Origin of the sequence: Streptomyces sp. GMY02 (assembly GCF_019056675.1) — a bacterium.
Lineage (GTDB): Bacteria > Actinomycetota > Actinomycetes > Streptomycetales > Streptomycetaceae > Streptomyces > Streptomyces odonnellii.
Map to the genome: position 1 here is coordinate 115,344 of NZ_CP077658.1, position 229,469 is coordinate 344,812.

At 70.9% G+C, this 229,469-nt stretch carries 197 protein-coding genes and 9 pseudogenes (2 of these 206 cut by a window edge); 89 read left to right on the forward strand and 117 right to left on the reverse strand.

The features are described 5' to 3' along the window. Positions 1-81, reverse strand: the beginning of a protein-coding gene (locus tag KQY30_RS00445; protein ID WP_217305021.1) for a hypothetical protein. The gene continues 192 nt to the left of window position 1, outside the view; 81 of the gene's 273 nt are visible here — the first part of the coding sequence; its start codon is at positions 79-81; its stop codon lies off the left edge, out of view. A gap of 71 nt (positions 82-152) precedes the next feature. On the opposite strand from KQY30_RS00445, the gene KQY30_RS00450 reads away from it, so the two are divergent. Both KQY30_RS00450 and KQY30_RS00455 read left to right on the forward strand, forming a co-directional pair. Further along, positions 153-707, forward strand: coding sequence for a hypothetical protein (locus KQY30_RS00450; protein ID WP_217305022.1), 555 nt, complete (start codon positions 153-155; stop codon positions 705-707). A 144-nt stretch (positions 708-851) separates the two neighbouring features. Further along, positions 852-2,492, forward strand: a complete 1,641-nt coding sequence (locus KQY30_RS00455; RefSeq protein ID WP_217305023.1) for a PstS family phosphate ABC transporter substrate-binding protein — start codon at positions 852-854, stop codon at positions 2,490-2,492. A gap of 20 nt (positions 2,493-2,512) precedes the next feature. On the opposite strand, the gene KQY30_RS00460 is transcribed toward KQY30_RS00455, so the two are convergent. The 7 genes from KQY30_RS00460 to KQY30_RS00490 all read right to left on the reverse strand — a co-directional run bounded on the left by KQY30_RS00460 (position 2,513) and on the right by KQY30_RS00490 (position 10,110). Next, positions 2,513-3,250, reverse strand: a complete 738-nt coding sequence (locus KQY30_RS00460; RefSeq protein ID WP_217305024.1) for a class I SAM-dependent methyltransferase — start codon at positions 3,248-3,250, stop codon at positions 2,513-2,515. A 150-nt stretch (positions 3,251-3,400) separates the two neighbouring features. Next, on the reverse strand, positions 3,401-4,189 hold the full coding sequence (locus KQY30_RS00465; RefSeq protein ID WP_217305025.1) for an ABC transporter permease: 789 nt from the start codon (positions 4,187-4,189) through the stop codon (positions 3,401-3,403). Further along, the gene (locus KQY30_RS00470) at positions 4,186-5,199 is read right to left on the reverse strand and encodes an ATP-binding cassette domain-containing protein (RefSeq protein WP_217305026.1); all 1,014 of its coding nucleotides are present in this window, start codon (positions 5,197-5,199) and stop codon (positions 4,186-4,188) included. The genes KQY30_RS00465 and KQY30_RS00470 overlap by 4 nt, the downstream gene beginning before the upstream one ends. Positions 5,200-5,347: 148 nt before the next feature. Continuing rightward, complete coding sequence (locus tag KQY30_RS00475; protein WP_217305027.1) at positions 5,348-6,184, reverse strand: DUF4097 family beta strand repeat-containing protein; 837 nt, start codon at positions 6,182-6,184, stop codon at positions 5,348-5,350. 121 nt (positions 6,185-6,305) lie between these two features. Beyond that, positions 6,306-6,857: a hypothetical protein gene (locus KQY30_RS00480; RefSeq protein ID WP_217305028.1), complete on the reverse strand. Its 552-nt coding sequence runs from the start codon at positions 6,855-6,857 to the stop codon at positions 6,306-6,308. 108 nt (positions 6,858-6,965) lie between these two features. Then, the gene (locus KQY30_RS00485; RefSeq protein WP_217305029.1) at positions 6,966-8,420 is read right to left on the reverse strand and encodes an ATP-binding protein; all 1,455 of its coding nucleotides are present in this window, start codon (positions 8,418-8,420) and stop codon (positions 6,966-6,968) included. 31 nt (positions 8,421-8,451) lie between these two features. Next, entirely contained in the window at positions 8,452-10,110 is a 1,659-nt protein-coding gene (locus KQY30_RS00490) for an FAD-dependent oxidoreductase (RefSeq protein WP_217305030.1), read from the reverse strand. 272 nt (positions 10,111-10,382) lie between these two features. Between KQY30_RS00490 and KQY30_RS00495 the strand changes: the two genes are divergently transcribed. Continuing rightward, a complete protein-coding gene (locus KQY30_RS00495) occupies positions 10,383-11,669 on the forward strand; it encodes an NAD(P)/FAD-dependent oxidoreductase (RefSeq protein WP_254406847.1) in 1,287 nt (428 codons plus the stop codon). A 93-nt stretch (positions 11,670-11,762) separates the two neighbouring features. Here KQY30_RS00495 and KQY30_RS00500 read toward each other — a convergent pair whose 3' ends face one another. The 4 genes from KQY30_RS00500 to KQY30_RS00515 all read right to left on the reverse strand — a co-directional run bounded on the left by KQY30_RS00500 (position 11,763) and on the right by KQY30_RS00515 (position 15,686). Beyond that, a complete protein-coding gene (locus KQY30_RS00500; protein ID WP_217305032.1) occupies positions 11,763-12,755 on the reverse strand; it encodes an ABC transporter substrate-binding protein in 993 nt (330 codons plus the stop codon). Positions 12,756-12,762: 7 nt separating this feature from the next. Next, positions 12,763-13,785, reverse strand: coding sequence for an amidohydrolase family protein (locus KQY30_RS00505; protein WP_217305033.1), 1,023 nt, complete (start codon positions 13,783-13,785; stop codon positions 12,763-12,765). An 81-nt stretch (positions 13,786-13,866) separates the two neighbouring features. Next, positions 13,867-14,568, reverse strand: coding sequence for a 4-carboxy-4-hydroxy-2-oxoadipate aldolase/oxaloacetate decarboxylase (locus KQY30_RS00510; RefSeq protein WP_217305034.1), 702 nt, complete (start codon positions 14,566-14,568; stop codon positions 13,867-13,869). After that, the gene (locus tag KQY30_RS00515; protein WP_217305035.1) at positions 14,565-15,686 is read right to left on the reverse strand and encodes a zinc-binding dehydrogenase; all 1,122 of its coding nucleotides are present in this window, start codon (positions 15,684-15,686) and stop codon (positions 14,565-14,567) included. Before KQY30_RS00515 ends, KQY30_RS00510 begins: the two co-directional genes overlap by 4 nt. A gap of 123 nt (positions 15,687-15,809) precedes the next feature. Here KQY30_RS00515 and KQY30_RS00520 point away from each other — a divergent pair, with 123 nt between their 5' ends. Beyond that, the gene (locus KQY30_RS00520) at positions 15,810-16,766 is read left to right on the forward strand and encodes an ABC transporter substrate-binding protein (RefSeq protein ID WP_217305036.1); all 957 of its coding nucleotides are present in this window, start codon (positions 15,810-15,812) and stop codon (positions 16,764-16,766) included. A 75-nt stretch (positions 16,767-16,841) separates the two neighbouring features. Then, the gene (locus tag KQY30_RS00525; RefSeq protein WP_217305037.1) at positions 16,842-17,324 is read left to right on the forward strand and encodes an RpiB/LacA/LacB family sugar-phosphate isomerase; all 483 of its coding nucleotides are present in this window, start codon (positions 16,842-16,844) and stop codon (positions 17,322-17,324) included. Between the two features lie 108 nt (positions 17,325-17,432). Here the strand turns inward: KQY30_RS00525 and KQY30_RS00530 are convergent, their stop codons facing one another. The 5 genes from KQY30_RS00530 to KQY30_RS00550 form a co-directional block, all read right to left on the reverse strand. Next, complete coding sequence (locus tag KQY30_RS00530) at positions 17,433-18,287, reverse strand: alpha/beta fold hydrolase (RefSeq protein WP_217305038.1); 855 nt, start codon at positions 18,285-18,287, stop codon at positions 17,433-17,435. A gap of 91 nt (positions 18,288-18,378) precedes the next feature. Further along, entirely contained in the window at positions 18,379-19,230 is an 852-nt protein-coding gene (locus KQY30_RS00535; RefSeq protein ID WP_217305039.1) for a 3-methyl-2-oxobutanoate hydroxymethyltransferase, read from the reverse strand. 45 nt (positions 19,231-19,275) lie between these two features. After that, positions 19,276-19,782, reverse strand: a complete 507-nt coding sequence (locus KQY30_RS00540) for a 3-methyl-2-oxobutanoate hydroxymethyltransferase (RefSeq protein ID WP_217305040.1) — start codon at positions 19,780-19,782, stop codon at positions 19,276-19,278. A 1-nt stretch (position 19,783) separates the two neighbouring features. Next, on the reverse strand, positions 19,784-21,070 hold the full coding sequence (locus KQY30_RS00545; protein ID WP_217305041.1) for an aromatic ring-hydroxylating dioxygenase subunit alpha: 1,287 nt from the start codon (positions 21,068-21,070) through the stop codon (positions 19,784-19,786). A gap of 28 nt (positions 21,071-21,098) precedes the next feature. Beyond that, positions 21,099-21,413: a 2Fe-2S iron-sulfur cluster-binding protein gene (locus KQY30_RS00550; protein ID WP_254407504.1), complete on the reverse strand. Its 315-nt coding sequence runs from the start codon at positions 21,411-21,413 to the stop codon at positions 21,099-21,101. 175 nt (positions 21,414-21,588) lie between these two features. Here KQY30_RS00550 and KQY30_RS00555 point away from each other — a divergent pair, with 175 nt between their 5' ends. From KQY30_RS00555 to KQY30_RS00600, 10 genes are all read left to right on the forward strand, one after another. Then, positions 21,589-22,380, forward strand: a complete 792-nt coding sequence (locus tag KQY30_RS00555) for a 2,3-diphosphoglycerate-dependent phosphoglycerate mutase (RefSeq protein WP_217305043.1) — start codon at positions 21,589-21,591, stop codon at positions 22,378-22,380. A 110-nt stretch (positions 22,381-22,490) separates the two neighbouring features. Then, the gene (locus tag KQY30_RS00560) at positions 22,491-23,627 is read left to right on the forward strand and encodes an ethanolamine ammonia lyase-activating protein (protein ID WP_217305044.1); all 1,137 of its coding nucleotides are present in this window, start codon (positions 22,491-22,493) and stop codon (positions 23,625-23,627) included. Positions 23,628-23,738: 111 nt separating this feature from the next. Then, a complete protein-coding gene (locus KQY30_RS00565; protein ID WP_254406848.1) occupies positions 23,739-25,337 on the forward strand; it encodes an ethanolamine ammonia-lyase reactivating factor EutA in 1,599 nt (532 codons plus the stop codon). 297 nt (positions 25,338-25,634) lie between these two features. Beyond that, positions 25,635-26,741 carry an ABC transporter substrate-binding protein gene (locus KQY30_RS00570; protein WP_217305045.1) on the forward strand — a complete coding sequence of 369 codons (1,107 nt, stop codon included), beginning with the start codon at positions 25,635-25,637 and terminating at the stop codon, positions 26,739-26,741. A 55-nt stretch (positions 26,742-26,796) separates the two neighbouring features. Beyond that, positions 26,797-27,888, forward strand: coding sequence for an ABC transporter substrate-binding protein (locus KQY30_RS00575; protein WP_254406849.1), 1,092 nt, complete (start codon positions 26,797-26,799; stop codon positions 27,886-27,888). 6 nt (positions 27,889-27,894) lie between these two features. After that, entirely contained in the window at positions 27,895-29,691 is a 1,797-nt protein-coding gene (locus tag KQY30_RS00580) for an iron ABC transporter permease (RefSeq protein WP_217305047.1), read from the forward strand. A 24-nt stretch (positions 29,692-29,715) separates the two neighbouring features. Further along, positions 29,716-30,852, forward strand: a complete 1,137-nt coding sequence (locus KQY30_RS00585; protein ID WP_217305048.1) for an ABC transporter ATP-binding protein — start codon at positions 29,716-29,718, stop codon at positions 30,850-30,852. Between the two features lie 201 nt (positions 30,853-31,053). Next, a complete protein-coding gene (locus KQY30_RS00590) occupies positions 31,054-32,283 on the forward strand; it encodes an MFS transporter (protein WP_217305049.1) in 1,230 nt (409 codons plus the stop codon). A 100-nt stretch (positions 32,284-32,383) separates the two neighbouring features. Then, positions 32,384-33,460, forward strand: a complete 1,077-nt coding sequence (locus tag KQY30_RS00595; protein WP_217305050.1) for a cupin domain-containing protein — start codon at positions 32,384-32,386, stop codon at positions 33,458-33,460. Positions 33,461-33,572: 112 nt separating this feature from the next. Beyond that, positions 33,573-34,472: an AAA family ATPase gene (locus tag KQY30_RS00600; protein WP_217305051.1), complete on the forward strand. Its 900-nt coding sequence runs from the start codon at positions 33,573-33,575 to the stop codon at positions 34,470-34,472. A gap of 117 nt (positions 34,473-34,589) precedes the next feature. Here KQY30_RS00600 and KQY30_RS00605 read toward each other — a convergent pair whose 3' ends face one another. Both KQY30_RS00605 and KQY30_RS00610 read right to left on the reverse strand, forming a co-directional pair. Continuing rightward, positions 34,590-35,591, reverse strand: coding sequence for a cupin domain-containing protein (locus KQY30_RS00605; protein WP_046494917.1), 1,002 nt, complete (start codon positions 35,589-35,591; stop codon positions 34,590-34,592). A 254-nt stretch (positions 35,592-35,845) separates the two neighbouring features. Further along, a complete protein-coding gene (locus tag KQY30_RS00610; RefSeq protein WP_217305052.1) occupies positions 35,846-36,652 on the reverse strand; it encodes a FadR/GntR family transcriptional regulator in 807 nt (268 codons plus the stop codon). 99 nt (positions 36,653-36,751) lie between these two features. On the opposite strand from KQY30_RS00610, the gene KQY30_RS00615 reads away from it, so the two are divergent. Next, positions 36,752-37,549, forward strand: coding sequence for a class II aldolase/adducin family protein (locus KQY30_RS00615; protein ID WP_217305053.1), 798 nt, complete (start codon positions 36,752-36,754; stop codon positions 37,547-37,549). Positions 37,550-37,625: 76 nt separating this feature from the next. Here KQY30_RS00615 and KQY30_RS00620 read toward each other — a convergent pair whose 3' ends face one another. Then, positions 37,626-39,239, reverse strand: coding sequence for a hypothetical protein (locus KQY30_RS00620; protein ID WP_217305054.1), 1,614 nt, complete (start codon positions 39,237-39,239; stop codon positions 37,626-37,628). Positions 39,240-39,869: 630 nt separating this feature from the next. Between KQY30_RS00620 and KQY30_RS00625 the strand changes: the two genes are divergently transcribed. The 4 genes from KQY30_RS00625 (at position 39,870) to KQY30_RS00640 (ending at position 46,829) form a co-directional block, all read left to right on the forward strand. Next, positions 39,870-40,829: a hypothetical protein gene (locus KQY30_RS00625; RefSeq protein ID WP_217305055.1), complete on the forward strand. Its 960-nt coding sequence runs from the start codon at positions 39,870-39,872 to the stop codon at positions 40,827-40,829. Between the two features lie 249 nt (positions 40,830-41,078). Then, positions 41,079-42,047 carry a sugar phosphate isomerase/epimerase gene (locus KQY30_RS00630; protein WP_217305056.1) on the forward strand — a complete coding sequence of 323 codons (969 nt, stop codon included), beginning with the start codon at positions 41,079-41,081 and terminating at the stop codon, positions 42,045-42,047. Positions 42,048-42,170: 123 nt separating this feature from the next. Continuing rightward, positions 42,171-45,470, forward strand: a complete 3,300-nt coding sequence (locus KQY30_RS00635; protein ID WP_254406850.1) for a PQQ-dependent sugar dehydrogenase — start codon at positions 42,171-42,173, stop codon at positions 45,468-45,470. A gap of 219 nt (positions 45,471-45,689) precedes the next feature. Continuing rightward, positions 45,690-46,829, forward strand: a complete 1,140-nt coding sequence (locus KQY30_RS00640; protein WP_217305057.1) for an ROK family protein — start codon at positions 45,690-45,692, stop codon at positions 46,827-46,829. Positions 46,830-46,961: 132 nt separating this feature from the next. Here the strand turns inward: KQY30_RS00640 and KQY30_RS00645 are convergent, their stop codons facing one another. Beyond that, positions 46,962-48,965 (reverse strand): glycosyl hydrolase family 28-related protein, encoded by a 2,004-nt coding sequence (locus KQY30_RS00645; protein WP_254406851.1) that lies wholly within the window; start codon positions 48,963-48,965, stop codon positions 46,962-46,964. Between the two features lie 498 nt (positions 48,966-49,463). Between KQY30_RS00645 and KQY30_RS00650 the strand changes: the two genes are divergently transcribed. Further along, entirely contained in the window at positions 49,464-50,225 is a 762-nt protein-coding gene (locus KQY30_RS00650; RefSeq protein WP_217305059.1) for an SDR family oxidoreductase, read from the forward strand. A gap of 138 nt (positions 50,226-50,363) precedes the next feature. On the opposite strand, the gene KQY30_RS00655 is transcribed toward KQY30_RS00650, so the two are convergent. From KQY30_RS00655 to KQY30_RS00665, 3 genes and pseudogenes are all read right to left on the reverse strand, one after another. Next, the gene (locus KQY30_RS00655; RefSeq protein ID WP_217311529.1) at positions 50,364-50,585 is read right to left on the reverse strand and encodes a hypothetical protein; all 222 of its coding nucleotides are present in this window, start codon (positions 50,583-50,585) and stop codon (positions 50,364-50,366) included. Between the two features lie 194 nt (positions 50,586-50,779). Next, positions 50,780-51,238, reverse strand: coding sequence for a VOC family protein (locus KQY30_RS00660; RefSeq protein ID WP_217305060.1), 459 nt, complete (start codon positions 51,236-51,238; stop codon positions 50,780-50,782). Positions 51,239-51,381: 143 nt separating this feature from the next. Continuing rightward, positions 51,382-51,657: pseudogene (locus KQY30_RS00665) on the reverse strand (XRE family transcriptional regulator); the annotation flags it as partial. Between the two features lie 69 nt (positions 51,658-51,726). Here KQY30_RS00665 and KQY30_RS36010 point away from each other — a divergent pair. Beyond that, entirely contained in the window at positions 51,727-52,059 is a 333-nt protein-coding gene (locus KQY30_RS36010; RefSeq protein WP_254406852.1) for a hypothetical protein, read from the forward strand. Continuing rightward, positions 51,984-52,571, forward strand: a complete 588-nt coding sequence (locus KQY30_RS00675) for an Imm21 family immunity protein (protein ID WP_254406853.1) — start codon at positions 51,984-51,986, stop codon at positions 52,569-52,571. The genes KQY30_RS36010 and KQY30_RS00675 overlap by 76 nt, the downstream gene beginning before the upstream one ends. Before the next feature lie 82 nt (positions 52,572-52,653). On the opposite strand, the gene KQY30_RS00680 is transcribed toward KQY30_RS00675, so the two are convergent. The 3 genes from KQY30_RS00680 to KQY30_RS00690 all read right to left on the reverse strand — a co-directional run bounded on the left by KQY30_RS00680 (position 52,654) and on the right by KQY30_RS00690 (position 55,278). Further along, positions 52,654-52,923: a hypothetical protein gene (locus tag KQY30_RS00680; RefSeq protein WP_217305061.1), complete on the reverse strand. Its 270-nt coding sequence runs from the start codon at positions 52,921-52,923 to the stop codon at positions 52,654-52,656. 48 nt (positions 52,924-52,971) lie between these two features. Then, complete coding sequence (locus KQY30_RS00685) at positions 52,972-54,177, reverse strand: cysteine desulfurase-like protein (protein WP_217305062.1); 1,206 nt, start codon at positions 54,175-54,177, stop codon at positions 52,972-52,974. 318 nt (positions 54,178-54,495) lie between these two features. Beyond that, the gene (locus KQY30_RS00690) at positions 54,496-55,278 is read right to left on the reverse strand and encodes an MBL fold metallo-hydrolase (RefSeq protein ID WP_217305063.1); all 783 of its coding nucleotides are present in this window, start codon (positions 55,276-55,278) and stop codon (positions 54,496-54,498) included. Between the two features lie 100 nt (positions 55,279-55,378). Here KQY30_RS00690 and KQY30_RS00695 point away from each other — a divergent pair, with 100 nt between their 5' ends. Continuing rightward, entirely contained in the window at positions 55,379-56,017 is a 639-nt protein-coding gene (locus KQY30_RS00695; RefSeq protein WP_217305064.1) for a TetR/AcrR family transcriptional regulator, read from the forward strand. A 61-nt stretch (positions 56,018-56,078) separates the two neighbouring features. On the opposite strand, the gene paaK is transcribed toward KQY30_RS00695, so the two are convergent. Further along, positions 56,079-57,422, reverse strand: a complete 1,344-nt coding sequence (gene paaK / locus KQY30_RS00700; protein WP_217305065.1) for a phenylacetate--CoA ligase PaaK — start codon at positions 57,420-57,422, stop codon at positions 56,079-56,081. A 205-nt stretch (positions 57,423-57,627) separates the two neighbouring features. On the opposite strand from paaK, the gene KQY30_RS00705 reads away from it, so the two are divergent. From KQY30_RS00705 to paaE, 6 genes are all read left to right on the forward strand, one after another. Further along, positions 57,628-58,839: a thiolase family protein gene (locus tag KQY30_RS00705; protein WP_217305066.1), complete on the forward strand. Its 1,212-nt coding sequence runs from the start codon at positions 57,628-57,630 to the stop codon at positions 58,837-58,839. Between the two features lie 116 nt (positions 58,840-58,955). Further along, a complete protein-coding gene (paaA, locus tag KQY30_RS00710; RefSeq protein WP_217305067.1) occupies positions 58,956-60,011 on the forward strand; it encodes a 1,2-phenylacetyl-CoA epoxidase subunit PaaA in 1,056 nt (351 codons plus the stop codon). Next, a complete protein-coding gene (gene paaB, locus KQY30_RS00715; protein ID WP_217305068.1) occupies positions 60,008-60,325 on the forward strand; it encodes a 1,2-phenylacetyl-CoA epoxidase subunit PaaB in 318 nt (105 codons plus the stop codon). Before paaA ends, paaB begins: the two co-directional genes overlap by 4 nt. A gap of 9 nt (positions 60,326-60,334) precedes the next feature. Continuing rightward, positions 60,335-61,198, forward strand: coding sequence for a 1,2-phenylacetyl-CoA epoxidase subunit PaaC (gene paaC, locus KQY30_RS00720; protein WP_217305069.1), 864 nt, complete (start codon positions 60,335-60,337; stop codon positions 61,196-61,198). Next, complete coding sequence (gene paaD / locus KQY30_RS00725; RefSeq protein ID WP_217305070.1) at positions 61,192-61,716, forward strand: 1,2-phenylacetyl-CoA epoxidase subunit PaaD; 525 nt, start codon at positions 61,192-61,194, stop codon at positions 61,714-61,716. Before paaC ends, paaD begins: the two co-directional genes overlap by 7 nt. Continuing rightward, positions 61,716-62,870, forward strand: a complete 1,155-nt coding sequence (gene paaE / locus KQY30_RS00730; RefSeq protein WP_217305071.1) for a 1,2-phenylacetyl-CoA epoxidase subunit PaaE — start codon at positions 61,716-61,718, stop codon at positions 62,868-62,870. The genes paaD and paaE overlap by 1 nt, the downstream gene beginning before the upstream one ends. A 91-nt stretch (positions 62,871-62,961) precedes the next feature. Here paaE and KQY30_RS00735 read toward each other — a convergent pair whose 3' ends face one another. From KQY30_RS00735 to KQY30_RS00750, 4 genes are all read right to left on the reverse strand, one after another. Continuing rightward, a complete protein-coding gene (locus KQY30_RS00735) occupies positions 62,962-64,236 on the reverse strand; it encodes an SUKH-4 family immunity protein (RefSeq protein ID WP_217305072.1) in 1,275 nt (424 codons plus the stop codon). Between the two features lie 291 nt (positions 64,237-64,527). Further along, a complete protein-coding gene (locus tag KQY30_RS00740) occupies positions 64,528-64,911 on the reverse strand; it encodes an MmcQ/YjbR family DNA-binding protein (protein ID WP_254406854.1) in 384 nt (127 codons plus the stop codon). Positions 64,912-64,957: 46 nt separating this feature from the next. Then, the gene (locus KQY30_RS00745; RefSeq protein ID WP_217305074.1) at positions 64,958-65,467 is read right to left on the reverse strand and encodes a hypothetical protein; all 510 of its coding nucleotides are present in this window, start codon (positions 65,465-65,467) and stop codon (positions 64,958-64,960) included. A 133-nt stretch (positions 65,468-65,600) separates the two neighbouring features. Then, on the reverse strand, positions 65,601-66,869 hold the full coding sequence (locus KQY30_RS00750) for an ATP-binding protein (RefSeq protein WP_217305075.1): 1,269 nt from the start codon (positions 66,867-66,869) through the stop codon (positions 65,601-65,603). A 262-nt stretch (positions 66,870-67,131) separates the two neighbouring features. On the opposite strand from KQY30_RS00750, the gene KQY30_RS00755 reads away from it, so the two are divergent. Next, positions 67,132-68,439: a nucleotidyl transferase AbiEii/AbiGii toxin family protein gene (locus KQY30_RS00755; RefSeq protein ID WP_217305076.1), complete on the forward strand. Its 1,308-nt coding sequence runs from the start codon at positions 67,132-67,134 to the stop codon at positions 68,437-68,439. A gap of 57 nt (positions 68,440-68,496) precedes the next feature. On the opposite strand, the pseudogene KQY30_RS00760 reads toward KQY30_RS00755, so the two are convergent. From KQY30_RS00760 to KQY30_RS00800, 9 genes and pseudogenes are all read right to left on the reverse strand, one after another. Continuing rightward, positions 68,497-68,784, reverse strand: a pseudogene (locus KQY30_RS00760) (alpha-L-rhamnosidase C-terminal domain-containing protein); the annotation flags it as partial. 250 nt (positions 68,785-69,034) lie between these two features. Continuing rightward, positions 69,035-71,221 (reverse strand): beta-glucosidase BglX, encoded by a 2,187-nt coding sequence (bglX, locus tag KQY30_RS00765; protein WP_217305077.1) that lies wholly within the window; start codon positions 71,219-71,221, stop codon positions 69,035-69,037. A gap of 185 nt (positions 71,222-71,406) precedes the next feature. After that, positions 71,407-72,591, reverse strand: a complete 1,185-nt coding sequence (locus KQY30_RS00770; RefSeq protein WP_254407505.1) for an SGNH/GDSL hydrolase family protein — start codon at positions 72,589-72,591, stop codon at positions 71,407-71,409. A gap of 47 nt (positions 72,592-72,638) precedes the next feature. Further along, complete coding sequence (locus KQY30_RS00775; RefSeq protein ID WP_254406856.1) at positions 72,639-75,080, reverse strand: glycoside hydrolase N-terminal domain-containing protein; 2,442 nt, start codon at positions 75,078-75,080, stop codon at positions 72,639-72,641. A 268-nt stretch (positions 75,081-75,348) separates the two neighbouring features. Then, entirely contained in the window at positions 75,349-77,163 is a 1,815-nt protein-coding gene (locus KQY30_RS00780; RefSeq protein WP_217305078.1) for a CBM35 domain-containing protein, read from the reverse strand. Positions 77,164-77,275: 112 nt separating this feature from the next. Then, on the reverse strand, positions 77,276-78,202 hold the full coding sequence (locus KQY30_RS00785; protein ID WP_254406857.1) for a carbohydrate ABC transporter permease: 927 nt from the start codon (positions 78,200-78,202) through the stop codon (positions 77,276-77,278). After that, positions 78,199-79,158, reverse strand: coding sequence for a carbohydrate ABC transporter permease (locus KQY30_RS00790; RefSeq protein WP_046505562.1), 960 nt, complete (start codon positions 79,156-79,158; stop codon positions 78,199-78,201). The genes KQY30_RS00785 and KQY30_RS00790 overlap by 4 nt, the downstream gene beginning before the upstream one ends. Before the next feature lie 21 nt (positions 79,159-79,179). After that, positions 79,180-80,490: an ABC transporter substrate-binding protein gene (locus tag KQY30_RS00795; RefSeq protein WP_217305079.1), complete on the reverse strand. Its 1,311-nt coding sequence runs from the start codon at positions 80,488-80,490 to the stop codon at positions 79,180-79,182. Positions 80,491-80,498: 8 nt separating this feature from the next. Beyond that, a complete protein-coding gene (locus KQY30_RS00800) occupies positions 80,499-81,674 on the reverse strand; it encodes an ROK family transcriptional regulator (RefSeq protein ID WP_217305080.1) in 1,176 nt (391 codons plus the stop codon). A 178-nt stretch (positions 81,675-81,852) separates the two neighbouring features. Between KQY30_RS00800 and KQY30_RS00805 the strand changes: the two genes are divergently transcribed. Next, a complete protein-coding gene (locus KQY30_RS00805) occupies positions 81,853-83,976 on the forward strand; it encodes an alpha-galactosidase (protein WP_217305081.1) in 2,124 nt (707 codons plus the stop codon). 259 nt (positions 83,977-84,235) lie between these two features. On the opposite strand, the gene KQY30_RS00810 is transcribed toward KQY30_RS00805, so the two are convergent. After that, on the reverse strand, positions 84,236-84,451 hold the full coding sequence (locus KQY30_RS00810) for a ferredoxin (protein ID WP_217305082.1): 216 nt from the start codon (positions 84,449-84,451) through the stop codon (positions 84,236-84,238). Between the two features lie 3 nt (positions 84,452-84,454). Beyond that, positions 84,455-85,654, reverse strand: a complete 1,200-nt coding sequence (locus tag KQY30_RS00815; RefSeq protein WP_217305083.1) for a cytochrome P450 — start codon at positions 85,652-85,654, stop codon at positions 84,455-84,457. Positions 85,655-85,847: 193 nt separating this feature from the next. Between KQY30_RS00815 and KQY30_RS00820 the strand changes: the two genes are divergently transcribed. Beyond that, a complete protein-coding gene (locus KQY30_RS00820; protein WP_217305084.1) occupies positions 85,848-86,582 on the forward strand; it encodes a helix-turn-helix domain-containing protein in 735 nt (244 codons plus the stop codon). Between the two features lie 30 nt (positions 86,583-86,612). Here KQY30_RS00820 and KQY30_RS00825 read toward each other — a convergent pair whose 3' ends face one another. From KQY30_RS00825 to KQY30_RS00835, 3 genes are read right to left on the reverse strand one after another with little or no spacing between them, the layout of a single operon-like run. Next, the gene (locus tag KQY30_RS00825) at positions 86,613-86,990 is read right to left on the reverse strand and encodes a hypothetical protein (RefSeq protein WP_046505547.1); all 378 of its coding nucleotides are present in this window, start codon (positions 86,988-86,990) and stop codon (positions 86,613-86,615) included. Continuing rightward, positions 86,990-87,232 carry a hypothetical protein gene (locus KQY30_RS00830; RefSeq protein ID WP_217305085.1) on the reverse strand — a complete coding sequence of 81 codons (243 nt, stop codon included), beginning with the start codon at positions 87,230-87,232 and terminating at the stop codon, positions 86,990-86,992. The genes KQY30_RS00825 and KQY30_RS00830 overlap by 1 nt, the downstream gene beginning before the upstream one ends. 44 nt (positions 87,233-87,276) lie before the next feature. Next, positions 87,277-89,004, reverse strand: a complete 1,728-nt coding sequence (locus KQY30_RS00835; protein WP_217305086.1) for a DUF885 domain-containing protein — start codon at positions 89,002-89,004, stop codon at positions 87,277-87,279. Positions 89,005-89,205: 201 nt separating this feature from the next. Between KQY30_RS00835 and KQY30_RS00840 the strand changes: the two genes are divergently transcribed. After that, the gene (locus KQY30_RS00840) at positions 89,206-90,684 is read left to right on the forward strand and encodes a M20/M25/M40 family metallo-hydrolase (RefSeq protein WP_217305087.1); all 1,479 of its coding nucleotides are present in this window, start codon (positions 89,206-89,208) and stop codon (positions 90,682-90,684) included. On the opposite strand, the gene KQY30_RS00845 is transcribed toward KQY30_RS00840, so the two are convergent. Next, positions 90,587-91,909 carry an amidohydrolase gene (locus KQY30_RS00845; RefSeq protein WP_217305088.1) on the reverse strand — a complete coding sequence of 441 codons (1,323 nt, stop codon included), beginning with the start codon at positions 91,907-91,909 and terminating at the stop codon, positions 90,587-90,589. The two genes, KQY30_RS00840 and KQY30_RS00845, sit on opposite strands and share 98 nt — an antisense overlap. A gap of 166 nt (positions 91,910-92,075) precedes the next feature. On the opposite strand from KQY30_RS00845, the gene KQY30_RS00850 reads away from it, so the two are divergent. Continuing rightward, positions 92,076-92,252 carry a thiazolylpeptide-type bacteriocin gene (locus tag KQY30_RS00850; protein ID WP_046505532.1) on the forward strand — a complete coding sequence of 59 codons (177 nt, stop codon included), beginning with the start codon at positions 92,076-92,078 and terminating at the stop codon, positions 92,250-92,252. Between the two features lie 181 nt (positions 92,253-92,433). On the opposite strand, the gene KQY30_RS00855 is transcribed toward KQY30_RS00850, so the two are convergent. The 8 genes and pseudogenes from KQY30_RS00855 to KQY30_RS00890 form a co-directional block, all read right to left on the reverse strand. Next, positions 92,434-94,413: a TOMM precursor leader peptide-binding protein gene (locus tag KQY30_RS00855; RefSeq protein ID WP_217305089.1), complete on the reverse strand. Its 1,980-nt coding sequence runs from the start codon at positions 94,411-94,413 to the stop codon at positions 92,434-92,436. After that, a complete protein-coding gene (locus tag KQY30_RS00860) occupies positions 94,410-95,165 on the reverse strand; it encodes an ABC transporter permease (protein WP_217305090.1) in 756 nt (251 codons plus the stop codon). The genes KQY30_RS00855 and KQY30_RS00860 overlap by 4 nt, the downstream gene beginning before the upstream one ends. Next, on the reverse strand, positions 95,162-96,199 hold the full coding sequence (locus tag KQY30_RS00865; protein ID WP_217305091.1) for an ABC transporter ATP-binding protein: 1,038 nt from the start codon (positions 96,197-96,199) through the stop codon (positions 95,162-95,164). The genes KQY30_RS00860 and KQY30_RS00865 overlap by 4 nt, the downstream gene beginning before the upstream one ends. 29 nt (positions 96,200-96,228) lie before the next feature. Then, positions 96,229-97,359 carry a peptidase M50 gene (locus KQY30_RS00870; protein WP_217305092.1) on the reverse strand — a complete coding sequence of 377 codons (1,131 nt, stop codon included), beginning with the start codon at positions 97,357-97,359 and terminating at the stop codon, positions 96,229-96,231. Next, on the reverse strand, positions 97,356-98,417 hold the full coding sequence (locus tag KQY30_RS00875; protein WP_217305093.1) for a lantibiotic dehydratase C-terminal domain-containing protein: 1,062 nt from the start codon (positions 98,415-98,417) through the stop codon (positions 97,356-97,358). The genes KQY30_RS00870 and KQY30_RS00875 overlap by 4 nt, the downstream gene beginning before the upstream one ends. After that, positions 98,405-101,192, reverse strand: a pseudogene (locus tag KQY30_RS00880) (lantibiotic dehydratase). The gene KQY30_RS00875 and the pseudogene KQY30_RS00880 overlap by 13 nt, the downstream one beginning before the upstream one ends. Positions 101,193-101,214: 22 nt before the next feature. Further along, positions 101,215-102,885, reverse strand: a complete 1,671-nt coding sequence (locus KQY30_RS00885) for a SagB family peptide dehydrogenase (protein WP_217305094.1) — start codon at positions 102,883-102,885, stop codon at positions 101,215-101,217. A 44-nt stretch (positions 102,886-102,929) separates the two neighbouring features. Further along, positions 102,930-104,785 (reverse strand): annotated as a pseudogene (locus KQY30_RS00890) (TOMM precursor leader peptide-binding protein). Between KQY30_RS00890 and KQY30_RS36015 the strand changes: the two are divergent. Beyond that, positions 104,681-104,926, forward strand: a complete 246-nt coding sequence (locus KQY30_RS36015) for a hypothetical protein (protein ID WP_254407749.1) — start codon at positions 104,681-104,683, stop codon at positions 104,924-104,926. The pseudogene KQY30_RS00890 and the gene KQY30_RS36015 sit on opposite strands and share 105 nt — an antisense overlap. Here KQY30_RS36015 and KQY30_RS00895 read toward each other — a convergent pair. The 5 genes and pseudogenes from KQY30_RS00895 to KQY30_RS00915 form a co-directional block, all read right to left on the reverse strand. Beyond that, positions 104,898-107,144 carry a TOMM precursor leader peptide-binding protein gene (locus KQY30_RS00895; protein ID WP_217305095.1) on the reverse strand — a complete coding sequence of 749 codons (2,247 nt, stop codon included), beginning with the start codon at positions 107,142-107,144 and terminating at the stop codon, positions 104,898-104,900. The two genes, KQY30_RS36015 and KQY30_RS00895, sit on opposite strands and share 29 nt — an antisense overlap. 63 nt (positions 107,145-107,207) lie before the next feature. Next, positions 107,208-109,080 (reverse strand): annotated as a pseudogene (locus tag KQY30_RS00900) (BTAD domain-containing putative transcriptional regulator). A 537-nt stretch (positions 109,081-109,617) separates the two neighbouring features. Next, complete coding sequence (locus tag KQY30_RS00905; protein ID WP_217305096.1) at positions 109,618-110,397, reverse strand: DeoR/GlpR family DNA-binding transcription regulator; 780 nt, start codon at positions 110,395-110,397, stop codon at positions 109,618-109,620. A gap of 85 nt (positions 110,398-110,482) precedes the next feature. Further along, the gene (pdxA, locus tag KQY30_RS00910; protein ID WP_254406858.1) at positions 110,483-111,532 is read right to left on the reverse strand and encodes a 4-hydroxythreonine-4-phosphate dehydrogenase PdxA; all 1,050 of its coding nucleotides are present in this window, start codon (positions 111,530-111,532) and stop codon (positions 110,483-110,485) included. Continuing rightward, a complete protein-coding gene (locus tag KQY30_RS00915) occupies positions 111,529-112,848 on the reverse strand; it encodes a four-carbon acid sugar kinase family protein (protein ID WP_254406859.1) in 1,320 nt (439 codons plus the stop codon). The genes pdxA and KQY30_RS00915 overlap by 4 nt, the downstream gene beginning before the upstream one ends. Before the next feature lie 213 nt (positions 112,849-113,061). Between KQY30_RS00915 and KQY30_RS00920 the strand changes: the two genes are divergently transcribed. The 14 genes from KQY30_RS00920 (at position 113,062) to KQY30_RS00985 (ending at position 127,678) form a co-directional block, all read left to right on the forward strand. After that, positions 113,062-114,684: an ABC transporter substrate-binding protein gene (locus KQY30_RS00920; protein ID WP_217305098.1), complete on the forward strand. Its 1,623-nt coding sequence runs from the start codon at positions 113,062-113,064 to the stop codon at positions 114,682-114,684. A gap of 3 nt (positions 114,685-114,687) precedes the next feature. Then, positions 114,688-115,617: an ABC transporter permease gene (locus tag KQY30_RS00925; RefSeq protein ID WP_046505504.1), complete on the forward strand. Its 930-nt coding sequence runs from the start codon at positions 114,688-114,690 to the stop codon at positions 115,615-115,617. Positions 115,618-115,619: 2 nt separating this feature from the next. Further along, positions 115,620-116,603, forward strand: a complete 984-nt coding sequence (locus KQY30_RS00930; RefSeq protein WP_217305099.1) for an ABC transporter permease — start codon at positions 115,620-115,622, stop codon at positions 116,601-116,603. 3 nt (positions 116,604-116,606) lie between these two features. After that, positions 116,607-117,461, forward strand: a complete 855-nt coding sequence (locus KQY30_RS00935; protein WP_217305100.1) for an ABC transporter ATP-binding protein — start codon at positions 116,607-116,609, stop codon at positions 117,459-117,461. 68 nt (positions 117,462-117,529) lie between these two features. Continuing rightward, entirely contained in the window at positions 117,530-118,366 is an 837-nt protein-coding gene (locus KQY30_RS00940; RefSeq protein ID WP_217305101.1) for an ABC transporter ATP-binding protein, read from the forward strand. Further along, the gene (locus KQY30_RS00945) at positions 118,363-119,343 is read left to right on the forward strand and encodes an aldo/keto reductase (RefSeq protein WP_217305102.1); all 981 of its coding nucleotides are present in this window, start codon (positions 118,363-118,365) and stop codon (positions 119,341-119,343) included. The genes KQY30_RS00940 and KQY30_RS00945 overlap by 4 nt, the downstream gene beginning before the upstream one ends. Before the next feature lie 231 nt (positions 119,344-119,574). Then, entirely contained in the window at positions 119,575-120,372 is a 798-nt protein-coding gene (locus KQY30_RS00950) for an HpcH/HpaI aldolase/citrate lyase family protein (RefSeq protein WP_217305103.1), read from the forward strand. After that, positions 120,369-121,628, forward strand: coding sequence for an exo-alpha-sialidase (locus KQY30_RS00955; RefSeq protein ID WP_217305104.1), 1,260 nt, complete (start codon positions 120,369-120,371; stop codon positions 121,626-121,628). The genes KQY30_RS00950 and KQY30_RS00955 overlap by 4 nt, the downstream gene beginning before the upstream one ends. A gap of 201 nt (positions 121,629-121,829) precedes the next feature. Continuing rightward, positions 121,830-122,282 carry a lamin tail domain-containing protein gene (locus KQY30_RS00960; RefSeq protein ID WP_254406860.1) on the forward strand — a complete coding sequence of 151 codons (453 nt, stop codon included), beginning with the start codon at positions 121,830-121,832 and terminating at the stop codon, positions 122,280-122,282. Positions 122,283-122,369: 87 nt separating this feature from the next. Continuing rightward, positions 122,370-123,059: an NADPH-dependent F420 reductase gene (locus tag KQY30_RS00965; protein WP_217305105.1), complete on the forward strand. Its 690-nt coding sequence runs from the start codon at positions 122,370-122,372 to the stop codon at positions 123,057-123,059. Positions 123,060-123,266: 207 nt separating this feature from the next. Further along, a complete protein-coding gene (locus tag KQY30_RS00970; protein WP_217305106.1) occupies positions 123,267-124,007 on the forward strand; it encodes a class I SAM-dependent methyltransferase in 741 nt (246 codons plus the stop codon). Beyond that, positions 124,004-125,164: a pyridoxal-phosphate dependent enzyme gene (locus tag KQY30_RS00975; RefSeq protein ID WP_217305107.1), complete on the forward strand. Its 1,161-nt coding sequence runs from the start codon at positions 124,004-124,006 to the stop codon at positions 125,162-125,164. The genes KQY30_RS00970 and KQY30_RS00975 overlap by 4 nt, the downstream gene beginning before the upstream one ends. Next, positions 125,161-126,411: an ATP-grasp domain-containing protein gene (locus tag KQY30_RS00980; protein WP_217305108.1), complete on the forward strand. Its 1,251-nt coding sequence runs from the start codon at positions 125,161-125,163 to the stop codon at positions 126,409-126,411. Before KQY30_RS00975 ends, KQY30_RS00980 begins: the two co-directional genes overlap by 4 nt. A 97-nt stretch (positions 126,412-126,508) precedes the next feature. Next, positions 126,509-127,678 (forward strand): MFS transporter, encoded by a 1,170-nt coding sequence (locus KQY30_RS00985; RefSeq protein ID WP_254407506.1) that lies wholly within the window; start codon positions 126,509-126,511, stop codon positions 127,676-127,678. Positions 127,679-127,686: 8 nt separating this feature from the next. Here the strand turns inward: KQY30_RS00985 and KQY30_RS00990 are convergent, their stop codons facing one another. Further along, positions 127,687-128,322: a sigma-70 family RNA polymerase sigma factor gene (locus KQY30_RS00990; RefSeq protein ID WP_217305110.1), complete on the reverse strand. Its 636-nt coding sequence runs from the start codon at positions 128,320-128,322 to the stop codon at positions 127,687-127,689. 235 nt (positions 128,323-128,557) lie between these two features. Next, positions 128,558-129,229 (reverse strand): hypothetical protein, encoded by a 672-nt coding sequence (locus KQY30_RS00995; RefSeq protein WP_217305111.1) that lies wholly within the window; start codon positions 129,227-129,229, stop codon positions 128,558-128,560. Positions 129,230-129,381: 152 nt separating this feature from the next. Between KQY30_RS00995 and KQY30_RS01000 the strand changes: the two genes are divergently transcribed. Together KQY30_RS01000 and KQY30_RS36020 are read left to right on the forward strand one after the other, a co-directional pair. Then, positions 129,382-130,419, forward strand: a complete 1,038-nt coding sequence (locus tag KQY30_RS01000; protein ID WP_217305112.1) for a ferric reductase-like transmembrane domain-containing protein — start codon at positions 129,382-129,384, stop codon at positions 130,417-130,419. 136 nt (positions 130,420-130,555) lie between these two features. Next, positions 130,556-132,111 (forward strand): annotated as a pseudogene (locus tag KQY30_RS36020) (CAP domain-containing protein). A 57-nt stretch (positions 132,112-132,168) separates the two neighbouring features. Here KQY30_RS36020 and KQY30_RS01015 read toward each other — a convergent pair. From KQY30_RS01015 to KQY30_RS01035, 5 genes are all read right to left on the reverse strand, one after another. Then, positions 132,169-132,930, reverse strand: a complete 762-nt coding sequence (locus KQY30_RS01015; protein ID WP_217305114.1) for a DUF4232 domain-containing protein — start codon at positions 132,928-132,930, stop codon at positions 132,169-132,171. Between the two features lie 84 nt (positions 132,931-133,014). Beyond that, positions 133,015-134,229 carry a glycosyltransferase 87 family protein gene (locus KQY30_RS01020; protein WP_254407507.1) on the reverse strand — a complete coding sequence of 405 codons (1,215 nt, stop codon included), beginning with the start codon at positions 134,227-134,229 and terminating at the stop codon, positions 133,015-133,017. 44 nt (positions 134,230-134,273) lie between these two features. Continuing rightward, positions 134,274-135,701 carry a polyprenol phosphomannose-dependent alpha 1,6 mannosyltransferase MptB gene (gene mptB / locus KQY30_RS01025; protein WP_217305116.1) on the reverse strand — a complete coding sequence of 476 codons (1,428 nt, stop codon included), beginning with the start codon at positions 135,699-135,701 and terminating at the stop codon, positions 134,274-134,276. A 224-nt stretch (positions 135,702-135,925) separates the two neighbouring features. Next, positions 135,926-138,658 carry a ThuA domain-containing protein gene (locus tag KQY30_RS01030; protein WP_217310654.1) on the reverse strand — a complete coding sequence of 911 codons (2,733 nt, stop codon included), beginning with the start codon at positions 138,656-138,658 and terminating at the stop codon, positions 135,926-135,928. Between the two features lie 20 nt (positions 138,659-138,678). Continuing rightward, positions 138,679-141,570, reverse strand: coding sequence for a carbohydrate-binding protein (locus KQY30_RS01035; protein WP_217305117.1), 2,892 nt, complete (start codon positions 141,568-141,570; stop codon positions 138,679-138,681). Between the two features lie 388 nt (positions 141,571-141,958). Between KQY30_RS01035 and KQY30_RS01040 the strand changes: the two genes are divergently transcribed. Both KQY30_RS01040 and KQY30_RS01045 read left to right on the forward strand, forming a co-directional pair. Continuing rightward, on the forward strand, positions 141,959-143,104 hold the full coding sequence (locus KQY30_RS01040) for an inorganic phosphate transporter (RefSeq protein WP_217305118.1): 1,146 nt from the start codon (positions 141,959-141,961) through the stop codon (positions 143,102-143,104). Positions 143,105-143,118: 14 nt separating this feature from the next. Next, a complete protein-coding gene (locus KQY30_RS01045) occupies positions 143,119-143,379 on the forward strand; it encodes a hypothetical protein (protein ID WP_217305119.1) in 261 nt (86 codons plus the stop codon). A 19-nt stretch (positions 143,380-143,398) separates the two neighbouring features. On the opposite strand, the gene KQY30_RS01050 is transcribed toward KQY30_RS01045, so the two are convergent. After that, complete coding sequence (locus KQY30_RS01050; protein WP_217305120.1) at positions 143,399-144,976, reverse strand: PstS family phosphate ABC transporter substrate-binding protein; 1,578 nt, start codon at positions 144,974-144,976, stop codon at positions 143,399-143,401. A gap of 251 nt (positions 144,977-145,227) precedes the next feature. On the opposite strand from KQY30_RS01050, the pseudogene KQY30_RS01055 reads away from it, so the two are divergent. From KQY30_RS01055 to KQY30_RS37280, 7 genes and pseudogenes are all read left to right on the forward strand, one after another. Further along, positions 145,228-146,274: pseudogene (locus tag KQY30_RS01055) on the forward strand (hydrogenase expression protein HypE); the annotation flags it as partial. A 72-nt stretch (positions 146,275-146,346) separates the two neighbouring features. Continuing rightward, positions 146,347-148,131, forward strand: coding sequence for a nickel-dependent hydrogenase large subunit (locus tag KQY30_RS01060; RefSeq protein ID WP_217310655.1), 1,785 nt, complete (start codon positions 146,347-146,349; stop codon positions 148,129-148,131). 79 nt (positions 148,132-148,210) lie between these two features. Then, a complete protein-coding gene (locus KQY30_RS01065; RefSeq protein ID WP_217305121.1) occupies positions 148,211-148,804 on the forward strand; it encodes a NifU family protein in 594 nt (197 codons plus the stop codon). Beyond that, on the forward strand, positions 148,801-149,472 hold the full coding sequence (locus KQY30_RS01070) for a DUF5947 family protein (RefSeq protein ID WP_217305122.1): 672 nt from the start codon (positions 148,801-148,803) through the stop codon (positions 149,470-149,472). Before KQY30_RS01065 ends, KQY30_RS01070 begins: the two co-directional genes overlap by 4 nt. Then, a complete protein-coding gene (locus KQY30_RS01075) occupies positions 149,469-150,182 on the forward strand; it encodes a DUF6084 family protein (protein ID WP_254406861.1) in 714 nt (237 codons plus the stop codon). The genes KQY30_RS01070 and KQY30_RS01075 overlap by 4 nt, the downstream gene beginning before the upstream one ends. Further along, positions 150,179-151,627 carry a hypothetical protein gene (locus KQY30_RS01080; RefSeq protein WP_217305123.1) on the forward strand — a complete coding sequence of 483 codons (1,449 nt, stop codon included), beginning with the start codon at positions 150,179-150,181 and terminating at the stop codon, positions 151,625-151,627. The genes KQY30_RS01075 and KQY30_RS01080 overlap by 4 nt, the downstream gene beginning before the upstream one ends. Position 151,628: 1 nt before the next feature. Further along, a complete protein-coding gene (locus tag KQY30_RS37280) occupies positions 151,629-152,462 on the forward strand; it encodes a hydrogenase maturation protease (protein WP_217305124.1) in 834 nt (277 codons plus the stop codon). Positions 152,463-152,510: 48 nt separating this feature from the next. Here KQY30_RS37280 and KQY30_RS01090 read toward each other — a convergent pair whose 3' ends face one another. After that, positions 152,511-152,912, reverse strand: coding sequence for a helix-turn-helix transcriptional regulator (locus KQY30_RS01090; RefSeq protein WP_217305125.1), 402 nt, complete (start codon positions 152,910-152,912; stop codon positions 152,511-152,513). Between the two features lie 113 nt (positions 152,913-153,025). On the opposite strand from KQY30_RS01090, the gene KQY30_RS01095 reads away from it, so the two are divergent. From KQY30_RS01095 to KQY30_RS01125, 7 genes and pseudogenes are all read left to right on the forward strand, one after another. Beyond that, positions 153,026-153,460 (forward strand): hydrogenase maturation nickel metallochaperone HypA, encoded by a 435-nt coding sequence (locus KQY30_RS01095; protein WP_217305126.1) that lies wholly within the window; start codon positions 153,026-153,028, stop codon positions 153,458-153,460. An 87-nt stretch (positions 153,461-153,547) separates the two neighbouring features. Further along, a complete protein-coding gene (hypB, locus tag KQY30_RS01100) occupies positions 153,548-154,267 on the forward strand; it encodes a hydrogenase nickel incorporation protein HypB (protein ID WP_217305127.1) in 720 nt (239 codons plus the stop codon). Next, the gene (gene hypF, locus KQY30_RS01105) at positions 154,264-156,684 is read left to right on the forward strand and encodes a carbamoyltransferase HypF (RefSeq protein ID WP_217305128.1); all 2,421 of its coding nucleotides are present in this window, start codon (positions 154,264-154,266) and stop codon (positions 156,682-156,684) included. The genes hypB and hypF overlap by 4 nt, the downstream gene beginning before the upstream one ends. Positions 156,685-156,838: 154 nt before the next feature. Beyond that, positions 156,839-157,081: pseudogene (locus KQY30_RS36030) on the forward strand (HypC/HybG/HupF family hydrogenase formation chaperone); the annotation flags it as partial. Between the two features lie 194 nt (positions 157,082-157,275). Continuing rightward, positions 157,276-158,424: a hydrogenase formation protein HypD gene (hypD, locus tag KQY30_RS01115; RefSeq protein ID WP_217305130.1), complete on the forward strand. Its 1,149-nt coding sequence runs from the start codon at positions 157,276-157,278 to the stop codon at positions 158,422-158,424. A 130-nt stretch (positions 158,425-158,554) separates the two neighbouring features. After that, positions 158,555-159,544 (forward strand): hydrogenase expression/formation protein HypE, encoded by a 990-nt coding sequence (gene hypE, locus KQY30_RS01120; protein WP_254407508.1) that lies wholly within the window; start codon positions 158,555-158,557, stop codon positions 159,542-159,544. Between the two features lie 29 nt (positions 159,545-159,573). Next, the gene (locus KQY30_RS01125; protein WP_217305131.1) at positions 159,574-160,776 is read left to right on the forward strand and encodes a serine hydrolase; all 1,203 of its coding nucleotides are present in this window, start codon (positions 159,574-159,576) and stop codon (positions 160,774-160,776) included. A gap of 59 nt (positions 160,777-160,835) precedes the next feature. Here KQY30_RS01125 and KQY30_RS01130 read toward each other — a convergent pair whose 3' ends face one another. Then, positions 160,836-161,666, reverse strand: a complete 831-nt coding sequence (locus KQY30_RS01130) for an aldo/keto reductase (RefSeq protein WP_217305132.1) — start codon at positions 161,664-161,666, stop codon at positions 160,836-160,838. A gap of 242 nt (positions 161,667-161,908) precedes the next feature. Beyond that, positions 161,909-163,366: a GH1 family beta-glucosidase gene (locus KQY30_RS01135; protein ID WP_217305133.1), complete on the reverse strand. Its 1,458-nt coding sequence runs from the start codon at positions 163,364-163,366 to the stop codon at positions 161,909-161,911. A 338-nt stretch (positions 163,367-163,704) separates the two neighbouring features. Between KQY30_RS01135 and KQY30_RS01140 the strand changes: the two are divergent. Then, positions 163,705-164,732, forward strand: a pseudogene (locus KQY30_RS01140) (LacI family DNA-binding transcriptional regulator). A 39-nt stretch (positions 164,733-164,771) separates the two neighbouring features. Here the strand turns inward: KQY30_RS01140 and KQY30_RS01145 are convergent. Continuing rightward, complete coding sequence (locus KQY30_RS01145) at positions 164,772-165,152, reverse strand: VOC family protein (protein WP_217305134.1); 381 nt, start codon at positions 165,150-165,152, stop codon at positions 164,772-164,774. Between the two features lie 109 nt (positions 165,153-165,261). Continuing rightward, positions 165,262-166,230: an SDR family NAD(P)-dependent oxidoreductase gene (locus KQY30_RS01150; protein WP_217305135.1), complete on the reverse strand. Its 969-nt coding sequence runs from the start codon at positions 166,228-166,230 to the stop codon at positions 165,262-165,264. Positions 166,231-166,498: 268 nt separating this feature from the next. On the opposite strand from KQY30_RS01150, the gene KQY30_RS01155 reads away from it, so the two are divergent. Continuing rightward, positions 166,499-167,533, forward strand: a complete 1,035-nt coding sequence (locus tag KQY30_RS01155; protein ID WP_217305136.1) for an alpha/beta fold hydrolase — start codon at positions 166,499-166,501, stop codon at positions 167,531-167,533. A gap of 102 nt (positions 167,534-167,635) precedes the next feature. Here KQY30_RS01155 and KQY30_RS01160 read toward each other — a convergent pair whose 3' ends face one another. The 3 genes from KQY30_RS01160 to KQY30_RS01170 all read right to left on the reverse strand — a co-directional run bounded on the left by KQY30_RS01160 (position 167,636) and on the right by KQY30_RS01170 (position 170,346). Next, complete coding sequence (locus tag KQY30_RS01160) at positions 167,636-168,340, reverse strand: DUF305 domain-containing protein (protein ID WP_217305137.1); 705 nt, start codon at positions 168,338-168,340, stop codon at positions 167,636-167,638. Next, positions 168,316-169,266: a DUF1996 domain-containing protein gene (locus KQY30_RS01165; protein WP_217305138.1), complete on the reverse strand. Its 951-nt coding sequence runs from the start codon at positions 169,264-169,266 to the stop codon at positions 168,316-168,318. Before KQY30_RS01165 ends, KQY30_RS01160 begins: the two co-directional genes overlap by 25 nt. A gap of 615 nt (positions 169,267-169,881) precedes the next feature. Continuing rightward, the gene (locus KQY30_RS01170) at positions 169,882-170,346 is read right to left on the reverse strand and encodes an Rrf2 family transcriptional regulator (RefSeq protein ID WP_217305139.1); all 465 of its coding nucleotides are present in this window, start codon (positions 170,344-170,346) and stop codon (positions 169,882-169,884) included. A 384-nt stretch (positions 170,347-170,730) separates the two neighbouring features. Here KQY30_RS01170 and KQY30_RS01175 point away from each other — a divergent pair, with 384 nt between their 5' ends. From KQY30_RS01175 to KQY30_RS01185, 3 genes are read left to right on the forward strand one after another with little or no spacing between them, the layout of a single operon-like run. Beyond that, positions 170,731-171,252 carry a hypothetical protein gene (locus KQY30_RS01175; RefSeq protein ID WP_217305140.1) on the forward strand — a complete coding sequence of 174 codons (522 nt, stop codon included), beginning with the start codon at positions 170,731-170,733 and terminating at the stop codon, positions 171,250-171,252. Continuing rightward, the gene (locus tag KQY30_RS01180) at positions 171,252-173,528 is read left to right on the forward strand and encodes a hypothetical protein (protein ID WP_217305141.1); all 2,277 of its coding nucleotides are present in this window, start codon (positions 171,252-171,254) and stop codon (positions 173,526-173,528) included. The genes KQY30_RS01175 and KQY30_RS01180 overlap by 1 nt, the downstream gene beginning before the upstream one ends. Then, positions 173,525-174,163, forward strand: a complete 639-nt coding sequence (locus KQY30_RS01185) for a hypothetical protein (protein WP_217305142.1) — start codon at positions 173,525-173,527, stop codon at positions 174,161-174,163. The genes KQY30_RS01180 and KQY30_RS01185 overlap by 4 nt, the downstream gene beginning before the upstream one ends. An 86-nt stretch (positions 174,164-174,249) precedes the next feature. Here KQY30_RS01185 and KQY30_RS01190 read toward each other — a convergent pair whose 3' ends face one another. The 4 genes from KQY30_RS01190 to KQY30_RS01205 form a co-directional block, all read right to left on the reverse strand. Beyond that, positions 174,250-175,215 (reverse strand): DUF2510 domain-containing protein, encoded by a 966-nt coding sequence (locus KQY30_RS01190; protein ID WP_254406862.1) that lies wholly within the window; start codon positions 175,213-175,215, stop codon positions 174,250-174,252. A 136-nt stretch (positions 175,216-175,351) separates the two neighbouring features. Beyond that, complete coding sequence (locus tag KQY30_RS01195) at positions 175,352-176,638, reverse strand: carboxyl transferase domain-containing protein (protein WP_254407509.1); 1,287 nt, start codon at positions 176,636-176,638, stop codon at positions 175,352-175,354. Between the two features lie 157 nt (positions 176,639-176,795). After that, entirely contained in the window at positions 176,796-178,238 is a 1,443-nt protein-coding gene (locus tag KQY30_RS01200) for an acyl-CoA synthetase (RefSeq protein ID WP_217305144.1), read from the reverse strand. A gap of 45 nt (positions 178,239-178,283) precedes the next feature. Then, positions 178,284-179,609, reverse strand: coding sequence for an SLC13 family permease (locus tag KQY30_RS01205; RefSeq protein WP_217305145.1), 1,326 nt, complete (start codon positions 179,607-179,609; stop codon positions 178,284-178,286). A gap of 328 nt (positions 179,610-179,937) precedes the next feature. On the opposite strand from KQY30_RS01205, the gene KQY30_RS01210 reads away from it, so the two are divergent. Then, positions 179,938-180,684 carry a FadR/GntR family transcriptional regulator gene (locus tag KQY30_RS01210; protein ID WP_217305146.1) on the forward strand — a complete coding sequence of 249 codons (747 nt, stop codon included), beginning with the start codon at positions 179,938-179,940 and terminating at the stop codon, positions 180,682-180,684. Between the two features lie 171 nt (positions 180,685-180,855). Here KQY30_RS01210 and KQY30_RS01215 read toward each other — a convergent pair whose 3' ends face one another. Together KQY30_RS01215 and KQY30_RS01220 are read right to left on the reverse strand one after the other, a co-directional pair. Beyond that, complete coding sequence (locus KQY30_RS01215) at positions 180,856-181,680, reverse strand: aldo/keto reductase (RefSeq protein ID WP_217305147.1); 825 nt, start codon at positions 181,678-181,680, stop codon at positions 180,856-180,858. 67 nt (positions 181,681-181,747) lie between these two features. Then, the gene (locus tag KQY30_RS01220; protein ID WP_217305148.1) at positions 181,748-182,944 is read right to left on the reverse strand and encodes an MFS transporter; all 1,197 of its coding nucleotides are present in this window, start codon (positions 182,942-182,944) and stop codon (positions 181,748-181,750) included. 159 nt (positions 182,945-183,103) lie between these two features. On the opposite strand from KQY30_RS01220, the gene KQY30_RS01225 reads away from it, so the two are divergent. After that, complete coding sequence (locus tag KQY30_RS01225) at positions 183,104-183,562, forward strand: MarR family winged helix-turn-helix transcriptional regulator (protein ID WP_217305149.1); 459 nt, start codon at positions 183,104-183,106, stop codon at positions 183,560-183,562. Between the two features lie 165 nt (positions 183,563-183,727). On the opposite strand, the gene KQY30_RS01230 is transcribed toward KQY30_RS01225, so the two are convergent. Further along, positions 183,728-183,982, reverse strand: coding sequence for a type B 50S ribosomal protein L31 (locus tag KQY30_RS01230; protein WP_046508179.1), 255 nt, complete (start codon positions 183,980-183,982; stop codon positions 183,728-183,730). 180 nt (positions 183,983-184,162) lie between these two features. Between KQY30_RS01230 and KQY30_RS01235 the strand changes: the two genes are divergently transcribed. Continuing rightward, complete coding sequence (locus tag KQY30_RS01235; protein WP_217305150.1) at positions 184,163-184,828, forward strand: histidine phosphatase family protein; 666 nt, start codon at positions 184,163-184,165, stop codon at positions 184,826-184,828. 67 nt (positions 184,829-184,895) lie between these two features. Here the strand turns inward: KQY30_RS01235 and KQY30_RS01240 are convergent, their stop codons facing one another. Together KQY30_RS01240 and KQY30_RS01245 are read right to left on the reverse strand one after the other, a co-directional pair. Continuing rightward, positions 184,896-185,321 carry a pyridoxamine 5'-phosphate oxidase family protein gene (locus KQY30_RS01240; RefSeq protein ID WP_217305151.1) on the reverse strand — a complete coding sequence of 142 codons (426 nt, stop codon included), beginning with the start codon at positions 185,319-185,321 and terminating at the stop codon, positions 184,896-184,898. Positions 185,322-185,544: 223 nt separating this feature from the next. Beyond that, a complete protein-coding gene (locus tag KQY30_RS01245) occupies positions 185,545-185,748 on the reverse strand; it encodes a cold-shock protein (protein WP_041994569.1) in 204 nt (67 codons plus the stop codon). 323 nt (positions 185,749-186,071) lie between these two features. Between KQY30_RS01245 and KQY30_RS01250 the strand changes: the two genes are divergently transcribed. Together KQY30_RS01250 and KQY30_RS01255 are read left to right on the forward strand one after the other, a co-directional pair. Then, entirely contained in the window at positions 186,072-186,782 is a 711-nt protein-coding gene (locus tag KQY30_RS01250) for a TetR family transcriptional regulator (RefSeq protein ID WP_217310658.1), read from the forward strand. A gap of 96 nt (positions 186,783-186,878) precedes the next feature. Then, complete coding sequence (locus KQY30_RS01255) at positions 186,879-188,468, forward strand: MDR family MFS transporter (RefSeq protein ID WP_217310659.1); 1,590 nt, start codon at positions 186,879-186,881, stop codon at positions 188,466-188,468. A 140-nt stretch (positions 188,469-188,608) separates the two neighbouring features. Here KQY30_RS01255 and KQY30_RS01260 read toward each other — a convergent pair whose 3' ends face one another. The 14 genes from KQY30_RS01260 to KQY30_RS01330 form a co-directional block, all read right to left on the reverse strand. After that, positions 188,609-188,905 (reverse strand): hypothetical protein, encoded by a 297-nt coding sequence (locus KQY30_RS01260; protein ID WP_217305152.1) that lies wholly within the window; start codon positions 188,903-188,905, stop codon positions 188,609-188,611. A 233-nt stretch (positions 188,906-189,138) separates the two neighbouring features. Next, a complete protein-coding gene (locus KQY30_RS01265) occupies positions 189,139-189,645 on the reverse strand; it encodes a DUF1772 domain-containing protein (RefSeq protein ID WP_217305153.1) in 507 nt (168 codons plus the stop codon). 465 nt (positions 189,646-190,110) lie between these two features. Beyond that, positions 190,111-191,082 carry a methylenetetrahydrofolate reductase [NAD(P)H] gene (gene metF / locus KQY30_RS01270; RefSeq protein WP_217305154.1) on the reverse strand — a complete coding sequence of 324 codons (972 nt, stop codon included), beginning with the start codon at positions 191,080-191,082 and terminating at the stop codon, positions 190,111-190,113. 221 nt (positions 191,083-191,303) lie between these two features. Further along, positions 191,304-192,236 carry an alpha/beta hydrolase gene (locus tag KQY30_RS01275; RefSeq protein ID WP_254406863.1) on the reverse strand — a complete coding sequence of 311 codons (933 nt, stop codon included), beginning with the start codon at positions 192,234-192,236 and terminating at the stop codon, positions 191,304-191,306. A gap of 104 nt (positions 192,237-192,340) precedes the next feature. Beyond that, the gene (locus KQY30_RS01280) at positions 192,341-193,054 is read right to left on the reverse strand and encodes an indole-3-glycerol-phosphate synthase (RefSeq protein WP_217305155.1); all 714 of its coding nucleotides are present in this window, start codon (positions 193,052-193,054) and stop codon (positions 192,341-192,343) included. After that, the gene (locus KQY30_RS01285; protein ID WP_217305156.1) at positions 193,051-193,797 is read right to left on the reverse strand and encodes an N-(5'-phosphoribosyl)anthranilate isomerase; all 747 of its coding nucleotides are present in this window, start codon (positions 193,795-193,797) and stop codon (positions 193,051-193,053) included. The genes KQY30_RS01280 and KQY30_RS01285 overlap by 4 nt, the downstream gene beginning before the upstream one ends. Next, a complete protein-coding gene (locus KQY30_RS01290; RefSeq protein WP_217305157.1) occupies positions 193,794-194,939 on the reverse strand; it encodes an acyl-CoA dehydrogenase family protein in 1,146 nt (381 codons plus the stop codon). Before KQY30_RS01290 ends, KQY30_RS01285 begins: the two co-directional genes overlap by 4 nt. Positions 194,940-195,007: 68 nt before the next feature. After that, a complete protein-coding gene (locus tag KQY30_RS01295) occupies positions 195,008-195,382 on the reverse strand; it encodes an ectoine synthase (RefSeq protein WP_046502405.1) in 375 nt (124 codons plus the stop codon). A 2-nt stretch (positions 195,383-195,384) separates the two neighbouring features. Continuing rightward, positions 195,385-196,209: a tryptophan synthase subunit alpha gene (gene trpA, locus KQY30_RS01300; RefSeq protein ID WP_217305158.1), complete on the reverse strand. Its 825-nt coding sequence runs from the start codon at positions 196,207-196,209 to the stop codon at positions 195,385-195,387. Further along, positions 196,202-197,254 carry a hypothetical protein gene (locus KQY30_RS01305; protein WP_217305159.1) on the reverse strand — a complete coding sequence of 351 codons (1,053 nt, stop codon included), beginning with the start codon at positions 197,252-197,254 and terminating at the stop codon, positions 196,202-196,204. Before KQY30_RS01305 ends, trpA begins: the two co-directional genes overlap by 8 nt. 2 nt (positions 197,255-197,256) lie before the next feature. Continuing rightward, entirely contained in the window at positions 197,257-199,023 is a 1,767-nt protein-coding gene (locus KQY30_RS01315) for an AMP-binding protein (RefSeq protein WP_367997375.1), read from the reverse strand. Beyond that, the gene (locus KQY30_RS01320) at positions 199,013-199,984 is read right to left on the reverse strand and encodes a MaoC/PaaZ C-terminal domain-containing protein (protein WP_217305160.1); all 972 of its coding nucleotides are present in this window, start codon (positions 199,982-199,984) and stop codon (positions 199,013-199,015) included. The genes KQY30_RS01315 and KQY30_RS01320 overlap by 11 nt, the downstream gene beginning before the upstream one ends. Then, on the reverse strand, positions 199,981-201,231 hold the full coding sequence (locus KQY30_RS01325) for a beta-ketoacyl synthase (RefSeq protein WP_217305161.1): 1,251 nt from the start codon (positions 201,229-201,231) through the stop codon (positions 199,981-199,983). The genes KQY30_RS01320 and KQY30_RS01325 overlap by 4 nt, the downstream gene beginning before the upstream one ends. 150 nt (positions 201,232-201,381) lie before the next feature. Next, the gene (locus tag KQY30_RS01330) at positions 201,382-202,599 is read right to left on the reverse strand and encodes an aminotransferase class I/II-fold pyridoxal phosphate-dependent enzyme (protein ID WP_217305162.1); all 1,218 of its coding nucleotides are present in this window, start codon (positions 202,597-202,599) and stop codon (positions 201,382-201,384) included. Between the two features lie 387 nt (positions 202,600-202,986). Here KQY30_RS01330 and KQY30_RS01335 point away from each other — a divergent pair, with 387 nt between their 5' ends. Continuing rightward, positions 202,987-203,916, forward strand: a complete 930-nt coding sequence (locus tag KQY30_RS01335) for a bacterial transcriptional activator domain-containing protein (protein ID WP_217305163.1) — start codon at positions 202,987-202,989, stop codon at positions 203,914-203,916. 179 nt (positions 203,917-204,095) lie between these two features. Here the strand turns inward: KQY30_RS01335 and KQY30_RS01340 are convergent, their stop codons facing one another. The 3 genes from KQY30_RS01340 to KQY30_RS01350 are packed head-to-tail and all read right to left on the reverse strand — an operon-like array spanning position 204,096 to position 206,106. Further along, positions 204,096-204,851: an SDR family NAD(P)-dependent oxidoreductase gene (locus KQY30_RS01340; protein WP_217305164.1), complete on the reverse strand. Its 756-nt coding sequence runs from the start codon at positions 204,849-204,851 to the stop codon at positions 204,096-204,098. Then, the gene (locus tag KQY30_RS01345; RefSeq protein WP_052744505.1) at positions 204,848-205,834 is read right to left on the reverse strand and encodes a 3-oxoacyl-ACP synthase III family protein; all 987 of its coding nucleotides are present in this window, start codon (positions 205,832-205,834) and stop codon (positions 204,848-204,850) included. The genes KQY30_RS01340 and KQY30_RS01345 overlap by 4 nt, the downstream gene beginning before the upstream one ends. A gap of 11 nt (positions 205,835-205,845) precedes the next feature. Beyond that, positions 205,846-206,106 carry a hypothetical protein gene (locus KQY30_RS01350; RefSeq protein ID WP_046502425.1) on the reverse strand — a complete coding sequence of 87 codons (261 nt, stop codon included), beginning with the start codon at positions 206,104-206,106 and terminating at the stop codon, positions 205,846-205,848. Between the two features lie 191 nt (positions 206,107-206,297). Here KQY30_RS01350 and KQY30_RS01355 point away from each other — a divergent pair, with 191 nt between their 5' ends. From KQY30_RS01355 to KQY30_RS01380, 6 genes are all read left to right on the forward strand, one after another. Next, positions 206,298-207,182: a class I SAM-dependent methyltransferase gene (locus KQY30_RS01355; RefSeq protein WP_217305165.1), complete on the forward strand. Its 885-nt coding sequence runs from the start codon at positions 206,298-206,300 to the stop codon at positions 207,180-207,182. 10 nt (positions 207,183-207,192) lie between these two features. Then, positions 207,193-208,758, forward strand: coding sequence for an NAD(P)/FAD-dependent oxidoreductase (locus KQY30_RS01360; protein WP_217305166.1), 1,566 nt, complete (start codon positions 207,193-207,195; stop codon positions 208,756-208,758). A 20-nt stretch (positions 208,759-208,778) separates the two neighbouring features. Then, positions 208,779-210,293, forward strand: a complete 1,515-nt coding sequence (locus KQY30_RS01365) for an FAD-binding protein (RefSeq protein WP_217305167.1) — start codon at positions 208,779-208,781, stop codon at positions 210,291-210,293. A gap of 143 nt (positions 210,294-210,436) precedes the next feature. After that, entirely contained in the window at positions 210,437-210,925 is a 489-nt protein-coding gene (locus KQY30_RS01370; protein ID WP_254406864.1) for an SRPBCC family protein, read from the forward strand. Next, positions 210,922-211,791, forward strand: a complete 870-nt coding sequence (locus tag KQY30_RS01375) for an alpha/beta fold hydrolase (protein WP_217305168.1) — start codon at positions 210,922-210,924, stop codon at positions 211,789-211,791. Before KQY30_RS01370 ends, KQY30_RS01375 begins: the two co-directional genes overlap by 4 nt. Before the next feature lie 18 nt (positions 211,792-211,809). Continuing rightward, positions 211,810-212,466 carry a 4'-phosphopantetheinyl transferase gene (locus tag KQY30_RS01380; protein WP_217305169.1) on the forward strand — a complete coding sequence of 219 codons (657 nt, stop codon included), beginning with the start codon at positions 211,810-211,812 and terminating at the stop codon, positions 212,464-212,466. Between the two features lie 271 nt (positions 212,467-212,737). Here KQY30_RS01380 and KQY30_RS01385 read toward each other — a convergent pair whose 3' ends face one another. The 8 genes from KQY30_RS01385 to KQY30_RS01420 form a co-directional block, all read right to left on the reverse strand. Then, positions 212,738-213,742, reverse strand: a complete 1,005-nt coding sequence (locus KQY30_RS01385; protein WP_217305170.1) for an AraC family transcriptional regulator — start codon at positions 213,740-213,742, stop codon at positions 212,738-212,740. A 179-nt stretch (positions 213,743-213,921) separates the two neighbouring features. Then, positions 213,922-214,443 (reverse strand): DUF1772 domain-containing protein, encoded by a 522-nt coding sequence (locus tag KQY30_RS01390; protein ID WP_217305171.1) that lies wholly within the window; start codon positions 214,441-214,443, stop codon positions 213,922-213,924. 123 nt (positions 214,444-214,566) lie between these two features. Next, positions 214,567-215,220, reverse strand: coding sequence for a hemerythrin domain-containing protein (locus tag KQY30_RS01395; RefSeq protein ID WP_217305172.1), 654 nt, complete (start codon positions 215,218-215,220; stop codon positions 214,567-214,569). A 97-nt stretch (positions 215,221-215,317) separates the two neighbouring features. Beyond that, complete coding sequence (locus KQY30_RS01400; protein WP_217305173.1) at positions 215,318-216,157, reverse strand: NAD(P)H-binding protein; 840 nt, start codon at positions 216,155-216,157, stop codon at positions 215,318-215,320. 99 nt (positions 216,158-216,256) lie between these two features. Beyond that, positions 216,257-217,042 carry an SDR family NAD(P)-dependent oxidoreductase gene (locus tag KQY30_RS01405; RefSeq protein WP_217305174.1) on the reverse strand — a complete coding sequence of 262 codons (786 nt, stop codon included), beginning with the start codon at positions 217,040-217,042 and terminating at the stop codon, positions 216,257-216,259. A gap of 337 nt (positions 217,043-217,379) precedes the next feature. Beyond that, complete coding sequence (locus tag KQY30_RS01410; RefSeq protein ID WP_217305175.1) at positions 217,380-218,207, reverse strand: AfsR/SARP family transcriptional regulator; 828 nt, start codon at positions 218,205-218,207, stop codon at positions 217,380-217,382. 207 nt (positions 218,208-218,414) lie between these two features. Continuing rightward, on the reverse strand, positions 218,415-219,131 hold the full coding sequence (locus KQY30_RS01415) for a ScbR family autoregulator-binding transcription factor (protein ID WP_254406865.1): 717 nt from the start codon (positions 219,129-219,131) through the stop codon (positions 218,415-218,417). Positions 219,132-219,362: 231 nt separating this feature from the next. After that, the gene (locus tag KQY30_RS01420) at positions 219,363-220,028 is read right to left on the reverse strand and encodes a ScbR family autoregulator-binding transcription factor (RefSeq protein ID WP_217305176.1); all 666 of its coding nucleotides are present in this window, start codon (positions 220,026-220,028) and stop codon (positions 219,363-219,365) included. Between the two features lie 168 nt (positions 220,029-220,196). On the opposite strand from KQY30_RS01420, the gene KQY30_RS01425 reads away from it, so the two are divergent. Beyond that, positions 220,197-221,219, forward strand: a complete 1,023-nt coding sequence (locus KQY30_RS01425; RefSeq protein WP_254406866.1) for a ScbA/BarX family gamma-butyrolactone biosynthesis protein — start codon at positions 220,197-220,199, stop codon at positions 221,217-221,219. Between the two features lie 130 nt (positions 221,220-221,349). On the opposite strand, the gene KQY30_RS01430 is transcribed toward KQY30_RS01425, so the two are convergent. The 5 genes from KQY30_RS01430 to KQY30_RS01450 form a co-directional block, all read right to left on the reverse strand. Beyond that, positions 221,350-222,123 carry an SDR family NAD(P)-dependent oxidoreductase gene (locus KQY30_RS01430; RefSeq protein WP_217305177.1) on the reverse strand — a complete coding sequence of 258 codons (774 nt, stop codon included), beginning with the start codon at positions 222,121-222,123 and terminating at the stop codon, positions 221,350-221,352. Between the two features lie 69 nt (positions 222,124-222,192). Continuing rightward, a complete protein-coding gene (locus KQY30_RS01435) occupies positions 222,193-223,269 on the reverse strand; it encodes a PrsW family intramembrane metalloprotease (protein WP_217305178.1) in 1,077 nt (358 codons plus the stop codon). Further along, on the reverse strand, positions 223,266-223,868 hold the full coding sequence (locus KQY30_RS01440; RefSeq protein ID WP_217305179.1) for a hypothetical protein: 603 nt from the start codon (positions 223,866-223,868) through the stop codon (positions 223,266-223,268). The genes KQY30_RS01435 and KQY30_RS01440 overlap by 4 nt, the downstream gene beginning before the upstream one ends. Positions 223,869-223,880: 12 nt before the next feature. Next, the gene (locus tag KQY30_RS01445; RefSeq protein ID WP_217305180.1) at positions 223,881-224,411 is read right to left on the reverse strand and encodes a cupin domain-containing protein; all 531 of its coding nucleotides are present in this window, start codon (positions 224,409-224,411) and stop codon (positions 223,881-223,883) included. A 148-nt stretch (positions 224,412-224,559) separates the two neighbouring features. Continuing rightward, positions 224,560-225,696 carry a type III polyketide synthase gene (locus tag KQY30_RS01450; protein WP_217305181.1) on the reverse strand — a complete coding sequence of 379 codons (1,137 nt, stop codon included), beginning with the start codon at positions 225,694-225,696 and terminating at the stop codon, positions 224,560-224,562. A gap of 508 nt (positions 225,697-226,204) precedes the next feature. Between KQY30_RS01450 and KQY30_RS01455 the strand changes: the two genes are divergently transcribed. After that, positions 226,205-226,846, forward strand: a complete 642-nt coding sequence (locus KQY30_RS01455) for a ScbR family autoregulator-binding transcription factor (RefSeq protein WP_046504204.1) — start codon at positions 226,205-226,207, stop codon at positions 226,844-226,846. A gap of 13 nt (positions 226,847-226,859) precedes the next feature. After that, positions 226,860-227,759 carry an NAD(P)H-binding protein gene (locus KQY30_RS01460; protein WP_217305182.1) on the forward strand — a complete coding sequence of 300 codons (900 nt, stop codon included), beginning with the start codon at positions 226,860-226,862 and terminating at the stop codon, positions 227,757-227,759. An 84-nt stretch (positions 227,760-227,843) separates the two neighbouring features. Here KQY30_RS01460 and KQY30_RS01465 read toward each other — a convergent pair whose 3' ends face one another. Continuing rightward, a complete protein-coding gene (locus KQY30_RS01465) occupies positions 227,844-228,311 on the reverse strand; it encodes a PaaI family thioesterase (RefSeq protein WP_217305183.1) in 468 nt (155 codons plus the stop codon). 94 nt (positions 228,312-228,405) lie between these two features. Next, on the reverse strand, positions 228,406-228,861 hold the full coding sequence (locus KQY30_RS01470) for a MerR family transcriptional regulator (RefSeq protein WP_254406867.1): 456 nt from the start codon (positions 228,859-228,861) through the stop codon (positions 228,406-228,408). Positions 228,862-229,051: 190 nt separating this feature from the next. Between KQY30_RS01470 and KQY30_RS01475 the strand changes: the two genes are divergently transcribed. Continuing rightward, positions 229,052-229,469, forward strand: partial view of a DUF1349 domain-containing protein gene (locus tag KQY30_RS01475; RefSeq protein WP_217305184.1) — the 5' portion only. Its footprint extends 179 nt past the window's final position; the window shows 418 of its 597 coding nt (coding positions 1-418); its start codon is at positions 229,052-229,054; its stop codon lies beyond the right edge, outside the window.

The following is a 229,469-nucleotide window of genomic DNA, read 5'->3' on the forward strand; positions in this document are numbered from 1 at the left end:
CCGCACGGCCGCGAAGAACTCCCCGCCCACCTGATCTCCCAATCCCGTACGCCGCGTACAGAGGGCACGTACCGAGTTCATGATGTAGCCAATTGCAGAACTTTGCAATTTACGTTGACCAGGGCCATCGCAAGCCGTCACACTCGGTAGCTATGGATGCGGGCTTAGCCGCTGTGTGCGGGGCGTTGGCCGGGGCGTTGGCCACCATCGGGGCGGCGCTCACCGCCGGGAGGGCGCAGCGGGAGGCGGCCCGGATCGCCGCGCGGGCGGAGCATCAGCGGCAGCGGCGTCAGCCGCGGGAGGGCGCGTACCGGGAATTCATCGCCGCCACGGAAGCGCTGCGCAAGGCGATCGGACAGAGGGATCTGGGCCCCTACAAGGTCACCACCTTCACCAGCGCCTATGTGTACGAGTGCCGGACGCACGCCGCGAGCGTCGCGTCGCTCTGGCTCGATATCGCGCTGGCCGGCCCCAAGGACGCCTCCGCGGCGGCGGCCGATGTCGCCCGTACGGCCAATGTGATCTCCAGCCTCTGCGCCGAACTTGAGGCCATAAGAGAAGACCACGAAGCGAATCCGTCCCGGAAACTGCCACCGGAGGTGGACGCCCTGCTCGCCGGATTCGAGCTGACGGTTCAGCCCATGGAACAGAGCCTCTCGAAGTTCATCGGCACGGCGCGGGACGCCCTGGACGACAACGGGTCTTGACCCCCCGGCACACAGACGTAAAGCGAACGGCAGGCAAACGACTTTCGAAGGAACACGGAAAGGTGTTCCAATGCGCTCCCCGGCTCCTTATCGTGACGCGCCATCACGTATACAAACGCGCGTGCGCGTACGGGGGACAAACATATGGATGAGTGGCTGACTGCCGACAACATATTGGCCACGATCTTCGCGATCTTCAGTCTGGCCGCGTCGGCCGTTACGATCTGGTACCGGCCACGGGCCCAGCACCGTAAACGGATCGGGTACCGCGTCCAGATGGACACGCCTTTCGGCAAGAGCAACGACGACGGTGACGAAGCGGCGTTGACCACTGTCCGCATCGGCGCCTTCGGCAACTTCCTTGAGGGCATGGACGATGCCACCGTCGTTCTGATCCGTATCGAGAACGACGGCGCGGAGACCATCGCCGAGTCCGACTACACCAGCCGGGACGCGCTGCACGGCCTCACCGTCGTCTTCCACGGCCGCACCGTGCGCGGTGTCGCCGTCACCCAGCCCGACGTCAACGACGAATATCTGCTGGAGCATTTCGTACCCGCAGGACCGGCGGGTCTCCACTCGTCGGGCAGGAAGATCTTTCTTCCCCCGGTCCCGCTCAACCGGAACCAGCACTTCAAGCTTCTGGTGCTGCTCACCGGCGGTCCCGTCAACTCCGATGTACGGATCACGGGCGGCCTTCAGGGCGGTGACGTCGTACGGAACAAGGGCGTGTCCATCGACGAGGAACTGCCCCTCTTCAGCCGGCAGGCCAAATGGATCACCGCCGCCCTCTCGCTCTCGGTGTCGGTGCTGGCGGCGACCATCGCATGGCCCCAGGCCATCGTCCCGCCGCGCGGCTGTGAGACGGGCAGGCTCACCGTGGTCGGCTCCACGGCCTTCCAGCAGGCGGCGAAGGCCCTGAAGGCGGCCTACGAGAAGGACTGCCCCGGCTCGGAGATCAACCTCGCCATGACGGGTACCGCGGACGGGCTCGAAGCCCTGACCAGGGCGGGCGAGAAGACGAAGGGCAGGTCCCCTGCCGTGATCGCCTTCTCCGACGGGCTCAAGACCGAATCTTCTCGATACGTCGAGCTGGAGGGGAATTTCGTGGCGATCTCCACCTTCGCGCTCGTGGCGAATTCCTCCGTCGGACTTCCGGAGAAGGGGCTGAAAAGCGAGCAGGTACGGCAGATCTTCACCGGCGAACTCACCGACTGGTCACAGGTCGGCGGCAGCCCCGGGCCGATAAAGCTGGTCACCAGGGAGGGTGACTCCGGCACCCAGGAGATCTTCGAACGGAAGATCCTCATGGGTGCGAAGACGGTCGCCGACAACTCGGTGGACTGCGAGACGCTCAAAGCGGCGGACAAGAACGACCCGATCGTCCATTGCCAGCAGGACACCACGAACGAGGTACTGCGCGCCGTGTCGGAGACCAGGGGCGCGCTCGGCTACAGCGAACTGAACTCCTTCGAGAAGTTCCCGGAAAAGAACGCCATGGGCGTGCTGTCCCTGGACGAGCAGAAACCGCCCTCCACCGACGACATCCCCACCAGCACATACATATTCACCGAGGTCGAATACGCCTACACATACCGGGACCCGTCGGTTGGATCACTGACCCAGAGTTTTCTGGACTTCGTGACCCTGGAAAGCGGGCAGTCCATCGTCGAGCACGCGGGGCACGCCCCGTGCGAGCGCGCCGAGATGCGGATCGAGATACGGGACGAGATGCAGGAAAGGTGCCAGCAGGAGAAGAACGAGCAACTGGAGGCACGTGGCTAGGGCGTGGGGCCGGTCCCCGGTCAGGCGGTTTTCTCCCAGACCGATACGTGCTGGCGGCTCTCGCCCGTGAACGGCTCGCGCGTCCAGCCGTCCCAGCGTTCCCGCAACCGCAGTCCGGCGAGCTGAGCCATCAGGTCCAGCTCCGCCGGCCACACATACCGGAAGGGGATCGACCTGTACTCGCCACGGCCGTCCATGACGTCGACATAGTTGGAGCTCATCTCCTGGGTGGCGACGTCGTAGATGTCGTACGCCCATCCCGTCGGGCCCGTGTGGAACGGTACGACGTTCTGTCCGGGCGGAAGCTTTCGCAGTTCCGGGACCATGACCTCGACGACGAAGCAGCCTCCCGGCCGGAGGTGAGCGGCGGCGTTGCGGAAGCAGTCCACCTGCGCGGACTGGGTGGTCAGATTCATGATGGTGTTGAAGACGAGGTAGGCGACGGAGAAGGTCCCGTCCACTCTCGTCGTCGCGAAGTCCCCGATCGTCACACCGATCGCGTCGCCGCCCGGCTTGCCGCGGAGCCGGGCGACCATTGCCCGCGACATGTCGATGCCATGGACCGGGACGCCCCGGTGTGACAGCGGCAGTGCGATACGTCCCGTACCGACGGCCAGCTCAAGCGCCCGGCCGTCCCCGGCGAGGCCGGCCAGGAAGTCGGCTGTGGTCTCGATGACACCGGGGTCGAACTCGCCGCCCGACGAGTCGTCGTACGTCGCCGCGACCCGCTCTCCGAAGTAACCGTCCTGATCGTCCATGGCCGGGACCGTACTGCAAACAGAGCCCGCGACACCCGTGATTTTCTTGGGGGCGACGGCCGCGACGCTCTCGGATCCCCGACGGCCTCGGGCCCCGGAGCGAGCGGTACGACCGCCGCCCCGGGGCAGCCTCGCCGGGAGGGAGAGGCACTAGCTGACGGCGCCGCGCCGGAAGACCGCTCGCGCCCACAGGTAGCCGACCAGGGTGAGGCCGGCACACCAGGCGAGGGCGGCGGGCGCGCTGCCGCCGATCCCGGTGCCCATCAGCAGGCCCCGCAGGGTCTCGATGATCGGAGTGAAGGGCTGGTACTCCGCGAACCAGCGCACACCGGTCGGCATCGACTCCGTCGGGACGATGGCGCTGCCGACGAAGGGCAGGAACTGCAGCGGCAGAGGCATGTTGCTGGCGGTCTCGGGGGTCTTGGCGACAAGGCCGATCGCCGCCGACAGCCAGGTGAGCGCCAGGATCAGCAGGACGAGAAGGCCGACGGCCGCGATCCACTCGACGGGGGTGGCGCTGGGCCTGAAGCCCATGAGCAGCGCGACACCGATGACAAGGGCGACGCTCACCAGGGTCTGTATCACCCCGCCGACGACATGCCCGGTCAGAAAGGACGCCCGGGAGATCGGCATCGTTCGGAAACGGTTGACGATGCCTTCGGTCTTGTCGACGCACACTCCGACCGCGGTGACCAGGGCGCCGGATGTCGCGGCCATCAGGATGATGCCGGGGGCGACATAGTCGATGTAGTCGGTGGTACCCGCGGCGCCGCCGATGCCGCTGCCCAGGGCGCCGCCGAAGACATAGGTGAAGACCAGGAGCATCATCACGGGCAGCGCGACGACCGAGACCGTCATGGAGGGGTAGCGCTGTGCGTGCTTCAGATTGCGCCGCAGCATCGTCAGCGAGTCGGTGACGGCATAGGACGGGGTGCTCATCGGGCGTGCTCCTTCCGGGAGTTGGCCTCGTCGCCGGGCCGGGGGCTGCCGGTGAGGGTGAGAAAGACGTCGTCGAGATCGGGAGTGTGCACCGTGAGCGCCTCGGCCTGCACCAACGCGTGGTCCAGTACGTCGAGGACGGCGCGCAGGGTGGGAATGCTTCCGTCGCTCGGGATGTGCAGGGTGAGCGCCTCGCTGTCGCGCTTCACGGCGGGGAAGAGGGCGGCGGCCGAGTCGAGTCGAGTCTCGTCGGCGAACCGGAGGCGGATATGGCCGCCGGGGATACGGCGCTTCAGCTCTTCCGCGGTGCCTTCCGCGACCAGCTTCCCATGGTCCAGGACGGCGATACGGTCGGCGAGCTGATCGGCCTCCTCCAGATACTGCGTGGTCAGGAAGATCGTGACGCCTTCGTCGGCGACCAGCGCACGGATGATCTCCCACATGGTGCGGCGGCTGCGCGGATCGAGTCCGGTCGTCGGCTCGTCGAGGAAGATGATGCGCGGATCACCGACCAGGGTCATCGCGAGATCGAGCTTGCGCCGCATACCGCCCGAGAAGGTGACGACGGACGTGGTGGCCGCCTCGGTCAGATCGAACCGGCGCAGCAGCTCGGCGGTGCGGCGGCGGCCTTCGCGGCGGTCGAGATGGAACAGGTCCGCCATGAGGAGCAGGTTCTCCTCGGCTGTGAGCAGGTTGTCCACCGCCGAGAACTGGCCGGTGACACCGATCAGGGCGCGTACGGCGTCGGCGTCGCGGGCCACATCGTGCCCCGCGACCCGGGCCGTTCCGGCGTTCGCGGGGATGAGGGTGGAGAGGATCTGCACGGTGGTGGTCTTGCCCGCCCCGTTGGGTCCGAGCAGCGCGAAGACGGAGCCCTCGGGGATGCTCAGGTCGATGCTGTCGAGGACCACCTTGTCGCCGTAGGACTTGGACAGGCCGGTGGCGGTGATCGCCGGGGCGAGGGCGGTGGACGAGCGGGCGGATGCGGAGGACGCGGGAGGCGCGGTCATGGCGTTCATGTCCTTGTCTGCGGTACGGAGTTCCGGGCGGTACGGAGTTCCGCGGCAACGGCCGGCTCCGGTACGGGTGGCCCGGTCCTGGTCCGCGGTGCGGGCGGTCGAATACGCGGCGCGGCACGGTACGGCTGATACGGATTGATCAGGGGCGGCGGATCACGATGTCGCCGAGCCCGGTGCGGGCGCGCACCTCGACGGTCTCGTCGGAGGCGCCGGGGCCCTCGGACGGGCTGAGGGAGTTGCGTACCCGCCCGAGGCGGGTGTTCACGTCGAGCCAGGCGGCGGTGGACTCGGGGATCCCGACCTCCAAGTCGCCGGAGGCGGTCTGGAGCACGATCTGGCCGCGCGCCACCTCACCGATCCGGATGCCGCCGTTGGCGGACTTGGCCTCGACTCCGGCGTGCGCGACGCCCACGGAGATACGGCCGTTGGACGAGGACGCGCGGAGGTCGCCGGTGACCTCGCCGATCGTGGTCTCGCCGTTGAGGTTCTTGACCGTGGCGGTGCCGGTGACCGTACCGATGTCGACCCGGCCGGCCCCGGTGACCTCGGCGTCCCCGGCGGCGTGCGCCAGGTGGATGTCGCCGTGGCTGGTCTTCAGGGTCGCGGCCCCCGCCTCGTCGACCCGGATGTCGCCGGCCGAGGTCTTGAGCCCGCACGCCCCGAGCGGCCCCTCACAGATGAAGTTCCCCAGGGGCGAGGTGCCACGGATGTCCGAGCCGGCCGGCAGCTCGATGGTCACGTCGATCGCACCGCTCCGGCCGAACAGGGAGCGGTTCTTGGGTCCCTTGACCCGCAACGTACCGCCGGAACAGACCACTTCGACCTGGCGCGCGGCCCGTACGTCGGCGTCGTCGGCGCCGTCGCCGGGCAGGACCTCGACGACCGTGTCGGTGCGCTTGCTCGCGGTGATCCGGACGGACCCGATGTCGAATTCGAGAGTGACCGAGATCGGCTCGGGGGTGTCGAAAATAGGCATGGCAGTACCGTCCTCATGGCTGTGGTGTGTTTTTCCCGCCACCTGAGGCGGGTGAGAATGCGTACGAAGTCGTTGTGGGTGGGCAGGCGCGGTGCGGCCGAACAGGCGCGGTGCGGGGGTGCTAGCGCACCCAGCCCTTGTAGCCCTTCTGACCCCGGGGGCGGCTGCGGCCCGGGGTGCTGCCGGGCTCGGCGGACTGACCGGGCTCCAGGGCCGTGGCCACCGCCCGTACCAGCCAGGCGTTGACGGACAGGCCCTCGTGTCCCGCGGCGTCCTCGACCCGGGCCTTGAGATGGGCGGGCAGACGGAAGTTGATCCGGGCCATACCGCCCTCGTCGCCGTCCGGGGCGGCGGGAACGGGTACCGGAGCCGGTGCCGATGCTGGTGCCACCGTGGCACCATGTGGCACCTCATCGTATGGTTCCGGCACCGGCGGTGGCGTCACCACGAACTCGGGATCGAGCCCGCGCAGCCGTACGTCGACCGATCCCGGCGCCAGCTCGCGGGTCACCTCCTCCATGGCGGCGGACAGCGCGTTGAGCAGGGTGAGCCGGGCGGCCGACTCCAGAGGCGCGGTGAGCCGCTCCGCCAGGGCGCGGGCTTCGTCTCCGCCCGCGTCCGCTGCGACGGCGAGCTCGTGCCGGAGGTTGCCGACATACGGCGTGAGGTCCATAACGCCATCATGGCACACCCATAGCACCATGTCGAGCCATCATGGCGCCATCACGTGCCACACGGTGGCGCCACCGGCCGTCAGACCTGATCCGTCAGAGGTGTGCGCTCACGCTTCGGAGGCCTCGGAGGACTCCGTGGGAGATTCCTGAGTGATCGGCAGGAGGACCTGGAAGCGGGTGTTCCCCGGCTGGGACTGCACGCGGATGTCGCCCCGGTGCTTGTTGACGACGATGCGGTACGAGATGTCGAGGCCGAGGCCGGTCCCGTCGCCCACGGACTTGGTCGTGAAGAAGGGTTCGAAAATCCGGGGCCTGATCTCCGCAGGGATGCCGGGTCCGGTGTCGGCGACCTCCACCAGGAACTGCTCGCCGTCCCTGCGGGTGGCCAGGGTGAGGGTGCCCTCGTCGCCCATGGCGTCGACCGCGTTGTCGATCAGATTGGTCCACACCTGGTTGAGTTCCGCGCCGTACGCCGGAATCTCCGGGAGGTCCCGGTCGTACTGCTTGACCACCCGGATCCCGGCCGGGATCTTGCCCTTCAGCATGGTCAGGGTGGCGTCGAGCAGGGTGTGCACATCAACGGTCCGGTGCGGTGCCCGGTCGAGCTGGGAATACTGCTTCGCCGCTCCGACCAGGTCCGAGACCCGCGTCACGGCGTCGTCGATCTCGCCCATCAGGAGTTCGGTGTCGATGGCGTACGCGAGCCAGCGCACCGCCGAGTCCAGATGGTCCTCGCCCACCGTCTCGGCGACCGTGGACAGCCAGGGCACGCCCACCCCGCCCGACACCAGGACCGGTGCGAGGTCCCAGGGGTTCGCGACCTCGTGCTCCTCCAGCCAGTCGCCGATCTCGTCCTCGGCGTCGGCGGCGGCCAGCGCCGACAGCGGGGAGGCAGCGGCTGCCTGCTTGACCGCCGCGTCCTGGAGCTCCACCAGACCCCGCAGCCGGGTGCCGTCGAGTCGGCCGTCCGCGATCAGGGCGAGCTTGTGGCGCATCCCGCTCACCCGCTCGCGCAGCGCCTCGGTGGCCCGCACCGCCGCCGCGGCCGGGTTGTTGAGTTCATGGGTGAGGCCGGCGGACAGGGCGCCGAGCGCGACCAGCCGTTCGCGTTCGCCCATGACCGTGTCCGCGGCGCGGGTGCCGAAGAACAGGCCTTCCAGCAGGTGGAGCGCCATCGGGAACCAGTCCCGCATCGCGTCCGCGAACTCCTCGGCCGGCAGCACGAAGAACTCGGCGTCGCTGACGGCCCGCATGGTGTTCGGATACGCCTGGTCCACCCGGTCGCCCAGATACGCCTGGGTGGCCCCGCCGTACACACCGCGCTTGTCGGTCCTGGTGACCTCGATGTCGTCCCCGTGCAGCCGCCTGCTGAGCGTCACCGCGCCGCTGAGCAGGACGAAGAAGCAGGTGGCCGGCTCGCCCTCCTGGTAGACGGCCGTGCCGCCCCGGCGTACTTCCACCCTGCCCCGCTCGGCCAGCCACCCGAGCTGGCCGTCGTCGAGCGACTCGAACAGGAACAGGGTGCGCACCTGGTCCGGTGTCAACCGGTCAGAAGCAGTCATGGCGCCTCCACAACGACGGGCGCCTGAGCGTTCATTGCGCCTCCAGATAACGATGGACCAGCGAGATGGCCATCGCGCCGTCACCGACGGCCGAGGCGACCCGCTTCAGGGACGCGGCGCGGACGTCTCCGGCCGCGAACACGCCCGGGACGCTGGACTCCAGGTGGTACGGGTCCCGGGGCAGCGTCCAGCCGGGCGGGCGCTGTCCGTCGGCGAGCAGGTCGGGGCCGGTGAGCACGAAGCCCAGCGCGTCGCGCGCGACCACGCCGTCCAGCCACTCCGTACGCGGCTCGGCGCCGATGAAGACGAACAGCCAGGAGGTGTCGACGGTCTCCTCGGCGCCCGACCGGGCGTCCCGCAGTGTCAGCCGCTGGAGGTGCCCGTCCCCCTCCCCGGCGATCACCTCGGTCCAGGGGTGGACGACGATATTGCCGATGTCGCGGATCTGCTCGATCAGATAGCTGGACATCGACCGGGAAAGATCGGCGCCTCTGATCAGCATGTGCACACGCTTGGCGTAGCGGGAGAAGTGCACGGCCGCCTGGCCGGCCGAGTTGGCGCCGCCGACCATGTACACCTCCTCGCCCGAGCAGGTGGGCGCCTCGGTGACGGCCGATCCGTAGAAGACCCCGGCGCCCGTGAACTCCTCCAGGCTGGGCGCGGCCAGTCTGCGGTACGAGACGCCGGTGGCCAGCACGACCGTGTGCGCGGTGATCGAGGAGCCCTCGCCGAACCGCAGGACCCGCCCCGCACCGGCCGGTTCCAGGGCGACGACCTCGCGGGTGCTGAGGATCTCGGCGCCGAACTTCAGCGCCTGGCGGCGGGCCCGGTTGGTGAGCTGTGAGCCGGAGACACCGTCGGGGAAACCGAGATAGTTCTCGATCCTGCTGCTCTGGCCCGCCTGCCCGCCGGTGGCCTCGCGCTCCACCAGGACCGTACGCAGCCCCTCGGAGGCTCCGTACACCGCGGCGCCGAGCCCGGCGGGTCCGCCGCCGACCACCACGAGATCGTAGAAGTCCGAGGTGGGGGTGGTGCTCAGCCCGACATGCGCGGCGAGTTCGCCCTCGGCGGGCGCCACCATGGTCGTACCGTCGGGTGTGACCACCAGCGGTACGTCGGTTGCGGTGACTCCGGCGGCGGCGAGCAGCCGGGTGCCCTCGGGCTCGTCGGCCGGGAGCCAGCGGTACGGGACCAGATTGCGGGCGAGGAAGTCCCGTACGGCGAAGGACGGGGCGGACCAGCGGTGCCCCACCACCCGGGTCTCGGTGCAGCCCGGGTCGGGCGTGGCCAGCCAGGCCTCCAGAAGCGAGTCGATCACCGGGTAGAGGTGCTCCTCCGGCGGGTTCCACGGCTTGAGGAGATAGTGGTCGAGATCGACGACATTGATCGCGTCGATGGCGGCGCCGGTGTCCGCGTACGCCGTCAGCAGCACCCGCCGGGCCAGCGGGAAGAGGTCCATCGCCGCTTCGAGGAACTCGATGCCGTTCATCTTCGGCATCCGGTAGTCGGCGAGCATCACCGCGAGCCGTTCGCCGCGCAGCTTGATCTCCTGGAGCGCTTCCAGTGCCTCAGCGCCGGAGACGGCGCGGACGACCCGGTACCGGTCGCCGTACCGGCGCCGGATGTCGCGGGCTACGGCCCGGGAGACCGCCGGATCGTCGTCGACCGTCAGGATCGTCGGATTCGCCATGCCCTCACCATCGTCTGCGGACGAAACGGCCTGAACACCGGCCTGAACACCAGTGTACGAGCGGACGGGCGCCGGGTTCCGGCGCGGTCCGGCGCTACGTGATGCTGCTCCGTCGCCGTCGGGGACCACATGGAATCGCGATGGTAGAATGGTATGACAGTTTGGCCTCAGTTGGAGATCTTCGACCGGAGAGGACACCCGATGCCGCCCGAAGACCAGCGACGCAGCCCCCGGCGGGACATGGGACATGGCATACCGGAAGCGGGGTACCGGTGAGCGACACGGCCGCGGGCGGCGGCACGCTGATCGTCGGCGCGAGCCAAGCGGGTCTGCAACTCGCAGTATCCCTGCGGCAGTTGGGTGACAAAGCACCGATCACCCTGGTGGGCGAGGAACCTCATCCGCCCTATCAGCGACCGCCCCTGTCCAAGGAGTTCCTGACCGGTGAGGCGGATCTCGCGTCGCTGGACTTCCGGGTACCCGGCTTCTACGAGGCCGCGGGGATCGACCTCGTCCGCGGCGAGCAGGTCACCGATGTCGCGCTGACCGCCGGCGGCCGGCCCGGTTCCGGTGTCGCGGTGACGGCGGGCGGGCGCACTCTGGCGTTCGACCGGCTGGCCCTCACCGTGGGTTCCACTCCGCGGCGTCTCACCCTGCCCGGCTCCGGCCTCGGCGGGATCTGCGTCCTGCGGGACCGCGACGACGCGGCCCATCTGCGGTCGCGGCTCCTGACCGCCGGACGGGTCGTGGTGGTGGGCGGCGGATTCATCGGTCTTGAGACGGCGGCGGTGGCCCGGGCACTCGGCAAGGAGGTCACCGTGGTCGAGGCGGCGCCCCGGCTGCTCGGGCGCGCCGTGGCCCCGGTCGTCTCCGACTTCTATCTGCGGGCGCACCGGCGGCGCGGGATCCGTGTCCTGCTGTCGGGCTCGGTGACCGGGTTCGACGGGGCGGCCGGGCAGGTGACGGGGGTGGGACTCGCCGACGGCACCCGCCTCCCCGCCGATCTGGTGCTCGTGGGTGTCGGCGCCGTTCCCCGTACCGAACTCGCCGAGCGGCTCGGGCTGGAGTGCGACCAGGGCATCGTCGTCGATGCCGGGGCCCGTACCAGCGATCCCGCGATCTGCGCCGCGGGCGACTGCACCGTACAGCCGCATCCCACGACCGGTGCCGGAAGGGTGCGGCTGGAGTCCGTGCAGAACGCCGTCGCGCAGGCCACCGTGGCGGCCGCGACCCTGCTCGGGCAGCCGGCGGGGCCGCGGGCGGTGCCGTGGTTCTGGTCGTACCAAGGCGATCTGAAGCTCCAGATCGCCGGGCTCTCCACGGGTTACGACGAGTATGTGGTGCGCGGCGATCCGGACAGCGAGCGGTTCTCCGTCCTCTATTACCGGGACGGGCGGCTCCTGGCGGCGGATTCCGTCAACAGCCCGGCCGACTACATGGCCGTACGGGGGGCGCTCACCCGGGGCGCCACCGTCGAGCCCGGTGCGGCGGCCGATACGGCCACGTCCCTGAAGCTCCTGGTCACCGGTGCCCGTACCGACGCGGTCCTGCCGACCTGACATCCGGATGTCCGGCGCCTGACAGCGGCCGCACACAGCTCCGGCCCCGTCCTCCCACAGCGAGGACGGGGCCGGACTTCCGCCGGGCGGGCGTCAGATGACCGCCGCCTCCAGCGACTCCGGCGCGAACAGTTCCTCGGGCGTCCACAGCCGCGCGGAGAGCCCCTGTTCGTGGTGGTAGCGCAGGAAGGTCGCCAGGGTCGCGTGGTTGTCCTCGACCCCGTACGACCAGTAGTCCTTGCCCAGCAGGGTCCTGGCCTCCTCAAGCTGTGGGATCAGCCAGGGCAGCATGAAGCGCAGCGCCGAGGTGTCGTACAGACTCGCGTACGCCTCGTCCCTGGCGGTCAGCAGCGCCTTGTTGAGCGACTGCGCGACCCATGGATACGCCTCGTACACATCGCGCCTGATCACCACCACATGCATGATCGGGAAGATGCCGGTCTCCCGGTAGTACTCCTTCTCGCTGGCGACGACATCCGTGAACACCCGCCGCACCCGGGGATCCCCCGCGACGAACGGGCTCGGGACGCGCGGGGTGCACAGCGCGTCGATCTCGCCCTCGGCGAGCATCGCGGCGAGCGTCCGGTCCTCGGCGATACGGCTGATCCGCACCGAGCCCGGCAGGTCGACGCCGGCCTTCTCGACCCGTCCCGCGGTCTCCTGTCCGCCGGTGAGATAGGTGACCGAGTCGTACGGAACGCCGTGCCGGTCCCCCAGGATGCCGCGCATCCACACGCACGCGGTGAGCTGGTACTCCGGGGTGCCGACCCGCTTGCCGCGCAGGTCCTCGGGCGACGAGATCCCGGAGCCGGTGTGGCAGTACAGCGAGCCGTGCCGGAACATCCGGGAGGTGAAGACGGGCAGGGCCACGAAGGGCGAGGGGTCGGCGCGCAGCGACAGGACGTACGAGGACAGCGACATCTCCGCCACCTCGAACTCCTGGTGCCGCATCATCCGGAAGAAGGTCTCCTCGACGGGCAGCCGGAGATAGTTCAGTTCGATGCCGTCGGCGCGTACCGTCCCCTCGGCGAGGGCTCGGGTGCGGTCGTAGTCGCCGCAGGCGAAGGTGAGACGCAGTCGGGACATGGGTTGCCTACCTGCCTTCCGCGGTGAGCCGGGCGTCGAGTCGCGGATAGACCCGGCGGGCGTTCTCCTCGAAGACCTTGCGGCGCTGGTCCTCGGTCAGTCCCGTACGGTCGAGATAGCGTTTGGTGTCGTCCCAGGCGATACCGGTCTCCGGATCGACCCCGCGTACGGCGCCCAGCATCTCCGACGCGAAGAGCATGCTGTCGGCGCCGATCACCTGGTGGAGCAGGTCGATACCGGGCTGGTGGTAGACGCAGGTGTCGAAGAAGACGTTGCGCGCGAGCAGTTCGGCGGGGTCGGGACGGCCGAGCCGTACGGCGAGCCCGCGGTAGCGGCCCCAGTGGTACGGCACGGCCCCGCCGCCGTGCGGGATCACGAACCGGAGCGCGGGGAAGCGCGCGAAGAGGTCGCCCTGGACGAACTGCATGAACACCGACGTGTCCGCGTTCAGGTAATGGGCGCCGAGCGTATGGAAGTTGGGGTTGTGGGAGGTGGAGACATGGACCATCGCGGGGACGTCCAGCTCCGTCATCGCCTCGTACAGCGGGAACCAGTACGGGTCGGTCAGCGGCGGCGAGTCCCACTGGCCGCCGGACGGGTCGGGGTTCAGATTGCAGCCCACGAAGCCCAGTTCGGTGACACAGCGGCGCAGCTCGGCGACCGAGTCGTCGAGCGGACCGCCGGGGGTCTGGGGCAACTGGCACACTCCGGCGAAGTGGGCCGGGAACAGGCCGGCGATCCGATGGACGAGATCGTTGTTCACCCGTGCCCAGGTGCGGGCCGTGGCCGGGTCGGACACATGGTGCTCCATTCCGGAGGCCTTCGGGGAGAACAGCATGAGATCGCCGCCGCGCTGCCGGAGCACCTTGAGCTGGTTGTTCTCGACGCTCTCCCTGATCTCGTCGTCGCTCATGGCGGCGGGCTCGGGCAGCGGCAGGACGGGGTCCCGGAGCCGGGCGAGCTGCGCGTCGCGGAACTCCTGGTGCTGGGGTGGGGCGGTGGTGTAGTGGCCGTGACAGTCGATGATCATCGAATTGCGGTCCTCGTTCGTCGTCTGCCGGATCCGCCGGATCCGGCTTGGCTCATCGGCCCTTGTGCCGTCGGCCGCGGCTCAGTGGTCCTCCGACGGGCCGGCTGCCCCGTCCACATAGGTGAGCCCCTTGCGCGCCAGCCTTTCGCGCATGGCGTGGACATCGAGGCTGAGTTCACCGGCCGTGTACCGCGCGCGGGAGACGGCTTCCTTCTCCTCACGGGCACGGGAGGCCGCCAGCACCTGGGCCGCGCGGAGCCGGGGCACGACCACCACTCCGTCGTCGTCGGCCACGATCACATCGCCGGCCTCAACGCGCTGACCGGCGCAGACGATGGGGGTGTTGACATCGCCCAGGGTCTCCTTGACGGTGCCGTACGCGCAGATGTGGCGCGCCCATACCGGGAAGCCCATCTTCTCCAGCTCGGCCACATCGCGGCAGCCGGCGTCGATGACCGCGCCCCGGACTCCACGGGCGGCGACTGCGGTGGCGAGGAGTTCACCGAAGTAGCCGGCCTCGGACGGGGAGGTCGGGGCGACGACGAGGATGTCCCCCGCCCCGCACTGCTCCACCGCGACATGCAGCATCCAGTTGTCCGCGGGCGGCACACTGACCGTCACCGCGGTGCCCGCGACATGCGCGCCGCGGTAGACCGGCCTGAGCGCGGGCGAGAGAAGCCCGGTGCGGCCCTGGGCCTCGTGCACGGTGGCGACACCGTACGCGCCGAGTCCGTCGGCGGTCGCCCGGTCCGTACGGAGGGGATCGCGCACCACGACGCTCATACCGCCGCCTCCGCCCAGGGCAGCAGGGACACATGGACGGCGTCCTCGCCGTACTCCCCGCCCACGGTCCGGATGGCACGGTCGGTGTCGCCGAGGCCGAAGCTGTGGGTGCTCAGCTTCTCCAGCGGGAAGCGTCCCGAGGCGAGCTGTTCCAGGGCGAGTTCGCAGGAGCGGAAGCTGTGGCCGCGGGCGCTCAGGACGCTGATGGACTTCTCGGTGATCTTCTTCAGCGGGAAGTCGGGGAAGGCCGCCAGTTCGCCCTGGACCACCATCGTGCCCTCGCGGCGCTTGAGCGCGTCGACACCGAGCAGTACGGGGGCGGTGCCGGCGCCCGCGGCGCAGTCGAGGACCACGTCGACGCCCCGGCCGCCGGTGATCTCCAGCACCCGGGCGAGCGCGTCCTCGCGCCGTACGTCGATGACGTCGTCGGCGCCGAGTTCCCTGGCGAGGGCCAGCCGGGCGGCGTCCCGGGTGGTGCCGGTGACGATGATCCGGGAGGCGCCCGCCTGCTTGCAGGCGACGACCTGGGAGAGGCCCTGCTGTCCCGGGCCCTGGATGAGCACCGTCGACGCGTAACCGACTCCGGCGGTGACCAGAGCCCATTCGATGCCGTTCGACAAGGGGGTGACCAGGCCGGCGAGTTCGGCGGAGACCCCGTCGGGCACCCGGTGGATCACCGCGTTCCAGGGCAGGTACAGATACTGCGAGAAGCCGCCCCAGAGGTGGTACGGGTTGCTCGCCGAGGTGTAGCCGTAGCGCCGGGCGTCGGGGTTGGTGCGCCAGTCGGTGGCCTCGCAGTGGCGGTATTCGCCCTGGTGGCACCACTCGCAGCGGAAGCATCCGACATAGTGCTCGACGAAGACACGATCGCCCTCGGCGAGTCCCCTGCGCTCGGTGAAGGTACGGCCGGCCCGGGCGATGACCCCGACGTTCTCGTGCCCCATGATCACCGGGTCGGTGAACGGCGGCTTCGCGTACATCTTCACGTCCGTGCCGCAGATTCCGGCGACCTCGACCTTGAGCAGCGCTCCGTCGTCGGGAATGTCCGGCATCGGGAACTCGCGCAGCTCGGTCGTGCCCGGCGCCGTCCTGACCGCCGCCAGCACCTGCTCCGCCATGGCTTCTCCTCACCCTCGGGGGCTGTCGGGCCGCCACACTACTCTATGGACTGATGGACTGACCATGGTACCTTTCGGGCGTCAGGACGCAGTGTGTGAGCCGAAGAAAGCCGAGCAGACACCATGGCCGCCGTACCTCAGCTCAGGACCGTGACCCGCACCCAGGGCAACAACGAGGCACTCAAGACCGGCGAGGTGGTTCCGCGGGGCTTCCGCTTCGCCTTCGAGGAGGTGCCCGTACTTGTCGACGCCTTCCGGCGCATGGTCCGCGGGCTGGAGTTCGACATCAGCGAGATGGCGCTCACCACCTATCTGGTGGCGAGGGCGCACGGCGTACGGTTCACGGCGCTGCCGGTGTTCCTGGTACGCGGCTTCCACCATGGCGCGATCCTGCGCGACCCCGCGTCGGACATCCGGGTCCCCAAGGATCTGGAGGGCCTCCGGGTCGGTGTGCAGCGCGGTTACACCGTCACCACCGGTGTCTGGGCGCGGGCGGTGCTGCGCGAGGAGTACGGGGTCGATCTCGACCGGGTCCGGTGGGTGCTGTCCGGCGACGAGCATGTGAGCGCGTACCGGCCGCCGGCGAATGTCGAACCGATGGACGGACAGCGCTCGTTGGCCGAGCGGGTGCTCGACGGCGAACTGGCCGCCGTGATCGGCGCGGTCTCCGGCCCGGGCTCGGAGCGGCTGACACCGCTGATCCCGCACCCCGAGGAGGCGGGCTTCACCGCCCTGCGCGAGCGCGGGTTCTATCCCGTCAACCATCTCGTGGTGGTGAGGGACGAGCTGCTGGCCGAGCGGCCGGAGCTGGGCGCGGAGGTCTTCGACGCCTTCGCCCGGGCGAAGCGGCTGTACACCGACCGGCTGCGCGAGGGGGTCCCGGCGAAGCCCGGCGCGGCGGACCTGATGTACGGGCGGGTCATGGAGTTGACCGGCGCCGATCCGCTCCCGTACGGCATCGGACCGAACCGGGCGGTGCTGGAGACGCTGGTACGGCACGCGGTCGACCAGCGGATCCTCGACCGGGCGCCGGTGCTCGAAGAGCTCTTCGCCGAGAGCACGCTCGGCCTGGAGGCCTGAGCCCTGGCGGGCCCCGACGTGTACCGCCCGACGCCCCGTATCTCTGAAGCCGCACTCGCCACTGGAGGAGAGAGCATGCACATCGTCATCGCCGCGGACCACAACGGCGTGGTACTGAAAGGCCACCTGGCGGTATGGCTGGCGGCGCACGGCCACACTGTCGACGACCGCGGCGCCTACGGGGACGCCGATCAGACGGTGGACTATCCGCCGCTCTGCGCCGATGTCTGCTGGCAGGTGACCGACGGTCCGGCGGACCGCGGGATCGTCCTGGGCGGCAGCGGACTGGGCGAGACGATCGCCTGCAACAAGTTCCCCGGGGTTCGGGCCGGGCTCTGCCACGATCTGTGGAGCACCAGGATCTCGCGCGGCAACAACGACTCCAATGTCCTGGTGCTGGCCGCGAGGGTGGTGGCGCCGGCGGCGGCCGAGGAGATCGTGGCCGCGTGGCTGGACACGCCGTTCAAGGGTGGGGTGCACCGGAGGCGGCTCGACCAGATCGCGGCGATCGAGCGGGGCGGCGGGGCGCGGGCGCTCCGGGACGGCGGGGCGCGCTGAGACGGCCGGCCACTGCGGTCACCGCGCCCCGCGCACAGCAGTGCGTCCGGGGCGCGGCTCCCGTATCCCGGCCGGAAGCCGGTCCCGTACTGCTGCTCCCGTACCGCGCTACTCCCGTACCCCGTCCAGGAATTCGAGCACTCGCGCCGGCGCGCTGCGCTCCGTCTGTTCGGTCACGGGGACGCCCCAGTACTCCGCCAGCGGCAGGCATTCCTGGAGGTAGCGGGCGGCGGACGGGGCGTGCGAGTCGTCCTGTCCCGGCACCACGAGCGCCGGGACATCGAGGGTCAGCAGGTCCTCGGGCTCGGGGCCGGGCACCGTGTCGCGGTCGAAGAGCAGCCGGGCCATCCCGCCGACCGTCACCTGGTACCGGTCGGCGTCGGTCCGCGCGTACCGCTCGGCGAACTCGTCGTCCCGCCGGATGACACGCGCCCAGGGGCCGACCCGGGGATCCGCGGTGAAGCCCGCGTCGGTGCTCCGCGCCAGTTCCACCACCCCGGCCGGGCCGTGCTCCTCGGCGTGGGCGAGGTGGCGCAGGAACCGGGCGTGCTGTTTCATGCGGTACTTGACCCCGCCCGCGGGCGAGTAGAGCACCATGCTCAGCACCCGGTCGGGGTGGGCCACGGCGAGCACCGCCGCGGTCGAGCAGCCGACGCAGCCGCCCATCAGATGCGCCCGGCCGATTCCCAGATGGTCGAGAAGGCCCACGCCCTGTGCGGCGTAGCCGGCCCAGGAGATCCGTTCCAGCCGGCCTCCGGACCGGCCGGACTCACGGCGGTCGAAGGTGATACAGGTGTACCGCTCGGTGAGCCGGTCGAGCAGACGCAGCCGCCGGTAGACACCGACCTCGCGCCAGCCTTCGAGGGAGGAGTCGAAGCCGCCGGGGGAGAACATCAGCAGCGGCGGGCCGTCGCCGGCCACCTCGTATCGGGTGGGAATCCCGTCGATGACGGCGGTGGGCATGGCGCGGTTCCTCTCGTGTGGGCCCGGCCAGGTCCTGTCCGGGAGATCTCTGCGGGCCCGGACAGGACCCGGCCGGCTCGGCGGGTGGCGTTCAGTCCGTGGCGGGGGGCGGTACGGGGATGCCTCCGGCGATCTGCCGCGCGGCCCGGACATCCCCCGCGTAGGCCGTGATCGCGTCGAGCGTGGTCCGGGCGACGTTCGCATAGGTGTCGGGCGGGTCGTCGAGGGCCGAAGCGGCATAGCCGATGGCCGCGTTGACCATGCGCATCCGGCCGTCGAGCCAGGGGCCGCCACCGAAGCCGCCGACGACCGGGACGGAGACCGCCTCGGTGACGGCGGCTCCGACGACCGGGCCCGAGTTGGTGAAGTTCAGCAGCGCGGCGCCCGCCTCCTCCAGCCGTCTGGCCTCGGCAACGAGGGCGTCCTTCATCGCCTCGGGCACCTGGTCGGCGGCGGAGGGGATCGCGCGGTACTCGACGCCGTACCGCAGGGCGGTCTGCGGGGTGATGCCGAACTGCGCGCACACCGGGATGCCCGCGCGGGTGATGGCCGTGACCGCCTCGGGGAAGTCCGAGGCGCCGTCGAGCTTGACCATGTCGGCGCCGGCCTCCTTGACGAACCGGATCGCGGCGCGCACCGCGCTGTCGGTGCCCTCCTGAAGCGGTCCGAACGGGAAGTCCGCGCTGACCAGCGCACGGCGCACCCCGCGCCGTACCGCCCGGGTCACCACGAGCATCTCGTCCATGGTGACCTCGAAGGGGTTCGACTGCCCCCAGAGATTGACGCCGACCGTGTCGCCGACCGAGACGAGGTCGACCCCGGCCCGGTCCACGATCCGCGCCATCTGGTAGTCCCAGGCCACCACGCCGACGATCTTGCGGCCGTCCTCCTTCATCCGCCGGAGCGTGCGCGGACTGATCCTGTCGGTCGTGCTGTCGGTCATGAGGGACTCGTCTTCCCGTTCGTCCGGAGGGAAGCCGCTCAGGTTCTAGACCCTGAGGGCCGTGAGCAGTTCGGACACATCGCTCTCGTCGGCGGGCAGCAGCAGCACCCGGGCGTACGGGCGGAGCGCGGCGACCGCGTCACCGGCCTCGAAGCCGTCGCCGAGCACCACCCCCGCTGTGGTGATGCCGTACTTCCAGCAGTGCCGCCCGATCGCGGCGGCGGTGGCCCGGCCGCCGTCCTCGGTGGCGAGGACGACCACCACATCGGTGTCCGTCAGCACCTGTTCGAGCGGTGCGGACGGACCGTCGATCTCCCGCAGCAGCACCGCGCCGCCGGGAGTGTCCGTACCTCCCCGGCCGCGGTTCACATAGAAACGCGCGTTGGTCCACGGCCCGTCGGCCAGCCGGTGCGCGACCCCTTCGGCCCGCTCGTCCAGGGCGATGATCCGCGCGGCCCTGGCGGGCGCGATGCGCGCCCGGATCCGGAACCGCGACTCGCCGGGCGCGGTCGCCCGCGCGCATTCGCTGGGATACGCCGTCGCCGCCGGCATGTCAGACCGACGACTGGGGTACGCCGGGCACCGACTTGACCGCCTCGCGGCACGAGTCGAGGAAGGACTCGGCCTGCGGCAGGACCACCGCCGCCGACCGCACCCTGTGGTGCGCGGGGTCCACCCCGGGCGGGGTCACTCCCTCGTCGCGCAAGGCTATCGCGGCCTTGCGGAGCTTCTGGCGGGCCTTGATGATCCCGCTGTCGGCGGGGACGAGACGCTCCCGGGTACGGTCCACGATCGGCCCCATGCTCTCCTGGAGGGAGGCGTCCTGCATGGCGATGCCCGCGACCCCCGAGTAGGTGTCGCCGCGCTTCTGGGCCTCGCGGTCGATCAGATAGTCGTTGTCCATATTGGCCTCGGGCCGGTAGGTGCCCGGGATGTTCTTGCTGTGGACGCCGTGCCCGTCCATCATCGCCTGGCGCTCCGTGTCCGTGAGCGCGCGGACCGGGTGGTAGTCGAACGAGTAGGTCCAGCAGTTCTCGTCGTCGATCGGCACCCAGAAGTGGCCGTGGATCGGGTGGTCGCCGCGCGGGGGCACCATGGTGAAGTTGGGCATCACCCAGGGCGTGATCCGCCAGTAGTAGGTGCCTTCCTCCGCGTTGCGCCGGGCGCCCACGAAGAGACCGCCGTCGCTGTCGGCGACCTCGAAGAACGGCTTGGTGTCGTTCATGTTGTACTCGTTGCCCTTGGCGCCCCGGAACAGCGGGTCGGTCTTCAGCCCGCCGGAGTGCAGGAAGGTGACATGGCTGGAGTCGATACCGCCCTCGAACGCCTGGAGCCAGTTGCACTGCTGCCAGCGCTTGGAGGTGTAGGTCTGCTCCGGCGGCACCAGGGCGAATTCGAACTCGGGCAGCGCGGGCCGGGTGGCCGCGTCCCCCATATGGGTCCACAGCACATCGCCGATCTTCACCAGCGGATACGCGGTGAGCTGCACGTTCCGGCAGAAGCTGCTGTTGTCCGCCTCCGAGGGCACCTCGACGCACTGTCCGGTGACGTCGTACTTCCAGCCGTGGTACGGACAGCGCAGCCCGGATCCCTCGTTGCGGCCGAACCACAGTGAGGCACCGCGGTGCGCGCAGAACTCGTCGACCAGGCCGTACCGTCCCTCGCTGTCGCGGAAGGCGACCATGCGCTCCGAGAGGAGCTTGACGCGTACGGGCGGGGAGTCGTTCTCCGGAAGCTCCTCGGCCAGCAGCGCGGGGATCCAGTACTGCCGGAACAGCTCCCCCATGGGTGTCCCGGGGCCGGTCTGCGTGAGCAGCTCGTTGATGTCTTGTCTTAGCACAGCCGTTTCCCTTTCAGGTACTGAGCGCTCAGGGCTGCTCGGGCGGGATGTCGACGGTCAGCCCGTCCAGCTCCGGGGTGACACGGATCTGGCAGGAGAGGCGGCTGGTGCTCCTGCGGTCGGACACCCCCATGTCGAGCAGGTCGTCCTCCATGTCGCCCGGCGGGCCGACGAGCGGCGTGAACTCCTCCCGTACCCACACATGGCAGGTGGCGCAGGAGCAGTTGCCCCCGCACTCCGCCACGATCCCCGGGACGCCGTTCCTGACCGCTGCCGCCATCACCGAATCCCCGGCCGTCGCGTCGACGGTGTACGAGGAGCCGGCGCTGCCGACGAAGATCACCTTGGGCAAGGTCCTACTCCCTCTCCGGGCTTCTGTCTCTTCAGGGCTGGTCTCTTCCGAAGCGACGGACGCGGCACCGAGCCATCCCGCCCTTGGTCCGACCATTAGACCAGATTGCTGAGAGGTGAACAAGGAGGTGGCGCGACCGCCGTCGGGCGTGCTCACAATCGGGCCCATGCACACGCTGATCCTGCTCCGCCACGGCGAGAGCGAGTGGAACTCCAGAAACCTCTTCACCGGCTGGGTCGATGTGGATCTGACCCCGCACGGCGAGGAACAGGCACGCCGCGCCGGCCGGCTGCTCCGTACCGCCGGGCTGCTCCCGGACGTCGCGCACACCTCCGTACTGCGGCGCTCCGTCCGCACCGGCACCCTCGCACTGGCGGCGCTCGGCCGCCCCGGGGCGCCGCTCACCCGGAGCTGGCGGCTCAACGAGCGGCATTACGGCGCGCTTCAGGGCAAGGACAAGAGCGCGGTGCTGCGGGAGTACGGCGAGGAGCGCTTCCGGCTCTGGCGCAGGTCGTACGAGGTGGCTCCGCCGCCGCTCACCCCCGACGAGGACGAGACGAGCCTCGTGGGCACCCCCGACCAGGACGGGCCGGGCCCCGCGGGCGCCGACGGCGAGCGGGCGCCGCGGACCGAGTCCCTCGCCGATGTCACCGCCCGGCTGCTCCCCCACTGGCACGAGGTCGTCGCACCCGATCTGCGTGCCGGGCGGACCGTCCTGGTCGTGGCGCACAGCAACTCGCTCCGCGCACTGGCCGCGTATCTCGACGGGCTGGACCGCGACGAGCTGATGGAGCTGAACATCCCCACCGGCATCCCGCTGCTCTACACCCTCGACGAGCAGCTCGCGCCGATCGCCCGCGGGGGCCGCTATCTCGATCCGGTCACCGCCGTCGAGGCCGCCCGCGCGGTGGCCCGGGAGGGGCACCGAAGCGCGCCGGTGCCCGGCCCAGGGCTCTGACCTGCGCGCTCGGATCCCGTATGACTCGTTGACACCAAAAAAGTAGTGGCCTTATGGTTCTACCAATCCAGATGCGCGTGGCAGAGAAGCCGACCAGGAAAGGCCGTGGTATGGCCCAGGACGCAATCGTCGACGACAAGCTGGCGGCAAAGTTCGCCACCGAGAAGGACTCCCCCTACACGCGCTGGGTGGCCGCGGAGGGGCTGGACATCATCGCCGCCCACTATGTGCCCGACCTGCGTACGGTCGAGCTGAAGCCGTGGGAGCGGCGGGGCGGCCGGGGCGTGTTCATCAACCACGAGGCCACCCGCACCTCGAACGACTGCTATGTGTGCGAGATCCCCGCGGGCGGCCAACTGGCGCCCCAGCGGCAGCTCTTCGAGGAGATGATCCTCGTCCTCGACGGGCAGGGTTCGACGACGGTGTGGAACGACGCCGGCGCCGAGGTCACCTTCGAGTGGCAGGCCGGATCGATCTTCGCCATCCCGCTCAACGCCCATCACCAGCACTTCAACGGCTCCGGGCTGAAGACCGCGCGCTTCGTCTCCTCGACGAACATGCCCCCGGTCATCAATCTCTACGACGACGTGGACTTCGTCTTCGGCACCGCGCACGACTTCCCGGACCGCTTCAACGGCGAGCCCGACTACTTCTCCCCCAGGGGCGAGCAGAAGGGCCTGCTGCTGGACACCAACTTCGTCGCCGACGCGGTCAGTCTGCCGCTGATCGAGGCGAAGGAGCGCGGCGCGGGCGGCGGCCACATCCGCTTCGCGATGGCCAAGGGATCGATGAACAGCCATATCTCGCAGTTCCCGACCGCCACCTACAAGAAGGGCCACCGGCACGGTCCCGGCGCCCATGTGATCATCCTGTCGGGCGAGGGCTACAGCCTGATGTGGCCGGAGGGCGAGGAGCCGCGGCGCTACGAATGGGGTCCCGGCTCGCTGATCGTGCCGCCCAACATGTGGTTCCACCAGCACTTCAACACCGGCCCCGAGCCGGGCCGCTATCTCGCCTTCAAGCACGAGGTGGTCTCCATCCGCAACGCGCAGGGGGTGCCGAAGGCCTGGATCAGCCGGCGCGTCGGCGGCGACCAGATCGACTACGCCGACGAGTCGCCGCTGGTACGGGAGACCTTCCGCGAGGCGCTGGCCAAGCACGGCATGGAGCCGCGGATGGACGAGGTGTACGCGGCGGAGCTGCCCACCCTCGCGCCCCTGCCGGAGGGCACCGCGGTCACCGGCTGAGGTCCGGCTTCCCCCGGGTGTGCGGCCCGGCCTCCCCGGGGCCGCACACTCTCGTACGGGCGCGGACTCGGCCGCCCGAGCCGTGCCGCGATCACGACGAGGAGCGTCATCGTGAGCCACGCCGGGCCGCACAACGCCGACCATCCCGACCATCACACTCACCATCACAACGAACACACCGCGGCACACACGCACGGGCACACGCATGACGACCATGCCGACGAGGAGCCCGGCGCGCTGGAGGACAACCCGATCTGGCAGCAGGACAATGTCACGCTGAACAGCGTCGGGATGGACATCGGGTCCTCCGGCACCCAGGTCGTCTTCTCCCGGCTGCTGCTGCGGCGCATCGGCGAGGACCTGACCAGCCGGTACATCGTCGTGCGGCGGGAGACCGTCTACCGCTCCCCCGTCGCTCTCACCCCGTACGCGAGCGCCGAGCGCATCGACGCCGAGGCGCTGGGCTCGGTCATCGACCGGGCGTACCGGGACGCGGCCGTGGATCCCGGCACGGTCGACACCGGGGTGGTGATCCTCACCGGTGAGGCGCTGCGGCGCCGCAACGCCGAGGCCATCGCGGGGGTGCTCGCCGAGCGGGGCGGCGATCTCGTCACCGCGACCGCCGGGCACACCATGGAGGCCATGCTCGCCGCGTACGGTTCGGGCGCGGCGAAGGTCTCGTACGACACCGGGCTGCGTGTCCTCAATATCGACATCGGCGGCGGCACGACCAAGCTGGCGGTGCTCGACCGGGGCGAGGTGGTGTCGACCGCCGCCGTCCATATCGGCGGGCGCCTCCAGGTCATGGACGGCGCGGGCCGGATCGTACGGCTCGATCCGGCCGGCCGGCGCCATGCCGCGCGGGCCGGGTTCGACTGGGTGCCCGGCGATCTCGCGCGCCCCGAAGAAGCGGAGCGGGTCGCGGAGGCGATGGCGGACGCGCTGGTCGCGGCCGTCACCGGCGGCGCTCCGCCGCCCGAGGTCGCGGAGCTGTTCCTGACGGCGCCGCTCATGGTGCCGGGACCCGTCGACGGGGTGATGTTCTCGGGCGGGGTCGCCGAGTACGTGTACGGGCGGCAGAGCGAGGGGTTCGGCGATCTCGGGCTGCCGCTCGGCCGGGCGGTGCGCCGCCGGATCGACTCCGGCGGGCTGCCCTTCCCTCTGCTGCCCGCGGGCGAGTGCATCCGCGCGACCGCGCTGGGCGCCTCGGAGTACAGCGTCCAGCTCAGCGGGAACACCGGCTTCGTCTCCGACCCGGGCTCGCTGCTGCCACGCCGTGATCTGCGGGTCGTACGGCCGGTTCTCACGCTCGGGGAGAGTGTCGACGCGGCCGCGGTCGAGGCCGCCGTGCGCCATCGGCTGGCCGCCGTCGACGAGGTGGCGGCCGATACGGACGTGGCGGTCGCCCTGTCGTGGAGCGGGCCGCCGAGCCATCGGCGGCTGCTGGCCCTCGCCCGGGGTCTGCGGGACGCGCTCGCCGAGCGCACCGCGCGGGGCAGAGCCGTGCTCGTCGTACTCGACGGCGATGTCGCCCTGACCCTCGGCCGGCTGCTCAGGGACGAACTCGGGGTCACCGGACCGCTCCTGGTCATCGACGGGCTGCGGCTGCGGGACTTCGACCACATCGACATCGGACGCGTCCGCCGGCCCTCCAACACCGTGCCCGTCACCATCAAGTCCCTTGTCTTCGGCGAGGATCCCCGTCTCTGACACCGGTCCCGCCGGGCCCCGTTCTCCGGTGTCCCGGCGGGCCTGCCGGAGACCTGACGAGATGTCCGAAACGTAGCTGGTCAATCTCCCGACAATCCGTCGGTAACAATGAGATAACACCGACGTCGCATGGTTAGACCATAAGACCGAACCTGGTGTTTCATGCAGGGACCCAAGCGGCAACGCTCGGACATCTCAACGGCACGAACAGCCCGCTGCCCGGTCTCCTCCCTTAACGCCCGCGCCCCACTCGCCCGCCAATGAGGGCCCGCGACCGGCTTCGCCCAGGAGTGTGCGATGCGACATGGTGCTCTTACGGCCGGCCTCCTGGCCGCCGGATTGATCCTCACGGGTTGCGGTTCTTCTCCCACGACCCAGTCCCCCGGCGGCCAGGCCGCCGACACCGACCCCTACGCCCCCTATGCCTCGCTGACCGGCCAGGCACGGACGGACAAGCTGCTCGCCGACGCGAAGAAGGACGGCGCGCAGGTCGACCTCTACACCTCGAACACCGATATCCAGGACCTGGTCGACGGCTTCAAGAAGGCCTACCCGGAGATCAAGGTCAACGCGTTCCGGGCCAACTCCGAGACGGTCCTCCAGCGGATATCCCAGGAGAACCAAGCCAACAAGCCGCAGAACGACGTTGTCGACACGAATGACATCGAACTGCGCGCACTGGACTCGCAGGGCCTGCTCAAGCCGTACACCGGACCGGCCGCGGCCGGCCTCAAGGACGCCGCGAAGGGGCTCGGTGGCTGGACCGCGGAGCGTTTCAACGCGTTCGTCATCGGCTGGAACACCAACCTCGTCAAGAAGGGCCAGGAGCCGAAGAGCTTCGCCGACCTGGCCGATCCCCGCTGGAAGGGCCGGTTGTCCGTCGAGATCGGCGACTGGGACTGGTACGCGTCGATGCATACGTACCTCACCGAAGAGCAGGGAATGAGCCAATCCGATGCCGACGACCTCTTCAAAAGGATCGCCGCCAATGTCAAGGTGACGAAGGGCCACACGGTGCAGGGCGAACTGCTCAGTGCGGGACAGTTCGCCGTAGCCCTGTCCGTATACAGCCACACCGTCGACAAGGCCGCCAAGAAGGGCGCGCCCGTGGCATGGCGGCCCGTCGTGGAACCGGTGATCCTGCGACCCAACGGAGTCGGCCTCATGTCCCACCCCCGGCACCCCGCCGCAGCGCTGCTGTGGACGGACTGGGTGCTCGGCGACGGGCAGAAGGCGATCGCCGAGTCGCTCCGTATCCCGGCGGCCACCTCCGTACCGGGGTTCAAGGACCCCATCCCGGCCGGCACCACCACCTACAGCCTCTCGAAGTCCGCCGAGACGGACGGCAAGCGGTGGAGCGCCGACTACGACGCCCTGCTGCGCGGCGTGCCCAAGGCCGGCTGACCCACTCACCGTTTGCACCTCTTCACAGGAGCGCACCCGTATGAGGACCCGTAACTTGACTTTGTCCGTGTCCGGTCTGCTGGCCGCGACGCTCGTCGCGGGGTGCGGCGGCATGCCGGGCCAGGCCGGCGCGGGCTCGGACGAGGTCTACGGCCGGCTCCGGGGGCTGGCCGGCACCGAGCAACGCGCGCAGGCGGAGGAGCTGGCCGGGAAGGAGGGGAAGACCCTCTCCCTGTACACCTCGATGACCGCCGACATAGCGACCCCGATCGCCGAGGCCTTCGAGAAGGAGTACGGCATCCGCGTCAGCGTCTTCCGCGGCAACTCGGAGACGGTCCTCCAGCGGACCCTTCAGGAACAGGAGGCCGGCCGGCCGGGGGCCGATGTCATCGAGACCAACTTCGCGGAGATGGCGATCCTCGCCGGCAAGGGCCATCTCGCCGACTACAACGGCTCCGCTCTCGACAAGGTCGAGCCGGCCGGGAAGTTCGACCACTGGACGGCCACCCGTTTCAATGTGTTCCAGCCCGCCTGGAACACCACGAAGATCAAGCCCGGTGACGAGCCCAGGAGCTGGGAGGACCTGGCCCTGCCCAAGTACCGGGGCAAGATCACCATGGAGATCAGCGACAGCGACTGGTACGAGAACGTCACCAAGTACTGGCTGGACCACGGAAAGTCACAGGCCGAGGTGGACTCCCTCTGGAAGGGCATCGCGGCCAACTCCAAGGTCGCCAAGGGACACACCACGATGATGCAGTTCCTGACCGCGGGCCAGACCTCGATGGAGGCGATGAACTACACGTACATCACCGCCAGGGCCGCCAAGGACGGGGCGCCCGTGACCCATCTGCCCGCGAGCGGGGTCTCCACCATTCCCGCCTTCGCGCGGCCCAACGGGGTCGGCATGATCAAGGGCGCCCAGCACCCGGCCGCGGCCTGGCTGTTCTACGACTGGCTGCTCACCGGTGGCCAGCAGACCCTGGTCGATCTGGGCCTCACCCCGTCCACCAAGGTCCCCGGCGACAAGAGCGTCGACGGGCTCACCCTCGTACCGTTCGATGTCGAGGGCCTGACCAAGGACGACACGGTCTGGGACAAGAAGTACGACGCGCTGCTCCGCGGCGCCGACACGGTGGGGCGGTGACGCGCGATGGCACTCGCCTCCACCGCCACCGCTCCGCAGGGCGGCCAGGGGACTCCGGGCGCGGGGGCCTCCCCCGAGCCCGCGTCCCCCGGCCGGTTCGCGGGACTGCTGCGGCGACTGCTCTCCTTCCAGGGACTCCTGGTCGGCGGCGCCGTGGTGATCGTCGGCTATCTCGCCCTCGTACCGCTCGGCTATCTCATCCATGACACCTTTCTGAACAGCACCGGCACCGGAGTCTCGTTCGGCGCGTTCAGCCGCGCCTACGGAGGCAACTCCCAGGCCGGCTCGATGATGCTCAACTCGCTGGGCTTCGCGCTCGGTTCCGCGGCGCTCGCGCTGGTGCTCGGTACGGTCCTGGCCTATATCCAGGTCCGTACCGACACCCCCTTCAAGGGGCTGTTCTTCGCGGCCTCGCTGGTGCCGCTGATCGTGCCCGGCATCCTCTACGCGACCTCCTGGATCTTCCTCGGCGACCCGTCGAGCGGGGTCATCAACACCCTGATCTTCCAGCCGCTGTTCGGCACCGCACCGGTCAACATCTTCAGTGTGTGGGGCATGATCTGGGTGCAGGGCCTGCATCTGGCCCCCGTCACCTTCCTGCTCATGGTCGCCGCGTTCCGGGCGATGGACCCCTCACTGGAGGAGTCCGCGGCGATGTCCGGCGCCCGGCGGCTCACCGTACTGCGGCGGATCACCGTCCCGCTGCTGCGCCCGGCGATGATCTCGGCGTCGCTGCTGATGTTCGTCCAGTCCCTGGAGAGCTTCGAGGTACCGGGCCTGCTGGGACTCCAGAACGGCATCTACGTCTTCACCAGCCGGATCTACTTCGTCCTGCGCGCCTATCCGATCGACTACGGTGCCGCGGGCGCGCTGGCCATCGGGCTGCTGGTGATAGCCGCGGCCGGGGTGCTGCTCTCCGGCTGGCTCCAGCGCTCCTCGCGCAACTTCCAGACGGTGACCGGCAAGGCGTTCCGGCCCCGGCCGGTGGACCTGGGCCGGGCGCGGCCCTGGGTGGGCGCCGGGGTGATCGTGTACTTCCTGGTCACGGTGGTCCTGCCGGTCGCGGTCCTCGTCTACGCGTCCTTGCTCAAGTACTACGCCGCGCCCTCCCGCAAGACGCTCAGCTCGATGTCGCTGGAGAACTACAGCGAGGTCCTGCACATGCCCCTCGCCTTCACCGCGCTGAAGAACTCACTGATCGTCGGCATCGGCGCGGCCACCGCGGTCATGCTGCTGACCTCGATCGTCTCCTGGGTGGTGCTGCGCACCAGGGCACCGGGGCGGCGGGTGCTCGACCTGCTCGCCTTCACCCCCATCGTGATCCCCGGGCTGGTCCTCGGCCTGGCGCTCTCCTTCGTCTATCTGCGGATGCCGCTGCCGATCTACGGCACGCTGCTGATCCTGCTGGTGTCGTACTGCACGCGCTATCTGCCGTACGGGATGCGCTACTCGTCCGCGGCGATGGCCCAGATGTCGCCGGAGCTGGAGGAGTCGGCGGCGGTCTCGGGCGCCTCGTGGTTCCAGACCTTCCGGCGGGTGCTGCTGCCGCTGATGAGCAGCGGCATCCTGGCCGGCTGGGTCTACATCCTCGTGGTGTCCTTCCGCGAGCTGTCGAGCACGATCCTGCTCTACAGCCCCGGCAAGGAAGTGCTCTCGGTCCTGATCTGGGAGCAGTTCGAGAACGGCCAGTTCACCACGCTCGCCGCGCTCGGTGTCTGCATGGTCCTGATCCTCGTCCTGCTCGTCTCCATCGCCTACCGCCTGGGAGCCCGCTTCGGGCTGCAGGGCGACTCGTCGAACTAGCACCTGCCCGAAGGGACACCAGGGATGCTGACTGTCGAATCCCTCGCCAAGAGCTATGAATCGTCCGCGGGCTCCGCGCGCCGCCGCAAGTCCGCCGACAGCACCCGTGTCTTCGCCGTCGACGGAGTCGACTTCGATGTGCGCGACGGTGAGCTGTTCACCCTGCTCGGTCCGTCCGGCTGCGGCAAGACCACCACCCTGCGCTCCATCGCGGGCCTCGAACATCCCACGGCCGGCCGGGTCAGCCTGGGCGACCGGGTGCTGTTCGACGCCGCGAAGGGGATCAATCTGCGGGCCAACCGCCGTGGTTTCGGCATGGTCTTCCAGTCGTACGCGATCTGGCCGCACATGTCGGTCTTCAAGAACGTCTCGTTCCCGCTCGATGTGATGCCCCGCGCCAAGCGGCCCGGGCGCAAAGAGATCGAGGAGCGCGTCCAGCAGGTGCTCGATGTGATCGAGCTGGGCGCGTACGCCTCCCGGCCGGCCACCAAGCTCTCCGGCGGCCAGCAGCAGCGCCTCGCGCTGGCGCGGGCGCTGGTGACCCAGCCCGAGCTGATGCTGCTCGACGAGCCGCTCTCCAATCTGGACGCCAAGCTGCGCGAGAGCATGCGCTTCGAACTCAAGCGGCTCCAGCGGGAGCTGAACCTCACCGCGATCTATGTGACCCATGACCAGTCCGAGGCGCTGGTGATGTCCAACCGGATCGCGGTGATGAACGAGGGGCGCATCGAGCAGATCGGCAAGCCGCGCGAGATCTACACCAGGCCGGCCACCCGGTTCGTCGCCGAGTTCATCGGTACGTCCAACTTCATCGAGGCCAGGGTGGTGTCGGTGACGGGCGACGACGTGACCGTCGAGACCACTCAGGGGCGGCTGGTGGCGCGGGAGTGTCCGAGGACGCCCGCCGCCGGGGACTCGGTCCTGCTGTCGATCCGGCCGGAGTCGATCGATGTCTCCACCACGCCGCGGGGCGATGTGCCCAACGAGTGGTCGGGGAAGGTCCGTACGCGCGCGTTCCTCGGCGATGCCATCGATCACATCACGGGGGTCGGCGATCTGGAGATCCGCAGCCGCTCCAACCCGACGGTGTCGATACCGCCGGGCACCGAGGTGCATCTCACCGTGGCTCCGGAGAAGGTCACGCTCGTACCGGTCGACTGAGATGTACGGGCCTCCGGGCCGCTCTTCCGGGACCGGTCAGGACCCGGAAGAGCGGCCCGGCCACAACGGACCCGGTCACAACGGGCCCGATCACAACCGGTCCGATCACAACCGGTCCGTCACAAGCAGCCCGTCACAACCGGCCCGCCCACAACGGCCCAGGAACGGACACCGGAACCAGGGAGAGGCGTAGTGTCCCGCATGGCGATACCCGAGGTGCTGCGCAATCGCGACTTCACCCTCTACTGGGGCGGTGTGATCCTGTCCCAGATCGGGACACGGGGGGCCGTCGCCGCCAATCTCTACCAGGTCTACCAACTCACCGGCTCCACCGCGCAGGTGGGCCTCGTCGGCCTCTCGCAGGCCGTCGCCCTGCTGGTGCTGTCCCCGCTCGGCGGGATCTACGCCGACCGGCTCGACCGGCGGCGCCTGCTCCAGGTGACCCAGTGTCTGGCGCTCGTCGTGTCGGCGGGGCTCGCCGCCGTCACCCTCGCCGACGCCGCCACGGTCTGGACCGTCGTCGTCTCCTCACTGCTGGCGACGGCGGCGGCGACCTTCGACCAGCCGGCCCGCCAGGCGCTGATCCCCGCGATGGTGCCGAGGGAGCGGCTCGTCGACGCCTTCGCCCTGCTCAACCCCTCGCGCGAACTGGCGGTTCTGGTGGGCCCCGCGCTCGCGGGTCTGCTCATCGCGGCCGGCGGGCCCGGCGCGGTCTATGTCTTCGACACCGTGACGTACGGGGCACTGGTCGCCGTCCTCGCGGTGCTGCGGGTTCCGCCGCTGGCCGTCGCCGACGAACGGGCGTCGCTGCTGGAGAGCCTGCGCGAGGGCGTGGCGTATGTCGGCCGCAAGCCGCTGGTACGGCAGCTCATGGGCCTCGATCTGGCGGCCACGGTGTTCGGCGCGTACCGGGTGCTGCTGCCCGCGTTCGCCGCGGACGTGCTGCACACCGGGGCCACCGGGTACGGCCTGCTCGCCGCCGCGCCCTCGGCGGGGGCGCTGATCGGTTCCGTGTGGGTCTTCAAGCTGGTGCGTACGGCGCGTTCGGGCCGGATCGTCCTGTGGGCCACGGCCGCGTACGGGCTGGCCGTGGCGGGTCTCGCGCAGTCACGGGTGTTCCCGGTGGCGATCGTGATGGCCCTCGCCCTCGGGGCCGCGGACGCGCTCGCCACCACCGTCCGGCATGCCGCGGTGCAGGTGGAGACACCGGACACACTGCGCGGACGGGTCTCCGCCATCTACCAGATGTGCTCGCGGGGCGGTCCCGCGATCGGGGACTCCGTGATCGGCGCGCTCGCGGGAGTGGCGGGTCCCGTGCTCGCGCTCACGCTCGGCGGCCTGGTCCCCACCGCCGTGTCCGGGCTGAGCGCCCTCGGCAGCCGTACGGTCCGCGACTACAGCGTGCCGAAGGCGCAGCCCGCCTCCACCTGACCCGGCGCGTCCTCCTACCCCTACTCGTACGCACCTGTCGCCCGTACACACCGCTCACCGTCGTTGTCCATCTCCCGCCCACCGACAGCCGGAAGGCCCCATGAGTACGCACACCACGACCGAAACCACCCACTACCACGTGCAGAAACGCCGCCGCGCCCAGTTCATCGAGGACTGGCGCAAGAACCACCGCACCGTTGTCGCACACGAGGACGTCGAGACACATCCCACCGCGCGCGGCAGCCGGGTGGGGGTGTACGTCGGCGCCGACGGCGACCGGCCGACCCGCACCATGGACGCCCTGGTCCATGAACTCGATCCGGGGACGACGACCACAACACACCGCCACTCGTGGGACGCCATGGTGTTCGTGGTGGCCGGGCACGGCTGGTCCGAGATCGACGGGGAGCGCGTCGAGTGGGGGCCGGGCGACTCCCTGCACTTCCCTGCCTGGTCCTGGCACCGCAGTGGCCATGCGGGCGAACCGGGGGACGCGACCGCGCGCTATCTGACGTTCTCCAGCGAACCGCTCCTGGAGACCATGGGCATGGCCGTCATCGAGGACGCGGGACACGCCCCCTGGGACACACTCCCGCCGCGCCCGCCGTACTCCGAGGGACGCGACGGGGCCGATCCGTACGCCGCGCGGCTGCGCCGGCTCGCCCGCGACCAGCGGGCCCGCCGCTCAGGACGGCTGCACACGAGCTGGGACGAACTGGAGCTGCGCAACACTCCGCGCGGTACCCGTACCACCTTCCTGCTCGACCGGGCCATCGGCTACCAGGCCTCCGGCATCACCATGGCCATGTTCGAAATCGGTCCCGGCCGCGCCCAGTCGATGCACCGGCACCCGGGCGAGGCCTGGCTGTATGTGGTGGAGGGCTCGGGCGAGAGCTATCTGGGCACCGAGCCGGAGGGCGGCGAGCGGCACCCCTGGAAGAAGGGCGATCTGATCGTCGTCGACCACTTCCTGTGGCACCAGCACATCAACACCGACCCGTCGCGTACGGCGAAGGTGGTGCGCATCCATATGTTCGACAGTCTGCTGGAGACCATGCGGGCGCTGTGCGATCCGCTGGTGCTGTTCGAGGAGCCGCCGGACCACATCCGCGACGCGCAGGCCGGTGACCCGTCGACCATCGAGTGGCCGCCGCTCCAGCGGCCCACCTGGCCATGAGCGGCCGCGCGACGGGCCGCCGCGCTTCGGGCGGTAGTGCTTCGGACGGTCGTGTTACGGACGGTCGTGTCACGGACGGGAGCGCGGTGGGCTCGCACGGAAGGTGTGCGAGGTGACCGTAGCTCTGCCGCACGGTGTGGCGGGCATCCATGCCCTGCCCGCCGGTCACCACGACGGCCCGTGGGACGCGGTGATCACCGGTCCCCGGGTCAAGGAACGGCTGCTCGCGACCGCCGTCCTCGTGCTCCGGCACGGGGCGCGGCTCGCGGGCTCCGCCGTGGCGCCGCACGGTCTGATCGTCCTCGCGGGACCGCCGGGCACCGGCAAGTCGACCCTGGCCCAAGGGCTGGCGCAGGCCGCCGCGCGGGCCCTGGCACCGCACGGCGCGACCACCCTCGTCGAGGTCGATCCGCATGCCTTCCCCAGCGAGATGCTGGGCGAGAGCCAGCGTTCGGTCTCCCGGCTCTTCCGGGAGACCCTGCCGGAACTGGCCGCGCGCCGTCCGCACACCCTGGTTCTCGTCGACGAGGTCGAGGCGCTGGCGGTGCGCCGGCAGGCCGCCTCGTTCGACACCAATCCCGTCGATGTCCACCGGGCGACCGATGCCGTGCTCAGCGGGCTGGACGCGCTGCGCGCCGAGCGTCCCGGCACGCTGCTGGTGGTCACGACGAACTTCGCCGAGGCAGTCGACGACGCGTTTCTCTCCCGCGCCGACCTGGTCGTACGGACCGCGCTGCCGGACGAGTCCATGGTCCCGCTGATCGTGGCGGACTCGTTGCGCGAACTGGCGGCGCAGTGGCCCGAGTTGGGGCCGCTGGCCGAGGACACCGCGGTGCACCGGCGGGTGGGGAAGCTGCTCGCCGGCCTGGACGGGCGGCGGATACGCAAGACGGTGCACGGCGCCCTCGCACTGCGGCTGGAAACCGCGCGCGAACCGTCCCTGCTGGGGGCGGACGATCTGATCGCGGCGGCGGAGGAGAGCGCGTCGGGCGGGCCCTGGGCCGGTGTGTGAGCCCCGGGCCGAGTGTGAGTGGGCCGGAGTGTGAAACGTACGGACAGGTGTCAACGTACGACGAGGCCGCGTCCCCGGTCGGGGGCGCGGCCTCGTGCGTGGCGGGCGTCGGGGCCTCTACCGCGCGCTGTACTCGGGAGCGTCCTCCAGGAAGTGGACGTTGTCGTAACCGAGGTGCTTGAACACACGGTTCTGCGAGGAGAAGAGACGCAGCGGTGTGCCGTCGGCGGCGAAGAGCTGGCAGATGTGGTTCTGCGGTACGTAGAGGGTGTCGCCCTGGGTGATCTCGTACCGGGTGGGCTCCAGGGCGATCCGCGCGTAGTACTTCTCGGCGATCTCGGCCTCGACCTCCCACTGGAGCGCGTAGCCGCCGCCTTCGAGGACGTAGAAGACCTCGTCGGCCATCTTCCAGTACTTGCCCGAGCGGCTGCCTGCGGGAATGTCGAGTTCGAAGGCGTCGACGGAGAAGATCCGGGCGTCGGTGCGCTCCGGGGAGGACATCACCCGGACCCGGCCGAGCGGGGTGTTCTCCCACTTGGTGTCCGCCGGGCTGATGACCTTCTTGCGGTCCAGGACCCCCGGGGTCCAGATGCTGGACCAGTCCTCCCGGGGCCCGAACTCGGCCTCGCGCTTCACCGGGCCGCTGCGGCCCTGCTGCCACAGGCCCATGAACATCCAGGTGCTCTTGGCCTTGACGACGAGCGCGGTGGCCGTCTCGCCGTACGGGTTGAAGTGGCGGTGGACGGAGTCGGTGTGGACGAAGACGAGGTCGTCCTTGGCCCAGTCGTAGCGCTGGTCGTCGTGGATCTCGTAACCGCGCCCGCGCAGGATGTAGAAGGCCGCCTCGTTCTGGTGGCCGTGTCCGTGGTTGCTGGACTCGGGCGGGAGTTCCACGAAGTGGACCTGGATCGTCTGGGTGAGGAAGTCCTCGTCACCGGGGCCGACACGCCACCAGGTGCGGGACTGCTCGCTGTCGCCGGAGTGGCCGACCTTGGCGTCGTCGACGACCACCGAGTCGTCGCGCACTCTGTCCACCGCGAGCTGCTGCCGGCGGAATTCGTCGAGACCGTAGGTCTCGGACGTCAGGCCGCGGACGAAGACGCGCCCTTTCGCTCCCATGGGTCCTCCTGTGCTGTGCGGGCATAGTGGTGCGGCATCCACAGTTCGGTTCAGTGGTCTAACCATAATACCTGCGCGTGTCGTCCGTCACCCCTTGGGACGATTCGACCTCCGGGAACGGACACGTGCGGCGAAAGCACGCCACGTAAAGCACGGCACGCACGGAGGAGCACCACGCCACGCACCGAGGGAGCACACAGAAAGGCGCCCCATGACGAGGAGTCGTCATGGGGCGCCAGTGGGGCTCGGCGGTGTCAGCCTTCGACCGGGCCGCCTTCCGTGTGCTCGTCCTTGACCCGGGACGCCGTCCGCTGGAGGTGGGCGTTCATGGTCGCGGTCGCGGCGTCGAGGTCGCGCGCGGCGACGGCCTCGACGAAGTCCCGGTGCTCCTTCGAACCGAGCAGGCCCATCTGCGGCTCGACGGTCTGGGCCTGCCGCAGACTCATCAGCAGGGGGCCGTGGAAGGACTCGACCAGCATCTTGATCGCGGCGTTGTGCGTGCAGGCCGCGACACGGGTGTGGAAGTCCGCGGACAGTTCCATGGTGTACTCGCCGCGCTCCAGCGCCTCGGCGTGCTCGTCGCACATCGCCCGCAGGTCGTCCAGGTCCTCCTGTGTCGCCCGTTCGACGATCAGGGGGACGATGCCCAGCTCGACGACGAGCCGCGCCTCGGTGACCTCGGCGGCGGTGAGCGGCGACAGGGACAGCAGGGTGGCGAGTCCCTCCCCCACCTGGCGCGCGTCGGGCGTGGTGACGAAGGCGCCGCCGCGGGCACCGACCCGGATCTCCACGAGTCCGCTCGCCTCGAGGATGCGCAGCGCCTCGCGCACGGTCACCCGGCTGACCCCGAAGTGCACGCACAACTCGCGCTCACTGGGCAGCCGGTCGCCGGGTTTGAGCCGCTCCTCCTTCAGCAGAAGCCGGATCTGATCGACGATGACCTGCGAGACACGGCTGGAGGAAACGGTCTTGAACAGCTCTTCGGGCACGGGAAGTCGCCCGGCAGGCGTCTCGCCACCGGTCTGCGCTGCCGGAGGCTGGCTCCTGGGTCGGGTTGGCATGCGCACAGTGTCCCACGGCGGGACGCTCGTTTGACGGCCCTCAGACCAATGGTTTAAGGTCATACCAAAATACCAGGAAGATCGCCGGGAGGGCACCCGATGACCGACCGCGTGCCCGGGGGCGAGGCACCGCGCGAAGAGCAGGAGTACGGGGCGCTGCGCGAGCGGGTGGCCATGGCGTGCCGGGTGCTGGCGGTCACGGGGCTGGTCGAGCACGTCCTCGGCCATGTCAGCGCGCGCGTGGGTGCGGAAAGGCTGCTGGTACGGGGACGGAGCCCCCGGGAACGCGGGCTGGCCTTCACCGTCGCCGACGATGTCCGGGAGGTCGACCTCGACGGCCGTCGTACGGACGACGGAGGCGCCGATGGATGGGCGCCGCCCAACGAACTGCCCCTCCACACCGAGATCCTGCGCGCCCGGCCGGATGTCACCGCGGTCGTGCACGCGCATCCGCCCGCGGTCGTCGCGGCCTCGGTCGCCGGGCTCCCCTGGCTCCCGCTGGTCGGCTCGTACGACATCCCCGCCGCCCGTCTGGCCCGCGACGGCATCCCGGTCTGGCCCCGCTCGGCCCTGATCCGCCGCCGCGACCTGGCCGCGCCGATGGCCGCGGCGCTCGGCGACCGCCCGGTGGTCGTGCTCAGAGGGCACGGCCTGGTGACGGTGGGCACCGGCGACCCGGCGGACGCCGTGGCCACGGCCGTCACCCTGGCCCTGGCGGTGAACTCGCTGGCGAAAACGACCCTGTCCATAGCCGCCACCGGCGCCCCGCTCCACCCGATCAGCGACGAGGACCTGGCCGAACTCCCCGACCTGGGCCCCTCGTTCACCACCACGACGATGTGGCAGCACCTGGAAGCCAGAGCCACCCACGAGACCCCTCACACCCCACCGCACTGACCACCGGCGAAGCGCTTCGAGGTCCGGCTTCGCGGTCCAGCAGGAGTACGGGCCGGGGCCGCCGTGTGATGGTGTGTCAGGTCGTGACGGGTTTGGTCTGGGTGCAGTTCTTCCATTCGACCCAGGGCCGGGTGCCGCCGCTCGTGGGGCCCGTGGCGTAGGTCGGATTGCCGGTGATGGTCTGTTCCTTGTGCTCGTGGGTGATGTCGATGCCGAAGAGCTTGAAGCCCACCGTGACCTGTCCGGCGGAGATGCCGAAGCCGATGCCGAGTGAGGCGTTCCACCAGTCGGTGTTGGCCTTGTAGTCCAGCTTGGAGAGCTTGCCCTTGTCGTGCAGCAGCCGCTCCAGCGGGCCTGTGTCCGCGTCCGGCGCCTCCGCCGCGTCCGACGGCGTCGGCAGCGCGTCACTCGCCGGGAAGTCACCGCGCCCGCGCAGCCAGTCCTCCACCAGCGTGCTGTCCGCGTCGTTGTCGAGGACGAGCTCCGCCGACTCGGTGTGGATCTGCGACTCGATCTCCCCGCCGCCCCCGCCGACATCGATCGTGACGGGCCCCGCGTTGGCCCCGGCCCCGACATTGATCCCGGGCCCGTCCCCGGACTCCTGACTGGTCGTGATCACCATCTTCTGCGGATGGTGCGGCCGGCCGTTCTTCTCCTCCTCGTCGTACATGGCCGCGTCATAGGTGACCGCCACCTGCTGCATCCGCGTGCCGGTCGCCTGGCCCACCTCGCCGGCCTTGCCGCTCACCGAGAAGGTGTAGACGAAGGTGATCTTCCCGGCGTCCGGTCCCGTCTTGTTCCGCAGGACCACCACGTCCTCGGTCATCGAGCCCGAGAACGTCTCGCCGGAGATGCTGCCGAGGTCCTTCGGCTTGCCGTCCTTGCCGCCCTCCCCGCTGCCCTTCTTGAACGACTTGCCGAAGCTCACCCCGCCCGACACCTCGGTGCTCGTCTTGGTGATGTCGACGTCCGGCGCCCGCTCCGGTTCGAGGTCGGGCTTCTTCTTGCCCGCGTGGTAGCCGCAGATCATCCCGAGTTCGGAGGAACGGGGGCCCGCCGGACGGCTGTTGCAGTCGTCCATGGCCTTCAGGTACTCGGCGAACTGCTTGGCGTCCGCCAGATTGGCCTCAAGGTCGGCCTGGGGGTTGTCACTCTTGTTCCCGTTGAACAGCCACTGGCCACCGCTGCCGCTGCCCGCCACATACGAACCGCTCAGCGAGGCGCTGCCGCCCCAGTCCTTCAGACCGGGGATGCCGGCGGAGATGCTCGCCGTGACCCCGGCCCCGGACTCCGTCACCCGTTCCAGCGTGACCGTACCGTCGGACCACTGCTGGAGCTTGACCGTCTCCGAGCTGCTGATCTTGATGAACAGGATCTGGATGACCACGGTGTCCTTGGTCTGATCCTGCGACAGCAGACACTTGGCGGGCTGGAACGGATCGCCGGGCGGTACGGCAGGCCCCTCGCCGTCGCCTCCGCCACCGTCCTCCCCGCCGCCACCGCCACCCCTGTTGCCCGAATCGCACCCGGAGTCGCCATCGGCGGCATGAACGATCCGGCAGACCGCGTCCTTCAGCCCCACCGCCTCGTTCTCGGGCACCGTCAGCCCCACGATCGCCGCGACGATCAGCGCGACCACCCCGGCCACGGCGACGTACTCGACTCCGCCCTGGCCCCGGTCCTGCCGCATCGCGACGGCCCTACCGCCATGGGCATGCCAATCCGATATATCCCCGGCGCTCTCCACCATCCGCTCCTCACCCCACGTCGTGAACGACCCCCGAACGCAGAGCAGCGTAAGAACAACCCGAGCCCCAACAGCAGGGTCCGCAGGCCCAGTCCAGGACCCACGGCCGGGCCCAGACAGGGGCCCAAATCGCTCCGGGCCGCGATTCGGGCACGCCACGTGCCCGTATCCGCCAGCTTTTTACCTGGGCGGCCTATCTTTTGACGGATCATGAGAAAGTTCCGGAGATTTCATCCGAACCTCTGGACAGCCCCCACACGTCGCCCTAATGTCTCGGCCCAACCAGGCAAGTGTTTCGTCGCGGTAACACCCACACCGCTCAACCGCACCACGACCGACCGGCGCTCCCGCGAGCGCCGTACAGCACCTCTGTCTCCGTTCGTCCTTGTCTTTGTTCGTCTCCCCCCACGGCCGGGCCCCGCCCGTCCCTAGGCGCTGCGCGTCCGCCGTCGCGACGGCCGCACGCTCGCGCACTGTGCAGGACCTCGTCGGTATACGCCGGCGAACGTCGTCATACGGGGTATCGGACCGCGCCGACCCGCGCGGTCGTGACCGCAGCAGAAGGGAAGCGATATGAAGATCCGCACGTTCGTCGCCACGGCCTCGCTGGTGGCCTCCGGAAGTCTCGTCGCGTTCACGGGATCCGCGCAGGCCGCCCTTTACACCACCTGTGTGGGTGACGGCGGGGCCGTCACCGTCAACGGCGATCTGGTCGTACCGGCCGGGCAGTCGTGCACCCTGACCGGTACGAAGGTCAAGGGCGCCGTGACGGTGCAGGCCGGGGCCGACCTCGTCGCCTCGGGCGCCACCCTCAACGGAGGGGTCAGCGTGGGCGAGAACGCCTACATCGATCTCACCGACACCTCGGTGAAGGGCGCGCTGACCGCGCAGGGGGCCTTCGGCACTCATCTGCAGGGCACCGCCGTCAAGGGCGCGATCACCGCCAACCAGGGCTTCCTGTACGCCGTCGACTCGACGCTCGACGGCAATGTCAGAGCCCAGTCCGGCGAACTGTACGTCTCCGGCAGCACCGTGGACGGCAGTCTGACCGGCGAGGCGAACCAGTACTCCGACGTCTATGACAGCACCGTCGACGGAAAGCTGACGGTGAACGGCAACGCGCTCGGCGGAGTCCTGTGCGCCAGCGAGGTGTACGGCGACACCGTGTACAACGCGAACTCCGACACGCTCCAGCTCGGTGGCGAGGGGCTGCTCGGCTCCTGCTCGGGGGCCACGTACCTGGACGGGAACCTGGCGGTCACCGACAACACGGCAACCGCCGTACTGGACAACGCGATCGTCCGGGGCAAGCTGACCGCCACCAACAACTCGCCCGTGCTCCAGGTCGGTGAACTGGCCCGGATCCGCGGTGGCATAACCGGCGAGACGACCGCGGCCGGTGCCGCTTCGGCCGCCGCGCGCTCCTTCAAGGCGGCGCCGCAGGACCGCGGGAACAGCCTCGCGGAGAAGGCCGCGGAGCGGGCCGCCGAGGCCAGGGCCGAGGCCAAGGCCGCCGGCGCGACCCACCTGTAACCAGCCGGCACCGGTCAACGCGGCGGCCACGCGGGGTCATTGGCCTGCCATGGCACCCCCGCGACGGCCACCGTCGCAGCGCGGCACCCCGCCGACGGGCCACCGGTCCCGGCGCGCCGCCACCGCAGCACCGCCCCACCGCCACGCACCCTCGGTACACCACGATCGGCCGTCGCCGACGTAACGGCGTGGCACGGGCGACGCAGCGCCCCGAACGTTCTCACCTTCTTTCCTCCCTCAGGAGTGGCCATGGGCCATCTGCACAAGTCCTTCGACCGCAGGAACTTCCTGCGCGCCACCGTCGGCACCACCGTGGCGCTCGCCGCCGCCTCGGTCACCGGGGCGACGGCGGCGACCGCCTCCGCCGCGACCCGCGGCCTGTCCATCCCCAAGGACCGCATCGGCATCCAGCTCTACAGCATCCGCGACAAGGTCAGCGCGCTCGGCTTCGGTGTCGTGCTGCCGGAGCTGGCCCGGATCGGTTACAAGGAGATCGAGTTCGCCGGATACACCCAGAACACCTCCATCCTGGGCCGGCAGATCACCCTCCCCGAGATCCGCCGGATCCTCGACGACAACGGGCTGCGCGCGGTCGGCAGCCATGTCGGCCTCGGCAATCTGCGCAACAACCTCCAGGGCGAACTCGACGCGGCCGAAATCCTCGGCATGCCGCACGTCGGGACCGCCAACGCCCCGTCGAACATCAACACGGTCGCGGGCTATCTCGCCGCCGCCGAGGAGTTCAACACCTGGGGCGCGGCGGCCACCGCCCGCGGTCTCAAGCTCTACCAGCACAACCACGCGGGCGAGTTCGCCTTCGCCACCGACCAGCCGTCGGTGCGGCTGTACGACGTGTTCCTCAGGAACACCGATCCGCGCCATGTGTATCTGGAGATGGACGTCTACTGGGCGTATGTCGGCCAGTACCGCTGGCCCGGCTTCGACCCGGCGGCGTATGTGCGCAACCAGCCGTACCGCTACCCGCTGTTCCACATGAAGGACGGCGACAGCAATCCGTCGAAGGCGGACGGTTACGACATCGTCGAGTTCGGCGCGGGCGATCTGCCGTACGAGAAGTTCGTCCGTGACATCGGTCCCCGCGAGTCCCACATCGGCATCTGGGAGCAGGACACCGCGCCCAACACCCAGCCGAATCCGCCGGGTTCGCTCGGTGCCGCCGAGCGGAGCTTCACGGCGCTGAAGGGTCTGCTCGCCTAGTTCGCACACCGACCGGGCCCGGCCCGCCGGAACAGCCGTACCGGCGTATCGCCGTTACGGTACGGCCGGACGGGCCCGGTCGCGCACCCTCCTGACCGTCAGCGACCAAGGAGACGCATCCCCGTGCACCGTACCCTCAGACGCCTGATCTCAGGTGTCCTGCTCGCGGCGCTGCCCGCGCTCGGCATGGTGGCCCTCGCGCCCGCCGCGCAGGCACACGAGAACCATGAACACGCCCTGGACTGGGCGAACTACGAGAAGGTCACCCTCACCAAGGACACCGGCGAGCCGATCGATCTCGCCGTACTGCCCGACAACCGGGTCCTGCACACCGCGCGCAACGGCGATCTCCGGCTCACCGATCCCGGCAGCGGTGTGACCAAGGTCGTCAACCACATCGACGTGTACCAGAACTCGGAGATGGGGCTCCAGACCGTCACCCTGGACCCGGACTTCGCCACCAACAAGTGGGTCTACCTCTACTACTCGCCGCCCCTGAGCACTCCGGCCGGCTCGGCGCCGCTCCAGTTGCCGGCGGGCGAGACCGACTCGTACTGGGACCGGTGGAAGGGGTACGACACCCTCACCCGCTTCAAGTGGACTGGGGACAAGCTGGATCTGTCCACCGCCCAGGAGATCATCCGGGTCGACTCCAACCGCGGCCAGTGCTGCCATGTCGCGGGTGACGTGGACTTCGACGCGGACGGCAATCTCTATCTCGCCACGGGCGGCAACACACCGGCGTCGGGCCCCAATGTCAACGGCTACACCCCGATCAACGACGCCGCCACCTACAACCCGGGGCTCGACGAGCGCCGTGGTTCCGGCAACACCAATGACCTGCGCGGCAAGATCCTCCGTATCAAGGTCGGGGAGGACGGCTCGTACACCGTTCCGGACGGGAACCTGTTCCCGCCCGGTACGGACAAGACGCGGCCCGAGATCTTCGTGATGGGTCTGCGCAATCCCTTCCGGCTGGCGGTGGACCGGACGACCGGTGCCGTGATGTGGGGCGACTACGGCCCCGACGCGGGCACGGCCGACCCGAACCGCGGGCCGATGGGATATGTCGAGTGGCAGACCACCACCAAGGCCATGAACAGCGGCTGGCCGTTCTGCACGGGCGACAACACCAAGCCGTACCGTGACTTCGACTTCGCCACACTCACCCCGGGCCCGGCCTTCGACTGCGCCAAGCCGGTCAACGACTCGCGCTGGAACACCGGTCTGACCGAGCTGCCCCCGTCCGTCCCGGCCACACTGTGGTACGGCGACCGTGACACCGACCAGCCGTGGCCCGAGCTGACCGCGTTCCGCGGCCCGGGCGGACCCGGCGGCCAGGCCCCGATGGGCGGTCCGGTCTACCACTACGACGCGGACAACCCGTCTCCGGGCAAGTTCCCGGAGTACTGGGACGGCAAGGCGTTCTTCGGGGAGTTCTCCCAGGACTATGTGGCCGCCCTGACCCTCGCGGGACCGGACGGGCCGGTCACCAAGCTGGAGAACGTCCTGCCCAACAGCGAGCGGTCCGCGAACGGCATTCCGCCCTGGGACAACCCGATGGACCTGGAGTTCGGCCCGGACGGCGCGCTCTATGTCCTGGACTACGGTGACGGCTTCTTCCGGCAGAACCCCGACGCGGGCCTCTACCGGATCGACTACGCCGAGGGCAACAAGGCGCCCACCGCGGTGATCAAGGCCGACCGCACCTCCGGCCAGGCACCGCTCGCGGTCTCCTTCGACGCCACCTCCTCCACCGACCCCGAGGGCGGCGCACTGACGTACCAGTGGGACCTCGACGGCGACGGCACCTTCGACGCCACCGGCCCCCGGGCCAGCCGTACGTACCCGGACAACGGCCAGTTCCAGGCCCGGCTCAAGGTCACCGATCCGCAGGGCAAGACCGGGCTGTCGAGCCGTCAGATCACGGTCGGCAACACCGCTCCGACGATCGGGATCACCTCGCCGCCCAACGGCGGGTTCTTCAACTGGGGCGACGCCGTGCCGTACGGGGTCCGGGTCGAGGACGTCGAGGACGGCAATACGGCCGACTGCGCCAAGGTCGCCTGGACCTTCGGTCTCGGGCACAACCAGCACGGCCACCCGGTCAACAGCGGTACGGGCTGCTCGGGCGCGGTCGTCACACCCACCGACGCCGGACACGGTGACACCGAGAATGTCTTCGGTGTGCTCGGCATCACCTACACCGACAAGGGCGCGGGCGGTGTGCCTCCGGCCACCGGCGACGCCCAGGTGGTGCTCAACCCCGCGCTGATGCAGGCCGAGCACTACGACACCGCGGAGGGCGTCACCGTCACCGACGACGCCGGGGCGTCCGGTCAGCGCACGGTGACCTCCTTCGACGCCGGGGACTGGATCTCGTACGACCCGGTCTCGTTCACCGGTATCACCGGGGTGAAGACCCTCGCCTCGGGCGCCGGCACCCTGTCGCTGCGCTGGAACGCCGCGGACGCGGAGCCGTTCGCGACCGTGACCGTACCGGCCGGTGACGGCCCGAAGACCGTCACCACTCCGCTCCCCGGCGCGCCTTCGGGGACCGGGCAGCTCTATGTCACCAGCACGGGCGGTGTGGATCTGGACGCGCTGACCTTCCAGGGTCCCGGTGTCGCCGACAAGACCCCGCCGAAGGTGTCCGCGGCGCTCAACCCGGCGCAGCCCAATGGCGGCGACGGCTGGTACACCAGCAATGTGTCCCTGAGTGTCACCGCCACCGACAACGGCACGGTCAGCAGCCGTCAGTACTCGGTCAACGGTGGTACGACCTGGCTGGCGGCCAACTCGGCCGTCACCCTCTCCACCGAGGGCACCACCACCGTCCTGTACCGGGCGACCGACAGCGGCGGCAATGTCTCGGAGGTCGGCACCCTCACCGTACGGATCGACCGGACCGGTCCTTCGGTGACGATCGCCGGTGTGGACGCGGACGCCGCCTATGGCGACTCCAAGCAGCCCACGCCGGTGATCAGCACCACCGACGCGGTCTCCGGGGCCGCCACCGCGACCGCCACCCTGGACGGCGCGGCGATCACCTCGGGGCAGCCCGTGCAGCTCTGGCGGCTGCCGCTGGGCGGCCATGACCTCACGGTCACGGCCAAGGACAAGGCGGGCAACACCACCGTCAAGACCGTCCGCTTCACCACGACCACATCCTTCGCCGACCTCGACGCGCTGATCCCCCGGCTCCGCGCCGAAGGGCTCATCACGGCGCAGGGCGAACAGCGGCTGACGGTCCGGCTCGGCCAGGCGCGCGCGCACGCCGAGGCAGGGCGGACCAGCCAGGCGGCCTCGGTGCTGGAGTCGTTCGCGACCTCGGCGGGCGACTCCGCGCTGGTGACCGACGCGGCGGCGAGATCCGCTCTCGCGCGGGACGCCCGGGATGTCAAGGGAGGGCTGACCGACTGACGTGTCCACGCGGCAGTGCCTGACCGCACTGCCGCGTGCGCCGTCCGACAGCACTGCCCGAAGCGCTGCCCCCTGTGGTGGGGCAGCGCTTCGGCCAACTTTTAGCGGGATGAGCAGAAGTTCCGTACGATCGGACAGTAAGGGTCGGTGTGACCGCGCCGACGCCTTGGGGAGTCTGGGGAAGTGGAGCCCGTGAGCGTTCAGTACCGTGTATTGAGCATGCTGCGCGACAACGGCCCACTGTCCCGGGCCCAGTTGTCGGACAGACTTGAGGTGCCGCGCCCGCGGCTCCTCGCCGAGCTCGACCGGATGGTCGCCACCGGCATGGTCCTGGAGGCGGGGCCCGCCGCCTCGCGCGGCGGACGCCGCTCCACCCTCGTCCAGCTCGACCCGGGCCTGCGGTTCGCGGCCGTCGACCTCGGCGCCAGCTCGATCGACATCGAGATCACCGACGGCGGCCTCGAACCGGTGGCCACGTACGCGGAGGCCGCAGACATCCGCTCGGGTCCGGTCGCCGTACTGGACCGGGTCAGCGAGATCCTGCACAAGCTGCGCGCCCAGGGCCACTACACCCGTCTCGACGCCATCGGCATCGGCCTGCCGGGACCGGTCAGCTTCCGCAGCGGTGTGCCCGTCTCCCCGCCGATCATGGTGGGCTGGAACCGCTATCCCGTACGGGACACCCTCGCCCAGGAGCACGGCTGCCCGGTGGTCGTCGACAACGACGTCAACGTGATGGCGCTCGGCGAGGCACACTGCGGAGTCGCCAGGTCCGTCGACCATCTGCTCTTCGTCAAGATCGGCAGTGGGATCGGCTCCGGCATGCAGCACCACGGGCGGATATACCGGGGCGCGGAGGGCTGCGCCGGGGACATCGGCCATATCCAGGTCGAGGCCGACGGACCGGTCTGCTCCTGCGGCAACACGGGCTGTCTGGAGGCGTACTTCGGCGGTGTGGCCCTGGCCCGTGACGCCCTGGAGGCCGCACGCTCCGGACAGTCCCCCGCCCTCGCCGAGCGGCTCGCCGAGCAGGGGACGCTGACGGCCGTCGATGTGGCCGAGTGTGCCACGGGCGGTGACAACGCCTCCGTCAACCTCATCCGGGCGGGCGGACACCGGGTCGGGCAGGTGCTCGCCACCCTGGTCAGCTTTATGAACCCGTCGATGATAGTCATCGGCGGCGGCCTGTCGGGGCTGGGCTATCTCCTGCTCGCCGAGATCCGCAGTGTCGTCTACAAGCGCTCACTGCCACTGGCCACGGGCAACCTGCCGATCGTGATGTCCGAACTCGGCCCCCGCGCGGGCGTCGTCGGAGCGGCGCTGCTGGCCAGCGAACTCGCGTACGGCGGGCATTCCTGACCGGAGCCGGCGAACGAGTGCCGGCGCGCGGCCGGCCCGGCCGGCCGCCCATGACTCCTGGGGCGGCCGACCGGGCCGCTGCTGAGGCGGCCGACCGGCCGGCTCATCAGTGACCGCGCGGTCCCGGCGGTGTCACCACGCGGACGGCGCGGGCGGGGCGATCACCGGCGGGCGGTCGTCGCAGGTGATGGTGTTCGGGAGTTCCCAGGGGGCGAGCCAGGGGCCTGTGGTGCCGCCTCCGTCGTTGCCGCCGAGATCGGTCAGCGAGAACTCCGAGCCTGTGGCGGGGAAGTTGAACGAACCACAGTTGTTCACCCCGACCGCCCCGACATTGCGGGCGTCCACGTTCTCGAAGGACGCCGAGCCCGCCACCCGCGCGCTGACCACCGAGGTGCCCGTACCGTCGACCCTGATGTCCTTGAAGCGGACATTGCTGATCGAGTACAGGTCCTTCACCGGCCAGTCGCTGACCAGCATGATGGCGTTGTAGGTGTTGTCGAGGAAGTGGTCACCGGTCACCTGGATGTCGGCGTCGATGTTCTTCTCCAGGGCGTAGAACCAGATGGCGCCGAGGCCGATGTTCCAGTTCAGCTCGTACGTTCCGGCGCGGACCGTGGTGTTGTCGGTGATCCGCAGATAACCGGTGAACGCCTCGGCGCCGAAGCGCGATCCGACCTGGATGGCGCTGCCCTCCCGGATCGGGTCGGCGATCAGGTTGTTGGAGACGGTGTTGTCCTTGCCGCCGTAGACGGCGATGCCATTGGCGAGGACCGGTGTCTGCACGGTGTTGTGGTCGAAGGTGTTACGGGTGTTGGCGGTCTTCTCGGACCACATGGCGAGGCCGTCGTCACCCGAGTTGCGGACAAAGTTGTTCGACACGACCGAATCGGTCACACCCGTATGGAAGTTGAGGCCGTCGGCGATCTGGTCGACGATGACATTGTTCGTGATCCGCACATTGGACATCGGTCCGTCGAACCACAGGCCCACCTTGGTGTGCCGGATGTGCAGGCCGTCGATGGTCGAGTCGCTCATCGCGCCGCCGATGCCGTTCACCTGGTCGGTGTCGATGCGCTCACGGACGTCGCCCTCGATGGCGAATCCGGAGAGATGGACATTGGTACTGCCGCCGTCCGCCGCGTCCTTGCCGTAGAAGCCGACTCCGGTGTGGACCGAGCCGTCGGGGGCCGGGGTGTCGAGGGTGGTCTGACGTCCCTTGATGACGGTGTACCAGTTGCCCGCGCCCACGATCGTCACGTCGTCGACGATGATGTGACGGTTCACCTGGTAGGTGCCCGGCGGTATGTAGACCTTGAGGTGCTTGCGCTGCGCGAAGGCGATCGCCCTGTCGAGCGCGTCGGCGGAGTCGCGCCGCCCGGACGGATCGGCGCCGAAGGCCAGTACGTTGGCGGCGACGGGCTCGATGTGCGGCAGGGCGACACGGTGCGAGTCGAGCAGGTCGACGACCGTCCACGCGGCACGGCTTCCGGCCGGGACCGTCAGCCGTACGGTGTCGCCCGCGCGGTAGGTCCTGCCGAGGAGCAGACGCTGCTCGTCGTAGAAGTGGTTCGGCCGGAACGGCTTGTCGATGACCGGGGCCGGTGTGGTGGCGGCCGGTACGCAGGAGCACTCGGTGATCCACCAGTCCGGGTGCAGCAGACCGGCGTTGGGGTCGTTCGAGAACGGGTACTGGTTGTACAGCCACGCGTACTGCGAGGTGAGGGTCATGGTGGAGCGGTCCCTGCCGTTCACCGTGACATCGAGCGGGGCGGTGATGCCGCCGCCGTCCGGCGCGTCGGGAATGCTGTAGCGCACGGTGATGGCGTTGGCCGCGCTCGGCAGGGTGAACTCGACGTGCTGGCCCGGGGTGAGGCGGACGGCTTTCCGCCCCGAGGCCTCGGCGGGCAGGGTGTACGCGGTACGGTCCGGGCCGATGACCGAGCCGTTCGTCCTGGCGTTCTCCGCCTCCTGCTCGACGAAACCGAGGCTGGCGCCCCTGCCCGCGACGAGCGACGGATCGAGGGCGGCGCGGGTCACCACCGGTCCTGACTTGCCGTCAGCGGCGTTGCGGGCGAGGGCCGTTCCGCCGGTCAGCAGACCGAGACCGGCGGCGGCCGCGGTCACCGCCGCGACCACCGCGGCGGCTCTTCGTGCGGGTCTGCCGGATCTGCCGGATCTACGCGGTGTGCCGGATCTACGCGGTGTGCCGGGACCACCGGAACTGCCGGACCGTCCGGTGACGGCTCCTGTGATGCTCCATGACATCGAAAGCTCTCGTTTCTGTCGGGAGGTCGGGAGGTCGGAAGGGGTGAACGCCTGCGGCGCTCGGCGGAGCGGACGCCATGAGGTGAGGCGACATTAGGTCCCGCGCGGTTCGTTCCACAAGGCTCCTGCGAACTGATTTCATCTCATTGCCACTGAACTGCACGCAGACGTCAGGTTTTTGCGCACACGCGTAAACCCGGAAGCACGCAGAACTGTGGAGACAGGGACTGCTGGGTCCCTGGTCGTTCGCCGTAGGCGCATGCGCCCGCCCGTCCCCGCGCCCCTCCGGCAGACAGGCAGGGACCGGCCCGCGCCGCGACAATGGGGTCCAGGGGTCGATGGCAAGGTCCTCGGAGGAGGTATCAGCTCATGAGCACGACACCGAGCGCTCCGGGAGTCGCGGACGCGGCCGGCATGACAGGGCAGACCGTGGTGGTGATCGGCGGCAGCGCCGGGATGGGGCTGGAGACCGCCCGCCTGGCCCGTTCCCGCGGTGCCGATGTGGTGCTGGCCGGCCGCAACCCCGAGCGGCTTGCGCAAGCAGCGGCCGAAGTCGGCCCCGTCAGTACGGCGGTCTTCGACGCCACCGACGCCGAACGCCTTCGGACGTTCTTCGAGGAGCTGCCCGGTCCCGTCGACCACGTCATGAGCACCGCCGGCACCCCCTCGTACATGCCGCTGGACGGTATGGACCTCGCCGAGGCGGTCCGCGGCTTCGACGAGCGCATGGCGCTGACGCTCGGCATCGCCCTGTACAGCCGTGCAAAGGTCCGCGCGGGAGGCACACTGCTCTTCGTCGGCGGCACGGGCGGCCGGCGCCCCGGCGTCGGGATGTCCGTCGTGTCGGCCATGACAGCGGCGCTGCCGCCCCTGGTCGCGAACCTGGCACTGGAGATGGCCCCGGTCCGGGTGAACCTCATCGCCGCCGGATTCGTCGACACGCCTCTGTCGGCCTCGCTGTTGGGCGATCAACTGGAGGCGCGGCGCGAGGAGTTGCGAACGAAGCTGCCGATCCGCCGGGTGGTCGGCCCCGGCGACGTCGCCGCCCTGGCCGTGCACATCATGGTCAACGAGGCGGTCACCGGCGCGACGTACGACATCGACGGCGGCCAGCAACTCATCGGGGGCTGACGGTGCCCGGGGAAGGAACGGGGTTCGTCCGTGTGACACCGCCACCCCCGGGACGGAGAGTCACCAGAGGCTCCCGCTCCTCTCCGTCCCGGGGAACCGGCAGCCCCACGGGCAGGCCCGGTTCAGTTCAGCCTCGGATCAGTCCCAGGTGTAGCCGTCGCCGAACAGCAGGGTGTGCTCCAGTACGTCCTCCATCGGGTCGTCGATCTGGCCGGTGGAGATCAGGGAGACATTCGGTCCGTTGTGCGAGTTGCTGTGGGTCTCGTCGGCGGTCGCCGCTCCGACCGGCAGCCCGGTCGCCATCGCCGTCGCCGTGATCCCGACCGCCCACCGGGAGACCGTCCGCGTCGTGCGCTTCATTTCTGACTCCTGCCCCTTGTGTTCCGCTTGTGATCCGCTTGTGATCCGCTGTGTTCCGCCGCGTTCTGCGAGCAGATGAACTTCTCACCGTGCTTATCCGATGGAAGGACCGAGAAGTCACGCAAGATCACCGTCAGGAGGTGCGGAGCCGGTCACGATGGGCCTTGGGCCTCTCAACCGCCCTGGTGGACCTCTCAACTGCCGTCGACGGGTGGCCTGTCGGCGAAGACACCGTGCAGCATCCCGGTCGCCTGGCCCACTTCGACCAGATATCCGTCGGGATCGCGCAGATAGCAGCGGAGTTCCGCCTTACGGTCGAGCGGTTCGGTCAGGAAGTGCGCGCCCTTCGCGGTGGCCTGCTCGTAGAAGGCCGTCAGATCCGCGACCCGTACGTTCAGGAACGACGACACGGGGTCGCCCGGGGCGGGCGGGGTGAGCACCACATCGGGCTTGTCCGGGGTGGGTCCGCCGCCCGGGTTCATGATGATCCAGCCGTTGGCGACCTTCACGATCCCGGGGTTCTCGGGGAGTACGACTTCGCCGCCGAGGATGTCCGCGTAGAAGCGGCACGACGCATGGACGTCGCGCACGGTGAGGAAGTGGGTCAGGACCAGCCCTTGCGACGGTGCCGGAAGGTCGTCTCGCTGCGCCATCGCTGTCTCCCTGTGTCCTTCTGCCGGCCGTGTACGGAACACACGTCGCCCGCGGCAGGGTGCGGCGGGGTACGTGACCACTCCCCCCACGCCCACTCTGCTGGCACCGGGACACCCGGGCAACTCAGCCGGACGACCGGCTCTCAGAAGTCCAGCTCGATGTAGTCGATGTCCGTGAACTCCACGAGCAGGCCGTCCGCGCGGCGGCCACGGTCCTTGAAGTAGATCTCCTGGAGGCCTTCGGCCGCGATGTCCCGGAGCTGCTGCTCGGACGCGCCGGTGGCCCAAGCGTCGAAGAGGCGAGCGGCGAAGGCGGGGGGAAGTGCCTGGGTGATGAGGCGGATCCGGCTGTCGTCGGTGGTGCCGGGGGCCGCGGTGAAGCCGAATCTCGCACGGGTCTCGATGATGATGCCCCCGGTGTCGGCCCTAAAGTCGCCGACCGCATCCCGGTCCTCTACATCACCGTCCCGCCCGCCGCGACCGCCCGCATGATCGCCGCCGAGTTCGCCCGCTTTCTGGGCCTGCCGGTCCGGCGCAGTTCCAACATCACCGACCTCATCGAAGCGGTCGTCGGTGTCTGCACCGACGCCCGCACCGGCCTGGTCCTGGTCGACGAGCTCCACAACATCTCGCTCTCAGCCTCCAAGGCCCCATATCGGCCAAGCCACGCCGCCCCAAGTGACCTGGTCGGCCGACCAGGCTCCGGCCTCCGAGCGGTGTCAGTGGTGGGCGGCAGACTGTGCGCATGGATGCTTCTCACAACACCGATCGCTGTGACCGTGCTGGGCTGGTGTGGGTCCGGTCGATGGGCGGCCCTTTGATCGTCGTTCCGGAGTCCTCGGTAAACTCCTGGGGTGGATGCACGGAGGACGGTTCCGTCCTCGGTGATGCCGATGGCCGTGATGACTACGACCGCGCCTGCGAGGTGGAGGACTGGGCCGGCGTGATCGCCGTGGGTGCGGGCGCCGTCACTGCGCTTGTCCTGGCCGATGAACCTGCAAAGACGTGCTTCCTGCCGGAGAAGCTGCTGTTCGTACGGTGGCTGGCTGCGGACTCCGAGGCCGAGTTGTTCTCGGCAGCCGAGGCGGTCCTGGCCGATCCGGACACCGCCTGGGAGGACGCCGGACTGTGGGTCACCGATGGCCCGGCGGTGTTGATGGATTCGGCCGAAGCGGGCGCCGATTTGGGAGTGGACTATCCAGACGGGGGCCAGCCGGACCAGGCTCCAGTGCATCTCCCGGCAGGCCAGTGGAGGGTGCGTGTGGTCCATAAGAGCGGCGAGTTCCCATGGGTCGGCTTGGTGAAGCTCGTCGCCGAGGACGGTCGCCCCTGACGCTCGGCACCCCTGCCACTCAAACTTCGGTGGCACGCGCTCAAACTTCGATGTCACAGGACAGCCAGGACAGCCGCGCCGGTCACGGTATGTCGCCCGCCCAGTCCCAGTGGCCCGGGGCCGCGGGTCTCGGGGCGTACAGCGTGTGGCCGCCGGGGCCATGGGCGCCGATTTCGGTGGGCAGCACGGCCCCCTCACGAAGCTGCTGGTCGCTCCAGCCGGTGACGTCCAGGAGCAGGCCGTCCAGCGGTCCGGCCACCAGTTCGCGGTAGACATGGCCGGGCCGCGGTCCCGGGTCGGGGTCGTCGTGGTCGGCTCCGTACACGCGCCGTCGCCGTAGTAGTTCGTCCATGACCGGCAGCATCGCACCCGCCACTGACAATGGCCCGGACGGCCGCCGTCAGCCGCCCAGTTCCGCGACGGCGGACAGCAGGCGGTCGACGTCGGAGCGGTCGTTGTAGTGGACGAGACCGGCGCGGACCGCGCCGCCGGTGTCGCGCAGTCCCAGCGCCCCGGCCAGCTCCCAGGCGTAGCAGTGACCGCTCCAGACGTTCACCCGGCGGGCCGCGAGGTGTTCGGCGACCTCCGCCGGGGTGTGGCCCGCCACCCGGAAGTAGGCGGTGGCGGTGCGCCGCGCGGGCTTGCCGTACAGGGTGACACCGGGCAGTTCCTCCAGCCCGCGCAGCATGACCGCGAACAGCTCGCTCTCGTACGACTCGACCGTGCCCATGGCGGCGAGCAGCCGCTCGCGCCTGCTTCCCGCCCCGGGGCCGGCCAGTCCGGCCAGATGGTCGATGGCGGCGGCGACCCCGGCGAAGTCGGCGAAGGGCGGTGTTCCGGTCTCGAAGCGGAGCGGTACGGACCGGGGCGAGCAGGCCAGTTGATCGGGGTGCAGCGTCTCCAGCAGCGCCGGGTCCGCGGCGACCGCGCCGATGTGCGGACCGGACCATTTGTACGCGCTGGTGGCGTAGAAGTCGGCGCCGAGCGCGGTGACGTCGACCGGGCCGTGCGGGGTGGCGTGCACCCCGTCCACATAGGTCAGGGCGCCGGCCGTGTGCGCCTTGGCTGTGATGGCGGCGACATCGGGGCGGGTGCCCAGGATGTTGCTGGCCGCCGTGACCGCCACCAGCCGGGTGCGCTCGCCGAGCAGGGTGTCGTACTGCTCCACCGGCAGTTCGCCCGTCGCCGGGTCGGCCTCCGCCCACCGTACGGTCGCGCCCGCGCGGTCCGCGGCCTGCAGCCAGGGCCGGATGTTCGCGTCGTGGTCGAGCCGGGAGACCACGATCTCGTCGCCGGGCCGCCAGGTCGCGGAGAGTGCCTGGGAGAAGCGGTAGACGAGCGAGGTGGTGTTCTGGCCGAGGACGATGCCCTCCGGGACCCCGCCCACCAGATCGGCGACCGCCCGGCGGCACTCGTCGACGATCTCCCCCGCGTACCGGCTCGCCGCGAAGGCACCACCCGCGTTGCCCATGCCCGCCCGGTAGGCGTCGGTGATGGCGTCGATGACCGCGGTGGGCACCTGGGTGCCGGCCGCGCCGTCGAGATAGGCCGTGCCGTCGTGGAGCGCGGGGTAGAGCACGCGTACCGAGGCCACATCAAAGGTCATCGCCGGTTTCCTCTCACAGATTCCTCGCACCGGATCGCACCGCACTGCACCACACCACAAGAGCAACCGCGTCCGCCTCGGCGTCCACGGCCACGCCCGCGCGCACCCATGATGGATCCCGGCCCGGTCCCGCGCCATGGCGCCCCCGTCCGGTCGACCGCCGGTACGGGAGTTCACCGGCGGCCCGGTGCGGCTGCGCGCGGCGGACCGAACCGTACGGACCGGCTCGCCGACCGGCCGGCCAGGAGCCGCGCCAACAGTGGCCAGGTACTCGCGCTCGACAACTGCCGTCCGCCCGGCGGGTGTTGATCCGTGGGCTCAGATCACGCCCAGACCGCGGGCCCGCGTCACCGCCTCGGACAGGCCGTGGACCATGGGCTCTCCATGGCCGGGGAAGAGCGTCGGATCGCCGCCCTGCCCGGCGCCCGCGGCGAGTTCCGAGAGCCGGTCGAGCGAGGCGAGCGCCCCGGCGCTGTCGTGGCTGAAGCCCCGGCACATCAGCCGGGGTCCGCGGGCGCCGGTGAGCCCGTCGTACGTCACGAGCGCGTCGCCGGTGAAGACCGCGCCGTGCCCGGGGAAGACATAGGCGACGCTGCCCGGAGTGTGGCCGGGCAGCGGCACCGCTTCCGGCGTGCCGGGCACCCCGGTGAGGACGAGCCGGCTCTGGAAGGTGCCCGGCCGGGGCACGGGTGCGGGCCGGAAGCCGCCCCGGCGCGCCAGGTGCAGGGGCAGCGCGAGCGCCGCGGGCCGGCGGAGCAGATACGGCACGAGGGCGCGCTCCGACTTCGGGGCGGCCAGCGCCGGATTGGGAGCCGCCAGGGTCGGCGCGTCGGCGCGGTGGATCCATACCGCGGCGCCCGCCTCGCGCTGGAGCCTGGCCGCGAGACCGAGATGATCGGGATGGGCGTGGGTGAGCAGCACCGCCCTGATGTCGGTGACGGACGCGCCGATGCGGGCGAGGGCATCGACGAGCAGCGTCCAGTGCCCGGGGAGCCCGGCGTCCACGAGGACCAGGCCCTCCGGTTCCTCGACCACGTAGAAGTTGACCAGGCTGTCGCCCAGACGGTGGATGCCCGGCCGGTCCTGCGGGGTCTGCTCCACGGCTGCTCCCAGATGTCCGGTCCGGCTTCGACGACCGGACTGAGGTGCGGGCTGATTTCGATAGAATCGACTATACCGAAATCAAGGGAGAGGCGGAGGCATGCACCGACCGGACCGGCCGCGGCGCGGCTACGACAGCAGCGGCAGACGGGAGGCGGCGGCCCGCAGCCGTGCCGCGATCCTGGACGCCTGCCGGGAGCTGCTGCTGCGCGACGGCTACCGGGCCACCTCGGTCCAGGCCGTCGCCCGGCGCGCGGGCGTCTCCGTGCCGACGGTGTACAAGGCGTTCGGCAGCAAGCAGGAGCTGGTGAAGGCCGTCTACGACACCACACTGGCCGAGGACGACGCTCCGGTCCCGATGCATGCCCGGCCGGAGCTGCGCGCCGTACTCGCGGAGCCCGAGCCGGGCAGGAAGCTGGCCGGGTACGCGCGTTTCGTGGCGGGCGTCCATGAGCGGCTGGCCGGGCTGCTGCCCGTACTGTCGGCGGCCGATCCGGAGCTGGCCGAGCTGGCGGCCGTCACCGACCGGGAACGGCTGGCCGGGACCGGGGCGTTCGTCGACCGTCTGCTGGCGGCCGGGCTGCTGCGCCCCGGCCTGGACCCGGCCAGGGCGGCCGACGCCTGCTGGCTGCTGACATCCCCTCAGGTCCATGAGCGCCTGACCCGCGAGCGCGGCTGGGCGAGGGCCGAGTACGAGGATTGGCTGGCCCATATGCTCACCGCCGCGCTGCTGCCGTGACGTGGCGAAGACCACAGGGGCGGCGCGGCCGGTACCGGTCGGCGGGTGCCGGCCGTACCGGTCAGCCGGCGCGCAGATCCTTGACGCGGCGGATCTTGCCCACCGAGCGTTCCAGGGTGTCGGGGTCGACGACCAGGACCTCGGCGCTCACCCCCACACCGTCCTTGATCCCCTGGGCGATCTCCGCCGCGGCGGCCTCGCGCCGTGCGCTCCCGGTGTCCGGGCGCGCCTCGACGCGTACGGTCATATGGTCCAGCCTGCCCCTGCGCGACAGTTCGAGCTGGAAGTGCGGGGCGACACCGGGCGTACGCAGCACGATCTCCTCGATCTGGGTCGGAAAGAGATTCACGCCGCGCAGAATGAGCATGTCGTCGCTGCGGCCGGTGATCTTCTCGATGCGCCGGAACGCCGGACGGGCCGTGCCGGGCAGCAGCCGGGTCAGATCGCGGGTGCGGTAGCGGATGACGGGGAGCGCCTCCTTGGTGAGGGAGGTGAGCACGAGTTCGCCGCTCCCGCCGTCGGCCACCGGTTCGTCGCCGAGGGGATCCACGGTCTCGGGCAGGAAGTGGTCCTCCCACACATGCAGCCCGTCCTTGGTGTCGACGCACTCCTGTGCCACACCGGGCCCGATCACCTCGGACAGTCCGTAGATGTCGACGGCGTGGAGGTCCGCGCGCTCCTCGATCTCCCGGCGCATCTCCTCGGTCCATGGCTCGGCACCGAAGATGCCGACCTTCAGGGAGCTGGTACGGGGATCGACGCCCTGCCGTTCGAACTCGTCGAGCAGGGTGAGCATGTACGAGGGCGTGACCATGATGATCTCGGGCCGGAAGTCCTGGATGATCTGGACCTGGCGGGCGGTCATCCCGCCGGACGCGGGGATGACCGTACACCCGGCCCGTTCCGCGCCGTAGTGCGCGCCGAGGCCTCCGGTGAACAGGCCGTATCCGTAAGAGATATGGACCTTGTGCCCGGGCCGGCCGCCGGCGGCGCGGATCGAACGGGCGATGACGTCGGCCCATACGGACAGGTCGTTCTCCGTGTAGCCGACCACCGTGGGGCGGCCGGTGGTGCCGCTGGAGGCATGGATACGGCGCACCTCCGCCATGGGCACGGCGAACATGCCGAAGGGGTAGGTGTCGCGCAGATCGGCCTTGGTGGTGAAGGGGAAACGGGCGAGATCCGCCAGGGTGCGGCAGTCGTCCGGGCCGACTCCGGCCTCGTCGAACTTCTTCCGGTACAGCTCCACATGATCGTAGGCGTGCCGCAGGGTCGCCCGCAGCCGGGTGAGCTGAAGCGCCCTCAGCTCGTCGCGGGTCAACCGCTCGCCGTCGTCGAGCAGTTCGTACGGGAGCGGCTCGCCCCGGCGGATTCCCGCACCCGCCCGGCTCGTCGGACTGCCCATCGTGTCTCCTTCGCGCATCGGTCGCCGCCGTGGCCCGGACCGGGCGTGCGCCACGGGCGCCGCCAGTGACCCGCGTCACCGTTTCCGCCGCCTTGTGAACCGACCGAACATTCGGTTAGCGTCGGCCTTGTCAAGGAATCAAGCTTCGCCCTCGGCTGTCAAGAGGGGCGACGCATGCCCCGGAAACCCGCCGAGGAGCGCACCGATGTCCGACGAGGTCTATCTGATCGACGGGGCCCGCACCCCGCAGGGCCGCTACGGCGGCGCCCTGGCCACCGTACGGCCGGACGATCTGGCGGCCCTCGTGGTCGGCGAGGCCGTCCGGCGCGCCGGGATTCCGGGCGAGGCCGTGGACGAGGTGATCCTCGGCGCGGCCAACCAGGCAGGCGAGGACAACCGCGATGTGGCCCGGATGGCCGTACTGCTGGCCGGACTTCCGCACACCGTGCCCGGGTACACCGTCAACCGGCTCTGCGCCTCGGGCCTGACCGCCGTGGCCTCCGCCGCGCAGTCCATCAGGTCGGGCGAGGCGGAGCTGGTGGTCGCGGGCGGCGCGGAGTCGATGACCCGTGCCCCCTGGGTGATGGCGAAGCCCGGCACCCCCTGGGCCAAGCCGGGCGAGATGTTCGACACCTCGCTGGGCTGGCGCTTCACCAATCCGCGCTTCACCGCGGCCGACGCCGGCGCCGGTTCCGAAGCGGCGAAGGTGACCCTGTCCATGGGCGAGACCGCCGAGGAGGTCGCCGCCCTCGACGGCATCACGCGCGCCGAGTCCGACGCATTCGCGCTGCGCAGCCATCAGCGGGCCGTCGCGGCCCAGCGGGCGGGCCGTTTCGACCGGGAGATCGTGCCGGTCCCGGTCAAGGACGGCGAGGTGACGGTCGACGAGGGCCCGCGTCCCGCCACCACGCTGGAGAAGCTCGCCGGTCTGCGTACGGTCTTCCGCGAGGACGGCATCGTCACCGCGGGCTCCTCCTCGCCCCTGTCGGACGGGGCCGCGGCCCTGGTCGTGGCGAGTGCGGAGGCAGTCGAGCGGTACGGACTCACCCCCCGGGCCCGGATCGTCACCGCCGCGTCGGCCGGCGTCCGGCCCGGTCTGATGGGCCTGGGCCCGGTGTCCGCCACCGAGAAGGCCCTCGCCCGCGCGGGCTGGCAGGCCGCCGAGCTGGGCGCGGTCGAGCTGAACGAGGCCTTCGCCGCGCAGGCCCTGGCCGTCGTACGGCGGCTGAAGCTCGACGAGGAGACCGTCAACGCGGACGGCGGCGCCATCGCCCTCGGCCATCCGCTCGGCTGTTCCGGGGCCCGTATCCTGCTCACCCTGCTGGGCCGCCTGGAGCGCGAGGACGCCCGCCGGGGCCTGGCCACCCTGTGCGTGGGCGTCGGCCAGGGCGTGGCGATGCTGGTGGAGCGGGTGTGAACGACGGCCGGCGCATGCCCGGGGCCGCCGACACCCCTCTTGGCGGGGCTCGTACGCCCGCAGTAAACTCGTCGTATCACATACCGAACGAACGGTCGGTTGGGAAGCTGGTAGCGATGACCACGACAGACTCCGTCCCGCCCACGGGCGCCGCTCCGTCCGCCGCGGCAGAGTCCGGTCCGGCCGGACCGGACCTCCAGGCGCACTTCGACGCGACGATCGCACGGGATCAGCGGATCGAACCGCGGGACTGGATGCCCGACGGCTATCGCAAGACCCTGATCAGGCAGATCGCGCAGCACGCCCACTCGGAGATCATCGGTATGCAGCCGGAGGGCGAGTGGATCACCCGCGCGCCGTCGCTGCGCCGCAAGGCCATCCTCTTCGCCAAGGTCCAGGACGAGGCGGGCCACGGCCTCTATCTGTACTCCGCGGCCGAGACCCTGGGCGCCGACCGGGCGGATCTGACCAAGCGGCTGATCGAGGGGCGCCAGAAGTACTCCTCGATCTTCAACTATCCGACTCCCAGCTTCGCCGATGTCGGGGTGATCGGCTGGTTCGTGGACGGCGCGGCGATCTGCAACCAGGTTCCGCTGTGCCGCAGTTCGTACGGTCCCTACGCGCGCGCCATGGTGCGGATCTGCAAGGAGGAGTCGTTCCATCAGCGGCAGGGGTACGAACTGCTGATGACGATGATGCGCGGCACCGACGCCCAGCGCGCGATGGTGCAGGACGCGGTCGACCGGTGGTGGTGGCCGTCGCTGATGATGTTCGGCCCGCCCGACGGGGACTCCCCCAACTCGGCGGCGTCGATGGCGTGGAAGATCAAGCGGCACAGCAATGACGAACTGCGCCAGCGGTTCGTCGACATGACCGTGCCGCAGGCCGAGAAGCTCGGTGTCACCCTGCCCGACCCGGAGCTGCGCTGGAACGAGGAGCGCGGACGACATGACTTCGGCACCCCCGACTGGTCGGAGCTCCAGCGGGTGATCCGTGGCGACGGGCCGTGCAACGCGCAGCGCGTGGAGCGGCGGCGCACCGCGCACGAAGAGGGCGCGTGGGTCCGCGAGGCGGCCACCGCGCACGCGGCCAGGCGCGCCGCCCGGGCGGCTGAAGCCGCCGGCACAGAAGCTCGTAGCGAAGTCCGTACGGAGAAGGGGACAGCGGCGTGACCGGCACCGAGAGGACGACGGCCGAGGAGGCCCCGCGCGAGTGGCCGCTGTACGAGGTGTTCGTACGGGGCAAGCGCGGCCTCAACCATGTCCATGTCGGCTCGCTCCACGCGGCCGACGACGCCATGGCGCTCACCCATGCCCGTGACCTCTACACCCGGCGCAACGAGGGGGTCAGCATCTGGGTCGTACGGTCCCAGCACATCGCGGCCTCCACGCGCGACGAGAAGGATCCCTTCTTCGCACCGAGCGCGGACAAGGTCTACCGCCACCCCACCTTCTACGACATCCCCGACGATGTCCCGCACATCTAGGAGCCGGGCATGAGCGACGACCACGTCTATCTGTCCCTGGCCGAGGGGCATGACGACAGCGATGCCCGGTGGGCGTTCGGCACCGGCTTCGAGGATCCGCTGCACGGTGTGGACACGGCCGTGCCGGACGGCGTCGACGCGCGCGAGCTGGCCGCGCGCTGTCTGGCGCTCGCCGACGACGCGCTGGTCGAAGCGCAGCGCCTCGCCGAGTGGTGCACCCGCGCTCCTGAGCTGGAGGAGGAGGTGGCGCTCGCCAATATCGGGCTCGACCTCCTGGGCCAGGCCCGGCTGCTCTACGCGCGGGTGGGCCAGGTGGACGGCTCCGGGCGCGACGAGGACGCGTACGCCTACTTCCGGGACGCCGAGGACTTCCGCAATGTGCGTCTCGCCGAACTGCCCAATGGCGACTTCGCGTTCTCGATCGTGCGGCTGCTCGTGCTGTCCTGCTGGCGGCTGGCGCTGTTCGGGCGGCTCGCGTCCGCCGCGCCGGATCCGGTGCTGGCCGCCGTCGCGGCCAAGGGGGTCAACGAGCTGGCGTACCACCGCCAGTTCGCCGCCGACTGGACCCTGCGGCTGGGGGACGGTACGGACGAGTCGCACCGCAGGATGACCGCCGCGCTGCACGAGATCGCCCCGTACATCGGTGAACTGCTCGGCGCCGAGCCGGGGTTCGGGATCGACGCCGGGGCCGTACGGCACGAGGTGACGGAGGTGCTGGGGCAGGTCCTCGACGCCGCGGGGCTCGGCCTTCCGGCAGACGGTCCCCATCCCCTCGGCGGCAGTGGCCGGGAGGGGGATCACACCGCTCATCTGGCGCCCCTGCTGGCCGAGTTGCAGAGCGTGGCACGTGCCCTTCCGGAGGCGACATGGTGACCACCGGGACCTCCGATCTTGTGGCGCGCCGGGCCCGGCGGGTCGCCGAGCGGGTCGCCGACCCCGAGCTGCCCATGCTCACCCTGGCCGACCTGGGTGTGCTGCGCGGTGTCGAGGTCGGGGCGGACGGTACGGTCGTCGCGCGGCTGACGCCCACCTACTCGGGCTGCCCGGCGATGGCCGAGATGCGCGCCGATGTGGCCGCGCGGCTGCGGGAGGCCGGATTCGAACGGGTGGAGATCCGCACCGAGCTGGATCCTCCCTGGACCACCGAGTGGATCACCCCGGCCGGCCGCCGGAAGCTGGCCGAGCACGGCATCGCACCGCCCGGCCCGGTGCGCAGGCGGCCCGCCGGGCCGGTCCCGCTGGAGCTGTCGGTCACCCGGCGGGCGGTGAGCTGCCCGCGCTGCGGCTCGGCCGACACCGAGGAGACCTCGCGCTTCGCCTCCACCTCGTGCAAGGCGCTGTGGCGCTGCCGGGGCTGTCTGGAACCGTTCGAATACGTCAAGGAGATCTGATGGGCCCGACCACCGCCGGGAAGACCGGCCGGGCGTCCGCGACCGCCCCGGACGACGGGCCCGGCGTGTCCGGCACCGCCGGAGGTCCGCGCCGCAGGCCGGTGTTCCACCGGCTGCGGGTGGCCTCGGTCGAGCCGCTGTGCGAGGACGCCGCCGCGATCGCCTTCGACATCCCCGCCGAACTGGCCGGGGAGTTCGCACACCGGGCCGGCCAGACGCTGACACTGCGCCGGGAGACGGAGGGCCGGGACGAGCGCCGCTCGTACTCCATCTGCTCCCCCGAGGGCACGCCCCCGCGCATCGGTGTCCGTGTGGTGCCCGGGGGGCTCTTCTCGTCCTGGCTGGTGCATGACGTACGCCCCGGGGACACGGTCGAGGTGATGGCGCCCACCGGCTCCTTCACCCCCGACCTCGCCACGCCGGGCCACCATGTCCTGATCGCGGCGGGCTCCGGCATCACACCGATGCTGTCCATCGCCGAGTCGGTCCTGGCCGCCGACGACCGCTCGCGGGTGACGCTCTTCTACGGGAACCGGCGTACGGACACGGTGATGTTCGCCGACGAACTGGCGGACCTGAAGGATCTCTATCCGGCCCGGCTCCAGCTCGGGCATGTGCTGTCCCGCGAGCCGCGCGAGGCGGATCTGCTCTCCGGCCGGCTGGACGCCGAGCGGCTCACCGCGCTCATCGACGGGCTGGTGGATGTGGCGGGGACGGACCACTGGTGGCTGTGCGGCCCGCATTTGATGGTCCAGGAGGCACAGCGGCTGCTCGCCGCGCTGGACGTACCGGCCGGGCGGGTGCACCGGGAGCTGTTCTACGCCGACGACCAGCCGGTACGGTCGGTCCGCCACGAGGACGCGGTGGCGGAGGGCCCGGTCAGCCAGGTCACCATCACCCTCGACGGCCGCTCCACCACCGCCCCGCTGCCGCGCGGCACGTCCATCCTCGACGCCGCCCAGCGCACCCGCCCGGATCTCCCGTTCGCCTGCAAGGGCGGGGTCTGCGGCACGTGCCGCGCCCGGATCACACAGGGCGAGGGCGACATGCGCCGCAACTTCGCGCTGGAGGAGTCCGAGGTGGCCGAGGGTTATGTCCTGACCTGCCAGACCTACCCCGTGTCCGAGACCCTGACGGCCGACTTCGACAGCTAGTACCGCGACACGTGGTACCGCGACCGGCAAGGTGTGCACGACGAAGCACACCTTGCCGCGAGCAATGAGCGTGTTCGCGCGGTGGGGACGCTCAGGCGTACAGGCCGCCGCCGGCCTCGTCGGGGAAGACCTCCGGCCAGTACTGCCAGATGTCGCCGTCGTCGCCCGAGCGGGCGACCGGGTCGACGGCGGCGAGGACGGCGGTGGTCGTGGCGGCCAGATTGGGGTAGTCGTCGGTGATCCCGTGCTCGCGGTCAAAGGCCCTCACCCGGGCGATCAGCCACTGGGTGAACGCGAGCGTGGAGACATCGGCGTTGACGGACTGGAGCCGGGCGTCCGGGATGAACCAGCCCCGCACCCGGCCGGTCGCGCCGTCGATGACCAGGTCGATGTCCTCCACGAGATAGCCGATACGGATCAGGCCCTCGGCGCCGGGCGCCGGAGCGCCGTACGTCTCGTCGTCCCGCTTGGCCGCGTGGTGCTCGGCCAGTGTCCGCAGCGGGCCATCGTCCAGGGAGACCCAGACGCACTCGCGGACCAGGCCCGTGTCGCGGAGGAAGGCCCGGGTGGGCTCATGGGTGAGTGCCGAAGGGAGGTCCTCGTCGGCGAACCGCACCACCGCGTCGGCGCCGTACCCCTTCTCCAGCAGCCCCTCCGGCAGGGCGAGCGCGAGCCCGTCCTGCCCGCCCGGCGCGGCGATCCGGGTCAACGGGCTCAGCAGGAAGGACAGCCGCCAGAAGGGGGACACTTCCATGTCTTCGTACTCGGTGCCGAGCAGCGCGGGATCGTGGTCCCTCATCAGGCCGAGCAGTGTCTCGGTCGACTCGGCCACGGCCTCGGAACCGTACCGTCCGGCGGGCTCCTCGAAGATCTCGCGGCCGGTGCGCAGCCATTCGAGGGCGAGTGCGAAGAGCGTGAAGGAGTGCAGGCCGGAGGCGAGCAGCCGGCTGTCGGACGGGTCGTCGAGGGCGTGGATACGGCCGGTGCGACCGTCCAGGACGATGTACTCCTCGTACGAGTCGTGCTCGTCGTCCTCGACCTGCTCGGCGTGTTCGTTCCGCTCCTCCGCCACGAACCTGCCGAGCACCACGAACTCCTTCGTGTCCTCGGCCTCCTCGGCGTCGTCCGGGAACAGGTCGGACACCTGGCGTGCGCCGCCCTCGGGGTCCGGGGTGAGCCGGAGGAGTCCCGCCCGGCGCATCAGGCCGGTGCCGGTGAGAAAGGCCCGCGTCGGCTCGTGCGTGATCGCCGGATGCAGGCGCTCCGGATCGACCCGTACCACCTGATCCGCCCCGAAGGCCTCGTTCAGGAGGCGCGCCAGCCGCTCCGTGCCCGCCTCCGTGCCGTCTGTCTGACCCTCAGTCATGATCCGCCGCCCCGCATCCGCCGCCCCATCGTCTCGCGGGGGAGCATACGACGACGGATTTCCCGGCGTGTCGGCGGTTCCCGTCCCCAAGCGCTGTCGCGAGGGGCTATAGTCGTTCCAGATCGCGGGTACAAATCCCGCCGTCAGCACCGTCTGACGTGGTTGAGCTGACGTTGTCGAGTGAAGCTGACGAAGTCGAGCAGTGTTACGCCCCCTCCGACGGAGGGGGCGTTCTTGTGTGTCTTTGTGTGCCTTGTTGCGCCCGCCGCGATCGCTGCCCGTCAGGGCCCGTCAGGCGCGGGGATCCGTCCGCACCCGCAGGTCGGGGTACGCCTCCAGCAGGCGGTCAGCAGCGGCCTGCTGCCAGGAGTCCACGAGGATGTCGCGCAGCTCCTCCAGGTCCTCCAGGGCGCCGAGCCGTACCCGTACCCACGCGGAACTCGCCTCGTGCGGCGGCACCCAGAACTTCTCCGGCTCCGCCGCGATCAGCTCCGTCCGCTCGTGCCTGGGGCACCGTACGGCGAACGATGTCTGATCGTCCGGAACCGTGATGAACATCTTCCCGGCGACGCGGAAGGTGGGCATGCTCCACGCTTCCTTCTCCACGGTCTCGGGGAGCGCCAGTGCGATCCGGCGGACGTCGTCGGAATCAATATCGGTATCGATCGCGGTCACGGGCACCATGGTAGGACGGCGGACCGGGCTGGTCAGGCCCCGGTCGTCAGGCCCTGGCCTTGAAGTAGGTGACATCCCAGTGGTTGTGCTCGTTGGCGTAGACATTGCCCGCCGGGGACTTGTACATCCTGGCGCCGTCGCCGCGCTTTCCGGCGTACTTGAATGTGCCGGTGATGTAGGAGTCGAGGCATTTGGCGACGGGCCCGCTCCGGGACATGTCGACCTTGTAGCCGTTCCGGTGGCTGTACGTACCGGCCGCGTGTCCCCTCTCGGTGCCGCCGGTGATGACGACCTTGCAGCGGCTCGCCTTCTTGAAGGCAATCGCTCCGGCGACGGTCGCCTTGTTGATGTTCGTGAACGAGGTGCAGTTGCTCTGGTTCCAGTTCGTACAGCCGCCGCTGGAGACCGAGGTGATGCCCGCTCTCCTGAACTCGGCCGCCGCGTCGCTGTGCCTGGCCCACTTCGCCGGCGCGGCGTCGGACACGCCGGCGGTGAGCAGGACCGAGCCGATCAGAGCGGCCGTACCGAGGACGGACAGGGGTCCGGTGATCTTCATGAGGGCTCTCCTTCTCGTACCACTCGTTGTCGTACCACTGGGGCGCGACGATTCTGGCAATGCCTCATGCCCCAGGCATATCCCTCGAAAGAGGGACGGGATCGGCACGGCAGAGGTGCGATGGTGGGAGGGCTCAGGTCCGGCCGTAGCGGATGGTGTGGTCCGCGAACTCCAGGGCCATGTCATTGGTGACGGTGGGGCGGGTGCGGCGGATGGTGCGGAGATAGTCCTCGGTGGTCGGCACGGCCCGCTCGCCGTAGTCGAGGGTGCGCTCGAAGACGCTCTGGGCGACGGTACGGGCGGCCTGCTTGATGTCGGCGGGGGTGAATCCGTCGCTGGCGTCGGCGAGCATCTCGGTGTCGACGCGGGCTCCGGCCTTGGCTATGTAGCTGGACCACAGGGCCTTGCGGGCCTCCTGGTCGGGCGGCCCGACCGGCAGGACGTAGTCGAAGCGGCCATGGCGCAGAAAGGCCGGATCGAGGGCGGCGACGGTGTTGGTGGCGCAGATGAGCAGCCGTCCGTCGTGGTCGCGGAAGCGGACGATCGACTTGAGGAGTTCGTTGACCACGCCGACGGAGACCGGATCGGCGAGATTGCGCGCGCCGGCGACCTCCTCCACCTCGTCGATGAAGACCAGTACATGGTCGAGCTGGGCTATCTCGTCGAAGCGGCGGCCGAGTCCGTTGGCCAGTCCGTCCTCCAGTGCGAGCCGGGACGGGAAGAGTTCGACGAAGGGCCAGCCCAGGCGGCTGGCCACCGCGGCGGCGAAGGTGCTCTTGCCAGTACCCGGCGGGCCGAACAGCACGACGGCCCTGGGGGGTTCGACGCCGTGCTGGTCGGCGAGTTCGGGGTTGGCCAGCGGCAGTACGAGGCGCCGTTCGATGAGCTGTTTCTCGTCGGCCATCCCGCTGAGCTTCTCCCATAGCCCGGCCTCGGGCACGATCGCGCCGAGCGAGGAGAGGATGGCGGAGTCCTGGGCGGTCACCGGCTGCGCCTTCTCGAAGTAGGTCAGGCCGCGGTGGGCGCGGAAGCCGGAGTTGACGAGCGCGGTCGCGCCGGTCTCCTCCTCGCGGAGGACCGCCGCCATGGTCTTGGCGCCGGCGCCCTGGAGGCGGTGTTCCAGGGCCGCGAGGAGCGCGGTGCCCAGGCCGAGGTTCCGCCAGGCCGGGTGCAGACCGATACGCAGCACCCAGGCCCGTTCGCCGTCGATCCGGCCGACCGCCGCGCCGACGAGGTGGTCGTCGGCCAGGGCGACCACGCTGGGGTGGTGCGCCTGGAGCGCCGCGACGACCTCGGAGAGACCGAAGACCGGGGGCCGGTCGGTGGTGGCGCTCTCCGCGTCGAGGCGCACCACCGCTTCCAGATCGTCCGGGGCGAAGTCCCGTACGTGCCACACGGCCATGGGCCAGCCTCTACCTATCGCCTGCCTGGCCTTCCATCATCGGCCCTGCCTGCCGGAACCGCCTGTCCTGACCGGAAAAACCACTGTTTGTCTGGCCCCGGCTCCGCCGGGTGACGGGCGTGGCCGGACCGGTATTCTCTGGCCACCGGTCGAGCGGACTGCCAGTGTGATCCGTGCACACAGCCACCGCCCACCGCACACCGCCGCTGCACACCGCCACCGCACTCCGCACACCGCCGCCTTCGACCACCGGGGCCTTACGATGACGTCCTTCTCCGACGAGCCCGATTCCTGGGCACGGCTCTGGCGCGGTTCGCCGACCGTGCCGCACGCTCCTCTCGACGAGGCGGCACGGCAGCGGTGGGATCTGCCGCGCACCCTGCTGCCGACACCGGACGGGATGGACCGGCCCGCGGTCTTCGACCCCGCGCTGAAGCAGTTCGCCAACGCCTACCGGGCGGGCGAGCCGCGCTTCCCGGACGAGGAGACGGGCCGGGTCTGGCACCGGGCGCGGCGCACCGTACTGGACCTGGTGCTCGCGGCGATCGCCGAGGGCCCCTGGGCGGACCATCTCGTGCTGCGCGGCAGTGTGCTGATGGCCACCTGGTTCGGGGAGCGGGCCCGTGACCCGGGCGATCTTGACTTTGTCGTCGTACCGCGGGACTGGGCGATGGACGAGCCGCGTACGGCCGGGCTGTTCGAGAGGATCGCCCGGGACGCGGCGGCTCTGGCGCGTACCCGGGGCGACCGGGCCGTGATCGACGCGGCCGGAATGGTCACCGAGGACATCTGGACCTACGAGCGCGTTCCCGGCCGCCGGATGCTGCTGCCGTGGTCGGCTCCCGGGATCCCCGGGGGTACGGTCCAACTCGACCTGGTCTTCAACGAGTTGCTGCCCGCCCCGGCCGAGCCGGCCGAACTGCGGCCGCTCGGGGACGGCCCCGGGTGCCGTCTGCTCGCCGCCTCGCCCGGTCTCTCGCTGGCCTGGAAGCTGCTGTGGCTGGTCAGCGACGCGTATCCGCAGGGCAAGGACCTGTACGACGCAGTGCTGCTGGCCGAACGCACCACGCCGGAGTACGAGTTGGTGCGCGACGCGTTCGTGCTCGGTGGCTATGAGGGGCTGCGGCCCGCCGGACGGTGGTGGCTGGAACCGCTGTACGCGGAGGTCGGCTGGGAGCACTTCACCGCGGACCATCCATGGATCGAGGGCAGTGCCCGGACGTATGCGGACCGGCTGGGCCGAGCGCTGGAGCCGTTCTTCGCGGTCGCGGAACCGGCCGGTGAAAACACTTACAGCCGGTGGGCCCGGTGGCTGGAACCGCTGGTGGAGGCGACCCGTACGGCGTCGCCGTCCGGGGCCATGACCGACCGGGCCGCCGCTCTGCGGCATTTCTCGGCGGGCGGCCTGGACGGTCTGGCGACGGCCGTTGTGATCCTGCGGGAGCTGGCGGGTCCAGGGACTCTCGGCCCGGAGGACGCGCTGACGGCGGTGCTGGCCGCCCCCGACGGCTGGCGTGGCTTCCGTGACCACCCCCAGTGGCACGCCCGGGCCCTCGACCGGCTGCGCTGACGCCCGCCGTCCACCGCCCCGGGTCCCGGACAGGACCCGAGGCGGTGGACGGGCCTGCTATCCGGTGGCGAAACGGTGGGTGCCGGAGCCGGCGGTGAAGGCGGCGCAGCCGTCCTCCATACGCCGGAACCGAGCGCGGCCATGGCTCACGTCTCTCGCGGAGCCGGCCGGTATCCACACCTCCGCGGTGGTGTTGGCGGGCAGGGAGACGGCGAGCCGGAAGCCGCCGGAGCCTGTCGTCCACTCCGTGCCGATGGGGCCGTACGGGGAGTCGAAGCGGGCCTGGCACTCCGTCACCCCGCATCCGGGGCGCGGCCGGACGACGACATGGCGGAAGCCGGGCGCGCCCGGTGCGACGGGGTGGGCCGGCTCCCGTCCGCGGCCCTCGCCGCCGGTACGGTTCCGGCGGCGAGGGCTGTCCCGAGGGCGGTGGCGGTGGTGCTGAGCAGTCGTCTTCTGCTGATCACACTCGGTTCCGTTTCGACTCGACTACGACTCGATGAATCGTTTCACTGCCGCGAAACTGGAACGGAAGCCAGAGAGCCCCGTGCGTCGCGTCAAGGCTCTGCGCCGAGTGGGATTGAAACCTTTCAGATCAGATGACGGTCAGTGTCCGCTTCTCCTCGGCCAGGGCGCTGTTGCCCGCGTAGATGTGGAAGTCGCCCGGTTCGACCGTGAAGCGCGGCTCGCTCGTGCCCTCCCAGAATCCGAGGTCCTCGGCGCCGAGCGGGAAGCGGACGATGGTGGACTCGCCAGGGGCGAGGGTCACGCGCCGGAAGCCGCGCAGCCTGCGGACCGGCTGCACCTGGCCGGCCACCACATCGTGCACGTAGAGCTGGACCACCTCGTCGCCGGTGCGGTCACCGGTGTTGTGCACGGTCACCGCCGCCTCGACCGTGGCGCCCGCGCGCAGTGCCCCGGCCTCGATCCGGTCGGTGCTCAGACTCGGGGCGCCCACGCTGAAGGTGGTGTAGCTCAGGCCGTGGCCGAAGACGAACCGCGGGCCCTCGTCGAGGTCCAGATAGCGGGAGACGTACTTCTCGTCGGGGTGTCCTGGCCGGTAGGGGCGTCCGGTGTTCTCGTGGTTGTAGTAGACGGGGATCTGTCCTGCCGTACGCGGGAAGGTCACCGGCAGCTTGCCGCCCGGGTTGACCGTGCCGAAAAGTACGTCGGCGATCGCGTGTCCGGCCTCGATGCCCGGGTGCCAGGCCTCCAGTACGGCGGGCGCCGAGTCGAGCCACTCGTCGGTGGTCAGGGGGCGGCCGTTGACGAGGACGACAACGAAGGGGCGCCCGGTGGCGGCGACGGCCGCGACGAGGTCCCGCTGCGCGCCGGGGAGCGCGATGTCGGCGCGGGTGGCGGCCTCGCCGGTGATGGCGGCCGGTTCGCCCACCACCACGACCGTCAGGTCGGCGTCCCGGGCCAGGGCGACGGCTTCCGGGATGCCCCCGGTGTCGTGCCCTTCGGCGACCACTCCCCGGGCGTGCGTCACCCGGGCGGTGGGCGCCGCCTCGCGGACGGCGTCGAGCACGGTGACGGCGGGGAAGTCCGCGGCCCCGGGCGCGATCCACGTACCCAGCAGATCGGTGGAGTCCGCGAACGGGCCGACGACCGCGAGCGTTCCGGTTCCCGGGTCCAGCGGCAGCACTCCCCCGTCGTTCTTCAGCAGCACCATGCAGCGCGCCGCCGTCTCCCGCGCCGCCGCACGTGCCTCGCCGGTCGGCCCGGTGACCGCGGCGCCCTCGTCCACGTACGGCCGGTCGAAGAGCCCGAGCCGGAACTTCAGCCGCAGGATCCGGGCGACCGCGTCGTCCAGCCGCTTCTCGCTGATACGGCCCTCGGTGAGCAACCGCGGTCCGTGCTCGGCGAGATGGGTGGAGACCATCTCCATGTCGACCCCGGCGTTCAGGGACAGCCGGCCGGCTTCCGCGCCGTCGGCGGCGAAGCCGTGCGCGATCAGTTCATGGACACCGGTCCAGTCGCTGACGACGAACCCGTCGAAGCCCCACTCCTCCTTGAGGATGGCGGTCAGGGTGTGCGGGTTGGCGTGCGCCGGGACGCCGCTGATGGTGTTGAACGCCGCCATCACCGTGGCCACGCCCGCGTCGACGGCGGCCTTGAACGGCGGCAGATAGAGATTGCGCAGCCGTGCCTCGGAGACGTCGACGGTGTTGTAGTCGCGCCCGCCCTCGGCTCCGCCGTACGCGGCGAAGTGCTTGGCGCAGGCGGCGAGCCGGTCGGGGGCGGCGAGATCGTCGCCCTGGTACGCCCGTACCTTGGCCGCCGCGAACAGGGCGTTGAGATACGGGTCCTCGCCCCCGCTCTCCGCGATCCGTCCCCAGCGCGGCTCATGGGTGACGTCCATCATGGGCGCGAAGGTCCAGTGCAGTCCGTTCGAGCGCGCCTCCCGGGCCGACACCTCCGCGTCCCGCGCCGCCACCCCGGGGTCGAAGCTCGCGGCCTGGGCGAGCGGAATGGGGAAGGTCGTCCAGTAGCCGTGGATGATGTCGAGGCCGAACAGCAGAGGAATGCCGAGCCGGGACTCCTCAACGGCGATGCGCTGAAGGTAGTTGGTGTGCCGGGGGCCCGCGACATTGAGAACGGAGCCGAGCAGCCCGCGCCGCGCCGCGGTCTCCACCTCGTGGGTCTGCCCCTCGCCGGGCCCGGTGTCGCCGGTCCAGGAGAGCTGCTGAAGCTGGCCGAGCTTCTCCTCGGCCGTCATGCGGCCGAGGAGGTCCTCGATCTCGGATGCGTACGGTGCCGTGGTGGTGGCGCCGGTCATGGGAGCGCTCCCTCGTACGGGTGGATTCGGGTCATGGCCGCTTCCCCCGGCCCGTGGTGGGCCGGGGGAAGCGGAGCCGGTGGATCATACGGGAGAAGCGCCCGGTGGCAGGAGAGGGCCTTTGCCCGGAGCGTCCTCGCCCGGAGCGTTTTCGCGCCGCGGATCGCGACGCCGCTGGTCTTCGCTCAGCGGTCGCAGTCCAGACTCTTCAGGTCGACGGTGTCGGCCATGGCCTGCATGCCCTTGTCGTTGGGATGGACATGGTCGCCGCCGTCGAAGACCGGAAGCAGCCGCTCCTGGTCGTACGGGCTGCGCAGCGCCTTGTCGAAGTCGGCGACCGCGTCGAGTTCTCCGCCGGTCCTGATGAAGGCGTTGACCTCCTGGCGTACGGCCTCTCCTGCGGGATCGAATTCGGGCCAGCCCTTGAACGGCAGGACGGTCGCGCCTACGACACAGAGGCCCGCCGCGTGCGCGCGGCCGATGATCTCGCGGTAGCCGGCGATCAGATCTGCGGCCGTCACCCCGGTGTGGGCCTTGATGTCGTTGATGCCCTCGAACAGGAAGACCGTACGGACGCCGGGCTGGGAGAGCACATCGCGCCGGAGGCGTCCGAGCGCGCTCTGTCCCGCGCCGTCGGCCAGCACCTTGTTGCCGGAGATCCCTTCGTTGGCGACTCCCTTGACGCTCGTGCCCACCGTGGCCTGGAGCCGGCGGGCGAGATAGTCGGGCCACCGGCGGTTCTCGTCACTGCTGGACGCCCAGCCGTCGGTGATCGAGTCGCCCAGGGTGACCACGGTGCCCGTGTTCCTGTCCGTCTCCACGCTCACCGCGTCGAGGTAGTACCAGGACCCGGTCCGGTCGGTCCAGTTGTCGGCGCTCTCCTCCGCGGCGTGGTCACCCGCGGTCGCGTAGGAGGTCTGCATGGCCATGCCGTGGCCGGTCGAGGGACCGCCCGCGCTGAGCACATGGAAACTGACGGCCAGGTCGCTCTGCGCGGCCAGCCGGCCGGGCAGCGGGTCGCTGACCGCGCTCTCGCCCGGCGCGACCGTGACCGACCCCGCGCCGCCGAAGGTGAGCGGGCGGTTGGTACCGGCTACGACCCGCGCGCCCTCCTCGCGCTTCCCGACGTAGAGACTGCCGAAAGTCACCGGCCGGTCGCCGAAGGCGTTGGACAGCCGGACCCGGGTGCCGGTGCCGCCGACGCTGGTGCGCAGCACCATCCGGTAGCTCCGGTCGCGGGGCGCCTCGCCCTGCCGGTCCGCACTGGCGCCCCAGGTGACGACCTGGTGCCGGGGTGCCTGGGCCGCGGCGGGCGTGGCGGGCGTGGCGGCCGCGGTCGCGGGTGCGCAGAACACGGCCAGCAGCGCCACGACGGTGCCCGCCGCGCTCAGGCCCCGGGGTGAGAACCGGCGCGGCCTCACCGGTCGAGGTTCCGCAGCGTGACGGAGCCGCCCGGCCGGAGGCTGACCTGCCGGGTCGTCCCGCCGTACGACACCGTGGTGGTGCGTCCGCCGACGCTGCGCAGCCGGGCCTCGGTGACCTTGCCGTCCCGCCAGCTCAGATCGACGACGAAGCCGCCGCGTACCCCGACTCCCGTGATGTGGCCGGAGTCCGCCCAGGCCGCGGGCAGTGCGGGCAGCAGCTCGACATGGCCGGGCCGTGAGTAGACCAGCATCTCGATCATGGCGGCGGCGGTGCCGAAGTTGGACTCGATCTGGAAGATGCCCCGGCCCTTCTCGACCTCGTAGATGTCGAAGAGGTTCGGCGCCGTGCCGTTGGTGCCGCCGACGGAGGGCCTGAGGTTGGTAACGACGAGCTGGTACGCCTTGTCCGCGTCCTTGAGTCGCGCCCAGCACAGGCTGCGCCAGGCGTTGGCCCAGCCGAAGCTGTTCATCCCGCGCGCGGTCAGCAGGGCGGCCGCGCCGTCGACGATCTCCTCGGGGGTGGAGGCGTCGGGGCGGATACGGTCCCCGGGGAAGAGCCCGATGAGCGGGGAGAGATGGCGGTGGGTCGTCTCGCCGAGGTTGTCGGGCGACATCCACTCCTGGAGCCAGCCCGTCGTGGGGCTGACCTCGGGGAGGTACAGCCGGTCCCGGAGGGCGCCGACGGCCGCGCTGTGCGCGGCGTCCTTGCCGAGGACGGCGGCGGCGGTGCGGAAGTTCCCGAAGAGCGCCCAGACGAGTTCCTGCGCGTAGGTCATGCCCTTGGCGTCCTGCGGGCCGTGCTCGGGCGACCAGTCCTTGTCGTCGATGAGCACCTCGCGGCTCTCGCCGGTCGCCGCGTCCGTGACGGTCGTGGTGATCAGCCGCGCCTCCCAGAACTCGACGGCGCCCTTGAGCAGCGGGTAGATCTTGGCGAGATACGCCGTGTCCTGGGTGAACTCGTAGTGCTCGTAGAGGGAGTTGGCCAGCCAGGCGTTGCCGCCGGGGTGCCACCACCAGCCGTTGCCGCCATGGACGTTGGTGGAGAAGGAGACGGCCCAGCCCCCGATCCTGCCGGTGGAGTTGCGGAACCGGTTGCGCGGGTCGTTGAAGAGGTCGTGGGTGAGCCTGGTCCAGGACGGAAGCTGTGCCAGGCAGTAGTCGGCGAAGGCGTCGAACAGGCCGGACAGGCCTGCCCGGTCGGCCATCCAGTAGTTCATCTGGATGTTGATGTCGGTGTGGTAGTCGCCCATCCAGTCCGGGTCGTTGCCGTCCAGCCACAGCCCCTGGAGAGCGACCGGGAGACTGTCCCGGGATCCGGCGATCATCAGATAGCGGCCGAACTGGAGGTAGGCCGCTTCGAGTTCGGGGTCCGCCTCGCCGTCGGTGTGGCGTGCCGTGACCCTCTCCCAGGTGTCCAGGCCGCGCTGGAGGGCCGACGACTCGCCGAGCGAGACGTCCATCCGCTCGAACAGCTCGCGGTGGTCGGCGACATGGCTGTGCAGCAGGGTGGTGGCCGAGTGACGGGCCGCCGCGAGGACCTTGGTCCTGGCCAGCCGCTCGGGATCGAGGTCGCGGTCGCGGTAGCCGGTGGCCGCGTCGGGGGCGTAGTCGGTGCCTCCGCTGACGACGACCGTCAGCTCCTGGCAGCCGGCGAAGGTGATCCGCGTACCGTCGACCGTCACCCTGCCGGTGCTGCTGTACGCGGTCACCGCGGCGCCGTAGCGCAGCCCGCCGTCCGGGAAGGCGCCGTTGAACGAGGCGTACGTGCGGGCGCGGTCCGCCGTGGTCTCCTCGCCGTGGGTACCGGCGAGGTTCACGGAGCCGGTGTACCGCCCGCCGCCCTTCTGCGAGAAGTGCACGACAATGGCGTCGTCGGGGTGGCTGGCGAAGATCCGGCGCTCGTAGGTCACTCCGGAGAGCCGGTACGAGGACGAGACCACGCCCTGGCTGATGTCGAGGTCGCGCCGGTAGGACGAGATGGACGACAGGTCGTGGTCCGGCAGTTCGACGGTCAGCCGGCCGAGGAGGGTGAACGAACCGAAGTCCTGCCGCCCGTAGGGGAATTGGCCGTCCGCGTCGAGCGTGCCGTTGAGACCACCGGTCCACAGGGTGGCGTCGGTGACGAGGAGCACCTCGCGGGAGGGATCGTTGCCGGCGAGGGCGCCGAGGCGGCCGTTGCCCACGGGCAGGCCCTGCTCGATCATGTTCGTGTCCGAGGCCGGGGACTGGTACCGGAATCTGGTGGCCGATGCCTCGGGAAGCAGCGGGGACGTGGTCTGCCGGGTCACGGGCGGGGAGGCCGCGAAGGCGGGGAGGCCGCCGAGGGCGGTGAAGGCGCCGGCCACGGCGGCGAGGGAGAGGACCTGTCGCCGGCTCGGGCGGCGGGGCGAGTCCGGGGCCGGCGCGGGGGGTGTGTCGGTGTGCTGGTCGTCCACGGTGCACTCCATTCCGGAAGGGCGGTGCGGTGCGGTCGGTGCGGGCATACGGGTGCGGGTCCGCCGGCGCGGGGCGGGGACCGGTGCGGGGAGCCGAGGGGCGAGGAGGGGGCCGGTGCGGGGCCCGTGGTAGCAGGGCCCCGCACCGGTGTTCGGAGCGGTGTACGGCTCGGAGCGGACGGGCGCGGCTCAGCGCGGCGCGGCTCGGAGTGCGATGCCGCTCAGAGTGTGGCGCGGCTCAAAGCGCCAGCTCAGAGTTCGGTACGGCTCAGAGCTGCGGTACGGCGATGCGGTCGATGTCCGGCGCGTAGTCCTCACCGCTGTCGATGGTGATCGTGTTCTCGCCCGCCTTGAGCGTCACCGGGACCGTGACGGTCTCGACGGTCCCCCAGTCGGCGGTGGCCGGGAATTTCAGACCGATGGCGCCGTTCCCGTTGCTGGAGATCTTCGCCGGGCGCGCGTCACCGCTGATGTAGGACACCTCGATCATGTAGTGGCCGGCCTTCGTCGCCACCACATCGTTGAACTGGAGCTTTCCGCCCTGGTAGAGATTGCCGACCTTGCGCGCGCCCGAGCACGCGCCGCAGTCGGCGGCCGAGGCGTTGCCGCTGAGCGTGTTGGCCGGGGACTCGGCCTCGTAGGCCGTCCTCTTGAACGCGGTTCCCCGCGGGGTGACGGTGAACAGACGCGAGCCATGGGCCGGCAGGGCCTGGGTCACCTTGTCCTGGAACGTACCGAGGTCCTGCCTGTTCCAGACGTCACGGACCGTGGCCCGGCCCGTGAAGCCCAGGGACTGCCAGTCGGCGGTCACGGCCGCGGAGGCGTCGGCGAGGTTGAAGAGGGCGACGGTGTAGCTGCCGTCGGCGTTCTTCGCGCTCCAGACCTGCTGGTCGCCGGTGGCGGTGACGGGCCGCGCGGGCGGGGTGCTGCCCTGGTTGATCGCGATGACGTCCTTGTTGGTCAGCAGCGAGACACCGTAGTCGTCGAGCCGGGTGAGATCGTCACCGGTGTAGAGGGGCGACTTGGCGATGGCCCACAGGGTCATGTAGCTCTGCCGCTCGGCCTTGGTCAGGCCGTCCATCTCGCCGTTGCCGACATCGATGGCATCGAGGTCGTTCCAGCCGCCGGGGGCCGCGAACCGGCTCCACTTGGGGGCGTCGTCGAACCGGTCGTCGACCGAGTTCTCCCACGACACCAGGGTGTTGCAGTAGCACTCGACGTCCGTGTCGATCCGCCAGCCGTTGGAGTACTTCTTCCAGTCGGCGACATGGCCGATGTCCAGCGACCAGGAGAGTTCGAGGTGGATGGGGCGTCCGGCCCTGGCGATCGCCTGCTGCCACGCGGCGACGTCGGCGACGTTGTTGTAGTTGTCGCCGCTCTTGAAGGAGCCCGGTCCGACACCGTCGAGCTTGAGGAAGTCGTACCCCCAGTCCGCGAACATCTGCGCCTGCGAGTCGATGTACTTCTGCGCGCAGGGGCGGGAGAAGTCGAGCTTGTAGGCGCTGTCCCAGCCGTTGGTGGTGCGCAGGTCACCGTAGACGATGTCGGCGGTCGTACAGCCCTCGGCGTTCCAGATGGGGACCGTACCCCCGCCGTACGCCTCCTTCTCCAGACCGACCGGGAGGTAGATGCCCGCCTTGAGGCCCTTGGCATGGATGTCGTCGGCAACGGGCTTCATTCCGCGCGGGAAGCGGCCGGGGTCGGGGGCCTGCCGGGCGTACGCGTCGAACTCGGGCTTCCACGCCATGTCGCGCCACCAGCCGGCGTCGATGTTGACGTATTCGTAGCCGTACTTCTTGAGCTTCGAGGCGAGGGCGCCGGCCTGCTTGAGGACGTTCTTCTCGGTGAGGTAGCTGTAGTCGCCGTCGGGGTTGAGCCCGGGGTACTTCGAGGACTGCATGCTCCAGCTCGTCCAGCCCATGTACGGCTTCTGGGCAGGGGCGGCGGTCTTGGCCGCGGGGGCGGTCGCGGGCGTGGGAGTGGGAGTGGGAGTGGCCGCCACCGCCGCGGGGACGGCCGTGGTCAGACCTGCGGTGAGCGCGAGGACGAGCAGCGCTCTGAGGGAGTACGAGGGTGACCGCATGGGCCGGGACCTCCTGTTGTCGGGGATTGCGGGGCATGGCGAAGCGGGACGGGCCGGAACTCGGGACGTCTGCACGGGAGTTGTCGGGCGGCGGCTCGTCGCCCGGTACGGATCAGCCCTTGCCGGAGCCGATGGTCAGCCCGCTGATGAACTGCCGCTGGAGCGCGAAGTACACGATCAGCGTGGGGATCGCGGTCATCAGTGCTCCGGCCGCGATGAGATTGGGATTGGTGAAGTACTGGCCCTGGAGGTTGGCCAGCGCGGAGGTGATCGGACGCTTGTCGCCGGTCTCGATCAGCGCGAGCGACCAGAAGAAGTCGTTGTAGATCCAGATGGATTCGAGGGTGGCCAGCGCCGCGAACGCGGGGCGGCACAGCGGCAGCACGATCTGGAAGAACTGGCGCCAGACGGGGGCGCCGTCGACCAGTGCCGCTTCGGTGATCTCCTTGGGGATCGTCCGCATGTAGTTGCTGAGGACGAAGGTGCAGAAGCCGCACTGGTAGGCGATGTGGATCACGATGATGCCCCACACCGAGTTGTAGAGCAGCAGCGAGTCGCTCATCCACCAGGGCAGCGGGATCAGCAGATAGAGCCGGTACAGCGGGGTGATGAGCACCTGGGCCGGCAGCAGATTGCCCGCGGTGAAGAGCATCAGCAGGACGATGTTCCACCGGAAGTCGAAGCGGGTGACGAAAAAGGCCACCGCGGCGGAGAACAGCAGGGTGCCGAGCACCGCGGGGACGGTGATCAGGACGGAGTTCCAGAAGAAGTGCGGCATCCCGGACTGGTTCCAGGCGTCCGAGAAGTTCTCCAGGCTCAACCCGCGCGGCCAGGAGAGATAGCCGTGCCTGCTGGTGTCCTCGTACGGCCGCAGCGAGGTGTAGACCGCCCAGAGCAGCGGGACGAGCCAGAGCAGGGCGATCCCGCCGAGCAGCAGATGCCGGCCGGCCTGGCTCCGGGGGCGGGAGGGTCCGGTGTCCCGGGGCGGGGTGCGGCGGGACCGTGAGCCGGCGGCCGGCGGTGTGGCGGTCGCGGTCACTGGTCCTCCTTGCGGAAGTTCTGGAAGAGGAAGGTCCCGATGGCGGCCAGGGAGACGAGGAGCAGGACGACCGCGAGGGCGGAGCCGTAACCGATGTGGCTGGACTCGCCGATGATGTTGTCGGTGATCAGGAGGGAGAGCAGTTCCATGCCGGGCTTGCTGCCGACGCCCCCGCCGAGTACGTACACGATGTCGAAGGCCCGCAGCGACTCCATGACGGTGACGACGAGGATGATGATGTTGACGGGTTTGAGCGCGGGGAAGACGACGCGCAGAAAGGTCTGGCGGCCGTTGGCGCCGTCGAGCGCGGCGGCTTCCTTGAGCGCGGGGTCGAAGCCCTTCAGCCCGGCCAGATAGAGGATCATGATGTAGCCGGTGTGCCGCCAGGCGGAGGCGACGAGCACGGCCCACAGGTTGAGGTCGGGATCGCCCAGCCAGTCGATGTGATGGCCGGGTGCCACTCCGTTCAGAACGCCGTTGAGCAGTCCGTTGTCGGGGTTGTAGATGATCTCCCAGATGAAGCCGACCACGGCCAGGGAGAGCACCATGGGCAGGAAGATCGCGGTCTGGTAGATCCGGGTGAAGCGGATCTTGCGGTCGAGCTGGTACGCCAGGAAGATCCCGAAGGGGGTCGGCAGCAGGGCCGTGAACAGCAGCCAGACGACGTTGTGCCGCACCGCGGGCCAGAACGGCGGGTAATTGGTGAAGATCTCCTGGTAGTTGCCCAGTCCGGTCCAGTGGATGTCGGAGAGGGCGATGCCGTCCCAGCTCGTGAAGGACAGTCCGACGGAGGCCAGGGCCGGGAGCCAGACGAAGACCAGCAGGGCGATGAGCGGAATCCCGATGAGGACCGCGAGGAAGACACGGTCACCGGGGCCGAGCCGGCGCGGCCTGGGCCGGGCACGCGGTGGGGCGGAGGACGCCGGGGAGGGCGGCGCCGGGCGCACGGAGGACATGTGGAACCTTCCGGGTCCTGGTCAGGCCGTGAAGAAGCGCGAGCGCTGCGACTCGATCGTCTTCAGCAGGGCCGAGCCGTCGTCGGGGTGGCCCAGCCACTGGGTGAGTCCCGGCAGGACGACGGTGGAGATGAAGCCCGGGTCGCTGTCGCGGTCGCCGAACTGGGTGATGTGCTTGGCTCCGGCGATGAGCTGGGCGGACTTCTTCTGGAGGGCGTTGTACGAGCCGGTGTCCGCCTGCGAGTTGACGGCGACATTGCTCGGGTCGACGCCCATGTACAGATTCTCGGCCTTCGCGCCGCCGAGGAACTCCAGCAGGCGGTTGGCCGCGTCCAGGTTCTTGGGCCGGCGGCTGAGCATGAAGCCGTCGGTCGGCGCCTCGACGGCGTCCTGCCCGAAGGACGGGTCGATCTCGGGGAAGGCGAAGAAGTCGATGTCGTCGCGCAGCTTCTCGTCGGTGATCTGCTGGCCGAGGAAGAGCCCGATGACCGCCATGCCGGACTTCTTGTCGAGGAGCGACTGGGCGGCGTCCTGCCAGGAGCGGCCGCCCGCGCCCTGCTGGTAGTAGGGGCTCAGCTCGCGCCAGAGGTCGAGTGTCCTGACCGTACGGGGGTCGGTCCAGGCGACCTCGCCGCGCATCAGCGACATGTGGAAGTCGTAGCCGTTGGCGCGGAGATTCAGATAGTCGAAGGCGCCGAGGATGGACCAGCTGTCGCCGCCGCCGTAGCCGGACGCGATGGGCGAGAGGCCGTCCTTCTTCATCCGCTTGGCGAGCGCGGTGAACTCGCTCCAGGTGCGCGGCTCCTCGTAACCGCGCTCCTGGAACAGGCTCTTGCGGTAGAAGACGGCCCACGGATAGTTGTAGAGCGGTACGAAGTAGTACTTCCCGTCCAGTCCCCGGGAGAGCTGCTTGGCGGCGTCGCTGAAGCCGGCGCCTATCTTCTCCCACACGTCGTCGACGGGGTGAGCGAGGCCCTTCTTGGCGAAGTACTGCATGCGGTAGCCCGCGAACCAGGTGAAGACATCGTCCGGGGTGCCCTGGAGATAGGTGGAGATGCTCTTCTGGAACGTGTCGTGGTCGACGGTGTTCGTCTTGACCGTCAGCCCGCTCTCCTTGGTGAAGGCGCTGGTGACGGCCGCGTAGGCGGACTTGGGGGTGGCGTCGGCCCCGTTGGATCCGAAGGTCACCGTCTTCGGGTCGGCCGAGGGTCCGCCGCCGCAGGCGGTCAGCACGGGCGCGGCAAGCGCCGCGGCGCCGATGCCCAGCGCGCCGCGGACCACACCGCGGCGGCCGGGCCCACTGGCGGGCGAGAGGGTGCGGCTCAGCGTCATCGCTACTCCTATTGCGTGTCTGTTCCGATGAAGGACTGGATGGCGGTGGCCGCGGCCCCGCGCGCCCACTCCTCGAAGGGCAGCGGACGTGTCATCACGTCGCACTGTGCGGCGGTTCCGAAGGCGGACGCGGTGAACGCGTCGCGGATGTGCTCGGCGAAGAGGTCGTACGCGGCGAGTCCCTCGCCGGAGATGATCACCCGTTGCGGTCCCAGCACATTGACGACGGCCCCGATGGCCCGTCCGATGGCCTCGCCGGCCCGGGCGTACACCTCCCTGGCCCCGGGGTCGCCCCGGTGGGCGAGGTCCAGGGCCTGGTCGGAGCCGGTGACCGGCAGGCCGGTGACCTCCCTGACCCGGCGGATGATGGCCGCGTCTCCGGCGATCGCCTCCACACAGCCGGTGTTGCCGCAGTGGCACGGCGGGCCCAGCGGGTCGATGGAGAGATGGCCGATCTCGCCGGCCACGCCGTGCGCACCGGACACCACCCGTCCGTGCACCACGAGTCCGCAGCCGATGCCCGCGCCCACGGTCACCAGTGCGAAGTCGGAGATTCCGGCCCCGGCGCCGAACCACTGCTCGGCGACGGTCAGCGCCCGTACGTCGTTGTCGACCGTGACCGGCAGCCCCGTGACCGTACCGGCCAGTTCGGCGAGCGGTATGTCCCGCCAGTCCAGGAACGGCGAGTAGCGCACCACCCCCGCGCCGCGGTCCACATCGCCGGAGACCGCGAGGCCCACTCCCCGTACCTCCACGCCGAACCCGTCGGCCTCGGTGAGGAGTTCCTGTACGAGTCCGGTGATCGAGGCGAGTACGGCGCCGGGATCGCGGGCGGTGAGCGGGAGATGCCGGGCGACCCGGATACGGCAGCAGAGGTCGGCGAGGACCGCGATGATCTCGTCGCCGGTCACCTTGACCCCGATGAACAGAGCCCTGCCGCCGTCCACCCGCAGCGGGTTGGCGGGTCGTCCGAGGGCGGGCCGTGACTCCTCGTCGACACCCTCGACCAGATAGCCGGCCTCCATCAGCGGGCGTACCGCCTTGGTGACCGCGGCCGAGGAGAGTGCGGTCCGCCGCGCTATCCCGGTCCGGGTGAGCGGGCCGTGGGACAGCACGGTGGTGAAGACGAGGGAGGCGGCCGGCGTCGGTACCGGAACCGCCTCGGTGCGAGGGGTCGAGCGCATGGCCGAAACGTAGGTTGGTTCTTTTCCGCTGTCAATGAAAGAAGCAAGCTCCTTTCGAAGTGCCAACTGGAGGCAGCATGATCATGCAATTACGAGATTTGCCCTGGGTATTGACAGGTGATCGAAGGGACGATTGGCTGCGGACGGCTCTCGTGGCGCTACTCGAACGTGAGGATCCATGCCTGTGATCTCCTTCGCCCCGGACTCCGGGGTCTGGCTGCTGTCCACTCCGCGCACCTCGTACGCGCTGCGGATCGACGAGACGGGAGCGCCCTGTCATCTCGCGTGGGGGCCACGGCTGACGCTCGACGAGGCACGGGAACTGGCCACTCCCCCGGCTCCGGCGGCCAGCAGCTTCGAGGGACGTCCGCCCGTGGGTGAGGAACTGCCGGTCGACGGCGGGGCCCGGTTCGGTCCGCCGTCGCTCCAGGTACGGTTCGCCGACGGCACCCGGGCCGTCGAATGGCTGCCTGCCGGGCACCGTACGGAGGAGCCTCCCGGACCCGGATCCACCGAACTGGTACTGGAGTTCAGGGACCGCCACTACCCCCTGGAGATCGGCCTCCACTATCGGGTCCATGACGACAGCGATGTGATCGAACGCTGGACCGTGCTGCGCAACACCGGCGACCTTCCCGTCGCGCTGCCGCGCGCCGACTCCGCCGCCTGGACCCTGCCGGCCAGGGAGGACTACCGGCTGAGCCATGTCACGGGACAGTGGTCGGCCGAGACCCAACTGCGCAGGGAGCGGCTGCCGTTCGGCGAGACCGTCCTCACCAGCAGGCGCGGAATCACCAGCCATCACGCCAACCCCTGGGTGATGGTGGACCCGGGCGACGCGGCCGAGGAGCACGGGGAGGTATGGAGCGCGGCCCTTGCCTGGAGCGGCAGTTGGCGCGTCACCGTACAGCGCACCCCGGACGGCAGGGCGGGCTTCACCGGGGGCGCCGGTCTGGACGGTACGGTGCCGCCGCTCGGCCCCGGTGAGGAGTTCACCACCCCGGTGTACGCCGGGCTGTACACCGACGGCGGTTTCGGCGCGGCGAGCCGCGCGTGGCACGCGTACACCCTGGCGCATGTGCTGCCGCACGCCGAGGAGATCCGGCCGGTGCTCTACAACTCGTGGGAGGCGACCGGCTTCGATGTCGACGAGGCGGGGCAGAAGGCGCTCGCCGCGCGGGCCGCGACGCTCGGTGTGGAGCTGTATGTCATGGACGACGGCTGGTTCGGCGCGCGCCGCAGCGAACGGGCCGGGCTGGGCGACTGGACTCCGACCCCCGACCGCTTCCCCGGCGGGCTCCGGCCGCTGGTCGAGGAGGTGCACCGGCTCGGTATGCGGTTCGGGCTGTGGGTGGAGCCCGAGATGGTCAATCCGGACAGCGATCTCTACCGGGCGCATCCCGACTGGGTCCTGCACTTCCCGCACCGCACCCGCACCGAGCTGCGCAGCCAGCTCGTGCTGAACTTCGCCCGCCGCGAGGTCGCGGACTGGGCGTACGGCCGGCTCACCGAACTGGTCGGCGCCCATGGCATCGACTTCCTCAAGTGGGACATGAACCGCGCGCTCAGCGAGGCGGGCTGGCCGGAGGAGGCGGACGGCGCCGACCGTGTCGGAACGGCGTACGTCCGCAATCTCTACGGGGTCCTCGACCGGCTGCGCGCGGACCATCCCGGGCTGCGGATCGAGTCGTGCAGCGGCGGGGGCGGGCGGGTCGACCTGGGCATTCTGTCCCGTACCGACCAGGCGTGGACCTCGGACAACACGGATGCCGCGGACCGGGTCCTGATCCAGCACGGCTACGGGCAGCTCTATCCGGCGCGGACCATGGCCGCGTGGGTGACGGATGTGCCGAACCAGCTCACCGGGCGGTCGGTGCCGTTGCGCTTCCGCTTCCATGTGGCGATGGCCGGGGTGCTGGGGGTCGGCGGCGATCTCACCCGGTGGTCGGACGACGAACTGGCGGAGGGCGCCGAGTTGGTGGCGCAGTACAAGCACGTACGGCATCTCGTCCAGCACGGCACACTGCGCCGACCGCGCGGTCCGGTGGACGACGGGCCGACGGCGGTGCAGTACACAGCGAAGGACCGGAGCGAGGCGCTGCTGCTGGTCTGGCAGCGGGCGCCGCGCCATGGCGCCGCGTGGCCCGCGCTCCGGCTGGCGGGACTCGACCCGGCGGCCCGCTACCGCGACACCCGCACCGGCACCGTGCACTCGGCGGCGGTACTGACCGGGTACGGGTACGTACCGGAACTGCCGACCGGGGACTGGGCGAGCACGGCGGTGCATCTGGTGCGGGTCTGAGACGCGCTGGGATGCGGCGGCGGCTGAGTGGTCGGGTGGCTGAGCCTCTGGGCCACTCGGCCACTGAGCCGGTGGGCCAGTGGGCCAGTGCATTGGTGAGCCTCCGGGCCGGTGGGCCAGTGGCTGGGTAAGCCGGTGGGCCGGTGACCGGGCGGCCCGGCGCATCCGGCGGCTGAGTGGTCCGGTGGCCCAGCCACGCACTGGCTCAGCCACCCACTGGCTCGGGCGCCCAGTGGCCCGGCCACTCAGTCGCTCGGTGTCAGGGACGCGGGCCGATCTCCCTGCCGTCCTCGGTGACCGTGATCGCCGACGCCGGGCAGGAGTCCGCCGCGTCGAGCACCGTCTCGTCAGGGTCGATACGGTCGGCCAGCACCCTGGCACTGTCGCCGTCCAGGGCGAAGAACTCGGGCGCCGCACCCGCGCACATGCCCGAAGCGATACAGCGCTGTCCGTCCACCGCCACCCGCCAGCTCACCGGTCACCACCCGACCGGCATGGTGCGCGGCCCGCGCACGATCATCCGCCGCTTCCAGTCGATGTCCCCGGCGAGCCGCAGCCCGGGCAGCCGGGTGAGCAGGGCGCGCAGCGCCTCCTGCAGCTCCACCCGGGCCAACTGGGCACCGAGGCAGTGGTGCACACCATGGCCGAAGCCCAGATGCTGGTTGCCCTCGCGTTCGATGTCGAGCGTTCCGGGTGAGCTGAAGCGGATCGCGTCCCGGTTGGCCGCGCCCACCGCGACCAGCACCGGCTCACCCGCCCTGACCAGGGTGCCACCCACCTCGATGTCCTCGGTGGCATAGCGCGGGAAGGCGGCGCCCGCGCCGAGCGGCACGAACCGCAGCAGTTCCTCGACAGCGCCCGGGATCAGCGCTGGATCCTTGCTCAGCCGCCGGAGCTGCTCGGGGTGGTCGAGCAGCACGTACACGAAGTTCGGGATCTGGGTCGCCGTGGTCTCGTGCCCGGCGATCAGGATGCCGTCGCAGAGGTCGATGAGTTCCGTCTCGGAGAGGCGGTCGCCCACATCGCGGGCCTCGATGAGCGCGGACATCAGATCGTCGGCGGGCTCCTCCCGGTGCCGGGCGACCAGCCCGGCCATGTAGGCGCGCAGCTCCTCGCGGTTGCGGGTGAACTCCTCGGGGGTCAGCCCGCTGGTGGACAGCGCGGCGTCGCTCCACACCCGGAACAGCGGGCGGTCCTGCACCGGTACGCCCAGGAGCTGGCAGATCACGGCGACCGGGATCGGCAGCGCGTAGTCCTCGACCAGGTCGGCGGGCGGTCCCGCCGCGATCAGACCGTCCACGAGACCGTCGGCGAGCCGGGCGATGTCGGGCCGCATCGCCTCCACCCGGTGGCCGGTGAACGCCTTGGCCACCAGGGTGCGCAGCCGGGTGTGCTCCGGTGGGTCCATGCTGAGGATTCCGCCCACGCGCGGCTCGGCCCACTGGCGTGGTCCGTCTCGCCGCGCCTCCTCCGCGCGGCTGAAGCGGCGGTCGCCCAGGACGAGCCGGGCGTCGGCGTAGCGGGTGACCAACCAGGCCGGTTCGCCGTAAGGAAGCTGCACCCGGACCAGCCCGGGCAGCTCGCGGGCGCGGGCGTACTCCTCGGACAGCTCGATGCCGTCCGGCGGATTGAAGGGGTAGTCGGCGGGAGCGGCCCATGTCTCATGCAACTGGGTCATTGCGGAGCCCCGATCGTCGGCGTTGTAAGCGCTCGATTACAAACGGTATGAGTGGCTTCCGGGCTCGTCAACGGCGCCCTTCGGACACATTCCGGGTCCATGCGGCACTACGGTGTCCGGTGCACGGCGGGCGCGGGGCCGGTGCGCGGAATGCGGTCGGGGCGCCGAGCGCGGGAGTACGGGGGGGTACGGCATGGCCCAGCAGGGGGCGGAGCGCCGGCGCAACGCGGCCGAGACCAGGCGGGAACTGCTGCGCGCGGCGGCGGAGCTGTTCGCCGAGCGCGGCTTCGACCGCACCACGGTGCGCGACATCGCCCAGCGGGCGGGCGTCAACCAGGCGCTGGTATTCCGCTATTTCGGGTCCAAGGAGGGACTCTTCGAAGAGGTCATGGTGGGGGTGGGCCGCGACCAGCTCGCCCGGGTCGCGCCGGAGCGGCTGCTCGCCGCGGTGCTCGGCGCCCTGCTGGCGCCGGCCGAGGAGCGCGACGGATTTCTGGAGGCCTTCCTCCGGTCGGGTGGCGGTGGTGGTGCGGTGTCCGCCGTACGCCGCCGGCTCGGCGAGGACTACGCGGGCACGCTCCGTACGCTGACCGATGCCCCGGACGCGGCGCTGCGGGCGGATCTGGCGCTGGCCTGGCTGCTCGGCATCGGGCTGATGCGGGTGGTGGCCCCCAAGGAGCCGCTGGCATCGGCGGCCTCCGCGGATGTGAGCGCGCTCGTCCTGGGAGCGCTGGGCACACTGCTGGAGCGGACGGAAGGGGCCGAACGGGTGACTTCCGCGGCGGTCCCGGGGCCTCGGCACGAGCCTCCGGTCGAGGCCGGGGCCAGGCTTGATCCTGAGTACGGGGCCGAACCCGGGTCCGGGCGGGAGTCCGAGGCCGGCCCGGAGCCAGGCGCCGGGGCCGGATCACGGCCTCAGGCGAGCTGAGGGCCACCGGATCCGGTCCGGCCGGGCACGTCAGATGCGCCAGCCCCGGATGTGCTCGGCCGCCTGGTAGACGCTGACCTTTCCCGACTGGACGGCGCGCACCAGCTCGACAAGGGCCCCGTACGGCGGATCGATCCCCTCGCCGGACGCGTGCATGTACGCGGCGACGACCTGGCACGCGTACAGGCTGTTGCGGTACGGCAGCGGCTCCAGCCGTACCAGCGTGTGGAAGAGGGCCGCGGCGCGCCAGGCTCCGTCGGGTTCGCTGGTGGCCGGCCGCGGGATCCGGGTCTTGTGCCGGGCGACGGCGGCGACCAGAGCCGAGTAGTCGGCGACGGACACATCCTCCGGAACGGCTTGTTCCTGTACGTCCAGGAGCCAGGCCACATCGATATGGAGCACGGGCATCAGGCGGCGTCCACCTGCCGGTCCCCATGGTCGGAGGGTGGGAGCTCGTTCGCGAACGCCTCGTCGAACTCGGTCCTGTGCCGCTCGCCCCAGGTGACGGCGTACCGCACGAACTGGATCCGCTGCTGCTCGCGCAGCGGCAGATCATGGACGTACTGCTTGAGCGACTTGCCCTCGGCGGCCGCGGCGGCCCTGACCGCCTCCAGTTCGTCCTCGGTGAAGCTGATGTTGAGTGATGGCATGACCGTACGGTACCTAACCGGTACCGTCCTGGGAAGTGCCCAGGTCACAGCCTCGCGAGTCCGGCCTCCAGATCGTCCAGGCCCAGGGAGCCCTGGGAGAGCGCGGCCATGTGCCAGCGCTTGAGATCGAAGCCGGAGCCATGCGCCCTGCGGGCCGCCTCGCGGCCGCGCAGCCAGGCACGCTCTCCGAGCTTGTAGCCGATGGCCTGGCCGGGCGCCCCCTGGTAGCGGATCACCTCGTTCCGTATGAAGTGGTCGGGGCGGCCGCTGTGTGCCCGCAGGAAGCCGTGGGCCAGCGCGGGGGTCCAGCGCTCGCCCGGGCGGAACGGCGAGTGCGCGGGAATCGTCAGCTCCAGATGCATACCGAGGTCGATGACGACCCGCGCGGCGCGCATCATCTGCATGTCGAGGTAGCCGAGCCGGTGTTCGGGATCGGAGAGGAAACCCAGCTCGTCCATGAGCCGTTCCGCGTAGAGCGCCCATCCCTCGGTGTTGGCGCTCACGGTCCCGACACCCGTCTGGTAGCGGGACAGCCGGTCCGACAGATGGGCCCACTGGGCGAGTTGGAGATGGTGGCCGGGGACGCCTTCGTGGTACCAGGTGGAGACCAGTTCGTACGTCGGGAAGCGCGTTCTGCCCATCGTCGGCAGCCAGGTGCGGCCGGGGCGGGTGAAGTCGTGCGACGGCGCGGTGTAGTACGGGGCGGGGCTGCTGCCCGCGGGGGCGAGGCGCGACTCGACGCGCCGTACCCGGTCCGCGATGTCGAAGTGGACGCCGGCCAGCCGGTCGACGGCCCCGGCCATCAGGTCCTGGAGCCAGGCGCGCACCTCCTCCTGTCCGACGACAGCGTGGCCATGGGTGTCGAGATGTTTCAGCACCGTCCAGGGGGTGGCGGCGTCCGGCAGGATCCTCGCCGCCTCGGTCCGCATCTCGGCGAGCAGCCGGTGGAATTCGGACCAGCCGTAGTCGTACGCCTCGTCCGGGTCGAGGTCGGTGCCGTTGAAGTACCGTGCGGAGACGGCGTACCGCTCCCGGCCGACCACCTCTGGAGCGCCTTCGACGCCGGGCGCGTACACCGTGCTCAGCCAGTCGCGCAGCCGCCCGGCACCAGCGGTGGCCTCGCGTGCCGCGCCCTCCAGCTCCTTGCGCAGCGGCTCCGGCGCCGGGGCGACAAAGTGGCTGAACCACGCGCCGTTCCGGCTGAGCCACTCGTCCAGTTGCCGGATCATGGTGCTGATCAGCGACGGCCCGGCGGGCAGTCCGCGCCGAAGGCCTTCCGTGAGGGCGGCGCGGTAGCCGTCCAGGGAGGCGGGAAGGGCACGCAGCCGTCCCGCCACGGCCCGCCAGTCCTCCGCGTTCTTGGTGGGGGTGAGGACGAGGGCGGTCCGGATCTGGTGGACGGGCGAGTAGATGGTGGATACGGCGCGGAGCGTCTCACCCGTCTCATGCATCGCCAGCTCCGCGGTGAGCCGCTCACGCAGGAGCCGGGCGCAGTCGCGCTCGGCCACGGCTGCACCGCCGGCCGCCGGATCCGGGTCGGATGCCGTCTGCCGGCCGGTCGCGGCCAGCCGGCGCAGGGTGTCCCTGGCCAGCTCCGCGATCCGCTCACGGCCCTCCGGGGAGTAGTCGGGCAGCCGGCCGTGACTGCCCCGGTCGCCGATGATCGTGCCGGTGACCGGATCCAGGGCGATCAGGGCGTCGACGTACTCGTCCGCGATCCGGCGCGGCAGGGGCTGTGACCGTGGAGTTGGTGAAGGCGTGGCGTCGGACATGCGGTTCATCCTCACCCCGAACGGCCCTGCGTATGCGGCCGAGGCCGCGCCAGACGGGATTTGTCAGACACGGCCTAGGTGGCGCACACCGTAAAACTGCCGTGTTCCCAACGGTGCCAAACGCGCCCGGCGCGGTTCACTTGTTGTGAGCCGCGTGCCCAACTCCCCTGTGGGCGCGGGCCGTTCGCGAGGAGTGTGCCCATGGAAACAGAAGCCGCCCATCGTGCCATCGCCGCCTCCGTCGCCTGTCTGATGCCACGGGCGCGCGCCGAACTCGCCGAACTGGTCGCCTTCCGCTCGGTGGCTGATCCAGTGCGGTTCCCCGGGAACGACTGCGACGCCGCAGCGGACTGGCTGGCCGCCACCCTGCGTGCCGAGGGTTTCGAGGATGTGGCGCTGTTGGACACCCCGGACGGCTCCCGGTCGGTGTACGGATCGCTCCCGGGCCCGCCGGCAAGCCCGACCGTCCTCCTCTGCGCGCACTACGACGTCCTGCCGCCGCTGGACGAATCCGCCTGGAACACACCGCCGTTCACCCTGACCCGGCGCGCGGACGGCCGGTGGTACGGGCGGGGCGCCGCCGACTGCAAGGGCGGCATCGTCATGCATCTGCTCGCGCTGCGCGCCCTCAGAGCGAGCGGGTGCCTCCCAGTGAACGTCAAGCTGCTGGTCGGAGGTTCGCAGAAGCGGGGTACGGGAGGGCTGGAGCGGTATGCGCGGGCGCACCCGGAGCTGCTGGCCGCCGACGCCGTGGTCATCGGCGCCACCGGCAATGTGCGTGCCGGGCTGCCGACCGTGACCTCGTCCGTGCGCGGTGCGGTACTGGCCCGGGTCACCGTGGAGCCTCCCGGGAACACACCGGACCGGGCCCCGGCCGGGTACCCGGGGCCGTACAGCGCCGACCGGCACATACCCGACACGTTCCGCACGGCCCATGTGCCCGAGACACCGGACACACCCGACGCGCTCGCCTCTCTGCTCCGTACTCTCGCGTCCCTCCATGACCGCGAGGGCAACACGGTCGTCGACGGTCTCGACGGCCGGGGGCGCTGGCGCGGTGCGCCGTATCCGCGCCGACGGTTCCGCCGGGACGCCGAAGTCCTGTACGGCGTCCGCCTGTTGGGGTCGGACGCGATCGCCGACCGGCTCTGGGCCCGGCCCTCCGTGACCGTCGCCGGACTCGACTGCCCGCCGCCGGGCTCCGGCAGGAGTGCGAGAGCACTGCTCTGCCTCCATGTCCCGCCGGGGACCGACACCGGTACGGCCGCCGGACTGCTGGCCGCCCACCTGGAGTCGCACGCGCCCTGGGGTGCCCGTATTCGGTGCGACATCGTCGGCGAGACACAGCCGTTCGGCGCGGACACCACGAGCCCCGTCTACGCCGCGATGGCGGAGGCCATGCGGCAGGCATACGGGCAGGAGATGCGGGTGACCGGTCTCGGCGGCCCGGTCCCGCTCTGCGACACCGTGGCGGAACTCTGCCCGCGCGCCGAGATCCTGCTGATCGGTCTGGCCGAACCGGAGGCCCGCGTCCACACCGACAACGAGAGCGTGGACCCGCGCGAGCTGGAGCGCATGTCGGTCACCGAAGCGCTGTTCCTGTGGCGGCTGAGGAGCCGGCGCCGGCCCTCCCGCCCCTGTTCCCCAGCCAGGACAGTGCCGCTGAGGCCAGTGCCGTAATGCCGGTGGGCAGCGCGGTGCGGACGTCCGGGGCGAATTCGGGTGAGTGGTTCGGTGGCTGAGCCGCCAGCTTGTCCTCTGCCGAGCCGGGGGTCCTGGCCCAGGTCTTCGGGCCGACCACCCCGAACATCCAATAGGAGAGCGGGATTCCGGTCATCCCGTGCACGGCGGCGCCCGCGTCCCCGTAGAGCGGGAAGTCCTCGGTCGCCATGGCCGGTGGCCAGACCGCCACACGCTCGGGACCGTACAGCTCCGTATGGGCGCGGCGTACGGCCGCCGTGGCCGCCGGGTCGGGGTGGGTGACCGGGGAGCGGGACACCACGGTGATGTCCGGGTCACGGGGGCAGCCGGACGCGGCGCACTCCGCCCGTACGATCCGCTCCACCGAGGCGGTCATCCGGTCGAGCGCCCGCTCGGAGAGGGCGCGCACGGTGATCCCCAGGGTCGCCAGATCAGGTACGAGATTGCTGCCGGTGCCCGAGTGGAACGAGCCGACGTTCAGGGCCACTTGCTCGGTCGGCGCCGACTCGCGCGAGACCGCGCCCTGGAGTCGCAGCACGGCCGCCGCGGCCGTGAGCACCGGGTCCACAGCGAGGTGCGGGGTGCCGGCGTGCCCGGCGCGGCCATGGATGACGGCCTCGAAACCGACGCTTCCGGCCAGCATCGGACCGTACCCGTGGGCGACCATGCCGCCGGGCAGGGGCGCGGTGTGCTGGGCGAGTACGGCGTCGGGCCGCCCGAAGCGTTCGTACAGCCCGTCCTCCAGCATGGCCCGCGCTCCGGTGAGCGTCTCCTCGGCGGGCTGGCCGACGATCACGGCCGTACCGCGCCAGTGCTCCCGGGCGCGGGCCAGCAGGGACGCGGCTCCCGCCGCCGCGGTGACATGCAGATCGTGGCCGCAGGCGTGGGCGGCCGGGCCGTCGCTGGCGTACGGCAGGCCGGTGCGCTCCGTCAGCGGAAGCGCGTCGAGTTCCGCGCGGATCAGCACGCGCGGCCCGTCGCCGTTGTGCAGGACCCCGACGACGCCATGGCCGCCGACGCCCGCCGTCACCTCGTACCCCGCGGTGCGCAGCCACTCGCCCAGCGCGGCGGCGGTACGCCGTTCCTCGCCGGAGAGTTCGGGGTGGCGGTGCAGATCCAGATAGAGGGCGATCGCCGGGCGGAGGACCTCGGCCAGGCCGTCGAGGACGGGGGCGTTCTCTCCGGGGTACGCGACAGGGCTCACCGGACCATGGTGCGGTACGGGCCGGGCCCACCACGTACAGACCGCTGACACAAGTGGTCAGTGGAAGACGTGCCGTTCTGCAAGCGGGGTCCGCTGGAATACGGGTGTCAAGAGATCGGGCCTCCGCGGAACCCCCGGGGGCCGGGCCCTCCCATAAGGAGTCATCATGGCTGACAAGAGCACCCTCGCCTCCCTCGCCGACGAGATCATGGAGCTTGAGTCGGAGACCTTCGAGATCTCCGACTACTCGGACGCCAGCGAGGTCGTGCTCGCGGGCTCCACGAGCTGCAGCTCGACGTCGACCTGCTCCTCCACCACCAGCACCACCTCCTGCAGCGCCTGATTCCGGCGCTCCGCACAGGAGCGGGCGGCACCCGCGAACTCCCGCGCGGGTGCCGCCCGTTTCCTTTTGTGCGGCTCGTACTGCTCGTACGGCCCGTGGGGCCGTACCGCTCGTATGTCTCGTGCCGCTTGTGGGGCTCGTACGGCTTGCGCGACACGGGACTTACGGCCCGCCTCTGGTCCTACGGGAACGGGTGCGGCACCATCCGGATCTCCGGCTCCGTCAGCTCGGTGGTCCGGAGTCCGGCCCGGTGCGCGGCGGTTCGCAGTCGCGGCATCCTCGGCGCCCGCTGCCGCGTCCAGCCGAAGTCGATCGGGAGCAGGCCGGGGACGATCGTGGCCACGGTGCGCAGACCGATGCGGTGCTGCTCCGGTGTCGTCTGGTCGACGACGATGACATCGTGCCCGGCGCGCACGAGTTCGTCCCGGCAGTGCGTCACGTCGTCGCGCAGATCACCGGTGCGCGGCCGGTCCCGCTCCTCCCATGTGCGGTAGACCTCGGCCATCGGCCGGACGGCGGACGGCTCCAGATAGCTGCGGACATGGGCGGCCATCCGGGGCAGACCGTAGAGCTGGGCATGGTCCTTGAGATGCAGGACCTTGCCGAAGTCCTCGGCCATGGCGTCGAGTTCGGACCGGCGCTCCTCGACCTGCCGGGGCAGGTGCGGGATATAGGTGAGGACCTCCGAGAGCGCTCCCTCCAGCGCCGCCGCGGGATCGAGGCTCGCGCCGGCGCCGAAGGAGAAGGTGCCGGGGCCGCCGTCGCGCCGTACGGCCAGACCGGTGACCACCGGGACCGCGAGATCGATCCGGTTGTCGAAGGCATGCACGTCGTAGCCCTGGAGGGCGGCCCGGTCGATCATGGTGCGGACCGTGGGGTCGCCGATGGAGTCCAGGTCGATCTCGGTGAGCGGGGTGTTGCCGTACCAGGCGACCAGGAAGGCGTCCCGCTCGATGAGTTCGAGCAGACCGCCGAGGACCGCCTCCTCCAGACAGCCGCCGATCGCGCAGCCGTTGGAGCATTCGAAGACGAAGTTGTCGGAGGCGAGGCCGGCGCTGTAGTGGACGAGCCGGGCCGGTACGAGAATGGCGCGCTCGTCGCGCAGTGAGTAGCCCCAGACCCAGGGGATGGGACGGGCGGGGTCGAAGGGGCTGACCATGGGGTCGTCGCGGTAGGTCTCGGGCGCGTAGAAGCCGCACTCGGCCGGGTCGAGCGCGGGCCAGCCGTCCGAGACGAGGTCGTCGTAGGACGCGGTGAGCAGGGTGGTGCCGGTGCGCCGGTGGGTTCCCGCGTACCGCTCCAGGCCTTCCAGATACGCGAGATCGCGGCTGGCGTCGAAGCCGTTGGCCTGCCCGCTCCAGGTGACATCGGTGAGGCCCGCGTATCCGCGCATGAAGACGCTGCCCGCGACCGGGGCGGTGGTGGGCGAGGTGACATTGATCCAGGTGCCCGCGCCGAGCACCCCGGAGACGGGGTTGGCGAGTGCCGTGGCCGGCATCGGATACGAGGAGGCGGACCGCAGCCGGTATGTGTCAGGGGCGGGCTTGGGCCGGACAGTCAGGCCGAGCCGCGCCTCGTCCGGACCGTCGGTGCCGCGCGGACCGCAGAATTGGCACAGTGGATCAGCCAGTAGCGGATAGGTCCGTGTCTCCAGTGTGGTGAGGTCGAGGCGCGAGACCTGCGGGAGGCGCCGGTCGGCCGTCTCCGTGCCCGGCGGCTGTACGGAGTCCGCGAGGACGACGGCACGGTAGAGGGCGTACGTGGCGTCGACGGCGTACGGGGTGACCGCGGGCCATGGTCCGCTCGCGCGGGTACGGGCACCGGTCTCCAGGGCGTCCCGTTCGGTACGGGTACGCAGCCGCTGCCAGCGCATGGCGAGGCACTGGCCGCAGGCGGCGGCGTCCGGGTCGCCGCCCCAGGGGCCCACCAGCACGGCCTGGGCGGTGAGATGGACGGTGGCGCCGGGGCGTACGTCGGCGTAGGGGTCCTCGCCCCGGTGGCCGAGGACATCCGCGGCGCCCAGCGGCACCACCGTGGGACCGGCGGCCGGGCCGAGCCGTTCGGCGAGCGCCCGCTGGAGCAGCTCGCGCGCCGCCTCCAGCGGTACCCGGTCCACGGCCGTCCCGCTCTGGCTCACAGAAGTCGTGGTCGGAGGCGTCATGTCTTGTTGCTCCAGCGGAACGTCCGCAGCGCGATCGCGCCGAAGATGACGGTGAAGACGACCAGTCCTCCGCAGCCCAGCGCGATGTCGTCGAGCCCGCCGCGGCCCGAGAGGGCGGCGGACACCGCGTCGTTGAGATAACGCAGCGGCAGCACCCGGGAGACGGCCTGGAGCCAGGACGGCATCATGTCGAGCGGCAGGAACGAACCGGAGAGGAAGGCCATCGGCACCATCAGGCAGTTGGCGATGGCGGCGACCGCCTCGGGCGTCTCCGCGTACGAGCCGATGACCACCCCGATCGCCAGGAACGCGGTGATGCCGAGCACCAGCACGGGCAGCGCCAGCGGCCACCGGGCATTCAGTTCGAGACCGAAGAGCGGCAGCATCGCCACCGCGACGAACACCACCGCCTGGGCGGCGCCCACCGCCAGGGAGATCACATAACGGGAGGCCAGAACCGCGGGCAGCCTGGTGGGGGTCATCCGGATCAGCCGCAGCAGATCGTCACGGCGCCACTGCATCAGGGTGAAGGCCACACCGAAGACGGCGGCGTTCGCCACGCCCCAGGACATCACACCGGGCGCGATGTAGGAGATGTACGGACGGCCGGTCTCCTCGACCTCCTGGCCGCGGAAGATCAGTCCGAAGACGACCAGGAAGAGCAGCGGGAAGGCGAAGGTGAAGAAAAGGGTGGCCTTGTCCCGGACCTGGGCCCGGAAGCCGGCCCCCGTCAGTGCCGCGTACGCGCTCATCCCTGCCGCTCCGTGTCCTCGGTGCCGTGCGTGCTGTTCGTGCCGTGCGTGCTGTACGTGTCGGTGCTGACCTGCGTGCTCTGCGTGCCTTCGGTGCTGCCCCCGCCGGTGAGTTCGAGGTAGACGTCCTCCAGCGTGGCCGTACGGGTCTGGACACCGTCCAGTCCGGTGAGCGCGTCGACCGCCTGGAGCACCTTGCCGGAGACCGCGGTCTCCAGGACGAGCGAGCCGCCCTGGACGCTGACCCGGTCGACGCCGGGGATGGCCGCCGCGTCCGCCTCGCTCATCCGCTCTGCGGGAATCATCAGCCGGGTCGGCGCGGCGGCGGCGCTCACGAGGTGGTGCGGGGAGTCCAGGGCGACGACGGCGCCGTCCACCAGGATCGCGACCCGGTCGCAGAGCGCCTCGGCCTCGTCCAGGTGATGGGTGGTGTAGACGATGGTGCGGCCCTCGCTCTTGAGGTCCCGCAGCACCTTCCACAGATCGCGCCGGGCCTGCGGGTCCAGGGCCGCGGTGGGCTCGTCCAGGAAGATCAGCTCGGGTCCGTGGACCAGCGCGGAGGCGATGGCCAGGCGCTGGCGCTGGCCGCCGGAGAGATTCTCGACCATCACATCGCGCTGTCCGGCGAGACCGACCGATTCGAGGGTACGGTCGGCCGCCTCGCGTCCGGCTCCGTACAGCGCGGCGACGGTACGGAGGTGCTCGCGCGCGGTCTGCCGTACGAAGAAGGCGGACGACTGGGTCTGTACGCCGAGCCTGGGCAGCAGCGCCACATTGCGCGGCCAGGGCGACTGCCCGAGCACGGTGACGGTGCCGGAGTCGGCCTGGCGCAGCCCCTCCATGATCTCGACGAGGGTGGTCTTGCCCGCGCCGTTGGGTCCGAGGAGTCCGAAGAACTCCCCGCGCTTCACCTGGAGTGACACGCCGTCGACGGCCTGGCGGTCGCCGTACCGCTTGCGGATCGCGTCGGCGACGATCGCCGCGCCGGTGGCTGCGTCGTCCGGCACGGACGCCATGGTCCTGGCCTCGCTCATGTGCTTCTGCGCCCCTCGGGGGTTGTGGGTCAGTGAACTAGTTGGAAATACAGGCCTGTTGCCAGGGCCGCCAGCAGGAGTACGACAAGCAGGGCCGACCCCACCGCGTACCCGAGGTAGAGGGCGCGGGCCCGGCGGGGGTACGCGGCGGCGGCCTGCCGGTCGTTCAGGCGCAGCCGCAGATACCGCCCGCTCTCGGGTGCGAGGTGGGAGACGCGCAGAGCGTGGCCGAGCATCGTGTACCCGTCAAGTGGGGGCAGGGGCAGCAGATTGACCAGGGACTGGGCGCTGCCGAGCAGCAGCAGGCCGGACAGGAAGCGGCGGGTCGGGTCCCCGTCGGGCAGCGCCGCCCACCAGGCGAGGAACGGCAGCAGGAACAGCAGGTTGGCGAAGGCCCCCGCGCCCGCCACCGCGCACTGGTGCCAACGCGTCCGAAGATAGCGGTAGTTGTCGACCGTGCAGTACATCACGGCCATGGGCAGCCGCCAGCGCAGCCCGATCTCGCTGACGGTGCCGCCGTAGTGCCGGGCGGCGATTCCATGGGCGAGTTCGTGCAGTGCCGTGCTGAGCCAGAGCAGGGTGAAGACCGCCACCAGGGCGACGGGCTGGTGGAACAGCCACCAGGTGTCGTCGGCCAGTCGGGGCAGCGCCGACGCCAGCAGGATCTCCATGGCCGCCATGAGCGCGGCCAGCGGAAGCAGGACCGGGGCGCGCAGGGCGGGGTGGAGCAGCCGGTGGAGCCGGCCGGTGGTGGCGTCGGCGTCGGCGACCAGCCGCATGGTGCCGCGCAGCAGGGTGCCGTTGAACGGTCCGGCCGCGGGGGTGTCCGGGGCCGGCCGAGGCGGTGCGCCTGCCAGCAGGCCCCGGGCGCCCAGGAGTTGGAGGAGTTGGCGCCAGTGCGGTTCGGCGAGCCGTTTGCCGAAGGCGTCGGCGTACTCGTCGCCGATCTCGGCCAGGCTGCGCGCACCGTCGAGCCGGGCGATCAGGAAGTACTCCTTCACTCCGACCTCGAAGGCGGCGCCGCCGTCCGGGTCCTTGATCAGATGCACGGTGGCGGGGCCGTGCAGCAGGGCGGGGCTCAGCAGGATGCCGGGGCGCAGCGCCGGGCGGTGGGAGAGGAGTCCGGCGGAGTCCGCGGGCCGGGCGGGGTTACCGCTCATGGGATCGCCGCCGGGGCCGGGGTGCCGGTGGTGTCCTCGCGCAGGACCCGGCCGAGTACGTGCGACAGATAGGCCTCGTCGCGGATCGTCACATGCAGCCGGTTGTTGGTCATGTGCATATAGGGCGAGAGGAGCAGGGGCAACGCCACGGCCGGGTCGCTGACCTGCTCGTCGCGCGTACCGTCCCAGGAACGGAAGACCAGCTCGCCTTGGACGGTCAATTCCTCGGCGTGGGCACGGAGTTCGAGGCAGTGCTCGGCCCAGCCGCGCAGGAAGGCGGGCAGCCGGCCGAGTTCCCCCGTACGGACGGCCCGCCGGATTCCCTCGAATCGGCGGCCGAGACCGGGGGCCATCTCCGCGTAATTCTTGTCGTACTCCTTGGAGCCGATGAATCCGGTGCCGGGAAAGGCCTTGTGCCAGAACTCGTAATAGCGGTCGAGATAGCCGCCGAGTTCCTCGCGCTCGGGCAGGAAACAGCCCGCCATGACCATCATGAGCTGCGCCGAGGTACCGAGCAGCACGGTCCGCAGATGGAGGTTCATGGTGCGGAAGGCGTCCATGACCAGATCGCTGGAGTGCGCGAAATGCCATTCGGCCAGCTCGATCCCGGCCGGGCCGCCGTACTTGCCGTATTCGGGCTCGTACGGCTCGTACGAGAAGGAGTTGTTGGGCCGCAGGTTCATCCGGCCGTCGGCGTCCATGAAGGCACCGCGGTCGCCCTCGGGGAACTCGATTTCGAAGAGGGTGTTGTAGAACTCGTTGAGGAAGCCGGAGTCGACCTCGTAGAGGGCGGGCCTGGCGCGGAGGAAGGCACTGATGGCCTCCTCGGCGCGGCGGCGCACCTCGGCGGTGTCCTCAGGGGTGGCGGGCTTGAGCCGGAGGCGGACATGCGGCCCCTCCAGCCAGTAGTTGATGAAGAAGTGGCCGGCCAGCAGTCCGTCGGCGGTCAGCCCGGCAACAAGCGGCCGGACGCAGTTCACCAGCAGGGGCTGCGGGTTGGCGGCGTAGAAGATGTGGATGGCCTGCCAGTCGCCGGGGGCGGGGGTCAGCTCTGACATGTCGGGGCGCCCTCTGTGCGTCGGGTCGGGGTGAAGGTGAAGGTCTCCACGGCCAGCTCGGCGACATGGCTGCCGCGCGCGGACCGGACATGCAGCCCGTCCTCGGAGGGGGAGCATCTCCCGCAGCACGACCCGGTCGTCGGGGTGCGTCGGGAGCGCTTCAAGGGCGGTGAGGGAGAGACAGCTCTGGAAGTCGACGTACTGCGGCTTGGCGCCGGCGCCGCCCCGGGGTCCGCTGGAGACGGTCGCGAACACCCGGTCGGGCAGCCGGTGCCGGCGCTGCCAGCGCCGCCAGCCGAGGTACCACTCGTGCTCGCCGGTGCCGGGTGTGCGCACGGGCAGCGCGCCGGCCGTGGTGGCCCAGCTACGGCGGCTCAGGACGACCTCGCCGTACCGCACCCTGGGCCGTGAGGTGACCCCGTCCTGCGCCTCGCCCTCCGGGACCCCGCCCCACACGTCGAGGGGAGCCATCGAGGTCGGGGACATCAGCAGCAGGGTGCGGGGTATCTCCGGCAGGGCGAGCGGTACGAGATAGCCGAGGTAGACCGGGATGACCTCGCGGCCGAGCCGGGCCGAGCGCAGGACCAGCCGGTCGGTGGTCTCGTCGTGCTCGACGGACAGGTCGTCGAGGTGGATGCGCCGGTCCTCGGGGACCGTGCTGGACTCGCCGGGGCAGACGATCTCGTAGTCGGTGAGCGGGCTGTGCAGATTGAGATTGCTGGTGACCGCTCCCCCGGTGATCTCGGCCAGCACCGCTCCGTCGGGGGTGCGGGCGCGGGCGCTGTCGCGCAGTTCCCGGGAGAACGCCCCCGCCTCCGCCGCCGGGCTCTCCGGGTCGTAGACATGGGTGAACCGGCTGAAGGGGAAGGACAGCCCGCCGTAGGAGCGGTTGAGTACGGTCAGCGGTTCGCCGTTCTCACGGGCGAGCTGGAGATGGTGCGACTGCGGTACGAACTCGCCCGCGACCGGGGCGAGTTCCTCGGCGACCGGGGCGAGATCGGCCTCGCCGAGCCGGATCTCGTCCGCCTCGCCACGGGCCTCCCAGGCTTGCCGCATCCGGGAGATGAAGGTCTTCCGGGCCTCATCGATGGCGCGGATCCCGGACAGGCCCAGCCAGTTCTCCTCCGGTACGTATTCTCCCCGGTCGTCGAACGGCCGTCGCTTGCCGGCGAAGGAGAGGTACTGGTCGAAGAAGTCCTCGTGGAAGTCGTGGACGAGCCCCAGGAGATCGTCGCAGCGGCCGCCCCGACCGTAACGGGCCATGAAGAAGCCCTTGAAGGTGACGCGCTGAGGCAGCGTCAGATCGAAGGCGGGCAGGATCCGTTCGACCGAGCGCAGCGCCCCGCCGGCCGGTCCGGTCCAGGCGCCCAGACCGCAGCTCACCGCACGGCCCGCGCTGACGTCCTCGTACAGCAGCGTCTGCGGCAGGGTGGCCCCGCCGTCGCTCAGCAGGGCCTGGGCGTCGCGCAGTCCGGCGCGCAACTCCCGCAGCAGTTCCGCACGTTCGGCACGGCCGGCGGCGGGGAAGCGGTCGATGGCGGAGACCGGTCCTTCGAGGGCGGCGGCGAGTGCGTCGGCCCAGGTCCGCCCGAGTCCGCCGAGCGCGGTACGGAAGGAGCGCAGCGGATCGGGGCTATGGACATCGGTGTCCAGGCAGGGGACGCGCACCATGCCGAGCTGGAGCAGCGCCGCCACATAGGTCTCGCACTGCTCGGGCTCCGCGCCGTGCTCGGTGCGCAGCCAGTCGACCAGATCGTGGTAACGCAGCTCGCGGCCGGTGTCGAAGAGGGCGAGCAGCCGGTCCAGGGTGCCGCTGCGGCGCAGGAAGAACAGCCGGTCCTTGACCGCGTCGAAGGTGACGGCGGCCGAGTCGTCGCCCGCGGTGATCCACTGGCGTACATAACGGATCCGGTCGTCGTCGCGCTCCCAGCCGGAGGCCAGCCGTACGGGCAGATCGCCCCGGCGGGCGGGGTCGGCGAGGATCAGTTCGGCGAGCCGGCCCAGGACGACGACATTGAGCCGTACGTGGCTGGTCCACCGGTCCTCCACGTGGAGGTCCGCATCCGTGCCGTCCTCGTCGAAGAGACCGGTGGCCACGCCGGTGAAGGTGCTGAACGGGCTGGTCTTGCAGGCCGTCCGGTAGAGATACGCGAGCACCGAGCGCTCGATCTTGCGCATCCGCTTGTCGGGCGGCGCGCCCGAACCGGCCTTGCCTGCATAGGCGTCGAGCTGTCCCTCCAGGGTCGGCGAGGCGAGCAGGAGTCCGCAGCGCAGCCGGTCCTCGGTGAGCAGACCGCGCAGCGCGGCACGGGTCCTGTCGAGATCGGCGGCGAGCAGCGGCGCGCCCTCGGCCCGCAGCTTCTCCAGGTGTCTGCGGTCCCTGAGCCACTCGGCGGTCGGTTCCGCGGCGTCCGGGTCGAGCGCGGCGACCAGCCGTACGGCGGCGTCGGGGGCGGCGGGCAGCTTGTTGTTGAAGATCTGGCGGCGCAGGGCGAGCAGTTCACGGCGCTGGGCGGCGCCGTCGCCGTCCGGGGAGACATCGGTGGCGCGTACCACCTCGTGCAGCAGGTCGCTGAGTTCGGCTCCCCGGGTACGCAGCCGGTCCTCGGCCGCGAGGACGTCGTCGGACCAGCGGCTGCTGTCGGCGCAGCGCAGCGCGTGCACGGACTCGACCGGGAGCCCGGCGACGCGCAGCATGAAGCGGCGGCCGGGCCGCCAGTCGGTTTCCTCGGTGGGCGCGCCCTGGGGCGTGCCGGTGCTTGTGCCCGGTGTCATGGCAGTTCTCCCCCGTCCCGGGTCAGGCGATCTCGTAGCGGAAGTCGGCGGGCCGGGCCCGCTCGTTGCCGAGCAACATGATGAGCAGCGGTTTCTCGCCGGTGCGGTCGAGGCCGAGTTCCTCGATGTAGGAGATGTTGTCGAAGCCGAGCGCGACGCCCGCGCCGAGGCCGAGGGCCGAGGCCGCGGTGTAGAAGGTCTGGGCGACGGCTCCGATGGTGCCGTTGACGAGCCGGTAGCCCCGGTCGCCGACCGCGCCCAGGACGGCGTGGGTGCGGATGGTGGGTACGAGGACGGCTCCGGCCTGCTCCAGGTTGTAGTTGGAGAGGAAGTAGTTGCGCTGGAGGAACGGTCCCGGTGCTCCCGGCACCACCAGGCGCAGCTCGTGGGCGGCGGGGTCGTAGGCGTACGCGCCGGGCTCGACGCCCTCGGCGTGGCTGACGAAGGCGTACAGCGTGACCAGGCCGGGAACGGCGGGCAGATCCCGGCCGGGACCGCCTCCCGGAGCGGCGGGCCGTTCGGCGTCACTGCCGAGCGAGGCGGCGGCGCAGGCGCTGAGGGTGGCGGCGAGCTGCGCGGTGGTCAGGGGCGTACTGGCGTCGAAGCGGCCGAAGCTGCTCCGGCGCGCCCGCAGTGCGGTACGGACACTGACCGGCGGCAGCGCGGGCTCCGGCAGCGCCACGGTAACTCCGGTCCCGGCGGGCGGGACGGTGGTGGCGGGGGCCAGCGCGCCCGGCGCCGGGCGGTCGGTGGCGCCCTCGGCGGTCGCGGCGTGGATCCGCTCCAGGGTCTCGAAGCGCAGGATCCTGCGGGAGCGCTCGGAGTCGCTGTAGCGGGCGGCCGGCGGGGCGGGCAGTGCGGGGGCGGTGGGCCTGGTGCCCTGCCAGGTCAGCGGGACGACGGCGAAGACGCCCTCCTCCGCGTTGTCGACTCCGAGTACGTGGCTGAGCCTCTGCTCGTCGAACCACAGCAGTGGTTCGACCTCCAGACCACGGGCGCGGGCCCAGATGCGCCAGGTCTGGAGGATCGCGCCGAGATCCATGCTCACGGCGTGGAAGGAGAAGCTGTTGTACTTGAAGGCGTTCTGCCAGTACTTGATGCCCAGGACCAGGAACTGGTCGCAGTCCGCTCCGGCCGCTCCGTCATCGAGTGCCGCGCGCACCTCGCCGGTGACATCCCCCGCGACCAGGCGCTGCATGGTGTGGTGCGGGGCCGAGTAGTAGTGGACACCGGGGGTGGCCGGGCCACTGGGTCCCGAGATCCAGTAGACGCTCACGGGGTAGAGGCCGCCGCCGGAGGCGGTGCCGCGCGACCAGTTGGCCTGGGTGTAGTGCGGCAGGGCCGCCAGGTCGGTATTGGTCTGGACACCGAGCCTGCGGCCGGTCAGTCCGTACGAGTCGCGCAGCATCCCGGACAGCGCGTCCAGGGTGAACGGCCGGTCCCCGGACGGGACTTGGGAATTCCCCGGCTGTCCAGGACCGCCGCCCGCCGTGCTCGCCGCCGGGGGCAGACAGCCGGCCGCGACGGTCGCGTCGTCGGGGAAGTCGGTCTCCGGCAGGGGGAACGCCCCGATGCCCGGGTAGTACTTCGCCTTCCTGGGCCGGTCCGCCCAGTCGGGGACGAAATCGGCGGGCTCCATCGGGATCCGGCCGCGCTGCATGATCGCTGCCGCATAGTCATGGGCGTAGCCCACGGGACGCTCCTCTCTGCTGGACGGTGGGTGCACGGAAAACGGGTTCACGGGAAGGGGTGGGGCGCCGGGTTGAGGTCCTCCGGCGTCAGATCGCGGTCACGCAGTCCCGCCGTACGCAGCGCGGTACGCATCCGGGGCATGGTGCGGGCGCGCTGCCGGGACCAGCCGAAGTCGATCGGCAGCAGACCCGGGACGAGGACACTGACGGTGTGCAGGCCGAGCCTGCGCTGCTCGGGCATGGTCTGGTCCACGACGACCACGTCAAAGCCGGCCGAGGTCACCGCGTCGACACAGCGCCGCAGATCCTCGCGCAGATCCGGGGCGGCGGGCGCGCCGGACGGATCCGGCCAGCGGAGATCGGCGACCGCGCGCGGCGGCTCCGGCGGGTCCTGCCGCCGTGCGCCCCTGTCGCCGAGGAGGAACCCGGCGTACTCGCCCATCTCCGGGATGCCGTACACCAGCGGATGGTCGTGCAGGGCCGTCACCTGCGCGAAGTCCTCGGCCATGGCACGCAGCCGGGTCTCGTCGCGCTCGGTGCGCCCCTGGAGGTTCACCGCGTCGGTCGCGATCTCGCAGAGCGCCGAGTCGAGCGCGGACTCGGGGTCGAGCCCGGCGCCCGCGCCGAAGCACATCCGTCCCGGACCGCCGTCGAAGCGTTCCGCGACGGCGGTGACCACCGGGACGGGGAAGGTGATCCGCGTGTCGAAGAACCGGGCACGGTAGCCGTACATCGCCAGCCGGTCGACCATGTGCCGGGTGGCGGGGCGGTCGCTGGTGGCCGGGTCGATCTCGGGCAGGGGCTGCTGCCCGTACCAGGTCAGCAGGAAGGCATCCCGCTCGATGACCTCCATCAGCCCGAAGTAGATCGCCTCCTCCAGACAGCCGCCGGAGGCATAGCCGTTGGAGCTCTCCTGGACGAATCTGTTCTCCAGACCGGGCGCGTGATAGTACGTCAGCACTTCCGGCACCAGGCGCGGCTTGTCGTCGCGCAGTGAATGGCCCCACACCCAGGGGATCCGGCGGTCGGGCGCGAAGGGCCGGACCTTGGGGTTGTCGCGGTAGAACTCCGGTGCGTACAGGCCGACTTCACGGGGGTCGACGGCGTCGGCCCCGAACTCCTCGTAGCTTCCGGTCACGCTGGTGACCCGGGAGCGCGCCCGCATTCCGGCGTACCGCTCCATGCCTTCGAGGACGCCGATCCGGTTGCTCCGGCCGAACGAGTCGGCGTGGCCGCCCCAGAACGTCTCGCGCAGATACTCGCCCGAGCGCATCGAGAAGCAGCCGATGGTCGCCGAGGTGGAGGTGGAGGAGACGTCATGGACGACGGAGGGCCCGAGCGCGCCGCACACCGGGTTCGCGAACGCGGCCACATCGATGTCGTACGACTCGATGGGGCGCAGCCGGAAGGTGCCCGCCCGGTGCTTGGGGGCGGGGCGCAGGGTGATCCGGGCGTCCTCGGCGGTGTCGGTGCGGGGCGTGGCGCAGCGCAGGCACTCGGGATCGGGTACGAGGGGGTAGTGGCGGACGGTGAGGGTACGGAGGTCCAGCAGCCGGATCGCGGGGAACGGGCCGCCGTCGGCGGGGGTTGGTCCCGCAGGGCGGTGACGAGCGCGGCGAGGGCGTCGGCCGCGAAGGGGGTCGCGTAGGGCCATTCACCGGCGGCCCGGGTCTCCCCGCCCAGTTCCAGGGCATCGCGGAGCGCCACCGACCGTACGGCCTGCCAGCGGCGGGCGAGACAGCGGGGGCAGGGCGCGGCGGACGAGCCGTCGCCAGCGGGCAGCGGCCCGACGACGGCATGTCCGGCGTACACCTGCACGGGAACGGCCGGTTCCGTACGGTCCTGATGCTCCCCGTCCGACGGCTCGGGCGAAAACGCGTCGCCGAGGCCGAGTACGCCGATCTCCGCCTCGGGCCCGCCGAGCCGTTCCAGGGCGCGCCCCAGAAGTTCGTCCAGCCGGAGCCGCGCGCCGCCGGCCAAGTCCGCGAGACCGGCCGGGCGCGCGGAGAAGACCCTAGGCGCCACGAAGAGCCTCCGTGGTGAGGAGCACCCGGGCGGTCCTGATTCCGGCGGCGGCCAGATCGGCGGACCCGGTCGGCACCACCAGGGCGTCGCGCCCGGCGGCCGCGAGCCGGTCGAGCACCTCGGACCAGGGTGTCGCCTCCCGGTCCGCGGCGGCGGGCAGGCCGTCGGCGTCACCGGCGTCGAGGGTCACCGGGTCGAGGTCGCGCAGCAGCGGGTCCCCGGTGTCGAAGTGCGCGGCCGTCTCCTCGCGCCCGAGCTGCACCGCGCCGAGCAGATCGCGTACGGCCGCGGACGCGGCGCGCCGCCAGCTCGTCTCGCTGCCGACGGCCCAGCCGCCGGCGCCCCGGGCGAGCAGGACATGGACGCCGGAGCGGACGCTCTCGCCCAGATCGAGCAGTTCCAGGCCGATGTCGAGGACGGCGGCGGAGCGGATCAGGAAGGTCAGTTCGGCGTCGGCGTCCGGGCCCTCGCCAAGTGTCTTCAGCGGTGTGCGGCTGACCGGTCCGCCGCGCAGCGCCCGGGTCAGGGCGGAATGGGCGAGCGCGGAGAGCAGGCCGTCGGCTGCGGCCTCCGCGGCCGAGGCGCCCGCGCCGGTCCCGGCCCGGGTCGGCTCGAAGAGCCGGTCGGCGTTGTGGCGGCCGAAGGTCCGTACCGCCGCGGCCGGCACCAGTGCCTGTTCCTTGGTCAGCAGCGAGGTGGCCACGGTCCACTCGGCCACCCGCTCGGCGGCGGCCGGCACCGGCCCAGCGGTGGTCAGCGCGGCGGGCTCCAGGGAGCAGACCTCCGCTCGTACCGCTTCGAGCTGATGCCCCGTCAGGATGCCTGTGGTGGGCGCGACATGCTCGGCGTACACCTCGGCCGCCGCGTTCAGCGCCCGGAGCCGGGCGCCCGCGACATGGTGGACGTCGAAGGCGGCGATACGGCGCGAAGTGCCGTGCCCGGTGCCCAGTTCGAGGACGGTGGCCTTGAGCGGGATCTGGGTGAGCGGCTCGTCGGCGAACCGGGTGAAGACCCCGGCCTTCGGCCCGACCAGCACGGACCGGCGGTTCAGCTCCTCCACCAGCGCGTCGGCGTCCCGCGCGGTGGCCACCGTCGGCATGGGCAGGGTGTCGCTGCCCGCCGTGGTGAGATCGACGGCCGCCGCTTCGTCGCTCGCTCCGGCCGCCGCGCAGAACGGGCAGCGCGGGTGCGGCAGCAGAGGTTCGGTGGACACGTCCAGGGACCGCATGTCCTGGACGACCAGCCGGCCCGCCGTCTCGGCGGTCAGGGCGCCGGTGGTGAGGCGGAAGATCTCGTACCCCAGCAGATTGCCGATCATGGCGGCCAGCGGACGGCTCGGGAGTTCACCGGCCGGGACGGTGCCGGGCAGTGCCAGCGAACTCCAGATGTCGGCGCCGGCGCCCGTCTCCTCGTGGTAGCCGATACGCAGCGCCGCGCACGCCCAGCAGCCCGGGGTGCCGGCCGTCATCAGCGGTCCGACGACGCAGTGGTGACCGTACGACCAGGCGGGCAGCAGGGTGCGTCCCTCGGGAACACCCGCGCTCAGCAGCGGGAACAGCCGCGTCGGCGCGGCGGGTCCGCCGGTCACCACGACGATGTCGTACGTGTCCAGGTCCGACCAGCCCAGGGGCCGGCCCGGTCCGCCGTCCGGGATGCCGAGGAGGGCCACCGGGCAGCCGTCGGCCGCGGCCTCCCATGCCTCGGCCTCGATGATCTCCCGGTCCTCGCCCGCGAGTCCGGGCTGGACGCCGATGGTGGCGCAGCCGTTGCGGATCAGGCTGAGCACACACCAGCGGGCCATTTCGTCGTCGCCGAGGACGGCCACCCGCGCGGTGGTGAAGCGCCGGAAGCGGGCCTCCGCGTCGTCGGAGTAGTGGTCGACATAGGCGATCTGCGGGGCATAGCGCCGGGCCACGTCGGGCGGTGTGTCCACCGCCTCGGTCCCGGCCCCGGTCTGCGGCACGGCGCGGGCGAAGTCCCTCTCGTACAGGCTCTTCACCAGCTCTCCGACCATGGCGCGCTGCCGGTCGCCGAGGCCCTGGCAGATGTCCGCGACCGTGTGGTCCCCGGTCAGGTGCGGGACGATCAGTGTGGCGAAGCGGTAGGCCGCCTTGGCGGTGAGCTGGAACCCGCCGTCGGCGTTGTGGAACAGCACTCCGTCCGCCGTCTCGGTGAACAGGACGTCCCGGCGGATACGCGGACGGGTCGCGGCGACGGCTTCGTAGGTTGAGCCCATGTGAATGACACCCCTGGATGCGTGGACAAGGTGGCGGGATCGTTCGAGGTCGGGCATCGCCCGTCAGTGGGGCGCGGTGGCCGTCCTGCTCCGGTTCCATTCGCGCGCCTGACGACGCGCGTAGATTTTCAGCAGTTGATGGATGCGGTAGGGGCCGGGAGGCCCTTCTTCGAGCAGCCCGGCGTCGGCGAGCCGCTCCAGCGCCTCTTCCGCCTCGGCGGAGCCGCCGAGCGTGCCGGAGGAGAGCAACAGCCCTTCGTGCTCGCCGAGTCGGTCACCGAGCCGGCGGAAGGCCTCCTGCCAGCGCGGCTCCAGCCGGTGCAGTGCCCCGCCGAACACATGCGGTACGGACATCCGCGGGTCGTCGGCGAGGGAGAGCCGGGCGGGCAGATCCTCGGCCAGCCAGGCCACGCAGTCGTCGATGCGCAGCCCCGGCCGGGTGAGCAGCCGGGCCGCCGCGATCCGCAGACTGAGCGGGAAGTGCCCGCAGATACGGGCGAGTTCGCGGGCGGCGGCGGGTTCCGCGTTCACCCGGGCCGGGCCGAGGGTGGCCGCCAGCAGCTCCAGGGACTCCTCGGGGTCCAGTGTGGAGAGCCGGTGGACGGTGCCGCCGTGGGTGGCCACCAGACCGGCCAGACCGCGTCTGCTGGTGACGACGGCGGCACCGCCGGCCGCCGCCGGGAGCAGCGGCCGTACCTGGTCGGCGCCGGTGACATCGTCGAGTACGAGCAGAATCCGCCCTGCGGCGGTGCCGGGCGCGGGGAGGTCCGCCATCGCCTCGGCGGGGGTGACGGACGATCCGTCCGGGCGGGTCATGGCGAGGATGAACACCCCGCCGGGGAAACCCTCCTGGCAGTCGTACGCGGTCTGGAGGGCCAGCGCGGTCTTGCCGATTCCGGGGGCTCCGGAGAGCACCACGACGGTGGCGGCGCCCGGGACCTTCGCGGTGAGGCCGGCGTTGATCGCGGCCCGCTCGGCGGCCCGGCCGGTGAAGGACGGCACGGGCGGTACGGGAAGCGGTGCGGGAAGTACCGGGAGCGGTACGGGAGATACGGACGCGGGTGCCGGCGGGAGGGCGGCGGCCGGAGTGTCCACGGGAGCCGGGGCGGCGGCCAGGGCCGGGCGCGCGGGCCCCTCCGCGAGGGCCAGTTGCGCCCGGCCCGGAAGGGGAACCGCCTGGTCGACGGCCGCGGGACCGAGATCGTCGCCCCGGAGTATCGCGAGTTCGAGCCGCTGGAGTCCGGGCCCCGGGTCGATGCCCAGCTCCTCCTCCAGCCGGCCCTTCACCGAGCGGTACTCGCTGAGGGCCTCCGACTGCCGGCCGGTGCGGTAGAGCGCTTCGATGAGCTGTTCGGAGAATCTCTCGCGCCCCGGATGCCGGCGGGCGGCCTCCCAGACGTCGACCAGTACCTGGCGACATCGGCCCAGCGCGAGCTCGATGTCACAGGCCCGTTCGAGGGCGCGCAGCCGCTCCTCGGTCAGGCCCGGCACCTCGTCGCGGTGGAGCATCGGGGACGGTACGTTCGCCAGCAGCGGCCCCTGCCACAGGGTGAGGGCCTCCTTGAGCCGGTACAGCTCGCTCTCGGCGTCCGCCGCGCCGTCCGCCGCCCGTACCAGGGTGCGGAAGCGCACCAGGTCGAGGGTGTCGGCGTCGGCGTTCATCCGGTAGCCGCCGGGCACGGCCTCGATGAGGCTGCCCGTGACGCCGTACTTGGTGAAGAGGCGGCGCAGCCTGCAGGACACAGCTCTGGAGCGCGGCTCTCGCGGTGGCCGGCTGGTCCTCGTCCCACAGGGCCCGGAGCAGGTAACCGGTCGGGACGACGGATCCGGGGTGGATCAGCAGAGCCGCCAGCAGGCTGGACGGTTTGGACGGTTTGAGGACGACGGCGTCCTCGCCCTCGGCAATGCTCAAAGGGCCCAAAAGCTGGAAACGCACGCGACTCCTGCCCCTCGAATCAGCACTCGGGTACACGGCGCGTGAAAGTGCCGAAAATTGGGCACACCGCGACGTCAGGACATCCACGGAAAGGAATCTTTCGCATTCTTCCGTGGTACAGACCTCTGCCAGGCCCCACTATTTCCTACTCCCCCGTCATGGCGCGACACGTCCCACTACCAGCTATTCAGGACACGGTGCCCTTTACCGTCCCACAGGGACCGGCCAGGGGCCTTTAATCCTGCTTTGCCAGCAGATGAATAGACGATCCATAGGACACCCCGACTGGTCCTAATCAATGCGGGCGCCCCGAACTTGTTGGGCATCCTAGTAAGTCGGTCTGGGAAAGTCGACCCTTACGCGGATTGGCATTCTGCGACAAAAAGTCAGCAAGCAGAATTGGGCGTTCAATTGCGCGTGAATGGACCGGCCCGTGGCGGGCTGCACCGCTCGCACCGCTCTGCCCTTACTTGACCGGAAGGCCCCGCGGAGCGTCGCTCCACGGGGCCTCCAGGACCGGCTCGCCCAGCGCGCCGGTTACGTTTCCCGCTTCGCCAGTACGACCGTGACGCCGCGCGAGCGGAGCGCCTCTACGGTCTCGGGGTCGGCGCCGTCGTCGGTGACGAGGGTCCACTCCGGCCTGAGCGGGGTCCAGGCGTGGAAGGGGCGGCGGCCCAGCTTCGCCGCGTGCGCCAGGACGTACACCCGGTCGGCGCGGCGCGCCATCAGTTCCTTCAGCCGGGTCTGGCGCAGATCGGCCTCGCAGATGCCGTGCTGGGGCGAGACGCCGTCGGTGCCGAGGAAGAGCCGGTCGAACGTGAGCCGTTCCAGGGCGGCTTCGGTCAGCGGTCCCACGAAGCCCTGGCTGAGCGGCCGCAGCGTACCGCCGAGGCACTCCACATGGACCGTCTCGACATCGGCCAGTTCCTGAAGGGCCGTCAGGCCCGTGGTGGCGACGGTGACGTCCTTCGCCGTACGCAGTTCGTGCGCGAGCGCCCCGACCGTCGAACCCGCGTCGAGCAACAGCGACTCCCCCGGCCGTACTTCGGCGGCCGCCCAGCGCGCGATGGCCCGCTTGGCCTCGAAGGCCTCGCCCGTACGCTGCCGGAGCGAGGCCTCGGGGTGGGCGGCCAGCGCCATCGCACCGCCGTATGTACGGGCGAGCCGGCCGTCGGTGGTCAGCTTGGCGAGATCGCGGCGGATGGTGGACGCCGTGACGCCGAAGAGCTGGGAGAGTTCCTCGACGCTGGCGAGCCCGGTGGTCGTGGCGAGATGGACGATACGATCGCGCCGGGCGTTCGATCCGGTCGCAGACATCAGTCTTCTGTCCTCTGGTACGGGCGAACCGGGGCCGACGGGCCGGTGCCGGTGGGCAGGGGGCCGGGGGTCGGCGGACCGGCGGTCAACGGGCCGGAGCGGCCGACATCTCGGCGGCCTGGCGCAGGGCTTCGACCATGCTACCGGCCTCTGCCCTGCCCGTACCCGCGATGTCGAAGGCGGTGCCGTGGTCGACGGAGGTACGGATGACCGGCAGGCCGACGGTGAGATTGACCCCGGCCTCGATGCCCATGACCTTGACGGGGCCGTGGCCCTGGTCGTGGTACATGGCGACGATCAGGTCGTAGTCGCCGCGCGAGGCGAGGAAGAAGGCGGTGTCGGCGGGGAGCGGTCCCGCCGCGTCGATGCCGTCGGCGCGCAGGATCTCCAGCGCGGGGACGATCTTCTCCTCCTCCTCGCCGTAGCCGAACAGACCGTTCTCGCCCGCGTGCGGGTTGATCCCGCAGACCCCGATGACCGGGTGCTCGACACCGGCGCGGACCATCGCCTCATGGCCGCGGCGCACGGTCCGTTCCACCAGACCGGGTTCTATCCGGTTGACGGCGTCGATCAGTCCGATGTGGGTGGTGACATGGATGACCTTCACCCGGGGTGTCGACAGCATCATCGACACCTCCTCGACCCCGGTGAGATCGGCGAGGAGTTCGGTGTGCCCGGGGTAGAGATGGCCGCCCGCGTGCAGGGCCTCCTTGTTGAGGGGGGCGGTGCAGATGCCCTGCACCTCGCCGTTCATGGCGAGTTCGGCGGCGACCCGTACGTACTGGTACGCGGCGTCGCCCGCGACGGCGGACAGCTTGCCCCAGGGCAGATCGGCGGGGAGCAGCCCGAGGTCGACGACATGGATGCGGCCGGGTCCCGGCACCGCCTCCGCCGGGCTCCCGACGGACACGATCTCGCAGTCGGCACCGAGGATGGCGACGGCCCGGCGCAGCCGCTCCGCGTCGCCGATGACGACGGGACGGCAGCGGCGCAGGGTATCGGCGTGGAGCAGCGCCGGGACGATCACCTCGGGGCCGATGCCGGCGCCGTCGCCCATGGTGACCGCGATGATCGGGAGCGGCCGGCCCGCGGTGTCGGTCTGCTCCGCGGGGACGGTCGTCGGGGCTGCGTTCACAGGGCTTCTCCTTGCGGTACGGGTGAGACGGGCGGTGGGGGGTGCGGCGCGGTGAACTCCGCGCGCGGTGCGGGGACTTGAGCCGGAGGACCGGCGGGTATGAGCGGTGGCACGAGAGGCTGGTACGGCCTGAGGGCGCGGGCGATCCGCAGCAGGGAGCCGGAATCGCCGTAGCTGCCGGGGCGGGTGACCACCGACCGGCCGTCGGCGGTACGGCTGTGCACGGCTCCGTGGTGGATCTCCCCCACGGGCAGGAGTTCGGTGACACCGAGCGCGTCCAGGACACGGCGCGCGGTCTCGCCTCCGGTGAGGACGAGATCGGCGGGGTACGGCACGGCGGCGACGGTCCGGGCGAGTCCGGCGACCACCTGGCGGGCCGATCCGGGCCGTATGCCCCGAGAGCCTTCGACGCTCACCACGGTGACGGCGTCGTCCGGGCCTGTGGTGAGCGGGACGGGTCCGGCGGCTCCGGCGAGGAGTTCGGCGGGCAGGGCGACATGCCGGGCTCCGGCGGCGGTGAGTTGCGCGATCTGCGCAGCGGCTCCGGGTTCGGCGGTGCCCACGACGACGAGCAGCGGGAGCACGCCGCCGGGCGCGGGGACGGGTGACGGTCCGTCGGTTCCCGGACGCAGCCGGCCGAGGGCGGCGGCAAGCCCGCCGGTACCCATGAGCCGTACGCCGGGCCCCAGTCCGAGCGCGGCGGCCGCGATCGCGTCGAGGTCGCCGTCCGACTCGGTGTCGCACACAGGTGTGAGCCCGGCCTCCACGAGCGCGCGCAGCCGCCCGGTCAGCTCCGGGAGGGGCGCGCGTACGGCGGTGAGCGGGACGACGGCGGTCGGTGTGCCGTCGAGCGCGGCGGCCACCGAGCGCGGTGCGGGCCGGGTCTCCGCGCGCCAGGCGTCGGTGTCGTGGAGCGGCTGTCCGCGCAGGTGGACGATGCCGTCGTGGACGGTGCGCCCGGCGGCGGGCAGCGCGGGGGCGATCACCAGTCCGGCGGCTCCCTCCGCGTAGGCGGCGGTCTCGGCGGCGAGATTGCCGCGCAGCAGGGAGTCCGTCTTCTTGAGCAGTACGGTGCCGGGCCCGGCACCCCGTACCGCCTCGCGGACGATCCGGGCGGCGTCGTCCGCGTCCCGCTGCCGGGTGTCGAGATCGACGACCAGGGCCCGGCCGGCACCGGGAGACCGCGTGGCCGCAGGGCCCAGAACGATCCTGGCGGGCAGGCACAGCGCCGCAGCCGTTTCGGCCGCGCCGGACAGATCGTCCGCGAGGGCCAGCACCTGGCGGGGCGTTCGGCCTCCGCTGGGCGTGAGGGACACGGATACCTCCTCCGGGCGGCCCGGGGCGGGCTGCCTCGGTGCCTGATGATGACACATGCTGCGCGAAGTGCGCGAGACCCCTTGCGCGAAACACGCAACCGTGCCACCTTGTGCGGCGCGACACCTGTTGGTCCCGGACAGACCGGACACACTCCGGCGGACCGGGCATCCCCAGTTGAGCCGGTCGCCTCCCAGAACCCGAGAAGGTCGACGATGACCCCTACCCCTCAGAGCGCTTCTTCCGGCGCTTCTCCCGGCACGCCGGCCGGTGCTCCGCCGCGTGAGCCGCTCAGCCGCCGCACCCTGCTGCGCTGGGGCGCCGCCGGCGGCGCGGGTGTGGCGCTCGCCCCGCTGGCCGCCTGCGCAGGACCCACCGGGGCCCCCGGCCCCGGCACGCTCACCCTCGGACTGAACCGCTCCCTGGTGAGCCTCGACAACAAGCTCAACCAGTTCGACGCCGCGGTCACCGTGCAGCGCGCGGTACGGCAGGCCCTCACCCGTATCGGCCCCGGTATGAAGCCGCGGCTCGTGCTGGCCGAACGGTTCGAGATGGCCGAGCCCACCGCCTGGGCGGTACGGCTGCGCGAGGACATCCGCTACTCGGACGGCAGCCCCGTCACCGTCGAGGATGTCGCCACCGCCCTGAGGATGTACGGACAGGTCAACGGTTCGTTCCTCCTCGGTCTCTTCCCCGAGCTGCCCACCGTGGAGAAGACCGGGGCCAGGACCTTTCTGCTGCACACCAGGAAGCCCGTGCCGGTACTGGACCGGCTGATGGCCAATATCCACATCACCCCGGCCGCGGCCAACAAGCCGGAAGAGTTGCAGAGCGGCCTCGGCACCGGTCCGTACGAGGTGCTGAAGGCGAACGGCGGCGCCGGTGAGTACACCCTCGGGCGCAATCCCCGGTACTGGGGGCCGCGCCCGCGGATCGACACCGTACGGGTGCGGTTCGTACCGGAGGAGTCCAGCCGGGTGGTCGCGCTGCGCAGCGGCGAACTCGATGTCGTCGACACCCTGACCCCCGACTCCGCCGACCAGTTGACCGGTCTGCCCGGGGTCGAGGTCGAGGAGACCTCGGGCGTCCGCATGTGCCAGCTCTTCTACAACTTCCGCAAGCCGAAGGGGCATCCGCTCGCCGATCCCCGGGTCCGGCAGGCGCTGGCCTACGCGATCGACGGCGACGCCCTGATCAACGACGTGCTGAACGGCTCGGCGGAGGAGGCCGGCGGTGTGGTGCCGCTCGCCCTCGAAGGCGCCGCGCGGACCGGCTCGTACACCTACGACCCCGGCAGGGCGCGTGCCCTGCTGGCCTCCCTGGGTGCCGGTGAACTGAAGGTCAAAGTCATCTGGGAGAGCGGGGAGTTCGCCGCCGACACCTCGGTGATGGAGGCCGTCCTCGACATGCTGAAGGCGGTCGGGGTACGGGCCTCGCTCCAGCAGTTCGAGCCGGGCGGCGACATCCTCACCTGGCGCCAGGGCCGGGCCGGTGACTGGGACGTCATCGGCAACGGCTACGGCAGCCCGACCGGCCAGGCCCTCACCACACTCCAGGGCATGTACGGCGGGACCGCCGCGAAGGAACGTACCCGCGACGCCTTCATGGGCTATGTCGTACCGAGCGTCGAACGGCAGCTCTCCGCCGCGGCCACCGAGGTGGACGACACCGAGCGCACCAGAAAGCTGGCCACCGTGCAGCAAGCGATCTGGGAGACATGGCCCAGCCTCTGGGCCTTCGCCCCGAAAACCCTGCTCGCCCGCAGGGACCGGGTGCGGGGCCTGTCGCTGCTGACGATCAACTCCTATGACCTGTCCGCCGTACGGCTGGAGGGCTGAGCCGTGCCGAAGTATCTCGCCCGCCGGCTCGGCCAGAGCCTGCTCACCGTCTTTCTCACCCTGACCACGGTCTTCCTGCTGGTACGGCTCGCCCCCGGCGACCCGGCCGCCGCGTACGCGGGCCCCACCGCCACCACCGCCGATCTCGCCAGGATCCGCGGGGAGTTCGGACTGGATCAGCCACTGATCCAGCAGTACGGGATCTTCCTGCGCGATCTGCTCACGGGAAACCTGGGCACCAGCTACTCCTTCCGTGCCCCGGCCCTCGATGTGGTTCTGGACCGGATGCCCTACACCATCACCCTGGCCGTCGCCGCGATCGCCGTCACCGCCGTCGTCGCCGTACCGCTCGGAGTGTGGATGGCGCGCCGCGCCGACTCGAAGCGCGAACTGGGCGCCAACGTCCTCACCATCACCGGGCAGTCCATGCCGGACTTCTGGACCGGGGTGATGCTGCTGACCGTCTTCGCCGTGCTGCTGCCGGTGCTGCCCGCCTCCGGCTTCACCTCCTGGAGCGGTCTGGTCCTGCCGACGGTGACCGTCGCCATCCTCCAACTCGCCCTGATATCGCGGCTGGTACGGCGTGAGATGACCACGGCCCTCAACTCTCCGTACATCACCGTGGCCCGCTCACGGGGCTTCTCCGAGCGGGCGCTGACCTGGCGGTACGCGCTCGGCAACTCGGGGGTGCCGCTGATCACCGCCATCGGCACCCGCTTCGCCGCACTGCTCAACGGTGTGGTGGTGGTCGAGGTCGTCTTCGGCTGGCCCGGTGTCGGCTCGCTCGTCGTCCGTGCCCTGGAGACCCGGGACTACCCGCTGATCCAGGCCACCGTCCTGGTCACCGCGACCCTCGCGATCCTTGTCCAGCTTCTCGTCGACCTCGCCTACCCGCTGCTCGATCCGCGGGTACGCCTCGGAAAGGCGGCCTGATCATGACCACCGCCCTGCGCAGCGCCGCCTCGTCCGGCGCGCCGTCCTCCGGCTCCGGCGGCAGGCCGAGCGCGGTCACCGCGCGCGATCTCGCCCGGGCCACCGCGACCCGGCAGCGGCGCGGCGCCCGCTTCAAACTGTGGGCCGGGACCGTCTGCACCGCCCTCGTCGTACTGCCGGTCGCCCTGGCGCGCGTACTGCCGCTGCCCGGCGCCGACGCGCAGGATCTGTCGGAGCGCCGGCTGCCGCCGCTCAGCGACGGGCACCTGTTCGGCACGGACCAGCTCGGCCGCGATCTGCTCTCCCGGGTCCTGCACGGCGGCCAGGTGTCCCTGACCGTCGGCATCCTGGCGGTGCTGGTCTCCGGGGTGATCGGTATCGCGGCGGGCGCTGCCGCCGGGTTCTTCGGCGGCTGGGCCGACACGGTCGTCTCCCGGCTGCTGGAGGCGCAGCTCGCGCTGCCCCTGCTGATGATGCTGCTGCTCGTGGTCGCTCTGTTCGGGCCTTCCGTGACCGTCATCACCTGTGTGATCGCGGTGGCCCAGTGGCCGGAGGTCGCGCGACTGACCCGCTCCCTCGTCCTGGTGGAGCGCGAGAAACCGTATGTGGCCGCCGCCCGGGTGCTGGGACTGCGCGGCTGGTCGGTGCTCGGCCGCCATGTGATCCCCAATGTCGTGCGCCCGGCGAGCCTGGTCGTGCTGCTGCTGCTCGCCCAGGCGGTGCTGCTGGAGAGCGCGCTGAGCTTCCTCGGGGCTGGCCCGCAGCGGCCGTTCGCCACCTGGGGCCGGATCATCTCCGACGGCCAGGACTACATCACCACCTCATGGTGGCTGGTGACCCTGCCAGGGCTGGTGATCGCCCTGCTGGTGGTCGGCGTCAATCTGATCGGCGACGGGCTGCGCGACCGCACCCGTACGGCACGGCTGCCGCGCGGCGTGCGCGCGCCGCGCACATCGCGCGGTGCGCGCGCGGGGAAGGGAGTCTGAGCCATGGCCACGGACGTGTCGCCGCTGGACGGCGTTCCGCTGCTGGATGTCGAGAACCTCCAGATCGAGCTGATCACCTCGCATGGAGTGATCCGCGCCGTCGACGGGGTGAGCTTCACGGTGCGCGAGGGCGAGACCGTGACGCTCATCGGCGAGTCGGGCTCCGGCAAGTCGACCACCGCGATGGGCGTGCTGCGGCTGCTGCCGGAGGGGCTCGCGGTGCTGTCGGGGTCGGTACGGATCGCGGGGCGGGATGTCGTCGCCGATCCGCGCGCCGCCCGGGCGCTGCGGGGGCGGACGGTGTCGCTGATCCCGCAGGACCCGATGACGGCCCTCAGTCCGGTGCACACCATCGGCCGTCAGCTCGGGGACGCGCTGCGGCTGCGGCATCCGGGGCTGTCCCGCGCCGAGACGAGGGAGAAGGGTACGGAACTGCTGGCCCAGGTCCGCATCCCCCGGCCGGAGACCCGCTGGAAGGCGTATCCGCACCAGTTCTCCGGCGGGATGCTGCAACGCATCCTGATCGCCGTGGCGCTGGCGGCCGAACCACGGCTGCTGATCGCCGACGAACCGACATCCGCGCTGGACGCGACGGTGCAGGCGGGTGTCCTCGATCTGCTGATGGAGCTACAGGAAGTGGAGGGGATCGGGATGCTGATGATCACCCACGATCTGGGGGTGGCCCGGGTCGTCTCCGACCGTATTCATGTGATGAAGGAGGGCCGTTTCGTGGAATCGGGCCCCGCCGGCACGATCGTGGACCGGCCGGCCGAACCGTACACCCGCGCTCTGCTGGCGGCGGTCCCGCGTCTGGGCGCCTGGGACGAGGACGGCCTGACCGGGGCGGTGGCCCGATGACCGAGCCATTCAGCGGTCCGGTGGCCGAACCGCGCGGTGGATCGATGGATCGGCCACCACATGGTCCAGTGGCTGAGCCACTGCTCCTCGACGTCGAGGATCTCGTCGTCGAGTACCCCACCGCCCAAGGTCCCTTCCGGGCCGTCGACCGGGTAAGTTTCCAGCTCCCGCGCGGGGGTTCGCTCGCCGTGGTCGGGGAGTCGGGGTGCGGCAAGTCGACCCTCGCGCGGGCCCTCGTACGGCTGCTCAGGCCCGTCTCCGGGCGGATCGTCCTCGACGGTACGGACATCGCCACGCTGTCCGAGCGCCGACTGCGCCCGCTGCGCCGGCGGGTGCAGATGGTGTTCCAGGACCCGTACGGCTCACTGGATCCGCATCTCACGGCCCAGCAGATCGTGGCCGAGCCACTGCGCCTCTCGGGCATCGGGGACCGGGCCGCCCGCGCCCGGCGTGCGGCGGAGCTGATCGACCGGGTCGGGCTGCCGTCCTCGGCTCTGCACCGCAGGCCGCCGGAGTTCTCGGGAGGGCAGCGCCAGCGGATCGGTATCGCCCGCGCACTCGCGTCCCGCCCCGATCTGCTGGTGTGCGACGAGGCGACGTCCGCCCTCGATGTCTCCGTACAGGCCCAGGTGCTGGAGTTGCTGCGGGAGCTCCAGGCCGAGACCGGGATCGCCTATCTGGTCATCGCCCACAACCTCGGAGTGGTCCGTGAGATCAGCACCGAGGTGGTGGTGATGCGCGCCGGCCGTATCGTCGAGACCGGAAGGACCGCCGCCGTGCTGGCCTCACCGGCCGAGCCGTACACCCGGGCGCTGCGCCGCGCGGCTCTCGACCCGACCACGATCCGGGGCGTCAAGCCCCGGCATCTGCTCACCACCACCGCACGGGAAGGCATTCGTTCGTGACCACCGGCATCGATCTGCCGCATGTCCCCGTCCCGCTGTCGCGGCTGGTCCTCGGCACCATGACCTTCGGCGACACCGTCGACCGGGCGGGCGCCGCCGCCATGGTGGACACGGCGCTGGACGCGGGCATCACCGGTATCGACACGGCGAACGGTTACGCGGGCGGCGAGAGCGAGCGTATCCTCGCCGGCCTGCTGCCGGGCCGGCGCGACCGGATCGTCCTCGCGACCAAGGCCGGGATCCCGCATCCCGACCAGGGCGGGCACGCCCCGCTGTCGGCGGCCGGGATGCGGGCGGCGCTGGAGGGCAGCCTCAAGCGCCTCGGCACCGACCGCGTCGACCTCTTCTATCTGCATCAGCCGGACCGTGCCACCCCGCCGGCCGAAACCCTGTCCGCCGTCGCCGAGTTCGTGGCCGAGGGGAAGGTCCTCGCCCTCGGTGTCTCCAACCACGCCGCCTGGCAGGTCGCCGAACTCGTGCGCACCGCCGGGGAGGTGGGCGCGCCCCGGCCCGTGATCGCCCAGCAGCTCCACAATCTGCTGGCGCGCCGGCTGGAGGAGGAGTACGTCGAGTACGCGGCCGAGACCGGGCTGCGCACAATGGTCTACAACCCGCTCGGCGGCGGCCTCCTCACCGGCCGCCACACGTTCGGACGGACTCCGGAGTCGGGGCGGTTCGGCGATTCGCGGCTGGCCGCGATGTACCGGGAGCGCTACTGGGACGAGCGGCTGTTCGCCGCCGTCACCGAGCTCACCGGGATCACACGCGAGGCGGGCATCCCCCTCACGGACCTGGCGCTGCGCTGGCTGCTCGGCCGCCCCTCCACCGACGCGCTGCTCCTCGGCGGCTCACGGACCGAGCACCTCAGGGCCAATATCGCCGCCGCAGAGGCGGGCCCGCTGCCACCCGAGGTGGCGGCGGCGTGCGACGACGTCGGCACACGGCTCCGCGGCCCGATGCCGGCGTACAACCGCTGACGCCGGCCGGCTCCCGGCGCCGTACCCGACCTGCCTCCCGGGCCCGAACCGACCTGCCCCCGGCTCCTGCCCCGTACCCCGATCTGCCCCTGCCCCCGGGCCCCGAACCTTTCCCGGGCCCGTCCCGGCCGACCCCGCACCGTACCGCCCTGCCCCTGCCCCGCGAGCCCCGACCCGAGCACCGACTCCCGGCCGAAGACGACCACTTCACCGCCCCGAAGGAGCCCTTTCATGACCCGCGCCCCGTCCGGCACGCCCGCCGCCTTCGCCACCGCTCTGCGCGCCCGCGAGCGGCTCATCGGCTACTGGTCCGTCCTAGACTCGCCGGTCTCCACCGAGCGCATCGCCCGCCTCGGCTACGACTATGTCGCGCTGGACGCCCAGCACGGTCTGCTCGCGTACCAGGGCATCCTCGCCTCCCTCATCGCCATCGACACCAAGGGGAGCACCGCCGTCGGCCTGGTGCGTGTCGAGGCCAATGACCCGGCACCGATCGGCCGCGCCCTCGACGCGGGGGCGGCCGGGGTGATCGTGCCGCTGGTCGACACGGCCGAGGACGCGGCCGCCGCGGTCGCGGCCGTACGGTATCCGCCGCTCGGCCGCCGCTCGTACGGCCCGATGCGTTCGGCCCTGCGGATCGGGCCCGTCCCGGCGGAGGCGCACGCGCAGACGGTCGTCCTCGCGATGATCGAGACCGCGGACGGTCTGGCGAATGTCGAGGAGATCTGTGCCACCGAGGGCCTGGACGGAATCTATGTCGGCCCGTCCGATCTGCGGATCGGCATCGGCGGCGCCTCCTCGAACGATCCGGCGGTCGGTGAGCGGTTCGAGTCGGCGCTGCTGACGATCCGTGAGGCGGCGGCCGCCGCCGGAATCGCGGCGGGCATCCACAACGCGGACGGCGCGAGCGCCGCCAGGCGGCTGGCCGAGGGCTTCACCTTCGCCACGGTCTCCAGCGATCTGGTCCATCTGGAGCAGGCCGCGGGCCACCATCTCGCCGCCGCCCGCGCCACGGGACAGCCCCAGTGACCACAACACCGTCCGCGTTCCCGGCACCCTCCGCCGATGGCGTGCTGCGCCCGCACCCCTCGCAGCCGGGCCGTGCCGAAGCGCATCTGCCGGCGCCCGCCGTACAGAGCCACGCCGCGAATCTGACGGTCCTGCCCGGCGGCGATCTGGGCTGTGTCTGGTTCGCCGGCACGCAGGAGGGCGTCGCGGACATCTCCGTATGGTTCTCGCGGCTGGCCCGGGACGGCGACACCTGGTCCGTGCCGGTACGGCTGTCCGACGATCCGGTGTGCTCCGAGCAGAATCCGGTGCTCTTCCCCGCTCCGTCCGGCGAGCTGTGGCTGCTGCACACCGCGCAGCGCGCGGGTCACCAGGACACCGCGGAGGTGCGGCTGCGCGTCAGCGGGGACAGCGGCGCGAGCTGGGGTCCTCCCCGGACGCTGTTCCCGGCGACCGCCGGGGGCGGCGGTGTCTATGTGCGGCAGCCGGTGACGGTACTGCCGTCGGGGCGCTGGCTGCTGCCCGTGTTCCGCTGTGTCACGGTGTTGGGGCGGCGGTGGTCGGGCGGCGACGACACCAGCGCGGTCATGGTCAGCGAGGACGGCGGGCGTACCTGGGAGGAGCGGCCGGTGCCCGGTTCCACCGGTCTGGTCCATATGAACGTCCACCCGTTGGGGGACGGTTCGCTGGTCGCGCTGTTCCGCAGCCGCCGCGCGGACTCCGTATACCGGAGTACGTCGGACGACGGAGGGCGGACCTGGACGGAGCCGGAGGCACTGGCCGTACCGAACAACAACTCCTCGCTCCAGTTCGTACCGCTGGAGGACGGCCGGCTCGTCCTGGTGCACAACCACAGCAGCGCGGCGGACGCCACCGAGCGGCGTGTGTCGCTGTACGACGAGATCGACGACGGGGGCCCCGGCGACGGAGGCCCCGGCAGCGGCGACGCGACCAGCGACCCGGCTCCCGGCAGCGGACCGGACCTGGACGGCGGCGCCTTCTGGGGTGCCCCGCGCGCGCCGCTCACCCTCTCCGTGTCGTCGGACGGCGGTCTGACCTGGCCCGTCCGCCACGATCTGGAGACCGGCGACGGCTACTGCCTCACCAACAACTCCCGTGACGGCCTCAACCGCGAGCTGTCCTATCCGTCCGTGGCCCGTACCGGCGACGGCACCCTGCACATCGCCTTCACCCACCACCGCCGCACGGTCAAACACCTCCGACTGAGCCCGGACTGGACCGCCCGGGAACTCGGGGAGCCACCGACCGGGGCATGACGTACAGACACGACACACTCGGCGCACGGGCACGGCACACGAGCACGACACGGGGGCACGGCACAGGGGCGTGATGGGGCGTGACGTACTTCTGATGTGTTTTTCCGGAAAACGGTGTTTCACCGGCACGGGCTGCGTAATGTCGGGCTCCTCGCGCCGCTGTCCTGCGCGGCGCCCTCCCTGAACAGGACGTATTCCTTCATGCCCCGTGCCCGCATAGCCGGCGCCGCCGCACTCGCCGCGGCGGCGGCCACCCTGATGATGTTCCCCGGACAGGCGCAGGCCGCCGGATCCGTGTACATCACCAAGATCTGGTACGACTCCCCCGGCTCGGACAAAAGATCCAACGCGAGCCTCAACGGTGAGTGGGTCCAGATCAAGAACAGCACCACCAAGTCCGTGAGCCTCAAGGGCTGGAAGCTCACCGACGCCTCCCGGCACGTGTACACGTTCAAGACGTTCACCCTCAAGCCCGGCAAGACCGTGACCGTGAAGACGGGCAAGGGCACCGACACGGCCGCCACGGTGTTCCAGCAGCGCGCCGCGTACGTCTGGAACAACGACAAGGACAAGGCCACCCTGACCCGGTCCACGGGAGCGGTGCACGACACCTGCTCGTACAACTCCACGCGGTACGACTACAAGAACTGCTGACGAGCGGACCGTCCGGAGACTGCTCCGGACGGCGGGCCGGACACCGTCGCGGGGAATATCGCGGCGGTGTCCTCCGCTGGCACCCGCATGAGCACTCTTGGACTGATCGGCAGCGGAAACATCGGCGGCACCCTGGCGAGGCTGGCGGTCGCCGCCGGAATCGATGTGGTTCTCAGCAATTCCCGCGGGCCCGAGACCCTCTCCGGTCTGGTGGCGGAGCTGGGCCCTCGGGCACGGGCCGCTACAGCCGCCGAGGCGGCGGCGGCCGGCGACTGGGTCGTGGTCAGCGTCCCGCTGAAGAACTACCGCCAGGTACCGGTGGCGCCCCTGGCCGGAAAGGTCGTCCTCGACACCAACAATTACTATCCCGAGCGCGACGGGCGGATCCCGGAGCTGGACGCGGAGGAGACCACCACCAGCGCTCTGCTCCAGGACCACCTTCCGGACTCCAAGGTCGTCAAGGCGTTCAACAACATCTTCTTCAAGCATCTCGCCACGCTGGCACGGCCCGCCGAGGCGCCCGACCGCACGGCCCTGCCGATCGCTGGTGACGACGAAGAGGCGAAGGCCTCCGCCGCCCGGCTGATCGGCCTCCTCGGCTATGACGTCGTGGACGCGGGACCGCTGGCGGAGAGCTGGCGGTTCCAGCGCGACGCCCCGGCCTATGTCCTTCCGTACGCACAGGACCTGGAAGGTCTCGGGATCTTCAACGACCCGGGCAGGAGCGCGGACACCGACACGGTCCGTACGGCCCTGGGCGAGGCCAAGCGCGGCTGACCGCGCGGCCGGCGGAGAGACCGGGCGCCGCCGGGCCGGTCCCGGCGGCGCCTCCCTGTTCCCGTCCCGTGTCCCGTACCGCGTCCCGTCCCTGACGTCTCCCGAATCTCCCGGGAACCAGCCGTCGCCCGCGCCCGACTACTGACAAGGAGTGGACAACAGGGCACGGATCACGGGCCGTCGGGGCCCAGAAAGAGGGCAGGACGGTTGAAGTGGTACGAGGACGACTCCCTCTGGTCCGACTTCGCGCCCACGATGTTCTCCCCGGACCGCGCCGAGCAGGCCGCGGGCATCGTCGCGGACTCACCGCTGCTCGACTTCGGGCCCGGCGCCCGGGTGCTGGACCTCTGCTGCGGCCCAGGTCTCTTCCTGGTGCCGCTGGCCCGGCGCGGATACACCGTCACCGGTGTCGATCTCAGTCCAGCCATGCTGGAGCGCGCGGAGACGGCCTGCGAGCGGGCCGGGGCCGATGTGCGGCTGATCAAGGCGGACATGCTGGACTACGTCGAGCCGGGGTCCTTTGACGCCGTGCTCAATGTCTTCACCTCCTTCGGCTACTTCGACGATCCCGACGACAACCTGCGCGTACTGCGCAACGCCCGCGAGTCCCTCGCCCCCGGCGGCCGGCTCCTGGTCGATGTGATGGGCAAGGAGGTCCTGGCGGGGTGGATCGGCCGCCCGCAGGCGGTGGACCTGCCGGACGGTTCGTATGTCGTGCAGCGCGACACCGTGCTCGACAGTTGGCGCCGGCTGCGGACCGACTGGACGCTGGTGCGCGGCTCGACCGCCCGTACCGCGTCGATCAGCTCGTTCCTCTACAGCGCCGCCGAACTGCACGACCTGTTCGTGACGGCCGGGTTCACGGACGTCGAGTGCTTCGGCGGCTTCGACGGCTCCGGTTACGGTCCGGGCTCGCGCAGGCTGATCGTACGGGGGATCCGGAAATGACACCGGCACGCATACACGAGCACATCACGGACGCGATGAAGGCCCCCGACCTGATCAGACTCGGCGGCAACACGGTCCTCGCCCGCTTCGAGACGATGAAGGTGTACGCGGCGCTGGGTGCCGTCCGTACGCTGCTGCGGCGCGGCCGAATCGTCCCGGGGCAGACCCTCATCGACAGTTCGAGCGGCATCTACGCGCTGGCGCTCGCGATGGCCTGCCACCGGTACGGGCTGCGCTGTCACATCGTGGCGTCGACGACCGTGGACTCGGTGATGCGCGCCCAGTTGGAGATCCTGGGCGCGACGGTCGACCAGATGCCGCCGTCGGAGAGTCTCCGGCTCGACCAGGAGAGACGGGTGCGGCATGTGCGTGAACTCCTGGCCCGCAGACCGGACTTCTACTGGATGCGGCAGTACCACGACGCCGTGCACTACGCGGGATACCGGGAGTTCGCGGAGCTGGTCACCGAGGCACTGCCCGAAGGACCGCTGACGGTGGTCGGCGCGGTCGGTACGGGAGCGTCGACGGGCGGACTGGTGCGGGCGCTGCGCGGTTCGGGCCGGGCGGTACGGCTGGTGGGGATCCAGCCGTTCGGAAGTGTCACCTTCGGCAGTGAGCGGTTCAACGACCCGGAGGCGATCATCGCGGGCATCGGGAGCTCCATCCCCTTCGAGAACGTACGGCACGAGTTGTACGACACGCTCCACTGGGTGGACTTCCGGCACGCCATGGCGGGCGCGGTCGGTCTGCTGCGCGAACACGCCGTATTCGCCGGGCTGTCCACCGGGGCTGCGCATCTCGTCGCGGCATGGGAGGCGGACCGGGATCCCGGCCGGCAGCATCTTGTCATCGGCGCGGACACCGGACACCGGTACGCGGAGCGGGTGTTCGCCCGGCATGCGGAGGCGCTGGACAGACACGCCCTGCGGCCGCGCCGGATCCGCACACTCGACGAGTTGCGGCTGCCGTGGTCGGTGATGGAGTGGGAGCGCCGCGCTCACAAGGAGCTGGTGGCGGCGGATGTCGGCGCCACCGCATCAGCCGGAGCCGGCGGGCCGGCCGGGCCGCTCGGGCCGCTCGGGCCCACCGGATCCATCGGGCTGGAGAGCGGATCCGGTGCCGCGCCGGAATCCATGGCACAGGGGGAGCCGTCATGACCATCGTCGCACTGGAGTCGCTGTCCTTCGGGCTCGGCCGGATGGCCGCCGCCGCGACCGCCGCCGGACACGGGCTGACGCTGCTGACCGGTGACCGCACCGTGTACCGGCACGAGCTGGCCACCCTGCCGGACGGGGCGCTCACCGTCGTCGATGTCGACACCTTCGATCCGGAGGCGACCCGGCGCGCGCTCATGGCCGTTCCCGGCCTGGCCGGTCTCATCAACACCACGGACACCTGGAGCGTTCCGGCCGCCGATCTCGCGGCCGAGCTGGGACTGCCGGGTCCCGATCCCGCCTCGGTACGGGTGCTGCGCGACAAGGCCCGGGTGCGCGGACTGCTGCACGGTGCCGGGCTGAGCAAGGGTCCCGCCGTACCGGTGCGGTGGGGCGACGGCACTGGGAACACCGCCGCCGACCCCGCCGCCGAGGTGCTCCGTACGATCGGGCTCCCGGCCGTCCTCAAGGACTCCGCGGGCACCTCGTCCCGCAACGTCTGGATAGCGAGAGACCTGGAGTCGCTGCACTCCGCGCTCGCCGAGGCCCGCCGACGCGCCTTCACCGGCGAGCTGTTCGCGGAGCCGTTCCTCGCCGGGCCGCTCTACAGCGCGGAGACCCTGAGCTGGGCCGGGGAGACCCGGCTGCTGGGGGTGCTCAGTCGGCAGACCTCGCGGGAGCCCGCCGTACGGGAGGAGGCCGCCGCCTTTCCGGTCGCGCTGCCGCACGGGGAGTCGGCCGGCATCGAGGAGTGGGTCGGCCGGGTGCTGAGCACGGCCGGGCACGACGACGGCTTCGCCCATGTCGAGTTCATCCTCACCGCCGAGGGCCCCCAACTGGTGGAGATCAACCGGCGGATCGGCGGGGCCCTGGTCGGCGAGGCGCTGTGCCGCTCCCTGGGGGTCAATGTGTACGAGGCCATGATCGACACCGCGCTGGGCCGCCGCCCCGGGCTGCTGGACGCGGCGCTCGAACACACCGGCCCGGCCAGCGGCTTCGTGCTCGTCTATCCGGAGCGGACCGGTGAACTGGCGGGCTGGCAGGGGCTCGACGGGCTCGGCGCGTACCCGGGTGCCGTGCGCTGGTATCCGGTGAAGGCACCGGGCGACACCATCACCACCGTGGCCGACCAGCGGGGCTGCACCGGGATGGTCCTGGCGGAGGCGGCCACCGCGGAACTCGCGCTGCACCGGGCGGCGAGCGCGGCGGTGGGGGTGCGTCCCGTGCTCGTGGCCGACGGTGGGCGGTGAGCGCGAGGCCGGCGGAGGGGACCGTACGAAAGCCCGGAGGCCAGGTACCCCGGGGCGGCGGGGCGGCGGATGGCGGCCGACCGGGCCGCAGTCGTTCCTGCTGGCCTGCTCGTTCCTGATCACCCTGGGCAGCTTCGCCGTACTCCCCTATATGTCGGTACTGCTGCACCAGCGGCTGGGGCTCAATCTGGGCACGGTCGGGGCGGTGCTCGCGGTGGCGTCGCTGGTGCAGTTCTCCGGCGGGGTGGTGGGCGCGGCGCTGGCACGGCGGATCGGGCTGCGGGGCACGATGCTGGTGGCGCTGGCGGTACGTACCGCGGGGTTCGCGGCGTTTGTGCCGGGGCTTGGCAGTCCTGCGGTCGCGATCGGCGCGCTGTTCCTGGTGTCGTGCGGCGCGGCGCTCTACCTGCCCGCGAACAAGGCGTACTTGGTGGAGGGCGCGAAGGAGTCGGAGCGGCCCAAGCTGCTGTCGGCGAGCGGTTCGGCGTTCAACGCGGGCATCGCGCTCGGGCCGCCGGCCGCGGCACCCTTCGTACTGACGTCACCGGGTGCCCTGTTCACGGGGGTCGCGGCACTGTTCGCGGCGGTGGGTCTGGGACACGCGCTGCTGCCACCGGCCGCGGCGCCTTCGACGGATCCGATGCGGGAGCCGAAGGAGGGAGACGCTTCCCGTAGCGGCCACGAGCGCGCCGGCCGGGAGGCGCTGCCCTTCACGGTCACCGTACTGAGCGTGTATGTCTTCATGTTCTTCCAGCACTATCTGGCGCTGTACGCGGTCCCCCGGACTTCGGCGTCTTTCTACGGCGCGGTGCTGATGGGCTACGCCTGTCTGCTCGTTGTCGCGCAGCCGCTGTTGTCGGAGTGGATCGCCGGGCTCGCCTACCGTACGGCGATCCGCATCGGTTTCTGCGCGATGGCGGCCGGTACGGCGCTGATCGCGGCCGGGGGCCGCCCCGGTATCGGCGCGGGCGCGGTGCTGCTCTGCCTGGGCGAGATCGTCCTCTTCCTGAAGAACGATCTGGAGGCGCTGGCCAGGTCCTCCGCACCGCCGGCCACGGTCTTCGGCAGACAGCGGCTGGCGGCCGGAATCGGGGCGTTCGCGAGCGGGGTGGCGGGGGGTCAGCTCTACGCGGTCGCCGAGGACATGGACATGGTGCCGGGCTTCTGGCTCGCGGTGTCGCTCCAGAGCCTGGTCGTGCCGGTGCTGCTGATGGCGGTGGCGCGCCGCCGGGGCCCTTCGCGCGGAACCCCGGACAAGCGCCTCTGACACAGGAGTTATGACGAGAGTACGGCCGGCGTGCGATCGGGGAGGAGGCCCAGGGACGCCGTGTCGGGCTGCCAGACCGAGGTGAGGTCCCGGCGGGCGCGGGCCACCCGGGACCGTACCGTACCGACCGGGCAGCCCGCGGCGCTGGCGGCCTCCGCGTACGACAGACCCAGTAACTGGGTCAGTACGAACGCCTCCCGCCGTGACGGGTCCATCGCGTCCAGCACGTCGAACACCGCGACGCTCTCGTCGAAGCCGGGCAGATGGCGCGGCTGTGCGCGCTCGGCCGCGGTCTGCCAGTCGGCGGTGTCGGCGACCCGCGGCCGGGCGGCGGCGCTGCGGTAGCGGTCGACGACCACACACCGCGCGATGGACAGCAGCCAGGTGCGCGCGCAGGAGCGGCCCGCGAACTTCGCCAGGCTGGTCAGGGCCCGCAGATAGGTCTCCTGGGCCAGGTCGTCGGCGCCGGGCACATCGGCGCTGAGATGTGCGACGAACCGGCGTACGTCGTCGTAGGTCGCGCGCACGAAACGCTCGGCGGCCTCGCGGTCACCGGTGCCTGCGGCCAGCGCCCATGCGGTGATCTCGCCGTCGTGGTGGGCGGATCCGACGGTGCGCGGGTGTGCCGGTGTGGCAGTGGGCATCGCAATTCGGTCCTTAGCGTCCTCGCGGCGCCGCGCCGGATCGGGGCGGGGCGCCATCGGTGGCCGGCTCACCGCGCGGGGGCGCGGCGGATCACCGGCATGCCTGTGAACAGGCACGCACGCGTGCCTGCGGGACCCTCGGCCGCGGTGGGACGGACCCCGCGCACGCCGGAACGCACCCGGGACACCGGAGCGTCCGGGGCGTGGGAGCGCCTCGCGGGGTGCGGACGGAAGGTCAGAGGAAGGACGGGCGCGGTGGCGGACCCCGGCGGGAGATGCCGTACAGCACGACGAACCGGCGCGGGCGGCAGGGCCGGTACGGTACGGCGATCCGGACCCGCGGCGGGCGCGGCCCGGCGGCGGACAGCACCCGCCAGGCGAGCCACAGCGGAGCGCTGACGAACAGCGCGAGCGAGCGCCCGAGTTGGAGGACCGCTGTCTCTCCGCGCCACAGCCACCAGCCGCACAGCAGCCCCGCCACCAGGTGGGCGAGGGCCATGCCGGAGGTCAGGGAGTGGCCGTCGAAGGCCAGCAGGAGCGCGGGAAGGTCCGCCGCCCCTTCGGCCGTTCCGGCGTGGCCGTGCGCCGTCGCCGTACCCGAACGCCCCATGCCCGGCATGGCCATGGCCCGGGAATCCGCGGCGTGCGGCAGGAAGACATGCGTCCAACTGAACAGGGCGTGCAGGACGACCTGTCCCACCGCGCTGGCGCCGACGATCGCGGGGGCACCACGCTCACGCCCCGCCAGCCACCAGCCCGCGCCACCTGTGGCGATCAGTGCGAGGACCGGGGCGGGCCAGGGCAGCGGGGTGTCGGACTGGAGGGAGTGACCGAGCCCGGACACCGCTACGCACACGGCCGCGAACACCACGGCGCGTGTGAGACGGAGTGGGGGCCCGGCTCTCATGACTGCCATCGTGTCACTCGTGACGCAGCGTCGGAAAAGGGCGGGTGACCCTCAATATTGTGATCCATGTCACAGGAAATCGCCGGGAACTTTCCGGGTCCGGCGCCCGACTCCTGGGGTAACCCGCCGAAGCCATCGAGAAGGCCGCCCTGATGAAGCCGTCCCCCGCACCCGCCGCACCCGAGCCGACGGACCCGCCCGCCACCACGACCGCCGAGGCCGACGACGCCGCCACGACCGGCGCGGACCGGTCAGCGTCGCCGTCGCCATCACCGTCGTCACCGTCGTCCAGAGTCACGCTCAGATCGGATCTCAGAGCGTCGATACCGGACGGTCTGATCGCCCTGGCCGTGACCGCCGCCGTCTTCGCCCTGCTCTACGCCCGTATCAAGGCGAAGACCTCCTCGACCGTGACCGTCATGCCCTTCATGGCCGACGCGGGCGGCTTCTGGATGTACTTCCTCAGCCAGGCCTTCGGCTGGGCGGCTCTCCTGTGGGCGTGGACCACGGTCGTACTGGGGCTGCTGCTCTCCGGGCCCCGCCCGGCCCGGCTGCCGCTGTCCGCGCAGCGTCTGGAACGGCTCCACCGGACGACCAGTCTCAATACGATCGCGCTGATCATCGGCCATGCCCTGTTCTTCGCCGCGGAGTTGGTGCGGCACGACACCTCGGGCTGGTTCTCCCGGCTCTGGACGGCCTTCGTCGAGTCGTTCGTACCGGGCGGCTACGACTCCGGTACGGGCCAGATCGCCATTCCGGTCGGCCAGGCGGCCCTCTATCTGGCCATCCCGCTCGGGCTGCTCTTCTACGTCCGGCACCGTATCGGTCCCAAGACCTGGCGTGTGCTGCACCGGTTCGTGATCGTCGTATACGTGCTCAGCGTGTGGCACACCCTGCTGTACGGCACGAACGTCTGGTACGACGGCTGGTTCCGGACCTCGGTCTGGCTGCTGCAACTGCCCATCGCCGCACTGCTGCTGGCACGGCTCCTGCGGCCCGCGCGCCGTTCCGAGCGGCTGTCGGGCCCCGGCGCGGGCACCGGCTCGCGCGCGGTCTGGGGGCTGCGGCTGGGCGGGCGCCTGGTAGTGGCCGGGGTGGTCGTGGCGCTCCTCGCGGTGATCGTCAGCGGGCGTGACGGCGGACGTACGGTTCCGCCGGCCGACACCACCTCCACGCACAACCACAACTGAGCGGGGCGATCCGGGCCGGAACCCGGCGGGACCGCGCGGGCCCGGGCCGGTTCCGGCCCGGGTCGGAACCGGGACGGCCGTTCCGGACGTTTCTCCAGAGGACGGAGTACGGAACGGAACAGATCGGGCGGTGGCGATGGCCGAGTTGGTCCCCGGAGGGAATCTGCCCCTGCCCGACACGGCGCTGACGGCCGAGGTGCCGGGGCCCTTCGATCTGTCGCTCCTCATCACGGACGACAGCGGAAAGGTCGGCGGGGACGGCGACTTCGTCTTCTACAACCAGCCGTCCGCTCCCGGTGTCCGGCTGTACGAAGGCCGGGCCGAGCTGGACCCGCGCCGGCTGCGGCCGGGAGCGACCCGTGTCACCGTGGTCGTCAGCCCGGCCGATCCGGGCACCTCGCTGGGCCGCCTGCCGCTGCCGGTACTGACGGTACAAGGGGGCCGCGGGCGGACCGTGCTGGCCCGCTTCACGCCCGCGCGCCCGGCACACGAGACGGTCCTGCTCCTGGCGGAGATCTACCGCCGCGGCGCCGGCTGGAAGCTGCGCGCGCTGGGGCAGGGGTACGCGGACGGGCTGGCCGGAATCGCCCGCGACTTCGGTGTGGAGGTGATCGAGGAGCCCCCGCTCCGGCGACGCCCACGACCGCCGGAGGCACCGGCCGGGCAGGCGTCGCAGGTGGACGCGGCGCATCCGGACCACCGGGCCGGTCCGGTGCGACCGGTCCGTCCAACGAGCCCGGCGCTCCTGGCAGGGCCGGCATACGCGGCCTCCTGGGCGGGCTCGGCGCGTCCGGCCGGATCGGCCCGTTCGGCGGGCGTGGACCGTCGGGTCCGCCGGGCCGGTCCGGCGGACCAGGAGCATCCGGCCCGTCCGGTACGTCCGGCCTCGCCGGAGTGTCCGGCGCGCCCGGCGGGTCCGGGGAGTTCGGCGAGCTGATCCGGGAGGTGCGGCTGCGGGCCGGACTGCCCGCCGTCGTGCTGGACCGGCGCCTCTCCGGTGCCGCCCAGGCACACGCCGCGGTGATGGCCGGGCAGCGGCGGCTCGGGGCCGAGGGCGCGGACGGGGTGTCCGTGTTCCAGCGGGTCACCGCGGCCGGCTACCGCTATGTCCGGATCGATCAGCACCTTGTCTCCGGGCCCCGTACGCCCGGCGAGTTCGTGGAGTACTGCCTCAGCGGTGAGCGGACGCGTGAGGCGCTGTACGATCCGGCGCTCACCGAGGCCGGTGTCGGGCAGGCCGTCGACCGCCGCTCGGGCGATGTCTACTGGACGGCGCTGTGGGCGTGCCCCTTCACCTCGGACAGGCTCCTGCGGACCGCCGCCGAGGTCGTCGCCCTCACCAACGCGGAGCGGACCGCCGCCGGGCTCCGGCCACTCGCCGACGACCGGCGGCTCGCGTCGGCCGCGCAGGCCTACAGCACCGACATGGCCGCGCGCGCCTTCTATGCGCACACCTCGCCCGAAGGGCTGGAGCCCTGGGACCGCGCCGCCGCCGCGGGCGCCACCCACCGGGGCATCGGCGAGAACATCGCCTGCGGCCAGCGGAGCCCGCGCGAGGTGGTCCGGGGCTGGATGAACAGTCCGGGCCACCGGGCCAATATCCTCAAACCGGACTTCACCCATATCGGCATCGGCTTCGCGGGCGGCGGTCCGGCCGGCACCTACTGGACACAGCTCTTCGGCCAGGCCTGACCGTTACCGCGCCGCCACCACACCGCCACCCGCGCGAGCTTCGCGCCCGAGCCGTCATCAGCCCGGCCGCACCGCCGTGGTCGTGAAGGTGCCGCCGCAGACGACCGGCAATTCGGTACGGAGCGTCATGGCGTCCCTGGAACCCGGCGGATAGATCCGCAGCAGGGCGGGCGCGGGCCAGCAGGACGTCCCGTCGATGCCCTTGTTCAGGGTGTGCAGGGTGACATCCGCGCTGCCGCCCGGCCCGAGCCGTACCGCGGGAAGCCGCTCACCCTCGCGGGTGGCGGGGCGGCCGATCATGGCACCGTCGCCCGCGAGGAGAGAGACACCCGGAAAGCCCAGCAGGACGCAGGCGTCCCGCCCCTTGTTGATGAGCCGCAGGTCGTAGCGGATATTGCCCGCGCCCGCGTCCGGCGCGCTCAGGCTCAGCCCGAGCCGGTCCGCGGTGCACCGTGACGCGGACAGCGCCGAAGGAGCGGACGAGGCGGAGGTGACCGGAGAAGAGGCGGGGGCCGGAGGCACCGGCCGGTCCGAGACCGTGGGCACCGAGTCCGTGGGCCCCGGGGGCATGGACGCCGGAGGCGTGCTCGGTGCCGCCGATGTCACCTCCGTACCGCCGCTCTCCGGCACGGTTCCCGCACCGGACGCCCCGGAGCCGGAGACCGTGTCCGCTCCCCCGCCGCACGCCGCCGCACCGAAGCCCAGCGCCATCACCGCGACCGCCACCGCCGCCCCGCGCGCCGCTCTGCGGGCCCGTACCGGCCGTCTCCCCGCGGCCTCACCGGCCGGTGTCCTGGAGCCATGAAAGAGATCGGACATACGAACCACCTGCCCATCGACGACGCACGGGTTCCCGCCGTACGTATACCCGGAAAGGCGGCACCGGCGACGCCACGCCCCGGCCTATCTGGCGGCGCCCGCCCCGCCCGTGAGCCCTTCGCTCACCTCTCCCGGGTTCAGGGGCGCCTCGGCGGCCAGGGGTGTCGTCTCCGGCAGCGGCCGGCTGTGCGGCCAGGGGCGTACGAGCAGCAGGCCGAGGGTGATCCAGACATAGGTGTTGGCGCCGAGGAAGGCGCCCACACCGGTCGAGTCCCAGCGCCAGAGCCACACCACGCTGCTGCACAGGATCACGTACAGCACCGCGCACACCGCCAACAGCGCCCGGCGCTCGCGCTGTTCGCGGCGCAGGGCACTGTCCGTCAGAACGATGAGCGCCGGGATCACCCAGACCAGGTGGTGGACCCAGGTCACCGGGCTGACCAGGCAGGCGGCGAGGGCGGTCAGGGCGAATCCGGCCCGGTCGTCGCCGTCGCGGACGGCGGCGCGTGCACGGTACGCCCAGAGCGCGAGGACGGCGAGGACACAGGCGAGCCAGAGCGCCCGGCTGGGGTGGTCGGGCTGGAGACGGGCGAGGACGCCTTGCAGGGACTGGTTGGAGACATAGCTGAGCGAGCCGACGCGGTCGGTGTTCCAGAGGGCGTCGGTCCAGAAGGTACGGGTGGCGCCGGGATCGATCAGGGCGGCGAGCAGGGTCGCACCGCATGCCGTGCCCACCGCGGTGGCGGCCTGCCGTCTTCGGCCGGTGATCAGCAGATAGAGGATGAAGAGGGCGGGGGTCAGCTTGATCGCGGAGGCGAGGCCGATGCCGATGCCCGCGTACCGACCGCGTCCGGTGGCCAGCAGCCGGGCATCGGCGAAGACCAGGGCGACGAGCAGCAGGTTCACCTGGCCGAAGCTGAAGGTGTCACGGACCGGTTCGAGCAGCGCGAACATACAGCCGGCCACGACGAAGGCGAACCACCGTACGGAGCAGACGCGCTGGATGAGCGGGCCCACGAGCCAGTGCAGCAGCAGCACCGACGCCACCACGCTCAGTGTGACGCTGATGCCGACGGCCACCGGCCAGGAGACCAGGGCCATGGGCAGCATGGACACGGCGGCGAACGGCGGGTAGGTGAAGCCGTAGTGGGTACCGGGCACGAGGTAGTCGTAGATCCGGCCCTCGTGATGGACCCACTCGCCGACCGTGCCGTAGTAGACACCGACGTCGAAGAAGTCCCGGTGCAGCGGGACGGTCGCGAGAAAGACGGCGGTGGCCACGACGAGGCACACGGCCATGGTGATCCGCCCGGCGGGACTCGCCAGGGCACGGCGCGGCCCTCTCATGAGGCGGCCTGCGTACGCGAGGGCACACCGCCGGGCGCGGACATCTCGAACATCCACCAGAGCGCGAGCAGCGCGAGCGCGCCGCCGCCCACGGCGAGTGTCAACTGCATGCCGTCCGGCGGATATCCACTGGGCAGCAGACCCAGGGCGAGGACTCCGCTGCCGCCCGCGGCCCAGCGCCGTACCCGTCCGTCCGGTGCCGCGGCGGCGATCAGGAACAGGCCCCAGATCGCGTACCACGGACGGAACGCCGGGCCCAGCACGAAGAGCGCGAGCAGGGAGAGGGCCAGGGCGTAGACCGGTCCCAGACGGACCCGGCGCAGCCACAGGACCCCGATGGCGACAGCGGTGGCCAAGAGGCCCAGCCACCGCCACGCCGGTACGGCCAGATCGGCGAAGCCGCTGCCCGCGGAGTCCAGCAGGGCACCGCTGAGCCGGCCCAGTCCGCTGGTCAGTGACCAGTTGTCGGGTGATACGGGGGTGCTCAGCGCGGTGAGCCAGCCGTAGCCGGTACCGGTCACGGCGGTCACGGCCGCTGTGGTGGCGAGGGCGATGGCACCGGTCAGCGCGGCGGCTCTGAGCATACGGGCGCGTCCGGTGAAGTGGCCGGACCACAGGACCACGACCGCGAGCAGGCCGAGCGCCGCGGGCGCCTTGACCAGGGCGCCGAGGGAGACGAGGAACGCCGCTCTGGCGGGCCAGCCGCCCAGCGCCGCCACGAGTCCGGCGCCGAGCAGCCCCAGCATGAGCGCGTCGTTGTGGGCGCCCGCGACGAGATGGAGCAGTACGAGCGGGTTGAGCGCGCCGAGCCAGAGCGCGGCGGAGCGCTCCACCCCGCAGCGGTCGGCGAGCAGCGGCAGGAAGGCGATCATCAGTCCGACGCCGAGCAGGGCGACCAGCCGCATACCGAGAATCCCGGCGGACATGTCGACATGGGCGAGGTCGGCGGCCTTGGCCGCGGCGGCGAGGAACACCGGGCCGTAGGGCGCCGGGGTGTTCTGCCAGACGGGGGCCACCTCGGTGGCGAGCGGGCCGCCGAGCTGCGCGGGCCCGTGGGTGTAGACGTCGATGCGCGCGTCGACCATGGCTCCCTGCGCGAGATAGCTGTAGACGTCCCGGCTGAACAGGGGCGGTCCGAGCACCAGGGGTGCCGCCCAGGTGGCGAGGGTCAGCAGCAGGGAACGCGGTGAGGGGGGCCGGGGGCCGCGTACCGCGCGGCCGAGCCACCACCAGGCCGCTATCAGCAGGACGAGCCCGAAGTACGCGCAGAGCACGCCGAGTGCGGCGCGGCCGGAGGTGGGCAGCAGGGCCTCGCGTACCGGCAGGGCGCCCGCGGTCAGGCCGCCCACGGTGAGCGCTGCGGAACCCGCGAGCCCCAGCGTCCGGCATCGGTTCGGGTCCACATCCGCGTTCAGGGCGAGCATCTGTGGAGGCTTGCAGGAGGTGGTGGCCGGAAGGCGACGCCCCCGCCACCGGCCGGTGGCCTACGCATAGCCACCGCCTTAAGTCCGTACGGAAGAGGCGTCCGGGAGGTTTGGATCGGCGGGGACGGGCGGGAACAGGGATGAGAACGGGGATGGGCCCCGGGGTCGCCGGGGCCCATCTCACTGCGTGGGTCTGTCACTTGGTGTCAGGCATCCTTCGCGCGTCAGCGCACTCGCCGTGCTTCGAACTGGTTCACCCAGTACTTCGTACGGTCGAGATAGGCGTTCTCGGCGTCGGCGCCGGTCCTGCCGTACGCGCCCGAGAAGGTCTGGTAGCCGAAGCCGCCGGGCGGTGCGGACGAGGCCGGCTCGATGGAGCTGCCCTCGTGCCACTCGTTGAAGGAGGTGACGGAGACCCAGGAGGGCGATCCGCCGATGGCGGGGTCGAGCGCGTTGTTCCACTCCTTGTCGTACGTGGCGCCGTTGGCCCTGCCGAGGGTGGGGGTGGTGTTGCCCGGTACCGCGCGGTCGTCGATGTAGCCGGGGGCGACGGAGGGGGCCCAGATCAGTCCGTTCGCGCGCGCGTAGTCTCCGGCCTGCTTCCAGCCGGGGGCCGTGGCGCCCGCGATGCCGTCATAGGTGTAGAGCCCGGAGAAGTGCGCGATCTTGCTGGTGTCGGTGGTCTGTGCCAGGACCGAGTTGGTCCGGGTGACCTGGTCGAGCGCCGCCCAGTCCGTGATCCTCAGGCTCTCGAAGATGTAGAACGCGGGGCGGCTGTTGTGTTCGGCGTCGCGGTAGTAGGCGGGGTGGCTGCCGTAAGTGGCGTTCAGGTACTGGATGTCGGACACCACCGAGGCCGCGGTGCGGCCCGAGTAGGGTTCGATGTGCCAGGCCACCTTGATGCCTTCGCGCTGGGCCGCGTCGAGAACTCCCCTGGCGAGGGTGTCCTCGTAACCGCCCCTGCCCCACCAGCTGTAGACGATCACGCCGGCGCCGGACTGCTTGACCCACTTCATGTGCTGGGCGACGGCCCCGGTGTAGTCACCGGAGTCGTACGCTCCCAGCTTCGGGTAGAGGTCGGCGCCGATGTCCTGCGGCGGGGTGCGGCCGCCCTGCTGCCAGTGGCGGTAGCTGCCGTATTTGGCGGGGCTGCCGTACCACGGGTAGTAGAAGAGATGGACGTTGTTCGACAGGGCGGCGGCTTTCGCCGGGGCATCTAACGCCGCCGGCCTGTCCAGCGTGAAGGTGTCGACGTCGAACAGGGAGCCCGCCCCACCGGTGAAGGTGAGGAAGACCGGTCCGGTGGGTGAGCCGGTCAGCGGGGTGGAGACGGTTCTGAAGTTCTCCCAGCCGCCCGTGTTCGGAATGGTCACCGAGCCGAGCACCGCCCCGGTGGCCGAGCCGGACCGCACCTGGAGGGTGCCGCCCGCGCCGCCGGAGGAAACCCTCGCGGTGAAGGTGGTGGCGCCGTTGAGGGGCGCCTGGGAGTAACCGGCCCAGTCGCCGTTCTCGATGTAGCCGAGGGTCCTGCCGCCGCTGGCCGAGGCGTGGTCGGCGGGCTGGACACCGGCGGACGAGGTGTACGCCTCACCCTCGTAGGTCGACGGGCCCGGGTTGGGGTTGCCGCCGCCCAGCTCCTTGATCCGGATGTTGCGGAAGGACACATCGTCGCCGGTGCCGTGGTTCTGGATGCCGATGTATCCCTGCTGGAGGGAGCGCACCGGGTCGGTGTTGGTGAAGTCGTTGATCTTCACACCGTTGAGGAAGACCTGGAGCCGCTCCCCCTCCACCCGGATCTCGTACGTGTTCCACGCCCCCGGCGGGTTGAGCGCGCCGTCCCGGGCCGCGATGTCCGCCGACTTGAATCCGTAGATCGAGCCGGTGGTCTTGTCCGAGGTGTCGGTGGCGTCGATCTGGATCTCGTACCCCTGGTTCACCGCCGAGTTGGGGTCGGTGGACGAGGGGAAGCCCACGAACACACCGGAGTTGTCGTCCCCGGGCATCCGCCAGTCCAGCTTCAGGGAGTACGACTTGAACTCCTTGGCCTGGTACCAGTACAGCCCCATGCCGCCCGTGGAGGTGAGGGTGGCGTCGGTGTTGGTGAAGCTGCCGGGGCCCGCCTGCGACCAGCCGGTGGTGGAGCCGTTGTAGAGCGGGGTGTAGCCGGTCTCCGCGCGGCAGTCGGCCTTGGCGAAGCCGGCCGCGTAGCGGATGCCGCCGAGCAGCAGGGAGCGGAAGGCGGGGTCGGCGTACGACTCGGTGGTGTGCCCGAGCCCGGTGTAGAAGGACCGGCCGTTGCCCTGCGGGTGGCACCAGGTGATGGGGTGGTCACCGCTCATCTCCCCGCCGTTGTAGCTGCTTTCGTCCAGGCTCTGGAGCACATGGACGTTGGCACGGGGGTTGGTGCGGTAGTTGTACCACTCGTCGGAGCGCGACCAGGTCTGGCCGAGGTGCGAGGTGGCCGCGTGGGTGCGGTCCTCGGTCTTCAGCGTGGCCTGCTGGATCGCCGGGTGGCTCTTGAACCAGGCGCCGACGATTCCCTCGTACTGCGGCCAGCCGTACTCGGTGTCGGCCGCGGCGTGCACCCCGACATAGCCGCCGCCACCGTCGAGGTACGACTGGAGCGCCGACTGCTGAGCGTCGTTGAGCACGTCGCCGGTGGTGCTGAGGAACACCACCGTCTTGAACTGGGCCAGATTGGCTGTGGTGAAGGCCGCGCTGTCCTCGGTGGCCGTGACCGTGAAGTTGTTGGCCGCGCCGAGGTCACGGATGGCCTGGGTACCGGCCGGGATGGAGTCGTGCCGGAAGCCGGCCGTCTTGGAGAAGACGAGGACCTTGTAGGCCGGGTCGGCGGCCTGCGCGGTCACCGCCGGTGTCAGGAACGCTCCCACGAGTGCGAGCGCGACCACGAAGGCCGAGGCAGCGGCCGACGGGAGCCGGCGTAGCTGACGAAACATCATTGTCCCTTTCCCGCTCGTCACTTGGTGAGGGTGAGGGTGTCGATGTCGAACAGGGAGCCGGCGCCGCCGGTGAAGCTGAGGAACAGCGCTCCCGAACTGGTGGTACCGGTCAGGGCCGTGGAGACATTGGTGAAGGTCTCCCAGCCGCCCGTCACCGGTACGGCGACCGAGCCGAGCAGTGGTCCGGTGGCTGAGCCGGAGCGGACCTGGATGGTGCCGCCGGCCCCGGCCGAGGAGACCTTCGCGCTGAAGGTCTTGGTCCCGGCGGTGGGGACGGAGGCGTAGCCCGCCCAGTCACCGTTCTCGATGTAGCCGAGCGTCTTGCCGCCGCTGGCCGCGGCGTGGTCGGCGGCCTGGACGCCCAGGGACGAGGTGAACGACTCGCCCTCCACGGTCTGCCCGGAGGGGGTGGTGCCGGTGGCGAAGGTGAAGGCGTCGACGTCGAAGAGGTTGCCCTGGCCCGTGGGACCCTTGAAGACCAGGAACAGTTCCGTGGACGCGGCCGGGGCGTTGGTCAGCGTGGCCGAGACATCGGTGAAGGTCTCCCAGCCACCGGTCGGCGCCACGGTGGCCGTGCCGAGCAGGGTGCCGGTGGCCGAGCCCGCCCGTACCTCGATGGTGCCGCCGACGCCGCCGGAGGAGACGCGGGCGGTGAACCTGTTGGCGTTGCCGAGCGCGTAGGGCTTGAAGGAGATCCAGTCGCCGTTGTCGGTGAAGCCGACCGTGGCGCCGCCCTCGGCGTTGCCGTGCGCGGCGACCTGGATGCCGTTCTGGGCGCTGAAGTGCTCACCCTGCCGGTGGCGGGGCTGGAGGACACGGACACTGTGCGAGGTCAGGCCGGCGCCGTCGGTGTACTCGGCGTCGAAGACCCCGTAGATGTTGGCGGCGGTGTCGTGCTCGCCGTCGGTCGGGATCGCGATCGTGCCGGTGCAGCCGTTCTTCGAGGTGATCGCGTGCCGGTGCTCGTCATGGCCGAGGAGGTAGGTCACCTTGACCTTGGTGCAGTCGATGGTGCCGTCCTCGGGGTCGCTGACGCTGACCGTGAAGGGCACGGTGTCACCGAAGGTGAACAGTTCACCGTCCTTGGGCCCGGTGAGATTGACGGTGGGCGCGGTGTTGCCCGCCGTCACCACCAGGCTCGCGGTGCCGGTCAGCCCCTCGGGGTCCCTGACGGTGAGGGTCGGCTGGTAGGTGCCCGCGGTGGTGTACGTCTTGGTCGGGTTGGCGGCGGTGGAGGTGGTGCCGTCGCCGAAGTTCCAGGAGTACGTCAGCGCCTTGCCCTCGGGGTCGGAGCTGCCCGCCGAGGAGAACTGGACGGTGAGCGGGACGGCTCCCGAGGTCTTGTCGGCGGCCGCGACGGCGACCGGGTTGCGGTTGCTGCCGCCGATGTACTCGATCCGGTACAGCGCCTGGTTGTTGGCGCCGGTTCCGTAGTCGAGGACGTACAGCGCGCCGTCCGGACCGAAGGCCTGGTCCATGACCTGGGTACCCGTCCACGGGAAGCTCTCGATGACACCGGGGGTGCCGTCGGCCTTCACCTCGATGGGCTTGATCCACTTCCGGCCGTACTCGGCGGCGAAGAAGTAACCGTTGAGCGACTGCGGGAACTTCACACTGGAGTTGAGGTTCGGGTCGTAGCGGTAGACCGGTCCGCCCATGGGCGACTCGGAGCCGCCGCCGAACTCGGGCGGGGAGCCGGCGTCACCGCCGTACTTGATCCAGGACGGCTTGGCCGCGGGCAGCGTGGCCTGACCGGTGTTGCGGAAGGAGTTGTTGGCCGGGCCGCCGGCGCAGTTGTACTTCGCTCCGGAGGGACCGTTCGGGAAGGTGTACTCACCGTAGGTCTCGGCGGCGGTGTTCGTACCGGTGCAGTACGGCCAGCCGTAGTTGCCCGGCGCGGTGATGCGGTTGAACTCGACCTGGCCGCTGGGGCCGCGCCCGCCGCCGTCGGTGCCTCCGGCGTCGGGGCCGTAGTCACCGAGGTAGACGATGCCGGTGGCCTTGTCGACGGACATCCGGAAGGGGTTGCGGAAGCCCATCGCGTAGATCTCGGGCCGGGTGTTGGCCGTACCGGGGGCGAACAGGTTCCCGGCCGGGACGGTGTAGCCGCCGGCGGCCGTGGGCTTGATCCTGAGGACCTTGCCGCGCAGGTCGTTGGTGTTGCCCGAGGAGCGCTGGGCGTCGAACTGCGGGTTCCGGTCGGTCCGTTCGTCGATCGGCGCGTAGCCGGCCGACTCGAACGGGTTGGTGTCGTCGCCGGTGGTCAGATACAGGTTCCCGGCGGCGTCGAAGTCGATGTCACCGCCGACGTGGCAGCACTGGCCGCGGTCGTTGGGCACTTCGAGGACGACCTTCTCGCTCGTCATGTCGAGGGTGCCGTCGGTCTTCAGGGTGAACCGGGAGAGGTTGAGGTGGCCCTTCCACGGCTCGAAGGAGGCCGCGCTGCCGGTGACGGGCGCGTCGCCGCCGGGGGTGTTCAGCTTGGGCGAGTAGTACAGGTAGAGGTAGCGGTTCGTGGCGAAGCCGGGGTCGGCGGCTATGCCCTGGAGCCCTTCCTCGTCATGCGTGTAGACGTCCAGCTTGCCGGCCGTCTTGGTGTTGCCGGCGGCGTCCGTGAACCGGACCGTGCCGTCGCGGGCGGTGTGGACGACGGCTCGGTCGGGGAGCACCGCGAGCGACATCGCTTCGCCCAGTTCGGAGCCGCCCAGGGCGAGTTGTACTTGCTGGTAGTCGCCCGGCGGAATGACCGCGGGCGCGGCGGGGGCCGCGACGGCTGCCGGGACACCGGCTGCCGGCACCGCGACGGCGCCGCCGCCGACGATCAGTGCCAACGCGGTGAGCCATCGTGACCAGAGGCGTCGTCTCGGCCTCTGCCCAGACAGTCGTGAAAGTTCTGATGGTCCTGACATGGAGCATCCTTCCTGACCTTGCGGGGGTTTTGAGTCAGGCGTGAGCGCACGACAGCGGCTGCCGTGTCACTCGTGGAAGAACCTGCGCCCGGGTGATGTCCCGTCACCTGGGCAACAGCCATACCGGTCTGGCGGAACGGATTCGATGCGGCGTCAACGTAATTGCGAGATCTCGGTGGAGTTTTTGCAGCCTGGCAACGGGATCTTAATTTGTCAAGGCAATGTCAAAATCCCGGAACCGGCCACCGGCGCGCCCCGCACCGCACACCGTGCGCACGTCGTGAAGACGTCGTGAAGTGGCTGATCCACTCATCCGTTGGAAGGAAGCACCCGGTGTCCTCACGGCGCCTGTCGGCGGGGTACCCGCCGACAGGCTTGTATGAGGCGAATGGACCACATCACGTTTCTTGTGGGAGTGGTGATCCTTACCGCTCTGGCGTTCGACTTCACCAACGGGTTCCACGACACCGCCAACGCCATGGCGACCTCGATCGCCACCGGGGCCCTGCGCCCCAAGGTCGCGGTCCTGATCAGCGGGGTACTCAATCTCGCGGGCGCGTTCCTCTCCACCGAGGTCGCCAGAACGATCTCCGGCGGCATCGTGAACGACAGTCTGGTCACCCCGGGCATGGTCTTCGCCGGGCTGATCGGCGCGACCCTGTGGAATCTGGCGACGTGGCTGATGGGGCTTCCGTCCAGCTCCTCGCACGCCCTCTTCGGGGGGCTGATCGGTGCCGTCTGGGTGGGGGCGGGACGGCACGGTGTGCACTTCGACGTGGTCCTCGAAAAGATCGTCCTGCCGGCCGTCGCGTCACCGCTGGTCGCCGGTCTGGCCGCGCTCCTCGCGACGTATCTCGCCTACCGGATCACCACCCGGGGCCGGGAGGACTCCGTCAACCGGGGCTTCCGGCTCGGGCAGGTCGTCTCCGCCTCGCTGGTCTCCCTCGCGCACGGCACCAATGACGCGCAGAAGACGATGGGCGTCATCACCCTCACCCTGATCTCCGCGGGCGCGCTCGCGCCCGACGCGGGCCCCCCGCTGTGGGTGATCATCTCCGCCGGTCTGGCCATCGCCCTGGGAACATACCTCGGCGGCTGGCGCATCATCAGGACCATGGGCAAGGGCCTCACCGACATCCGCCCCCCGCAGGGCGCCACCGCCGAGTCGTCCGCCACGACCGTGATCCTGACCTCGGCCCATCTCGGCTTCGCGCTCTCCACCACCCAGGTCTGCTCCGGCGCCATCCTCGGCGCGGGTCTCGGCCGGCGGCTGGCGGAGGTGCGCTGGGGAATCGCCGCGCGGATGGCCATCGGCTGGTGCGTCACCCTCCCCGCCGCGGCGGCCGTGGGCGCGCTCGCCGCCGTCATGGTCGTATACGGCGGAACCATCGGCACCGTCGTGGTGGCCCTGGCCGCCGCTGCCGTGGCGACCTTCATCGTGATCGTCTCCCGCCGCCACCCGGTGAACGCGGGCAATGTCAACGACGAGCGCACCGTCAGGGTCCGCTCCAGTGCCGCGAAGGCGAACGTATGAGGAGCGGGAGCCGAATGGCTCTGGACTGGAGCGGCCTGGGCGAAGTGGCCCTGGTCAGCGTAGGCGCCACCGTGGGGGTCGTCTTCGTGTTCGCGCTGGGTGTGCGCCTCCTCTCGCACCGGGACGAGGACGAGGAGCCCGACGGCCGCCCGAGGCTGGGCGGGGGCCGCCGCCGTCCCTCGGCGCCGGCGCGAGCCGTCGCCGGGCTGTGCTTCCTCGCCTGCGCGGCGGCCGTCGCGTACGGGCTGTACCTGATCATTCCGCAGTTCCACTGACCGGCCGGGGCCCGCCGCCTCACTGGGTCCGGTCGGCCGGTTCTGCCGGGTCCGGGGCGCAGATGGCCCCTGCTTCCGACATGGAGCAGGGCAGATGGCCGTGTTTGCGGACCACCTCCTGGCCGCCGCCGCGCAGCAGGTAGTTGAGGAAGCTGGAGACGAGGGAGCCGGTGGGCGGGGATCCGTAGGTGTACGCGTACTCGACGCCCCGGTAGGGATAGTCGCTGCCGGCGATGGTGTCCGGGTGGGGGATCCGTCCGTCCAGGCTCACGGTGTGCACCCCCTTCGCCGTGCTGCCGGAGCGCAGTTCCGTGTACCCGATGGCGCCCGGGGTGGCGGCGACCTTGGCGAGGACCCGGGCGGTGCTGTCGAGTTCGCAGCGGAAGACCTTGGCGGACGGGTCGATCTTCGTCTCGCAGTCGGGCGAGGAGTAGGCCTCCTCGATGTCCCCGCCGAGAACGGTGCGCTCGAAGATGTCACGGGTGCCGGAGCCCGATTTCCGGCTGGCGAGGACGATGGGCAGGTCGTAGTCCTCGGGGACCCCGCGCAGTTCGTTCCATCTCCGGACGTCTCCGCGGTAGATGGCCTTGACCTCATCGGTCGTCAGATCGCGCCGGGGCACACCGTCATGGACGACAAGGGTGTAGAGGGCGACTGCGACCTGGCTCGACTGCAGTCCGGTCTGCCGCTCGGTCCCGGGTACGTCGGAGAGCGCGATCAGCGCGGGCGAGCCGCCCTTCGCCGCCGCGCCGCGCTCGTCCAGTTCTTGGAGGCCCTCGCCGCTGCTGCGCGCCTCGACCCTGACGCGGGACCCGGCGCAGTCGTGTTCGTACTTCGCCGCCAGTTCATCGGCGACCGGTTTGAACGCGGTGGAGCCGGTGATGGTCAGCTCCCCTCGCTCGCACCCCATCGGTGGCCGGGTGTCGTCCCGTACGACGACGATGGAGGCGAGCGCGACCACGGAGACCGTGAGCAGGACGGTGATCAGCCGGGAGGCCCTGCTGAACAGGGGCGGTATGTCATCGGGCGTCGTACTGCGGTTGGGAAAGACCCCGCCGTCCCTGATGCCTCCGCTGACCCGGACGGGGTCACCGACCGTCCCGCCGGTGAGCAGGACGAGCAGCTTGAAGTGCACACCACGGTTGAGCGGCACGCGCGGCAGAAAGACGGTGTCGCGGGTGTAGCGCAGTCCGGCGGCCGGGGTGAAGTGGTCCAGCAGATGATCGGCGTTCAGGGGCGCGGTGACCGCGATTCCCTGGATGGTACGGGGGGTGAACTCGGCGGTCAGACCATGGAGTTCACGCCCGGTGTAGTCGTCGCCCGCGATGCTCTGGGAACCGTCGTTCTCGATCCGCAGCAGCACGAGGGTGGCGTCGGAGAGCTCGGAGAGCTGCGGATTCTCCTGGAAGAGACCGAGCCGTACGCCGGCCCTGCCGCTCCGCTCCGCGCTGCTCACCGGGGTGTCGAGCTGGACCCGGTACCCGATCCTCGTACGGCGCGGCACCCGGCGTTCGTACCAGAGCACCCCCAGTGAGGCCGCGATGCCCAGGACCGCGGTCACCACGGCGATGACATTTTCCGCGCTGAACCATTCCACGGTTGTACGCCCCCCGACGTTTCGAACGTGCGACCGACGAAGAATTGTCCGGTCACCGTACGGTCGTGTTGTACGCGGGGCCGCCCACTTCGCCGGGCCGTGTGCTGTTGTTCGCCGAAGGTTCAACAGGGCGCGCAAGGGCGCCGCCCCAGGGATTCATAAGGCCGTCCCGCACTTACGGAGTCCCGTCCGCGCCGGTTATCCAGGAAAGGAAGCGGAGAGAAACTCTTCCCCCGGCAGAGGAGGAGCCGATGGATACCGCCGCGCCAGTCACCGAGGACGGCCCCACGGTCCATATTCTCTGGATCAACGCGGGCCTGAGCTGCGACGGAGACTCCGTCTCGCTCACCGCGGCCAGTCAGCCCAGCATCGAGGAAATAGCCCTCGGCGCCCTGCCAGGACTGCCCAAAGTGGCCGTCCACTGGCCCCTGATCGATTTCGAATGCGGGCCCGTCCAGGGCGCGGACAATTTCATCGAGTGGTTCTTCAAGGCGGACCGCGGAGAGATCGAACCCTTTGTCCTGGTCATCGAGGGATCCATTCCCAATGAGGCGGTCAAGGAAGAGGGCTACTGGTGCGGATTCGGGGACGATCCCGAGACCGGCCAGCCCATCACCACCAGTGAGTGGATCGACCGGCTCGCACCGAAAGCACTGGCCGTCGTGGCCCTCGGAACCTGTGCGGCCTACGGCGGGATCCACGCCATGGCGGGCAATCCCACCGGGGCGATGGGCGTGCCCGACTATCTGGGCTGGGACTGGACGTCGGGCGCGGGCATTCCGATCGTCTGTGTCCCCGGCTGCCCGGTGCACCCGGACAACGCCTCGGAGAGCCTGCTCTACCTGCTCTACCAGGCCGCCGGGTCCGCGCCGATGATCCCGCTCGACGAACAGCTCCGCCCGGCCTGGCTGTTCGGCGCCACCGTCCACGAGGGATGCGACCGCGCCGGCTACTACGAGCAGGGCCAGTTCGCGACCGAGTACGACTCACCGCAGTGTCTGGTGAAGCTGGGCTGCTGGGGTCCCGTGGTCAAGTGCAATGTGCCCAAGCGGGGCTGGATCAACGGGGTCGGCGGCTGCCCCAATGTCGGCGGCATCTGTATCGCCTGCACGATGCCCGGATTCCCCGACAAGTTCATGCCGTTCATGGACGAACCACCCGGCAGTCATGTGTCCACCGGGGCCAGCGGTGCGTACGGCAAGGTCATCCGGCGCCTGCGCGGTGTCACGGCCAGGACCGTCGACAAGGAACCGAAGTGGCGCCGCAAGGGCGACAAGGTCCTGACCGGTTACCACCCCCGTGGTGAAGCGCCCGCCGGAACGGCGGAGCACGTTCGCGAGCCCCCAGTTGAGGAAGGTGGTGTGCGGTCCATGGCGCCGACGGCGAAGCAGACCGAGGACGGCAGCGGCCTGATGGAGATGTCCTGGGATCCGATCACCCGGATCGTGGGCAGCCTCGGTATCCACACGAAGATCGACTTCCGGCAGAAGCGGGTCGCCGAGTGCTACAGCACCTCGTCCGTCTTCCGGGGCTACAGCGTCTTCATGCGCGGCAAGGACCCGCGCGACGCGCACTTCATCACCAGCCGCATCTGCGGTATCTGCGGGGACAACCACGCGACCTGCTCGGTGTACACGCAGAACATGGCGTACGGCGTGAAGCCCCCGCACCTCGGTGAGTGGATCATGAATCTCGGCGAGGCGGCCGAGTACATGTTCGACCACAACATCTTCCAGGAGAATCTGGTCGGGGTGGACTACTGCGAGAAGATGGTCCGCGAGACCAATCCCGGTGTCCTGGAGCTGGCCGAGCGCACCGAGGCGCCCCACGCGGGCGACCACGGCTACCGCACCATCGCCGACATCATGCGCTCGCTCAATCCGCTGGAGGGCGAGTTCTACCGTGAGGCGCTGCATGTCAGCCGCTACACACGGGAGATGTTCTGCCTGATGGAGGGCCGCCATGTGCACCCCTCCACGCTCTACCCGGGCGGTGTCGGCACCATCGCCACCATCCAGCTCTTCACGGACTACCTCACCCGTCTGACGCGGTACGTGGAGTTCATGAAGCGCGTCGTCCCGCTCCACGACGACCTGTTCGACTTCTTCTACGAGGCGCTCCCCGGGTACGAGGAGGTCGGCCGGCGCCGGGTGCTGCTCGGCTGCTGGGGCGCCCTCAACGACCCCGAGCACTGCGACTTCACCTACGCCCGGATGTCCGGGTGGGGCCGGCACATGTTCGTCACCCCGGGCATCATCGTCGACGGCGAGCTGGTCACCAACGACCTCGTCGACATCAACCTCGGCATCCGGATCCTGCTGGGCAGCTCGTACTACGACGACTGGGAGGGGCAGGGGACCTTCGTCGACCACGACCCGCTCGGCAATCCCGTGGACCCGCGCCACCCCTGGAACCAGCACACCCTTCCGGCCCCGCAGAAGCGGGACTTCGCGGACAAATACAGTTGGGTGATGTCCCCGCGCTGGTTCGACGGCACGGACCATCTCGCGCTGGACACCGGCGGCGGTCCGCTCGCCCGGCTCTGGTCCACGGCCCTGTCCGGACTGGTCGACTTCGGCTATGTCCGGGCCACCGGGCACAGCGTCGAGATCAATCTGCCGCGCACCATGACGAAGCCCGAGACCCGCTTCGAGTGGCGCATCCCCCGGTGGAGCAACGCCCTGGAACGCAACCGCGCGCGGACCTACTTCCAGGCGTACGCGGCCGCCTGTGCCCTGCACTTCGCGGAGCGCGCGATGGAGGAGGTGCGCGCGGGCCGCACCCGGACCTGGGAGAGCTTCGAGGTGCCCGACGAGTCCATCGGTGTCGGATTCACCGAGGCGGTACGGGGTGTGCTCTCGCACCACATGGTCGTCAGGGACGGCAAGATCGCCAACTACCACCCGTACCCGCCCACTCCGTGGAACGCCAGTGTGCGCGACTCGTACGGCACACCGGGCCCGTACGAGGACGCGGTGCAGAACACCCCGATCTTCGAGGAGAACCCGCCGGACGCCTTCAAGGGCATCGACATCATGCGGACCGTGCGGAGCTTTGACCCCTGTCTGCCCTGCGGCGTCCATATGTACGTCGGCGGCGGCAGGACCGTACGGGAGACCCATATGCCCACCGGGCTCAGCGGGCTGGGGGGCTGACACGGGGATCACGGGGGGCGGCGCCGGGAGGATCCCGGCGCCACGAAGGAGCGGGCCCCTCGGCGAAAGGCGGCGTGACATGGCAGCAACGGCCGGTGAGCAGCGGGCCGGTGAACGCGTCGACGCGCTGCTCGACGAGCTGGGCCGGGCGGTGGGCCCGTCGGGCCGCGCGCTCGCGGACGAACTGGTGCGCGCCGTCGTCGAGTTCTACGGTACGGGTCTGGCCCGGGCCGTCGAGCTGCTGGGCGATCCGCCGGAGGGCGCGGAGCCGCTGGCACTGCTCGGCGAGGACGAACTCGTCGGCGGGCTGCTGATCCTGCACGACCTGCACCCCGACGACACCCTGACCCGGGTGGAACGGGCACTGGACGAGGTCCGTCCGTATCTCGGTTCGCACGCCGGTGATGTGGAGATCGCCGGGATCGCCCCGGAGCCGGAGGGGGACGGCGCGGCCGGGGGACGGACCCTGCGGCTGCGGCTGCGCGGAAGCTGCGACGGCTGCCCCTCCTCCGCGCAGACGGTGCGCTGGACCATCGAGGAGGCCGTGGCACGCCGGGCGCCGGAGATCGCGCGCGTCGAGGTCGAGGGCGTCGCGGAGGAGAGCCCGCAGCCGAAACTCCTCCAGATCATGTCCCGGCCGCCGGACGCGGCCGATCTGGCGGCGGGGCCATGACCACCCGGCCCGCGCCCGGCCCGGACGGGCTGCGCGGCTTCACCCGCCGGCCGCCGCCCGCCGAGAAGCGGTGCGAGCTGTGCGCCGAACCGCTGCCCGGGGAGCACCGGCATCTCGTGGACACCCGGAAGCGCTCTCTGCTGTGCGCCTGCGCCGGCTGCCATCTCCTGTTCACCCGGCCGGGCGCGGGCGCGGGCCGCTTCCGGGCGGTACCCGACCGGTATCTGTCCGATCCGGACTTCGTCCTGGACGAGGAGAGCTGGAGCAGGCTCCAGATCCCGGTGGGGCTCGCCTTCTTCTTCCGCAACTCCGAGCTGGACCGGACGGCCGCGTTCTACCCGAGCCCCGCGGGCGCCACGGAGAGCGAGCTGGACCCGGCCACATGGCAGGAGGTCCTCGGTTCCGGGCGGCTGGCCGCGCTGCTCCAGCCCGATACGGAGGCACTGCTGATACGGCGGGAGCGCGGCACCGGCGCCGCGAGCACGGGCGGCGCGGGCGGGTGCTGGCTGGTGCCGGTCGACGTCTGTTACGAGCTGGTGGGCCGGATGCGGCTGCGCTGGCAGGGGTTCGACGGCGGCGCCGAGGCGCGCGCCGAACTGGCGGACTTCTTCGCCCGGGTCGCGGCGCGGGCCCGGCCACCGACGACCGAGCGGGAGGACGGCCGATGACCGATATGACGTTCACCTGTGTCGGCGTACGGCCGGAACCGTACGGCACGGGCCCGACGCTGCTGTTCCGGCTGCGGATCGAGGCGGCGGAGGGCGCCCGGATCCATGCGGTGGCGCTGCGCTGCCAGTTGCGGATCGAGCCCGCCCAACGGCGGTACGCGCCCGCCGAGATGGAGATGCTCGGTGATCTCTTCGGCGAGCCGGACCGCTGGAGCACCACCCTCACACCGCTCCAGTTCGCCCATGCCTCGGTGACCGTGCCCGGCTTCACCGGCGCCACCGAGATCGAGCTGCCGGTGCCCTGTACGTACGACATGGAGGTCGCCTCGGCCGCGTACTTCCGCGCCCTCGCGGACGGCGAGGTGCCACTGCTCCTGCTCTTCTCGGGCACGGTCTTCTCCGGCGACCGCGGGTTCATGGCGGAACCGGTGCCCTGGCACAAGGAGGCGGCGTTCCGTATGCCGGTGAAGGTCTGGCGGAGCCTGATCGAGCAGTACTTTCCCGGCACCGGCTGGCTGCGGATGCGCGACGACTGTCTGGACGCGCTGCGCCGCTTCCGCTCGGAGCGCGCCCTGCCGTCCTGGGAGCGGGTGTTCGAGGAGCTGCTCCGTACGGCGGCGGACCCCGGGCCCGCACGGGCTGCCCGGTCCACCGGGTCTGCCGGGTCTGCCGGTTCCTCCGGGTCCGCCGGGCGAGGAGGGCGGTCATGACGGACCAAGTGGCCGTGGACTTCAAGGGGTTCGACGAGGCCCGCCGGGTCGCCGACGCCCTGCTGTTCGAGGGGTATGTGCTCTACCCCTATCGGGCGTCGGCCCGTAAGAACCGGCTGCGCTGGCAGTTCGGCGTGCTGGTGCCGCCGTCCTGGGCCGGCATGTACGGCGAGCACGCCGGGCAGCGTACGGAATGCCTGCTCGAACCCCGCCGTGCCGGTCACCTCCTCGTGGAACTCCGCTTCCTCCAGGTGCGCCGCCGCACGGTGGAACGCCCGACGCCGGACGGCCAGGGCTGGACCGCGACGGCGCGACTCGACCTGCCCGACCGGGTGCTGGTCCCCTGGGACGAGGGCGAGGAACAGCGGGTGGCGCTGCGGGTGCCGCTCGACGAGCTCGCGGGCGGCGGGCGGACCGTACGGTTCGACCGCCCCGGCGGGGTCGCGTACGAACCGGTCCATGAGACAGGCGGTACGGGACCGGTCGTCGGGCGTCTGGTGCGGCACGGCCGGGCGCTGGCGGGCGAGATCCACCTGGCCACCGAGCCGCTGCCGGGCCCGTACGGGGCACTGCGGCTGACCGTGACCGTACGCAACGCCTCGGACTGGGCACCACCGGACCGGGCGCCGGACCCGCGTGGGCGCGGCGACCGCGAAGCCGCCCTGCCGTACAGCCTGATCGGAGCGCATCTGCTTCTCGGGCTGCCCGGCGGGCGGTTCCTGTCGATGACGGACCCGCCCGAGTGGGCCCGGCCCGCCGCCCGCACCTGCCGCAATGAGCACACATGGCCCGTGCTGGCCGGTGGTGAGGGCCGGGACGATGTCCTGCTCTCCTCGCCGATCATCCTGGACGACCACCCCGAACTCGCCGCCGAGAGCCCTGGACCGCTCTACGACGCCACCGAGATCGACGAGATCCTCTCGCTGCGGACCGCCGCGCTCACCGAGGAGGAGAAACGGGAGGCGCGCGGGACGGACGCGCGGGCGGCCGAGGTGATCGATCTGGTGGACGGAATGCCCGCGCAGGTCATGGAGCGACTCCATGGCGCGATACGGGGCCTGCGCGAGGCGACGGGTGAGCGGCCCCGCGAGGACGGTCAGCGGCTCCACGAGGACCCGGCCGAGGCGCGCGACGCGTACAGCGCCTACGACGCACCGGGGCCGGAGACGGTGACGGTCGGCGGGCGGCTCATCGGAGTGGGCAGCCGGGTCGTCCTGCGGCCGGGCCCGCGCGGGTCCGACGCCCAGGACATCTTTCTGGCGGGGCTCGGCGCGACGGTCGAGGCGGTGCTGACGGACCTGGACGGCGAGACGCACATCGGGGTGACCGTCGACGGCGATCCGGGCACGGACGTACGCCGTCTTCAGGGCCGGTTCCTGTACTTCCGGCCGGACGAGGTCGATCCCCGCGCCGATCCCCGCGGCGGTCCGGAGGGCGGTGGTTGACATGGCGGGCAGGACCCTGGTCGCGGGGATCGGCAATGTCTTCCTCGGTGACGACGGCTTCGGCGTCGAGACCCTGCGTGTGCTGGCCGGACACCGGCTCCCGCCGGACGTCGAGCTGATGGACACGGGCATCCGGGGCGTCCATCTCGCCTACCGGCTTCTCGACGGCTACCGCGGGCTCGTGCTGCTCGACACGGTCGACCGAGGCGCTCCCGCCGGCACCCTGCACGTACTCGACATCGACCCGGTCGATCCCGCCGCTCGCGGAACGCCTCAGGCGGCCGTACCGCTGGACGGGCACGGCATGGACCCGGCGGCCGTGCTGCGGCTGGTCCATGAACTGCACGCGGGCGCCGGTGGCACCCTGCCCGAGCGGATCGTGCTGGTCGGCTGCCAGCCGCTCACCCTCGAAGAAGGCATCGGACTCAGCGAGCCGGTCGCCGCCGCCGTCGGACCGGCGGCCGGGCTGGTCCTCGATCTGATCCGGCACGAAGGTCATAAAAGCCACGAAGGACACGGAGACCACGTAGCCCATGCAGCCCATGCAGGCCACCAGCACGAAGGCCGCCAAGGAGGCGATGACCGTGATGCACGCGATGCGCGAGATACGGGCGGGACGAATGGCGGACCGCCCCAGAAGCCGCCCCAGGCCCCGCCCCGGCAACCGCCCCAGGACCCGCACCGGGCCGGCGGACCGGCCGTTGCTGTGGGCCTGCGCCGGAGCGGTCATGGCCGGGGCGGCGTACGAGACGGCGAAGTCGGTACCGGACCTGCGCCGCTATCTCCGGATGCGGCGGATGTAGACGCCCGGGAAGCAGAGGCCCGGGACCGATGAACGACCGGCGACGAACGACCCGCGGCGAGCGCGGACGGCGTCCGGCGGTCAGGCGGGGCCCGTCGCCGGCGGGTGCCCGGACAGCGGCCGTACCTCTCGGTCGGCGGGACCCGGCCCGTTGAGCTGCGCGTACCGCTCCAGGAACAGATGCAGCGTACTGTGCAGCTCCCCCAGACGGACGAACCAGAGCGACAGGCTCATCGACCCCGCCGGGGTGATCTCGTACTCCCGGCGGGCGGGCCCGGACGCGGAGGCCCGCCACCGGGAGGAGATCTGACCGCATTTCTCCATGCCGCGCAGCAGCCGGTACACATGCGCGGACTCGGCTTCGGCCCAGCCGAAGGCGCCCAGACGCTGGGTCAGCTCGTATCCGTGCCCCGGCCGCTCGGTGAGCAGCAGCAGGATGACGGGGTTCATCAGCGCGCGTCGTTCGGTGTCGTGCGTCGTCATGGTCGCGATCTCCCGATGTGGCCGGGAAAGCTGGACATCAGCCCGTCCGGCGCTTGAGACCACGCTAACCAGCCCCGGCGGGACCGGCCAGCCGCCGCAAGGAGGTGAGAGCCGTGCACGAACTGTCCATCGCGGCCGCCGTGGTCGCCCAGGTGGAGGACGCCGTACGCACCAATGGCGGCGCGCGCGTCACCTCGCTGCGGCTGCGGATCGGCGAGCTGGCGGGGGTGGTGCCGGAGGCGCTCCGGTTCTCGTTCGGCCTGGCGAGCGAGGGGACTGTACTGGCCGGTGCCCGGCTGGAGCTGGACACCGTACCCGGCAGGGCGCGGTGCGACGGCTGCGGGCGGGACTACGCCGTGGGCATGCCGCCCCTGCTCTGGTGCGACGGCTGCGCCCGGCCGCTGGCCGAGTTGCTCTCGGGCCGGGAGCTGGAGATCGCCGAGGTCGCTCTCATGGACGCCTCCGAGGTCGCGCGGGTGGATTCCTCGGATGCGCGCCGCCGGGACTGCGGTGAGGATCGGGGTACGCCCCGGGCCGTGTCTGACTGACAGATGCCGTGTCTGACCGACGGACAACGTCGTCCGCCCACAGGGCGGAGCCGGACGGGATTTGTCGGACACGCCCTAGGAGGCCCCATGTGCCGAGTCGTTGATCTGCGCCAGGCCGTCCTGGCCAAGAACGACGCCAGTGCTCTGGAGCTGCGCGAGCATCTCGCCGCCCGGGGCACGACCGAGGTGAATCTGCTGTCCAGCCCGGGCAGCGGCAAGACCGCGCTGCTCGAACGGCTGCTGGAGCGGGCCGTCGAGGCGGGTATCGCGGTCGCGGCGGTCACCGCCGACCTGGCCACCGAGAACGACGCACGGCGGCTGGCGCGCGCCGGAGCACCCGTCAAACAGGTGCTGACCGACGGACTGTGCCATCTGGAGGCGGGAATGCTGCGCGGGCATCTCGACGGCTGGCTTCCGGCGGACACCCGGGTGCTGTTCGTGGAGAACGTGGGCAATCTGGTCTGCCCCGCGTCGTACGACCTCGGGGAGAGCCTGCGGATCGTGCTGGTCTCGGTGACCGAGGGCGAGGACAAACCGCTCAAGTACCCGACGGCGTTCGGTCTCGCGCAGCTTGTGGTCATCACCAAGACGGACATCGCGGCGGTCGTCGAGTTCGACGCGGAGGCCTTCCACCGGAATGTGCGCCGGGTGAATCCGGGGGTGCCGGTGCTGGCGACCTCGGCGCGCACCGGGGCCGGGGTCGACGATCTGCTGGCCCGCGTCCTCGACTGCGCGGACGGCGAGCCCGTACACCGCCCGGTGTACGAGGGTACCTCCGCCGCTCGCGGAACGGCCGAGGCGCCATGAGCGGGCCCGTGTCCTCCGTACGCGCCACCGGTCCGGCCGCCCCGCCTGCCACGTGTGAGCGCCGGCGTGTGCTGGTGTGCGGGGTGGTGCAGGGCGTCGGCTTCCGGCCGTTCGTGTACGCGCTCGCCACCGGTCTCGGTCTGACGGGGTGGGTCACCAACACCGCCGAAGGGGTCAGTCTGGAGGTCGAGGGACCGGCGGAGGCTGTGGCGGCCTTCTGCGAGCGGGTGGCGGACAGCGCGCCGCCGCTGGCCGTCGTGGAATCGGTGCGGCACCGGCCCGTACCCGCCGTCGGCGGCAGCGGATTCACGATCCGCCCCTCGGCCGACTCCGGCTCCGGCGGGGCCGGACGCACCCTGGTCTCCCCCGACATGGCGACGTGCGACGCGTGTCTGGCCGAGCTGGCCGAGCCGGCGGACCGCCGCTACCGGCACCCCTTCATCAGTTGTACGCACTGCGGCCCGCGCTTCACCGTCGTCACCGGGCTGCCGTACGACCGGGCGCGGACCACGATGGCCGGTTTCCCGCTCTGCGCCGACTGTGCGCGGGAGTACGAGGATCCGGCCGACCGGCGCTTCCACGCGCAGCCGGTCGCCTGCCATGCCTGTGGCCCCCAACTCTCCCTGCTCAGGCCCGCGTCGGGCGGACCCGCCGTGACGGCCTCGCGTGAGAGCGCGCTCACGGAGGCCCGGCGGCTGCTGGCGGCCGGGGCGGTCGTCGCGGTGAAGGGGCTCGGCGGCTACCACCTGGCCTGCGATGCCTCCGACGCCACGGCCGTGGCGGGCCTGCGCGCCCGCAAGCGGCGCGGCGCCAAGCCGTTCGCCGTGATGGCCGGTTCGCTGAAGACGGTGGAGCGGCTTGCCTTCGTAGGTCCTGAGGAGCGCGAACTGCTGCTGGGACAGCGCGGGCCCGTCGTTCTGCTGCGCCGCCGCGACGGCGGTGAGCCGCTGGTGGCGGACGGTGTGGCGCCCGGCAGCCCCGATCTCGGGGTGCTCATGCCGTACACCCCGCTGCACCATCTGCTCCTGGGCCTGCCCGGCGATCCGCCGGGGCCGCCGGTGCTGGTGATGACCAGCGGGAACCGGTCGGGCGAGCCCATCGTGACCGATGACGAGGACGCCCTGACCCTGCTGGACGGTCTCGCGGACGCCTGGCTGACCCATGACCGGCCGTTGCGGGTGCCGTGCGACGACTCGGTGGTACGGGTCTCTGCGGGCCGGGTGCTGCCCGTGCGCAGATCGCGCGGCTACGCGCCGCTGCCGGTGGCGCTGCCCGTACCGGTGGAGCCGGCGCTCGCCGTCGGCGGGGACCTGAAGAACGTCTTCTGCGTCGCGGAGGGCCGGTACGCGTGGCTGTCCGCCCATGTCGGCGACATGGACGGACTGGCCACGCTCACCGCCTTCGAGGCGGCCGTCGGGCATCTGTCGGAGCTGGCCTCGGTCACGCCCCGGGTACTGGTCGCGGACCGGCATCCCGGCTACCGCTCGGGGCAGTGGGCCCTGCGCCATGCCGGGGGCCGTCCCGTACGCCGTGTCCAGCACCATCACGCGCATGTGGCGTCGGCGATGGCGGAGCACGGTCTGGACGGCTCGGCTCCGGTGATCGGGGTGGCCTTCGACGGTACGGGGTACGGGGACGACGGCACGGTGTGGGGCGGCGAGGTGCTGCTCGCGGACTACGACGACTTCCGGCGCTTCGGCAGGCTGGCGCATGTGCCGCTGCCGGGCGGTGACGCGGCCGTACGGAACCCGTACCGCATGGCGCTCTCGCATCTGCGGGCGGCGGGCGCGCCCTGGTCGGAGGACCTGCCGTGTGTCTCCGCCTGTTCGGCCGGTGAGCGGCGGCTGCTGGAGCGTCAGCTCGCGCGCGGCGTCGCCTGCGTACCGACATCGAGCATGGGGCGGCTCTTCGACGCCGTCGCCTCGCTCGCGGGGGTGTGCCACCGGGTGGAGTACGAGGCCCAGGCGGCGATGGAGCTGGAGAGCGCGGCCGTGGCGGGCGCCGGCCCGGCGGGTTGTGGTCCGGCGGGCGGCGGCGCGGCGGAGGGCTACCGGTTCGGGCTGGTCCCCGGGGGGCCGGGCGACGGGGTGGAGCTGGTGGCCGACCCGGCTCCGGTCCTGGCCGCCGCCGTACGGGACATACGGGCGGGTGCGGGCGCTCCGGTGGTCGCCGCGCGCTTCCACGGCGCGGTGGCCGGGCTGGTGGGCGAACTGTGCCGCGCGGCCCGTGACCGTACGGGACTGACCACCGTCGCCCTGACCGGCGGGGTGTTCTGCAACGGCGTGCTGACCGCGGGGTGTACGGAGCTGCTGGAGCGCGACGGATTCACCGTACTGAGGCACCACATGGTGCCGCCCAACGACGGCGGGCTGGCCCTGGGTCAGGTGATGGTCGCCGCCCGGGTCGTGAGGGGCTGACACAGGCCGAAGCCACATGTAGTGGGCCCATATGTGCGGCATCCACGTGTATGGCATCCACATGTGCCGGGCCCACATGTGGTGAACGCATATGGGCGGAGCCACCACAGGCGGAGCCGCCACACGCCGCACCAACAACATCTGAGGAGAAGCCATGTGCCTTGCCGTTCCCGGCAGAGTGCTGGACATCGAGGAGCGGGACGGAACCCGGATGGCGCACGTCGACTTCGGGGGCGTGGTCAAGGACGTCTGTCTGGAGTACGTGCCGGAGATCGGGGTCGGTGACTACGCGATCGTGCATGTCGGTTTCGCGCTTCAGCGGCTCGACGAGGAGTCGGCCAGGCGGACGCTGGCGCTGTTCGAGAATCTCGGCGTCCTGGAGGAGGAGTTCGGGGACGCCTGGGGCCGGGCGGCGAAGGAGGCGGGCGCCGACCGTCCCAAGGGCACGAAGGACTCCGGAGGCGCGGCGAAGCCCCGGGCCGCCAAAGCCGCCCGCACCGGGCCGGAGGCCCCAACCACCCGGAGCCCCGCCAAGCCTGCCGCCACCCGGTCCCCGGGTCGCAAGCCCCGTCCCCCGCAGGAGGAGAGACCATGAAGTATCTGGACGAGTTCAGCGATCCCGATCTCGCCGCCCGGCTGTTCGACGACATCCGGGCCACCGTCACGCGGCCCTGGGCACTGATGGAGGTCTGCGGCGGCCAGACCCACTCGATCATCCGCCATGGCATCGACCAGCTCCTCCCCGACGAGGTCGAGCTGATCCACGGCCCCGGCTGTCCGGTCTGTGTGACCCCTCTGGAGACCATCGACAAGGCGCTGGAGATCGCCTCCCGGCCCGATGTGATCTTCTGCTCCTTCGGCGACATGCTGCGGGTGCCTGGCAGCGGCCGGGATCTGTTCAAGGTCAAGAGCGAGGGCGCGGACGTACGGGTGGTCTATTCACCGCTCGACGCGCTCCGGATCGCCCGCGAGAACCCGGGCCGCCACGTGGTCTTCTTCGGGATCGGGTTCGAGACGACGGCCCCTCCCAACGCGATGACCGTCCACCAGGCCAGAAAACTCGGCATCGAGAACTTCAGCCTGCTGGTCTCCCATGTCCGGGTCCCCCCGGCGATCGACGCCATCATGAACGCGCCCGCCTGCCGCGTCCAGGCGTTCCTCGCCGCCGGCCATGTCTGCACGGTCATGGGCACCGCCGAGTACCCCGAACTCGCCGCCCGGCACCGCGTTCCCATCGTCGTCACCGGCTTCGAACCGCTCGACATCCTGGAGGGCATCCGGCGCGCCGTACGCCAGTTGGAGGCCGGCGAGCACACCGTCGAGAACGCCTATCCGAGGGCCGTACGGGCGGAGGGCAGCCCGGCCGCCCGCGCCATGCTGGAGGAGGTCTTCGAGGTCACCGACCGGGCCTGGCGCGGTATCGGCGTGATCCCGGCCAGCGGCTGGCGGCTGTCCCCCGCCTACCGGGCGTACGACGCGGAGCACCGCTTCTCCGTGACCGGTATCCGGACCCAGGAGTCCACGGCCTGCCGCAGCGGTGAGGTGCTCCAGGGGCTGATCAAGCCGCACGAGTGCGAGGCGTTCGGCACGGTCTGCACCCCGCGCACCCCGCTCGGCGCCACCATGGTGTCCAGCGAGGGCGCCTGTGCCGCGTACTACCTGTACCGAGGCCTGTCGGCACCGGCCCCGTCGGCCGCCGCCGGACCGGGAGCACGAGAAGAGGTGACCTCCGTTGGCTGAGCCAATGCCGACCGGGATCCGCGAGGCGGACGCCGTCAGACCCGAGGTCCGGCCCCAAGTTCACCCCGCCGCACCGGACTTCGACGGGTGGGCCTGTCCCGTACCGCTCCGCGACCACCGGAAGATCGTGATGGGACATGGCGGGGGCGGGCGGCTCTCCGCCGAACTCGTCGAGCATCTCTTCGCCCCGGCGTTCGGCGGCGAACTCCTCGCGGAACTCGGCGACTCCGCGGCACTCACCCTCGGCGGGGCACGGCTGGCCTTCTCCACCGACTCGTACGTCGTGCGCCCGCTGTTCTTCCCCGGCGGCAGCATCGGCGATCTCGCGGTCAACGGAACGGTCAACGACCTTGCCATGACCGGCGCCCAACCCGCCTTCCTGTCCTGTGCGTTCATTCTGGAGGAGGGCGTCGAACTCGCCACGGTGGGCCGGATCGCCGAGGCGCTCGGCGCGGCGGCCCGGGCGGCCGGGGTGACCGTCGCGACGGGCGACACCAAGGTGGTGGACGCGGGGCACGGCGACGGCGTGTACATCAACACGGCCGGCATCGGACTGATCCCCGACGGTGTCGACATCCGTCCGCGCCGCGCCGCACCCGGCGACGTCGTGATCGTCAGCGGCCCGATCGGCGAGCACGGCGTGGCCATCATGAGTGTGCGCGAGGGTCTGGAGTTCGGGGTGGAGGTCGAGAGCGACACCGCGCCGCTGGCCTCGCTGGTGAGGGCGATGCTGACCGCCTGCCCCGATCTGCACGCGCTGCGCGATCCGACCCGGGGCGGTCTGGCGACCTCGCTCAACGAGATCGCGTCGGGGGCCGGAGTGGGTATCACTCTCAGGGAGCGTGCGCTTCCGGTACCGGAGGCCGTGGCCAACGCCTGTGCCTTCCTCGGCCTCGATCCGCTGTATGTGGCCAATGAGGGCAGGCTCGTGGCGTTCGTACCGCGGGCGCACGCCGACGCGGTGCTCGCGGCGATGCGCGCGCATCCGCTGGGCGGAGGAGCGGTGGTGATCGGTACGTGTACGGCGGACCATCCCGGCATCGTGGTGGTGAACACCGGACTCGGCGGGACCCGGGTGGTGGATCTGCCGCTGGGTGAGCAACTGCCGCGCATCTGCTGAGGCTTGACCTGGGGAATGGAAGGGGCCGGATGGCGGAACCCCCTGGAGCGCACGGAGTTGAAGAGGGTCACGGAGTCCGCGGGGTACATGGATTCTGCGACGAGCGGTTCACCCCCGTACGGGACACCCTGGCCGGGCTGCTCGACCACGGCGACCTGGGCGCGGCGGTCTCGGTCCGGCTCGGCGGAATACCGGTGGTGGACCTCCGGGGCGGCCGGTCCGATCCGGCGCGGCGTACGCCCTGGGGGCCGGACACGCTGGTCGGGGTGTTCTCCGTCACCAAGATGATGACCGCGCTCTGTGCCCATCTTCTCGCCGACGAGGGCGAGTTGGACTTCGGCGCTCCGGTGGCCCGGTACTGGCCGGAGTTCGCCGCGGCGGGCAAGGACGAGGTCCTGATACGCCATCTCCTGGGGCATACGGCCGGACTGCCGTCCTGGGACGCGGAGTTGGCGGTCGAGGACCTGTACGACCGGGAGAGGGCAACCGGGCTGCTGGCGGCGCAGGCGCCCTGGTGGCGGCCGGGGACCGAGTGGGGCTATCACTCGGTCACCTTCGGTTTTCTGGTCGGGGAGGTCGTCCGCCGGATATCCGGGCTGTCCCTCGGCACGTTCTTCCGTACCCGGCTGGCCGAACCGCTGGGTGCGGACTTCCACATCGGTGTGCGCCCCGAGGACGATGCCCGTGTCGCGCGCTACCGGGTGCATCCCGCGCTGTTCGACCCGCCCGAGCCGGCGGAGGGGCTGGCGCCCGAACTGGTCGCGCAGTCACGGAAGTTACTGGGCAATCCGCCGGTGTCGGCGGACACCGTCGAGTCCATCGGATGGCGACGCGCGGAGATACCCGCGTCCAGCGGCTACGGCACGGCGGGCGCGATCACGGCCGTACTCTCCGTCCTGGCGGGAGCCGGTGAATCCGGCGGTACCCGGCTGATGTCACCGGCGGTCGCCGACCGGGTCCTCGATGTGCAGTTCGACGGCGCCGACCGGTACACCGGCGCCCCGGTCCGCCACGGCACGGGGTACGGCCTGAACTCACCGGCGGCGCCCTTCTCCCCCAATGAACGCGCCTGCATATGGGGCGGCTTGGGCGGATCGGTCGCGATGGCCGACCTGGACGCCCGGATGGCCGTCGCGTACATCACCAACACCCTGAACCCGGGCGGCGGTTCGGGCGGCCGACGCGGCCTGTCGGTCATCGCGGCGGCGTACGAGTCGCTCGCCGCGCGCTGAGACCGCGAGCCGGACCACGGATGGCGGGCAGCGGGCAGCGGCTGGATTCTGCGGCCCGCTCAGAACTCCTCGTGCGTTTCGGGGTCCCCGCCGAGCCTGCGGTGCGGACCCGCCGAGATCCTCGCCATCTCGTCCTCGGTCAGCTCGAAGCCGAAGATGTCCAGGTTCTCGCGCCGGCGGCCGGGGTCGGCGGACTTGGGGATCGGTACCGCCCCGAGCTGGGTGTGCCACCGGAGCACGGCCTGCCCCGGTGTCACCCCGTGCGCCCGCGCGACCGCCACGGTCTCGGGGTCCTCCAGCAGCCCCCTGCCCCGCCCGAGCGGACTCCAGCTCTCGGTGACGATGCCCCTGGCCTCGTGGAAGGCGCGCAACTCCGCCTGGGGCAGCAGCGGATGCAGCTCGATCTGGTTGACCGCGGGCAGCACCCCGGTCTCCGCTTCGAGGCGCTCGATATGCGCGGCGGTGAAGTTGGAGACCCCGATCGACCGGACGAGTCCGTCCTCGCGGAGCTTGATCATCGCCTTCCATGACCCGACGTATTTGTCCACGCGGGGCAGCGGCCAGTGGATGAGATACAGATCCACCCGGTCGAGTCCCAGATTGCGCCGGGACTCCTCGAAGGAGGCGAGAGTCTCCTCGTACCCGTGGTGGCGTCCCGGCAGTTTGGTGGTGACGACGATGTCCTCGCGCGGCAGGCCGCTGCGCAGCACGCCACGCCCGGCGCCGGTCTCGTTGCGGTAGTTGAGCGCGGTGTCGACCAGCCGGTAGCCGAGCGCCAGCGCACCGGCGACGGCCTCCTCGGCCCCGGCGTCGTCGAGCGGAAAGGTCCCCAGTCCGACGGCAGGCAGGGTCGTACCGTCATTGAGCGTACGCACCGGAATACTGGCCACAGGTCTCCCGCTTCCCTCTCGCATACCGGTCCCCAAGCCTAGGGCCTCTCGTTTGGATCTTGCTGGGCTCGCGGGCCCTGGCACCGCGCCTCGCGGCGTTGTCGTCAGTCGCCTACGCTCCGCGTGGGCTCCCTCCTCCGCCTTGCGATCCACGGCACCAGACCCCGCTCCCTGATCCAGCCAGATCCAAACGAAAGACCCTAGGCCCTGTCCCGGCGCGTATAGGCCGCGGGCGGATGCCGCTACTCGGGCGGCGGTACGGTGCCCGTACGGGTCACTCGGGCGTACCAGTGGGCGCTGGACTTGAGCGTGCGGCGCTGGGTCGCGTAGTCGACGTACACGGCGCCGAAGCGCTTTCCGTAGCCGTACGACCATTCGAAGTTGTCGAGCAGCGACCAGAGGAAGTAGCCGCGGACATCGGCGCCCGAGGCGATGGCCCGGTGGACGGCCGCGAGATGGTCCCGGAGATAGGCGATCCGCTCCGGGTCCCGGACCTCGCCGTCGGGAGCGGCGTAGTCGTCGAAGGCCGCCCCGTTCTCGGTGATCATGACGGGCAGCCCGGGGTGGTCCCGCCGCACCCGCATCAGCAGCTCGTAGAGACCGCTGGGGTCGATGGTCCAGCCCATGGCGGTCCGGTCGCCGGGGGTGGGGTGGAAGACCACCTCGTCCGCGCCGGTCCACGGGCTGTGGTCGCTCACCGCGTGTCCGTCGGATCCATGTGTGGCGGGCCCATGTGTGCCGGCCCCATGGGAGACCAGGGTGGGTGAGTAGTAGTTGACGCCGAGGAAGTCCAGCGGCTGGTGGATGAGTGCGGTGTCACCGTCCCGGACGAACGACCAGTCGGTGACCCCTTCCGTGTCGGTCATCAGATCGGCGGGATAGGCACCGTCCAGCATGGGCCCGGTGAAGATCCGGTTCGCGACGGCGTCGATACGGCGGACCGCGTCCGCGTCCCCGGCGCTTCCGGTCAGCGGGCGCACATGGTGCAGATTGAGGGTGACGGACACCTTGGCGTCGACGGGCAGCCGCTCGCGCATCGCCCGGACCGCCAGACCGTGGCCGAGGTTGAGGTGGTGGGCCGCGCGCAGGGTGTCGGCGGGTTCGGTACGGCCGGGGGCGTGGACACCGGAGCCGTACCCGAGGAAGGCGCTGCACCAGGGCTCGTTGAGGGTGGTCCAGGTGCCCGCCCGGTCGCCCAGCGCGTCGGCGACGATGCCCGCGTACTCGGCGAAGCGGTACGCGGTGTCGCGCTCGGGCCAGCCCCCGGCGTCTTCGAGTTCTTGGGGCAGGTCCCAGTGGTAGAGGGTGACGACCGGCTGGATGCCCTTCTCCAGCAGTCCGTCGGCCAGCCGCCGGTAGAAGTCGAGACCCTTCTCCGAGGCGGGTCCGCTGCCGGTGGGCTGGACGCGGGGCCAGGAGACCGAGAAGCGGTACGCCCCGACGCCCAGGCCGGAGAGGATCTCGATGTCCTCGGGCCAGCGGTGGTAGTGGTCGGTGGCGATGTCGCCGGTGTCGCCGTTGCGTACCCGGCCCGGGGTACGGGAGTAGACGTCCCAGATGGAGGGGGTGCGCCCGTCCTCCTGTGCGGCGCCTTCGATCTGGTACGCGGCGGTCGCGGCGCCCCAGAGGAAGCCGGGCGGGAAGCTCAGGGGCGCCGCAGGGTCGGGGGCATGCCCGGGGGCGGTTTCCGAGGTGGCCACAGGGGTCCTTCCGCAGAGGGCGGGCAGAGGGCGAACAGCGGTCGTACGGGCGGGTCGTGCGGCGGTGGGAGCGCGGGTGCGGAGGAGCCTCCTCCATGGATCAGGAGTCCGGCGGACCGGGCCCCTGGGAGCGCTCCCACTCGATTGTGGAAGACTCTCCGTGGAGACCCTGCCTTGTCAAGGCCACTTTCCCGTTCCGTACCCGGATGAGTCCGGATGCGGACGGGCACGGGCTTGGACGGGCGCGGGCCCCGGGCCGCCGGCTCTCCGGCGGCCCCGCACGATTTCCCGGTGAGCGCCACGGCGCGGCACCCGGAACGAAAGGCAGGAGACGACGGATGAGCAGCGCCGCACAGCCGGACAGGAGGCCGACCCTGGAAGCGGTCGCCCGGCTCGCGGGCGTGGGCAGGGGTACGGTCTCCCGGGTCGTCAACGGCCTCCCAGGGGTCAGCGCGAAGGCCAGGACCGCCGTCGAGGCGGCCATCGCGGAACTCAACTACGTACCGAATCCCGCCGCCCGCAGCCTGGTCACCAGCAGGACCGACAGCATCGCGCTGGTGATCCCCGAGTCGGAGAGCCGGCTGGCCGCGGAACCGTACTTCGCCGCCGTGATCCGGGGGTGAGCAGTGAACTCGCCGACACCGAGATGCAGTTGCTGCTGATCCTGGTGCGCGACCGGCGCGAGCTGGACCGGCTGATCCGGTTCGTGGAGGCCCGCCGGGTCGACGGAGTGCTGTTGGTGTCGGTCCACCGCGACGACCCGCTGCCCGCGTTCCTGGAGAAGACCCGGATACCGACGGTCCTGGTGGGACGGCGGTCGGTGGATGAGCCACTGAGCCACGTCCACTCCGACAACGCGGGCGGCGCGGCGCAGGCCGTACGGCTGCTGCTGGACCGGGGGCGTACGGTCGTCGCCACCATCGCCGGACCGCTCGACATGGATGTCGGCGACAGCCGCCTCCAGGGGTGGCACGACGCCCATGCCGAGCGGGACATCCTGCCGGACGAGTCGCTGGTCGCGGCGGCCGACTTCACCGAGGAGGGCGGCCGGGCCGCGATGAGCGAACTCCTCGGGCGCCGCCCGGACATCGACGCGGTCTTCGCCGCGTCCGACGTGATGGCCGCGGGCGCGCTGACCGAACTGCGCGAGCGGGGGCGGCGGGTGCCGGAGGATGTGGCGGTCATCGGTTTCGACGACTCGATCGTGGCCCGCCACACGGTGCCGCCGCTGACGAGTGTCAGCCAGCCGACCGAGGAGATCGGACGGACCATCACCCGGCTGCTCCTCGACGAGATCAACGATCCCGCCGTGCCCCGCCGCCGTCTCACCCTGCCGACGACCCTCACCGAACGCCGGAGCACCTGAGCGGCCGGGGCGTGTCCGACCGGAACAGGGCGGCCAGGTTCAGGTCCGCACCCAGAGGCAGAAGGGGTGTCCCGCCGGGTCGAGACAGACCCGTACATCGTCCTGGGGCTGGAAGCGGTGCCGGACCGCGCCCAGCTCCTCGGCGTACGCGACGGCCAGGTCCAGATCGTCGACCTCGATGTCGAGATGGATCATCATCTGCTGACGGCCGGGCTCGGAGGGCCACTCGGGCCTGGTGTACGCGGGCTCCGACTGGAACGCCAGGCCCGCGCCGCCACCCGGCGGAACGAGCTTGACCCAGTCGGGCTCGTCGGCCGCCACCGTCCAGCCCAGAAGCCGCTGGTAGAACGCGGCCAGCTCGCGCGCGTCCGGGGCGTCGAGCACCGCGCCGGTGAGTGTCGTCCGCGGCCGTCCGGTCATCGAGCCACCTTCCCCGGCCCGGCGGGCCCCGGTCGATCGTAACGGCCGGTGATCCACGTACGGCGCCGGCCGGGGAGCACTCCCCGGCCGGCACGCGGGAGCGGCGCGCTCAGGCGGTGGACGCGAACGCGTCGACCCCGGTCAGCTCGGCCGAGAGCCGCCACAGCCGCGCCGCCTGCTCGGGATCGGTCGCCCAGTCCCGTACTCCGCCCCGCACCGAGGGGTCGGCCGCCGCGGGCTCCGCGATCTCGCAGTCCTCGCAGTACACCCCGCCCGCGTCCGCCAACTGGGGTGATGTCGCCGCCCAGAGCTGGGTGGCCGCGCCCTGCTCGGGCGACTTGAACGAGGGGTTCAGCGGATTGCCGTCCTCGTCGATCCAGCCCGCCGCGACCATCTCCTCCGTGGCGAGATGGCGCTGGAGCGGCGTGAGGATGCCGCCGGGGTGCACCGAGAACGCCCGTACGCCGGCGTCGCGGCCGAGCGCGTCGAGCTGCACGGCGAAGAGCGCGTTCGCCGTCTTGGCCTGGCCGTAGGCCACCCACTTGTCGTAGCCGGTCTCGAACCACAGGTCGTCCCAGCGGATGGGCGAGCGGTGGTGCGCGCCGGAGGACAGCGAGACCACCCGCGCCCCGCCGGGCTCGATGGCCGGCCACAGCCGGTTGACGAGCGCGAAGTGACCGAGGTGGTTGGTGGCGAACTGCGCCTCCCAGCCGGGGCCGACCCGGGTCTCGGGGCAGGCCATGACGGCGGCGTTGGTGATGACGATGTCGATGGAGCGGCCCGAGGCGACGAAGCGCTCGGCGAAGGCGCGGACGCTGTCGAGATCGGCGAGGTCGAGTTCGTCGATCTCGACCCCGTCGATACCGGTGAGCGCCTCCTCGGCGGCCGCGGGCCGCCGGGCCGGTACGACGACACGGGCACCGGCGCCGGCGAGCGCGCGGGTCGTCTCCAGTCCGAGGCCGGAGTAACCGCCGGTGACGAGGGCGAGCTTTCCGGTGAGGTCGATACCGCGCAGTACGTCCGCCGCGGTGCTCCGCGCTCCGAACCCTGATCCGATCTTGTGCTGAGACGTGGTCATGTCCTGAAGGCTACGAATTGGAGCGCGCTCCAAGTCAAACGTGGGAGCGCCACCCCCGGCCGGACCTGATCGCGGAGCACGGTCCGGCTCGGTGACGGAGCGGCCGCATGGGCGACCGGTATGTCGGCCGCACGAGCGACCGTCGAATCCACCGGCGGACCGCGGGGCGCGAACCGCCCACGATCGGGTCAGCGATGCGGGCTCCGGGCGGATCAACTGCTAGGCAGGCAGGGACGTCGTTGTCCCTTCCGCAGCTCTGGAGTCATCCATGCCCATCGACACCGTCCTCGCCCAGGGCCAGGAACCGCCCAGTGCTCGCCCGCTGATCCCGGGGCAGGAGGCGGACGAGGGGACGGGCCCGGGTACGGAAGGGGGCGCGGGAGCGGAAGCGGGCACAGCGGGCATTACGGTCGAGGAGCGGGATCTCTCCTTCGACGGGTTCCGCTACACCTGCCGGGTCGTACGCAACGGCGAGCGGCTGACCGAGCCCCTCCTGGTGCTGGGCGGCTCGTCCCAGGACCGCAACTCGTGGATCCGGCACGAGAAGTGGCTCGGCCCGCTGGGCGAGGTGATCACGGTGGATCTGCCGGGGTACGGCACCGCGGACTTCCTGCCCGCGTCGTACGGGGTGGACTTTCTGGCCGCGGCCGTACGGCAGTTGCTCACCGAACTCGACGTGCCGCGGGTCAATCTGGTCGCCGCCTGTTACGGCGGAGCAGTCGGGCTGCGCTTCGCCCAGCACTGTCCGGGGATGCTGGCGCGGCTGCTGCTGGTCGGGATGACCACCCGCATCCCGGCGGACTACGCGGCGGCGATGGAGCGCTGGGCGGTCATGATCGACCAAGGCGAGACGGACTCCATCGCGCGTGAGCTGGCCGACCGTTTCATGTCGCCGCCCGGCACGGGCCGGGTCCGCAAGCACGCCGCCGTCTCCCGGCTCGTGTACCAGCAGATCGCCGGCCAGGACCCGGAGCAGCTCCGGAAGTCGGCGGAGCACAACACCCGGCTGATGCGGCACGAGTGGTACCGGCCCGAGCCGGTGCCCGCCGTACCGAGCCTGGTGGTCACCGGGGAGTACGACACACTGTGCACCCCGGAGATGGGCCGGGAGGTGGCCGCGCAGCTCCCGCGGGCGCGGTTCATGACGATCGACGAGACCGACCATCTCGCGCCGGTGGAGCGGATCGCGGACTTCGCCGATCTCGTGGTTCGCTTCTGCACCGACCGCCCGCTGGACGGACTGCCGTACTGCAGCAGGCCGGAGACCCTGGGCACGTCGGTGGCCGTGCCGGTCCGGCCGTAGCCACACGTTCAACGGGCCGGCGGCGGGTCTGGAGCCGCTCGGCCGAACGGGTGCCGGGCGCCGGAGGGCGCCCGGCACGGGTGCGCGCGGCCGGTGGTACGGTCACCCGTCCAGCCGGTCCAGTTCCTTCAACTGCCCGGCGCGGCGCTCCCCCAGGTCCTTGGCGAGGCCGGTCGCGGCGGGTGCGGCTCCCGAGTCCTGTTCGCCGCGCGAGAGAAGGATGCTCTGTTCGAGGTGCTCGCGGAGATAGGTCTTGGCGAGGGCGTCGAACGCCTTGCCGCGGTTCTTGGCGACGGTCCGCAGCTCCGCGTCGGTGACCATGCCCTTCATGTCATGGCCCTCGTGCGGATTGGTGCCGGCCGCGCCTGTCGCCTTGAGGACCGCGCGCAGCCGGGTCAGTTCGTCCCGGTGCGTCACCTCCGTACGCCGCGCGAGTTCCGAGAGGCCGGGGTCGGCCGCGCGGTCGGCGACAAGGTCGAGCAGGAGCAGGGTGCGTTCGTTCATGGGTGCCATGAGCTGGGCCCAGCCGCGGTCGGTGGCGTTGTAGCCGCCGGGCGCGACGGCGTCGGCGGAGTAGGACGGCGTGGCGCTCTTCGCCGGAGGCCGGGCGCCGCCGCTTCCGTTGCCGTCACCGTCAGCGTTGCCATCGCCACCGCCGCAGCCCTGCGTCCCGAGCAGGGCCAGCGTCAGCAGTGCGGCCGGGAGGACATCCGAGAGGTTGGTACGGCCCGGACGGGGCGGCGGCCCACCACCCTTGCGCGGCCGGCCGCCGCCCCACGGCATCACGGGTTCCCGTTGGCGCCGCATTTGATGATCGGGTTGATGCAGTTCTTCACGCGGCGCTCCATCTCCCCCGCCGGCCAGGCGTTGAAGAAGTCACCGTGCATGGTGTATCCGGGTCCCGACGCGAGCCGGAAGCCCGCCGGGTTCCCGTTAACCGGGTAGCGCAGGACCTGGCGCAGCTTGGGCACCGGGACCGGGTGGCTCGCCGGGCACGCGTTGTTGACCGGGTAGGACATGTGGCTCTTGTGGTCCGCCGAGTCGAGGTCCCTGCCGTTCCAGCACTGCGGGAAGTCGAGGTACGACTCCATCATCGTGCCGGCCGGGCAGTTGACGAAGTCCTTCGACGGGGGAACATGACCGGCGTGCAGGCACGACCAGCGCGAACGGGTGTCCACGTCGTTCGGACCCGTCGCCTTGGCGTTGCCGGCCACGATCTTCAGGCCCTCGGGTATGGGCTGCGTACGGGCGATGATGTCGTCGGACACGCCCTCACCGAGGTAGTAGAAGGTGGTACCGGTCGGCTCGACGGGCTGGTTGTTCACATACAGGGTCGGAACCCAGTACGCGGAGAGGTCGACGACCGGGTCACACGTGGTGTCGGCTCCCTTCAGATCGCCGAGATTGGTGTACGCGTTGGTGGCGTGGCTGCCGAAGAAGCTGTGCATGTGCGAACCGCCGGGCAGACCGGGCACCACGATCGGGTCGTCCGGCAGCCGGTGGCTGAACTTGCACTCGGCCACGAACTCGGCCACACGCACGACGTCCGGCGCCGCGGCGGCCTTGGCCGGAGCGGCTTGCCGGGTGACTTCACTCTCCACCTGGGCGACCGCCCCGGTGGAACCGAAGATGAGCTGAGCGGCGACGGCACACACCGCCACTAAGCCGGCGAGAAGGGCCCGCACGCGTCCCCTGCCGACGCGGCGGCCGTTCTCGGACCGCGATGATCTCATGACCACTCCAAACGGAGTCGAGGATTCCGCACACCGTCCGCACCGGTCACCGACCGGCGCTTGGGCAGTGCGGCATTCCGAGGGTGGGGGCGGGAAGCCCGGAACTGAAGCTCCCCTCGACTGCCGGACGCTAGAGTCGGCCCCAGGTGCCGTCAAGGTGCTGCGTCAAGTTCCGGAACTGATGGATCGTCAGTTCCGGATGACGGCAGGAGGCTTGACGGCTTCCCCCGACGGACCCGGTGGATCACGCCGGGACGCCCGTACCTGGTCCCCCCGCGCCGCCGGGGCTCGACAGAGGCCTCTGTCGCCGCGCCCCGGTCGCATGTCGGCCCCGCGACGCGACGTACTGACGTGTTCAGTTGGTGAACGTTTCGGGTAGGTGCGCCGGGCCGTACCTTCGACTAACGAATCAGGACGTTCGACCAACGCAGCAGAGCAAAGGCGGGCATACGGGGGTGCCGGCGGTGCCGTCGCGGTGGACCAGGGCGGGTTCCTGACCGTGGCCAGGTTCATGGTCGTGGCCAGGTTGCCGGCTGTGGCCGCCGCCGGCTTCGAGTTCGTCCGGATTCCGGCCCTGATTGCGTTCCCCCGCGCAAACTCGCCGCTCGCGCCAGCCTACGCCGGGACCACCGGGGAGACATCGCGAACCGCGGTCCGCCGACCGGTGTTCCGGGACCCGGCGCCCTCGGCGGCGAGTCCGGCGATGGTCGTACGGCCGAGCACCGACTGCGCCGATGCCTCGACCGCACGCCACAGATCCGGCAGCCCCTGGGCAGCGCCCGGGTAGTTGAGCGTCTCGGGCCGTTCGCCGCGGAGCGTGAAGAACTCACCGTCCACCGCGGTCATCACCTCGGCCACACTGATGGCGGCGGGATCGCGGCCGATCCAGTAACCCCCTTCACAGCCGCGCCGGCTGCGGACCAGACCGGCCTGCCGCAGATCCCGGAAGACCGATTTGAGGAACCGGAACGGGATGTCCTGCGCGGACGCGATGCCCTCACAGGTCAGGGGCCGTCCGCTGTCGGCGGCCAGTTCGACGAGCGCCCGTACCGCGTAGTCCGCCTTCGCCGATATCTGCATGTGCACTGTCTCCCCGTTGAATTCCGTGCCTGACGAGTACCGTCCGAGAGCACCGCGGAAGCCGGAAAGGCCAGCTCAGCGGCAATGGACGCGGCAATGGACATTTTTGACATCCATTCACCGTGCTCTCCACGGCCGACGCCGGGACCCGCGTACTCTGCCGGACACCCTGCCATGTGCCCGCCGGCTCCCGTCGCCCCCCTCACCGACCCCGGCCCGGACCTCGCCTCCGCGGCCGACGAGCAGGATCTCCATGCCCCCGCACACCCCGCCCACCGGCGCCGACAACACGCCGGAACAGCCAGATTGCTGCGGCAAAGCAAGCAACTGACCTGTAGGGTCGCGGTGTTGTACGCATCCGCACACGGGGGAAGGGGCGCGCGGGTGGCATGGGAGGAATGGGAGCAGGTGAAGGCCGCGGCCGCCGAAGAGCAGGGCGGCGGCACGCAGATGCGGCTCAACCAGTTGCCGGAGGAGGACAGGCCCAATACCGGCCTTCAGCCCGGTGACCTACGGGTCGGTCAGCAGGACTTGGCCGCGGTCGGCGCCGAGGCGTTCACGCTCTACAACCAGCTCTGGGACCAGGCCCGGGTGACCAGCACCGACGGAGCCGGGCGCGCCCTGCGCGACCAGGGGTTCGCACTCGGCGGGGCACTGGAACGCGTATCCCTGCGCTGGGACTCGCAGTTGGCGACGCTCATGGATGCCTGCGCGCTCATCTCGAACCATATGCGCGTCACGCAGAGCACCCATCAGGACCACGAGGACGCGATCGTCCGCCATGTGAGCGGCATCGCCACACTGGACGCCGGGTTCAACGAGTCGTACAGGCAGCCGGGCGCCCAGAACCCGGTGTACGGGACGGACAACCAGGACTCCGACGACCGCGCCGAGGAGGAGGACTGATGAACTTCGAAGCCCTCTACCAGGCCAACTTCTCACAGCTCGACGAGACCGTTGACGACTGGACGGCCATGATCACCAGGCTGTCCGAACTGAGGACCACCGCCAGGGACGGCCTCAAGGCGAAGGCGGACGCCGCCGACTGGGCCGGCTACAACGCGGGAGTCACCCGGCCGTTCGTGGCCAGGACCGCCGGGGAGTTCGACGACGCCCACACCCAGGCGACCTCGATCCGCAACATCATGCGCGACACCCGCGACGAGCTGAAGACCCAGAAGCGCCTGCTCGGCGAGGCGGTCGAGCGGGGCAGGACCAGCCATCTCACCGTACGCTCAAACAGCTCGGGGTTCACGGTCACGGCCGCCCCCGACGCTCCGCCGTCCAGCGGCCGGCAGGCCGTAGAGGCACTGCGCGACGAACTCCAGGGCATTCTCGACACGGCCACGGAGATCGACAACTCGGCGTCCGCCGCGCTCAGGACTCTGGTCGACCTCACTACGTACGGATTCTCGGGCGCGGAGTACGCCGACCGCGACGCGGCTCAGGACGCGATCAGGGAGGCCGAGGAGCTGGCGGAGCTGGCAGCTCAGGAGCCGGAGGATCTGTCGCCCGAGGAGTTCGACCGGATCCGCGCCGGCCTGAGCCGCTACTCGGGCGACGAACTGTTCGCCGAACGGTTCGCGACCCGGCTCGGCGCCGAGGGGACGATGGCGTTCTGGGCGGGCATCAACGAACGGTCCGTCCTGCTCACCGGCCGGCTCGACGACCGGGTCGACCAGTACGACGAGCTCCAGCGGAGCCTCGGCCTCACCCTGGCCACGGCCAGCCACGCCGACACCCCCGCGATGGCCGCCTGGCGCACGGACGCGGTCACGCTCGGCCCTCGGATGGTGCCGGCCGAGGGCGGTCCCACGGGCTTCCAGATCATGAGCAATCTGATGCGCTGGGGCGACTACGACGACCAGTTCCTCAGGAGCTACGGCAGCGCGCTGATGACGGAGGAGCGCAGGCTCACCGGCAACGGCCGCGAAGAGGCGTACCCCTGGGGCAACCCGCATCTCGATCCGCTGAACCGTACGGGCACGGACGACGGGATCGACCCGCTCGTCGGATACATGCGGGCGCTGTCGAACAGCCCGGACGCGGCGACCGACTTCTTCAACTCGCAGTACGTGTCGGCCGACGACGACCACGAATTCAAGCGGGACACGGACGGCGACGGCGATGACGAGAAGGCCGCGCTGAGCAACTTCCAGTACCTGTTCGAGGAGCGGCAGTGGCCCCAGGACTGGGACTCGGAGGGCGAGGAAAGCATTTCGGGGCGCAACTACATGGGCATGGCGCTGGAGGCGGCCACCACTGGCCACCCGGCGGGCCAGATGCCGACGGCGGACACCCCGGCACACACCGAGGCGCAGGCCAATCTGGTGGAGAGCATCTTCAGCTCTGTCTCGGACGATCCCAGTCGGCTCAGTGATCACGGCTATATGTCGGACAGCATGGGGCAGATCGCTTCGGAGTATCTGCCGGACATCAACCGGGCCACGGCAGACGACGTGCACGGCTCCATCGACAAGCTGTTCCCTGCTGCGGGCAGTGTGGCCGACCTAAACCATGTGGACGTCACCCGCTTCCTCGTCACCGTCGGGCAGAACCCCGAGGGCAACGCGGCCATCGAGGTGGGACAGGCCGCCTATATGGCCAATCTGATGGACTATCACCTCAACCCCAACCTGCCCGAAGACCAGCGCTATTTGGACAACACGCAGTCCGTCGTCGAGGAGATCGCCCGGCGCTCGGCGGAGGTCGGCGGCACACTCGCCGTGGGGCGGCAGGAGGCCATCGTGGGGCCCGCCGCGGCGGATGCCAAGGACTTCGAGGACTCGATCGCCCAACAGAAGAACGCCTGGTCAGGGGCTATCGGTACGGGTATTGGCGTCGGTGTCAGCTTTATCGCGACCCCAGTGGGCGGCGCGGCTGCCGGCGGCGCGGCGGGAACCGTCAGCAGCATGGTGCTCGAACACATCTTCCAGCAGTCGGAGACCAACGCCGCGCAGGACGCGGCCCGAGACGCGGCCGACCTCTGGCGGGACGCCAAACGGCTGAACATCGATGTGAGCCAAAGGGCCGCCGAGGAGGCGGCCCAGCTCCATCACCGCCCGGACGCCGACCAGGTCGCGAACTGGGCCCGGCTCGGCGCACAGGACGGATTCCTGGACGCCTCGGCCAACGCCCAACGCATGGCGGACGACCTCAGCACGGAGGTCCAGCCCGGATGACCCACAAATGCCCGGAGCGCAGCGACGGCAGCCCGCTGTCGAGCGCGGTCACCCATGGAGGGGACATGAACGGTGCCGGTGCGACGAGGAGCACGGGAAGCCGCCGTCTCCGCACCCCCCTGGCCCTGATGGCGCTCATGGCCCTCACCCTGGCGGGGTGCTCGGATCCGGAGCCCAAAAGGGCCTATACGACCCCGGACGAGCTCTGCGGCATCGCCATCCCTCCGACCGTCCTGGAACCGGTGCTGCCCCCCGGCGACAAGATGTCGTCGAACAAGGACACGCTGAACGGTCTGACCAATTGCGAAGTGATCGTGGACAAGGTCGTGGTCCTGACGACGATCACGGAGTGGTACGAGAAGGGGACCTCGATGGCCAGGGTTCTCGCTTCACACATGGCGGACCTGGAGGACAAGGCGAGCAAGGACGGGCGCTATGTCTACTCCGATGAAGGCGGCGTCGCCAAGATCAACTGCCGCACGCCCCCCGAGGGACTCCGGAACGAAGATCCGTTCGCCACCATTCTCGTCCGTAAGGACCTCGGCGTGGACGAGGAAGCGGTACACAAGCTGCTCCTGGCCTACACCGACGCGGTCGGCAAGTCCCCCGACTGCAACAGCAGCGACCGGTCCTGACACCCGCCGGACCACCCCCCGCACCACAAAGCGCCCCGCCCTCTTCGAACAGGCGGGGCGCTTCCCGGCAGCGGCGCAGCGGTGGCTCAGACTCCCTGGCCGCTGCCGCTGCCCCCGCCCGCCGCGGCCTTGATGCCCTGGGTGATCTCGTCCATCACGGACAGCTTGGGCGCCTTGTCGTTGATGTCGAAGCCGGAGCGCACGACGACCATCAGCCCCGAGGTGGCGGGCGAGGTGAAGGCGAGCGACTGCACATAGCCGTCGTCGCCCCTGCTCGTGACCACCTTCCACCGCACCAGATAGCCCTTCTGCCCGGCGACGGTGACCTCTTCGGACTTGAGCTCCTCGTGGGAGGAGATCTTTCCGTAGATCTCGCCGCCGTAGGACTCCTCGGCGTTGGCCGCGATGTCCTTCTCGGCCGCCGCCTTCGGTGTCGTGGCCTCGATCTTCATCGCGGACGCGGGAGCGGAGAACACCCCGCCCCGGACACAGCTCTGGGACGAGTCCCCGGGACAGGCGTACTTCCCCGTGGTCACTCCCGCGCCGACGACCCCCGACTCACCGGTCCAGCCATCCGGCACGGGGATGCTGATCCCGCTGGCCGCGTCGGTGGCGTAGCCGTCCTCGGTCTGGGGCATCCCGGGCATACCGCTCTCACCGTCGCCGGGACCGCGCGGCTCCCCCTGCGGCCCGTCGGGCAGCCCGGGCCGCGAGGGGGCCGCGGACGGAGCGTCCCCGGCCCGCTGCGCGGTGCTGTCGGTGCCGCCGTCGCGCCCGAGGAGGTAGAAGCCTCCCGCGATGGCCATGACCACGACCACGGCGATGACACCGACGGCGATCCGTCGGCCACGGTTCGTACGGCCGGGCGGCGGTACGGCGGGATACGGGGGCGTTCCTGGGAAGGGAGGGGCGGTCGGCGGCGCCCACTCCGCGGTGGACGCGGCGCGGAGTTCATCGGTCCAGGCTGAACCGTCCCACCAGCGTTCCTGCTGGGGGCCGTCGCCCGAGTGCCCTGGATCCGGATACCAGCCCGGCGGAGTCGTGTATGTCACGCGTCTCAGCCTAAGCATATTGTCTGAACGACTGGTGAGAGCCCCATGAGAATCCCCGCCGCGACCCGCCGCGACCCGTCACGACCAACCGCGACCCGCCCCGCGCCGCCCCGCCCCATGTCCAGGGAGCGGCGGCCTACCCCGGCGGCACGATCCCGCGTACCACACCGAGCGACACCAGGTCCTGGGGGCGCAGCCGGAGCTGGTCGGCCGTCGCGCGGGTCCGGTCAGGGGAACGCTTGAGGATCGCCGTGGCCAGTTCGGGCGCGATGACCGAGAAGTAACTGTCGGGCGTGGCCCAGGTGTTGTCGGGCGCCGACAGCGCCAGCGCCCCGCCCGAGCCGCCCTCGCCGATCAGCAGGGTGGTGAGCGGCACCCGGGCAGTGGCCATGGCCGCGAAGAGATCCGCGATGGCGGCGCCCGCTCCCCCGCGCTCCGCTTCGGCGTCGTTGGCCGCGCCAGGTGTGTCCACCAGGGTCAGTACGGGGATGCCCAGCCGGTCGGCGAGGCGGATCAGCCGGGCCGCGGTGCGATAGCCCGACGGGAGGGTGGGGGTGCCGCACTGCGCGGCGTACGCGACGGTCCGCCCGCCGTGACGGCCGAACCCGCACAGCATCCCGGGGTCCGTACCGCCGCAGCGGTCACCGACGATCGCCTCGCGCTCGGTGAAGTACGCGTCCAAGTACGCCTCGGCACGCGGCCGTTCGGGCGAACGGGCGCGGACGACCGCGTCCCACCCGGTGTCCGGCAGCTCTCCGCGGCCAAGACCGGCAGGCGGCGCTGCGAGCGCCGGCACAGCGTCCGGTGCACCGGCGCCGCCGCCTGTCAGCAGCGTCAGCCAGCGCCCGACCGTGGCGCGCAAGTCACCCGGGGGTACCACCGCGTCGATATGCCCCGCGGCGAGCTGTGCCTCGGCCGTATAGGCGTACGGGTCGGCATCAGCCGGCCGTACGCGCGACCCGGCGAAGCCGATCTGGGCTCCCGGCAGCGCCAGTACGACATCGGCGCCCGCGCCCAGTGTGGCCCAGCCACCACCGGTCGTCGGATCGCGCACCACCGCGATCTGGGGCAGCCCGGCCGCGCGGGTGAGCGCGGACTGCCGTGCCACCCGCTGGAGTTGGAGTAGTGCCCGCATCCCTTCCTGCATTCTGCTGCCGCCGGTGGCGATCAACGAGACCACCGGCAGCCGACGTTCGCGTGCGAGGGAGTACGCGGCCTCCAGCCGATCACCCGTGCGCTTGCCCAGCGAGCCGCCCAGAAAGCCGAACTCGAAGGAGATCAGTACCGCTTCGGTGGCACCGATCCGGCCGGTGCCGCAGACGACGGACTCCTGCTCACCGGTGCGGTCCCGGGCGCGGGCGCGCGCGGCATCGTACCCCTCCCACCCGAGCGGCCCGTCCGGCAGCGACTCCCCCTCCGGCATGGGCAGTTCGGTGAAGGCAGCTCCCGCACCGGCCAACGCGCTCACACCGGCCGACGCGCCCGCACCGGTCAGTGCTCCCTCGTCGGCCATCGCGCCCTCGCCGGCCGGTGCGTCCTCGCCGACTACAGCGGCGATCGCCTCGCGCGCGGTCAGCCGTTCAGCCATGGAGTGCCCGCTTCATGATCTTCCCCATGTCGTTGCGGGGCAGGGCGTCCAGATAGCGCACCGTGCGCGGTCGCTTGTGCACCGCGAGCTGCGCCGCCACATGGTCCGCCAACTCCTCGGCGGACGGCGGCGCTTCGGCCCGTGCGGGGACGATCCAGGCAACGATCCGCTCGCCCAGATCGGCGTCCGGCTCGCCGGTCACGGCGGCCTCCCGTACCCCCGGATGCTCCAGCAGGACGTTCTCGATCTCACCGGCGCCGATCTTGTAACCACCGCTCTTGATCAGGTCGGTGGCCTTGCGGCCGACGATGCGGACATAGCCGTCGGGATCGCGGAGCGCCATGTCCCCCGTACGGAACCAGCCGTCGACGAAGGCCTCCCGGGTCGCGTCGGGCCGGTTCAGATACTCGGTGAACAGGTTCGGGCCGCGGACCTGGATCTCGCCGACCGTCTCCCCGTCGTACGACTCGACCGGGTCGCCGGACTCGTCGACCAGCCGCAGTTCCACGCCGCGCAACGGCACACCGACCGTTCCGGCGCGCGGCTCGCCGTCGGCGCGCACGCTGGTGTTCATCAGGGTCTCGGTCATGCCGTACCGCTCGATGACACGGCGGCCGGTCGCCGCGGTGATCCGCTGATGGTCGTGGACGGGAAGCGCGGCGGATCCGGACACCAGCAGCCGGGCCCCGGACAGGGCCTTGGCGAGCGCGGGATCGCCGGGGAGCGCCTCGGCGATGCGGTGGTACATGGTCGGTACGCCGAACAGCATCGTGGCTCCCGAGGAGAGTTCTCGGGTGACGCCTTCGATGTCGAACCGGCCGAGGTGGCGCACCGATCCGCCACGCCGCAGCGGCCCGAGGATGCCCAGGATCAGCCCGTGCACATGGAAGAGGGGCAGAGCTTGGACGAGGACATCGTCGGCGGTCCACTGCCAGGCGTCCTCCAGCGCGTCCAGGGTGGCGGTGAGGGCCCGGCGCGGCAGGACGGTTCCCTTCGGCGGGCCGGTGGTGCCCGAGGTGTAGACGATCAGGGCGGGCGACTCCGGCGCGTGCTCGGGGAACGGTCCGGCGGGCGCCCCGCCCGGTGTGCCGATGGCGTCCACCCGGTCCAGGGCGACGAGCGCCGGAGGGAGTACGACGCCCGGTTCCGCGACGACGAGCGAGGGGGCGCTGTCGTTGACGATGTGCGCCAGCTCGCGCTCGCCGCTCCGGGGGTTGACCGGTACGGCGGGGATCCCGGCCAGCAGCGCGGCCACCACGCCCACGGCCGTACCGAGGGTGGGCGTGGCCCAGACGGCGATCCGCCGCGCACCGCCGATCCGGGCGGCCAACGCGCCTGCCGCGTCGGCCAGTTCGGCATGGGTGAGCGTACGGTCGCCGAACCGCAGGGCGGGCCGCTCCGCGCGCGCGGCGAGAGCCGGGAAGAGAGGGGACACGCGTCGTTCTCCTTGCTGTCGACGAGCCTGGACGAGTCTGACCTGTCAGACGGAGCCTGGCACGACCAGGACGAGCCAGACGGCAGCGGGTACCACCGCCACCACGATCCCTCCGTACACCATCAACTGCCGGAAGAAACGCTCACGGTCGACATCCGGCGCCGCCGCCAGCACCAGGGCGCCGTTGGTCGAGAAGGGGCTGACGTCGACGACCGTCGCCGAGACCGCGAGCGCCGCGACCATGCCGACCGCGCCGATCTCACCCTGCGCGAGGAACGGTACGGCGAGCGGGATCAGCGCGCCCATGATGCCGACGGAGGAGGCGAAGGCCGAGATGACCGCGCCGATGTAGCAGAGCAGGACGGCGGCGAGCAGCGGGATGCCGATGTCGCCGACGGCGTTGCCCGCGTAGTCGATGGTGCCCATCTCCTCCAGGACGCCGACATAGGTGAGGACTCCGCAGATGAGCAGCACGGTGGGCCAGGCGATGGCGCCGACGGCCCGGCGGCTGGTCTCCGGCCAGCAGGCGCTGAGCAGAACGGCGAGGGTGATGGCGGAGAGCCCGGCGTCCAGGTCGAAACCGAGGACGGCGACAACGAGCGCGACCAGGGCGGCGAGGGTGGCGGTACGGGCGGGGGTGAGGCGGACATGCTCCGGCGCGCCCGCCCGCTCAGCGGCCCGGTCAGCGGCTTGGTCAGCGGCCCATTCAGCGGCTCGGTCCGTCTCGCCGGGATTCTTGCCGGGCCGGTCCGCGCCGGACTGTCCGCCGGTGAGCCTGAGCCCGCCCAGCAGTACGAAGACGATCCCGGCGATGATCAGGTTGGCCGCCAACGAGACCAGGAACAGGGTGAGTTCGCTGCCCGGCAGCTTCTCGCGCTCCACGATGCCGTTGACGATCGAACCGTAGATGCTGATCGGCGAGAACCCGCCACCCTGCGCGCCATGGACCACCATCGCGCCCATCAGCAGCGGGCTGATCCCGTACTGGACGGCGAAGCTGAGCGCGATCGGCGCCACGATCGCCACGGCGGCCGGGGAGACGGCCCCGATCGCGGTCAGCGCACCGGTGACCGCGAACATCACCCAGGGGATCAGCGCGATCCGGCCGCGGACCAGCCGGATCGCCGCATGGACCAGCCAGTCCGTGGTGCCGTTGGCGCGGGCGATGGCGAAGAGATAGGTGACGCCGACGAGCACCACGAAGAGATCACCGGGGAAGCCAGCGAAGATACCGTCCGCGTCGAGGCCGGCGACCAGCTCACCGACGCCGAAGGCCGCGGCGAAGGCGAGCGCGCCCATATTGATGGATCGGGTGGTGGCGATCACGAAGACCGCCACCAGGACAAGGATCGATATGAGTTCGGCGGACATGGCGGGGCTCCCGTCCCTGGGTCCCTGGTACGCGGAAGAACTGACCGACCGTCCAGCCGTCCGGCTACCCGGCCGACGGAGTGGCGGAGTGGCGGAGTGGCCAACTGGCTCACGGAGCAACGGGACAACCGAATGACTGGATGACTGGCCCAGTGGCTCAGTGGCTCAGCGACCAAGTGGCCAACTGGCCAAGTGGCTGAACCACATTGGCCGTCGGCCGCCACGACCGTCAAGGGACCGGACACGAATTGGCTCAGCCACTGGACCACGCGGTACGCTGACGCACTCAGTGCCCAAAGGCCCAAAGGGGCAGGGATGGTGGGTCCGGATGTCCGACGCACTGCGGCCGATGCCCCGGCCGCGGCTGTACGAACAGGTCCTCGACCGGTTGCGCGGCTATGTGGTCGAGGGGAACCTCGGCGCCGGTGACCGGCTGCCGGCCGAACGGGAGCTGGCGCAGCGCCTCGGGGTCAGCCGGGCCTCGGTCAAGCAGGCGATAGTCGTCCTGGAGGTCCAGGGCCTGGTCGAGGTACGGCACGGCGGCGGCACCTATCTGGCGAGGAACGGCCTCGATCCCGAGCCGGTCGAGCGGCTGGTGGAGCGCAAGCGCCTGCTCCCCGAGGTGCTGGAGGCGCGTGAGGCGCTGGAGACCAAGCTCGCCGAACTCGCCGCCGAGCGGCGCACGGAAGAGGATCTCGCCGCGCTGTACGACGCGTTGCACCAGATGACCGACGAGATCGAGGCGGGCGGGTACGGAACGGAGGGCGACCGGCTCTTCCACGCGGCGGTCACCGCCGCCGCGCACAGCGGACTGCTGGCGGAGTTCATGCGCTCGATCGCCGGGCAGATCGCCGAGAGCCGCACCGAGTCCCTGCGTCAGCCCGGCCGCCCCAAGCGGTCACTGGCACAGCACCGGGCCATCCTCGAAGCGATCGAGGCCGGGCGCGGCAAGGCGGCCGCGGCCGCGATGCGGCGTCATGTGCGGACGGTGGCGAAGGTGCGCCTGCTGGACTGGAACCCGGACGACGGCGCCCAGCCGACGGTCCCGCCCCAGAGCCCGCCCGAAGCCCCCTGACCAACCGGCACCAACACCGGCCCGCACCCCGGCGCCCACAACCGCCACACAACCCGCACCCCCGCAACCGCGCCCGCAACCGCCGCACCACCACATGCGCCACGTGCACCACCCGCGACCAACGCCGCTGCCAGACCCTGGGGGCTCCAGCCCTGCCCCCTGGCCTCCGCCTCAGTTGAAGGTGTCCGGGTCAGGACCGGTCCGCAGCCCTCGGTCGAGCGAGGCCAGCACATCCATGTCCCCGGCCGACAGCTCGAAGTCGAAGACGTCGATGTTCTCGCGGATCCGCGACGGCGTGACGGACTTGGGGATCACGATGTTCCCGAGCTGGAGGTGCCAGCGGAGCACCACCTGCGCGGGCGACTTCTCGTGCCGTGCCGCGACCTCCGTGATCGCCTCCTCCTGGAGGAGCGCGCCCTGCGCCAGCGGGCTCCACGCCTCGGTCGCGATGTCGTGCTGGGCATGGAAGTCCCGTAGCACCGCCTGCTGGAGGCCGGGGTGCAGCTCGACCTGGTTGAGGGCCGGGACGACGCCCGTCTCGTCCAGCAGGCGCTGGAGATGGGCGGGCTGGAAGTTGGACACGCCGATCGCGCGGGCCCGCCCGTCCGCGAGCAGCTTCTCCATCGCGCGCCAGGTGTCGACATAGCGGTCGCGCGCGGGAGTGGGCCAGTGGATGAGATACAGATCCACCCGGTCCAGACCGAGCTTGGCGAGGCTGGTGTCGAACGCGGAGAGGGCCGAGTCGTACCCCTGGTGCCTGTTCCACAGCTTGGTGGTGACGAACAGCTCGTCGCGGGGCACTCCGGACGCGGCGATGGCGCGGCCGACGCCTGCCTCGTTCCCGTACACGGCCGCCGTGTCGATGCTGCGGTAGCCCGCCTCCAGAGCGGTCAGGACGGCGTCGGTGGTCTGCGCGTCGTCGACCTGGAAGACACCGAAGCCGAGCTGGGGGATCTTGACGCCGTTGTTGAGGACGACGTTCGGGACGGAAGTCATGGTGTTCCTGTTCCTGTTCCGGTTTCTCGGTGAGGGACGACAGAAGAGGGCGTGTACGAGCGCGGGGTCACACCTTTTCCAACGTAACGAGGTCGTCCCCGGAGCGCTCAGTGACAGCGGGCGTACGGCGCTCCAGCGCGCCCGAGACGGCAGCGAGGACGAGCGCGGAAGCCGCCAGCGCGGCGCCTACCCAGTTGGGTGCGGTGTACCCGAAGCCCGCGGCGATGACGATGCCGCCGAGCCAGGCGGAGAGCGCGTTGCCGAGGTTGAAGGCCCCGATGTTGACGGCGGAGGCCAGGGTGGGCGCGGCGGACGCCTGGTCGAGGACCCGCTTCTGGAGCGGCGGTACGGTCGCGAAACCCAGGGCGCCGATCAGGACGATGGTGACGGCCGCCGCGATCTTGTGGTGCGCGGTGAACGTGAACAGCGCGAGGACCACGGCGAGCGCCCCCAGGGTCACATACAGCAGCGGCATCAGCCGCCGGTCGGCGAACCGGCCGCCGAGGAGGTTGCCGCCGACCATGCCGATACCGAAGAGCACCAGCAGCCAGGTCACCGAGGAGTCCGCGAATCCGGCGGTCTCGGTCATCATCGGGGTGATGTAGGTGATCGCGGCGAAGACACCGCCGAAGCCGAGCACGGTCATCGCCATGGCGAGCAGCACCTGGGTGTTGCGGAAGGCCGCCAGTTCATGGCGCAGCCGTACCCCCTCCGGCCTGGGCTGTTCGGGCACCAGCCCGGCGATCCCCACGAGCCCGAGTACACCGAGTCCGGCGACGACAAGGAAGGTCGCCCGCCAGCCGGCGTTCTGTCCGATGAAGGTGCCGAGCGGTACGCCGACGACATTGGCGACGGTGAGGCCGGTGAACATCATGGCGATGGCACCGGCCTTCTTCTCCGGCGCGACCAGGTCCGCCGCCACGACGGAGCCGATCCCGAAGAACGCGCCATGGGCGAGTGAGGCGACGACCCGTCCGGTGAGCATCACCCCGAAGCTCGGGGCGAGCGCGGAGAGCACATTGCCCGCGACGAACAGCCCCATCAGCAGCATCAGCATCCGCTTGCGCGGGATCCGGGTGCCGAGAGCGGTCATCAGCGGGGCGCCCAGGACGACACCGAGGGCGTAGCCGGTGACCAGCAGCCCTGCGGCGGGGATCGTGACGCCGTACTCGCCGGCCACCTCGGGGAGCAGCCCCATGATCACGAATTCGGTGGTGCCGATCCCGAATGCCCCGATGGCCAGGGCGAGCAGCGCGAGTGGCATGGGTTTGTTGGCCTTCCAAGACGGTTGCACATGCGGCTTACACGCGAAGACAATACTTGCACACGCCGACTACTTGCAAGCGCGGTATATTGCGGCGATGTCCTATCCTGGGTGGTTCAGGGGCTCCGTACGCCCTCGCCTCGCCCGCAGGAGGAAGCCATGACCGCCACGGACACCGCGCTGACGGGTCTCGCCCAGGGCTGGTGCGCCCTCTCCCTGCTGCACGGGCGGATCGAGGGGCATATCGAGCGCGCGCTCCAGGCCGGGCACGGTCTGAGCGTCCGGGAGTACTCACTGCTCGATGTCCTCAGCCGTCAGCACGACGGCGAGGGCGGGCATCTCCAGATGAAGCAGGTCGCCGACGCGGTGGTGCTCAGCCAGAGCGCCACGACGCGGCTGGTCACACGGCTGGAGGACCGCGGTCTGCTGACCCGCTATCTCTGCCCCACCGACCGGCGCGGGATCTACACCAATGTCAGCGAGGAGGGGCTGCGGCTGCTCGAACAGGCGCGGCCCACCAATGACAGGGCGCTGCGGGAGGCCCTCGACGAGGCGGCCAAGAACCCCGAACTGGCGCCCCTGGTCAGGACCGTCGAGTCCCTCGACAGCGCTGTCTGATCACCGACCCGCCCGGCACCCCGCCGCGCTCACGCGCCGCACACACAAGGAACACACAGAACAGACCGAACAGAAGGGCCGGACAGCGAACCCTCCTCGGGTCCCTGTCCGGCCCTTCATACGCTTCGCACGCGCCGTACGACTGCCGTCCGTACGGCCGTACGGTCAGCTCCGCGCGCCCTTGCCGTAGCGGCGCTCGAAGCGCTCCACCCGGCCCGCGGTGTCCACGACGCGGCCCTTGCCGGTGTAGAAGGGGTGGCTCGCGGAGGAGATCTCGACATCGATGACGGGGTAGGTGTTGCCGTCCTCCCACTCCACCCGCTCCGCCGAGTCCGCGGTGGAACGGGTCAGGAAGGCGGCTCCCGCGGCACGGTCCCGGAAGACGACCTGACGGGATTCGGGGTGAATACGAGGCTTCATACGTGAATCCTTCCTGATGGTGGAATTCGCTTCCATCAAGTGGTACGTCCGTGTAACGCGACGCCCGCCGGTGGCATTCCCGCCGGGTACCGGACACCGAAAGAAGGGACACTGGGTGTGGCGGGCCCGTGGCGGCCCCGGCTTGGAACGCGCGCGGAGAGCAGGAAGTGGGCGGCACTCATGGGTGAGTTGATCCTCGTACGGCACGGAGAGACCACCTGGTCCCTCTCCGGGCAGCACACCAGTTACACCGATCTCCCGATGACCGAGCGCGGTGAGAACCAGGCCCGCTCGCTCGTGCCGCTGCTGAGCGAGCGCCGTATCGGTCTGACGCTCGTGAGCCCCATGACCCGCGCCCGGCGCACCGCCGAACTGGCCGGGCTCGGGACCTTCCGGGTCACCCCGGATCTGCGGGAGTGGAACTACGGCGGGTACGAGGGCATCACGACCACCGAGATCCACCGCACCCGGCCCGACTGGGATCTCTGGACCGACGGTGTCGTGCCCGGTCCCGCCAGCCAGCCCGGGGAGAGCCCGGCGGATGTCGGGCACCGCGCGGACAGTGTCCTCGCCGAAGCCCTGAAGGCGCTCGATTCCAGCGACGAGGACGTCGCCCTCGTCTCGCACGCCCATTTCCTCCGGGTGCTGACGGCGCGCTATCTCGGTCTGGCCCCGGCGGCCGGGGCGCTCTTCCTGCTCGCCACCGGGACCATCTGCCGGCTGGGCACGGAGCACGGCCGGCCGGTGATCACGGCCTGGAACCTGGCGCTCCCCGAGCGCCTGCTGCGTGCCACGGCGCGGGAGAAGGAGCAGCGGGAGAAGGAGCACAAGGAGAACGTCGCCTGACGGTGGCGGTAGGGCGAGCGGGGGTACGGCGAGCGGCGGTGCGACGGTGCCGGCAGGGAGCCGCCGCTCAGAGCCGTCCGAGGTCGGACGAGAACCAGCGCTCGGGACGCATCCGCATCACCACCTGGTCGCGGTGCTCGCGCAGCGCGAACTCGACATAGGCGTCGAGCTTGTCGGCCGCGAGATAGCGGGCGGACATCTCCTGGACGTGGTCGCGGGTGGCGGGCTCGGTGGAGGTCACCGGGCCCTCGACGGCCACGTACCGGATCGTGGGTTCGGTCCGGTCGGCGAGCAGCGAGAACCGGCCCGCCGCCTCGATGAGCCGGCCCTTGCGCGAGGTGCTGCCGGTGATGATCCACAGCTCGCCGCCGGGCCGGTACTGGTACCAGATGGGGACGGTGAGCGGAGCCTGCCCGTCCGTCGCGTTCACCGCCAGTGCGCCGATATGCGGCTCGGCCAGGAACTGTTCGCGCTCTTCTCGGGTCAGGGCCACGGAATCTCCTCCGTCTGTGCTGTACATGCGCCGGTACGTACCGGCCGCCCCGGTATGCGGGCGGCGGCCCCCTCAGCATGGGCAGCCGCTCCGTCCGGGTGGTGGCGACGCGCCGCCGTACGGAGGAAAAACGGAGGGCGCCGGTCCGGCGGAAGGGAGTTCCACCGGACCGGCGCCCTGTCGTCCCGGCCCTCTCAGGCCTCCGGGGACGCCGTACTACGCGTTACGAGGGAAGGATGTTCTCCGCCTGGGGGCCCTTCTGGCCCTGGGTGACGTCGAACGTGACCTTCTGGCCCTCCTGGAGCTCACGGAAGCCGGACGTCGCGATGTTCGAGTAGTGCGCGAACACGTCGGGGCCACCGCCGTCCTGCGCGATGAAGCCGAAGCCCTTTTCCGAGTTGAACCACTTCACTGTGCCACTGGCCATTGCTCAGTCTCCGTTTCAAGGGACGCGTGATTCCCGCAGGGTGCGGGAACCGGAGGTGATCGCCCTGGTCCGCAGAGACGCTGAACAGCACAAACGCCCGTGACGGCACGTCACGGGCGAGCGGTACTTCGGAACCACGACAGCTGATCAAGACGCTACAGGGCCCGAAGCGATACAGCCACAGAAACGACCAACTCTTGCGCCCGTGGCGTGTATCGGACCGCGATCGGCCCAACCCGCTCTGCGACCGCTCCGACCCGGTCGTCCGGTCCGTCCAGTGATCGACGGAAACCAGTTTTGCAGATCCTGCACTTTTGCATACCCTGCAATATGTGACGGACGACAGTGCGGTGCCAGGGCTCCGTGAGCGGAAGAAGCGGGCCACCCGGGCGGCCCTGGCGGAGGCGGCGGTGCGGCTGGCCGCCGAGCACGGAGCCGAGAATGTGACGGTCGAGGCGATCAGCGAGGCCGCCGGGGTCTCGCCGCGTACGTTCTTCAACTACTTCGACAGCCACGACGACGCGTTCGTCATGATCGACCGGGACGCCGGGGAGCGGGTGCGACGGGCGGTACGGGAAGCACCGGCCGGGCTGTCGCCGCTCGACGCCGTACGCGAGGCGCTCGCCACCGAACTCGTCGATGTGGCCGAGCGGCAGGAGATCTGGACCCTGCGGGCCAAGGTGCTCCAGCGCTCGCCGCAGCTCCTGGTCCGGGGCCTGGGCGCGCACATGGCCGAGGAAGTCGAAATGGCCGAGACCATCGCCGTACGGATCGGCACGCGCGCCCCGCGGGAGAAGCCACCGGCCACGGACCGGAGCTGTGAGACCCGCCCGGGCACCCCCGGGCCCGACCTCTACTCACGGCTGCTCGCCGCCGTCGCCGGTACCGCCGCCCGGGTGGCCATCGAGCACTGGTGCGCGCAGGGCCCCGGGACCGACTTCGCCGAGGTGCTACGGCGCGTCTTCGCCCATCTCGCGGCGGGCCTCCCGGAGCCCCCCGCCGCCGGCCTCCCGGAGCCGCCTCCGGCCGGCTGACGCTCCCCCTCCCCCACCGACTTCCGTTTCCTCGTACGTATCCCGAAGAAGGACACCTTGAGTGCAATAGACGCGCCGGAACAAGCGCCGACCTCCATGTCCAACCGGCAGATTCTGCAGGCCATGTCCGGTCTGATGGCCGGGATGTTCGTCGCGATCCTGGCCGGTACGGTCGTGGCGAACGCGCTGCCCCGGATCATCACCGATCTGCGGGGCAGCCAGTCCTCGTACACCTGGGTCGTCACCTCCGAGCTGCTCGCCATGACGGCGACCGTGCCGCTGTGGGGCAAGCTCTCCGACCTCTACAACAAGAAGCTGCTGCTCCAGTTCTCGCTCGCCATGTTCGTGGTCGGGTCGCTGCTCGCAGGCTTCTCGCAGGGCGTCGGGCTGCTGATCTTCAGCCGGGTCGTCCAGGGCATCGGCGCGGGCGGTCTGACCGCTCTCGCGCAGGTCGTCATGGCGGCGGTCATCCCGCCCCGGCGCCTGGGCAGGTACGCGGGGATCTTCGGCGCGGTCTTCGCCATCGGTACGGTCGCGGGGCCGCTGGTCGGCGGCGTGCTGGTGGACACCTCGTGGCTGGGCTGGCGCTGGTGCTTCTTCATCGGGGTGCCCTTCGCACTGGCCGCGATCCTGATCCTGCAGCGCACCCTGCGGCTGCCCACGGTGCGCCGTGAGGTGAAGATCGACTACCTGGGCGCGTTCCTGATCGTCGCGGGTGTCTGCGCGCTGCTGATCTGGACCTCGCTGGCGGGCAACGAGTTCGACTGGGCGTCCTGGCAGACGGCCGCGCTGACCGGTACGGGTGTGGTGCTGCTGGTGGCCGCGGTCCTCGTGGAGGGCCGGGTGCCCGAGCCGATCATTCCGCTGGGCATCTTCCGCAACCGCACGGTCTCCCTGACCACCCTGGCCAGCCTGCTGGTCGGTGTGGCGATGTTCGGCGGCACCGTCTTCCTCTCGCAGTACTTCCAGATCTCGCTGGGCAAGTCCCCCACCATCGCTGGGCTGATGAGCCTGCCGATGATCCTCGGTCTGCTGGTGTCCTCCACCGTCGCGGGCCAGATCATCAGCGCCACCGGCAAGTGGAAGATCCATCTGATCGCCGGCGCCGTGATCATGACGGGCGGTCTGGCGCTGCTGGCGACCATCGACGCCGGCACCGGCTTCGGCCTGCTCAGCGTCTATATGGCGGTGCTCGGCATCGGTGTCGGCATGCTGATGCAGAATCTGGTGCTCGCGGCGCAGAACGACGTGCCCGCGTCCGAACTGGGCGCGGCCACCTCGGTCCTGTCGTTCTTCCGCAGCATGGGCGGAACGATCGGTACGAGCGTGCTCGGCGCGATCCTCGCCAACCGGGTCACGGCCGAGATGACCAAGAGCCTGGGCGGCGCGGGCGCGGCGGCGTCCGGCGGCTCGGGCGAGAGCGCCGTACCGGACATCTCCACGCTGCCCGCGCCGATGCGGGAGATCGTGCAGCACGCGTACGGTGTGGCGACGGCGGAACTCTTCCTGGTCGCGGCCCCGTTCGCGGCTCTGGCGCTGATCGCGGTGCTCTTCATCAAGGAAAAGCCGCTCAAGACCACGAGCGGGATGGAGCGGCTCGCGGAGGAGAGCAAGCAGGGGCCGTCCGGCGGCAGCGCCGATGCCGGCGCCGACGCCCCGGCGGTTCCGCCCGCGCCGGTCGGCTGACCCCGCGGCTCTCCGGCTCCCGTCCGGCGGGCCACGGAATCGGGCCCCGGTCGCTCCCTCGCGGGTGCGGCCGGGGCCCAGGCCGTGTCTGACAAATCCCGTCTGGCGCGCGACGCCTGGCACGACCTGGTCCGTTCGGCTCAGTGGTCGTCCCAGTGGCCCTCGTGCTCGGCGTGCCGGTGTCCGTCGTGCACATAGTCGACATGGTCGTCGTGGGGCACCGCCACATGCCCGCATCCTTCGCCGTGCTGATGCGCGTGGCCACCGTGCGGGACATGGCTGCCGGGCTCGCACTCATCCACATGGTCCTCGTGCATATGGTGGATATGACCGTCATGTACGTAGTCCACATGGTCGTTGTGCGGGACGGCCACATGGCCACAGCCGCCGCCGTGCTGGTGGGTGTGGTTGGGATGGGGAGCGTGTGCGGTCGTCATGGCTCTCTCCGGTCGTCCTTCGGAGCCGGCGCGGCCCGTCCGGTCCACGGGCGCCCGCCGGGCTGATGTCGCCACCCCAACGAGCCGTGGGACAACCGCGTCACCGTCGATGCTGCATTCGAGTGCGTCGCGGGGAACGCCGAAGGGGCGACGGGCTCCGGGCCCGTCGCCCCTTCCGCTCACTCGGTTCCGTGTACCGGCCGGCCCGTGACGATGCCGGACCGGACGCGGTGTCAGACGCCGTACGGGCGCATCGCGGGCGCCACCGCGGCGCTGCCCCGGCCGTGCAGCACCAGCGCGCGGGCCAGGAAGCCCAGCGCCGCCGTGCAGAGCAGGGTCCGTACGATGTTGGTCGTCGCCCAGGTGCCCTTGAACTTCTCGACGACGGAGAAGTCCGTGGCCTTGGCGGCGTCACCGATGGCGGCCAGGTCGTTGTTGAGCGGGATGTTGACGCTGAAGGTGATCATCAAGGCCACCAGGTAGAGCACGGCGGCGGCGCCGATCCACAGCGCGGTGCCCCGCCGGCCCCGCCGGTGCTCCAGGAACGCGGCGATCGCGGCGGCCAGCAGCGCGCCGATGAAGGCCATGCCGAAGAGGCCGTTGCCGTCGATCAGGGCGTTGAAGTTCTGCATCGCCTCGACGTAGGTGCGGTCGTCCGTCTTGGCCAGGCCCGGCATGACGGAGATGTCGTACGCGAAGAAGAGACCCGCCATGAGCCCCATGGTGATGGTGGCGATCATCAGCAGCGGCCCGACCGCTTTGCTCTGGCGTACGGGCGCCGCGGCGGGGCCTGCGGCGGGTGGGCGGCGTAGGGGTTGGGGGTTCCGGTCGGGTTGTAGCTCATGGGATGTCCTTGTCTGGTGGGCGAAGCCGTCCGATGAGAGGTGATCCGGCGGCTGCCACGGTGTCGTCGTCGACGCCGCCGCCGACGTGTGACACGGCGATGGGTCTGTCCGCTGATCTCAGAGTGTCCACGCGGCCTTTGGTCCGGTTCCCTGGCCATTCCTGATGATCTGCGTCATGAGACCAGTCAAGTCCAGAGCGGTGAGACGGTACATAGCCACGAAGCTCAGGTCCATGTTTGTGCGTCCATGCCGGAGTCGGCCCGGCGGAAAGATCATGGCAGGGCGGGCGGCGCCCTGCCAGACCCGCCCGGCCTTTCTCGACCCGGGCTCCAGATGTCCCTGGAAAAGGAAAACGTCTTCCTAGAAAACGGAAACCGGGACAGGTACGGGCTCCGGACGGGCTCCGGGAACGCGGCGCGCGCCCGCGCCGACGCCCAGGTTCTGGTGGATCTCCATGGTGGCCGTGGAGCGGTTCAGGGTGATGTAGTGCAGGCCGGGCGCGCCTTCCGCCAGCAGCCGTTCGGCCATGACCGTGGCGTACTCGACGCCGATGCGGTGGCCCTCCCCCGGCAGGTCGCGGACCGCTTCGAGCCGCTGTGCCAGGTCCTCGGGGAAACGGGCGTCGCTGAGTTCGGCGAAGCGGCGGATCTGCCGGAAGTCCGTGGCCGGCATGATCTCCGGGATGACCGGGGTGGTGCAGCCGGCCGACTCGATCCGGTCGCGGAGCCGGAGATAGTCCTCGACGTGGAAGAACATCTGGGTGATGGCGTAGTCGGCGCCCGCCCGGCACTTGGCCACGAAGTGGCGGATGTCGCTCTCCCAGTCCGCCGAGCGCGGATGGCGCTCGGGGAAGGCCGCCACGCCGACCGTGAAGTCGCCCAACTCACGGATGAGCGAGACCAGTTCACTGGCCTGGGCGAAGCCCTCCGGGTGCCGTACCCACTCGCCGCGCGGGTCGCCCGGCGGGTCGCCGCGCAGGGCGAGTACGTCCCGGATGCCGGCGTCCGCGTACTGGCCGATGATGTGGCGCAGTTCGGCCACCGAGTGGCCGACCGCGGTGAGATGCGCGACGGGACGCAGGGTGGTCTCGGCGGCGATGCGCTTGGTGACCTCGATCGTACGGTCGCGCGAGGAGCCCCCGGCGCCATAGGTGACCGAGACGAAGGACGGCGCGAGCGCCTCGATACGGCGGATGGCGTTCCAGAGCGTGCGCTCGCCGGCCGCGGTCTTGGGCGGGAAGAACTCGAAGGAGTACGAGCGCCCTCCGTCGGCCGGCAGGGGGCGCGGGCCTGGCTCCGGGTGCCGCAGACGTTCCGGGTTCTGTGCCGCCATGGCGGGGGTCCTTCCTGGTCGCTCGGTGTGGGGGTGGGTACGGTCCGCACACAGTAGCCGCGATGGACCGCGCCCATCCCGGCATGCCCACGGACTGATCACGGGAACCGCGAGGAATCCGCGAACGGCTTTGCCGGGCAGGGGAGTTCGGGCGCGGCCCCAGGTGTTGTCCGATGGTCTCGACCGGCCTGGAAGGACCCGCGCCGCCGGGTGCCCGGAGGTCAGTCGCCGGTGGTGGTGCCCCGGCCGCGCAGCAGGCACTCCTCCAGGAAGGCCACCGCCCGGAGATGGTACGTACGGGCGGCGCGGCCGATGCTGATGTTGTGCCCGGCGGCGGGCAGCCGCTCCACCGTCACCAGGGGCGCGGCGGTCAGCCGGCCGGTCATCGAGGCCAGCGCCGCGTCGTCCAGCTCCCACCACAGCTCGTGCTCGGCGAAGGTCAGCCGGACTGGGTTGGTGATGGCGCCGGCCAGTCTCGGGTACTGGATGGGCCACACCGCCGTCTGGATCTCCTCCCGCCGCGGCACCGGCCGCAGCAGGGCGCGGCTGGCCCGGAACGTACCGGGCGCGTACAGGTTCAGCGGGCCCCAGTTGAGGCGGGAGGCGCCCCCGCCGAGGGTGTCGGGGAAGTGCCGGGCCTCGGGGGCGTACCGCCAGCCGCAGCCGTTGATGTCGAGGCCGATCAGCGCTCGGCCGGCGTCCTGGGCCGCCATGTGCAGGGTGACCTTGCCGCCGTCGGAGTGGGCGACCACGAAGAATCCGGCGCCGGTCGGGTGGTGCAGGGCGAAGTCGGCGAGCGCGGCATGCAGGGTGGTCGCCTGCTCGCCGAGCGGCTGGCCCTCCGGGATCTGCCGCGCCGAGGCGCCGTAGCCGGGGCGGTCGAGGGACAGTACGGAGAAGCCCAGGCGCGCGCCGAGCGCCAGCAGTGAGTCGGCCGGGTCGGTCAGCCCGTTGAAGTACTCGGCGCACATGCCCCGGCCGTGGATGGCGACGATCACGGCGCGGGGCGCGACGCCATCGGGCTCGGCGAGCAGGCCCGACATCTCGATGCCGTCGGCGTCGAGGGTGACGGCACGGACGGCGGGCACCGCCGACAGGACATCAGCGGGGGCGGCGGATCCATCGGGGACGGCGGGTGCGGCGGGTGCGGTCATGACGGGCGGTTCTCCCGGGGAGCGGGTGCAGGAGCGGTACGGGGACGGGGGCGCGGGCGGCGGGACGTGCGAGGACGGACCGGAAGGTGTACGGCCGGGGGCGGTCAGGACCTGCGGGCCGGGACGGAGCGGGTCCTGGCGCCGTCCAGCTCCTCCAGCCAGGCACCGGCGTTCGCGGTGCGCAGCAGCGAGGTGCCGACCAGCAGTCCGCCGAAGCCCGCGTCGAGCAGCCGCGCCGCGTCGGCCGGGCTGTCGATGGCGCTGGCGCTGACCGGGCACGGCGTACCGGCCGCCTGGAGCGCGGGCAGCAGGGCGAGGCTGCGGTCGAGATTGCCCCGGTCGGTCTCCTTGGCCTTGATGTCCTTGTTGTTGACGGCGATCACGCATGCCTCGGTGTGCGGCAGACCGTCCAGCTCGGCCTCCTCGGTCACCTCGATGAACGGGGTGAGTCCGGCCGCGAGGGCGGCGGTGATCAGGGTGCGCATACTGGACCTGGGCAGCAGCGCGGCCGTGAGCAGTACGGCCGAGGCTCCCAGTTCCACCGCGGTCTTGAGCTGGTCCCTGCGGGTGATGAAGTCCTTCTGGAGCAGCGGCAGATCGGTGAGCGCGGCGACATCGCGCAGCAGCGCGGGGGTGCCGCCGAACCACCGTCCCGTCACCACCGAGATGCACGGGGCGCCCGCCGCCTCGTACGACTCGACGATCGCGGCCGGGGTGCGCCCGCCGAGCAGGTCGTAGCCATGGGCGTCGCGCCGTTTGACCTCCATGACCAGGGGGCGTTCGGCGGCCAGCAGGGCTTCCAGGAAGCGGGCGGTCATAAGGACTCCTCAAGGGACGGGGCGGTCCGCCAGGCGCGGGCCAGGGCGGTGACGGCGGGCGCCGAGAAGCGTCCGCCGCCGTCACGGGCGGCGGTGTCGACATCGATGCCGCGGAACCCCGGGTGGGCGGCGACGCCGTCGTAGTCGGCACGGCTCTCCGGGGAGATGCCGCCCGCGAGCAGGAACGGCCGGCTGAGCCTGGGCAGCAGCGCCAGTACGTCCGGCTCCGCCAGCCGCTGTCCCGTACTGCCGATCCGGCCGTCCTCGGTGGCGGCGTCGAGCAGGAACAGATCGGTGCCCGCCCGTTCGTACGCCCCGATCAGCGGGCGTTCGAGGCAGCTTCCGCCGCGCAGGTGCAGGACCTTGACCAGGACCGCGTCGGGCAGGGCGGCGCGCAGTGCCGCGACGACGGGGGGCGGCTGGTACGCGTGCAGTTGCAGCCAGCGCAGGCCGGTGCGGCGGGCCAGGCCGGCGAGGGCTTCGGGGTCGCTGAGGAAGGTGACGAGGACCGGTTCGAGCCGGCCGGTGGCACGGGCCGCCGCGACGAGTTCGGTGAGGCGTTCCTCGGACAGCTCGGCATGGCCGCCCGGTACGCCGTGCCATACGCCCACGCAGTCCGCTCCGGCGGCCGCGAGCGTGGCGATGTCGTCGTGCGAGGTGGCTCCGCAGACCTTCAGAACCCGGCGGGTCTCGGGTGCGGCCGAGTGTCCCGCCGGGAGCCTGGAGCCGGGTTCCGGGCTCATTTGCCCAGGCCCAGCATCGAGGCGATGCGGTTGTACTGGATTTCCGTGGTGCCGGAGTAGATCGTGCCGGCCACGGCGTTGCGCACGTCCTTCTCCAGACCGTACTCGGTCATGTAGCCGTGACCGCCGAAGATCTGCACGGCGATCAGGCTGGTCTCCACGTTGGCCTCGCTCGTCACCAGCTTGGCGATGGCCAGGTCCACGGTGACGTTCTCGCCGGCCGCGAGCCGTTCACCCGTGTCGTACAGCCACTTCCTTGCCGTCTCCAGCCTGATCTTCGTGTCGACGATCTTGTTGGCGACGGACTGGTACGAGCCGATCGGCTTGCCGAAGGAGCGGCGGGTCTTCGCGTAGTCGAGGCAGCGGTCGAGCCGGTGCTGCATCTCCCCGACGTTGACGATGAAGGAGAACAGGATCTCCCGCTTCATCACGTAGTCGAGCACGATGAACCCTCCGCCGACCCGGCCGAGCACCTGGGTCCTGGGGATACGGCACTCGTCGAAGAACAGCTCGCTGAGCGGCGAGGTCCGCAGTCCCATCTTCTTGGTGGGTTTGCCGATCGTGAGCCCCGGGGTGTCCCGGTCCACGAGGAACGCGGTGACCCCGAGCGGACCGCCGTCCGGATGCGTACGCGCGTAGACGACGAACACATCGGCGACGGGGCCGTTGCTGACGAAGATCTTCGAGCCGTCCAGGACGAACTGGTCGCCGTCCCGCACCGCCCGGGTGGTCATCGCCATGGCGTCCGAGCCGCCCTCGGCCTCGGTGATGGCATGAGCGCCGATCATCTCGCCCGAGCAGATCCGGGTGAGATACCGCTCCTTCTGGCCGTCCGTACCGAACTTCTCCACCGGTACGCCGGTACTGGCCATGGTGGTGGTGACCGAGAAGCTCAGCCCGGAGTCACGGCAGTGCTCGCCCAGCCCTTCGAGCAGATACATGGTGGTGAGCAGGGACTGGCCGAGGCCGCCCCAGCGCTCGTCGAAGGGCAGTTGGAGGATGCCGGTCTCCCGGATCAGTTTCCACTTGTCCCAGGAGAACGTGGCCTGTTCGTCCTGTTCTATGTGGCCGGCGCTGAGCGCCTCACCCCACCGGGCCAGACCTTCTCGCAGTTCGGCCTGGTCGGCGTTCCAGCGGATCACGGCGAGCCTTTCCGTTACGGATGATCAGAGGCGGGCGGTCGAGCGGACTGCGGACGGATCAGGGGCGGTCAGTAGGCGGAGGAGACGTGCTCGTCGAGCTGGTGCACCTCGTCGCCGCGGAGCGCCGGGGAGAACACGCAGATCAGACGCAGGTCCTCGTGCGGGCTGGCGACGAGGTAGTGGGCGTCGTGCTCGTCGAGCGAGTAGAGGACACCGGGCGTGATCGGGTGCGAGGTGCCGTCCAGTTCGATGACCTCGCCCGAGCCCTCGATGCAGTAGCAGGATTCGATGTGATTGCGGTACTCCAGACGGGACTTGGTGCCCGCGCGCACGATAGTGTCGGTGATGCTGTAGTCGAGGCCGTCGGCGGCCACGATGAAGCGACGGCTCAGGCCATTGCCCCACTCGACCGTCTTCACGTTCTCCAGTTCGCGGATGAACATGATCAACTCCCAGTTCTCTCGGGTGTGATGGAACGGTTGGGCGATACGGACCTGACAAAGGTGCGGAAGCCGTCGATGACGTCGCCCCCGCGGTCGAGCGACTGCTCGATCCGGGCGACACCTGCGGAGCCGATGATTACGGCATCGGCTCCGCAGGCTCCGACGGTCTCCACGTCCTGCCTGGTCCTGACCCCGAAGCCGATGGCTATCGGGGACGTCGTGTGCGCCCGGAGCGCGGTGACCGTACCCGCCAGGGCGGCGTGGCCGGCGGCCGGAGCGGTGCCGCTGCGTCCGTAGTGGGCGACGAGATAGAGATACGCGGTGGCCTCGGCGGCGGCCTGGGCCATGGTCCCGGGGTCGCTCTGCTGGTAGCAGGTGGTGACGACGGGCACTCCCGCGGCGCGGGCGGCCGTGTAGTGGGCGGTGCGCAGCCGGGGCGGCAGCGCGTGGACGAGCAGCCCGTCGGCGCCCGAGTCCGCGATGGTGCGGAGGGTCTTCTCGGGCTCGCGGTGCTTGAGGGAGTGGCTCCAGTCGGCGAGCAGCGCGATCCGCAGCCGCCGCAGCCGGGGCCGTACCTCGGCGATGAACGCGAGCACCTCGTCGAGCCCGACACCGAGGGCGAGCGCGCGGGCGGCCGAGCGGCGGATCACGGGACCGTCGGTGACCGAGTCCGGGAAGGGGACGGCCAGTTCGAGACAGTCGACGCCCTCCTCGTCCAGCATCAGGACCAGATCGGCCAGGACATCGAGGGGCGGGTCCCCGGCGTTGAGGAACAGGGCGAGCCCGGGTCCTTCGCCGGGGGCGGTCCTGGGGAAGAAGTCAGCCATGGGTCGCCGTCCCGGTCCCGGTCCTGGTGGTGCGGGGCGCCGCCGCCCGTATCCGCTCCGCGAGATCGCGGGCGGCTCCGCTCCGTACCGCTTCCTCCGTGACGGCGAGGGCCTTGGTCCAGTCGGGGGTGTGGCCGCTCGCGACGGAGAGGGCCGCGGCGTTGAGGCAGACCGTACGGGTGGCCACGTCGCCGGCGGTGCCGTCGAGCACGGACAGGAAGTGTGCGGGCGCCGAGGCGGGGTCGGTGACGGGCTGGAGATCCTCGAAACCGCCGTCGCCCCGGACCAGTTGGCCCGCGGGGAAGCGCAGTTCGCGGCCGTCGTTGGTGTGGATGGTGTTGTCGGCGAAGCCGAGCAGCTCATCGGCGCCACGGTCGTTGGTGGTCAGCCACAGGGTGCGGCCGGTCACGGTGGTGGCGAGGGCGCGCAGTTCGGCCAGCGGCGCGATCGCCGAGACCCCGGTGATCTGCGCCGTGACGGGCAGGTCCGCGAGGAACGGCCCGAGGGCGTTCAGGAAACGGCCGAAGGGCTTCATGCTGGTCGGCGCGATGGTCCTGGCCAGCCGGGTGAGCTGGACGGGGTAGACGAACGGTCCGGCGAAGGCGATGCCGTACCGGTCGAGCGTCTCGGCGGTCTGGTCGTACGAGGAGGTCAGCCGGACACCGAGCCGTTCCAGCAGGTCGACGGAGCCGAGCGAGCTGGTGTACGCGCGCGAGCCGGTCTTGACGACCCGCACCCCGGCCGCGGCGGCGACGAACGCCGACGCGGTGGAGATGTTGAACGTCCTGGGTCCGCCGCCGGTGCCCACCACATTGACCGTGCCCGCCCAGCGGCCCGCCTCTTCGGCGGGCCGCCGTTCGGCGAGCGAGTCCAGCAGCGCGCGCAGCGTCTCGTGGCCGGGCAGCCCGGTGGTCAGGGAGGCCAGCAGGGCGAGGGCCTGCGCTCTGTCGAGTTCGCCGTCGCCGAGCTGGTCCCAGAACGACCGCCAGGTCTCGCGCCCGACCGGGGCGCGCCGCTCCAGCAGGCCGATGAGTGCCTCATGCACCGTTAACTACCTGCCACCTCTGGACGGCGCGCACCGGCGATGAACGCGTCGATCGCCGCGACACTGCGGAAATTGTTGGGGTCGAGGTCGGCGTCGCCGATCGCCACCTCGAAGCGGTCCTCGACCCAGGCGATCAGCTTCAGCACACCGAGGCTGTCGATGACCCCGTCCGAGAGCAGATCGTGGTCGTCAGCCAGCTCCTGGGCGGTGACGTCCGGCAGGAACTCCTCGATGACGAACTGCTTGATGGTGCCGACGTGGCTCATGACGTCCTTCCTTTTGCTGTTGACAACTCGTGGAGACGGTCGAGCGACTTGCGGTCGACCTTTCCGGTGGCGGTCTTCGGCAGCGGCTCCGCGACGATGTGGAGCTTGGCCGGGACGGCCGCCCTGGGCAGGCTCCGCGCGCAGTGCTGACGGAGTGTCAGGGTGGTCAGCCCGCTGCCGGGGGGCGCTCTGGACGGCGGCGACGAGCCGGCGGCCCTCGATCGGGTCGGGTACGGCGGCCACGCCCGCTTCGAGTACGGCGGGGTGGTCGAGGAGGACCCGCTCGACCTCGGCGGTGTTCACGGCGACTCCGCGGACCTTGACCTGGTGGTCGCTGCGCCCGGTGAGATGGAGCCGGCCCGCGGCGTCGCGGCGTACCAGATCGCCGGTACGGAACCAGCGCCGGTCGTCGAGTCCCAGCGGATGGCCGGTGAACTTGTCGGCGTGGCGGGTCCGGTCGAGATAGCCGGCCGCCTGGAAGGGCGTGGACACGTACAGCTCGCCGGAGCCCGGGCCCTGGACTGCCTCGCCGTGCTCGTCGAGGATCAGTGCCTCGACTCCGGGCAGCGGGACGCCGATCGGTACGGGCGGGGCGTCGGCGGCGCTGGTGTCGACCTCGTGGATGAAGCTGTCGTTGGTCTCGGTGCAGCCGTAGATGTTGTGGATCCGGGCCTTGGGGAACAGCTCGGGGAGCGCGGCGAAGGTGCGGTCGGGGATGACATCGCCGCTGAACATCACATGCTCGACGCCGGGCAGGGTCGCGCCGCGCCGCTGGGCCGCGTCGAGGAGCAGCCCGTAGAACATCGGTACGGCCTGGACGACCTGGACGTCATGGCGTTCGAGGAGGTCGAGCAGATGGCCGCCGCGGGCGGCGAGGCCGGGGTCGACCAGGACGACCCGGCCGCCGTGCGCCAGCGTCGTCCAGACATCGAGCAGGCAGAGGTCGAAGTTGAGCGGGGCGTAGTTGAGCACGGTGCTGCCGGGGCCGATGGAGAAGGCGGGTCCGGCCCAGGCGACGAACCGGTTCACGGCTTCGCGGCCCAGCGGGACGATCTTGGGCAGGCTGGTGGAGCCGGAGGTGGTGAGCATGAACGACACCTCGGCGGCCTCGCGGGGCGCCAGCGGCTGCGGGGTGACCTCGGGGTTCGGCACCACGCCCGGGTCGGTGGCCTCGGGGGTGATCACCCGGCGGCAGCCCGCCTGCGCGAAGAGATCCGCGAGCAGGGCGGGCGCGAGCGCGGGCGAGGGCAGCAGGAAGGGGCGGCGGGCCAGCAGGCAGGCCAGGACGAGGGCGATGGCGGTGGGTGACTTGGTGGCCAGGACACCGACGGGCTCGCCGGGGGCCAGTTCCAGCCGGGCCAGCCGGTCGCGTTCGCGGCCGGCCTCCTCGTACAGCTCGCGGTAGCTGATCTCCTCGCCGTTCCACAACAGGGCTGTGGCATCGGGCCGTTCACGGACCTGGGAGAGGAATCCCCCCACCAGGCCGAGTCCGTCAGTCGTCATCACCGGCTCCGTCTCTGTCCGCGTTCCGGGTCTGGGTGCCTGCTTCCGTGCTTGCTGTGCCTTCCGTGCTGGTCTCTGTGGTCTCAGGGGCTGCCGCGTCGGCGGGTTCGAGTTCGACCCAGCCGCTCTTGACGGCCGGTCCGGCCGGGGTACGGCAGGTGAAGCGGACCACCCGGCCCGCCGCGTCGGGCTGGAGTTCGACGCGGAGCGGTTCGCCGGGCGCGACGGGCGCGGAGAAGCGGCCGCCGATCCCCCGGACCCGGGAGGCGTCGCCGTCGGCGTACCGGTCGGTGATCTCCTCGACGGCCAGGGCCACCACGCTCATGCCGTGCGCGATGACCGAGTCGAAGCCGGCGGCGCGGGCCGCGTCCTCGTCGAGGTGGATCGGGTTCTCGTCACCCGAGGCATGGGCGTACCGGCGGATCCACTCGGCGGTCGGCTCATGGACGGTGGTGGCGGGCTCGCCGGAGCCGGAGGGCGCGGGGGCCGCGGCGCCGCCGGCGATGTCGCCGAAGGGTTCGAGGACGGTGGCGCCCACCAGCAGGGCGCTGGTGACCAGTTCGGCGAAGGGCCCGGCGTCCTCGCGCGCGTCCCCGTCGGCCGCGCCGTCGCCGGTGAGCAGGGAGCGCAGGGCGACGCGGGTGCCGCGTGCCTCGCGCCGGGCGCCGAGCACTTCGAGGCGTACGGTCACCGTCTCACCGGGGCGTACCAGCCGGTGGCAGCGGATGTCCTGGGAGAGGTGGACCACCGACACGGGTCCCGGCTCGTCCGCGGTCAGCGCCTCCACGGTCCGCTCGGCCACCGTGTGGGCGAGGACGAACGCGTGGACGGGCGAGGCGAGTTCGTCCTTGGCGACGGGCAGCTCGGCACGGACCGCTGACCGGTAGGCGGCGATCTCCTCGGCGGTGACCGTACGGACCGCGGCCGGCGGGTTGAACGCGGAGTTCGTGGAGGTCGTCATACCGGCGCCACCACCAGGCTGGAGTTGTGGCCGCCGAAACCGAAGGAGTTGGACAGCGCGGGACCGGATGCCACGGCGCGCGGGGCGCCGTGGACCACATCGATTTCCATGCCTGGCTCCAGCCGTTCGTGGTTGGCGGTGGGTGGGACCTCGCGCTCGCGCATGGCCTGCACGGTGGCGATGAGCTCGACGGCGCCCGCGGCCCCGATGAGATGGCCGATGACGCTCTTGTTGGCGGTGACCGGGGGCCCGTCGGGGCCGAACACCTTGGCCAGCGCGGTCGCTTCGGCACGGTCGTTGTGCTGGGTGGAGGTGCCGTGCGCGTTGATGTGGACGATGTCGGAGGGGGTCAGCCCCGCGTCGGCGATCGCCCCGTTCATGGCGCCGATGGCGCCGCCGCCGTCCGGCAGCGGCATCGAGAGGTGGTACGCGTCGGCCGTGGAGGCGTAGCCCTCGACCGTCGCGTACGTCCGCGCGCCGCGCGCCCGCGCGTCGTCGAGGCGTTCCAGGACGACGAAGCCGGCGCCCTCCCCCATGACGAAGCCGTCGCGGTCGGCGTCGAACGGCCGGGAGGCGTGCTCCGGGTCGTCGTTGCGCAGCGATACGGCGTTGAGGTTGCCGAACCCGGCGAGGGTGACGGGCGTCAGGGTCGACTCGCAGCCGCCGGCCAGGACCACATCGGCCCGGTAGGTCTGGAGCAGCATCAGCCCGTGGCCGATGGCGTCGGCGCCGCTGGAGCAGGTGGTGGCGATGGTCAGGGCGGGGCCCTGCCAGCCGAGCCGCATCGCGATCTGGGCCGCAGCCGCGTTGGGCATCGTCATCAGCGGCATCAGCGGATTGACCCGGTGCGGTCCCGACTCGGTGAAGTTGCGGGACTCGGCGTCGCTGGTGGCCCGGCCGCCGACGGCGTTGCCGACGACGATCGCGGTACGGTCCGGGTCGGCGTCGGGCGCGCCCGCGTCACGGTGGGCGGCGAGAGCGGCCGTCGTACCGTACAGCGCGAACGGGTCCATCCTGCGGGCGTCCTTGGCGGGCACCAGCCCGGCCTCGTCGAGCCCGCGGACCCGGCAGCCGATCCGTACCCGGTGGCGCTCCAGGTCGAGATGGGTGAGGGTGGCGGCCGTGGACCGGCCGGCGCGCAGCGCGGACCACAGGTCGCCGGGGGTGCACCCGGCCGGTGTGACGACGCCCATGCCGGTGATCGCGACAGGCGCCTTGAGCTGTGCGTGCCTCGCTGAGGTTGACATCTCTGATCCCGAATCCCGTACGGACGGCGGAGGGCGGACAGCGGCCGGCCGGCGCCGGCGCGCGAGGGTGAGCGTGAGTGCGGGCAGGCCGGGCCGGCGGCCGGCGCTAGGGCCGGCCGGACCCGGCTCGGGCGTGCGGCTCCCGGCGGATCAGGCCGGGATCAGACCGCACTGGTGGGCGGCCTTGAGGAAGGCCTCCGCGGCGAAGTCGATGTCCGCCTTGGTGTGCCGGGCGGTGATGGCGATCCGCAGCCGCGCCAGGTCGTTGGGGACGGCCGGGGTGACCACCGGCAGTCCGATGACACCGGCCGCGCGGCAGGCGGTGGCGTAGTCGTACGCCGCGTCGTCGGAGCCCGCGATGACCGGGACGACCGCGGTCTCGCTGTCGCCGGTGCGCATTCCGCCGTCGTTGAGCATCTTGCGGAACCGGGCGGACTCGGTCTGGATGTGGCTGACGCGCTCGGGCTCGCGCTCCAGGATGCGCAGCGACTCCAGCGCGGCGGCGGCCTGGGCCGGGCCGAGGGCGGCGGAGAAGAGGAACGGGCGCGCCGCGTACTTGAGATGGCCGATCAGCTCGCTCGGCCCCGCGACCCAGCCGCCCATGGAGGGGATGGCCTTGGAGAGGGTGCCCAGCTTGACATCGACCTTCGCGGTGTAGTCGAAGTGCTCCTCGATGCCCTTGCCGGTGGCGCCGATGACACCGAGGGCATGGGCCTCGTCGACCATCAGGAGCGCGTTGTGCGCGTCGCAGACGGCGCGCAGCTCGGGCAGCGGGGCGATGTCGCCGTCCATCGAGTAGACGCTGTCGACGATGACGAGGCGGACGCCCTCGGGGCTCGCGGCGGCCAGCCGGCGGTCGAGGTGCTCGACGTCGTTGTGCCGGAAGCGGGTGACGGTGGCGCCGCTGAGGCGGCAGCCGTCGACGATGCTGGCGTGGTCGTACTTGTCGATGAAGACGGTGTCGCCGCCGCCGACCAGACCGCCGACCGTACCGACGTTCGCCGCGTAGCCGGAGCCGAAGACCATGGCCTCCTGGCGGCCGGCGAACCGGGCGACCTCCGCCTCCAGTTCCTCGTGCAGCGGGATGGAGCCGGCCAGCGCCCGCACCCCGTGGTTGCCGGTGCCGTACAGGTCGAGCGCGGCCTTGGCCGCGGCGACCACGCGCTCGTCGCCCGCCAGCCCGAGGTAGCTGTAGCCGGACATCATCAGGAGCCGCTCGCCGTCGAGGTCGGCGTACGCCGAGTCGCGCTCGACCGTGTACGTCACGAAGCTGTTGCGGCGGGCCGGCTCCCACTCGAGGGACTGCACACGACGGCGCGTCGCGTCCAGTTTCGGCGCGAGACGTTCCCATCCTCCGGACGTGTTCACGTGCGTCTCCTCATCCACGTTTCGGACAATTACCGGAGTCCGCTCAACCTTGGACTCAAAGTGCGACGCAATTCAACGACAGCCGCGCAAGCCGCGCGCAACACGACCGTGAAATGGGGAAATCGGACGGCGCAACAAGAACGCGACACGCCCCAGGAAGCGGAATCCATCTCTCCGACCAATTCCCGGGGAATGTTCCCCAGCCATGGTTGACACGGAGAGAAGGCCGATTGGTATCGTCCAAATCTTGTGCAGGGGGCACGCACCGCTTGTCCCGATATCCTTCACAAGGACCATCGTGACGGGCCCCCTGGCGAGATTCCGACGCCGGTGGCAACCGCCGCCGGTGGAAACGGCAGACAAGCCGACCGCACCGGGGAGTACAGCTTGCTCATCAGACTTGCTGGTCTCGTCACGATCGAACCCGAAGGGGTTCCTCCGCAGCACCTGTCCAGCGCTCAGGCACAAGTCGCGTTCGCCCGGCTCATTCTGGAACGGTCCGGGGGCACCAGCCGCGACCAACTGGCGGACACCGTCTGGCCCGACGGCCTGCCAGACACCTGGGCCTCGGCCCTGCGCAGTGTCGTCAGCCGGGTCCGTACATTCGTCACGTTTCCCCGGCAGCAGCCCGGTGTCACCCCGCTCGTCGCCCAGGGCGGCCGCTATCTGCTGCGGCTTCCCGACGACGCGGCGGTGGACATCGAGTGCGCCGAGGCGGCGCTCGGCGAGGCGGCCGACGCGTACGCGGCCGGCTCCTACGCCGTCGCACAGCAGCTCGCGTCCGGCGCCGTGTCAAATCTACGCGGGTCATTCCTGCCGGCCCATGAGGGCGAGTGGGTCAACAGCGTCCGGGAGCGGCTCGATGAGCTGCGTCTTTCCGCGCTGGAGACCGCGAGCCTGGCGTCGTCCGCGCTGGGCGACGAGCATCACGCGCTGCGGTACGCCGAAGAGGCCGTACGCCGTGCGCCGTTCCGGGAGAGCGCGTACCGCTGCCGGATGGCCGCGCACCGTACGGCGGGCAACCGGGCCGAGGCGCTGCGTACGTATCAGCAGCTCAGGGAGGTCCTGGCGGAGGAGCTGGGGATAGACCCGGCGCCGGAGAGCCAGGCCGCGTATCTGGAACTGCTGCGCTCGCCCGATCCGCAGCGGGCGCCGGAGCCGAGGGCGGTCACCCGGCTCGATCCGCTGCTGATGGGCATGTTCGAGGCGCCGAGCCCGAGGCCGGCGGCGCCGCGGCCGTGCACGCTGACGGCGGACGGCTGTCTCACCCATCCGGTGCGTCCGGCGCGATCCGCGCCGACGCGGCGTGTGGCGTAACCGACAGCGGGGGAACATACGCGGGCGGCCCGGCAGTTGCCGGGCCGCCTCTTTTTCGCCGGCCGGCCGGTCGGGGCTCGATGTCCGTCCGAGGGGCCGGGGCATGCCGGACGGCCGGGGCGCGAGGAGCACACCGGCCGTACGGATATGTGACGGGTCTCGTACCGGCGGAGCCGGTGTCAGGTGATCGAGACCCCGCTGTCGATACTGATGACCTGGCCGGTCATACAGTCCTGGTCCAGGAAGAGCGAGGCGCTGCGGGCCACTTCCTCGACCGTGACGAAGCGAGGGATGGGGGCCTTGTCCTCCATGCCCTCGATGACCCGGCCCGGCAGGTCCTTCGTCATGCCCGTGATCATGAAGCCCGGCGAGAGGGCGTTCACGGTCACCCCGCGGCGGCCGCACTCGGCGGCCAGGGTGCGGGTGAGGCCGATGAGACCGGCCTTGGACGCGGAGTACGCCGTCTGGCCCGCTGTCGCGATCAGGCCGGAGGGCGACACCACGTTGATGATCCGGCCCCACCGCCGGCGGAGCATGTACGGCACGGCCACCCGGGCGGTGTGGAACGAACCGACCAGGTTGGTCTGGATCACCTGCGCCCAGTCGGCCGGTGACTGCATCGCCATGAGCGAGTCCTTGCGGATCGCGCCGTTGTTGACGAGGACGTCGACCGGGCCGAGTTCATCGCTGATCCGGGCGTACATGGCGTTGACGGCGTCCCAGTCGCCGACATCGCCGGTGACCAGGACCGAGTCGTTGCCGAGCTTCTCCTGGACGGCGCGGGCCTGGGTCTCGGAGCTGTTGTAGTGCACCGCGACCCGGCAGCCGAGCGCGTCCAGCTCCAGGGCCAGGGCCTGGCCGAGTCCACCGGAGGCCCCGGTGACCAGGGCTACCGGCTGTTCGGGACGGCTGCCCTGCGGCTTGTTGCCGCTCATTTCCTCACCCCGCCCCACTCCATCAGGATCGAGCCCCAGGTCATGCCCGCCCCGAAGCCCGCGAGCAGCACCTTGTCACCGTTCTTGATCCGGCCCTCGTCGAGCGCCTCGGTGAGAGCGATCGGCACGGACGCGGACGCGGTGTTGCCGTACCGCTCCAGATTGGTGATCAGCGCTTCCTGCCGCAGACCGGTGTGGCTGAGGATCGAGTTGATGATCCGGATATTGGCCTGGTGCGGGATGACATGGTCGATGTCGGCCGCGTCGACCTTGGCGCTCTCCAGGGTCTCCCGGACCGTACGGACCGTGTAGCGCACGGCGTTGAGGTAGATCTCATTGCCGTTGATCTTCGCGTAGTGCAGGCCCTGACGGACCGTCTCCTCGGTGGTCGGCATCCTGCTGCCGCCCGCCAGCACCTTGAGACTGCCGGTGCAGGAGCCGTCCGCGCCGAGGTTCCACGCCTTGACCCGGTTCTCGGGCCCGGGCTGGAGGACCACCGCGCCGGCACCGTCGCCGACGAGGATGGACAGGTCCCGGTCGGCGGGGTTGGCCGTCAGGGTGTGGGTGTCGGAGCCGATCAGCAGGATCGGCCGGGGGTCGATGGCGATCAGCGCCATCGCCGACACCAGCGCGTAGATGAAGCCCGCGCACTCGGAGTTGACGTCGTGCGCGCCGCCCGCGATCCCCAGATCGTGGTGGACGAACGCGGACGTCGCCGGCGAGGGCTGCTCGGGCGTGGCGGTGGCGACGATGAGATGAGCGATGTCGCCACCGGTCAGCCCGGCCTTCTCCAGGGCGCGCCGGCCGGCCTCGACAGCCAGTGAGGCGGTCGTCTGGCCCGGTCCCACGGCCCGGCGCTCCCGGATGCCGCACCGGCTGACGATCCAGTTCTCGTCGACGCCGAAACGCTCCGCCAACTCCACGCTGGTGACCTTGCGCTCGGGTACGGCCATGCCCCACCCGGTGATGTCGAAGCCGTTCACAGGCGCGCTCGCTACGCCTGCGCCGGCTGCGGGACGAGCGCGAGGATCCGCTCGTACACGTGGCGCAGCGTGGTGGTGTCGTCGAGGTCGGCGAAGAGCGACTCGTCGGCGGGGATGTCCGGGTACTGGTTCTGGAACCCGTACAGCCACTCCATCAGGTCCAGCGAGTCCACGTCGGCGATGTGCTGGAGCGGTGCATCGGGGCTGACCTCCTGGGCGCCCGACACGGCCTCGAGCTGGCTCGCCAGTTCTTCGATGGTGGGCAGCGTCATGAGCTTCGGTCCTCTCTCGCGGTGCATCCGGTTTCGAGAGGCATGGAAGCGCGGGCCGCGCAATCCGGGCGCAACACCGCCGACTCATGGACGTCTTGCACATCTGTTGCGAGCGACGCGGTTTGCTCGTGGCCGATTCAACGGTCGGAACGAGCGGCGCAGCGACGAGAACGACAGGAAAGAGGTCGAGGATGACAACGGTCGCCCCCAGATCCGTGGACCCCGAGGTCGACGCGGTCAGGCACCACTACGAGGTGAGCAACGATTTCTACCGGCTCCTGCTGGGTCCGACCATGATGTACTCCGGCGGCTACTGGGAGCAGGGTGAGGACCTCGTCGGAACACTGGACGAGGCTCAGGAGCGCAAGCTCGACACCTTCGCCGAGCTGGCCGGGGCCGCGGGCACCCGCCGTGTGCTGGACATCGGCTGCGGCTGGGGCACCATGCTCAACCGCCTCACCACCGTGCACGGTGTGGAGCAGGCTGTCGGTCTCACGCTGAGCCGCACCCAGGAGGCGTTCATCGCCGGCCTGGACAACCCGCGCATCACCACGCGGGTGGAGAGCTGGGCGGACCACGAGACGGACGACAAGTACGACGCGGCGTTCTGCATCAACGCGCTGGAGCACTTCGTCTCCTCCAACCTGCCGCCGCGCGAGCGCACCAAGCGCTACCGCTTCTTCTTCAACCAGGTGGCCAAGGCCCTCAACCCGGGTGCGAAGTTCGTCCTGCACACGATGACGGCCGAGGCGCAGCCGATGAACCGCGAGCTGCTCGCGGACCTGAAGTTCCTGCAGCGCTCGGAGTTCGAGGGGATGCACATCCCGCACCTCCACGAGCTGACCGCCGCCGCCGAGGGCGTCTTCCACGTCGTGGAGATCGTCAACGAGCGGGAGTCCTTCGCCATGGCGTGCCGCGCCTGGCTGGAGCGGCTCGCCGCGGACCGTGAGACGGCCGTCGCCCTGGAGGGCGAGGAGGTCGTGGCCCGCTTCGAGCGCTACCTCGACATCTTCGCGTACACCCTCGAAGACAAGTTCTTCAACAACTTCCGCGTCACCATCGAGCGCAGGGGCTGAGGAGGCCACCGTGACGAGCATTCTCGAACCCGCCCACGGGGGCGGCGTGAGCAACGGGACGGAGGAGCCGGCCGGCCGGGGCCCCACCCGTCATCTGCGGGTCGCGGTCATCGGTACCGGCTTCTCCGGCCTGGGGACGGCCATCCGGCTGCTCCAGAAGGGAATCGACGACTTCCTGGTCTTCGAGCGGGCCGACGAGGTGGGCGGCACCTGGCGCGACAACGACTACCCGGGGTGCGCCTGTGACGTCCAGGCCCATCTGTACTCCTTCTCGTTCGCCCGCAACCCGGAGTGGAAGAGCACCTTCGCCAAGCGCGACGAGGTGTTCGAGTATCTCCGGAACTGCGCCGACCGCTTCGGGGTACGCCCGCACATCCGCTTCAACCACGAGCTGATCGCGGCCCGCTGGGACGACCACACCCGGTGCTGGCACATCGAGACCTCGGGCGGCGAGTACACCGCGCAGGTCCTGGTCGCGGGTGTCGGCTACCTCAGTGAGCCGTCCATCCCCGACATGCCGGGGCTCGCGGACTTCGAGGGCAAGGTCTTCCACTCGGCTCGCTGGGACCACGACCACGATCTGACGGGCCGCCGGGTCGCCGTGATCGGTACGGGTGCCTCGGCCATCCAGTTCGTGCCGAAGATCCAGCCCGAGGTCGGGCAGCTCGACCTGTACCAGCGCACGCCTCCGTGGGTGGGCCCCAAGAACGACAAGGTCAACAGCAAGTTCCACTCGTCGATGCTGCGCAGCTTCCCGGGCTACCAGAAGTTCCGGCGCAACTTCAACATGTGGGGCCGTGAGGTCCTGGCCTTCGCGTTCGCCCGGCCCAAGGTCGCCGAGAAGGTCCAGCAGATGGCCTCCGACCATCTCAAGAAGAGCGTCAAGGACCCGGCGCTGCGCGAGCGGCTGACGCCCAACTACGTGGTGGCGTGCAAGCGGCTGCTGTTCTCGAACACCTGGTACCCGGCGATCCAGCAGCCGAACGTGGAGATCGTCAGCGACTCCATCGACCATGTCCGGGCCAAGTCCATCGTCACCAAGGACGGCCAGGAGCGCGAGGTCGACACCATCATCATGGGCACCGGCTTCATGGCCACGGACCGTCCGATCGCACGGCGGATCTGGGGCAAGGGCGGCGTGCAGCTCCGGGAGGCCTGGAGCGAGGGGGGGATGTCCGCGCACCGCGGCACGACCGTCGCCGGGTTCCCGAACCTGTTCATGATGCTCGGCCCCAACACGACGCTGGGCCACTCCTCCCAGACCGTGATGATCGAGTCCCAGATCGCCTACGTCATGGACGCGCTCAAGCAGATGGACAAGCGCGGCCTGTCCAGCGTAGAGGTGCGGCCCGAGGCGCAGCAGGCGTACAACGCGACGCTCGACAAGCGCCAGGCCCGCGCGGTCTGGAGCGCCGGTGGCTGCAAGAGCTGGTACCTGGACAGCGCCGGGCGCAACCCGTCGATCTGGCCCACGTACACCTGGCGGTTCCGCAACGGCACCAAGCACTTCGACCTGGGCGAGTACCAGCTCGCCACCACCGTGGGCGCCGGTCGTCCCGCGGTCAACCACGCCTGACGAACGGGAGAAACGACCAGATGAGCACCAACACCCCTTCCCGGCGCAGAGTCCTGGGCGGTATGGCCGCCACGGCCGCGACCGTCGTGGGCTGGAACGCGGCCACGCAGACCTGGGCCACCGCCGCCGAGGCGGGCCGCGGCCACGGTGGCGGCTGGTGGGGCGATGTGGCGCCCGTACCGGCGCTGGACGGCTCGCTGAAGACCTCGGCCGCCGACCTTGTGCAGTTCAGCAAGGACTTCGGCGCCCTGGTGTCGAACATCACCCCGTGGGCCGTCCTGGTGCCGGGCTCGATCAACGACATCGTGAAGATGGTCAACTACGCCCGGGCCAACAACCTGAAGATCGCCGCGAACGGGCGCAGCGGCACCGGTGACGACCTGGAATCGCACTCCAACTACGGTCAGGCGGCGGTCCCGGGCGGTATCTCGATCGACTCCCGCGGTCTGGGCAGGGTCATCAGCGTCGGTACGAACTCCGCCGTGGTCGAGGCGGGTGTCACCTGGGCGCAGCTCACCGACGCGGCCGCGGCCAAGGGCAAGATGCCCCCGGCCATGCCCGACTACATGCACCTGTCGATCGGCGGCACGATCAGCGTCGGCGGCATCGGCGGCACGGTCGGCAAGTACGGTCTGGCGGTCGACACCATCGAGTCGATCGACATCGTCACGGGCGCCGGGCAGTTGCTCACCGCCTCCCCCAGTGTCCGCCCCGACCTGTTCAACGCCGCGCTGGCCGGCGGCGGCCAGGTGGGCATCATCGTCCGCCTCACGGTGAAGATCGTCCCCGCCAAGGAGCGGATCGTCGTCATCAACCTGGTCTACAACGACGTCGCGACCTACCTCGCCGACGCCGAGAAGGTCATGGCGAGCGGCAAGTTCGAGGTCCAGGCCGGTGAACTCGCCAGGAAGCCCGACGACTCGGGCTGGCGGTACCGGATGGAGCTGGGCGTCCCCTACACCGGCACCGCCCCGGCCGCGGACCCGCTGATCGCCGGGCTGCGGGACGTCCGTTCCGAGGCCACCGTCGCCGACATGTCCTTCCGGGACTACATCTTCCGGTTCGACGCGTACGTCGAGGACTACAAGGCGGGCGGCTACTGGGAGCAGCCCAAGCCGTGGCTGAGCCTGTTCCTGCCGGCCTCCAAGGTCAAGCAGTTCCTCCAGATCGCCGAGGCCGACCTGACGGCGAACGACCTGGGTGTCGGCTTCGTGCTGACGTACCCGTACCGCACCTCGAAGCTCAAGCGTCCGATGGCGGTCCAGCCGAACGACTCGATCGGCTACCTCTTCGACCTGCTGCGCTTCCCGCACCCGGGTGAGCCGAACATCGCCGGCATGCTGGAGCAGAACCGGCGGCTGTACGACAAGGCCGTCGCCCTGGGCGCCAAGCGCTACCTGGTCGGCGCCATCCCGCGGATGACCACCGCGGACTGGAAGAAGCACTTCGGCAGCCGCTACGCGGACCTGTACAACGCCAAGTGCCGTTACGACCCGGCCGGCATCCTCACCCCCGGCCAGGGCTTCTTCGGCTGACCCGGTGTGCCGGACCGGCCCGACGGCCGGCCCGGCACAGCGGTTACGGAAGCGGGGCCCCTGGAGCCTGTCGTCAGTGTGACGACAGGCCCCACGGCCCCGCTCCTTCGATCCCATCCGCCGTCCCACACAGGGAGACTGGCATGAACGGCTACGACATCATCGACGAGGCGGTGGTCGACGCCCCCGCGGACGTCGTCTGGGACGCGCTCGTCGCCGAGTTCCGCGGTGCCGCCCGCTGGTGGGTCCCGGCCAACACCTTCGAGACGGTCTCCGGCGCGCCCGACGAGGTGGGCGGCCGGGTCGCCGTGACCGTCCACACGAAGGGCGTCGGCAACGGGGGCCCCAAGCTCCGCTTCACCGCCCGTACGCAGTCCGTCCTCCCGGGCCGCAGGATGACCGTCGAGTATGTCGACGGGGTCTTCCGCGGTCCGGCCGACTTCATTCTGGAGCCGCTGGAGGAGGGCCGCCGCACCCGTATCACCATGCACTTCCGGGGCCGTCCGCACGGCAAGCTGAAGCTGCTGGCGAAGGTCGCCGACATCGGCGCCGAACACTCGAAGGCGACTCAGGCGGCCTTCGCGGCGCTCAACGGGCAGCTCGCCTCCGCTCCGGTGGGAGGCGCGCGATGAGCCCCGCCACGACGGCGGCCGACCAGCACGCCCGTACCGACGAGACGACCGTGCGGACCGACGACGGCGCCGCGCTCGCGGTCTCCGTCCTCGCGCCGCTGAACGCCGGTCCCGGCAGCGGTACGACAGTGGTGCTGGCCCACGGCTGGGCTGCGGCCCGCCGGGTCTGGGGCACGGTCACCGACCGGCTGATCCGCTCCGGCCACCGCGTGGTGCTGTACGACCAGCGCGGGCACGGCGCTTCGGGCCTGGGCAAGGAGCCCATCGCCATCCGGCGGTTCGGCGCGGACCTGGCGGCGGTGCTGGGCGAGACCGGCTCGCGGGACGCGGTGCTGGTCGGGCACTCCGGCGGCGGTTTCGCCGCGATGGCGTACGCCACGGCCGATCCGGCCGCCGCGCGCCGGCTGCGCGGTCTGGTGCTGCTGGGCACGGCCGCGCACGACCAGGAGACGCCCGACAGCGAGGTGCGGATGATGGGCAACGCGATGTTCTCGCGTGCCCTGCGGCGCCCGGCGCTCGGCCGCCGGCTGCTGGCGCAGACGATGGGCAAGGGCGTCGACCCGTACCTCCTGGAAGTCAACCGGCAGATGTTCGCGGCGGTTTCGCCGCAGGTGCGCTCGGACTGCTTCGCCTCGTCGCGCGGGATGGACATGCGCGCGGGACTGGCGGCGGTGGAGGTGCCCGCGGTGGTGCTCGCCGGCGAGAACGACCGGGTCGTCAAGCCGGAGCTGGGCAGCGCGGTGGCGAAGGCGCTGCCGGACGCGCGGTTCGAACGGCTCCCCGGGGCCGGCCACATGCTCCCGCTGGAGCGGCCGGACGAGATCGTACGGGCGGTCGCGGGGCTGGTCGCCCGGCCGCGCGGCTAGGGCCCAGGGCCGCGCATCGTGATCGAGGAGATTCTGCCGCCGGGCGTCAGATCGTCGGAAGCGTTCGACGATCTGGCGCCCGCTCCGCTGTTTCCAGAGGAGGCCGCGCTGATGGCGGGGCGCCGGGAACGGAGGCGCGCGCAGTTCGCCACGGCGCGTGCCTGCGCGCGGCGGTCCCTCGCCGGTCTCGGCCTGGCGCCCGCTCCCCTGCTGCCGGGCGCCGGCGGCGCCCCTCGCTGGCCGGCGGGAGTGGTGGGCAGTATCACCCACTGCGACGGCTACCGGGCCGCTGTGGCCGCCAGGGCGGCCGAGGTGACGGCGCTGGGGATCGACGCGGAGCCGGCGGAGCCGCTGCCGCGGGGCGTCCTGGGTCTGGTCGCCTCGGAGGACGAACGCGCGGCGCTGGAGCGGCTGTCGGCGGAGCACCCGGGGGTGTGCTGGGACCGGCTGCTGTTCTCGGCCAAGGAGGCGGTCTACAAGGCCTGGTACCCGGCGGCGGAGCGCTGGCTGGGCTTCGCGGACGCGGACGTACGGTTCAGCCCCCACGGCACCTTCACGGCCCGCCTGCACCCCACGGAGCCCCCGCCGGGAGCCCCCACGGCCTTCGAGGGCCGCTGGCTGGTACGAGAGGGGCTACTGCTGACGACGGTGGCGACGCCGGGCACGGGCGAGTGACCCGGAGGACGCCAGCCGCTGCCAAAAGAAAGACCGCACGCAGACCCCGAGGAACAAGGCCGCGAGCACGGCCCACCGTTGACGGCGCCGGCCGCGCACGGCCGCCCGGCGAGTGAGCCGAAGGGCGCCGGCCGCTGTCGAAAGGGAGGCTGTGCTTGATTTGCGGCTCCGCCGCGTGGGCGCAGGCAGCGAGGTACGAGCGGACCGAGCACGGTCGACCGTCGACAGGGGCTTGAGGCGCCCGGAGGCGAACCGAGCCCTCAAAAGAAACTCAGCGGTCCAGGACGACGGTCTGGGTCGGGGCGCTCAGATGGTGGGCCGTGTGGATCCGGCCGCCCCTGCGGTACGCCTGGCGGTATTCCTGCGGGCTCACGCCGCGTACCCGCTTGAACGCGGCGCTCAGCGCGAACGCGCCGCTGTAGCCGACCCGGCGCGCCACCGTCGCCACCGTCGCGTCGGGCTCGCGCAGCAGATCCGCAGCGAGGGTCAGCCGCCAGCCGGTCAGATACGCCATCGGCGGCTCGCCGACGAGTGTGGTGAAGTGGCGGGCGAGTCCGGCGCGGGAGACCCCCACGGTGTCCGCGAGCGAGGCCACCGTCCAGGCCTTGCCGGGCTGTTCGTGCAGCAGCCGCAGCGCGGGGCCGACCACCGGGTCGCTCTGGGCGCGGTACCAGGCGGGAGCGCCCGACTCGGGCACCGCCAGCCAGGTGCGCAGCACGCTGACGAGCAGCAGGTCCAGCAGCCGGTCCAGGACCAGTTCCTGGCCGATCTCGTCTTTGCTGATCTCCGCGGCGAGAATGTGGACGAGCGGGTTGTCGCCCGCCTCGGCGGGCCGTATCAGCAGCACGGGCAGGGCGGCCAGCAGCCGTCGGCCGATCTCGCTGGGCGCCTGGTAGGTGCCGCTCAGCATCACCGAGGAGCCGGCCCTGCTGTCGTCGCCCCAGGTGCGGACGCCGAGCGCCATCGTCTCGGTGACGTCCTCGCCGTCGGTGGTGTTGCAGCGCTGCTCGGGCCCGACGACGATCTGGACGTCCGTCTCCGGCCGGTCGGAGATGGTGTACGGGTCGGGGCCGCGGATCACCGCGACATCGCCGGGGCACAGCCGTACGGGATGCGCCTTGTCGGGGAGCACCCAGGCGTCGCCGCGCACCATGGTGACCACGGAGATCGGCGCCCGGTCCTCGACCCGGAGGGACCACGGCGGATTGAAGACCGACTTCAGCAGGAACGCGCCGCGGGCCTTCGGGCCTTCGAGCAGACCTGTCAGTGTGTCCATGCCATCACCTTAGACGACCCCGTATGAATGGTCACTGCTTTCACCGGATCCGTCTCAGGCCGTACGGGCGGCAGGGTGCCGCAAGGAGGGTGCGCCCGCCCTCCCCGCGGGGGAACGAGTGGGAGGACGGGCGCAGTTCGGGGCGGGCCGGTGGCCCGGAGCGGTGGCCGGGGCGGCGGTCAGGGCCGCGGAGCCGCCGCCCGGTGGTGGAGGACCAGCGCGCGGCCGAGGGCGGCCAGCGCCGCCGTACAGGCCACCGTGCGCGCGATGTTGGCCGCGGTCCACGGCCGCTCGAAGCGGCCGCGCACGGCGCCGAAGTTCGGGCTCGCGGCGGGTGCTCCGGCGCGGGCCAGCATCCGGTTGAGGGGGATGTTGACGCACATCGTGACGGCGATGGAGACGCCGTAGAGGACGAAGGCGGTCCGGGTCCAGCGCGCGGCGTCCGACTGCCCCAGACGGCTCTGGAGGGCGGCGGCGACCCCGGTGGCGAGGAAGACCCCGACGAAGAGCAGTCCGAACAGGGCGCTGTTGTCGAGCACTTCGTTGATCCGGCGCATCACGGTGACATACGTACGGTCGTCGCGGCGGGCCAGGGCGGGCATGACGCCCACGTCGAAGCTGAGGTAGAGCCCCGCCATCAGCCCGGTACCGATGGTGGCGGCGGTGAGCACGGGGCCGGCGGCTGCGGGAAGGGTCTGCATCGGGCTTCCTCATCCGGTCGATCGGTGGAACTGGAACGGGTCTCGGGCGGGCTCGAACGACGGGCCCGGGGTGCGCCGGGCCGGGCCGTTGGGCCGGGTCGGCGCGGGGAGGCCCCGGTCCGGTCAGTAGGGCCTGGTCACTCCGGCCAGGGTCCTCTCGTACCGCCTGCGGAGCACCGTATTGCCTATCACACGCACCGGCGGCGGGATGGTCGCCGCGACCTGCGCCACCGACCGCTTGTCCGCTCCGTCGAACATCCAGGGCTGGAGCTGGGTCATCACCTTGAACGGAGCGCTGGCGATCACCTTCCGCTCGACCGCGAGGTACTCGTCCGGCACGAGCCGGGCGAAGACCGGGAAGGACACGGCCTCCTCGTCGCGCAGATGGTCGCGCAGGACGGAGCTGAAGCGGGTGGCGGCCAGTTGGAGGGCCGGGAGGTCGCCGCCGGGCCTGAGCGCGGCCGTGACGGCCTCCATGGCCCGGTCGAGGAGCACATGGTCGTCACCGAGCTGGCGCGCCTGGGGGGCGAACTCCGGTGCCCGCCTGAGCAGTCCGGGCCACAGGACGTTGTCCTCGCTGCGGTGGTGCCAGTCGATGATGTCGCGGAGCTGCTGCCACCAGGCACCGGCGGCGCCGAGTCCGGCGTGGGTCAGCCGGGGCGCGGCGGCGAGCAGCCGCTGGGCGTCACGGCGCATCGCGATGTGCATCAGCGCGAACCCGTGGAAGTGAGCGGGCAGGGAAGCGAGTCCGAACTCGCTGGACATGGGGGTACTCATGGCCGCCTCCTGGTGGCTGACACGTCATCGCTGCTGGATCACTCCCCCGGGAGGCGGGCCGTACGCATGCGGTACGGCCCGCCCGCCGGGGTACGGGTCAGACGTTCCAGACGCCGGTGGCGGCGGCGTCCCTGGCGAACTCGGAGAAGTCGCGGGGCTTGCGGCCCAGGACCTCCTCCACGCCGTGCACCAGGTGGGCGTTGCGGCCGTCGAGGGTCAGGGCGAACAGCTCGACGAAGTCCTCCGGAAGGTCGTTCTCCTTCAGGAAGGCACGGTACTCGTCACTGGTGACCGAGACGTACTTGATCTCGCGGCCGGTGGCCTTGGTCAGCTCGTCGGCCACGTCCTGGTAGGTGAGCAGCCGGGGGCCGGACAGCTCGTAGGTCTTGCCGATGTGCTTGGGGTCGGTCAGCGCGGCGACGACCACGTCCGCGATGTCGTCGGCGTCCACGAAGGGCTCGACGGCGTGGCCGGTGGGCAGCGCCAGCTCGCCGGCGAGGACGGGCTCCAGGAAGAAGCTCTCGTTGAAGTTCTGGTTGAACCAGCTCGACCGGACGACGGTCCAGTCGGCGCCGGACTCCTTCAGCTTCTCCTCGCTGATCTGCGCGCTCTCCTCGCCACGGCCGGACAGCAGCACCAGACGGCGCGCGCCCTTGGCGACGGCGACCTTGGAGAACTCGCCGACGCGGTCCGAGGCACCGGGGAAGGCGAGGTCGGGGTAGTAGGTGACATAGACGGCTTCGACGCCCTCCAGCGCACCTTCCCAGGTGGCCGGGTCCTCCCACACGAAGGGACGGTCGGCGTTGCGCGAACCGATGCGCACGGGAAGGCCCTTGGCGGCGAGCCGCTCGGCGACGCGCCGGCCGGTCTTGCCGGTGCCACCGATGACAAGCGTCGTCTTCGTCTCTGTCTGGGCGTTCTGCGTGGTCTGAGTCATGAGTACAGTCAAGTCCACTCCGCTGAGACGCGACATAGCTGTGAAGCTCAGTTCCATACGCGTCCGTCTACACCCCGACCGTGAAGCCTCCCGGCGGGATCATGAACTGCCCATACCGCCACAGACGTTGATCGCCTGGGCGGTGATGGAGGCGGCGCTCTCCGTGGTGAGGTAGCCGACCAGTCCGGCGACCTCCTCGGGCGTGGAGTAGCGGCCGAGGGGGATCTTCGACTCGAACTGCTCCTGGACGAAGTCCTCGGTGGTGTTCCACGCCGCCGCGTACCCCTGGCGCACCTGCTCGGCCATGGGGGTCTCCACATAGCCGGGGCAGACCGCGTTCACGGTGACGCCGACCGGTGCCAGTTCCTTGCCGAGCGCCCTGGTGAAGCCGACAACGCCGTGCTTGGAGGCCGAGTACGGGGCGCCCATCAGCACGCCCTGCTTCCCGGCGGTGGAGGCGATGTTGATGATGCGGCCGTGCCCCGCCTCCACCAGACCGCCGTTCAGCAGGACCTCACGCGTCAGCAGGAACACCCCGTTGAGGTTGGTGTCGATGACGTCGTACCAGAGTTCGTCGGCGATCTCGGCCGTGGGCCCTCCGCCGCCCCGGCCGGCGTTGTTCACCAGGATGTTGACCGGGCCGAACTGGGCGACCACCGCGGCCACCAGGGCGGCGACCGAGGCCCGGTCCCGCACATCGGCCACCGTGCCCTCGGCCTCGTACCCCTCGGCGCGCAGATCCTCGACGGTCTGCTTGACCTCCTGGCCGGTCCGCGCGCAGATGAACACGCGGTGGCCGCGCCCGCCGAGTTCGCGGGCGACCCCCAGACCGATTCCGCGGGTGGCTCCCGTGATCAGAGCCACCGGGTTGCTGGGCGCCTTCATCGGATTTCCCCGGCACTCCGCGGGCCCCGAACCTGAATCTCCACGGTTTCCCTCCGTACCTCGTCGAATCCCCGTCGAAACAAACTCTTCGACAGCAAGTACGGTAGTCGCGCCCAGGCTTTAGTTCTTTAATTCTTGAGTACCTGTCTAGCACGGCTCCAACATCCGCAAACGGAATGTCATTTCCACCGTTCCGAATGGTCATGACGGAGTGTCATGCCGGGACGGAGAACGGTGTGCCGGAACAATTCCGCGGGAACGCCGGGAAACAACGGGAACGCCGGAAAACAAAGGGAATAGAATCCCCGACGGTACGGGGACGGCCGTGCCCGTACGGTCAGCTCACCCGGACAAGGGGCTCGCGGGGATTCTCCACCGGCGCCGCGGACTCCGGCCCGGCCATCAGGATCGAGCGCTGGAGCCTGCGCAGCCCGGCGGAGGGCTCAAGACCCAGTTCCCGTACGAGAGTGCCGCGCAGCCGGTGATAGACGTTCAGCGCCTCACCGCGGCGTCCTGAGCGGTGCAGCGCGAGCATGAACTGCCCGTGCAGATTCTCGTGGGTGCGGTAGCGGCTGACGAGGACGGTGAGTTCGGCGAGCAGTTCGCGGTGGCGGCCGAGCCGGAGGTCGGCCTCGATGCGCTGGTCGAGCGCGCACAGCCGGCTTTCTTCGAGCCGCTTGATCTCCATGTCGAGCTGGGCGCCGCCGTGCACATCGGCGAAGGCGGGTCCGCTCCACAGGGCGAGCGCCTCACGGAGCTGGCGGGCCGCGCCGGAGTAGTCGCCCGCGTCCATCGCCCGGTAGCCGAGTCCGGCGAGCCGGTCGAACTCGCGGACGTCGCTGGTGCCGCCGCCGCTGTCGAGGCGGTATCCGCCCGGCAGGGTCTCCAGCACCTCCTTGGCGGTCCGCGCGGGGCCCTCCTGGGGGCCGTGCTTGAGCGCTGCCGCGATCAGGGACCGCAGTTGCAGCACATAGGTCTGGAGGGTGGTCCTGGCGCTGCGCGGGGGCTCCCCCGCCCACAGCTCCTCGATGAGCGCGGCCACCGGCACGACCTGGTCGGCGTGGAGCGACAGTAAGGCGAGCACCTGCCGGGGCTTCGGCGCCGTCGGAGTGATCGATCTGCCGTTCTCCCGCACAGCCAATGCGCCCAGTACGTCGATGTCCACGCGTCTCCCCAATCCCTGCAGGTGAAGTCAGTACCGTTCGAGGCCGCTCACGGGGTGCGATTGCTGCGCATGGATTCAAAAACAGGACAGACGGTTTGTCAATACCAAACCGTACAGACTGTTTTTTGTTAACGCTCCGTACATCGGGGTCACTCGCCGGTCACCGTACGGGTGGAATACGGGCACGACACGGGCAGCGTACCCCCGTCAAACGGCTTCCCCGACAGCCACCTCCCTGTCATCGTCCGTACGGCAGGACCCGCAGGTCACCAGGGTGTCCAGATGCTGTCCGGCGGCCATCGCAGGTAGCATCAGCTCCCAGAACCGGGTTAGCGTACGTCGCGAGATCCAGTCCCGGTCCTCTCTGGCACCCAGCACCTCGAAACCGACCGTCGCCGCCATCAGCGCACTCGCCACATCGTCCGGTGCCAGTCCGTGGGCCAGCCCGCCGTCGGACGCCACCCGTTCGACTTCGCTCTCGACCCAGTGTCGCCACTGGCGCCGCAGATTGATCCCGCCGCGGCGGGAGATGTCGCCGCTGAGCTCGAACCCGGCGCGCACCACGACGTCGTCGTCCAGGCTGCGCATCAGGCAGTGCGTGGCGTCGACCAGTAACTGGACTCCCACCGCGCCCGTGGCCCGGCAGCGCTCGGTGATCTGCCGTACCTCCTGCGCCGCCTCCTCCTCCACCGCCCTGGCCAGGGCCTCCTTGCTGGCGAAGTGGAAATGCAGCGCGCCGTTGCTCACTCCGGCCCGGCGGCTGATCATGGTGAGCGACGCCGGCATGAAGCCCTCACCCGCGAACACCTCCGCCGCGGCCCGGATCAAGGATCGTCTTGTACGGGCGGCGCGCTCCTGCTTGACCATCAACGGCTCCAGATTGTCGGGATGACCGGAAGCGATAAGCGGTGTGCGCTGCGACATTAACAAACCGTCGACGCGGTTTGTATAAGCTTTGCGCCACTCCTGATGTCCGGAACCGCTCCCGCACCCCAGTGGCTCAAGAGGCGCTCAAGACCTCCTGGAGAACCCCTGGAGACCGGCTTGATCGGATGAACTCCGATGAACTTCCGACGGGCCCCGCCCGTGCGCCTCGCGGGCCCACCACAGGGCGGACCGCCCGCGGGCGGAGGACCGTTCGGTCACGGCCCGTCATCACTCCGCGTCGTCCCCGGCCCCCTCCGCGGCGGCGAGCCTGCGGGCCTCGACCCGGGCCCCGCGGTCGTACCCCACATCGAGCCCGAGCAGCAGGCGCGGCATCACCATGCTGGGCAGCAGGTGCTCCCACATCACCGACACCCGCCGCTCCACGTCCCGGCGGTCGGCCACCACCCGCGAGTAGACATGGATTCCCGTCCACGCACCGACCACCAGCTCGGCCGTCTCACGCGGTTTGACGTACGGCAGCAGCTCGCCCCGCTCCTTGGCCTCGACGAGCAGTTCCTCGCTCAGGCACGACCACACCGGGAAGGGGCTGACGTCGGAGAAGTCGACCGATCCCTGCTCCACCGCCAGCCGGGTGCCGGCTCTGAGGATCATGTCGTGCAGGGAGCGGTGGGCGACGACCATGGTGACGTCGATCAGCTCCTGGACCTTGGAGTCCGTCGGCGCCGGCACCAGGTCTCTGATCTGGTCCGTCAGCACTCCCCGGGCCAGGTCCTCCTTGGACGGGAAGTGGAAGTAGAGTGCGCCCTTGGTGACTTCGGACCGCGCCAGGATCTCGGAGATGGTGGCGGCGTCATAGCCGTACTGGTCGAAGACCGAGGCCGCGGCCTCCAGAATGGCGGCGCGCGTTTTGATCGCACGCTGTTGCTGCGCCATGCGGGTGGCTCCCGTCGTGCAGTTCCAGGGGTCCTCGTGACGCCCTGACGTGGCTCCCCCGCCGTTCGCGGTCAAGCCTACCGACTAAACCGGGTGGTCTGTATATTCCCCGGCTCGTGGAAGCACTCGGCGCTCCCGACCAGCATCCGTGCCCCACGGGGAGACTCCATGTCCGAAATGACGGTCCGGGTGGTCCGGACAAACGGTACGCCCCGCACCGAGAGACCCGCGGGCCAGGCCGGAACCAGCGCCCCCGCCCCGCTCGCCCCGCGGCTCACCACCACCGTGCCCAGGGAGTTCGTGCACCGCGCCGCGGTGGCGGAGGTCCTGCTCACCGGCTGGCACCGGATCGACGAGGCGCACTTCACGGTGACGGGGCAGTGGCCGCGGCTGCACTGCTTCTTCGCACCGATCGACGGCCTGCACGATCCGCTGCTGGCGGCAGAAACAGTCCGCCAGGTCGGTTCTCTGCTGGCGCATGCCGAGTTCGGCACCCCGCTGGGACATCAGTTCCTGATGCGGAATCTCTCCTTCACCGTCGAGCCCGGACAGCTCGCGGTCGGAAGTGCGCCCGCCGGGCTCGAACTCGATGTCGTCTGCCCGCAGATCCGCAGACGCGGCGGTGAACTCGCGGGGCTGCGCTACGAAGCGGTCGTCCGCCGCGAAGGGCGGACCGTCGCCACCGGGGGCGCCTCGTTCGTCTGCGCCGCACCAGCCGTTTACCGCAGGCTGCGCGGCGAGCGCGCCGCCCGCTCCGACGTACGGCAGCCGCCCCTGACCACGCCCGTGGCGCCGTGGAGCGTCGGCCGCACCAGCCCGTACGACGTGGTGCTCTCCCCGGGCGGGGACGAGCCCGGCTGGCTGCTGCGCGTGGACACCGGGCATCCCGTGCTCTTCGACCACCCGGTCGACCACATCCCGGGCATGGTCCTGATGGAAGCCGCCCGGCAGGCCGCCACCTCGGTGCTCCGGGACGGCGGCGGTCTCGTACTGACCGGCTGCACCGCCGAGTTCCCGCGCTTCGCCGAACTGGACGTACCGTGCCGGATCCAGGCGCGGCGGCTGCCACGGCGGCTCTCCGGCGAATCCTCGGTCCTGGTGACCGCGCATCAGGAGGGCGAGCAGGTCTTCAGCGGTGTGGTCACCGCCGCCCAGTCCCCCGCCCGGCCCATCGCCCTCCCCGGCATCTGAGCGCGTGCGCCCCGCGTCGCGCCTGAACGCGCGTACCCGTCGTCGCGGCGGCCCGAGCCCGGTCTCCCCGCGGCCCACGCCCGGATCCCGGCCGTACGTACCGCTCCCCGATCCCCGGTCCGGTGTCCGCTCAGAGCACGGTGAAGCCGCCGTCGACCGGCAGGACCACGCCGGTCACGAAGGAGGCCCGGTCGCTGCAGAGCCAGGCCGCCGCCTCCGCCACCTCCTCCGGTTCCGGGGTACGCGGCTGGGGGGTCGACCGGTGCAGCAGCTTCTCCGCCTCGGGGTGCCTGCTGAACCACTCCTGGACCACCTCGCTGCCCGCGATGCCCGGCGCGATGGCGTTGACCCGTATCCCCCGGGCCCCGTACTCCGCGGCGGCCGCCCTGCTCAGCCCGATCACCGCGTGCTTCGCCGCGATGAAGGCCGCGGAGACGGGGGTGGCCACCAGCCCGGCGACACTGCTGTTGTTGACGATCGAGCCGCCCCGGCCGCCGTCGAGCATGGCCGCGACCTGGTACCTCAGCCCGTTCCACACCCCCCGCACATTGGTGTCCATGATCTCGTCGTACTCGTCGTCGCCCGTGAGGTGCAGCGGAGTCTGATGGGCCCCCACCCCCGCGTTGTTGAAGGCCATGTCCAGTCCCCCGAAGGACTCCACCGCCTTTCTCACCGCGCGGGCCATGTCGGCCGGCTCCGTCACGTCCCCCACGATGTACTCGGCCCGTCCCCCCGCCTGTCTCACCTCCTCGGCGACAGCGGCGAGACGCTCCTCCCTGCGTGCCATCAGGACCACCGAGGCTCCCTCCCGCGCGAACACCCGGGCGGCGCACGCCCCGACGCCACTGCTCGCTCCGGTGATGAGGGCGGACTTCCCCGTCAGCGTATGTGAGTTGGTCGACATGTGCCGGAGTGTGCCAGCGGGCGGCCTGGCATGGAGCGCTCTTGAGGTTTTTCCAAGCTGAACAACCGATTAATACGCTTGTCCATGGCGGGGATCCGAACCGGGCCCGGTTCCCGTGCTGTTGGCTGCGTGTTCCTCGACCACGTTGAGATAGGCGGAGGCCCTCGCCTCGGCGGCGGGCCGCAGCGCCGGGGGCACCCTTTGCAGTGCCCGCCGCCGGGAGCCGCGGGTGAGCAGATCGACCGAGAGCGGCGTCCGGGGTGAACGCAGAAAGGCGCGCGCCCGCCGCCGCGACCGATGCCGCAGGACAAGATAAAAGCCCGCCGCCACAACGAAGTTGACGGCCACCTTGCCGATGGTGCCCCCGACCGAGCCGAGCAGGGGCGCGTCGAAGAACCAGTGCATGGCCATGGCCGTCAGCAGGCAGAGCACCGCGGGAACGACCCGCCGGCGCGGCGGCCGGGCGTCGTGCGCGAGCAGAAAGCCGATCCCGGCTCCGGCGACACCGGTCATCGCCCAGTGCGAGCCCAGTCCGGTCAGTACGACCCGGGTGGCGAAGGACTGCATCACATCGGTGCCCCCGGCCACGCCCCCGCCGGCCAGGACGGAGTTCATGGCGTACGTCCAGTTCTCCACCACCTGGAAGCCGAGTCCGGTGAACGCGCCGAGGAAGAACCCGTCGAGCGGGCCGCGGACCAACTGACGTGCGCCCAGGGCGATCAGCAGGACCCCGCAGAGTTTGAGGACTTCCTCGTTGAGCGGTGCGGTGAGGGCCGCGGCCCACTCGGAGCCGAATTCGATGCCCCCGGTCTTGAACCAGATGCCGGTGAGCCCGGTGTTGGCCACGATGGCGCAGCCGGTCGCAGCGGTGGCGCCCCAGAGGACTCCGCTCCACACCCAGCCGCGCGGCGCCGCCCGGAAGGGCCGTACCCGCTGAAGGACCGTCACCCCGATCCCCACCGTGATCAGCAGCAGGACGAAGGCGAGCAGCGCGGCGCCGGGAAAGACCCGGATGATCGGGGAGAAGTCGGCGACGATCAGCGCGGCGCCGAGCAGGCACAGCAGCGCGCAGAGCCAGCCCACCGGCTGCCGTCGGAAGGACCCGCGTACCGACGCGTACGCCGATGACGGCATGGCCATGGTCATGACGCCTCCTGCGGAAAGGCGACGCTGCGGGCCACCGCCATCGCGTCGGCCACCGTGCCCGGTGTGGTGCCCGGCTCGGCCAGTACGGTGATCTGCACGGCGTAGTCCTGCTCGGGCGGCACCCACACGGTGGCGGTGCCGACGCGGTTCTCACGGGTCAGCGCGCCGGTCAGCCCGGTCGCGCCCGCCGTGCTGGTGACGGGCCGCGGGCCGCCCAGCCTGGTGTCCTCGTCCGCGACGGACAGGACCCGGCGCAGCCCGGTCCAGAGCTGCCCCGCGCTGGCGCCGGAGGACAGGTCGACATAGCCGGCGACCAGATCGACTCCGCCCCGGGACAGCGCGTACGAGGAGTCCGGATCGCTCCGTGACTTGCTCAGCCGCCAGCCCGCGCCGGTCACCCGCAGAGCGGCCATACTGCCGCCGGGCCCCAGCTCCAGCACCGTTCCGGACGGTACGGGCTCCTTGTCGGCGAGGACGCTGTCGATCAGCGGCCAGCCCGCGGTGAGGGCGGCCATGACGAGCAGGACGGCGACGACGGCCCAGCGCCGGGGGCGTACCGGCCGGCGGGGCAGGCGCCGGGTGACCGCTGCGGTGTCCATGCGGCGGGGCGCCTAGACGTCGTGGCGCAGCGGCGTGAGCTGCTCGATGTCGTACCGGACGCGCAGTTCGGCGATGGCCTCGGGGTCGGGCGTGCCGCCGTCCTTGAGGATGTCGAGCAGTTCCTCGAAGTACCGCTCGTGGTCGGACGGCGGGGACGACTGGAAGAACATCTTGGCGTCCTTGTCGCTCCGGTTGGCGAAGGCGTGGGGGCAGCCGGGCGGTACGACGACGACCGTGCCGGGAGTGACCCGCACGGACCTCAGCCCGGAGGCGGACTCCCAGTGGCGCCAGTCCTCGCTCAGCACGCGCGGTTCGAAGGCCAGGACGTCCAGCTCGCCTTCGAGGAGGTAGAACAGTTCCTCGCTGCGGGTGTGGCGGTGGGCGCCGACGTCGAAGCCGGGCGGTACGACGACCTCGAAGGTGGAGGAGACCCGGGAGTGCTCCCCGGTGACCTTGAAGGTCACCTGCTGGGCCGCGGTACGGATGACGGTGCCCCCGCCCGGGGGCACGATCAGGCCCTCGGACTTCGTCAGCTCGGTCATGCGGTGCTCCAGGGCGGTGGGATGCGGTGGGAGGCCGGTCACCGGGCGGCCGGCCGCGTCTCGGGACCGGTGCCGGTGGTTCCGCGGCGGCGCCTTGCGGCCGGCCGGGTGACGGCGGCCGCGGCGGTCGTGGCCGGGCCCGTCATGGTCAGCTCACCGGTTCGGTCGCCGGACGGGCACTGCGGCCGCGCGTCCCGAACACCTGGCGCTCCGCCACGGCGGACACGGGCCCCGCCCCGCTGGTCGTCCACCGGCCCAGGGCCATCTCGGCGGTGATGCCGGGGCCGAAACCGGCGATGATGCCCCGCTCCCCGGGGGCGAGCCCGCCCTCGTCGAAGAGCCTCCGTACGGCGTCGAGGACGACGGCGCTGGCGATGTTCCCGTAGTCGGTCAGGGTGCCCCGGCTGAACCGGAACGCCTCGGGGTCCACCTCAAGGAAGTGGCTGAGGTCGTCCAGGATGCGCGGGCCGCCTGCGTGGATGATGTAGAAGTCGAGGCCGGTGGCGTCCCAGCCGTGCTGATCGGCGATCGCGCGGAGCGCCGGGGCCAGCGGCTCCATGGTGGTGGGTACGCGCTTGTCCAGCAGGAAGTGGAAGCCGGTGGCCCGGACGCTGTAGGCGATCCAGTCGGTGGTGTCGGGCACCAGGTGGGAGCCGTTGCGCTCCAGGGCGATACCGATGCCGCCCTCGCCCCGGACGACGGCGGCGGCGACCGCGTCCCCGAACAGGCCGTTGGACAGCAGCGAGCCCACCCCGAGATCGGTGGGCTGGTAGCAGAGCGAGCAGAATTCGCAGGCGACGATGAGCACGTTGGCCCCGGGGTAGGCCCGGCAGAAGTCGTGCGCTCTGTTGATGGCCGCTCCGCCCGCCGCGCAGCCGAGCTGGGCGATGGGGAGCTGGCGGGTGTGGGTGGGGAACTCCATGGTGTTGATCAGCCAGGCAGTGAGCGACGGCATCATGAATCCCGTGCACGAGACATAGACGATCAGATCGATGTCCGCGGGACGGAGATGCGCGTGGTCGAGGGCGCTGTCGATCACGGCGGGCACGCGGGCCTTGGCCTCGGACTCGTACAGCAGGTTCCGGTGTTCGAAGCCCGGATGGCGCAAGGTGTCCTCGATGGGCTGGACGATATGGCGTTTGGCGACCCCGGTGTTCCGGATCAGCCGCAGCGCGAGAGCCAGTTGCGGGTGGTCCGGGTGCAGCGAACGGGCGAGAGCGAGCGTGTCTTCCATGGTGATCACATGCTCGGGAACCGAGACAGCGGGTTTGCACAGGGTCGCCACGAGCGCTCTCCTTCATTCGTGATCGCAGTGAACTGCGGCCCACACTCATGGGTGGCCAATCACCACGCAACCCGGGAGACGCGGGCGGAAGGCGCGCGGAGAGGGCCGTCCCTGAGGGATCGGAGCGGGATACGAAGAACCGTCAGGGCTCCATGAGCCGACTACGGAACGTAGGGACGGAGCGGGCCGGTTGGGCCGTTCGGGCGGTGTCGCGCGCCGTCGGGCGCGGTACGTCGTACTGATCCACGAAGGCCGCGAACCCGAGCCGACCGCGCCGAATCCAAACCAAACCGAATAACCTGTTTCGCAGCGTCCTGCATCCGCTACGCGCACCAACACGCGTACGGCCGCCCACCGCCACGGGACACGGCAGTGTACGAGTCTCCGCGTCCGTCCCAAATTGTTATGGCGAACAGGATATATTCCGCATCCCGTTGAGCACTATAGTACGGGGTGGGCGGTTTGTTTCTTCGAGGTGCCCGTCTGACGGTCTGTAGAGAGGCATTTCATGGCAACACAGGAGCGCGCCATCCGGACGCGCACGGCGATCCTGGAAGCGGCCGGAGCGGTCTTCGACGAGTACGGCTACGCGTCGACCACGCTCACGATGGTTCTCCAACGGGCCCGCGTCACCAAGGGCGCCCTCTACTTCCACTTCCAGTCCAAGGAGGCACTGGCCCAGGCCGTCCTCGACGAGCAGGTGCAGCTCGGAGCCGTTCCCCCGCAGCCCTGCAAATTACAGGAAGTCGTCGACATCACCTTCGCCGTCGCCCATCGGCTGCTGGACAACGCGTTGCTCAGGGGGAGCGTCCGGCTCACCGTGGACCAGGGCGCGCCTCCCGGGATCGATCACAGCGGCCCGTTCCGCCAGTGGCCCGAGCACCTCATCACGCTGATGGAACAGGCCCGTGAGCAGGGCGAGTTGCTGCCCAATGTGCAGCCGCGGGAGACGGTGGAGCTGCTGGTCGGCGCGTTCGCGGGCATCCAGATCATGTCCCGGGCGCTCACCCAGCGCGAGGATCTCGGGCACCGGGTCTCCACGCTCTGGGGCCACATACTGCCGAGCATCGCGGTCCCCGGGCTGATGCCCAGTATCGACACCGCGCCGGACCGGGGCGCGCGGGTGACGGCGGCGGACTACCGGGGCTGAGGGGGCTTGGGCGATGATCCTGCTCACCGGGGTCACCGGGACGGTCGGACGGCTGGTGGCGGAGCGTCTGCGCGCCACGCTCCCCACTCCCTCCGCCGCTGTCCCGGCCCCCGCCCGCACCGGTGAGCCCGTACGACTGCTCGCGCGCGACCCTCGCCGTATCGCCGCGTTCGCCGGCCCCCGGACGGAGATCGTGGGCGGCGACTTCGCGGAGCCGGACAGTCTGGCCGTGGCGATGAAGGGGGTCAGGGCCGCGTTTCTGGTGACGGCCGACCCGCTCGCACCGGCCCATGACGAGCACCTGATCGCGGCGGCGCGCTCCGCGGGTGTACGGCATGTCGTGAAGCTCTCCGCGCAGGCGGTGGCCGAGCCGGACGCCATGGATCTGATCACCCGCTGGCAGCGCCGCAACGAGGATCTGATCCGCGCCTCCGGCCTGGAGTGGACCTTTCTGCGGCCCCGGTCCTTCATGTCCAACACCCTGGGTTGGGCGCGCTCGGTCCGGGAGGAGGGCGTGGTACGGGGGTTCGGCGGCGCGTCTCCCAATGCCACGGTCGATCCCCGCGATCTCGCCGACATCGCCGTGCTCTGCCTCACCGGAGCCGTTCCCTCCGGCCGGGCCCATGCCCTCACCGGTCCGGCCGCGATCAGCCCCGTACAGCAGGTGGCCGCGCTGTCCGAGGTGCTGGCACGCCCCCTGCGGTTCGCGGAGCTGACGCGGGACCAGGCGTACGAGCGGCTGCTCGCCCGGTATCCGGCCGCGGTGGCCGGCGCGCTGATGCGGAGTGCCGAGCGGCAGCGGACGGGCGGCAAGGCGGGGGTGGAGCCGACGATGGAGGCGCTTCTGGGCCGGCCGGCCGGTTCGTACCGCGCTTGGGCGTCGGACCATCGCAGAGCGTTCCAGCCCGCCTGACCGCGGGCGCGCGCCGGACGAGGCCGTCGTACGAGGCCGCAGCTCCAGGTGGTCCGGATGTCCGAGAAGCCCGGGCAGGGCCGGTCAGGCGGCTTCCGGCAAACGCCGGACGCTCCAGTCGAAGGTTCCCCGGCACACCGGCGTACCCGTACCGTCGACGACTTCGGCGGAGGTGCTGAGACGCGCGCGGTCGCTCTCGCCGGAGAGGACGGTCCGCAGCGCCTCGCGGGCCGTGTCGTCCAGCCGGCAGGACGCGACCAGACGGCCGCGGGCGGGGGCGAGGAACTCCATGGAGACCGCGGCACCCAGCGGCACCACACCCCGGAAGGCGTCCGCGCTCTCGCTCAGCGCGATCATCGCGGCGAGCCCGGCGGCGTCGACAAGGGCGATCAGACCGCTGGAGTGCAGCGAGCCGATCACATTGGTCAGGGCGTGAGGCGTCGAGAGGGCGAGTTCGGCCGCGCCGTCCGCCGCGCGCAGCACCTCGATCCCGGCCGTGCGGTGGGCGGGGACGGGGTCCAGCAGCGTACGCGCCAGAGCGGTGGCATCCACCGGGCCATCGTCGCGCGCCGGGACGACGGGCGGGTGGCCGCGCGGCCAACGACGGTGGAAAGCCGACCGGCCCCGGCTCACCATCGGCCCCCGCTCATGGACGGTCGGCCCGCTGCTCGGACATGTGCCGCTCGAACGAGTGCGCGCCCGCGCCCGTGCGATAGAAGTCGATCTTCTTCTCGATGGCGGCGAGATGCCGCCGGGTCTCGTCGAGCTGTTCGAGTACGCGCTCGCGGTGCTGTTCCAGTACGGCCAGCCGCTCCGCCTCGTTGCCCTCGCGCCGGCAGATCTCGGTGTAGGCGCGGATGTCCCGGATCGGCATTCCGGTGCCGCGGAGCATGACGATGCCCGCGAGCCAGTTCAGATCGCGGGCGAAGTACCGCCGCTGGCCCGACGGGGCGCGGTCGGCGGGCAGCGCGGTCAGCCCCTCGCGCTCGTAGTAGCGCAGGGTGTCGACGCTGAGCCCGCAGACCGCCGCGGCCTCCCCGATCGTCAGCCCGCCGTTCGGGATCTCCTCGTCCGGCATCGGCCGGTGAACCACTGAAGCCATGGATCCAGACTCCCCCTGGAGCGCGCTCCAGGGCAAACGGAGGCACACGAACGGACGCACACGACCGCCTGCGAAGAGCCCGCGGCCCGCCGTCAACGGCCATGGGATTCTTGGTGTCGATCAACGGCGGGCACCGCCGATGGACAAGCGCTGAAGCACTGACACACCGAGCACTGATACGAGGAGCGACATGGGCGAGAGCGCCACCGGTACGGAGTCATGCCTGGGCCTCACCGACTGGACCTGGCTCAACCCGCCTGCCCACTGGGCCGCCGTCGACGACGCCCTGGATGTCACCACGGCCCCGGACACGGACTTCTGGGTGAAGACCCACTACGGCTTCGTCCGCGACACCGGCCATGCCCTGCTGCGACCGGTGCCCGCGAGCTTCCGGCTGCGTATCACCTTCTCCGGTGACTACCGCGAACAGTACGACCAAGCCGGGCTGTTGCTCCGGCTCGACGAGAAGAACTGGATCAAGACGGGCATCGAGTACGTCGACGGCCGCCAGCAGCTCAGCGCCGTCGTCACCCGCGAGGTGTCCGACTGGAACGTCGTACCGCTCGCCCATCTCACCGACACCCCCGGGCCGGTGACCGTCGAGCTGC

Bases quoted from the DNA above. Each gene is read 5' to 3' on its own strand.
- KQY30_RS01415 (WP_254406865.1), bottom strand. From the start codon at position 219,131: ATGTCGCAGCGCACACCGCTTATCGCTTCCGGTCATCCCGACAATCTG.
- trpA (WP_217305158.1), bottom strand. From the start codon at position 196,209: ATGGCTGACTTCTTCCCCAGGACCGCCCCCGGCGAAGGACCCGGGCTC.
- KQY30_RS00505 (WP_217305033.1), bottom strand. From the start codon at position 13,785: ATGATCATCGACTGTCACGGCCACTACACCACCGCCCCACCCCAGCAC.
- paaK (WP_217305065.1), bottom strand. From the start codon at position 57,422: ATGGGCAGTCCGACGAGCCGGGCGGGTGCGGGAATCCGCCGGGGCGAG.
- KQY30_RS00450 (WP_217305022.1), top strand. From the start codon at position 153: ATGGATGCGGGCTTAGCCGCTGTGTGCGGGGCGTTGGCCGGGGCGTTG.
- KQY30_RS00960 (WP_254406860.1), top strand. From the start codon at position 121,830: ATGCCCCGTGCCCGCATAGCCGGCGCCGCCGCACTCGCCGCGGCGGCG.
- KQY30_RS00655 (WP_217311529.1), bottom strand. From the start codon at position 50,585: ATGAAGCGCACGACGCGGACGGTCTCCCGGTGGGCGGTCGGGATCACG.
- KQY30_RS00825 (WP_046505547.1), bottom strand. From the start codon at position 86,990: ATGCCCGTGCTCCATATCGATGTGGCCTGGCTCCTGGACGTACAGGAA.
- KQY30_RS00500 (WP_217305032.1), bottom strand. From the start codon at position 12,755: ATGTCCCGACTGCGTCTCACCTTCGCCTGCGGCGACTACGACCGCACC.
- KQY30_RS00625 (WP_217305055.1), top strand. From the start codon at position 39,870: ATGAAGATCCGCACGTTCGTCGCCACGGCCTCGCTGGTGGCCTCCGGA.
- KQY30_RS01355 (WP_217305165.1), top strand. From the start codon at position 206,298: ATGACAACGGTCGCCCCCAGATCCGTGGACCCCGAGGTCGACGCGGTC.
- KQY30_RS00870 (WP_217305092.1), bottom strand. From the start codon at position 97,359: ATGAGCGGTAACCCCGCCCGGCCCGCGGACTCCGCCGGACTCCTCTCC.
- KQY30_RS01210 (WP_217305146.1), top strand. From the start codon at position 179,938: ATGTCCGACGCACTGCGGCCGATGCCCCGGCCGCGGCTGTACGAACAG.
- paaE (WP_217305071.1), top strand. From the start codon at position 61,716: ATGGGCCCGACCACCGCCGGGAAGACCGGCCGGGCGTCCGCGACCGCC.
- KQY30_RS01045 (WP_217305119.1), top strand. From the start codon at position 143,119: ATGGCTCTGGACTGGAGCGGCCTGGGCGAAGTGGCCCTGGTCAGCGTA.
- KQY30_RS01470 (WP_254406867.1), bottom strand. From the start codon at position 228,861: ATGGCTTCAGTGGTTCACCGGCCGATGCCGGACGAGGAGATCCCGAAC.
- KQY30_RS36010 (WP_254406852.1), top strand. From the start codon at position 51,727: ATGATCGCCGCCGAGTTCGCCCGCTTTCTGGGCCTGCCGGTCCGGCGC.
- KQY30_RS00905 (WP_217305096.1), bottom strand. From the start codon at position 110,397: ATGTCTGCGACCGGATCGAACGCCCGGCGCGATCGTATCGTCCATCTC.
- mptB (WP_217305116.1), bottom strand. From the start codon at position 135,701: ATGCTCGCCCTGAACGCGGATGTGGACCCGAACCGATGCCGGACGCTG.
- KQY30_RS01370 (WP_254406864.1), top strand. From the start codon at position 210,437: ATGAACGGCTACGACATCATCGACGAGGCGGTGGTCGACGCCCCCGCG.
- KQY30_RS00470 (WP_217305026.1), bottom strand. From the start codon at position 5,199: ATGACCGCGCCTCCCGCGTCCTCCGCATCCGCCCGCTCGTCCACCGCC.
- KQY30_RS00540 (WP_217305040.1), bottom strand. From the start codon at position 19,782: ATGCCGGCGGCGACGGCGTATCCCAGCGAATGCGCGCGGGCGACCGCG.
- KQY30_RS01295 (WP_046502405.1), bottom strand. From the start codon at position 195,382: ATGTTCATCCGCGAACTGGAGAACGTGAAGACGGTCGAGTGGGGCAAT.
- KQY30_RS01215 (WP_217305147.1), bottom strand. From the start codon at position 181,680: ATGACTTCCGTCCCGAACGTCGTCCTCAACAACGGCGTCAAGATCCCC.
- KQY30_RS01425 (WP_254406866.1), top strand. From the start codon at position 220,197: ATGTCCGAAATGACGGTCCGGGTGGTCCGGACAAACGGTACGCCCCGC.
- KQY30_RS00510 (WP_217305034.1), bottom strand. From the start codon at position 14,568: ATGAGCGTCGTGGTGCGCGATCCCCTCCGTACGGACCGGGCGACCGCC.
- KQY30_RS01185 (WP_217305142.1), top strand. From the start codon at position 173,525: ATGACCCACAAATGCCCGGAGCGCAGCGACGGCAGCCCGCTGTCGAGC.
- KQY30_RS01075 (WP_254406861.1), top strand. From the start codon at position 149,469: ATGACCGATATGACGTTCACCTGTGTCGGCGTACGGCCGGAACCGTAC.
- KQY30_RS00650 (WP_217305059.1), top strand. From the start codon at position 49,464: ATGAGCACGACACCGAGCGCTCCGGGAGTCGCGGACGCGGCCGGCATG.
- KQY30_RS00465 (WP_217305025.1), bottom strand. From the start codon at position 4,189: ATGAGCACCCCGTCCTATGCCGTCACCGACTCGCTGACGATGCTGCGG.
- KQY30_RS01220 (WP_217305148.1), bottom strand. From the start codon at position 182,944: ATGCCACTCGCGCTGCTCGCCCTGGCCATCGGGGCATTCGGGATCGGC.
- KQY30_RS00660 (WP_217305060.1), bottom strand. From the start codon at position 51,238: ATGGCGCAGCGAGACGACCTTCCGGCACCGTCGCAAGGGCTGGTCCTG.
- KQY30_RS37280 (WP_217305124.1), top strand. From the start codon at position 151,629: ATGGCGGGCAGGACCCTGGTCGCGGGGATCGGCAATGTCTTCCTCGGT.
- KQY30_RS01060 (WP_217310655.1), top strand. From the start codon at position 146,347: ATGGCGCCGACGGCGAAGCAGACCGAGGACGGCAGCGGCCTGATGGAG.
- KQY30_RS01125 (WP_217305131.1), top strand. From the start codon at position 159,574: ATGGCGGAACCCCCTGGAGCGCACGGAGTTGAAGAGGGTCACGGAGTC.
- KQY30_RS01145 (WP_217305134.1), bottom strand. From the start codon at position 165,152: ATGACCGGACGGCCGCGGACGACACTCACCGGCGCGGTGCTCGACGCC.
- KQY30_RS00930 (WP_217305099.1), top strand. From the start codon at position 115,620: ATGACCACCGCCCTGCGCAGCGCCGCCTCGTCCGGCGCGCCGTCCTCC.
- KQY30_RS01420 (WP_217305176.1), bottom strand. From the start codon at position 220,028: ATGGCGCAGCAACAGCGTGCGATCAAAACGCGCGCCGCCATTCTGGAG.
- KQY30_RS01350 (WP_046502425.1), bottom strand. From the start codon at position 206,106: ATGACGCTGCCCACCATCGAAGAACTGGCGAGCCAGCTCGAGGCCGTG.
- KQY30_RS01040 (WP_217305118.1), top strand. From the start codon at position 141,959: ATGGACCACATCACGTTTCTTGTGGGAGTGGTGATCCTTACCGCTCTG.
- KQY30_RS00570 (WP_217305045.1), top strand. From the start codon at position 25,635: ATGCGACATGGTGCTCTTACGGCCGGCCTCCTGGCCGCCGGATTGATC.
- metF (WP_217305154.1), bottom strand. From the start codon at position 191,082: ATGGCGGCACAGAACCCGGAACGTCTGCGGCACCCGGAGCCAGGCCCG.
- KQY30_RS00820 (WP_217305084.1), top strand. From the start codon at position 85,848: ATGGCCCAGCAGGGGGCGGAGCGCCGGCGCAACGCGGCCGAGACCAGG.
- KQY30_RS01405 (WP_217305174.1), bottom strand. From the start codon at position 217,042: ATGAAGGCGCCCAGCAACCCGGTGGCTCTGATCACGGGAGCCACCCGC.
- KQY30_RS01170 (WP_217305139.1), bottom strand. From the start codon at position 170,346: ATGCAGATATCGGCGAAGGCGGACTACGCGGTACGGGCGCTCGTCGAA.
- KQY30_RS00895 (WP_217305095.1), bottom strand. From the start codon at position 107,144: ATGGGCTCAACCTACGAAGCCGTCGCCGCGACCCGTCCGCGTATCCGC.
- KQY30_RS00485 (WP_217305029.1), bottom strand. From the start codon at position 8,420: ATGACTGCTTCTGACCGGTTGACACCGGACCAGGTGCGCACCCTGTTC.
- hypB (WP_217305127.1), top strand. From the start codon at position 153,548: ATGTGCCGAGTCGTTGATCTGCGCCAGGCCGTCCTGGCCAAGAACGAC.
- KQY30_RS01230 (WP_046508179.1), bottom strand. From the start codon at position 183,982: ATGAAGCCTCGTATTCACCCCGAATCCCGTCAGGTCGTCTTCCGGGAC.
- KQY30_RS01365 (WP_217305167.1), top strand. From the start codon at position 208,779: ATGAGCACCAACACCCCTTCCCGGCGCAGAGTCCTGGGCGGTATGGCC.
- KQY30_RS00535 (WP_217305039.1), bottom strand. From the start codon at position 19,230: ATGACCGACAGCACGACCGACAGGATCAGTCCGCGCACGCTCCGGCGG.
- bglX (WP_217305077.1), bottom strand. From the start codon at position 71,221: ATGACCGGCGCCACCACCACGGCACCGTACGCATCCGAGATCGAGGAC.
- KQY30_RS00580 (WP_217305047.1), top strand. From the start codon at position 27,895: ATGGCACTCGCCTCCACCGCCACCGCTCCGCAGGGCGGCCAGGGGACT.
- KQY30_RS00790 (WP_046505562.1), bottom strand. From the start codon at position 79,158: ATGTCCTCCGTGCGCCCGGCGCCGCCCTCCCCGGCGTCCTCCGCCCCA.
- KQY30_RS00515 (WP_217305035.1), bottom strand. From the start codon at position 15,686: ATGGCGGAGCAGGTGCTGGCGGCGGTCAGGACGGCGCCGGGCACGACC.
- KQY30_RS00480 (WP_217305028.1), bottom strand. From the start codon at position 6,857: ATGGACCTCACGCCGTATGTCGGCAACCTCCGGCACGAGCTCGCCGTC.
- KQY30_RS00685 (WP_217305062.1), bottom strand. From the start codon at position 54,177: ATGACCTTTGATGTGGCCTCGGTACGCGTGCTCTACCCCGCGCTCCAC.
- KQY30_RS01150 (WP_217305135.1), bottom strand. From the start codon at position 166,230: ATGACCACGTCTCAGCACAAGATCGGATCAGGGTTCGGAGCGCGGAGC.
- KQY30_RS01020 (WP_254407507.1), bottom strand. From the start codon at position 134,229: ATGGCCGTGTGCCTCGTCGTGGCCACCGCCGTCTTTCTCGCGACCGTC.
- KQY30_RS00630 (WP_217305056.1), top strand. From the start codon at position 41,079: ATGGGCCATCTGCACAAGTCCTTCGACCGCAGGAACTTCCTGCGCGCC.
- KQY30_RS00860 (WP_217305090.1), bottom strand. From the start codon at position 95,165: ATGAGCGCGTACGCGGCACTGACGGGGGCCGGCTTCCGGGCCCAGGTC.
- KQY30_RS00855 (WP_217305089.1), bottom strand. From the start codon at position 94,413: ATGACGCCTCCGACCACGACTTCTGTGAGCCAGAGCGGGACGGCCGTG.
- KQY30_RS01035 (WP_217305117.1), bottom strand. From the start codon at position 141,570: ATGTCAGGACCATCAGAACTTTCACGACTGTCTGGGCAGAGGCCGAGA.
- hypE (WP_254407508.1), top strand. From the start codon at position 158,555: ATGGGACATGGCGGGGGCGGGCGGCTCTCCGCCGAACTCGTCGAGCAT.
- KQY30_RS00990 (WP_217305110.1), bottom strand. From the start codon at position 128,322: ATGCCCACTGCCACACCGGCACACCCGCGCACCGTCGGATCCGCCCAC.
- KQY30_RS00605 (WP_046494917.1), bottom strand. From the start codon at position 35,591: ATGGGAGCGAAAGGGCGCGTCTTCGTCCGCGGCCTGACGTCCGAGACC.
- hypF (WP_217305128.1), top strand. From the start codon at position 154,264: ATGAGCGGGCCCGTGTCCTCCGTACGCGCCACCGGTCCGGCCGCCCCG.
- KQY30_RS00780 (WP_217305078.1), bottom strand. From the start codon at position 77,163: ATGCGGTCACCCTCGTACTCCCTCAGAGCGCTGCTCGTCCTCGCGCTC.
- KQY30_RS00530 (WP_217305038.1), bottom strand. From the start codon at position 18,287: ATGCCCACCGCCGTCATCGACGGGATTCCCACCCGATACGAGGTGGCC.
- KQY30_RS00560 (WP_217305044.1), top strand. From the start codon at position 22,491: ATGGCCCAGGACGCAATCGTCGACGACAAGCTGGCGGCAAAGTTCGCC.
- KQY30_RS00460 (WP_217305024.1), bottom strand. From the start codon at position 3,250: ATGGACGATCAGGACGGTTACTTCGGAGAGCGGGTCGCGGCGACGTAC.
- KQY30_RS00950 (WP_217305103.1), top strand. From the start codon at position 119,575: ATGACCCGCGCCCCGTCCGGCACGCCCGCCGCCTTCGCCACCGCTCTG.
- KQY30_RS01155 (WP_217305136.1), top strand. From the start codon at position 166,499: ATGCCCATCGACACCGTCCTCGCCCAGGGCCAGGAACCGCCCAGTGCT.
- KQY30_RS01400 (WP_217305173.1), bottom strand. From the start codon at position 216,157: ATGACTCAGACCACGCAGAACGCCCAGACAGAGACGAAGACGACGCTT.
- KQY30_RS01030 (WP_217310654.1), bottom strand. From the start codon at position 138,658: ATGTTTCGTCAGCTACGCCGGCTCCCGTCGGCCGCTGCCTCGGCCTTC.
- KQY30_RS00620 (WP_217305054.1), bottom strand. From the start codon at position 39,239: ATGCGGCAGGACCGGGGCCAGGGCGGAGTCGAGTACGTCGCCGTGGCC.
- KQY30_RS00865 (WP_217305091.1), bottom strand. From the start codon at position 96,199: ATGAGCGAGGCCAGGACCATGGCGTCCGTGCCGGACGACGCAGCCACC.
- hypD (WP_217305130.1), top strand. From the start codon at position 157,276: ATGAAGTATCTGGACGAGTTCAGCGATCCCGATCTCGCCGCCCGGCTG.
- KQY30_RS00965 (WP_217305105.1), top strand. From the start codon at position 122,370: ATGAGCACTCTTGGACTGATCGGCAGCGGAAACATCGGCGGCACCCTG.
- KQY30_RS00610 (WP_217305052.1), bottom strand. From the start codon at position 36,652: ATGCCAACCCGACCCAGGAGCCAGCCTCCGGCAGCGCAGACCGGTGGC.
- KQY30_RS00995 (WP_217305111.1), bottom strand. From the start codon at position 129,229: ATGAGAGCCGGGCCCCCACTCCGTCTCACACGCGCCGTGGTGTTCGCG.
- KQY30_RS00675 (WP_254406853.1), top strand. From the start codon at position 51,984: ATGGATGCTTCTCACAACACCGATCGCTGTGACCGTGCTGGGCTGGTG.
- KQY30_RS01255 (WP_217310659.1), top strand. From the start codon at position 186,879: ATGTCCAACCGGCAGATTCTGCAGGCCATGTCCGGTCTGATGGCCGGG.
- KQY30_RS01080 (WP_217305123.1), top strand. From the start codon at position 150,179: ATGACGGACCAAGTGGCCGTGGACTTCAAGGGGTTCGACGAGGCCCGC.
- paaC (WP_217305069.1), top strand. From the start codon at position 60,335: ATGAGCGACGACCACGTCTATCTGTCCCTGGCCGAGGGGCATGACGAC.
- KQY30_RS01435 (WP_217305178.1), bottom strand. From the start codon at position 223,269: ATGACCATGGCCATGCCGTCATCGGCGTACGCGTCGGTACGCGGGTCC.
- KQY30_RS01265 (WP_217305153.1), bottom strand. From the start codon at position 189,645: ATGATCGCCACCATCACCATGGGGCTCATGGCGGGTCTCTTCTTCGCG.
- KQY30_RS00795 (WP_217305079.1), bottom strand. From the start codon at position 80,490: ATGACGCTGAGCCGCACCCTCTCGCCCGCCAGTGGGCCCGGCCGCCGC.
- KQY30_RS01280 (WP_217305155.1), bottom strand. From the start codon at position 193,054: ATGACCGCCCGCTTCCTGGAAGCCCTGCTGGCCGCCGAACGCCCCCTG.
- KQY30_RS00745 (WP_217305074.1), bottom strand. From the start codon at position 65,467: ATGAAGATCACCGGACCCCTGTCCGTCCTCGGTACGGCCGCTCTGATC.
- KQY30_RS01275 (WP_254406863.1), bottom strand. From the start codon at position 192,236: ATGACCGCACCCGCCGCACCCGCCGTCCCCGATGGATCCGCCGCCCCC.
- KQY30_RS00640 (WP_217305057.1), top strand. From the start codon at position 45,690: ATGCTGCGCGACAACGGCCCACTGTCCCGGGCCCAGTTGTCGGACAGA.
- KQY30_RS01320 (WP_217305160.1), bottom strand. From the start codon at position 199,984: ATGACGACCTCCACGAACTCCGCGTTCAACCCGCCGGCCGCGGTCCGT.
- KQY30_RS00750 (WP_217305075.1), bottom strand. From the start codon at position 66,869: ATGGCCGTGTGGCACGTACGGGACTTCGCCCCGGACGATCTGGAAGCG.
- KQY30_RS01375 (WP_217305168.1), top strand. From the start codon at position 210,922: ATGAGCCCCGCCACGACGGCGGCCGACCAGCACGCCCGTACCGACGAG.
- KQY30_RS01225 (WP_217305149.1), top strand. From the start codon at position 183,104: ATGACCGCCACGGACACCGCGCTGACGGGTCTCGCCCAGGGCTGGTGC.
- KQY30_RS01445 (WP_217305180.1), bottom strand. From the start codon at position 224,411: ATGACCGAGCTGACGAAGTCCGAGGGCCTGATCGTGCCCCCGGGCGGG.
- paaA (WP_217305067.1), top strand. From the start codon at position 58,956: ATGACCACGACAGACTCCGTCCCGCCCACGGGCGCCGCTCCGTCCGCC.
- KQY30_RS00850 (WP_046505532.1), top strand. From the start codon at position 92,076: ATGGCTGACAAGAGCACCCTCGCCTCCCTCGCCGACGAGATCATGGAG.
- KQY30_RS01160 (WP_217305137.1), bottom strand. From the start codon at position 168,340: ATGCGGCGCCAACGGGAACCCGTGATGCCGTGGGGCGGCGGCCGGCCG.
- KQY30_RS00935 (WP_217305100.1), top strand. From the start codon at position 116,607: ATGGCCACGGACGTGTCGCCGCTGGACGGCGTTCCGCTGCTGGATGTC.
- KQY30_RS00585 (WP_217305048.1), top strand. From the start codon at position 29,716: ATGCTGACTGTCGAATCCCTCGCCAAGAGCTATGAATCGTCCGCGGGC.
- KQY30_RS00875 (WP_217305093.1), bottom strand. From the start codon at position 98,417: ATGTCAGAGCTGACCCCCGCCCCCGGCGACTGGCAGGCCATCCACATC.
- KQY30_RS01315 (WP_367997375.1), bottom strand. From the start codon at position 199,023: ATGACGACTGACGGACTCGGCCTGGTGGGGGGATTCCTCTCCCAGGTC.
- KQY30_RS01245 (WP_041994569.1), bottom strand. From the start codon at position 185,748: ATGGCCAGTGGCACAGTGAAGTGGTTCAACTCGGAAAAGGGCTTCGGC.
- KQY30_RS00455 (WP_217305023.1), top strand. From the start codon at position 852: ATGGATGAGTGGCTGACTGCCGACAACATATTGGCCACGATCTTCGCG.
- KQY30_RS00705 (WP_217305066.1), top strand. From the start codon at position 57,628: ATGTCCGACGAGGTCTATCTGATCGACGGGGCCCGCACCCCGCAGGGC.
- KQY30_RS00805 (WP_217305081.1), top strand. From the start codon at position 81,853: ATGCCTGTGATCTCCTTCGCCCCGGACTCCGGGGTCTGGCTGCTGTCC.
- KQY30_RS01390 (WP_217305171.1), bottom strand. From the start codon at position 214,443: ATGCAGACCCTTCCCGCAGCCGCCGGCCCCGTGCTCACCGCCGCCACC.
- KQY30_RS00595 (WP_217305050.1), top strand. From the start codon at position 32,384: ATGAGTACGCACACCACGACCGAAACCACCCACTACCACGTGCAGAAA.
- KQY30_RS01325 (WP_217305161.1), bottom strand. From the start codon at position 201,231: ATGTCAACCTCAGCGAGGCACGCACAGCTCAAGGCGCCTGTCGCGATC.
- KQY30_RS00835 (WP_217305086.1), bottom strand. From the start codon at position 89,004: ATGTCCGACGCCACGCCTTCACCAACTCCACGGTCACAGCCCCTGCCG.
- KQY30_RS00615 (WP_217305053.1), top strand. From the start codon at position 36,752: ATGACCGACCGCGTGCCCGGGGGCGAGGCACCGCGCGAAGAGCAGGAG.
- paaD (WP_217305070.1), top strand. From the start codon at position 61,192: ATGGTGACCACCGGGACCTCCGATCTTGTGGCGCGCCGGGCCCGGCGG.
- KQY30_RS01195 (WP_254407509.1), bottom strand. From the start codon at position 176,638: ATGCCGGAGGGGGAGTCGCTGCCGGACGGGCCGCTCGGGTGGGAGGGG.
- KQY30_RS01340 (WP_217305164.1), bottom strand. From the start codon at position 204,851: ATGAGCGGCAACAAGCCGCAGGGCAGCCGTCCCGAACAGCCGGTAGCC.
- KQY30_RS01235 (WP_217305150.1), top strand. From the start codon at position 184,163: ATGGGTGAGTTGATCCTCGTACGGCACGGAGAGACCACCTGGTCCCTC.
- KQY30_RS01000 (WP_217305112.1), top strand. From the start codon at position 129,382: ATGAAGCCGTCCCCCGCACCCGCCGCACCCGAGCCGACGGACCCGCCC.
- KQY30_RS01385 (WP_217305170.1), bottom strand. From the start codon at position 213,742: ATGGACACACTGACAGGTCTGCTCGAAGGCCCGAAGGCCCGCGGCGCG.
- KQY30_RS00555 (WP_217305043.1), top strand. From the start codon at position 21,589: ATGCACACGCTGATCCTGCTCCGCCACGGCGAGAGCGAGTGGAACTCC.
- KQY30_RS01165 (WP_217305138.1), bottom strand. From the start codon at position 169,266: ATGAGATCATCGCGGTCCGAGAACGGCCGCCGCGTCGGCAGGGGACGC.
- KQY30_RS00520 (WP_217305036.1), top strand. From the start codon at position 15,810: ATGGCCGCCGTACCTCAGCTCAGGACCGTGACCCGCACCCAGGGCAAC.
- KQY30_RS00975 (WP_217305107.1), top strand. From the start codon at position 124,004: ATGACACCGGCACGCATACACGAGCACATCACGGACGCGATGAAGGCC.
- KQY30_RS00475 (WP_217305027.1), bottom strand. From the start codon at position 6,184: ATGCCTATTTTCGACACCCCCGAGCCGATCTCGGTCACTCTCGAATTC.
- KQY30_RS00800 (WP_217305080.1), bottom strand. From the start codon at position 81,674: ATGCGCTCGACCCCTCGCACCGAGGCGGTTCCGGTACCGACGCCGGCC.
- KQY30_RS00590 (WP_217305049.1), top strand. From the start codon at position 31,054: ATGGCGATACCCGAGGTGCTGCGCAATCGCGACTTCACCCTCTACTGG.
- KQY30_RS00980 (WP_217305108.1), top strand. From the start codon at position 125,161: ATGACCATCGTCGCACTGGAGTCGCTGTCCTTCGGGCTCGGCCGGATG.
- KQY30_RS01395 (WP_217305172.1), bottom strand. From the start codon at position 215,220: ATGAGTACCCCCATGTCCAGCGAGTTCGGACTCGCTTCCCTGCCCGCT.
- KQY30_RS01260 (WP_217305152.1), bottom strand. From the start codon at position 188,905: ATGACGACCGCACACGCTCCCCATCCCAACCACACCCACCAGCACGGC.
- KQY30_RS00755 (WP_217305076.1), top strand. From the start codon at position 67,132: ATGACGTCCTTCTCCGACGAGCCCGATTCCTGGGCACGGCTCTGGCGC.
- KQY30_RS00695 (WP_217305064.1), top strand. From the start codon at position 55,379: ATGCACCGACCGGACCGGCCGCGGCGCGGCTACGACAGCAGCGGCAGA.
- KQY30_RS01070 (WP_217305122.1), top strand. From the start codon at position 148,801: ATGACCACCCGGCCCGCGCCCGGCCCGGACGGGCTGCGCGGCTTCACC.
- KQY30_RS00840 (WP_217305087.1), top strand. From the start codon at position 89,206: ATGGAAACAGAAGCCGCCCATCGTGCCATCGCCGCCTCCGTCGCCTGT.
- KQY30_RS00525 (WP_217305037.1), top strand. From the start codon at position 16,842: ATGCACATCGTCATCGCCGCGGACCACAACGGCGTGGTACTGAAAGGC.
- KQY30_RS01460 (WP_217305182.1), top strand. From the start codon at position 226,860: ATGATCCTGCTCACCGGGGTCACCGGGACGGTCGGACGGCTGGTGGCG.
- KQY30_RS00815 (WP_217305083.1), bottom strand. From the start codon at position 85,654: ATGACCCAGTTGCATGAGACATGGGCCGCTCCCGCCGACTACCCCTTC.
- KQY30_RS01015 (WP_217305114.1), bottom strand. From the start codon at position 132,930: ATGTCCGATCTCTTTCATGGCTCCAGGACACCGGCCGGTGAGGCCGCG.
- KQY30_RS01205 (WP_217305145.1), bottom strand. From the start codon at position 179,609: ATGTCCGCCGAACTCATATCGATCCTTGTCCTGGTGGCGGTCTTCGTG.
- KQY30_RS01430 (WP_217305177.1), bottom strand. From the start codon at position 222,123: ATGTCGACCAACTCACATACGCTGACGGGGAAGTCCGCCCTCATCACC.
- KQY30_RS00735 (WP_217305072.1), bottom strand. From the start codon at position 64,236: ATGACTGAGGGTCAGACAGACGGCACGGAGGCGGGCACGGAGCGGCTG.
- KQY30_RS01180 (WP_217305141.1), top strand. From the start codon at position 171,252: ATGAACTTCGAAGCCCTCTACCAGGCCAACTTCTCACAGCTCGACGAG.
- KQY30_RS01285 (WP_217305156.1), bottom strand. From the start codon at position 193,797: ATGAGCCCGGAACCCGGCTCCAGGCTCCCGGCGGGACACTCGGCCGCA.
- KQY30_RS36015 (WP_254407749.1), top strand. From the start codon at position 104,681: ATGTCCGGCGTACACCTGCACGGGAACGGCCGGTTCCGTACGGTCCTG.
- KQY30_RS01090 (WP_217305125.1), bottom strand. From the start codon at position 152,912: ATGACGACGCACGACACCGAACGACGCGCGCTGATGAACCCCGTCATC.
- KQY30_RS01065 (WP_217305121.1), top strand. From the start codon at position 148,211: ATGGCAGCAACGGCCGGTGAGCAGCGGGCCGGTGAACGCGTCGACGCG.
- KQY30_RS00830 (WP_217305085.1), bottom strand. From the start codon at position 87,232: ATGCCATCACTCAACATCAGCTTCACCGAGGACGAACTGGAGGCGGTC.
- KQY30_RS01455 (WP_046504204.1), top strand. From the start codon at position 226,205: ATGGCAACACAGGAGCGCGCCATCCGGACGCGCACGGCGATCCTGGAA.
- KQY30_RS00490 (WP_217305030.1), bottom strand. From the start codon at position 10,110: ATGGCGAATCCGACGATCCTGACGGTCGACGACGATCCGGCGGTCTCC.
- KQY30_RS01440 (WP_217305179.1), bottom strand. From the start codon at position 223,868: ATGGACACCGCAGCGGTCACCCGGCGCCTGCCCCGCCGGCCGGTACGC.
- KQY30_RS00920 (WP_217305098.1), top strand. From the start codon at position 113,062: ATGACCCCTACCCCTCAGAGCGCTTCTTCCGGCGCTTCTCCCGGCACG.
- KQY30_RS00680 (WP_217305061.1), bottom strand. From the start codon at position 52,923: ATGGACGAACTACTACGGCGACGGCGCGTGTACGGAGCCGACCACGAC.